The organism is Paenibacillus qinlingensis, assembly GCF_013204845.1.
GTDB lineage: Bacteria > Bacillota > Bacilli > Paenibacillales > NBRC-103111 > Paenibacillus_E > Paenibacillus_E qinlingensis.
This window is the reverse complement of the sequence record NZ_JABMKY010000007.1, coordinates 57672-288357: the sequence shown is the minus strand read 5'-3', so window position 1 is coordinate 288357 and position 230686 is coordinate 57672. Positions and strand designations below refer to the sequence as shown.

The following is a 230686-nucleotide window of genomic DNA, read 5'->3' as shown; positions in this document are numbered from 1 at the left end:
GCTGGAATTTAGACACTTGACGGCAGATTTCAGAGCCAATGGACCCTCCAGCTCCGGTGACTAAGACCACTTTATGGGTAACAAACTCAGAAATGCTTGCGATATCGAGCTCGATCGGCTCCCTACCCAATAAATCCTCAACATGAACATCCATGAATTGATTGACCGAAAGCTTACCTGTTACAAGATCCTCTAACATGGGCAGAGTTTGTGTTTTGGCCGTCGTTTTGGCGCATTCTTGTACGATACTATTAAGCTCCCTTTTCCCTAAAGAGGGGATGGCAATGATGATGTTCTCAATTTGCAAATCTTTCACAGTTCGTTCAATCTGAGATATTCCGCCTACAACAGGTATGCCTAGAATATCGAGATTGTGAATGCGAGCATTATCATCAATAAAAGCAACGGGTTCTAACTCGGCATCGTTATTCTTAATGAGTTGTCTAGCAACCATGAGGCCTGCAGATCCCGCACCTACAACCAGCGTTCGCTTCTTCCCTGTTTTCCTAATGTATGTATTGCGGAATAACCGCCAACAAAAACGTGATCCGCCAATCAGTAGAACGTGAATCATCCAAGTTACAGCCAGTAAACGGAAAGAAATATCCTGAGCTATGATTTCCTGGATACATGCAACCACAACAATTGAAAAGCTAACTGCTTTTACGATAAATATTAATTCTGCAATACTCGCATGCTCCCAAGCTTTTTTATAAAGCTTGTATCGAAATGAAAACACATGATGACTCAGCAGCAGTGTAATTGAGCTGACAACCAAAGGTAATGTTATGACATGAAGATCTGCGCTCAATAGAAATCGGCTCACAAAAATCGATGTTAAGACAATAAAGGAGTCAACAAAGACTAATAAGGATAATCGTTGGCGATATGACAAATAAATTCACCCTTTCACTAAAGTACTTAAGTATAAGGCCTTTGGAGAAAGACCATATAATTAAATCCTTTAATACGTTATAGGGCATCTAACCCCGCCTCGCACCACACTTTTGACGACTCGCGTCTAAGGTTTTGTCAAACCCACAGCATGATCGAGTGCATCCATTGATAACGGTAAGGAGGCATCACCGGAATGGGCTGGAAGGACGTTCTTTATAAAGAACGATACTCTATTACTCCGCCTTGATCCTATTATAGAGAACATTTACCACACAATAATTCTTTATAAAGAACATTCATGTGAAAAAAAAGAGCCTTAATATAGCTGTGTTAACTTATTTTCATTGTAGTTCTTTATAAAGAACATGTCAATAACAAAATAATGGCGAGCCTTCTAGTCTTACACCCCGATCACATCTATCTAGTAAATCATACCTTAATATAAACAACAAAAAATAGAAAGAGGTGAATATGAATGATACGAGCAAACCTTGGTGATTTAGATGATGTTAATTTAACTACCAAACTGCCTGCCAACAATGATGTCTTGACGTATGATAGTTCAGCTCTGCGTTGGATTCCGAAACAAGCTATTGCCCCAAGTCCATCGGGTTTATCTTCTCCTGCTTCCTATCTGATTGATTTGGTCAAATGGTCCATTAAGAATGATGGTACAAACTCAGCAGCTACAACCAAAGGTATTAATGATGCCTTGCTTTGGGCCAAAATACAAGGATACACACATTGTGTGTTGCCGAAAGGGACGTACGCATTAAAAATGGACAGTACGACCTTCGCCTGTATTATTATGCAAAGCAATATGCATTTCGAAATGGTTGATGGCTGTGTTTTACAATTGGAATCGAATTCATCCCCTTGGTATAGTATCTTCTATATGAAGGGTGTTAATGATGTCATCATTTCAGGCGGCACCGTCATTGGTGATAAGAAAACTCACATTTATCAATTAGGTATTAAATTCGTAAGAGGCGGCGTAAATCCGGATGGATCTTTGAATTCGAATCCCAATTTTATTCGTAGCCAAGTTGTTGATCGCTATAGTAATCCAGGGATGCTTCAACTATTTCGTTTATGGTCAATTAGCGGGATTAGCAATCCAGGATACAATTTCTACCAATATAAAGATACGATATCTAGCAGCACATTAGCTGGTTTTCGTACAAATGGGTTATTCGCTCCAGCTGCGCCAGAAGGACGTGGATGGGTTGCAGATATCGCCAATGCAAATAAAATGATCTTTACGGTTGATATCACTGCATCACCATTGACTGATGCCCAAATCGCACAAATTAATGCTAAATTAGATGCACAGAACTACACGCATGAATGGGGACATGGCATTGAGCTCTTCGGTGCTAATAACGTTCAAATTATCAATGTGGACATTAGTAATTGCACAGGAGACGCGATTACGACTACCTGGCTGGAATATAAGCTTAATCCGAACGATTATACGCAAGAGCAAATGGGTTCCTTCATTTCGGTCCTGAATTGCAACTTGCACCACTGCAGACGGCAAGGAATTTCCCTTATAGGATCAACGGACGTAACCATTAGCAATAACAAAATTCATCATATTGGTAAAGCAGATGATGGTATTACAGAAGATGGTACTTCCCCCATGTTTGGTATTGACATTGAATCCATGTGGTCAGAAACGAATATTCCTACCTACCGTCCTGAATTAAATCAACCAGGTTTAGAACTCAATACACGCATCTATATTAAAGATAACTATATTGCTAACAATAGCCGCGGTCATTTCGTAAATGCCGATGGGTACAATATTATTCTAGAGGATAACACCTTTGAAGGTTATAATGTCGGTGGTATTAGCTCCTATCCAACAAACATGTATGTGAAATACTTGAATAATACACTAATTGGATGTGAACTTGTTGTAAAAGGGGATAACTTCCTTCATGGCGCGGTGTGTAATAATGCGAGTATTAAGATCGCGGATATTGCTGGAGCTTTCATTACGAATTGTCAAATCAAGAACGGTGAGTTCTCGGGATCTAGCCTGACTGGATACTTCGGCATGCCAACTGTCAACGTAGCTACTTCGACATTCTCCTATAGCGCTCCTCATGGTATGGGCAACGGGGCAAAGATAGTGTTCGAACAATGGCTCGGTAAAGTCCCTTCCGGCATCAGTGTGGAAAAAATTTATTACACGGTAAGTGTGACAGCCAATAGCTTCAAAATCTCTGAGTCTGCAAATGGGAAAGCCATTACGTTAACAGATGCTGGAACAAGCGGATATAATATTAGTAGATATAATTATGGTCGTATCTACATTTCGGATATTATTGTTGAAAGAGATTGGAGAAATGATAACTCATTATCCAAAAATTTTGCTTTGTTATTAAGCGGCGGTGTGATTCGAAATATCACTGTTAAAAACTACGAGCTCGAAATTATATCACCAGCGAATTACGTAGGAAGACCAATCCTAGTAGATGGCGTTACTGTCATTGAAGGTGGAGCCAACTTTGAGAGCTGTGAAATCAGCAATTGCGCATTCCAGCGTATTAGAACCGGCATTCTTGGCGGGGATATTAATCTGGGATCAACCGACACACAATTTACAAGAAAGATCATAGCTGACCAAATTTTATTTCAAAATGTTGGGGTTAACTACAATGGTAATGTAACAAATAATCGGAGCACTTTCCTTAACTCGAGTATTAACAAATCGGATAACACGAATCAAGCTGTCATTACCAACAGCTATATGGAAAACTCCAATATCAATATGCATTGGCTAACGCGACCTAAATCTATGACAATTGCAAGAAGTATATTCAGTAACGTAGTCGTCGATGCCAACACAAATACACGGATGATGGAAAACCTTACTCTCTAATTGTATAAGACAAAAAGGAAGTCAAGGGTATCCGTCCACGCCCTACGTACTTCCTTTTTTATGTTTACTTTTCTACGTTGTTCCTAGATACATCATTTGCCTTCAACTTTAATTTTGCTTTGATTAAGCTGTTATTTATAATAGTGAATGGCTCCGTGCCAACTCCCACATGGTAAGTGGAAATACCAACGGTATCTCTATTCGTTGTAATTGTATTACCGGTAATGAATACTTTCCGTATGTGATTCCCCCCTTCGCCATGAGCATCATCGTTTAATAACACGGTTTCAGCAGGATATTCCGAAGAAAGCTGCAAGGCAGCCATCTTGTTATCCGAGATTTCAACTGCTGCTGCGGCATCAATGACAATGGCAGATTTATTGCCCGCAAGGTCAAATGTGGAATGCTGAACAGTCAGATTCAATTCTTCGTTGCCTGCCTGAAGTCCATTCCCCTTAAAGGAGCACCCGTTAAATTGATACGTGCCAGCAAATCCTATACTTGGCCCAACCATTCCTTGATCCTGAGGAGCTTCGAACACACATTGATTATAAGTGCCTGGCGGTAATTCCAACCCATACTTTGAGTTATATCCGATAACTTTCAAATTATCAAAGATGTTTCCATTCAAGGCTTCACCTGTTACGGAGCGAAGCGCTGGTGCCCCCTGTATGGTTACATTCGTAAGGTGCACAGGGTTTTTCCAAATGCTTAAGCCCGCTTCAGCTGTATTCTTCGTTATTTGAATTTGTATATCCGATGCCGTAACCCCATAGGGTATGGTGCTGCTAATCGAGAAAATGGCATCCTTGAATGTCATACCTTTGATATCAATCCGTGGTCCCTCGAAATGTGTCATCGAATCATTCATACTATTGCCGATAAAAGACACATCATGAGCCGCATAAATGCTTGTTCCGTCAAAGTGATTATCCTTAATCACTGCGCCTGTGAATGGATCCGAAACTGCTAAACCGATGGCTCCTTTGGAAGCTAAATGATTGTTTTCTAAGGTACCATTATGGCCGTCATAGAAAATGACATCATAACGACTATTATTATAAAACTTATTGTTTTTAATACTAATATTTTCGTTAATAAAGCCGTTATCCCCAGCTCCGCCTTCGACATCAATGCCAGCCATTGGCGCTGTTCCTCCAGTTCCCCCTATATCGTGAAAAGAATTATGCTGGATTAGGATATCTTTCCCCCCGTTAATCGTCAAACCCTGTCTGCGATTGAAGGAAGACTCGGAATTTTGCACAATGACATTCGTGGACTGCACTCTATTCCAAATTTCTGCATACTGACCCGTTTCGGGCTTGCCACTAAAAGCTAGGCGAATCGAGTAGGCTCCGTTAGGTATTTGAACATACTTACCTTGTTTTTGTTGTTTAATTGTAGAGAGGAATGTTCCATCTTCTTTATAAAAATAAATATCATATTCATAGGAGACATGTTGACCATTATCAACAATGAAGGTATGTGTTAGATCAAAAGAAGCATGTGTTAGCTTATAACTCATTTTAGTTCTAACCTTGGAGGAATCCGAAATCAGACTTCCCTTGTCATCAATCCCTCCAGATTCAAAACCATCCGCATACACATCCTGCATAAATCCGCCACCACCGCCTACACAAAGACCATCCCCAGTAAAGTTTAATGCCTTTACCCCATCAATCTTGGAATTAATCGCCCCTTGAAATAGGACGCCATACCCGCTTTCATGGGTGCCTCCACTTGAATAATCATGTGTGTCCCGATCACCTCGATAGGTACCACCAGTAATAATGACATTTTTCACTCCTACACCAACTAATAGAGTTGAATAGTCCTGAAAGCTATTGGTTTCTTTCTGAATAACTGCATTGGGATCAAGCATAAATGTCATGTTACTGACCATATTAATCCGCCCGCGCGGATCATCTGTCCCATTTTTGCCTTTGGCAATAAGATACGTCCCTGCTGGTACTTTAAATACAGTGAACCCCTGATCATGAGCCCATTGAAGGGCTCGATTCAAGCCATCTGTTGTTTCAACTGCATGTGAATTATCATTATGAATCTGCCATCGGGCTAACTCAAGCTGGTAAACGCCTTCTTGAGGAGATGTCGTTGTCTGCTCTTGGGGGGGATTCGTTGGTTGTTCTTGTTGGGAAATGGAACCTTGCTCTGGACTTGGAGTTGATGTACTGAGAGAATCAGGACTATCTAAAGCAGATTGGAACAGGAATAGGAAAGTTGCATAAAACAGCAAAAATAATCTTAACATGAGGTCATTTCAATCCTTCACTTTTATTTCATGCGCTGAAACATGTTCAAACTACTTGCATAGTGAGTAAACTTCGAAGAATAAGCTTATCAGGTCTAAGGTATTGCTGATAGTAGTCATGATTATTCTTCTTCATTTGAAGCATAAGTTCTTTATTGCTTGCTAACTTCACGGTTTGTTCCAAACATTCATCTACACTTGTAAACGCCAAATAATGCTTATTGGGCACAAAATCGGGTACGGTATAACGTAATCTTTCAGATACAATGGCCTTACTGGCAGCTACATATTCCGCTAACTTCCACCCATTGGACTCAAATAGCCCCATTGTCGATAGACAGATGTCGGCTTCCTTTACTAATCTCATGAAATTAGTACGGACCGTAACCGATTCATCTAATAAACAATCTGGATAGTGCTTTCGTGCAAATTCCCTTTTGGAAAATCCGCCAATGAAGTTGCTTCCAAATTGTTTACGTAAACGGCGAATACATTCTGCTCGCATATCATCGATATACTGCGTTTCCTCGCTGTTCAGATCCTCCTCTTCGAAACTCCAAGTACGTGTTGCAAAAAGAATACGAGGCTCCGCACTAACTGCTCTAGGGAAATCTTCAAATTTATCGACATAGAATTGCTGATGATAATTTCTACCTTGTCTCTCTTTTATGTACCATTTGAGCTTAGCAAGGAGATTATCTTCAGTTGGTTTATCCAGTCTATTATTCTTCATTGTAACGTGATAATTAAGACCCAGTGGATACATACGGGAAGCAAATGCATATTGTTGATGATAGTTTTGGTTGTAGCTCCGTTTAAAATAAAAGTCAGCTCTCTCTGCGTAATCTTCCACATGTTCCAAATGAAAAGTATACCCATCTGCCATATCGTACAACACTCTGATCTCATTATTAATTACAACTTCAACAATAGAAACAAATGGGAACTCTGCTGTTTCGTTGATTTGCAAATCAATAATCTTTTGATCATGAAGCATCATAAAACCTGTAATGATTTGACTTATATGTCCATCGCCTCTTCGCTTTGCCATGTTTAATCGACATTTAATCACGCGGCTACCTTCTTTTTCCCTTGAAATCTGCTGAAAATTCCCAGGCTAATTCCAAGTAAATATTTAAACTCTGCACTCTTATAGAATAGAGACATATAAATAATATTAGGTACTGTGAAAGCGAGTGCCGCTTTTAAGACAAACTCGCCAACACTATGTCCATCAATGAAACTAGAAATGTAAGAGGTTGCTAAACAAGTCGCTACTCCGATGCCAGCGTAATAGCTGTAACTCATAAAATAGTGATAGATGGATTTTTGGAATATTTTTTTATATACGAAATATGGCGTTGTCCAAAAAGGAACTAGCATTGCGCTTATCAATGTACCCAAAAATACGCCCGCTATGCCAATTTGTTGTACGAGTACAATGGAGAATACTAAGTTGACTGCAGCCTGGCATAGTGGCACATATCGATCCTCATGAAAAATGCCTGCTGTCGTTTTTACCGCGCTGATGGAATTTCTCATTCCTCTTTCATAAAAAGTAATGACCAGAACAATTAACACGACTTTATCCATGAGGAACTGTGACCCTATCCACAACGTAATAAAAGGCTCTATCATCACAAACAACAGAATGCCAAATAGTGAGTACAGCCAGAAATTAAGCAGCATGGTCACTTTATATACGTTGAAAATGGTTTCCTTGCTTTCCTTCGCAACTAAATTACCAATACTATAATAAATATTATTGAAGACTTGATTAATAAACGTTCTACAAATTTCAATCAACATAAAATAGTTTGAATACAACCCAACCGCTGCCACATTTACATAATAAGAGATAATGAGATTATCCGTACTGTAAATTAAATAGGTCCCTATGTTTTGCAACACAATTGCCTTCACATTTTTCAGGATATTCCCTTTGGACTCTGGATCGAGCTTACTTAGTACTTTCTTCTTAAGAAACGGGTACATTCTACCAACGGCATAAAACAAGATCGCAGAGTTAATTATTGTTATGGTGCTATCAATGACAAGATACATAATATAATTTTGTGTTTGATAGAGTATGCCTATTTTCAATGATGTGGATAGGATAGATGATACTGAAAAAATAGCTGTAGCAATGTACCCCTTCTGATAAACATTCAATAAGTTTGTTCTATATGTAAACAAGTAAGGGATGGCTGTATTTAGTAAAAACAATAAATAAATAACATAAAGATTATTAACACTTGTGTCTTTCGTGAAGAGATGAAGAAAGGGTAATACAATGAGACCGAGGAGAAGAATAACACCGGCTATAACCCTATATGTTTTTTTATACAGCTTCATAAGCACATTAATTTTGTGTTCATCATTTTCTGCTACAGGTTTGTAAAGACTATATATAATACTCGAACCGATACCCGCTTCTGCTAATGAAAGCATGGCTAACACATTCGTAAATAGCCCATTAATCCCCAAATAGTCAAGACCTAGTGTATTGATAAATACGGTTCTAGAAAAAAAGCTTAAGGCTGTAATTATCAGTTGATTCCCTATACCAACGGAAATATTTATTATCGAATTTTTTACTCTCATCATGATCTCCGCATTTCTTTTTCGGATTTCTCACACATTCATTCATCGTAACCAAAATCATCTTGTAGTTCTTCTTGAATTAATTGAATTTGTTCTTGCGTCTTATACGGCCAATATGTATCGAACACAGGTTTAATTGCTAGATTAGCCTTATGCTTCTCTATGTATTCTGACGTTTTACCAATAACACGTGCTGGATTACCAGCTACGATACTATTGTCAGGAATAGATCTGGTAACGATCGATCCCGCAGCCACGATTACATCATTGCCTATGGTCACATTACATAACACAACACTATTGAAACCTATAAATACGCGGTCACCAATCTTTACTTTGCCTATTTTGGATTTTCCAATATAAGCCTTCGTACTGGCATCATGAGCTAAAATCGTACTGTTGGTAATTGTGACATCATCACCAATTTCCACCAACCAGCAGTGCCCTTGATCAATCAGACTGTTATAAAATTCGAAGTTTTTACCGTATTTCAGGCCTCTATCTCTTAATTGCTCCAACTCCGATTTCGGAGGGCGCAACTTGTTCTTAATTCGGATAGAAACGGCCGTTATCACCCTGTTAATTAGCATATTCACACAACCTTGGAATCAACTTTGACATTCATCAATCGGATACAAAAGCCTTGCGTGAAAGGCAAAATATTAAACAACATGGAATACACACCAATATCCTTGGTATCTCCTTGCGAGAAATCAACAGCTCCACTTCTTCTTGTTGCTTTCATCAAATAACGAATAGCTTGATTAGCACTCTGTCTGCAGATGTCCGATATTTCATCGATTTGTGATGCATTCAACATAAACCAACCCAGTGTAGCTGTTGTTGATGAGTCTGCTATCGTTTCCTCGCGAGTAACCGTCCAATTCCAATTCCCTTGCTCTTGTTGAAATACAATAGCGGACTTAGCAAATTGTATGATGCTCTTTTCCAACAAAGGTCTGCTTGCATGGCCTGGAGGCAGTTCATTCCAAGCATCGATAAGTCCAATTGCAAACCAACCCAAACCTCTTCCCCAGCCGTATAGCCCGAGCGGTAATTTGCTATCAATCTGATAAGCATGGCTTGGAATATGATGCCCTTCCAACATACCATGCTCTTCGTAATGTTGAATCTGTCTTATTGCCAGTTCAACACATTCCTCTTTCCCATAGCGGATTCCATAGGCGACAAGGAAGGGGCAGATAAACCCAATCGTATCCACATAACGGTATTTGCCCATGAATTTGCGATATAAAACAGAACCTTCATTTCCAATATGATCTTGGATAAGATGCCAAGTCTCATCTAATGCGTTTCTATATCGTTCTACATCAAGAAAATCCAGCTTCATGATCGCATACGCTAGTATAGCAGCATCGACGTGTTCTGGTTTCCTTGCCCAATTGCCTTGCTCATCCATTTTAGAATGAACATAATCTCCTATTTTTTGCTTAATCTCAACCGGATTGTCATTACTTTTCACATACTCACCTAAGCCAAGCAGTAATGCTGCTTCTTGCCAGTGTTGAATGGCATGCTTCGTATAGTTACCTTGCAGCATATCAATGGCTACTAGCCGAGTTTGATCAGTTACTTTAATTTTGGGCGTTCTTGCTAACCACTTCACACCGATTGTTGATATGGATTGATTCCACTTCTGCTTATCGTCATATCTACCAATATGTATCCGATTTACCCAGTCCAAGCCCATTGGAATAAGATCAATTAGTGCGATCACAATTATAACGCTCACAACAATTAAACTAATCCATTGCAACATCATTTCATCTCCCCTTTCTCCAGTTACATGAATAATTGGTATAGTTTATAAATTTCTGCTTCTGTGCCAAGCATTTCTGTACCTAGATTGACAATGAGTTGTTTTCTTAGCGCATCATTATCAATAATCTCTTTGATTCCCTCACATACAGCAGCAGGCGTCATTGCAACAATAAGTCCATTGATTTTGTTTCTAATTTGATCCTTAGCCGTACTGAAGTTCGTAACTACAATCGGTTTCTGAAGAATCTTCGCTTCATCGATGGCGATGGACTTTCCTTCGAATTTAGAAGGCTGAACATATATATCAGCTTCTCTAATATAAGGGTACGGATTTTCTTTGATACCTAGGAGAATAAAGTTATCCTTGAGTTCATGCTTTTCAATCAATCTTTCTAAGGATTCTCTTTCTTCCCCTTCTCCAATGATATACCACTTGATTGGGTAACCAGCCTGAATGAGACCTTTGCATGATTCAACAGCAAGCTCAAACCCCTTCTGATAATTCAATCGACCTACGGATACGATGGTAATATCTTTGTCTTTTAGGTTGACCGTTTCCATGGAAAGTTTATGAATCGCTGCCGGCGATACGATGTTATGCATAACCTCAATGTTTTGACTGAGTGAAGGGAATCGTTCTCTTAGAATATGACCACATTCTTCCGATACGGTTACGAGGTGGTCTAATTGATTGAAATAGACTTGATCAAGAGCAGGATCCATGCCTAATTTATCGTAATCATTATGAATAAATCCTATTTTCTTAGTAGCCTTCACCTTATCAATACAAAAGTAGATTGGATTCTTTTCTAAATATCCTATTGCGATGTCATACTCTTTTTCAAGATTTGGCAAAGACTTCGCTAAATACTTCCAGACACGCTGCTCGCATCTAATTCTGTTCTTCTCACTAACATAAATACTACCCGCCAGCAGTCGAAGTAATGCAATCTTAAAACTACCTTTTCTAAGGCATTGAAAGACAGCTTTTCTCATCGACATGTCGAAGTATTTATATTCAGCTGGTTCTTGCAGTAAATTCACTTCGGGGGGGAGTTTGGATAAGAATAACCCCGTATGCCTGAGGAGATAAACATCCACATCATACATCGAGTAATCTATGGTCTCTAATAAAGAAATGAGCGCCTTTTCAGCTCCACCGCAGTTTAAATTGTTCATAATAAACAGTATTTTTTTCTTCATTATTAGACCATCCTACTAGATAATATCGTAAAGTTTATACACTTCTTCCTCTGTACCCATTTGCTCTTCAGCAAGACTTTGTATGAATGATTCCCTTAATTCGAATTGATTGATAAGTACTTCAATGCCCTTGCTAATACCAACGTCTGACATCTCCACAAGCAACCCATTTACACCGTCCGTAATTTGATCCTTAGCAGATTCATAATTGGTTACTACAATGGGTTTATTCAGAATCTTAGCTTCATCGATAGCAATCGATTTCCCTTCATATCTAGATGGTTGGACATACATATCTGCATTTTTGATGAAGGGATACGGATTTTCTTGGATACCTAGCAGAATAAAATTATCTTGAAGCTCCAATGCCATAATCTGCTTCTCCAGCGCTTCTCTTTCCGCACCATCACCCAAAATGTACCATTTCACCTTGTAGCCCTGGTTTACCAGTAAGGAACAGGCGTTTATGGCCATATCAATCCCTTTTTCATGACTTAATCTAGCGATCGTCATAATATTCGTGAATTCACCATCGAACTTTGGTAAGGTAGATGGCTCACGATTGGATTGGCTTTTGATAATCCGAGGAGAAACAATATTTTGAATCACCGTGATATTATCAGTTAACTTCGTGAACGTTTCTTTTAGCGATCTTGCGCATTCTTCTGATACCGTGACAAGCTTGTCTAACTGCTTAAAGTAAGGCTCATCCATACTCGGGATCATCCCCGAGTCTGCATAATTCGTATGAATCCAGCCGATTTTCTTAGCAGCTTTCACACGATCAACGATGTAATAAATCGATGACTTCTCTAAGTAACCGATGGCAACGTCATATTCTCGATCCAGCATACCGAATGATCTTTTCAAATATTTCCACGAATATTGTTCCGAACTCGCTGTATTTCTTACGAAACGGTTAAGTGCTGCAAACATGAGCCTGGCGTAAGCCAGCTTAAATTGGCGATGTTTTATCAAGGTTGTTACTGATTTAGCAAGATGCTCGGCAAAAGCTGGGTGATGATAAGAAAGCTCTACGACCTGCACCTCTTTAGGGATTGCATTCATAAAAGCACCCGTCTGGCTAAACAACAGTAAGTCTACCTCAAACCGTTGGTAATCGATCTGCGAAAGCAAATTGATTAGACTTTTCTGTCCGCCTCCAGCCAGTAAGCTGGGTATAACAAATAATAACTTTTTCTTCATCATATCCCTCATATAGACCAGCATTATTGGAATAATTCATCTAAGTGCTCCACCGCTTTATAAGACATTTGCTTCATATAAGGGATGACAATCTGCAATTTTTGCTTGATATCATCTTCTTCGGCAACCATCTCTTTAAAGCCGTTAATCAACTTGGTGCTGTTTGACAGTTCCTGAAGATTCAGAACCAGCTTTTCTTCTCCAAAAAGATCTTTGGCAATCCCTTTCGATTTAATGCTGTAACCTAGAACAAGAGTAGGTACATAATTGGAGTACGCCGCAATTGTTGCATGGGTTCTTGCTCCAATGAAGAACCTCATTCTTGCGATATATCCCTTGTATTGTGTAGCGTTGAGATAATTGGGCAACAGAATAACTCGACCTGTATGTTTAAACTCTTCATAATACTTCTGTAAAATCTCGAAATCATTATTTCCCCCTTCTATAACGTGGGGAGTCAGCGCAATCGTCATATCTGTAGTCTCTATTATGTGGCGGATTAGGTCTCGTACTGCTTGTTGAGATTGTGGGTTCTTGTCTGAAACCAATGGACTAAAATTGAGCCCTACAGTGTTCCCCGCCTGCCAACCATCTGGTAAGGTTAACTCTTCTTTTTCCATGGTAAAAGCCGGGTCAGCGACCAATTTAACATTATTCAACCCCTTACCCTTTAACATTTCGTACGTTAATGTCTCTCTGGCCAGTATCAGATCAAACAACTTCAAATCTGCTAATTTTCGCTCCGACATGTCCTCTGCACCTATGGAGCAGCCCCAAAGCACGAGCTTTTTCCCTTGTGCTTTCACTCTTCGATTAATTTCATACCAGCCTGGCTGTTCGCCATAACAATAGTTATCCCCGCCGATGGATAGACAGATATCCATCGAAGGAATATGTTTCACAATGTTGTTATTCATTTTACCTAGGGCGTAGGACTCATCCTTGAATAACTTGACATGGAGTGAGGAGCGCAGCCACGTGAAGGAATACTTTTTGATTCTTTGGGAAGAGCCATCATAAATACCATCTAATTTCGTAATAAGCTGATCCGTCTCTGGTTTTGCTGAAGCTAGGTACACCTGAGCACCGTTGATTTTCTCTTTAATTAAGCTCGTCGAGGAACGGACGATAGCTTCGCAACCACGATTCAAGCTGCCATTATGTGCAAACATCATTATTTTCATTCTTCATGCTCCTCCATTATGTATTCCTCAACTTGCTATACGTTGTAGCGCAATATAATCCTAGTAGCGATTTCCTCCGAATCATCTCCGCGATAAAGCGCTCATAGCGGCTTAATGTCCCAGATGCCTCATGATAGTAGTAGGGCAAAGCTTCCCTCACATCTGGATTTTTAATCATTCTATTCACATAGCGCAACTTTTCACCAAGGCTTACATCTTTCGATGCTCCTAAATACATATTTATCGTAGCTATTACATTCGTGATAAGCTTAAATGAACGTAATTGTTTTAGCTTTAGCGGGTCGATCTTATTCGTGTAAATACTTGTTAAATCCAACCTATATACATCAAGTGCTCTCTGAAAGTAATCTTTCTCCTTCATATTCCGAGTTGCACTTCCGATCACTGCACGATAGTTATAGCCGGAATAATCAAGATAGGTTACCCGTTCTGCGTGTTTAAAGAATTGCATATTGAACATACCATCTTCACCTAAAGCAACATTCCTTGGAAACTTTACTCCGAACTGAACGATGGCACTTCGCTTGTACAGCTTATTCCAAACCGTGTTCAGCTGATCTGACTTCAAGAAATAGGTCATAATTTCTCTCTCGATATACTCTCTCATGAGAACAATTCCTGGAGGAAACGGGAATCTCGTTGTCACTTTACACCCCTCGAGTTCACACTCAAAGTTAGTGATTACCGCATCACAATCACCGTCAACGGCTGCACGATATAACGTGTCATACATGGTTGCATCTATCGTATCATCCGCATCAACGAATCCGATGTAGTCACCAGATGCTGCTTGCAGCCCAATATTCCTAGCCATACTTACACCTTGATTCGCTTGATTAATCAGCATAATTTGAGGATAAGATTTCATGTAAGCTTCAATTAACTCTTTGCTTCCATCCTTGGAGCCATCGTTTACGCAGATAATTTCTATATCTGAGAAGTTCTGATTTATAACAGACTCTAAGCAAGGAATGATGTATGTTTCCGCATTATAAACAGGAATGATGACGCTTATTTTACGACTTCCCATCCTTATATCACCTCGTACAGCTTCTCCAGCTCATATGAATTACTGAAATCTTTCTCAAACAAGTGATTGGTGAATCGCTCTCTTAGCTCCGAATTACGATACATCGTCTCAATACCAGCTGCGATTCCTTCTACACTCAGCTCGCACATTAATCCTTCCGTTCCATCCTCTATTTGACTGCTAGCTGTCGCATAGTTCGTAATCAATATCGGTTTACCGAGAATCTTGGCCTCTGTAACTGTTACTGCTTTACCTTCATAGCGTGAAGGTTGCACATACACATCACACGCTTTGATGTACGGATAAGGGTTCGTTTGCTTGCCTAGTAGGATAAAGCTTTCTTCCAGCCTATTCTCGGATATCAGCTTCCGCAGCTCTGCCTCATATCCGCCATAGCCAACTACGAACCAGCGAATATTCGTGAGGCCTTTATCATGTAATAGGCGTAAAGCTTGAATCGCCATGTCGAATCCCTTCACGTAGGATAATCTTCCTACAGATACAAGCGTGAACGCTGCTTGGTCAGCTTCAAATGGAGATAATGAAGCATCGGCCATTTTCTTGATGAAGTCAGGAGAGGTAATATTCTCGATTAAGGTAACCTTGTCTTGTAACGTCGGATAGGTTTTGAGGAATGCAGTTGTACAGGCATCTGAGATGGAGGCGATCGCATCAAACTTATTCCATACAGCAAGGTCGATGTGATTATCAATTTCAAGCTCGCTATAATCCGTATGGATCCAAGCTAACTTTTTCGCAGCAATGACTTTCGTGGCTACAATATCATGAGGCCAAGCATAACTAATGGCTAAGTCATAGTGCTTCTGAATGGGAGGTAATACGTATGTGGTATATTTCAAATCTAGCTGCATTTGGATGTATCCGGGTCCTTCGTTTAGCTTTCTCCTTCTAGCCTTGAGACCAGCCACTGTTTTGCTCAACGTCCTAATCAGTAATGTGGAGAAATGACCTTCCTTCATGCACTGTTTAACGGATTTTCTAAAAACCGTATAAGCTGGCACTTCTGGCAGCACACGAACCTCAGGTGGTATTAGGCCTAATAAGTCACCAGAATGATGACAAATGAAAACATCCACCTCGTATTTCTCATAATTAAAGCTTTCTAGCATGTTGATTAAACTACGCTCAACACCACCAATTTCCATATCAAACAATGAAATAAAAATTTTAGTTCGCATAGGGAATGTAGCTCTTTTCTCTTTTATTTAAGAAAACGGTGTTTGCCGGCACCCGCCCTTTCACAACACTTCCTGCTGCAATAACCGCGTTATCGCCAATATACGTATCTCTCAAAATCACGACATTCGACCCAATCCAAACATTTTCTCCAATAATGACCTCCCCTTTCATAAGGTGCTCACCACCGAGATGCCTATAATTGTGGTCATGATCATTGATACTTACGTTGGGAGCAATTTTGGATAATCGGCCAATCGTAATCCGGTTCGCACAATTGATATGGCAGCTATCGTTAATAAACACCTTTTCGCCAATGTGAAGCTCACCATGATGGTCAACGCGTATGCTCGTATGCTTTCGAATAAAGACAAATTTGCCAATATGGATCTTCGCATGCTTGCTGTACGCCTCAATTCGACTATTGGATTGCAAGGCGAAAATAGAAGCTTTCATATTATTCCAATACAGGAGTCTGTTCACAAAGGCTCTTAGAATTCCCATGAGATACGAGGCATACATGAGAAATGTATGATACACCCCTCGGCCGCGACACTCTGCTATAAGCGTGTTCACTACTTTTTTCAAAACATTCATTTAAGATACCCTCTTATCCTAGCAATATTATGTCCGCCGATAAGTTTAGCCAGTAGCATTTTCAGCTGACTTTTTCTTCTTTCCTTAGGAGGAAGCCAGCTTTTGTAGAAGTGGTGCATAGCATAGGTACTCGATGTTTTGAATGTTTGACAGTTAATATAATCGTAGGGGGAGAAATAGGTTTGGGGATAAAATGTTCCTAACTTAGGTAACTCCTGAAACTGTCCATCAGGCGTTAATCCCTTCTCCGTTAACAGTCGCGTGATCACGGCTACGTTGGTTAGAGAATCGAAACTCCCATTGGCACGAAGAAATGTTTTTTGTTCATAAGACTCTAAGAACAGCTGGATAAGTTTATTCCCCTTCATCGCCCCAATCGTGCTTGTCGCAATAAAGTTCGCTTGTTCAAAGCCCCAGAAGGATTCATGATGCAACAAATCATCAAAAGGTCGAAAAATTTCCACATCTGTATCCAGATAAATTCCCCCCATATGATACAGAGCGTGCACGCGCGCATAATCACTGACGAACGCGAATTTACCAGCAGCATACGCCTCTTTTGTATATGGATGCCGGTTAATGTCAAAATTTCGCTCATTCCACTCTATGATCTGATAATCAGCAAGATGCAATTGCCAACTCGCTAAACATCGCTTCACGATTTCCGGCTTTTCCTTGCCTCCAAACCAACAATAGTGAATAATTTTAGGAATGCACATATCGCAAGCTCCTTAGTTAGAGAAAGAATAATCATAAATTTTCTTTATAAAGAACATTTAAAGCGAAGAAACTCGAAAATATTCGCTCTTAATTCTTATAATAGTTCTTTATAGAGAACATGTCAACATAAGACTTTCTTCCGATTCACGTCGGCGCGGTTTGCTTCTTTGTTCTTCTCCAGGCCCATAGGAAGGGGCGTAAAGGGAAGTACAGGAACTGCGCATACTTAGGCAAAGGTAAGGTTTCTACGTCCTCTGGGTAGGGATACATAAAACTCAGAACGAACAATACTTTGTTCCAATTCGACATAAGCGCGAATAAATGTCGTTTATGATACTTGGACACATCCTCAGGCACAGGATTCGTATGTAGGTTTACCATCTGACGTATATAGAAGATTGCACCTTGTGCTAAACGTTTCCCTCGCTTTCCTTTGATGAGCACGCCCAGTTCTTCGGTTAGCGGTGTTTGCAACAACTGCGCTGCTAACGTTAGTACTTGGGCCCCAATATGAAGGATACCATTGCCCTGGAGTTGCTTGAACAGGATAGCTGGATCCATATCTTGCCTCAGCATACGATCCATATCGACTAACCATCGTAGTCGCGACCAGCCATGTCGTGCCCCGTGGGTGGCCAGAAACGAAAATAAATCCTCTCTCCCTAAATAATGGACAGGACTGCTCGTGATCGTGCTTATCCTTTTCCTATCCCACAATTCATTAAAGCTTGGCTCTTTCGCCGGTCCAGGACCTAGTCGCCAATGTACTTCTACCGTAGTGCGTTTCTCCGCATGGTAAAATGTTATGTGATGATGCCGCCACTTCCAATCATTGAGAACTGTTAGTGGGTATTCAATTTTCACATAATTAAGCGTACAGAGTAGTTCTTCTACTCGCTCTAAATCATCCATAGGTACCATAATGTCAAGATCGCGCGAGGTTCGCAGGGACAGATCACCATACAGATCTGCTGCAAGCACTGGCCCTTTCAGAACGAGAGAGCGAATTCTATTCGCGGTAAAAGCTTTGCTCAACTGCTCCATCTCCGCACTTAAATGCAGCATTTGAAAGGCATTTATCTGATATTGCTTACGCAAAGCCTCTAAGACAAAGACCGGAACCCCAATTACTTTCTTATCTTGGAGTTTCTTGTACAGATCAGGATACACACGATGATGCAAGGTTAGCTGAAGGAACAGATCCCAGTCCAGCTCCTCCAACCAATCTTGTTGGGTGGAGGTACATTCCCCTCCATTTTGCCCACTGGTTAGAAGCATGAGAAGTACCTTTAATTCTTTTGGAAACTGTGATACATCTAATCGAAAATCGGTATCCACCATAAGACTCACCTTTACCCCCTTTTCCTCTCTTACTCTCATGTGTTCCCCCACGCTAACCATGAGGCATAACGACAACTTGTTGCTCTAGCAAATGATTCAGCAAGCTCTTCTTTTCATTGGCCAATTGATTAAACTTACCTTTCTGGACGACAGTACCTTGATCCACGACAATGACTTGATCGGCATTGCGAATCGTCGACAAGCGATGCGCGATGACAATGATCGTCATTTTACCCTTCAACTGGTCTAACGCTGCTAGAATTTTCGCTTCATTTTCCGTATCGAGCGCACTGGAAGCTTCATCCAAAACAAGAATGGACGTTTTACGCAGTATGGCTCTCGCCAAAACAAGACGTTGCCGCTCTCCCCCTGAAAGTCTAACTCCGCGGTCTCCAATTAGCGTATCTAAGCCTTGCGGTAAACGTTTCACAAATTCTGCTGAAATTGAAAATTCTAATGCCTCCCAGATTTCTTCTTCCGTTGCTTGCGGCTTAATCATCAATAAGTTCTCTCTAATACTGCCGTTAAATAGAAAAGGGTCCTGTGGAACATAACTAATAGCCTGTCGAAAGGATAATAAGTTTTCGCTGGTTAATGGTATACCGTCGATACAGATTTGACCTTTCTCTGGCTGAAGTAGCCCCATAACGATATCAATCAATGTGCTTTTCCCTGCACCAGAACGACCCACAATAGCTGTTGTTTGGTTAGCCGGAATCTGCACTTGGATATTTTCAAGCTGATAGGTAGATTCTTGCTTATTATAGCGGAAGTAGATTTGCTTACATTCAATGCCCTGATTAACAGACATGGGTACGATGCGCTTTGCGGGCTTCTCCGCATCTTCAAACTCCTTGGCATTCTTACTATCCTCTTGCAAGCGAAGAATCGATTGGAAAGCTGGGATGCAAGAAGCAATTTGCTCCACACTCGATTGAATCCCTGTAAATCGCGGCCACAATCTCGAGAATATTAAAACAATTAATAAGAGTTGACTAGGCTGTGCCTTAAATAATTGGATTGAAACGTAAATAAGAGAAGCAATTAGCAAAGTTGATGTAATTTTGTAGAAGGTTTGTGAGGTGTTTTTCAATTTGTTCATTTTGAGTTGTTCAGCCACAATGCGTTCGCACCAAGTCCGCAACCAAGCATAACGGGATGCTTCTAAAGAATTGCTTTTAATATCTTTAATCCCATTAAATTGGTCGGTAATTCCACCTAGATAGCTTTGTGCAATTTCGATAGTCTCGTTCCCAACCATTCTTGACTTCTTGATAAAACGCCTGGAAAAGAAAGCAATAATAACGCCAGCGGCTAAGACGAATAGCGTAATCTTTGGTGAGAGCCAAAAGGCAATACCCAGTTGAATAGCTGTAAAAATAACAGATGTCAGCAGCTGCAGCAAGAGATTGGTCCCTCTCACCAGATGTGAAATTTCTTCCGTTAAGGTGTTAATGAGATCCGATTTTCTCTTATTAACAAAAAAAGCCCAGTTCGCTTGCAGTAAAGAGCGATAGGTTTCCATACGAATATTGTTGGTAAATCCCATCAGGATACGTAGATTTCGTTGATTTAAATTTTGCTGAATGAGTGTTTGTGAGATAATCATCCCCGCATAAGCGCCTAGCAGCAGGAGTAAACTCCATTTCGCTGGCATATCCTGCAAAAAGCCAAAAATATGCTGTAATGTACTGGATCCTGAACTAATGCTAAGTACACCACTGAGACTGATCAACGGGATTAAGAGTAAGACCCCGGCACCATCCAGCAAACTAACCAGAACCATGCCGATCACATTGATATATAAAACTTTCCCTGCAAACAGGTGTAGTTTTCTTGCAAAATGTAAGAGCTGCTTCACCGCAAATCCCCCTAAATAACCTAATCTTTCCCTTAGCGAAAGTGTAGTAAAGCCCTTATACAGACTTTCGTATAAGGGCTCTAAATCCTTTATGTAGTAGTCAGATCCTAGCTAGGCCCAAGTGCAAGAGGAATACCGAAAAAAGATAGATCGACACGCTCGTCCGGCTCTCCAGCCATCGTCATACTAAGATCAAGAGCTTCCAACTCCGGTTTTTGCCATTGTTTTTGCATAGAATCACCTCCCTTCATGCACATCTGGTTTCGACTTTTTAGCGAAAGTACCAACAACAGTAAACCTTTTCATTTCTTCTGCTCCGGAGACGTAATAAGGGCCGCTACGCAGCCAAGCATGGGCGACCATGCTCCCTGTTTCATCCTTCGCAGTTCCAAGATAAAGTGTACTATCGATCTTACGCCTTTCCAGCATTTTCATAGCCGCAAGTGCTCTCACCAGACATTTGCTATCCCATGGGGTATAGCGGCTCATGGTTTGAATAGCTCCAGCAACGCTTGAAACCTTCCTTCTATTCATATGGAGAGGGTTTGTGGTTGTCTCTTCCATTTGAAGGTCAAACATCTTAATCACTTTTGTAAAGCGTATTGATTTGAGAACACGGGCCCAGCCCAGATACATATAAGCTTCCATAAATAAAAGCATTGTTTTCATATCCAAAGAACAAATGAGTTTGAAGATGCGAACGAAACGCATGGGGACTATCTTATTTTTCACGAACATGAATAAGTTCTTCTTTCAGTAAATGTTCCAAAAAGCCAATAACGTGTTCTTCACATTGCTCTTTATCTACCTGGTACTCCGACATTAAAGTAAGAATAACATCTGCGACAACAACGGGTGAGGCAATAAGCTCCCAGATTCTGCCGCCTACTTCGCCTAAATTATAATATTTATTATGTTGCACATTGAGCATAACTTTATCTTCACCCATATTACTAACGATGTTGCCTTTACCCTGCTCAACAATATGACCGATTGTCATCGTGGCTTGTTTAATCATGTATGTACGCCTCCTAATGGATTGTATCTAAAACTAATGAAACAAGTTGATGAGCGGTAAAGCCGTTAGTCGGGCGATTTAATTGATAAATATCCATGTGTTCCACCATGCGAGCCGATGTAGTGAAGTGCCAGTCCATTAAGCCAAGCGGCGCTAGAAAGGATTGACGATAAGTATGATGGAACAGCTTAGATAAGCCTGCAAGTCTTGGAATTTGTTGAATACTTATCTGCTCACCATCATATTTCACAAGCTCAAATACGGCTGCTAACGGAAGTGTTTCAGTGGTAAAATTGGCTGGAACCGGAATCGTATACTTTGTTTCTCTTTGAAATATAGGAGTGTATTGACTTGATTCCATCCCAAAATGAGTAAGACTTTCCTGCCAAAGCTTCTGCTGCGGATAAGCTGGCGTCACCATTGGTTTATTGGAAGAATCAAACGTAATCGGGATGACATCGTCACTTAACAGGGAGTAACCATGATTGATGAACGCTGATGCGAGCGTCGATTTCCCAGCTCCTGAATGCCCAACAATCGCATAAGCTTTACCATCAATTGCAATTGCGCTGCCATGTAAAGGCAATATGCGCTTCTGCATCAATATCACACCCATACAAGTCCCAAGTAGATAAAGGCGAATTTTGGATTCCTCAGCATGATTAACCGGTGAGATTGTAATCCTATTCCCATCCTGAATTAAGAAAATAGCTGTATCGTGAATCCGAAATATGACTTTATCTTCATGAAGAAGGATATTTTGATTTGCAGGTACGAGTTCTGACCACAGTCTGGATAAGTCAGCGATCGTAACCTCTACATCAGCATCTCCTTGTATTTCACTTAGTAGGCTTAGTTCGGGCAGATGAAGGTCGCTGCGAATGCTTAAGCCAAATGCTTGGAAAATCACTCTCTCTTGCGTTTTTATCATCTCATTCACTCCAGATATGCTTCAAAATTTTTAAAGCAACCCTTATACGATCTGCATATAAGGGTTGGTTGCTAACTGCTTTACGATCCTAAATTAGCTATGAAGATGAACAGTTTCATTTTGATCTGAGTAAGTAGCATCAATATAATCAGAGGTTGGGCCAGCCAATGTCATACTTAGATCAAGTGTTTGTAATTCAGGTTTATTCCACTGTTTTTGCATAATTTCTCACCTCCTTATGAAAGTTTCTTGAGGAACCTATAAACAATAAGACTTCTCATGAGTATCCTAAAATCAGGACTAAACGCAGCATTCGCTTCAGGGGCATTGCGAATATTTGAAATTGCTGAGTGTAGCACAGGTACATTCAGCAACTGAGAAGCCATTGGATCCTTGCTTAATTGCTGGACTTCATCAATAAAAGCGGGCCAATTCGGTGTCATACGATGAATCACATCTGTTCCCTGGATCCCTCTAATACGTTGATTTAACCGAATATCGTCAGGCAGAAGATTATGCATCGATCTTCGGATTAGCGCTCGATCCTGACCCTTCTGTATATACTGTTCCATCGGTAAGGATAGGCAGAATCTTATGACCCTTAAATCATTCGTAGGGTCTCGTCCCTGTAACTTATATCGAAGCGATAGCTTGGATGTACTTGTATTGCTTGTGCTCCATAAATTCAACTGTTGAAAGTGCATGATTCTTTCTTTATCCAAATTTTTTGTAAGTTGAACACCAGCTAGCATGCCTTTCGCTTCCAACTTTTGAATAATATTTGTCTTCTTTGCTAATTCTGGATTTAATAACTGCGGAGGAGGCTCCTGTTGGGTTCCTTTTGAGAACAATTGATGAATCCCAGGAAATGCTTTTTGAGCAGCTAACTTGAGAATATGAGCTCTGCCAGATTCCATTCTCACACTGAATTTGCATACCTCATCATACAGATGAACCAAGCTCAGTTTCCTCATGAGTGATGCATAGTACTGCATAGCAGGTCCCCAAGAGATTGTGAAATTTCCCCTTCCTCCATTTAAGAGAACCCCGATATCTTGCTGATGGGCCTTTTCATATATCCCTTTAATCCACACGGAATTCTCAAAAAACTTGTAGGGCATTTCCATGATATCGAGCCATTCATCCACTTCGGACAGGGCGCTTTTCCCAGCAAAATCGAAATACTGGTCTTGAATATTACCTACATAAGCAACTGTAGATTTAATAAGCGGTCTTTCATCAGCGATTGTGTTTCTCTTGGTCCAATCCGAGAAATTTTCCTCGGGGATTGAACTGTACGTATATAATTGTTTCTTCTGCTTCTGCAGTGCTCTTGCCGCAAAGCTTACTACGGATCCTGAATCCAAACCTCCGCTTAACTGGGAACCGACGTTGCGATGCGTACGAAGCCTGGCTGTCACTGCGCTTTGGAAAACATCGCGAAATGCTTCTTCATATTCTTCATTCGATTTTAACTTCAGTTGTTTTCCAGCAGAGAACGTGCAGTACTTGGTAAGTGTTACTTTTCCAGCCTTAACTACAATACTATGTGAAGGAGGTATTTGTTCGATATGCTTGTACACCGTTGATTCCACATCAACCGTATCAATAACACTGGTAATGGCCAGAAATTCAGCCAACCACTCTTCATTCAGTTTTTTTTCAATATAAGGTAAAGCCAGTAACGGCTCAATCGTCGTGCAGAATGTAAAACTCGTTTGACTGTGATGGTAATACAGCGTTCTACTTCCAGTGAAGTCTCTAGCACCGAATAGTTGATGCTTCTTCGTATCCCAGATCATAAAGGCGTAATCGCCTATTAAGTATTTCGGTGCTTCTTCCCCCCACTTGCGGTAAGCGAGTAGAATTAGCGCACTATCTGGAAATCCTTTTCTGCGGTTCTGCTCGATCTGTAATTGCTCAAACAGTTCATTACGATTGTCTAGGATGGCATCAGCTGTAATGGCCAGCTGCCTCTCATCATCATAATAAGGAACCTGTTCGCCCACAGACTCTGGTGTGATCCACTGAGCATGGCAGCCGAGGAAAATGTGTTCGTTACCCCAGGTTTGAATATCGTCCGCAGGATACTTCTCCAAAGCTTTCATTAGGAGTTCTCCGTGCGCTAATGAAACGGGTTGTTGTTCATTCAATTGGAATATACCGGTTATAGCGCTCATATTTCCTCCAACACTCGTTCTGGCATAACGCTGTTCTTTCAAAGAAACATTTTAGTTGATTCAGTTGTGTTTACGTTCTCTATAAAGAACATTTTTAGAATATCATCTTATTTTCTACCTGTCAACCATTTCTCTTAACTTTTCTATTTCATCCAGTTAAGTAATACTTGAATACTTTGCTTGCGATTGTCATAGTCAAACAGCTGGTAATATACCCAATTGATATACTGACTCATTGTGCGTTGTTGAAGGTTCCGGATCGTACTATAATCCCACCAAAGCTTGGTTCTATTTGGAAGTGAAAGCTCCTTAATCCTATTCAAATGCGGGAACTGATGATAGACAATGGCCAGTGTCCTTGTGATTCTTTTCAACGTTTTATGAACATGAGCATCCTTAAACAGGGTTTCATAACGACAACCATCCTGCACAACATGAATCATTTGAATAATATCAATAAAATATTTTAAAGAACTTAAATTATGTCTCCAGCCATGCAAACAAATCATATAGAACGTATGGTAGTCAGATAACTCCTTGATATACATATATGATCCCAGAGGAGTAGCTTGCTTCCAAAAATGCTCCATACTTAAATTGGACGTATTTTCTTTTAACAAATCCCAATGGAGCTCAATGGTTAATGGAATAGGCGACCCTGCTATTTCTTTACTATAGCTCCAGTGAAAATGAGAAGGGATTCGCTCTTGCTCATAGGAGTACCCGAGCTCTCTCACGCACGTAATAGCCCGCTGAAGATCACATGGCTGAACCAAAAGGTCGATATCAGAAGTAGCTCTAGCCCCCAAGTGGCCAAAGTATTTCTCAGCAAATACGGTACCCTTTAGTGGAATGGCAGGAATCTGGGCTGCTTCCAGTCGTTCTAATACGATGTTCATTTGGTTGCGAATAAACATATTTTGATACAGCGCATCACGGTACTTTTCTTCAATTTTGTTACGGAAAAAATCAGGCATTTTCTCTAACTGCCCCGCTTGCTTCAATAGCCAATACATTTGTGGGGATATATCAAAAAACTCAATATCAGCAAGAACTTGTTCATAATAGGATCGATCCTGGGGTATCGCCATTCGTCGATCATATAACGCTTGTATCAAAGAGATAATCAACGCGTTCCCCCCTTTTCTGAAATGCTTGCCTAGTTAAACTTCGATATTTGCCATTTACCTGTATAAGATCATGGTGTTGCCCAATTTGGACAATGCTCCCTTTATCTAAAACATAGATAACATCCGCTTGTTGGATCGTAGAAAGTCTATGCGCTATGATGAGCGTAGTACGACCCTCCATCAACCTGTGTAAAGCTTCTTGGACCTGTTGCTCCGTTTCATTGTCTAATGCGGAAGTTGCTTCGTCTAACAAGAGGATAGGCGCATTCTTTAGCACCGCTCGGGCAATTGCCAGACGTTGCTTCTGCCCGCCAGATAATCGAACGCCTCTCTCCCCAATTTCAGTATCGTATCCATTCGGGAGCGTCTCAATATAGGAATGAATGTTAGCTATTGTCGCTGCCTGTCTCATTTCTAATTCCGTAATGCCCTCTCGAGCAAACAAGAGATTCTCTCGAATTGTTCGATCAAATAAGAATGTATCTTGGGATACATGAGCAAATAAACTCCGTAGTTCGGAAGGGAGGAGCTGTTTAATAGATACGCCATCAATGAGAATGTCACCTTTTTGTGGTTTATACAAGGCTTGAAGCAAGTGAAATATCGTTGTTTTACCTGCCCCACTTAAACCAACTATCGCAACGACCTTACCGGCCGGGATCTGCAAATTCAAATGTTCGAATATCGGGGTACTCCCATCGTAACTGAACGTAATGTCTTGAAATTGAATCGATGTTTGTAGTTGTTTAGGCAGCATGGCCTTCGGAAGCTCCTTGGACTCCAGCGGGAGTGTCAAGATCTTATGAATTCTTTCTACCGCGGCTGCTGAACGTTGAAATCCTGCCCACTGACCTGCTAGCTCTGTCAACGGATACACCAAATGATTAACCAAATTTACGAAAGTCAGCAAGGAACCTACGGTTAATAGGCCAATAGAAACATAGTATGACCCCATACTCAAACTCAATAAAAACGTTATCGTCGAAGCAGCTTGACCACCTACGTAAAACCATCCACGTAATTTAGCGTTATGCAGTTCCAACGAATAGATCTCTTGATTTTTACGTGCATACCTGTCATGCATGATTGTTTCCATGATAAAAGAATGAATGGTAGACAACCCTTGGAATGTCTCATTCAGATGTGTACTCATCTGGCCCATTAGTCGATACACCATTCTTCCGTTATTACGAAGATTAACTCCGAAAACGATACCAAATCCAAGCGCTACAGGGGCTAATGCCACACAAAGGAATGCTAATTTCCAATGAATCTGCAGCAGATAGACAAAGACAGCTATATAGATCAATGGGAGTTTAATAAGATTCAATAAGCTTCTGCCTATTACACCATCAATGCTATGAATATCATTCGTAAAGTGCGACATGAATTCGCCTGAATGATGTTTGGACGTATCACTTTGTGGTAATAGCAAAATGTGCTTATAAAGCTGCAAAGAAAAATCCCTTTTCACACCGATCGTCGCCTTTGTTTCAAAAACTGTATTCAGATAAGTGGAAGTTACACTCACAATAAGTAAGATGATGCCAATAGGAATTAATACCTGCATACGTTTATATTCACTTTGAATTGCAGCATCCGTTAAACTCCCAAAGAACCATGAAAAAGCCAAGGTTAGCGAGATATCAGCGAATAATAGTATAGTAAGAACAACATATACCTTCCAATATTTCAGCATGTAGGGAGTTAACAAGGTGAGCGTTCTCCGAATATCTCTAAACGTTACATACGCTCTAATCGTAGATAAGAAGTTTCCAACTATTTGGGTCATATCATCGACGCTCCATTGCAGAATCTATCCTTGTGCGCGCTTCCTACGTGCTACATAATAATTTAATACAAATGATATTGAAGGAACTCCTAACACGATGTAACCCCATGCTTGAGCTGCCCAACCATCCACATGAATAATTCGTTCATTCCGCTGAATCCAGTCCATTCTACCTATCAACAGCTCCTGATCAATGCCTTCATCACATGCCAAATTGGTATCTCCCTTACAATGAAGGATGAACCCCTGTTCCAGCACTGCTTTGCGTAACAAGCGATGAGCAACTAAACTTCCATATCGCGTAAGGAAGAGAACGACATCGCCTTTCTTAATATGATCAGCTTGTGCGGGTACAAACCTGCATATATCACCCATTTTAATATAGGGATACATACTTGTTCCTTGTGCGGGAAGTTCAATCCAACCGTTTTTATCCATAGTTTGTATAATTAGCTGTCTATATTCCTTAGGAAATTGCATGTTGTACCAGGCCTCGTCTGATCATATCCTGCAAAAAGGCTTCAACGTCAGCTTCAACTGGTTCATCCACCAATTCATACTCCTTTCGCACAGCTTCACTGATCGAACCCACCGTTTGTGCTACCCCTAGCAATGACCAGCAAAATCCACCTACGCCATTTAGTTTCGTTAAGGTATATTCATCCGTGTTCAAAATAATCCATTCCATATCTAATTCAATGGACTCATAGTCATTCATCCGGAGGTACTGGGACATTACGAAATCAGCTCCCAAAATGTATTATTTTTTTGAAACTGTAATTCATTGATGGAAATGGAACGAACCATTTGTCGTAACATTTGGAGGATACGAATTGTTTCCTCTGGGCTATGCGACCAATAAAAAACTTTGTCCATCAAATGTAGAAATGCATCTGATTGACTAAGTGAAGTAACATGATTCGTACGTGCTTGCTTCAACAAGTAAATACCGGCAAGCGGACTGATATCTTTGGATCCAGTTCGGGAAAGTTCACTTCGAAACGGAGAATCAAACACAGTCACATGACTGGAAGTAATTTTGACAATTGTAGCTTCATCAGAAAGAAGCTCGCGAGGATATGACAGTTTGGCAGCGGTTGATTTACCAGCACCAGAGTAACCAGCGAACAAATAAGCTTTATCCTGATCAACCACACAAGAAGAATGGATTAATAACCCCCATCCAACATGCACCAAATAAGAGCTATATAAGTTCATCCATGCATGCTTCAACGCCAGTTCGTTATACACAGCGATTGTAGCACTACGATAATCTTGATCAGTTTCAATCAAATAGTCCGCCCTACGAAACCGAATCTTATTGGCTTCCGTAGAAATCTTTACCTCATAGTCGACAAATGCTTCACCATAGCCTTCACTTAGCTGAAGCCTGATATGAGGCGTGACCTTAGGTGGTTGGATGATCAAAAAATTATCGTACATCCAATTCAGAATCAGAGTTGACTGACATTGCACTTCAATCGTATGTTCACCAATTCTCGTATAAATGAGTTCCATGTTCATCACTCCGGACTTCAATGTGAAGAATAGCGGAGGTCAATTATTCATGATATTGACCTCCATCAACTTCTAATTAATGCTTCCCATTACCATTATGTGGTCCACCATAGGGTTGGTTAGGATAATGACTGCCACCATTTCCATTACCATTGTGATTGGTATTACCATGGCCCTTATTCCAGCTTTGCGCTGTTTCAAAGCGAACTGGCTGTTGGCTTAAAACGCGCGGGCGTGAATATCTTCTTTGTTTTATTGCTGGTTCATTTTCCATCGTTCATCTCTCCTATCGGTTCCATGATTGAATGAGTCTTCTTACCTCACCAAATGGTGTATCTATAATTTCATACATGTTCAACTTTACCGTGGTTTCTTGTCTATCAAAATCAAAATTCAGCGTCAATGGGCCGCTAACAAGCTTATTCTCGCCTGTGAACGAAAGTACTTTAGAGGTCATAATCTTATTCGATGAATCCAGAAGCTCCAGTCTCACTTTAGACGATCCTTGATCCGCTACAACCTCGTCCTGGAGTTTAATGTCAAAATCAACATTTAACTTGTAGGAATACGAGTTTCCGGCGCCCATAACATAGAAGGCAGTTAACGACCAACTATTTAATGTCGTCTTAAAAGGATAGAAAGCCTTATCGGAGGAATCATCTGTCACCTTGGTCTGGAAGGCAGCCACGGGGAAATTGTAGGGCTCCACTCTTTTCGTGTCCAAGATTTCCATTGCTAATCGAGCACCGGTTTCTGTATTTGGAACAATATAGGAATAGTAGATAACATAGCTGATATTTGGAATCAGCGTTTCGACCTTCGTATCCTGCCTATTACCCAAATACTTATTTCCACTGCTGCTTGTCAAACTGGTTTGGAATTTCGGAACTTGAACAGGCCCTTCACTCTTATTAAGTAATTTAAACTTAGCCACAACAGCTTTAAATCCGCCGCCCGTACTCTCATTCATTTGCAAGTCGATCATGGATACTTCCACGTCGGGGCGAATGAGTCCACTTAAAGGATCAAATTTAATAGGCTTGTTCAACTCATACATGGACAATTGATTCATGAAGCGCTGTGTGCTGGTAGCTCCAGAAAGATTGATCATCAATCTTCCGATTAGATAAGAGCTATGTGATTTATCCTCACCCACGAAATCTTCAGGCGTTAATATCACTAAGCTTCTTAACTCTGCTTTGTTTTTTACGGGGATCGCATAGTACACATAATTCTTCTCACCTGGATCCAAGGTGATCGTATCGATATCTATTCGTTTTCCGATAACAGTCTTATTCACTGTTTTCCCGTTAACTCGAAAATCAGCTACCGTAGTTGCCTTGTCTCCAACATTAGTAGCTAGAAAGCCAACAACTGTAACGGGGCCATCTGGTGTAATCTGTTCATTCAAACTCACAGGCTTATATTGGACACTGTTTGATAACACAGGGATTTTAAACGTATCATCCCATTGCTTTATCAAAGCTGGATCCGTGATCGCAGCCTTTTCCCCTTTCCACTCCATGTTAGAAATTGGAACCGAAATGATTCTCGTTTCATGCTTGGGGTAGACGAATTCATCCACATCCAACCAAGACAGTTCAGTTAAGGCGAATTCATCGTATCGATCTACGACATTCATATAGCTTAGTTCGACGGTCTCTTTCGGTTGTAAATTTCTAGGATTTGCTTGACTCGGACGCATAATATATTCCAAGCCTTCTTGTGTCTTCGCACGAACTTCATATTCCGGAACACCGATTAAGCGATCTCCAGCGTTATAAAGACGTACAACAGCACCTATTCTAGCTCCATTTGGGCTTGGTTCATTCAGAATACTTTTCACTTCCACGTTAATAGCATCTGTGAGTTGATAGCTCAATTCTGTTGAAGTTTGAGCGTATTTCGCATCCGCTGCTACATGAAAGGAGGCGGAGGGAATGACTAAGGAGGCCGCTAAGATGAACATAATCGTTGTTTTTTTCCAATTTATTTTCAAGTCGAGTCACTCCATTTTTATTTATTGCTCTTCCACGGCCGTCATTTGAACTTTCGTTTTATCGATTAACGCACCAGGGTTCGTTTTAACAACAAGCTCCCCTTCTTTAAGGCCTGAGGTCACTTCTTGATTAGGTTCATTCAATCTTCCCAATGTAATTGCACGTTTCTCAACGGAATCACCCACGAGTACAAAGACAAATGCCTTCTCGCCTTCTTTAACGATGCTATACGTCGGCACTGTAACTACAATCTGGTCTGCATCATCTGACATTTGAAGTTTGAGCTTCATCCCTGGCTTCAAGAGTATATCTTTATTCGGCACTTCTAAATTGATTTCATAGGATTTGCTTTCAGGGTCCATGACCTTTGCCAGATAACTAATCGGTCCCTTAAATTTTGTTTTATTACCTGTTAGCAAGTAACCCATTTCAGTCTTACCACTAACTAGTTTCGTTTCATCTTCTGTAAGCTGCGCTTTAATTTTAATAGGATCCAATCTTTGAATCATGCCAACCTGAGATCCTGAAAGCACTGGCATCCCAGTTTCTAGTGGCATCTCCGTTAGCAAACCGCTAACCGTAGCTTTCACTTCTAAATTTTGCATGGATTGATTCAGCTGTTGCAAAGCAACTTGAGCTCCTTTGAGCTGTGACTCAAGTGCTGAGGTAGCGTCAACGGGCTCCAATTGGCTTTGTTTCTTCTTCAATTGATCCAAATCCATACGAGCATTCATCATTTGAGTTTCCATCTGAAACAACTGCGCTTTGGTTGCTAGTCCTATATCATAGTCATTTTTCATTTTGTTATAGCTCCGTAGGAGTGTCGTCATATTTAACTCCATTTTTTGAATCGAATTGCTCATCTCTAGTCTCTGATTTTCTATTTCACGTTGAGCCTTTATTTTCGCTTTCTCAATGGATTCCTGAATAGCCGTTATTGCAGCCGCAGCCGAATCTCTTTGGACGAGAGCTTCACTCGATTTGAGTCGAAAGATTACGTCCCCTTCTTGAACCATATCCCCACGCTTTTTCAAAATTTGCTCAATATCTCCTGATGCTTTGGCGACAACTGTAAATTGAGCAGAGGATTGTACTTCGGCAGCACGTTCTAGCGGGTCCCCAATCTTTTGCTTTATTACCTTAAATGCTTTCACCATGGGTATGGCTTGATCTTTATACACAGACTTTGCGTCATTACTAGTAACAGCTGTATCTGAGCATCCTGCCAAAATCCCAATACTTAGCGTCAATATGCACACGATTCTTCCGGTTCGTAGATTCGGCTTTCGTCTTTTTTGTCTCATTAGCTATAAACTCGCTCCCCTTACTTTGATTTTTTCAACATAACGGATTAGAGGTACGCATTTGCTTCATGATTTCGTACTTCGTTCAAAACGACCCCGATCAATTTTACATTTGCGAGCAATAGTTCTTCTTTCACTTTCTTAGCTACATCACGTTTAACCTTTCCATATTCAACAATGAGAAGCACTCCGTCGCACTTCGTCGCTATAATCTTAGCATCCGTAATCGTCAGCAGAGACGGCGTGTCCACGATGACAATATCGTAAATTTCCCTTAGTGTGACTAAGAGAGCATCCATTTGCTTGGAGGCTAATAAACCAGAGGGATTCTGCGTGCTTGGTCCTGAAGTAATAATTGAAAGGTTCTCCACAATTGTCTCCCGAACAAGTTCGCTGACATGTGCCTGACCTTCTAAATAATTCGTAAGTCCCCGTCTGTTCTCATCACTAAATGCTTGGTGAATGGAGGGATTTCGTAGATCCGCATCCAGCAGCAACACTTTCTTTCCGATTTGCGCGTAGGCCACAGCCAAATGAACAGCTGTTGTAGTTTTCCCTTCACCCCGGCTTGAAGAAGTGATTGTAATTGATTTTGCCTCACGACCAAAAATAGAGCACTCGATATTGAACCTCAATGATCTATAAGCCTCTGAAGTTGAGGAGCTAGGATGAATATGCATCATAACAGGAGAATTAGAGTTAGTAGATAGTTTTGGCATATGAGATGTCCTCTGCTTTTTTGCTAATTTTATTTTTCCGCTTCACGCGCTGCATTTTCTTCTTTACTTTAGGTATGTATGCCAAGGTCGAGAGATCAAAAATTTCACGAATGTCCTCTTCTGTTTTCAACGTGTCATCCAAAGCATCCCACAGAAGAATGATACCAACTGTAGCAGCCAAGGAGACAAGAAACCCTAAGATGATATACTGATTCGATTTCTGATTTATAGGGATTGGATTATCTTGAACTTTAGCTCGATTCAGAATCGTAATATTATCAACCTTCATAATGTTAGGTATTTCCGACTGAAATACATCAGAAACCGCGTTCGCAATGCGCACTGCTCGTTCGTGTGAGAGATGTCGTGCAACAATCGACATAACCTGCGTTTCATTGATATTGGTTACGTTGATTATTGAGATTAATTGATCTGTGGAGACATGTAAATCGGGGTAACGTTGGACAACTTTATCCATAATTGCTGGTGTTCTAATAATTTCCTTGTAGGTATTAATGAGGGACATATTAACACCAATGGCTCCATAATCAATTTGTTCTTTACCTAGTTGATCTTGCTCTGAAGTCTTATTAACAATTAATTTTGTAGAAGCTTGATAGATTGGAACATAATTTGATGTCGAATACATAGCTGTTAAAATCGTACAAGTACCTACAACAAGAACTATGATCCACCAGCGTTTTAATATAACCATCAAATATTCCTTCAAATTAATTTCCATGATTCCCCTCCAATAGAAGTCTATTTCGATTTGCTATGATACTATTTGTATCTTAATTGTTACTCTTACTTTAAGATACTTTTCGTATCATGTCAACACAATATTATGGATTTATAGTTCCAAATCGTATCATAATTAAACGAGCTGTAGAATGCAAAAAGCAGCACTTTCCCCTTAAAGGAAAGGCTGCTTTTACTAGGTAAAACTCCTTGATTATCTCATTCCCATTGATGCTACGCGGACTGATTCACCCGCACCTAATCTTGAAACTAGCAGAGCTTGCTGCAACAGCAAGGCTAACAGCTTTCGCATGGAGCCAATACCGATTTTACCCATGATATTGGCAAGGTGAATTTTCACTGTTTTCTCACTGATACAGCAATTTTCGGCAATTTCTTTGTTCGTATAACCATATGTAGCAAGTAAAGAAAGGATTTCGGTTTCACGTTGTGTTAGACCATAGTTGGAATAAAATTGAAGTAAAACGTCTGACTTTTCTAGGATTATTGGCTTCATATGACAACTTCCTTTATATGAATGTGTCTTTCTCGACTTAGATCAAGAAAGGTATTTTCGATTTTCACGAGTGGATTCGTATCATCCGTTGGATTAATATAAACGACTTCGCCCCAGCGGCCATCCGTGAGAAGCACTTGCCTGCCCACTAGATTGTAGATGATATTCTGCAAAAAAACGGAAACAATATGCGGATCTAATTCGCCGAAGAAACCTTTCCTTAAGCGGCTGACGACCTCGTGAAAAGGCATCATTTCGTGATAGGGCCTCTTCGATGACATCGCGTGGAATACATCTGCAACAGCTACGATACGGCTCATTTTATCCAGTTGACTATCTTGCAGCTGCAGGGGATATCCCGTGCCATCTGCTCGCTCATGATGCTGAAGGGCAACTAATGCAACACGATAGTTAATGCCTACCGTTTCTCGCAGCATATTGTAGCCAAGTATAGTATGCTTTTTAATTTCTTCATATTCTACCGTCGTCAATTTGCCCGGCTTCATTAGAATTTCTTGAGAAATTTTGATTTTGCCCACATCATGCATGGTAGCTGCTAAAGATAAAAGCGCCACTTCTGTATCTGCGAGCTCCATCCATTTGCCAATGAGTGTCGAAAGAATGCCCACACCAATATTGTGTTGATGGGTGTATTCATCCTTGGCCTTAACGGCTTGAAATAATTGAAAGAGATCTGGATTTTCGGCCGCCTGCTGGACGATAGGAATTAATTCTGACTTAATCTCAAGCAGCGGTATTTTCTTTTGCGTTTGAATGCGTTCGAAAAGGTCCTTGGCATATTCCGTTGCTTTTTGAACAAGACGGTTCGCGTCATGTGCAGGTGCGGATTGCGTCTGGGCATCAGGCGTATTCGTGGTTACGATATCCATCGTATCAATGCGATGCTGCTTAAATAAGTCCAAATGCTCTTGATTGAGAGTAGTATGGATAGGAACTAAGACTAGTCCATAACTTGTTGTCACATCGAATCTTAATCTTTTACCCAATAGGTCTCTCAAGAAATCCCGCTCCATTAATTTCAAAATCGTACCAATTTCTATTATATACGACATGTTCGTTCGCATATATGGGAGAATTAACCTATATTTCGACAAATTTATCTAGGTTAATTTTCCCAGTTGCTACAATTATACCATTTCGCATAGGACTAGCGATCCTTTACTTTTGTTATTTGCTATCCGTGACATCCGTCTATCCGCTTGCATATAGTTAAGTATCGACAATCCGCTTTTACCTAAGGAGGACTTTACGAATGGCATCGAACAAGAAACAAGAACTGCGCGACGTTGAGCTTGAAACGGAGATTTCACAAAGCGCAGCAACGGAATCGGACTATCCAGCTGCTTATTATCCACAAAATACGCCGTACCCCTACGGCTATCCCGTACCCCAATACTACGGCTGGGTACCAGCCTATGATCCACGCGGTCTAGGCGGCTTCGGCATCCCTGGCTTCCCCGGAACTGGCGGCATGCTACCTGGATTCCCAGGTGGCCAAGGCGGCGGTTTCGGTGGACCTGGTGGATTCCCAGGTGGACCAGGGTTCCCTGGCGGTCCGGGCGGTTTCCCAGGGGGACCAGGAGGGTTCCCGGGTGGACCAGGATTTCCAGGCGGTCCGGGCGGTTTCCCAGGTGGGCCTGGGCCAGGATTCCCACCTCAAGGACCAGGTCCTGGACCAGGTCAAGGCGGATATCAACCCCCAACCTCGGCGCCACCATCCCAGATTCCAGTCAAGCCGCTTAAAGCACCCGGTGTTTACGCCGTAGACCCAGGCGGCATCTCCCGCTGCTTGTTCAGATTTACGTATATCTGGCAAAGCAACGGACAGCAATATTGGTATTTCCCAGTGTTCGTTGGACGGACATCGATATCTGGATTCCGCTGGACCGGCTTCTCTTGGATGTTCTTCGGAATTGATTTGCGCTTTATCGACTCCTTTACTTGTTAATTCTTCGTTATAAATTAAGCCAGTTAACATCGGTTTGGCGGATGTTAACTGGTTATTTTTGCTGATGCTCCCATTGCCAAATAGCCACATAACCATACAGCCACACATTTGTATGTACTGGAAAATATACAGCTATTTGCGAGGAATTTCCTCGGAAATTCGATTTAACTTTATAATATGTAGCTAAAACAGCCACTTTTGTTCAAATCGGCTAAAATGGTTAATATTAACTACCTTTTATCCATCTATTCTGCTTCCGACGGGAAAACCCCAAAATTTAACTGTATAAAATCCATCTATTCGCCAAGAGCGAGTAGATTTAAGAAACATTCATCCTAGCAACTCATTATTTCTGACACAGCAATGCATACTACTTCTACTTCTACTTCTACTTCTACTTCTACTTCTATTTCTATTTCTATTTCTACTTCTATTTCTACTTCTGCAACTGCAACTGCAACTACTTCTACGTATCTCTACTCGCAACCAACTTGTCACACATCCTCACGCCCTGTTTATAAGGGGTAAGCTTCACATCCCAAGGTTCCTCCAGGATATACATTCTTATATCATAAAAAAGCCTCTAACTCCACGACATCGCGGGGTTAGAGGCTTTTTCAGATAGAAGCTTTTTCTATTAGAAGCACTTATCGTTGAGCACCATTTCGTTAGTTCTCTTGCCAAGCAAACCGATATCCAATCCCTGGCTCCGTCAATATATACTGAGGTCGCGCAGGATCTGTTTCAATCTTCTTCCGCAAATGTCCTACATATACCCGCAGGTATTGGCTGTCAGATTCATACTGCTGACCGCCCCACACTTGCTTGAGCAGCTGCTTATGTGTCATGACACGTCCAGCATTAACGCCAAGCACCTTGAGTAAATCATACTCGGTTGGCGTTAGCTTCAGCTTCTCACCATGCAGCTCGACGCTGCGCTTGGCCAAATCAATGACAAGCTGGCCGAGCTTCAGCACAGGCTCATCCGGCGCTTTGGCTATATGCCGAAGAGCCACTCGCATCCGGGCCATGAATTCGCCCATGCCGAATGGCTTCGTCACATAATCGTCTGCGCCGCGATCCAAAGCAGCAACCTTGTCTGGCTCTTGATCCTGCGCAGTTAAGATAATGATGGGCACATTCGACCACTCACGAATGCCGTCCAACACCTCCATGCCGGTCAGATCCGGCAACCCCAGATCTAGTACAATGAGGTCTGGCCGGAACATCGCCGCCTGCAGCAAACCATCCTGCCCCGTTGCCGCTTCTGCCGTTTCGAAGCCGTGTGCAGTTAACGTGACTCGCAATAATTTTCGTATTTGTGCCTCGTCATCAATGACCAAAATTTTCGCCCCTGTGGTTGTCATCATTCTCTCCTTCCCTCAGCTCACTGTGATAATGGCAAGCTCAGTTCAATAACCGTGCCCTGATGGCCATCTCTCCTCGCGCTTGCAGTAATTGAACCGCCATGCGCTTCCACAATACTCTTACAGATCGCAAGCCCAAGCCCCGTGCCAGGAATATGTTTGGTACGATCTCCCCGATAGAACTTCTCAAATATCCGTTCCGTATCTCCTGGAAGAATGCCTGCTCCTTCATCGGTAATCGTCAGACGCAGCCACTCGCCGTCCTGCTCTGCTTCAAGGCGGATTTCGCTGCCTTCAGGTGAATACTTAATCGCATTGCTGATTACATTCAACAGCACTTGCTCCATGAGAACTTCATCCAGCGGAACGGATGGCAGATCCGGATCCAGAACAACACTCACGACTCTATTCTGCAGAGAATCCTTCAATTGTGATAAGGCAACTCCGACAACATCCTCGATCCCGCACCACATCTTATTTAAACGCATCATGCCGCTCTCAATTCGAACCATGCCGAGCAAATTCCCAACGAGTCTGTTCATGCGTGTAGCTCCCTCACGGGTTGTAAGCAATAACTCTCGGCGATCCTCTGGACTAAAGACGTCCTCTCCTTCGAGTAAACCTGTAACAGAGCCAATGATCGTAGCCAGCGGCGTGCGTAATTCATGAGAAAGAGAATCCAGCAAAGCTGTGCGGAGTTTCTCAGACTCAGCAGTCAATTGCGCCACTTTGGCCTCATCCGCTAGCTTAACTCGAGAAATGGCAACAGCTGCAAGATCAGATAGCGCTTCAATAATACGAATAAGCTCTGGCATATCGGACATGACTCGATCACCAACTTGTACAGCGAGCACACCATGCACCTGTTGATCTGTCGCTAAAGGGACATGCAAATCCGAGGATTCACTCAATCTTCGCGTACCTCGTCCCGCAATCGTATTGTTATGACTCACCCATCCGGCAATAGTTAGGTGGGCTTCATCGCTGGCCCAATCTCCACTATCCCTCGAATAAGCTTCTACCTCCTGAACACCCTCTTGGTTTGGCAACATAATAGCGGCCTTCGCTTCTAATGTATCGGAAACATGTTGAACAATCTGCTTCAGCAACATCTCTAAATCTGAAATCGCTGTTATCTTGCGACTTAACGCATACAGCGCAGCGGTATTCGCTTCCTTCTGCTCTGCCTGATGGAACTGATTTCTAAGCTTGGAAGCAAGGCTTGACGTAAGACCAGCCACACATAAGAATACAATAAACGTTAGGATATAACGCAAATCAGAAACCGTAAGACTGAGGGTAGGTGGGACAAATAAGAAGTCAACTACCAACACCCCTAGTCCCGCAGCAAAGAAAGAGGGCCCTCTCCCCCATCGAACCGCACTAAACAGAACAGGGAATAAGTACAGTAGTGATATATTGACCAGATCGAAGAACGATTCAAAACCTTTTAAAAATATCGTCAAAAGGACGATAAAAAGTGCCGTCACACCATACGATTGCCAGTTTGCAAGTTCCTTTTTTTGAGTGTCCATAGGCTTATTTTACTCTATTTCGCGAAGATTGCCACGATTCATAGTCAGCAACAATGAGCACATCCATTGTGCTTGCATGCGGCAAAAGCTTCTGGACAATATCGTCTTTCCAGACGATGATTTGCGTAGCTCCAGCTTTACTTGCTTTCGCTGCAAAAACCCGTGGAATGTGGCTGCGATTCACGACCTCCTGATAGGAAAATTCGCCCCCCAAGCGAATGGTCAGCTTCTCTAATATATCTAGCTTTGTCTTCCACTCTTCATTCGACTGCCGAACCGCAATAAAACTGACATGCCAAGCTGCTTTAAGCCGATGAGCGATACGAAACCCTCGCCGAATTAAGCGATCTGCCTGCGAAATGTCTGTCACACACACGTAAATAGCTTCTTTCCGCCTCCACGGACCACGCAAAGAGCTCTTACGCTCCATGGATTCTAGACGTTCATCCACATCATCCGCAATTTCACGCAGTGCTAATTCACGCAAAGCGATCAGATTTCCTGTTTTAAAAAAGTTATTTAATGCCTGATCTACTTTGACCATCGCATAAATCTTGCCGTCTCTCATACGAAGCTGCAGCGCTTCTGGGGCAACGTCAATTAATTGAACTTCATCTGCCGTACGCAGCAAACTATCAGGTACGGTTTCCCTCACGCGAATACCCGTGATATGCTCAACAGCATCATTCAGACTCTCCAAATGCTGCACGTTGACAGTCGAGATAACCGAAATGCCCGCTTCCAGAATTTCCAGCACATCTTCATAACGTTTCTTATTCTTACTTCCTGGTACGTTGGTGTGTGCAAGCTCATCCACTAAGACGACCTCAGGTCGCAGACGAATAATGGCTTCTGTATCCATCTCCTCCAGCCTTACACCTTGATATTGATTTACTGCTCGCGGCACAATGTCAAGATCCCCCACTTGCTGGGTCGTCTCTTTTCTTCCATGCGTTTCAAGCAAACCAATCTTCACATCGATCCCCTTTTTGAGCAGATCATTGCCCTCCCGCAGCATCGTGTACGTCTTACCGACACCAGGTGCAGCGCCAATATAAACTTTGAATCTCCCACGTCTAATTTTTTCGATCTTCGCGTCCACTTCTTGTTTGCTCAGACGTCTATATTTGTAAGGCTCCTTAGGCGTGTAAATATGGGCAGGCAGAATACGCTCTCCTTCCTGAGAAGCACGGTCGGCAACCAGGAACACATCGATATTTTTGGTTCTTTTTAACACGCCATTGATAACGGAGCCTTGTAGCAAAGTTTGCCATTTCGTTTGTTTCGAATGCCCTAATACGATTCGTGTAACATGGTTTGCGTTCGCATAGTCCACTAAAATCCGTGGAATGCAGCGGCGATAAGTAAGCGGCAGCTCCTTAAATTCACCTCCTACTTTCTCTACAAGCTTCATAATTGACCTTCGAAAAGTAGCCGCTTCTTTGGTAAGCGTTTTACCTAGTTTACGCAGTGTAACTACATGCAGATCACCATTCAATCGCTTCGCAATTTGTTGACCTCGTCGTACATAAATAGAACCATTCCAGTGATATTGCGTTGTAACCAGAATACGTTCCGTCGCTCCCGACGGCCCCTGAATCCCCATCTGTTCACGGTGTGCTTCCAGAGAATCATTCACATCCTCGGCAACAAGACGGAGGGCCAATTCTCGCAGCACACCTAAATTACCGCGTTTAAATAAGGCTGCATCTCTGTTCCCTTTTAAATGGCCCTCTCCTAGCCGAGTTAAAATCATTTCCGGCGTTGCATCAATGAGTCTCACCTCATCAGCCAGTTCTAGTGTATCAGAGGGGACACAACAGCCCACTTCAATGCCTGTCAGCTTATGGGCAACTTCCATCGTCCCTTCTAGCTCATAGACATTCACCGTGGAAATCACGCTAATATCGTGCGAGAGTAAATACTTAATATCTTCGAGCCTAGTTGGAAACTGGGCACCCTCCCGGTTCTGATGAGCAAGCCCATCAACGAGCACAACTTCAGGATTTCTTTCCAGTAAGGCCTTCAGATTCAGATCCTTTTGTTCCACACCGTCTTTCATCCAATGAATGCTGGGTACCCTCTCCAAATCCCCTAATTGTTCCACGGTTTCCGGTCGTTGGAGTGTCGAGACTGCACATATCACGACATCGATCCCTTGCCCCTTGAGGTTATGCCCTTCTCGCAGCATATGATAAGTTTTACCTGACCCGCTTACTGCGCCGATATAAATTTTCAAGCTGCCGCGGTGCAGTTTGGAGATGGATAATAGGATTTCTTCAGGTGTTTTTCTCTTGAAACCATCCATACTTCGGTCCTCCTTCCATGTCTCTAAAAAGTGCAGAAACCACTCTCACCGATCGAGAGTGGTCCAACGAGAATCATTTCTCACAATTTCACTTGTTTGAGCAATTCCCTATTCAATTCGGTCACATTGACTCTTGGTTCCCCGAAAATGCCCAGCTGTCTCTCTTTTGACACGCGGTCAATTAAGTTGTTAAGCTCGTTCGCAGTAATCCCGGTTTCCTTACTAATTCTTGGAACTTGGGCTTTCGCTCCTTCGGGAGACAAGTCTGGATCGAAGCCTGAGCCAGACACAGTAACTAAATCTGCCGGAATGTCAGTTAGCGTAGGATTTTCAGCCTTTAACGCAGCAATTTTCTCTGCCATTGCTGCTGCATAATCGCTGGAAGCTACCACCGTATTGGAGCCAGATGATGCTGTAGGGTCATACTTGGCTGCTGAAGCTCTTGGATGGAATAGCTTCGGAGACTCGAAACTTTGAGCCAGTAATTCCGATCCAATCACCGTACCGCCTGATTCTATGAGAGAGCCGTTTGCTTGTTTGGGAAATAAAACTTGAGCCACCCCTGTCGTAGCAAGTGGATAAATAAGTCCACAGACGATCATGAACAATAACGATACACGAACAGCTATCATAACCGATTTCATAACGCGATCTCCTCGTTTCTCTATCTCTATCTCTATCTCTATCTCTATCTCTTTACACGATGTTTAAGCCGTGAAGTACCATATCAATGATTTTAATCCCGATAAATGGCACAACCACACCACCGATACCGTAGAGCAAAACATTACGTGACAACAGCCGATCAGCCGACATCGCCCGGTACTTAACACCCTTCATGGCAATGGGAATCAACAGCGGGATGATGATGGCATTGAAAATTAAAGCTGACAAAATGGCCGATTCTGGTGAGGCCAGATTCATAATGTTCAACGCCTGCAGCTGCGGCATAGCTAGAATGAACATCGCAGGTATAATCGCGAAGTATTTAGCAATGTCGTTGGCGATCGAGAACGTCGTCAAAGCTCCACGCGTAATCAATAATTGTTTACCAATGGAGATTACCGATAGCAGCTTAGTCGGATCGGAATCTAGATCGATCATGTTTGCCGCCTCTTTGGCAGCCATCGTTCCTGAATTCATCGCAAGTCCTACATCCGCTTGTGCGAGCGCAGGCGCATCATTCGTGCCGTCCCCCGTCATAGCGACGAGCTTGCCTTCTTGTTGCTCTTTCTTAATCGCTGCAATTTTATCTTCCGGCTTCGCTTCAGCAATAAACTCATCCACACCGGCCTCGAGTGCAATCGTCGCAGCCGTAAGTGGGTTATCACCTGTACACATAACGGTTTTGATACCCATGGCGCGAAGTTCTGCAAATCGTTCCTTCAAGCCCGGTTTTACCGTATCCTTGAGGTAAATAACGCCATAGATCCGCTCGTTAATCGCAACCGCGAGTGGCGTGCCTCCGGCTTTCGCGATTCGGTTCGTTATCGCTTCTAATTCAGCAGGAATTTTGCCACCCTGCGCAGTAACGTAGTTCTTAATCGCATCAACCGCACCTTTGCGGAATTTCACACCATCTGCTAGATCAAGTCCCGACATCCGTGTTTCTGCGGTGAACTCCACCACTGCTGCATCCGAGTAGTGATCCGCTTGCCAAGACTCGCCGAGTTTATTCGCAAGCTCAACAATCGAACGTCCTTCTGGTGTTTCATCCTTCACAGACGCTTGTAGAGCTGCAAAAGTAATGTCTTTCGCCGATCTGCCGCCAACTGGCACAAACTCGGAAGCCATCCGATTCCCGAAGGTAATCGTCCCCGTTTTATCCAGAATCATCGTATCGATATCGCCAGCTGCTTCAACCGCTTTACCTGACATTGCAAGCACGTTAAACTGCGTCACACGATCCATACCTGCAATACCAATCGCGGATAAGAGACCGCCGATTGTCGTTGGAATGAGACATACCAACAGTGCAATCAACGTGGAAATTTCTAATTTTACGTTCAAATACGAGGCCATCGGAACCATTGTCATAATGACGATTAAGAAGATCAGTGTCAGTACAGCAAGCAGCGTCGTTAACGCAATTTCGTTCGGCGTTTTCTGCCGCTTGGCACCTTCGACGAGCGCGATCATGCGATCCAAGAATGATTCACCGGGATCCGTCAATACTTTGACAACGATATAGTCCGAAGCTACCCGTGTACCGCCTGTCACTGATGAGAAATCGCCGCCTGCTTCTTTAATTACCGGAGCGGATTCACCCGTAATGGCTGACTCATCAATGGAAGCTAAGCCTTCAATGATTTCACCGTCGGACGGGATGATCTCTCCAATTTCAATACGGACGACATCTCCCTTACGAAGAGAAGTCGAAGATACTTGCTTATAAGAACCATCCTTTTGAACCAAACGAGCCATCGTATCCGATTTCGTCTTCCGCAGCGAATCAGCCTGTGCCTTACCACGACCTTCGGCCAAGGCTTCGGCAAAGTTTGCGAAGAGCAAGGTGAACAACAAAATCAAGAACACTGCGATGTTATAACCTCGCCCTACCTCCGAGCTGCCAAACAACTCAGGTGCAAAAGAAAGCAGAAGGGTAATCACCGTGCCAATCTCTACTACAAACATGACGGGATTTTTCATCATGACCCAAGGATTTAATTTTTTGAACGAATCCAGAATGGCTTGATTCACAATGTCTTTCGTTAATGTTTTTTTACGTTCCACAGTCCAATCAATCCTCCATCTCTATTACGTCTATCCGTTTAACGCGCAGCCAAATGTTCAGCAATCGGCCCCAATGCCAGCGCCGGGAAGAACGTTAGAGCACCAATAACTAGAATGATCATGATCATAATTCCCATAAATAAAGGCGTGTTCGTCCGAAGTGTTCCCGTTGTAACAGGAACGACTCGCTTCGTAGCAAGTGATCCCGCAATGGCCAGCATCGCGATGATCGAAATGTAACGGCCAAACAGCATCACCAACCCAATGCCCAAGTTGTAGAAGTTCGTGTTCGCGGTCAGGCCGCCAAAGGCCGATCCATTATTAGCTGCACCCGATGTGAAGGCATACAGCACCTCAGAGAGACCATGCGTGCCCTGGTTGGCTATGGAAGTAATCGATTCAGGGCGAATCAGCGCCCAGGCTGTCGGTGCGAGAATGATAAGCGGATGGGTAAGAATCGCGATGGCCGCTAGCTTAATCTCTTTCCCTTCAATCTTTTTACCTAGAAACTCTGGCGTACGCCCCACCATTAACCCGCAGATAAACACGGATAAGATCAAGTAAAGCAAGCCGTTTAACAAGCCTACTCCTTTACCGCCGAACACATTGTTCAACATCATTTCTGCAAAAGGAACAATGCTTCCAAGAGGTGTAAGTGACTCATGCATATTGTTGACACTACCTGTTGTTGCAGCTGTGGTCACGGCAGTAAATAACGCGGATTCGGATGGTCCGAATCGAACTTCTTTGCCTTCCATGTTCCCATGTACGCCTAACGCATCTACCGCAGGCACACCTTTATATTCCGCATAGAAAACCGTAGCGACCATAACTACGAAAATAATTCCCATCGCAGCAAAGATCGTCCAGCCTTGCTTCTTGTTCTTGATCATGAGTCCGAATGCGTACACCAGCGATGTAGGCAGGAGCATCATACAAATAATGTGGATCAAATTGGCAACAGGTGTTGGATTTTCAAAAGGATGCGCGGCATTCGTGCCAAACCAACCACCACCGTTGGTGCCTATGTGTTTAATAGATTCAAAAGAAGCAACTAAACCACGGGTAATGGTTTGCCCAGCACCTTCAATGGTTGTCGCTTGTACGGCACCCAGTAGGGTTTGTGGAACACCTTGAAAAACTAGAATCAAAGCAACAATGAAGCTCAGTGGCAGGAATACGCGTGTAATCGCCCTCGTTATATCCACATAAAAATTCCCGAGATTATCTTGACGGCCGACTAGACCGCGTGTGAAGGCAACAGCAATAGCAAATCCAGTTGCTGCCGAAGTAAACATCGGGAACGTAAGTCCCACCATTTGTGACAAATAGGACATGGCATTTTCACCGCTGTAAGCTTGCCAGTTCGTATTGGTAATGAAAGAAACAGCTGTATTGAAAGCGAGTGCCGGAGGCATATTACCTATGCCATCAGGGTTAAGCGGTAAGTATTTCTGAAGCCGAAACACAGCGTACATAAGAAGCATCATCACAAAGTTAACTAACAGGACAGCTCCTACATACTTTTTCCACCCCATGGCTTCGTCTTCTTTAACGCCCATGATGCGATAAGATACACGCTCGAAAGGACCAAAAACCCGATCAAGGCCACTCTTTTCATAGCCAAACACTTTGACCAAGTAGCTGCCCACAGGCTTTACCAAAAGCATGATAATCCCTAGTGTGACGACTACTTGTAACAATCCCATACCCATAGTAGGTTCTCCCCCTGCTTACGTAAGTTCATAATCTACAATTAAAATTTCTCTGGTTTAACTAAAACAAAACCGAGATATACCATAATGGCACATCCAATGAGTCCAATAACGATCATCTGATTGCCTCCTAACGTTTTTCTTGAAAATCGACTTCGTAAACTTACGCTTATGCTTTTTCACAATATTTCGCAAATCCCCAAAATCCTAGAAAGGTTACTGCAAATAATAAAATCATCGTTACATCGTTAAACATGACACACCTCCTTCAAATCAAACAGAATCTATATTTTTATTTTCTTTTAGAGATAGTAGTAGAAACTTGACGGTCCCCATTTTTAGAATCCATGACTCCCTTACCCTCTAACTTGATTCTCTCCATCTTGTTGTTCGTTAATGCAACAAAAGGAAGTACAACCAATTTTGTATGTTTCATAAACGCCTCGCCTGCCTTGGTTGGCGCAGCTATCAGCAAAAAAATCACGTTGCATGATGATCACCGCCCCCTTTCCTGAAACATTGTAACGCCGATCTGTATAAAAAGGGGGTAAAGAATCTGTGTGGTCCGCATAAAAAAAGTATAAAAATAGGATATACGGAAGCCAAAAAAGCACCTCCCCCACTCTAAAGAAGTGGTTGAAGTGCTTTTTCTACAATACGCCGTAATCTTAGAAAGAAATATAGGCCCCAGAATGATCAAATAGATAAGTGCGATCCCTAAGGAAACTTAGTTCTGGTTCAACGGTAGTTGATGAGCTCTCTAGCTTTTCAGATAAATTGGTTAGTGCAGATGCCATTAATTGTGTTCGTACTTCTCCCCAAACCTCACGTTTCTGATGAACGTACTGCAAACCGTCCTTAAGGGTTAGACCTTTGAGTTTTTGAAAAACAACCGCCCACTGGACGAAATCCCCCTTAAGGTTGCCACATGGAATCACGAATTGCCCTACTCCACATGTTCCAAGATTTGTTGAAATCGTCAGGATGCCGCAATGACAGTCCGTTCCATGCCCAGGCTGCAATTGATCCGCTAATTCACAATCAAAGCGAAAACATTCAATACGGGTGATCTGACATTTCTTCGTACACTCATCTGATTCTCTTACTAGCGTTAGGGGTTCGGGATACATAATAGATTCACTCTCCTCAATAGGTGAACAACAAAATTGGTGAACAACAAAAAGAAGCCAAAGAGCAGAGAATCTCTACTCTCGAGCTTCGAAGCAGCGTGAATTCACGCGCTGCGGAGGGCACGAAAAGAAGGCGTTCTCTCCCAATGCGCTTACGAGGTTAGCTGTCGGATTCGGGCTTGGAAGTGCCCTACCTTAGCAAGCTGCGCTTGCTTTAGATTCACCCCGAGAAACCGATACTGTATCCAATCGATTGGTTCCCCCGTTTCCCTTACGGGAACTCAGCGTTTTGCTTGAATGCGATCTGTTGTTGAACCGAATCTTACGCCGATTGCTCTTGAATGTAAAATGCTTGGGAGATACTTATTTCGCATTCTGTGGCACTTAGTGCTAATGAAAGCGCGCCCATTAATACATCACATGTATTTTCCATAGAAATACGTCGGTTTACTCTCGTTTTCACCATTTTTATTCTATTTTTATACGTTGGCTAGTCATTCTTTACCCCCTTTTTATAGCGTTCCAACCTACAATAATGGCATATATTCAATCGCTGCCGACTTTGAGATTAAGTCAAAAAGGAGAACTGCCATGACTTCCTTACCACGTTATTATTTAGGAATACTACCTCATATGTTGAATCCGATTGATCTAGATTACGATTGGTTCGGTGTCTTATGGCTCGAAGAAAATAATCGTTTCCCTATTATTGTTGGATACTGGTTTTCTAAAGAAGAGTCTGAGATCACTCACAACGTTATCCAAACCGGGTTATCCAAATGGACCCAAATATCTGATAATCAGATCATTATGAGAATGTATCAGTCGATAAGAAACCTGCAAAAAAAACAGGATTGGGAGACTCGGACTCGATTATCGATTCGTACGATATTCAAGTCACCTTGGAATGACGTTTCCTCAGGTTTGTATATCATCAAATCGCGGGAGACTTACCCCCTCCATGTTTCAGCCATACTGAAGAAGAAATTCTTTGTTTGGTTGGAACATGTGGCAGTCTGTGAAACAGAGGAAGAGCTTCATGTGTTCATGAAGCGGGTGAGTGAAGAGCATCAGATGGAAACATTGATGAAAAAGGGCAGCCCTACTGTGAAGTAAGGACTGCCCTTTTTTCGTTTCATCTTCAGCATTAGTCCGATTTCTCAGCCCCTTTTTCCCTGTGTGAGGGGTGTTTGGGGCGATTTAGTTCGGCGATATCGGACTAATGGATGCCGGCGCACCCGCTTTACTTTTTCAAATGATACGGCACGGTCGTCACAATCAAGTTCCGCTTATACAGCAGGAACGCCCTAATCAGCAAGCTGGATTGATTATGCAAAATATTATGCCAATTCTTCTTCGGTATAAACTGCGGGATGATCACGGTTACCCTGAAATTAGACTCCGACGCCTTATGTTCCACGGTATCAATGAATTTAGTCAGTGGATGGACAATGCTTCGATAATGGGAATGCAGCGTGACCAAACGCACATCGGGCTGCCACTTCTGCCACTTTTCCTCGAACTTTTTCTCATCGTCCCGTTCAAAAGCCACATACACCGCAATAATTTGATCCGGTGACAGTGATTTGGCGTAGTTTAACGAGTTCTCCACCACATGTGTGAAACCAGCTACAGGCACAATCATGACATTCCCCTCAATTGGGATGACAGGTTCACAAGAAGTGAGTCGCAATTGTTCAGCAATCGCATCGTAGTGCTTTTTGATTTGATGAAAAATGAAAACGATGAGCGGCAGGAAAATGAGCACACTCCACACTTGTCCGAATTTGGTGATAAAGAAGATCATCATGACGATGAAGCTCATAATTGCGCCCACCAAATTAACTGATAATTTGAGAAACCAACCTCTCGGCTTCTCCCGTATCCATTTCACCAGCATGCCTGTCTGAGCCAGTGTAAAAGGGATGAATACCCCCACGGCATAGAGCGGGATTAACTGCTCGGTCTGCCCTTTGAACACGATAATTAACAACATCGAGGTGACGGCTAAAAAGATAATCCCATTCGAATAACCCAATCTGTCGCCGCGCATCGTAAACATTCTAGCGATAAATTTATCTTTGGCCAGATTAACTGCGAGCAAAGGAAATGCGGAATAGCCCGTATTCGCGGCGAGAACAAGAATCATCGCGGTAGTACCTTGGACGATATAATACATCAGTCCTCGGCCAAATGTCACCGTCGCAATCTGAGAAACAACCGTTTCCTTCTCGGTCGGAGCAATACCGTAGTAGTAAGCCAAATAGATGATGCCAGCGAACAAAATCGCCAATAACATGCCCATGGCCATTAATGTTTTGGAAGCATTGTTCGGGGCAGGCGACTTAAAGTTCGGAATCGCATTGGATATCGCCTCAACCCCTGTTAATGCCGAGCTGCCAGAGGAGAAGGCCCTTAACAAGATGAATAAGGAAATGCCCGCAACCGGTGTCCCCAAAGGAGTATGCAAATCAGGAGAAATTTGACCTGTAAAGATCTTAAACAAGCCAATACCAATTAGGATCAATAATGCGATCACAAACAAATATACGGGATACGCCAAAATGGAGGCCGACTCCGTGATTCCGCGCAGATTGAGGATGGTGATAAACAAGACGAGTGCCAGAGCAATCGGTACGGTGTAACTATGTAAGGTTGGAAAAGCTGATGTAATCGCATCGGTACCCGCGGATATGCTAACCGCTACAGTCAAGATGTAATCGACCAATAAGGAGCCGCCCGCAAACAACCCTGCGTTCATGCCAAGGTTCTCTTTCGAGACGACATAGGCACCTCCCCCTTGCGGGTAAGCAAAGATGATTTGTCGATAGGACAAAATAAGAGCTACTAGGAGAAACAGAACACCGCAAGCGATAGGGACTGTGTACCAGAACGCCGCTGCGCTAATCGTAATCAAGACAATTAGAATCTGTTCAGGACCATAAGCTACCGAGGAGAGTGCATCTGAAGAAAGGATAGCCAACGCTTTCTTCTTATTTAACTTCTGCTCGCCTAATTCATGAGATTTCAATGGCTGGCCTATTAACAAACGCTTCAAATCAGTCAACAATGGAGTACACCACCTTGATGTGATAAGTTCGTTTCAGTTTGCCCTATTTTTTTGAAATCCATTATAAATACTGGTAACGCCATGCAGAAAAAAGAACATTAGAATAATGCTCTAATGTTCAGACAAGGTTCGAATTTTATGGATTGTTTAGATAATCTCCACATCGATCAGCTTAAACTGAGTCACATCCACCAGCCCCCGATTCGAAATGCGAATCTCGGGAATCACAGGCAGAGCAATGAGAGAAAACGTCATGAACGGTGCATTCATGGAACATCCGATGTGCTGCCATGCTTTGTCCATCTGAGCGACTTCCTTGACGACTTCAGGCAGTGTTTTCTCTGACATCAGGCCTGCGATCGTCATCTGGACTTGGGCCAGCACTTGGCCATTTTCCACAACGATCATGCCACCGCCAAGCTTCACAAGCTCATTCGCAGCGAACGCCATATCCGCTTCATCAATCCCCATCACAAGCAGATTGTGACTGTCATGGGCCACCGTAGAGGCCACCGCGCCAGACTTCACGCCAAAGCCATGGGCAAAAGCAAGTGAGATTTGACCTGTACCTCGATGCCGCTCGATACAGGCTAGGCGAACAATGTCTTGCTCGACATCCGGCAGGACGATCCCTTGCCCAATGGCGAGCTCTGCCGTCATCTTCTCGGTTCTCGCACTATTTTCGATCACGCGGATCACATTGACTTTCGTTTTCTCCTGCTCCCTAGCCGCCCTAAACTTAAAGTCCTCCGCCGTCAGCTCCCGCTTCACGTTCATCGAATTGCGAATATGGGCCGGGTACGTAAACACAGGGAATTCGACTGCTAGCTCACCTTGCTCCGCAATGACTTGCCCATCCGTAATGACCATGGAAGGCTCCATTTTCTGCAAATCTTCCATCAAGAGGATGTCTGCACATTTCCCCGGTGTGATGGATCCCACATCATGCTCCAGCTTAAAATATCGCGCCACATTAATGGTGACCATTTGGATCGCAGTGATTGGAGAAACCCCTTCTTCCATTGCGCGTCGTGCCACATGATTGAGATGCCCTTTCTCCACAAGCGTCTGCGGATTCACATCATCGGTAACGAGGGAGATATTGGACGTATTAACGCCATCCTCCGTGACGATCTTGATGACCTCTTTGACATCATGCCACGCAGATCCTTCTCGAATCATGAGATGCATCCCCATGCGAACCTTATGCAGACCTTGCTCGCGGGTTACTGTCTCATGGTCCGACGTAACACCTGATGCGAGATAAGCTTGAAGCATATGATCATCTTCACTTGGGAAATGTCCTGTCACTGTTTTCCCGCTTTGCAGCGTAGCTTCGATTTCTCCGCACATTTTGGGATCTCCGAACACAACACCTGGGAAGTTCATCACTTCACCTAGTCCCACCACATTGTCCCACTGGAGTCCCGCTTGAATATCAGCTACCTCTAAGGTAGCACCGCCATCTTCCAAATCATTCGTTGCTGGCACACAGGAAGGGAAGGTCGTGAACACTTTGAGCGGCAGAGGCTGCCCCTCTTCATGCATAAGTCTAACCCCTTCGGATCCGAACACATTCGCGATCTCATGCGGGTCCATGAAAATCCCAGTCGTCCCTTTGACGATCGCCGCTTTGGCGAATTCCGTCACGGAAAGCATCGTGCTTTCCACATGCATGTGACCATCCAGCAAACCTGGCACCATGTATTGCCCTTTCGCATCGATTACGACTGTCTTGTCCCCGATCGTATGATCAGCTCTTCCGATGAAAGCAATTCGTCCCGCTGCAATCGCGATATCCATATGGGCAATAAGTTCGCCAGAATACACATTGACTAACGTACCATTTTGAATAACAAGATCCGCAGCTTCTGCTCCCATGGCAACTTTAGCCAGTTTACGGCTGACATCCGTTAATTTATTTCTATGTGAGGTATACGTCATAGATTTCGATCTCCTTTACTCCTACATGAGCATCCATTTCAATACATAAATGTACTCCTTAATGTATGTCTGAGCAACTTCTAATCATCTCTTCTAACGGATACCCATTATATTCAATTTGTATACTGCCTTTTCAAATGCTCCGAGATTGACGTAAACGCGAATGCCTCCAACATGTTGGCAAGCTTGGCTTTGGTACCTTTGATATTGTAGTAATGAATAAAATGCTCCTTGCTGGGAAGATCCAGCTTATGTTCCCTCGTATCAATTTCGCGCGGATGCAAATAGACTATGGAGCTCTTTCCTTGACGATTGGCTGATTGAATAGCTTTTCGAATGATGAATTCAGGGAAAAACCTAAAGTAAAACCCGCCGGAATAACCCACATTCCTACCAGCAACGCGCATAACAGACATCGGAACCTCGTAGAGATTAAGTTCCCTCCCGTTCACTATCGGCTTATGGATCTCCTTCTTCGCTGTAGGAATCCCATAAAGAAACGTTTTGACAGGAAAAATACTAGCATCATACAGAAGGCCCAGCTCTTCCAGTACTTCAAGGTAATGGAGATTGCTTTCAACGATTGACCATGACGGCGCCCGATAGCCAAGAACCTTTGTACCTGTTAGATTCTCGAGAATATCCACTGATTTCTGGACATCCTCACGAAACTCTTCTCTGGTTTGCTTATAGGCTAATTCGTGAGCATACCCATGAGAGGCGACATCATGACCTTCACGCGCGATAGCCTTCACGATATCCGGGTAATCCTCCCCAATACAGCCAAGTGTGAAAAAGGTCGCTTTACACCCCGCATCGCTGCACATTTGAAGTAGGGTATCCATGTGGGCACGGAATCTAGATCCCTTCGTACGGTCTGCCGTCACCCCATCATAATTCGCGTGAAACCATTCTTCAATGTCAAAGGTGAGTAGATTCGTGATCTGTTTGGACGAATTAGACATGCTTCTTACTTCCTTTGATAGCGAATGATGTGCACAACCGATCGTGCGCTTTCCACCCTGTGCTTCCTTTTGAAACGTAGGGGAAGGGGTGATAGATCTTTAAGAACTCTATATGCTCAAATCCATGCTCTATGAATACTTTCTTCAATTCATCCATGGCGTACATGCGATCGAATTTTTTGGTTTTCTCGAACAATCGAAGCACTTTCCTCTGCCATGACTTGCGGTGCAAGGTTTCGATAAGCAGCGTCCCTCCAGGCTTCGTGACCCTGGCCAATTCCGCAATAACCGCTCGATACTGTTCGATCAGCTGAATAACACCAATACAAAGCACGAGGTCGAATTTACCCTCATCAAAATGAAGCGCCGTTAAATCATCCGACGAAGTACGAAGCCCTCTTTCTGCAGCAAAAGCAAGGCTTCTCTCCGAGAAATCTACTCCATACACCGTGTTTGTCCCTACGAGAGGCTCACTGAATGCACCTACGCCACAACCTGCATCCAAAATTTCTTTATCGCGAAGTTCCCCGAGCCAACCTAACGTATGATTGCGCTGCAGAAAGAAGCTTTCTTCATTATAGTAATCAGAGGATTGTACGGAAGCTCCATGAACCTCTGCCCTCTTGTCAAAATACTGTTTCCAGCTAAGATTAGCCATTCTCTATTTCCCCCGATTGTCATGTCACATATTGTTGGTTGGTTACGGCATTAAATACTTAATGAGTTGCTTACCTACTGGCTCTGTCACCATGTTAGGCATTCTCTTCCAGAGTTCGATGAAGAAGCGAAGCTTTTCTTTATCTGCAGGACCCGCCCCTTTATTGACGCTGCCCATGACGACATAGGTGAGCTGCTCGGCTGTTGCCCCCCATTGTTCTTTGTACTTATACGTTCCTGAACCGGTTTGTGAACGACCGAGATCAAGCTGCTTGAGCCCGCTTCTAATTCCCAATTTCACAGCTTCCCAATACATAAAGTTATTGAGATATTTGTGATTATACGCCGTCAAATTCGCTCCATAAGGATAATACAGCGTTGAATTGCCCGGACTTAGCAAGAGCAGCATTCCACCGACTACCTCACCTGTATTTACATCTAGAACGGTTTGCAGTACCGCATGATCAGGTAAATAGTCGAAGAATCTTTGGAAAAATCGGATATCCTGCGCGGGTGACCCCAACTGCTTCATACGCCGAACATAGACCTTATGAAATTGTGCAAGATTCCCTTTATCATAAGAAACCTGAAACCAGTTGTTCTTGTAGACCTTCCGGATATGGTTACGATTATTGCCAGTGGAGAGAGATAGAACCTCATCTTCGTTGGTTAATGGCAGCACGAACGTGTGGTTGGAATTGTTCAATTGACCATGATCTGTATCCAATTGCGTCAGCATCTGAGACGACTGCTTGCCTTCGCTCAGCATCGTCCCCTTCTTAAATCTCAACTCGATGTAACGAAGACGGTATTTCTCCTTCAGCTGCACCATGGCATCCATAGCACATTGCGCGGCATCCTCATTCCGGGCACACACATCTGTATAATTGACAAAAGGGAGCGAAACACCAACCCGCTTGAGTCCTAAGTTGCGACCACTTGTTAATGGAATTAACGCGCAAATCTGGCCACTTTGATCAACCACAGCATGATACAAGCATTGATAGCCAAACGTCTCGAGCAGAATCTGTCTAAATGACAACGTATGAAAAATGGTCCCTTGAGACCATGCCAACCTGTCCCAGTCTTCCTTCATGTCTTCGGTATAGGGCAAACAACGATACATGCAGACTATCCTCTCAACCATAAAATAACACCAATCATAATAAACACACATCCCGCCCACTTCATGGCGCTAATTTGTTCATGGAAAATCATAATCGAGACGAGAATCATAAAAATATATTGAATACTCGACACGAATGTCACATAGCTTAGGTCAAATTGGGACAGGCAATAAATCCAGATGAAAGCCGCCAGCGCATAAAAAGCAAAACCGGTTATAATCAACGGTGTCGTCATGTAACCTATCGCGATAGCCATAATTCCGCCCTCGAAATTGACAGCTCGACCACCAATTTTAAGCAGGGTACTGGCCACAACGGTCATGAGTACACTGGCAACTAGCATGATATATTTGATGATTTTTCCTCCTCAACGCTTTTCTTCTCAAGTTCTTCTAGCCTTAGCTTCGTCAATCCAAGTTCCTGCGTAAGCGCTTTGTTATGTAATTTTAAACCTGAGATACTTATACTCGTATTCAACAAGAGCAGATAGGCAGATGCGATTAGAATGGCAAAAAATGCAGATGGCGCATAGTCGATACCAAGTAATTTAGAGAACCACTCCATCAAATCCGTGAACATGGACATAATCAACGTAAATATGCCAATCACAAACCATACAAGTGCATATTTCTCCCGAAGTCTTCTAGCCCTCACCATCATAAATACGGTACTCATTAGAATTAAACTGAAGACGACACCCATTAATTGCACACTATACAGATGATGTTCACTCGTTAGCATTCCTACCACCTCGTCCTTGTCCTTGTAAAAGAGAATAAGATCGACATAATCACCTTCGTCATATAATAGGGACTTTGCATCGGGGTTATGGAAGAGACACCATGTTCACGTTCTCTCATTTCAACACCGATTTCCCCAATGCGTAGTCCATGTTTGCTAATTAAAATAATGGCGTCTGGTTCAGGGTAATCGTCTGGATAAAATTGGCTTAACAGCTCTATACTCTTGCGATTATACATACGAAACCCTGATGTCCCATCCGTAATCTTCGTTTGGATTAATAAGCGAAATAAATAATAGAACACTTTAATGCCCAGGCGCCTTGTCCACGTCGTTTGGAATGATTTAATATCTAGAAACCTAGAGCCAATGACCATATCAGATTCCGTCTGCATCATATAGGCGAATAGCTTATTTACCTCGCTGGGAAGATGCTGACCATCACCGTCAATTTGCACCATATACGAATAACCATTCTTCTCGGCATATTTGAAGCCCGTTTGCACCGCCCCGCCTATCCCTAGATTATAGGAGAGGTCCACAACTTTGACGCCATCTCCTGCTTGCTTGGCTATCGCCGATGTGTTGTCCTTCGAGCAATCGTTAATAACGAGAATATCGTAGTTAGGAAGATTCTCACGTACATCCCTGATTACTTTTAGTATATTGTTCTGCTCATTGTAGGCCGGGATGACTATGAGTGCTTGTTTCTGTTCCATTGAAGCAACTTCCCCTCTAATTGGTTAATGAACAATAGCATGATGCGGATCCATCTTTCCACACCATATCCACAGATGATACAAATAAAAGGTAGGGCAGGCAGCTTATAGCGATACATACTATCCATGAACAACACCATACAGAATAGGAATATCGACACAATCACTAACCATACAATCGATGTTTTTCTGAATATGTTGTTCCTCATGGCAGCGTAAGTTCCCAATAGAAATAGAAGCGTGGGGATGATATCCTTGAACAATTTAATAACCCCTGCCACACTCCGAACATCTGTCTTCCATACCCACCAGCCGATGAATGCAAGCGCTCTCCTTCCATATAAAACCAGCACATGATCCCAATTATGAATAAGGAAGCTTAGGATCAAGCTGCCTAAGATATCAATGCGATAATCAGGACGATAAAAATAGTCATAATCTGAGGGGTTGTCATAAATCCACCCTTTGGCATAAATATTGTATAGGACTAACTTCGCATTATATTGTAGAGATGTCAGAAGTGGATTGAATTTGTCGGCCCCTAGAAGCAAACCACCTGCTATGAAAACAAGTAGTAATGCGCATATAAATTTATATCTATGCCTTTTGAGGAAATTGATCGGTTGTTCTCGTTTAACATTCAGTACAAGGTAGATGAAAATAAATACAAGCGTCAGAACACCCGTTGGACGGAATACCAGCATGAGAAGCGAAGACACGAGGAATAACGAACCTATGACTTTATTGTTATTCTCAAGCGTTTTAAAAAGAAGGAACACATTCAGCAGGACTAAATTCATAAATAAACTATCTGAAAGAATGTACATTGACCACACCGTAATGTGCCAGGAAGTTGCATAGAAATACGAGGCTACAATTGCAGTAATTCGGTTGAATAAGCGAAGCGTGATGAAATACACCAGGATCACACACGATGCAGTTGTTACTGCTTGTATAAAAACAACGGTATGTTCATCCTTAAACACACCTATTAATATGGCGAGAACGAGGTTATAACCCATATAGAGAAGATCGTTCATATGTAAACCAATCTTGAAATCTGTTAACAAGGAGTGGGCGTAATTCAGGTACCACTGCGAATCTTCCGATTTCGGAAGCCCCTTCTCCGAGTGCAGGATAAAGAAAAAGTACTCTAATTTCCTCTTTAGTGAAAGCACGACAAGGGGGAGCATATATATCCATTCGTAATCCTTGTATCGCTGGTAGATTTGATTAATTCGGTCGATAAGATACACTCTGCTAACAACTCCATATCTGTAAAAATAATTGTGAACGAATTGTAAAAAAAGTGTGATGTAAATGTGAAAACAACTTAGAATTTTCGACATCCCTTGATAAATTCCTGCTTCTTTTGAACTATTTTACAAACTATTTATTTGAGTTAAGTAGAAGGTGGTTTTCTGAGACATTTCTTATCATTGGACGGTCAAAAAGAAACCGAAAAACCCCTCTCACAAGGGGTTCTCCATCCTACCTATTCATTTTATTATTTTAATTACTGCAGCTGAATTGTTTGCGCTGTTTAGTATTAAATCTCTTGTTTCAATATTTAAAAAAACTCTAACCTGTTCTCCGTCACAACCGTTAACCTCATAAAACACGCCATTTGTATAACCAGCAATCCATGAACCAACATGGTATTTGTGAATATTTTCTATTTTGTAATATATAGGAAATAACATTACTATTAGCCGAAAAAGCACATATAATTGCCGATTATCGTAAAGACGCTCGAAATAATAGATGCTAATCTACTACTAATAAGCATCCACAGCTTGAGGAGTGAAAGCAATGAATAATTGGAAGCATCTTTCGATTCGGACGAAGCTGGTCGTTTCGTTCATCATCATTATTTTATTGACAGCGGTTGCAAGTTTCTTTCAATACGAGCAGTTCTCCGGCTATATTCGTCAATATAACAGCTTGCTCATGGATGTTGCCGCAGCGAATGCCATTAACGGACAATTGAAAAATGAGCTGGATTCAGAAATGAGAGATATCCTTTATGCTAAGAAAACGTTTAAGCAAGGCAAACAATTCGAACTGTTGGATACGATGGATAAGGGGATTATCACATTAAAAAGCAAAGAACAGGATCCTAAAGTAACGGAGCAGATTCATGTCGTTGCCAATACAATGAGTTCACTCCGAGATAAGGTTGAAAGTCTAGACAAAGCTATCAAAGTAGAGGATAAACAGATTGTGTTTGACATCATTATGGATACGACGCAGATCGTACAGGATGAAGTCGGAGAGCTGATTCGCTTGAAGCTGATTGCCAGCAGTCAGTTGCAAACGAAGATTGTGTACCAGTTCTCGCGCGATATGCTATGGAGCCTAGCTATGTATGTCCTCGTTTTAGTTGTATCCATTGGACTGATTATGGCGCTTAATCGAATTGTCATTCGTCCAATTGAACAACTCAGCAGGCGCGCATCCGCTATCGCACTCGGTAATCTGAATGGCTCTCGTCTTCTTGTCTCTAGTCGTGATGAGATCGGAGACCTTTGCAATTCGTTTAACCGAATGACTGAAAATTTATTAGCGTTGATCGGCACCGTGCGGCATATGAATGCGAAAGTACAGACTTCTTCCAGCAACATTAATCGTGCAATGGAGGAGAATCGAGATGCCAGCTCAGAGATTGCTGAAGGGGCATTATCCATTACGGAGGCAGCACAGTATCAAACCAAATCGATTGAAACGGCAGCGACCGAGGTGGAAAATGTGATGCATGCTTTTCACGATATTCGCGGTAAGCAGGAGATTATCTACGGTCATGCCGAACTTTCCTTAGAACTTGCTCGTAAAGGAGACGAACATATTGCTGTATTCATGGATCAATACGTTCAGATCGCTGGAGGTATGAAGAAGGTTGATTATGATACGGACAGCTTGCATGCTTTATTTAAACAACTGAACAGCACGATGAAACAGCTGCGAGAGATTGCAGCCCAAACGAATATTTTGTCCATTAATGCGAGTATTGAAGCTGCTCGGTCCGGTGAGGCAGGTCGCGGTTTTGCAGTTGTCGCCCAGAAGGTAAAAGAACTAGCTCAAAGATCGAAGGAGCTTGCACAGGAATCAGAATTTCAGACAGGCAATGTGCAAGATCGGATTGAGTTTATTCGTTTGCAGATGAAGCAGGGACTGGAAGATTTGGAACGAGGAAATAGGAGTGCACAGCAGGCTAAAATAACATTCACAGCCATTCACAATGTGAATATGGACATTCATAGTGAGCTTGGTGCCATCAGTATCCAAATCCATGACGCCGATGCCAACATTAAGCAGCTAGGTGAGGAAATGGCTGGAGTTAAGGTACGTTCTGAGCAAATTAGTTTCGAAGTAGAGCAAGTTTCTGCAATGGGCCAGCAGCAGCTATCCTCTTTTGATGAGGTTACGGTATCCTCGAGGCGTCTAACGGAGGAAGCCCGAGAACTGCATGAGGGATTACAGTCGTTTCGAACCGAATGATTGCGCCGAATAATAGCGTCATGTTGTGCGACTCCTGCCTTTTATGTATTGTTTATTCACAAAAAAATGCTACACTATAGATCGTAATACTAATATTACAGGAGGCGTAAGGATGAAAAATGAACAAGTAAAGCCGATGTATTACGATGGAAGCGGTACGATTCAATTGTCACAGACAACGGCAAAATCCAAGGATATCATTATTAAACCCGTAGGTGTGATAACCGAGCACGTTCAGATTCCTTACTTTCCTTACTGATAGAGATTTTACTTTGAACCCTCCACTATCGTTTTTATCCATCTAACTAATAGAAAGGCCGTCCCCATATTTTACCTCATGGGACGGTCCTTTTGTTGTTCTCCGTCAAATTTGATGTGCATCTGGAAGTTCACCAGCAACCTCTTTGTACATCCGGAGAAATAAACACAACTTTAGAACTGTTGTCCAATGGTAACTTTTACCTTAAAATAAATAAGGAAACTAAACGGAATTTGTTGAAAGTTAGGTCATTTACTTAGGGCGGTGAATTTTATTCATGAGTTATCACTCACATGTGAAAAATAATCAATCGTCAGAACAACACGATAAACATAACGCTTCCAACAGCTCTGCAAAACAGACTGGAACAGCGGATCGCATGTCCTCTTTTTCCACTTCACATATCGCACAACTACAGAGAACCATCGGAAATCGCGCCGTCGCTCAATTGTTTAGATCCCAATCTCCAACACCAACACCTTCTGAGAAGCCTATTCAGACTAAAAAGAATAACACGGGCATGCCCGATAATTTGAAATCGGGTGTTGAAAATCTGTCCGGGCTATCCATGGATTCCGTTAAAGTGCATTACAATTCCGATAAACCTGCTCAGTTGCAAGCCTTAGCTTATGCGCAAGGAAATGACATTCATGTAGGTCCTGGTCAAGAGCAGCATTTACCGCACGAAGCTTGGCATGTCGTCCAACAGCGTCAAGGCAGAGTAGCACCCACGCAACAAGCTGGTGGGGTCGCTATTAATGATGATCATGGATTAGAATCCGAAGCCGATCATATGGGAGCGAAAGCATCTGATTTAGGCGGCGAACGTATGCAAATGAAGAGATCGGACAACGATAGTTTAGTAAGTGGAGAGGCATCTAGCTCTTCGGATACGATTCAAAAGGTGGCTGCCACTCTGTACGACGGATTGGATGCCAATGATCCAAGCACGTATGATTCTGGTGGTGGACATTCCTACGCCGATCACGGGGCGCATACAACGGAAGAACAGCAACGTGAACGATTGAAAAGCGGTACCGCGCCTTCCGGTCGGGTGAGTAAAGTGCCAACGGGCAAAGCTGCTTCGAAATTCGTATCGGATGATAAGCACAAGGCAGCTTTCACCAGTGCATACAGTACTTTGGTGTCCAAAAATGCGCCGAAGCAAAAACTCGTCGGCATGGGTACCATAATCAGCGTGCCAGGTGCAGGGGTCGGCTATCTCCGTGATGGTACAGAGGTCACTTGCGATCAGGTTCAATTAGATATTCAGCCAGACAATGGCAAATTGAAAATCAATACAATGTTTCCAGTAAGCTAGGAGGATGAGGGCATGGGTTCATCTGAACGGAACGATTTGAGTCATCTCTTGGATGAGCTGGCTACAGCATTATCTGCTGACGGGTCGCAGACGATTAATAAGCAAGCCTTGGCGGAGCACATAGCGGAAAATGAGCTTGAAGAAGCAGGAGCTGCTCCTTTTTGGCTAATCGATCTCCTCACCGCGGTGAACGATCGAAAGGTCACCGGTCATTGGGTTGACTTCAAGCGGGGAGCGGGCGATGACACGCATGTCTTCGACTTCATCCGGCACCTGCATGACGTGCTTCCTATTGAGTACGTGAACAACGAGGAAAGCTGGTTGTTAACCTTTCCGCAGCTCCAGCTGGAAGCTTGCATTTCGTTGGAGGGTTCCTGCTACAAGGTGAGCGGCATCGGCGATACGTGGGAATTAGAGGATGCGTTGAGTGAGTAAAAGCAGTCTCCGAAGTAGGTAGGTTACTACTTGGGGACTGCTTTTTTCTTTCGATAGGTAGTCGAAAGGGAACGAGAATACGCTATTTGGATGAAAATAGCCATTTCTAACGGCGAAAGGGAACGTGAGTGCGCTATTCAGCTGATTCCCGCTAATTCTAGCGGTATTTAGGCGAATAGCGCACCGACGTTCCCCTCGTTGTCTTTTCTTGAGCAATTCGCCGAAATAGGGGATCCTGGTTCCCTTGCTTCATGAAATGCAACTTACTACAGCTTACAAGCGTGGATCTATCTCTTTTTCCTTGGCGACTTCGAATAGCAAACTTGCAGCAATCTCCTTAAATTGCTCATTGTCTGGCTGAATGTCGTTAAACTTAATTTGAAGCATTTTCGTTCCTAAACGATGTTCATTCATAGAAGTTCGCAACTTAGAGTTAATACTCTTTTGCTTCAATAACTTCTTATACTTATGTGGGAAACGATAGTCATAGCCATAAATAATGGATAAATAGTCCCTATTTCGAACCTTCATATGAGGAACTACATGTTTCTCCACGACCTCGGGCTTAATGACAACACCCTCCATATGATTGTCTACTGTTAATTTCGAGAAGAATTCTTCTGCCTGTTGGAAGCATTCCGGATCGTTTAAATCTAACAAGATACATTCGTCCTCTGAAACAAAACGGTACTCATCTGAAGTATGCCAATTAGGAATCTCTTCATTGCCATTTTGATAAATCACTTTCAACAAAGCGAACGGTTTATAAACCAATTCTGCATCATCTGCATATATCTCCAGCTGTTTCTTATAGGTTTGATAGGCTTTCACATGCTCGTCTAATGGCACATACTTCTCTAAATTCTCATGAACGTACTTATAATTTGAATACAAGTGAGATCCATATTTATCACTTAGCACCGTTTTAGAAATATGAAATTGATCCTGCTCAAATCCACTTGCTTCATATTCATGTACTAACTTATCAAACGCTCCTTCAAAGCCATTTTGCCTTAAGAACGCAAATTCGCTTTCTAATGCTTTCTCGATTGGTTTGAACTGCTTTTGAATCAACCCATCTCCAATGGCTTTCCAGGGAAGAAGCTCACCATCCAAAATAAGCATGCTAACTTGATTTTGCTCCATAAAACCACTGAACTTTTTTAACAACCGCTCGTATATTTCCGTCAATTCAATTTGATTGATTTTGTACCCGTTGCGGCTTACTGCAAAGCACAGTTCAATATCCTTGTTTAAATATAAATTACAGCGAGAGCCCATATACTTAGGTTGCAAGACAACATTCTTAACTCCACGTTCTGCAAAATATTGCAACCCCCGCTGCAAGGATTCTAGCTCCCGTGTCGTTTCGTCCTTATCCGCGGGCGACATTGTTCCGGAAATAAAATTAATTTTATGTTGGGAGACATAGCGTAATCTGCGAACTTCTTCATCCGCCAAATCTTGAACTGATACTTTTCTCTCTTCCTGAAATATGGTTTTCAGTTCCTCGATAAGTACAGCTCTACTCGACTTATGCGATTTAATAAAAGGCTTATAAGTGATGTTAACGGATGTTAAAACATTGCCCTGAACGCATCCCGTGTCGATATGAATTTTGTTTTTAATTCGAAAAGCATTCTTAGCTGCAATATGTCCGAAAACATGATAGGGGTGATTCTTTACGGCTTCATCTTTGAGAAATCCAAGTTGATCCTCATAGGTTGCTTCACGGTCTATACGAAAGCTCCGCTGATGCTTAACTGAGTTGGAATCCATTTTGCCAATATACTTGTTTCTACATGGGGCATGTGTGATGTAATAAGAAGGGCCGTTTCCTCCAATAAACCTATAAAAAGGCTGGGAGATCGCAATCAGTTCATTAAATTTCATTAGTAGTTCGGAATCCTGCGTAAGAATTTGTGTAGAGTCAAAGTATGACCGAAGTAACTCTTGATCGACGCCAGCGATTTCCCCACGCAAGTATTTATACACGAAGTTCTCATGATTCCCGATGATAAACAAAAAGTGCTCTTGATTTTCATATAAGAAATCAATAATTACTTTCGTCTGCTTCCCTTTATCAATCCAATCGCCAACTAGAATAACTTTTGTATTCTTTACCTTGTCAGTGACGATGAGTTTATTCGTTTCTATTTTGTAACCATAATCCAGCAGAAGGCCCTTAAGCTCTTCTAGGCACTCATGTACATCACCAATGATGATATACTTATCATCTTGTGGAAGGATCTTCGTTAAGTACTCACTATAATCCAGAATAGTGATTTTGTAAGAAGCATTAGCCTTGCAATCCGTCACACTGTAGAAATCCTTGTATCGAACTTTATGAATTCTAGTATAGCCTTCCTTTGATAACGAGCCGAGTACCTCTTTTTTCAAGCGGGTAATATGATTGGTAATTAGCTTTTTTGAGCGGTCTGAAGCATAGTAATCCTCACGTTTACGATAGTCGAACAGGATGACCTCAAGGTTATAGTTGTTTTGATGTGCAATCTCACGTACCTTTTCCCGAAATTCCTCCGCTAAGCCTGTTGTGTCCACAATGACGAATTCCGCATTAATGGGAAAGGAGGTTGCCATTTTCAACCGCTCAAATAAAAGATGGAATGCCTGTTCACTCGCCTCGAGCATGATTTGCTCGTATTTGTCATATTCTTGACCCAGCACCTCCTGGCGAATGCTGTCTGACGATAGATACTGCACATTGGATTTATAATTTTTCGTTGCGTCCTCATATTTAAGTTGAGGGATTAGGACTTCCTTTGCAAACGTCGTCTTACCACACTCTGTTGACCCAATCATCATAAAGATCGTATGAATTTTAGTCTGGATTTCCACGTGTTATCCCTCCCTCCTCTTCAAAATAACGCCTTGTGTAGTCTGGATGTTGTTAACACCGTCTCCGATGGTTACAAACTCGCTTTCAAACTCTCTCCCAAGCGCTATGGTCATAAACCACTCTTTGAATGCATGCTGACCCATTTCCCATTTGTGATCGTCATGTCTAAAACCATCTAGTTCATAAAATTGATTAAAGTCGGAATTCGGGGTAGTAATAACAAAATGATCAAAAGTCACATGCTCACATATGTGTTCGATAAGCACTCGTGCCTCTTCCTTGCTCATATGCTCGATAACTTCCGTTAGAATCACATCGACTTGTTCTCCGTTATATGTCTCTAGGAAATGATCAATAGAGCGATACGTAATTATATTATCAATTTCTTTCGATTTGGCTTTACGGTTCACCACTTCGAGTAGCTCTTCGTTAATATCAATGGCATAATAACAATCCTCAATTTTTGAGGCATAGGAAATAGCGTAGTATCCCTCTCCGCAACCAATATCTAGAATTGCTTTATTAAATGGTAACGTTCTTGCGATATAGTTTCTCCGTTGCAGTGCCGTACCACCAAAATCAAACTGAATATCATACCGACTTGTATTCTCTAGTTCATTTTTATACTTTTTGAACCGATCCTTAGAAGGGAGGAAGTTTCTCACAAACAGGCTTCGAATGTAGAATGGCGCATCAATGATTTGAATACTTTTAATATATTTATCCAGAATACTATCAGAGATATCGATATATTCGTTGCCGAACATGGACAAAAATAAACAAAGTACGCTAACAACATGCAGCAGCTGATTGAGACTTTTCTGTGTTGTAATCGTTAGCTCATAGCTTTTATGAGCTTGATGCGTGATTTCAAACGTGAATCCTTTAAGATGCTTTTCAAAGAACTCAATGTACCGCACCATTTCAATATGAATCATATTGACAAAAAACGTATGCTCATACCCATCAATATCTTGCTCATGCTGCACTTTTAAAGGTGTTGAGAAGAACTCATTGATTGCATTCAGTGGAAAAAGTGGCGTATTGTAACGGGATACATTTAAATATTCGAAATCGTCCTTCTCATGCTGCTTATAGGAAATTTCATTATCTGCGTCCTTGAAATAAACATTGTAGGTGGCATCATTGGTATACCAACCATAGGCCAATCCTTTTCGAATGGACCTAAGCATGATGCCAGAATTCGGGTTTTTCTTTATTAAAAAAGAGAACTTGGGATTCGTAGATTTCACTTGAACAATTGCCATAGTATTCTTCCCCTCTTAATCCTTATACGGATCAAACTCATCCGCCCCAGCCATACAAACGCCGATTGGCCTCAACACGTGCAGAACCTCAATCGTCTCCTCATGCGCATGGAGCACATCTGCCAGCTTCCGATAGACAAAAGGACTCTCGTCCGTTCCCGCTCCACGAAGCTCAACGCCGTAATCTTTGACCGCCTTCATCATGCGGTCTGGTGAAATTTGACCGCCACTTCGAGTGCGGTTTCTCCAGTTCATTTTGCCTGCCGCTTGCGTCCGACTCATTACCCTGCCGGCGCCATGCACCGTGCTGTAGTAAGCATCTCGATTCTCATCGGTCTCTTTCCCTCTGACGATCACGGAGATATCGCACATGCTCCCCCCGATAAAGCCTAGTTGTCCCGGGGCAGAAGGCGTAGCCCCTTTCCGAACTACTACTGCTCCCTTACCATTATGGACCTCTTTCCATGCAAAATTATGATGATTATGCACCGCGAAATCTGCTTCTGCTCCTAAAATAGCCAACACTTGCTCCATCACATAATCTCGCCCCGCATAGGCATACCGCCCTGCCAGCTTCATGGCCCTGAAGTACATGTCTCCCAGTTCGCTCGACAAATCCAGCAGAATCGGCGGTTGATCCATCTTTTCACCGGGTGCGTTGCCCAGAAAGTCGCGGCCAGCCGTCAGATTGATGAAGCCGCTCGCTGTCTTATGACCGAACCCGCGGCTGCCAAAGTGATTAGCCACCCACACTCGGCCTGTGCTCACTTCCTCAAACACATCCACAAAATGATTCCCGCTGCCTACGGTTCCAAGCTGATCACGAGCAAGTGCCTTTAACTTGTCGTGCTCTTGTTTACCGATTGCTTTATATACATCCCAATCCTGGTCGTCAAACAAATCATGATCAACCTTCTCATTATTTACCCGTCCGATACCGAAGGAAATTTTCCGAGCAATTTGATCCATTATCCCTGCCATGCGAGGCTTTATATCCCCAACCATTAGATTGGTTCTTACCGCTTTGTTTCCACAAGCAATATCATAGCCAACGCCTGATGGCGATAATTGACCGTCGTATACGACAACTCCGCCTATCGGCTGGCTGTACCCTTTATGATGATCTGCCATGAGGAGCGTTTGAACGACTCTTCCTGTTTCTGAACATGTTTTTGCTTGTGACAAAGCGCCTTCATCGGGTTGCCCCCAGACGCGTACGCCGTTAATATTTTGATAAGCCATGCTGTTCAGCTCCTGTAAGTGAAATTGTAACCCTTATCCCCATACTTCCTTCAATGCCGAACGAAATAACTCGTCTAGCTGCCGATCCTGACCACCTTCACCAACCTGCATGGTAGGCGCCATTTGATCATAGTAGGCAATTCTCTCTTCCAAAAACTCATTAATCGGATTGATTCTTGGCTCATAATCCATTTCGTCACCGGCTATTTTACGAGCAAGCAGTTCTTGAATAGCTGCCTTCAGCGGACTGCCCTCTGGTACTAAACGATCGACAAGATCTTGAAACGCGATAGGCGGCATCGTGTTCTTTCGCTCAATCCATTCACAGGCCAAGATCGGGCGCAGGACATAGAAATACTTTTTAATTTTGACATGATCACCCTGCAAGTATTCCCGGTAATTCCCCTTTGCCATGTGCAAATAGTGGTGCATACAGGATTTTGGCGAAAACGTGAGTGGCGAAATGCGACGGATTTGATCGGCCACCGTGAAATTCTCCAGATACGGTATGGGCGACTGTAACCACTCGAGTAAAGGCGGATTCGATTTACGAAATAAATTCAAAGCCTTCCTCAGATCCCAGCCATTGATATCCAACATATCGCTGATCGGTCGCTCGATGACATCGCGTTTTTCATTAATCGAAAGGTACCACTCCACCGGTCTGATATATATAAATCTTACGTCATAATCGCTATCTTTGGACGGGAAGCCCCATGCTCGACTGCCTGATTCACAAGCATACAGGATGCGAACGCCTTCTTCCTTCTCGATCCGTTTCAATTCTTCTAGGATTTGTTGATGAACATCGGACATATGACTTCCTCCTTGGGTACATGTATGTATTCAATTATCGATTGTTATTTCCTTCCAATTGCAAAAATTATCGCGTCGGCCTTATATACCTATCTTCGCTCATTTCTATCCCTTCGAACATGGCAAAAGTATTACGACAACAGAGAAAGTTTACCATTTCGCCCAATTCCATCCCCTGTTACAATGGATATATGATGTAGATTGAACGGAGGAATAGGGTGGCTAAGGAAAGCTTTGACAAGGAAATCCAGTTTCTACGCATGCTGGTGCTGACGAGTGGTGCCTACAACAGACAGCAGTTCTCAGAGAGACTCGGCATATCTATCCATACTTTTGACAAGACCATTCGACGGTTAAAAGAAATCGTAAGCTCCACGTATCAGCACTTACCGCAGGAGGAGCGCAAGGAGTTCGCCGAAACAATTCGCTTCAGCTATTACGAATCCACCGATCCGATGCTGCTGTTCTTATTCCGAGCCAAATCCCTGAAGGAATCGGAATCTCAGAGAATCTCGCTGCTTATAGCCGCGATGAACGAACAAGCTTTGACAGCTATGGAGCTGTTAGACATCTGTTGCACCAGTCAATCTTCCGATCTATCCTTGCCCGATGAGAAGACGATTCGTTCTGATCTTAAGTATTTGGAAGAAGTTGCTGTCATTTCAAGGCAAGCAGGTGCTCGCCCCTATCGCTACCGCATCCAAAACGATTTGATCCACGGACTATCGAACGAGGAACTTTATGATCTCTATGATTTCGTAGATGTCATGGCGAACACGCAGGTCCCTTCTGTTCAAGGCTATTTGCTGCGCGATGGCTTGAAGAAGCATTTGACTCGCCAACATGCTGAGAGGCACGCCATTGAGCCTTTTTTATATAAATATCACTATTATTCACGCATCTTAGATGAGGCCCATTTGTTCACGATCCTGAGTGCAATCCGCAACCGTCGTAAGGTTCGATTCTTATATTTTTCACCAAAGTCCGAAAAAAGCTACGCCTCTAAGAACACCAACCCGCTATTTGAGCGGGATACAAACGGAAAAGTGGAGAAAACACTTCCCTTAAAGGTCATCTACGATCATCAATACGGGCGATGGTATCTTCTTGCAAACGGCAGAGAAGGGATTCGGAAATATCGGTTGGAAGGGATCACGCAGATCGAAGAAGATGAATTCGTGGAAGAAGATGTTTTTGATAATCGATCAGCTGAGCTTCAGGAGAAAATTCGCAATAGCTGGCTGATTGACACGGGGCAGCCTGTCACGGTTCGTGCCCGGTTTTATAATCCAGAAGGCTCTGCACCTAACTTTGTTAAGGAGCGTGTTATGCTGCAAGGGCAATGGGGGCAAATTGTGCAGGAAGAGGAGCATTCTTTTATCTATGAGATTCTCGTTAACGGGACGACTGAAATTAAGCCATGGCTGCGCAGCTTCGGGTCTAGCTGTGAAATTCTCGAGCCGACTCAGTTCCGCAGGGAAATGATTGCCGAATGGAAGGAGATTCAGGCTTATTATGAATCTGTTTGAGAAGATTTTTAATTACCAAATTATTTCCCGATTAGAGGATTCGGGTACGTTCATGGTTACTTCACACGAGCGGTCGTGGCTCAAAACAATGCTTGGGCATCCTGCGGCGGATGAGGCTTTCACTCCAGAAACGTTGGATAAACTACGCGCGATCCTCGCACAAGATCAGGTCATGGACGTCTCGGACCATCTCATTGAGAAGGCCCGTAGCAGGGAGAAACAGGTTTATCACCCGCTTCTGCGGTTGTTACGCAGGCTTATAACGGAGAGGAGCGGCATACGCTTAAACTACGAGATTAAGAACGGACGTATTCAGTCCGACCAAACCGGACTGCCTTATAAATTAGAATATTCCATGGTCAAAAGGGAATGGTACCTGCTATGGTTTGATTTTCGGCATCACATGTTCATGCGTACGAAATTAGATAAGATTATAAATGTCACTGCTGAGACATTGAAAACAAAGGATGCAGAGACCATTCAGGTGAAAATCAAGATGGCTCTAGACGCACGGAAAGGCGAAGCCGTCCTGGAAGTGGTTCGTGATTACAATAGAGAGCTTTCACGTATTCTATATGCCCTCTCCAGCTTTGAAAAAGACGTTGCCTATGATACAGAGAATGATGTCTATAGCGTCAAGGTAACTATTCTTGGCGACGAAACGGAGTATCTGCTTTCCAAGGTCCGTTTTCTGGGTAAACGCGTTCGAGTTATTGAGGGAGATTTTTTGAAAAGACGCATGCTGGAGTCGGCGACAAAGGCTTTGGCGCGTTACGGAGTTAGTTCGGTTGATGAGGACAAGGAGGGAGCTATATAAAACCTACGGCTGACTCGGAAAACGGTCATACAAACAAAGTCGGAAGAACGAAGTCGCATATTTGGATTGCGATTGCGGGAGCCGTGTTTATTGTTACAGGTGGACTATTCTTGATGTGGCTCTCCATTGAACATTTTTTAACACAGATTTGTGAGATTACGCATTGTTAGTTAATTTTCAGAAAGAAGCTGGGGGAGCTAGTCCTCTTTCAGCTTCCAATCATCTGGACGTTTAAAATAACAATCATACTCTCGTTTTGCTCCCACACTCAACTCATCCTTCCACTTACTTAGATTCATGACATAGTCCTCTCCTGCCCCCATTCGCCAAAACATGCTGTAAGGATGTTCTTCAGGATAAGCAATCCATTGCGGTACTAAGAAAATAGGTGCGTAGCCTTCTAAATCCCCTCTAATTTGCATCAGAATTCTCCCAAGCATATTTTGCCCAGTACCATCTCCATTGTCCCCCCAGTATGCGTCGTTCTTTGTATGCTCAACCAATACACAACTCCCAGTTGACAGAAGGATATCACGAACTGTTTCATGTTGCTGAATTTTGGCTAGTACAGCCTCGTACATAATATCTAGTTTAACTTCTTCCCAATCACTTCTTAATGGTCTCGAACGCTCTCTCCCCATTCTTGCAGCTGCCATCGGTGTCGGAGCTAATCTTATCTGCTCTTCATGTTCTGTTTCTTCAAACTTTTTCGCTTGAAAATAATGCTCTGATGTCTGCCAGATCTCCCCCTGTATCTCAATGGGGTACTTAGCAAAATTCGAGAAACATCCGTACGGTTTATCCGTTTCATAGAAATTGATTACTTTCTGTTCTGATTTGATCTGAAATAGCCTTTCTCTATATTCTTTCAGTTCTTCTTCCCAATTCTTTTTTAACTCATCCGAGATAGGTTCCAATTCGATTCCTCCTTGATTTTTAATTTGCCAGTTGTAAGTTTCTTTATACGAATTCAGGGCTTCATAATCAGGTTCAATTTCAATTGTAGCATTGGCTCGCACGCAACGTCTGCCGTTATTTTATTGAACTAAAATCCCTTGAATGCAGGAACAAGCTATGCACTCACTTGCAATTTCATTTATCCTTGAATCCAACCGCAAATAAATAAACCAACTCATAGTAAGTTGGTCTCTTTAAACTATTCGTTCTGCGAGGGTTGGCGGCTGCTTTAGAAAGGTTTAAGGATCATTAGTACGGCTATGGCAACCATAAGCAGTTGTGCCAGCGTTTCCATGGGTGTGATCTTTTTCATCAGTCGACCGAGCTCGAAGGGGACTTCCTCCCCTTTGCTTTGACATATAGACACAATCTCCATGATCTTCTTCATGCGCGGCCCGATTAATCCCTCGATCGTAGCGACCATGAGCAGCGATAAAAGGATCGATATATTTAGCCACATTTGCGACAATCCCATCTTCGTTATGATCATAAGCCAAACCCCGGTAATCATAAGTACAGCTCCGCCAATTTTAAGCAGGATAGCAAGCTTGTTCGTTACATCAAAAGCAAAGTGCAACTGGCCGACGCTTCTAGCGGACCTTCGAATGACGGGTACCACTAAAGCGGGACCGATCACCGCGATAGAAGCAAATATGTGCAAAACGAGAATCCATCCAAACAAACCCACCATCTCCCTTTCTGCTCCCTAGCTCACCGGAATCTCACTTGGATAGGCGAGTCCGACCCTTTTCCACTTATAAAGCCCTCCGAGCTCGATATGGTCCAACATGCATTTCACGACATCGTCGTAAGCAACATCTAGTTCTTGAAGCCGACCGAACAAGTAACCAGCTATATCGGATTCAGATAATTCCTTGATCATCTCCGGAATGGATATGGGCAAGGTTTCCGTTGTTACATGCAGATGAACCGACCCTGGAGGTTCTAACGAATCAATCATAGTTCCCGGACACATTATGGACCAATCGAGCTCAGACTTCAGCAGTCGTTCATAATTCCGGTTGTGATTTCTATATGCGGGCGGGAAACCAGGCAAATTGTTGCCAATGAGGCCTGTATATGGAATATCCAGCAGGCCGGCACCTCCCATTACCCATACTCTCCCGGAAAAATTAGGTTGGATTTCACATTGGCTTATGATGTTATCAACGAGATGAACGAACTCCTCTCCTTGACCTGCATGACCGGCGGCAATAATAGCAACGTCTTGATGCGAGAGCGCCTCGCCGACGCTTACTGGGTTTAACATATCGTCCACAATCACTTTCACATGAGTGTCGGAACGCTCTCCTTGCTGTTCATAAAACTTCTCAGAGTTTCGCACGAATGCCGTCATTTCATGTCCCCTTTTGCACCCTTGCTCCAGCGCTCTTCTCCCCGTATTCCCCGTTGCTCCGAAAACAATAATGTTCATCCTTTATTCCTCCTTTTATAATTGACTCTGAATATTTCATCTCTGGATTGACTCAAGCTTAGCATCGTTTAAAAATCTTGATAAGAACCCACTTTAATGTAGGGTCCTTACTTAAAAGTAACTATAAGCAGTCAGGGTTATCCCTGTTGGTCCAAGGCGAAAACCTTAAAGGAAGATTGACTGTAAATAGCAAAAAAGCTACCAGGGAAAATCCCATGGCAGCTTTTGTTATGAGTCCTTGAAGTAGTGTACAAATGAATTGACCCCATATTAAGAAACAGATTCTTCATATTACCGCTTATTATGGTTTTCTCCCCAAGCACACATAACTTCTGCTACAGGAATCAATGTTTGACCATATTCACTTAGGGAATATTCTACTTTTGGAGGGACGGTGGGGTAGACCGTTCTATTGATTATACCCTCTCGTTCCAAGTCCCGTAGATGTTGTGAAAGCATCTTCTGTGAAACATCAGGAATAAGTTTTTCCAGATCGTTGAATCGCTTATTGGATTGTATCAATTGCCATAAAATCATTGGTTTCCATTTGCCGCCTAGAACATGAATGATTGTCTCCACTGGACATTCAAGCTGATGGATCATTGATATATCATCCCCTTACCTTGAAGTAAGCTCATTATCCTAACGTTTACACTTAACAAAATTTTACAAGATGTTTGCTGATCGGGTCAACTAATTTATATATAAGAAAAACCACTCCGTAGGCGGAGTGGTTTTGGTGTACCCATCAATTCACAGTGGTGCATATCTCATATAATTCCGCTAAACTGTGGATCGTGTATGTGCTTTGAATTTCTGTAGAGCTTTTCTGTGACTTTGTGTTCATCCAACAGGTATCAATACCTGACAGAATACCACCTTGTATATCGGTATGGAGTGAATCTCCGATAATCAGTGCATCCTCTTTATTAAAATCTTTAATCTGACTCATCACGTAATCGAAAAATTCTTTTGCCGGCTTGGCAAATCCTATGCTTTGAGAATCATAAATACCTTCAAAAAATTCATATAAGCCAGACAGCTTCAATCGTTTTATCTGAGTTTGGGTTATGCCATTCGTGATAATGAACAGTCTATGAGATGCTGATAGACTCTGACATAATTCTAAAGCACCTTCCATAAGCTGATTCCCATTGCCTAGCAGTTCTCGATATAGATTTTCCCATTCAACGCCATCCACAACTTTCCCAAGTCTTAACATCGTTTCTGAAAATCTTGCGTTAAGAACATCATCTAAAGCAATTTTACCATTCTCATAATCAGCCCATAGCTGTTTATTGACGGAATTATAGACATGAAACAACTCATCCGATAGCGTATATCCATGATGCTGAAACAATTTGTTTAATGAATCTTTTTCATTAGCACCAAAATCTAATAATGTATCATCCAGATCAAATAGAAGTATTTTATAACTCATTTTACCGCTGTGCCGCTGGTTGATAATCTCCTGGTACCATGCCTGTTGAAATTGCAATTCGATTCCAACTGTTGATTGCATTAATCGCCATAATTAAGTTAACAAATTGGCCTTCATCAAAATGGTTGCGGACATGTACATACAATTCCTGCGGAACGCCAGCATCCGAAATTTTGGTTACAGCCTCCGTTAATGCTAACGCGGCACGCTCTGCTTCCGTATAGAAAGGAGCCTCACGCCATGCATTGAGCAAATATAAGCGCTGCTCTGTCTCCCCCATCGCACGTGCATCTTTCGTATGCATATCCAGACAGTAGGCACATCCATTAATTTGCGAAGCGCGGATTTTAATTAGCTCCAACAGTTTGTGGTCAATACCGCTTTTTCTTACATACCCTTCTAATTTTAAAAGTGTTTGAAAAGCTTCCGGTTGTGCTTTCGTATAATCGAATCTAATTTCCATGTGTGAGTACACTCCTTCATTTTTTAATTGATATAAAATATGGCTTCGTCATATCGTCGATAACATTAATCGTCGATTAACTATATCTATAATATAGCCATTTCGTTTATAACTGTCAACGATAAAACATGGGCCTTATGGCTGAAAACACCAAATCCCCCTATTTGACAAGGGGTTTAAATCAACCTAAGATGTGTAATAGCAACCTTTATATAGATCGGAAAGCAGGTGTTTGGATGCAGTATAGTATTGGCGTCGAATATGGACTGCATTGCTTGGTATACTTAATTGATATTCCTCCTGATTCAACCATAGGGATTAAAGAGTTGTCCGCATTTCAAGGCGTTTCGGAGACCTATCTTTCAAAGATTTTCAGTAAATTAACCAAAGCTGGTATCGTAATCTCTGTCCCTGGTGTCAAAGGAGGCTATAAATTAGCCAAATCTCCTGCGGATATTTCTTTTTGGGATGTAGTAGAAGCTGTTGAGGGTGCTACCCCCATTTTCCAATGTAAAAACATCAAGAATAATAGCTATCTATGCCGTGATGAAGACTACGCTGCATGCGCTAAAGCATCTCCTTGTGTGATTAACTTAACCATGCTCGAAGCTGAAGATAGTATGCGCAATGTGCTGCGTAATAAGTCACTTACATGGTTAAATGAAGAGCTTGATCGGGTATTAACTCCTCAATCTCGCAAAGAAACACGTGAATATTTTGCGAATAGCAACCATGCTTAGTGGTGAAAATAAAATTATTAATTTCCTAAAGAAACCCACAGCATAGGCTGTGGGTTATCCGTTATAAGTACAACTTTCAATCAAGGATATAACGGAGATAACTCCACATCCAATTTATCAGCAATTAGCGTGTAGAACTCCGGAAATCTTGGATCTGCCTTACTTGCGATCTCTTCAAATGTTCGTATACATAATCCTGCTGTTCCGATTGCAGTTATGATTTCTCCGACTGTCCAACTTCGAACTAACACCTTATTTAACTCAGAGCGTTCTTCCTCGGGCAGCAATTTAGCAAAGGCTACTTGCCCTTCTTTAACAGTATCATCAAAGTAGTTACCAGTTGGCTGTGGCATGTTGTATGTGTTGAGCCATGCACGTGCGAAAGGATGAAAGTCAGTCAACATAAACCGACCATTGTTCCCAAGTCTACGACGAACAATATTGAAGATAGCATGGAGGTCCGTAAAATAATGCAAAATACCAAACTCCATCAACACGATATCAAATTGGCCTAATGTTTCTTCGTTCGGGATATCCAACACATCAGAGCAAATATAGTTAAGTGTGACACCAGCGGCGGAAGCAACCTCCATCGCATACAATCGATTTTCCTCCGATATGTCTACCACTGTAACTTCTGCACCTAACAATGCTAAAGAAATGGCTTTACGACCGAGTGAGCCAAGTAAATTAATAATTCGCTTGCCCGCCGGATCACCCATGTATTTTAGCCAGTAACGCAAATAATGCTTGTGTCCCAGTTTCAGTTTCTCAGCAAGTTCATCTGGTGTTCCATAATTGTGGACCCATGCCTGATAAGCTTTTGTTTCCCACGCCATTTTGTTCGCAGTTGACAGTTGTTTTTGCAAATACATACCTCCTATATTTATACAATTGACACTAGATGGTATATATTATCATTCTCGAACTAATTGTCAATCGTTTCTTTGCAAAAAGAAATTAAAGAGCCGAATGGATCGTTCACATCCACTCAGCTCTAAGGATTATTTTACAATAAGTTGTATAACATCACTTACCGTTGTTCCACTTTCATTCATAAACTCGCCACGATACTGATAACTGCCAGGAGCTTTCCCAGAAATTTGTGTAGTTGCTGATTGCGCATTTGGTGTGTGTGAAGATAAAGCTTGCGTATCGATAAGAACGCCGTTTTCGTATAATCGATACGCCACCGCGTTCGTCCCCCACCACATATTCGCAGTAATGGTATAGTTCCCATCTTGATCCCAGTTGTCACTGGACAACACAGGTTTTCCGGGATTCGCTTCAGCCACGGTGACGGTGTGTGGATCACATGCCGTCGTTCCATACGAATTGGATAACTGACATGTATACACATAGGTTCCATTTGGCTTACCTTGAATCGGAACAATGGAAGTCTGTGCTGCTGGCGATGCATCGGCCAGTGAATTTGATTGGATCAGCTGACCGTTCTCGTACAACTTATACAGTGATCCATTATTCCCCCACCACATATTCATCGTAATCTCGTAATGACCATCCTGCAAACCTGTCGCAACAACATTGTTATCCGATAGTATCGGTTTAGCTGGTGCGAGTGCTTTGTTCGCAAATGCTGAGCTGGAGGATTGACGTTCAAACTTAACGGCATCAGCCCTCGTATAAATCATATCAGCAGGAAGGGTTGGCGGATCTACTGTAGTCGCAGTCTCCCTAGTTAAACGAACATACTCGCTGCCATCTCCTGTAAAATCGAACGTTCCAAGCGTAACCCACCCCGACGAGCCGACCGTCGCATCGAGATACGTGACCTCGGTCACCGACTGATGCTTCACTTCGACTTTGACATGATTATCGTTTGCCGTTGTATGGACGAGCTTGTAGATAGAGACCGTATATCTCCCCTCTGGAAACTGAGCTTTCCATGTAGCCGATGATCCTTGAACGGTAGAGTAACGGGACTTCACGCCAATTTTGTAGCCGGCTAAATTGCTTTGGCTCCAAGACCCTTCCGTCGTGTATAACCCCGCCGTATTCGTGCTGTCGACGATAACCGTCAGCTCCCTAATCGCTATGGTCAAATGTGGTGTAGTTAAAGTCACTCCGTCCATCGTTACTGTTGCCCACACTTCGATGTGATCCGTTACGCCATCCAGACTTTGAAGGGTCAACAAACCGTTATTGTCCACTGCAGCCAGATCAGTCCTATCAACAAAATACTGTACATTCGCCTGTGTCAAATCACCGATCAATCCGTTGTCCATATAGCCAGTTACGTTCAGTTGAGCAGCCTGTGTCATCTGTAATTCGTCTCTATCCGACTGGATAACCACCGACTCCAATTGCAGCGTCCTATTCGGGTCCACCCACATCATGGCATCGGCTACTACCCTTGACTTGTTAGCCTTATTCGTTATTTCGACATACCCACTATCCCCTGCTGCAAAAGGATAAGATCCTAGGAACACCCACGCCCCATTGGCCGTTGTCTGATCAACCGTAACCGTCTCAGAGCCCCCGCTATAATACACGGTAAAAGAAGCATTTGTTGCCCAATTTTCGCTTGTGGCTGTTATTTGCGGTAACTTGTAGTACACGCTATAAGTTACACTTTCCGGCAGCTCTGGTCGCCATTTCATTGTGCTTGTTGCTGTGCCCGTAGTCGATTTGGCATACACGTAGTTATCGTAGTAGTAGTCATTGGCGGTTGTATCTCGTATCCAGACGCCTTGTGTCTCCGCCTCCGTATTATCTACAATGATGGATGAGCCATCCTGCCATTCCGGTTGGACCGGCGTTACTGCAACGTGATCAGCCAGATATAGCGTCCGCTTGCGCGTCTGTTTGCCGTCCGATTCCACATAATAAGTGAACGTCTTTGATAGATCATTTACCCGTATCGACCATTCCATCGGATAGATCGTATCTGGAACGGCCGTATACGTGGCCCCGCCATCCAAGGAGTAATGGATTGTCGCTGGCTTTGTCGTTTTTGCCTCCACGTAAGCATCGTAGGACGTTTCGTCTGGCTTGACGATAAGCATGCCTTTAACAGCATCGATTGGACTGTGAACATCGAAGAAATAGCTTGCATCCGATGTATCAGTAGTTCGAATCTGGTGCAGCGGAACATCGATGTCGAGTCCCTCCACAATGATAGCTGTTATTCCCTTGCTTGAAACCGTGGCCTGAATGATTCCGCCACTCATTACTGCTTGCTCTGGTGTGCCATTATCGCGAATGATGGTTACGTTATAATTTTGTGCTGGGTTGAACCCGATCATTTGCGCATTCAATTCAATCGGAGTCTGTACCTCAGACGTCGATTCGTTACTTAAACTGATGTAGAATTTATTACCGCTCTCTCCCGTTATCCAATTCAATTGCGGATGGTTAGTCTCGATAATCCCCTTAGGCAGCCAGAGCCACACGTTGGAATTACCGTAAAATTGACCGGGTTTATTCCCATAGAGGTGATATTTGAACCATAAAAAATTAGTTTCAAATACGGAAGGGAAGCTAATACTCCCATTCGATTTCAGCGATTGTTCGGTAATCAAATAATCCATCGTTTGTCCGAGCTGTGCCGGCATATGGTGATAATAGATGGATGTAGCCCCGCTTGGACCTTCCAGAGGAAAATCAGGTTCGAGTTGACTAACCGCGAAGCCCTTATAGTAATACCCTGGATAATTGGAATATCGTCCGATGACCGAATTATGAGCGATATCCTGCAATAATTTATCGCCAGTATAGAGTGATAACCTCATCATGAATGGCGCCTCCTGCGCATTCATCCGGTAATAGCCAGTCGTACTTCCCGCTTCAAACGTCAACCCATTGGGTGAAACAAGCCAACTGTCCGCTTGTACGCCCCCAGCTACATCTTCAGGCAGCTTGTTTCTAGGATATGCGTATTTCCCACTTTCCGGCCAATGGAATGACTCCGCGTAATTATACGTCTCCGGCTGTGGAATCGTAACGGTGCCTTCTGGAACCGGACGAGCAACGAACATCGTGGCGTACTGTTTGGCTTCCTTGTACGCGGCATTCAAGTATTTAGGATCTTTGGTTTCCTCATACAGCTCCAAGATCTCCATCCAGAGTTTGCTATAGTAATAAATGAACTCATTTTTACTCACATTCACGGATGCAGGCGTATCGATATTTTGAGCGATATAGCTGTCTGCTGCATCCTTGGCAGCCTGTAAATACTGCGCATCACCCGTCATCCGATACATCATAAGGGGTTGTATGACAGGCCCTCGATCTTTCTGATCGGGATCTCGCACAAGATACTCTTCCTGCCCCAGCGCCCCAATGCCTGCCGAAGTGCCCAGCATTTGATTAACAGCGGCTACGCTTGAAACATCGAACGGCAAGGTTGCCATTTTCCATAACGAGGGTACGCTGTATACGGGCTTCTGTGTCGGCGACCAACCGATACCATTACGCGATACCCCGTACTGAATTAACGGTAACGCTCTACTATCGTAAAGCTGATTGTCTCCGGTCAAATAATATGCCCCCAGAAGAGCCGCATTCGATGTAGTTCGCACACTATCCTCATTCTCGATATCAATGAAGCCCTTGGCCCGGTTCCACCACCCGCTTGGCGAAGGGACATAATTGACAGAGTCGTCCCCCTGCGGCTCTATCTTGAGCAAATCGATCATATTGAACATCGCGTCAGTAAGCGACTGATCGGCCACATTTTCCCGATATGCCGTATAATCGTATTCCGTGCGGAGAATATCCTCGTAGGCTTTATACAGACTGCCTTTCTGAGCGATTAACCCTATATGGAACTGATACGTACTTTCCGCAGTCATTTGCGAATACGTCCCTAGCTGAGGCGCATAAAGGATCGGCTGTACGCTGCCTTCGTTGTTGACAAGACTCATGCCAAGCCGCTGCTGAGAAACGCCTCCCGTCGGTTCAAACTCAACCGGAAGCTGCTCTGATGGTACAAATACACCATAGGACAACGCATTCCCGGCTCCATCATTCTTTTCAACCAGACTCATCGGGGCACTTAGCTCTCTCAAGCTAGTTGATTCAACCGAACCTACCATTTTGGCATGCGATCTGAAGCCATTTAACACTTCATTGACACTAGAGACTGACTCTGTTGTGAAAGATTGATAGCCAATCACATAATTGCCGTTCCTACGAGGTGTAAAAGCGTAAGAAACATCTGGTTTATCCCCTGACATGGACCAGTTCACTTGTAAATCGTAATCGCTGCCATGCAAGGAATCCGTTAATATGGCAGTCTGGCTATCAGGGAAACTGATCCCATCAAATGTAATCCAACGTTTATTCATCGTATCGTAGTAATTGGTTCGACTTCCCGCATTCCCATCCAATAAGACCCACTGTTCTTCAAGTCTTTCCGACACAGTATTGGTTGGCACCCAATTCCCCGTACCCGTGTCCTTGTAGAACAGATCACGAACGATGGATTTGCCTCCATCCCATGCCGCTTCATAGAAGGTCGCCTTATAGTTTGCGTTTGCGATGCTGCCTTTCTCTGTATAACTGAGATTCGCCAATGTGCGGCTGCGCAGAGGGGGCAACGGCGGCGCTTGCTGCCGGATATTCCCTTCGAACTTGACCGCATCGGCCCGCGTAATGATCGTTCCGGTCGTAGGTTGTGTTCGTGTCAACCTGACAAACTCCGTATCATCACCACTGAAATAATAGGTCCCCAAATCAACCCAACCGGCGGATGGACCTGATGAGGGCCTTAGATCCATAAACATGACATCCGTAATCCCATTGTGAACAATTTCGATTTTTACATTACTATCTGCTTTATCCGCCCAATCCAGCTTGTAGAACGATATTTTGGCCGTTCCTGCTTCCAATCGAGGATTCCATGTGATGGTTCTTCCCACAGCGTCTGTAAAGTTGGAACTGGAATTATTGTAACCCTTCACTCCCGTACTAGTGCTCCAATAAGGAGCTGAGTATCCGTTATACTTGTTCTCCACATCAACGGTAACGACACCATCCGTCGTGATGCTTCCATTATCAATAATGATTGTCTTATGAGGTTCTTTTTGCTTAATATTCCCTTCGAACTTGACCGCATCAGCTCGCGTAAGTATCGTGCTGGTGCTGCTGGTAGACCGAGTCAATTTAACGAACTCTTCACCAATCCCGGAAAAATAGTACTCTCCTAGGTCAACCCATCCCGCAGCCGCTCCGAATGAAGGTCTCAAATCTATAAATTGAACATCCGTCGTGCCATTATGAACGATTTCAATTTTCACATTATTATCTGCTTTATCCGCCCAATCCAGTTTGTAGAAAGATATTCTCGCTGTTCCTGCGTCCAATCGTGGATTCCACGTTATGGTTCTGCCTACTGTGCTTGTATATTTGGAACTGGAATTATCATATCCCTTCACCCCTGTACTTGTGGTCCAATTCGGAGCCGAGTATCCGTTATTCATGTTATCCGCATCAGGCGTTACAACACCATCGATCGTAATACTCCCGTCATCGATGATAATCGTCTTATACGGTAAGGTATCCGCACTAGCAGTTCCTTTTCCCAAAAGACTTAGTGGCACGATCATCGTCATCATCAAAACAAGTAAGAACAGTTTCTTTACTATCATATAACTCACATCCTCCCCACACATTGTTTGCGCTTTCAAAACATCATTTCCTCCTTCGTTAACATGATCGCAAAGAAGCAATAGCCCAATTCGTCTGGCTAAATCTCCTCCGTCTTACGTATCATAGCATCTCACATGACCCCGAAATTTCTTTGATTTCTAGAATTTTTTATAAGATTTTAAGCGAAAAAACCTACAATCGGCGTACTTCGATCCAACATTCTCCACAAGAATACCTTGACTTTTCAATGAATACGTCATAATGTATATTCAAACAACTAAATACTTAGTTATATGATTACAACACAAACTGTGGAGACGATAAGATGGAAACTTCCCCCACCTCAGGACTTGAGACGCAAGTCCATCAACAACTGAGAGACTGTAGCCAAATATTTCTAGCTTTAGCCGATCCGATCCGTCAAGATATTATTATGATGTTGACGAAACATGACACACTGAACGTTGCTCAAATTGTCGAACGCTCGCCTATGTCCAGATCCGCCATTTCTCATCATTTAAAAATTTTGCGACAGGCGGATTTAATTTCATCCAATAAAGTAGCAACTGAAATATTCTATAGCCTAGATATAGAAAACCCAGTCTCACTACTAAAGGCTTTTATTGAAACGACAGAACGAATTATCGAATTGAAGAGCATATCTGAGGCTGAATAAGCCTTCTTTTATCGCCCTAAATAACCAAATAACTAGTCATTTAGATGATTGGTTATTCAATAACATAAAACAGGAGGTTTATTCAGTATGAAAACAGCTCTAATTACAGGTGCATCAAGTGGAATAGGCAGGGAATTCGCAGAGATATTCGCTAAGGAGGGGTATCAAGTTATACTTGCATCACGTAACGAGGAGAAACTGAAGGCGATCGCTCAAAGTTTAAGGCAACATTACCCTACAACAACTATTGTCATTCCCGTTGATTTAGCTCAGAGTAACGGACCTCAACTGCTGTATGATGCATTAAAAAAGGAAGCTATCGAAATTGATGTTCTTATCAATAATGCAGGTATTGGCTCCTATGGTTTCCTTCATGAGCAGAATATCCAAACCGAGTTGGAAATGATTCAATTAAACGTTCATTCGCTCTCTCATCTCATGATGTTGTTTCTTCAAGATATGGTAAAGAGGAACACCGGCCGAATCCTTAACGTGGGTTCTACAACGTCTTTTTATGCATGTCCTTTGAGCGCTAACTATTCTGCATCCAAAGCTTTTGTTCTCCATTTAACGGAAGCTGTTGCCAACGAACTAAAAGGAACTGGAGTCAGCGTTACTGCATTATGTCCTGGGGCCACAGGCACCGAATTTTTCCGCAACGCGAAAATGGAAAAACAAAAAGTCGCAAAAGACAATGCGGTCATGGATGCAAAAAAGGTGGCCGAAATTGGATTCCAAGCTCTTAATAAAAGAAAAACTTTCGTTGTTCCAGGCTTCCTGAACTGGTTGCTGGCTCAAGCTCCTCGTCTCTTTCCGAGACGTATCGTAACTAACATTACACGCAATGTACTTGAGCAAAAGCTCTAATCCATGAATCTTTGCCCTTGCTTCGAACGGAGCGGGCCATTCCGCGCACAGTATTTGTGCGCTAGCGTCCGTCGGACGACGGAGGTACCTTCCTTGCGCACATTATTTGTGCGCTAGCGCCCGTCGGACGACGGAGGGACCTCCCTTGCGCACAGTATTTGTGCGCTAGCGTCCGTCTGACGACGGAGGTACCTTCCTTGCGCACAGTATTTGTGCGCTAGCGTCCGTCGGACGACGGAGGTACCTTCCTTGCGCACAGTATTTGTGCGCTAGCGCCCGTCGGACGACGGAGGTACCTCCCTTGCGCACAGTATTTGTGCGCTAGCGCCCGTCGGACGACGGAGGTACCTCCCTTGCGCACAGTATTTGTGCGCTAGCGCCCGTCGGACGACGGAGGTACCTTCCTTGCGCACAGTATTTGTGCGCTAGCGTCCGGAAACTTATACTTACTAGCGTAGTAGAAAAAAACCTACAGGGTATTTGACTGCTCTACGCAGTCAGATACCCTGTAGGCCTTACAAAGGGGCTACCCCTCTCTTCCCTTACACGGGCGGCTGCACCAACAACAACTTCCCTAGCTGGATCACCGTTTGATCGTACCAATCCGGATGCTCCTGAACATGCTGCCTGCTTCGCTCATTACCGTATGCCTCAAACACAGCCGCTTTGTCTGTCTTCTCGGAGTCAATTTCGAAACGAACCGTATGGCTCCCATTCGGAAGCTCTGGCAAGTAAACAAACTGATTACGATTATGATCGTTGTAGGATGTGAATCGGTCGACAAGGAATGGCTCCCCTCCATCCACCGTCACCTTCAATCGGCCAGAATCAGGCCCCCCGATATCGAACAACCCGATGTGCGTGCCTTCGAACTGCACCGTGACAGCCTCTCCAGGATCGACTGCCCGCCACAGGCCGGGGAACAACCAATCGTACTTGCGGGCCAGCTCAAAATCATCGGGCGTCACGTAAGACCATCCTGCCGATAAATGGGCATGGCCATCTAGCGGCTGCATTACTGCGTACTCCCACGGATTGGACGGAACCAAGGTGGCTCCAGGCAAGTTATGTTCAACAGTTCCCGAACTAACCCCAAGTTCACGAATTCGCTCAAAGGACCGAGTGATCGTATCGGTATAAATCTGGTGTCCTTCAGGAATTAGTGGATGGATCGAATCATGTGTAAAAACAACAGCCCCAGGAAAGGACTCTCCTGCCTTTGAAGTGAAAACGAGCTTGCCCTCCGTCACCAATTGACTGACTGCCACACCCAAATGAATCGAAGGAATACCATAGTAGTCAGCTACTTCATCTTGCATAATAGCACCCTTTTGGTATTCCCCGGACTGAAATCCTGCCACATCTCGCTCCTTGAGCGTATAAACGAACAGGATATCAGTAAACCGGCTCATCTTCCGGATCTGACGGACAATGCCTTCGATCCTCGCCTTCGACTCCGGCACTCCGCCATCGTTACCGACAAATTCAACAAACACCAGATCAGGCTGATGACGCAGGACGTCCGTCTCCAAACGGGCGCAGCCCAAATCCGATCCTGTACCGTCAATACCAGCATTTACAGAGCGGATATCTGCCTTGGGGTATTGCCCCCGAAGCCAATCCGCCGTCATCACCCTGTATCCCTGAGAACGGGTATTACTACCGCCAAAATAGACAATTGTCACCGTTTCCCCGTTTTCTAACTTCTGAATGACATTAGGCAACCCTCTTCGAGGGAATAATTCCTGCATCGCGACTTCACCTGACCTCACTTATCATTTTTAGGAGCAAATAATTTCACAGCAAATACTTCATGATAAGGCGAACCGTAAGTTGCGCAGAAATCAATTCGAATTCGGGTTACACGTTTCGCATCCACCTTATGTTTATTTAACGTGTGATAATTGCCACGGATACTGATTTCCTTCTCGGTTCCATCTTCTAAAGTCAAGGTCACATCATAATCTTGCATAAGGGGCTCGATCGGATCGTCGAAATGCTCCAAATCCAACTGTGAATTGAAAACGAGATGCATCTCATCGAGATTCTTAGGACTTGCAAAAGAGAGTTCCAACCACTCCTGTCCTTCCGTACGTTCGGAAATCCAACCGTTCGGCAAGCCATACGGTCTGGAGTAGCCGTTGACGACATTCTCTGGCGTATACATATTCTGTAGTGGCAGCATATCTTTGAAACAGATGCTCTTACCCCATTTCTTCAGCCTGGACGGCTCCTCGGGCCTGTAATGGAAGCTGACTGCTCCTGTAATTTTCTCTTCATTGCCGTATACAGCAAGGCTCTCTGTACCTTCCAATACGATGTATATTTTGTCGTCCTCTAGCTTGATGCGATCCAATTCCAGCGTAATCCAGTCGTCATGACCGGCTGCAACAGCCATGTTGTAGTCTTTTAACAGGCTGGTGGGAATATAGTTTTCCTTCCGATCCCCGCCAAACAACTTCACATGCAGCGTTTCCGACTGTGCGGATCTATTTTTAATTTTGACCCGTACACTTTCCGCCACGGAAGTCTGAATCGGCAAGACCAAACATACCGCTTGCTCCAAGGGGATCGCTTCAGTTGGATAAAGATTCTCATAGCTGCGCTGAGATGAGGCACTTACGCTTAATCCATCAGCGAAGTAAGGATCCAACTCTTCTTTAAGCCCTACAATCGTTTGCCCGTCCCGAAGCAGCAGCGACTGCAGCTCCCCCATATGCGCTTGGGCGATGTCAGCGGGGTCTATGTCATACTTCAAACATAACGAAGCGGCCGTTCCAACCGCCTGCCCCATACAACCGCAAGTAGCCATTACCCTTGTTGATCCGAAAGCAACATGGGTAGCACTTATATTGCGACCAGCGAACATGAGGTTCGGTATATTTTGCGAAAATAAACTGCGAAACGGAATATTGTACAAGCCAGGAACGAAATTCCATGCTGTAGCAGGCCCCTCATCGTAGATGCCCTTAGCCGCATGTAAATCCATATACCATCCCCCGACGGCTACAGCATCGTCAAAGTGCGGCTTATCTGTAAGATCATTTTGGGACAACATGTGATTCCCAATAAACCGCCTCGACTCCCGCTTGCCCGGAATTGGGCACACATAATCCAAGATGAGATTATCCACATCATCAAATTCACCGCTATTTTTGATATAATCCCAAATCCCATAAACCAATTTCCGCAGCTCCAGCGCGATGTCTTCATTGTTGGCGATAACATCCATATGCCCGCCGTATTCCAGCCACCACAATCCGCCAAGACCATTGATTTTTCTAGGGAAAGCACGATGGTTCAAGCCTTTTCTGATACTTTCAAAAAAAGGCAACTTCGTAATATCATACGCAAAGCCAGGTCTTTTATATGGAACGTGATACTCTACATCACGGGCTTGAAAAAGAATCGTATCTCCCATGGTGTAATGGTCCGCTACTTCAGGAGCCAAGGTTTCGTTGTACTCATGCTTCGCTTCTCTCCCCCATCGGAAGTGAGCACCTGCCTGAAATCCGACGACTCCATCCCCGGAGCAATCGATGTAAGTTCGGCTTTCAAACCGGAATTTCCTTTCGGAAGCCAATTGAAGGCCCTCCACCCATGTGATTCTGCCGTTCTCCATGCCCGTTTCATGCACACATGTATTCAGAAATAGAGAAATGTTAGGCTCAGCATAAACCATATCCAACAAGACCGTATCTGAAAGCGAAAGCATAAGCTTCTTGTTATATAAGGGATTATAGTGGAAAATCTTCAACTTAAGCTCTTCCACCAACCCGCCCTCACGCGCATAATAGGATGGACTTTTGCCGAGATAAGCCGACCCGTTAATATGAACCCTAACCTCGCTGCTGGCATTGCCTCCTAGCACCGGTCGATCATTAATAAGTGACACTTGCAGCCCTTGACGAGCAGCAGCAATAGCAGCACATATTCCAGCAATTCCTCCGCCTACGACGGTTACATCCGCTTTAATAAGCTCCATTGTGATAACCTCCATGATAAGATACATCTATCATGGTAGTCCTTTTGTACGCCGTTTATTTACATGATTTCAAGAAAAAATCATATTTTATTTAGATTCATACCTCGTCATTTTTATCCGATATTGCTTAGGTGTATCACCCGTATATTCTTTGAATAGTTTGCAAAAATACCCCTCGTTTACAATGCCTACTTCCTCGCAGAGTTCCAATATCGAATAGTCTTGAGCATTAAGCAGTTCGAGCGCCAATTGGATTTTTTTTCGATTGATGTAGCTAATCACGCCTTCATTCATGGTTTTCTTAAACAAGCTGCTGAAATACGAGGGCGCTAAGTTCACATCCTCAGCAATCGCCTCCAAAGTTAAACGCTGCTTCAGATTCTTCTCGATAAACCGCATGGCTCCCATAATCTCTGCCCGATGCAGGAGTTGACCAGCGTGTACATAGCCAAATGTGAAGTCGCAAATATAGGTTAGCTGCTCCCGAAATGTCATAAATTCGATGGGAAACTCGGCTACATCCGTGGTTGACGTGTTCCCCGATTTAAATTTCATAACCACATCTCTATACAAGTCTCGAAGCATGGGTGCCATGATCGACCTATGGATCTTATGATCCGTAACAAATTGGTTTAAAGCCGCAAATTCTTTCTCCAATTCTTCCTTCGAAACTTTTCTTTGCACCCATACTAGAAAACCAGCTAATTTCTGTTGAAATTCCTCTTTCCTATCATTCCGGTAATGGAACCGATGCGCGGGTGTTTTGACTACTTTCTCCCCATGATAATAGAAATCCTCACTCACATTGTGAGCTTCCGTGTAAGCTTGTTTGATCGATTCCCAACCCCGATGCGGACCGCCGAAAGCGACAGATACGCGTTGATTCAGATACTGCTGCAGATGGGTAACAATCTGACTCCCCAATGTCTGGCAAGCATATTCCGTATCCATATCGCTGCGATTATTTTCCCAGGATAGGAAGCCAATAAAACGGTTATCAGATAGATCCGTAGCTACACCACTTCCACAATTCATTACCGTTTCTTCGATGACATTCGTAATCGCATATTTCAAGATGTTTTGGTCAACCGCTGAATATTCATTTCGAAAATTTTCATACAGATTCATTTCAACAATAAAACAACAGTAGTTAGCTTGAAAGAATTGGGACTCCATGCGATTGGCGAAACTCGATGCCCGATGTGAAGGTATTTCACCTCTAATCAGTTCGTTAAAAAATTGCTTGCGGACTCTGTATTTATTTTCAAGAACGGATACGTTTAAAGATTGAAATTCCTCTTCTTTTTTCTTAACTTCATCCAAAATGCCAGCTGCCTTACCCAAAGCTCGATCCAAATCTGCTTCGTTCAAGGGAACCTTAACGATGTACTCCATGACGTTGGCATGGATAGCTCTCTGCGCATATTCGAAAGTCGAATAGGCGGTCAAAAGAATGAATTGCGTCTGAGGCAGCTCCAGCTTTAACTGCTCAATCATGGCAATTCCATCCATTCGCGGCATCACGATATCGGAGATAACGATGTCCGGTTTGAGCTTTAGAATCTCCTCGATCCCCTTCTGCCCATTATTCGCTTTTCCCACTAACTGAAATCGCCTTTCTCTATGGGAGAGTTCGCTAAAATATAATTCCAAGCGTTGAATGATTAGATCTTCATCGTCAACAATGAAGCAGGTGTAGTCTCTCACTGGCATACATCTCCTTTAAACGAACCTACCGGGAATACGGCGCGAACACAGGTCATCTCCTGAGGTGTGCTAATAATTTGGAGCCCAAACTGCTCTCCGTAGTGCAGTCTTATTCGACCATGAATATTGTTTAACCCGATTCTTTTCCTTTTTACATCGTGATCACTCGGGTCTGCGACTAGGATGTGCTGTATGCGATCAGCTGGAATTCCTTCGCCTTGATCAATGACTTCGATCCTGACGTTGCCGCCCTTCCTGTACGCATGGATCGTAATCGAGCCTTCGATGCCACCTCCGTTATAGCCATGGAAGATACTATTTTCTACAATGGGCTGCAGCAGCATGCGAAAAACCGGAAAATCCATTAATCCATCTTCGATATGCTCGATCAAGTGGAAATGCCTGTTGTAACGAATGTTCTGAATCGCAATATAATCAGATACATTGCGCAATTCCTGGCGTAGTGAAACCTTCTCCCAAGCGTCGGCGATTCCGTATTCCAATATGGCAATGAGAGACCCGATGACCACATCTACTTTCTCTATTTGTCCAAGACGTATAACATTGCTGATCGATCCAAGCGTATTATATAGAAAATGAGGGTTAATTTGCGATTGCAGCACTTGAATTTCTAGTTTTCGCTCCAGTTCATTATGAAGCTCTGCTCGCCGAATCAGTTCCACAATTTGCTGCAGCATGCGGTCAAATGCTAGGGATAGGTCACCGAATTCATCGTTTCGATTAATCGTAACTGCCGTGGTCAGATCGCCTTGCTCTACCCGCTTCATTTTTGTTTTGAGTGCATAGAGCGGATTCCTTATATATTTGGCGATAAAAAAGGAAATGAACAAACTCAGCAGCAAGCCTGCAACGAGAAGTCCGAGATAATAGTTTTCCAATCTGGACAACGCAGCTTCCAAGCGAGATTCATCGTTCATCGAGATGAGGAACCAATTAAATTTCTCCGTCGGTTTCTTCAGAATGGAGACCGGTAAGCCATCTTTGGTATGGAGTTGAAGGCTTGTTCCCGTCGTATCCAGAATTTGTTCTGCTGACATTTCCCCGATTGAGAACGTATGATCTTGAATACTTAAGGGTCCTCTATTTTCCGAAAATCCAGCAATGATTTTACCAGATGTGGTAATCAAAGCCAGATTCATTTGTTCTTTTTTATTAATCTTAAACAAAGTTTCTTCAATGGCATTTAGATCCAAATCCACGGCAATAGCCATTGGAGTCGGAGTGCCGTTCAGATATCGCACCATTGTAACTGTCCAGCCGGAATACTTCGATTTATAAGGATCACTGACATAGGTAGTTCGTCTGTTCTTGTCAGCTGCATCAAACAATGGTTTTCTATCCGATAAAGGTTCATCGAAAATTCGCGTAGTTGTACTTCCGCCTAGAATGGATAAATCACTGTTAATTAAATAAATGTTACTCACGTAATTACTGTTAAGCTCATATAACTCTCTTAATTGTTTTTTTATCACTTCCGTATTGGAAATGTTTGCTTTCACTGATGTTTCTACGGAGAACAAGATTGTTTGGAAAGAGGAGAAATTAACCGTTAAATACTGATCAACTTTGTCTAGTATTTGGTTGGTGTAATAAATGTCGTTGGTTCTGATTTCCTTTTGGACATAACGGTAAGACAATTGGCTTATCAAGAAGATGCAGCTTAATACAAACGCAAACACAATCATAAATAGTTTTATAGGCAAGCTGATTCTTCTTCGCATGGGTCATCTTCCTTCTAAATCTGATCTGTATTCAACTAGCATAGCATAGTCAACAAAGAGAGCGGCTATTTATCGCCACTCTCTTCGTTTATTTACTTAATTAGGCCAGCTTCTTTAAATTGTTTAACCGCTGTATCCTTATATTTTTGCATGTCGAACTTCGTATCCAATGTTTGGAGGAAAGTATCCCAGTTGGTAAGCGGGTCTTTGCCAGTCATAAATTTGACTAAGCTTTCATTAATGAAACGTGTGCGGTCAGCTGCCAAGCTATCATTCGGATCTGCCGTTAACAAGTTACCAGGCGAAGTAAGACCGACATATTGCTGATTGTTCGTGAAAGCTTCTGCCGTCTTCGGATTCTGGAAGCTAAAGTACTCGGCATCATCGCCACGACGCGGCATTCTATAATGATCAACCCATAAGTACTTTTCTTTCACTTCCTTGGATAACTCAGAGTTTTTATTTTTGATCTTGCCGTCTACGACATCCCAATGAATGCCTTTAACTCCGTATGCGAAATTCGGATACGCTTCTTTGTCCGTAAACATATATTCCAGCATAGATAGGATTCGAATGATTTTTTCCTTATCCGCTTTCTTGGAAATCGCCCATGAATTGCCTTGGAACGATTTTTTCTCCACAATTTGATCGCCGTATGGCCCCTTCATTGGGGGAATAACGATCCATTCTGGTATCTCTCCGCCGATTTCTTTCATTTTCTGCTGATAATCCGGCTCCAGTCTGCGGGCATCTCTGATCATGAAGCCAATCTTACCTTTAAATAACTTCTGGTCTAACAAATCGGGCGTAGTCATTGTCACCCAGTCTGGGTCAACAACTTTGGCTGTCATCATTTTATTGATGTAAGCGAGTGCTTCCTTCATTTTGGGATCGATAAATAGGAACACTGGTTTATTGTCTTTCACTTCAATGGCTGAGGGAGGATTGACGCCAAACATCCACATCAAGCTATCGAAGCCGTACGTTTGCAGATTGCCTTCTTTATTCATACCGCCGATGAATCCGTACGTATCATTTTTACCGTTTCCGTCAGGGTCTTTCTCCGTAAAGGCTTTCATCACTTCGAACAGCTCATCAGGGGTTGTTGGTACTTTCAAACCTAGCTTTTTTAACCAATCGTTTCGAATGAAAAAGCTTCGACTGATACCGTTTACATTATCATAACCGGGAACGCCAATCGTTTTTCCCTGATACGACATCGCCTCCCAGGAATCTTTACCGAAACGTTTCTTTAGTTCAGGAAATTGATCCAGGTAAGGTGTCAAATCTGCAAGAACGCCTTGATCATAATATTGTGCGAGATCTGACCGACTCTTCAAGAAGAGCAAATCTGGTATATCTCCACCTGCAATAAGCGTATTCAGTTTGGTTGTTGCCTGCCCAGCTTGCGGAATCATCATATCCAAGTCGATGTTTACCGCCTTTTCCAACATTTGGCGTTGAATATCTTCCTCACGTGGAGGGACCGGAGCGGCAGCATTGAAAGTACCTTGATTAAACATCGAGATTTTCATTTTGGTCGCAAACTTGTTAGCCTCGGATTGAGGACTGCTCGAAGCTGCAGGCTTCACTTCATCTTGGTTCCCACATGCTGACAATAGTGTTCCCAGCCCTACGATAGCAGCCATAACAGTCCATGTAATCTTTTTACGTTCCATATTGACCTCTCCTTTTGCTTGTATCTATATTATCACGGTGTCCCCGTAACAACCTAGGTAAGAATTGCCTTTTAACCTTTAATCGATCCCATAAGCACACCTTTGGTAAAATGCTTTTGCATAAATGGATACACGATTAAGATCGGAACCGTCGTCACGACGACAGCAGCCATTTGCACAGCGAACTTGCTAACTGTTCCGGAATTAGCCATCGATTCAGCGCTTTCTGATGCAATGTTAAGCAGAATGTTGCGCAGGACAACTTGAAGCGGCATTAAGTTGGAATCATTCAAGTAAACAATGGCGTCGAAATAACTGTTCCAATGTCCTACGGCATAAAATAAGGAAACAGTGGCAAGCACGGGCATAGAAAGGGGTAGAATAATTCGCCATAGCGCCTGAAGCTCACTTGCACCGTCTACCCTCGCCGATTCCTCGATTTCAGCAGGCAATTGCTCAAAAAAGCCTTTAATAATGACCAGATTAAATGCACTAATGAGATGCGGGATAATCAATACCCACGGACTGTTTAGCAATCCTAGAGAGCGGATTAACAAATAGGTCGGAATTAAGCCTCCGCTGAACATCATCGTAAACACAATGAAAATTAAGAATGTGCTGCGCCCTGGCAAATACTTTTTGGATAACGGATAAGCAGCTAGTACCGTAAAAAGCACATTAAGCGCCGTGCCTACGATCGTTCGAAACAAGGTAATTTTATACGCCTGCCCTATACCATGCGAAATGAATACTTCTTTATAGGCTAAGAACGTAAAGGACTCTGGTATTATCACAATCCCTTTTCTTACTACTTCCGCTTCCGGCGTCACTGAAACAGCAAGCACATATAGAAAGGGAAGTAAGCAAAGTAGGGCTAGTATAATGAGAATAAAATACACGATGGCTTGCCATACTTTTTCCCCGACTGTCATATTAATCATTTTGAAAACCACCTCACCAAATTTGCCCATCGAATTTTTTGGCAATCTTGTTCGCAGCCAAAACTAAAGCAAATCCGATGATAGCTTTAAACAATCCCACAGCCGTAGCCAAACCAATCTTCAGACGCTCCAACCCTTCACGGTATACCCATGTGTCGATAATGTCGATTTTCTCTTGGTTAAAACTGTTCGCAAACATGAATATCTGGTCAAAACCAGCGTCTAGAATATGACTTAATTTCAGGATCAGCATCAGAATAATGACGCCTCGAATGCCGGGTAATGTGACATGCCATAGCTGTCTCGACTTGGAAGCCCCATCAATGCGAGCTGCTTCATACAAGCTTGGATCAATGCCTGCTAATGCAGCAAGGTAAAGAATCGCTCCCCAGCCAATATCCTTCCATATTTCAGATAGGATGATCAGCAGTCTACCCCAGGCAGGTTCCGTTAGAAAGGAGATAGGCTGAATCCCATTTTCCTTAAAAATCATGTTAAACAGGCCATCACCTGGCGCTAATAACGCCACCATCAGTCCATATACAATGACCCATGACAGAAAATGGGGCAAATACGTGATCGTTTGCACGATTTTCTTAAACCATTGGGTATACACTTCATTAAGCAGCAAAGCAAGTACGATAGGAGCAGAGAAACCGAACAAGAGCTTATACAGCGATATGATAATTGTATTTCGCATAATGTCCCAGAAATAAACGCCATTGATAAAATCTTTGAAATTTTTTAATCCCACCCATGGGCTATCCCATAGACCCAAAGCTAGGTTATAGTTTTTAAAAGCAATAATGATTCCCGCCATCGGAATATATTTGAATACGGCAAAGTACACTAATGCCGGAAATAAGAGAGCATACATCACTTTATATCTGCTTATTGTTCTTATCCATGAATCCCGCTTTTTGGGGGTGGGAATGGCGTCCGTTGCCAGTTTTGCTTGCATGTCATCACCTCGTCTTTGTTTATATTTGTATATTAGCATCCGCCTATCGGATAAATTTCTGTGATTTCTAGAATTTCTTACAAGATATTAAGTAGTCACCATTAAATAATTCCATTACAATTGGCATGAAAAAACGTCTATACCGTCCTTCTTGGAAGTTAGCGTTTCTCATAAAATATAGCTAACTTATCTTCCCAGGCCGGGTAGCTTTTGAGGATTAACTGGATTTCCTACATCTATTTCCGGGAAAACCCTGGGTGCCTTTTGGCATACTTTACGGTTGTTGTTACTAAGGTAAATGCTATTGTGATATACTTCCAAGTGGTTTATGGGGATATGGGGGAAAACATGAAGAAATGGACGATTATGGCAGTAATATGGATACTTGTGATAAGCGTGTTGGGAATATCGGCAGCATCGGCTTCCGATGGGAAAGAGAGGTTGTCTCTGCCCCATAAAGGCGTTGTCGAGATTCTAGATTATGGTACCAAAGAGCAAGCGATCATTCCTTTGCAGGGGGAGTGGGAATTTTATTGGAAACAGCTGTTAGGGCCTGCAGATTTTGAACGTGATAACTTGAATCCTGCGTATATATCGGTACCTTCTTCGTGGCACGAGGACTCCTTAAATGGGAGTGAACTCTCTAGTCATGGTTTCGGCACCTATCGGCTGATTTTGAAATTGCCTGAGTCCGACCTGGGTAAAAACAAGTCCCTGTTTCTTCGCGCGATCGGGAGCGCCTACCGGTTGTGGATTGATGGTGAAGAGAAACCGGGACTTGGAACCGTGGGAACCCGGTTGGAGGACGAGCAGCCAAAGTCCCATATAAATTTAGTATTTTTCCAGCCAAAGCAGAGAGATGTCGAAATTATCGTTCAAGTGTCGAATTTTTCTTTCCGCGAAGGCGGCATGAACCGAGACATCGTATATGGCGATACGGATGCCTCTGCTCTACGATATCTTTGTTATCGGCGGTTTACTGATGATCGGCATTTACCACCTGATCATGTGCGGCATGAGAAAAAGGGATCAGCCTTCCTTGTTCGTCGGTCTCTTTGCACTTGCGGTTTCGATGAGAACATTATTCATCAACGGGTATTTGTCCAAGGAACTACTTCATTTCGAAAGTTGGGAATGGTTAACTTGGTTGGAATATGCGAGCGAAATTTTCGCCTTCATCACGCTTGTGTTTCTCATGAAAAGCTTATATCCCCGAGAGGTTCACAAGCTAATGCTGCAGCTTGCTGTGATCGTATCCGCCTGCCTGCTCCTGTTTATTTGCATAACCCCTACCCGCATCTATACGGAGTCGATGCTGTTACAGACTACATTGAAGGCTTTTTTCCTGCTCTACTTCATCATCTATGTCGGTATAAAGGCGTATTTGCGCAAGCGGGAAGGCGCTCTAATTCATCTGCTCACCTTGATCCTCATCGGCTGCGCTCTGGTGAATGATACATTATACTTCTTGCGAATGGTGGAAACGGTTGAGCTGTTCAGCTACAGTATTGTTCCGTTCATAATGGCTCAAGCGATCATTGTTTCACACCGGTATGTACGGCTTTCCCGAAGAAACGACGCGCTGGTGAAAGAGCTTGGTGCAGCGAATATGCAGCTTGAGGACAAGGTGACTGAGCGAACCCGAAGTCTGCATGAGGCGAATAAGCAGCGAACTAAGATGCTTGCGAATATTGCCCATGATCTAGGCACGCCTCTCGTTGGCATCCAGACCTACCTGCAGTTAATGGTGAAGGGAAAACTGTCTACTGACAACCAGAGCATGACAGGGCAATTACTAGACAAGACTGCTTATGTCAAAAGGCTTGTCGATGATTTATTCGAATTGTCCAAGCTGGAATCGCGGGACATGGTGTTTAAATGTGAGCGTATAGAGGTTCGTTCGTGGATCGAGGAGCTGTACGGCAAGTTCGAAGGGGACATGAATAGTGAGGGAATAAGCTTGAAGAAAGATATCTCGGGTACCGTCAGCGTAGCGAGGGCTATCTATGTGCGGATCGATAAATTCCGGATGTTTCAGGTACTCCGGAATTTGATGGATAACGCAGTTACATTCAGTAAGGGGATTAGCAACGTAATAGAGCTCAGAGGCTATATTCAGCCCGACGCGAGCGGACTCGGCTACGAGTTCGTTCTCGAAGTGGCGGATTTCGGCAAAGGATTATCGCATTCGGAGCAGACACAAGTGTTCAACCGGTTTTATACCAACCGAGAAAACAACCAATCGGGCAGCGGGTTAGGACTCGCAATTGTACAAGAAATCGTGGAGCAGCATCAGGGCAAGGTCGGAGTAAGAAGCGAACCAGGTGCGGGCAGCGTATTCTATATTCATTTGCCTGCCGCCACTGAATAAGCTTAGCTCAGGATTCTGCTTTCCAGACTGCGAATCGCGTCCTGACGGTTTTGAACGCCCATCTTATCGTAAATGACCGATAGTTTGTTTTTGACAGTTCCTTCAGTGAGAAACAAGGTGTCGGCGATCTCTTTGTTTGACAATCTTTGGAGCAGCAAGGATAAGATAGGCTGTTCTGATTTGGAGAATAGATTGTCCGTTTCGAAAAAGTGCTTTAATCGCTTTTCTTTCATATAATGACTGTTTGTAGCGGCATACTGCGCCACCTTGGCGGCAACTTCAGCCGGCAGTACAAATTGCCCGTTTACCGTATCGCGAATCGCTTGGACTAGCTTTTCGAAATCTAGTCCCTTCAGGATGTAGCCATTAGCACCATCGGCAAGTCCCTCGAAAATATATTCTTCTTCATTAAAAGTAGTAAGGATTAAAATTGGCAGTTCAGCGTCCCGTTTCCGAATTTCTCTGATACAGGAAAGGCCGTCCATCTCCGGCATTTGCACATCCATAAGGACGAGGTCAGGGCGGGATGTTTCTAATATTTGCAGTGCCACCAGCCCATTTGGTGCAGCCCCTATGACTTCCATATCTTCTTCGGACTCAATAACGAGCTCCAATCCGCTTCTTAATAAAGCATCGTCTTCCACGATCATAACTTTTAAAGGGTTTCGCATCCTTTATGTTCTCACTCCTCCCTTACTATGGTTCTATTATACTGTAATGCGAATGCCCTCACATCCTTTTAGGTGAAAAATAGTGACTATCCGTCACTATGCCTGTTGGGACTATTTTCATATAATAATGGGAAAATATTTGTTTTAATTTGTCGAAATGAAGTATTTGTGGAGACAGCCCGTCCATTCCAAGAAGAAAAACTTTGATTTTCCTATTTGTCGGGATAATTAATAGGCCTTAAAGACTATTTGCAATCAAGGTCTGGCATCGGCTGTCGGCAAAACACTTTATTCACTTTTGGGGGAGGGCTTTAGGTTGAAAAGATTTTCGTATAGGGGTTCCGGCTTCGCAGCTGCCATGCTGCTGTTTATCGCACTGGTCTTGCTGTACAGTACTACTGTAAGGGCCGCATCCTGGGATTTCGTTGATGGAAATGCAGCGACAGGTATTAACTATAATCCATCGAAAGCTGCAGCTGCTCCTAAGATGGCCGTTCTGAACGGCACTTTGTATGCGTCTTGGTCGGAATCGAATGGAACGAATGGCCAAATTCGTGTGAAAAAGTATGCCAACGGCTCCTGGGTCACAGCGGATAACAACACGCCATTGAACAAAGATGCAAATAAGGACGCAATCTACCCGACACCATTGGTGTTCAACAATGAGCTTTACGTAGTTTGGCAAGAGGTAAGTTCAATGTATCAGATACGGATATCTAAATTCAACGGCACGACATGGAGCAGCGTTGACGGCGGCGGAGCGAACGGAATTAACGTGAACGTCAACGACAATGCCCGGAATCCGAAGCCCATTGTATATAATAATGAATTGTATGTCATATGGGACGAAGCCTACGGTAGTCTCAGGGTCAAAAAGTATTCCGGAAGTTCCAGCTGGAGTCCGGTAAACGGCGGCGGTTCACCGTTAAATAAAGATACCACACAAGCTGGACAAAATGCGGAAGTAGCCTTACATGATGGCAAACTCTACGTTACCTGGTCTGAGAGCAACAGCACAAGCGGCAAGGTAGTGTGGGTTAAATCGTATGACGGTTCCTCATGGAACTTTGTCAGTGGCATTCCCAACACAGGTTTGAATATTGACTCCACTAAGTGGGCCAATATACCAACACTAGCATCCTATAACAACGAATTATACGTTGCTTGGTCTGAGGATAACCAGATTCGTGTCAAAAAGTATGACGGTGTGAACTGGACGTTGATCGACGGCGGCTCTGGGATCAGTTACAGCGGTATAAACGCATTCGCCGGGTTGCCCCGAATGACGGTTTTCGATGATAATCTGTACCTGATTTGGCAAGAGGGCTTGGGAAATTCTCACGTTCGTGTCAAACAATACGACGGCCAGACATGGACGTGGACTGACGGCAACACAACACAAGGCTTGAATAAAAATACTTCTATGAGCGCTACCTACGGTTACTTGACCGTGTTCGATAGCTCACTTTATGCGATTTTCCCGGAAAGCGATGGAACTGCCAACCAAGTGCGCGTTGCGCAGATGGGACCGTCGAACTATAAACCGACCGCAACAAGTGTCAACTACACTGGTACGCTGAAGGAAGGCAACACACTGACAGGCACGTACCAGTACAGCGATACGGAGAGCGATACGGAAGGAGCAACGACGTTTAAATGGTACACGGCAACGGATGCTGCGGGAACTGATAAAACAGCCATTCCAAGTGCAACAACAACCACGCTGAGCTTGACCAGTGCAGAAGTTGGCAAATATATCACCTTTGAAGTGACACCTGTTGCGACAACTGGTACGCTGAACGGTACGCCTACGACGTATACAAGCGCCAGCGCGGTACTAGCGAACGAAGCGCCAACAGCAACGGGCGTCAGCTTCACAGGAACGCTGAAGGAAGGCAATACTTTGACTGGAACATATACGTATGGCGATACGGAGAGTGACCTTGAAGGTACAACGACGTTCCAATGGTACACGGCAACGGATGCTGCGGGAACTGGCAAAGCGGCCATCCCAAGCGCGACAACAGCCAACCTGAGCTTGACCAGTGCAGAAGCTGGCAAATATATCACCTTCGAAGTGACACCTGTTGCGACAATCGGTACGCTGAACGGTATACCTGCGACGTATACGAGTACATCGGCTGTACTGGCGAACTCCGCGCCGTTCGCCAGCAATGTAATCATTTCTGGCAGCCTGATGCTCAATCAGACGCTGAACGGCAGCTATACGTATGCGGATGGCGATAACGACGCCGAGGCAGGCACAATGTTCCAGTGGTACACTGCCGATGATGCAAGCGGTTCGAACAAAACGGCCATTGCCGGTGCAACCTCGAAGACGTTGACATTGAAAGCGGAGCAGTACGGCAAGTACATTATTTTCGAAGTCACACCTGCAGCAGCTTCCGGTACTACACCGGGCATTGCCGACAGCAGCTCGACGCTCAGCCCGGTCGGGGTACTCAAAGGGGACGTCAACGGAGACGGCATGGTTACGCCCGTCGATGCGCTGTACGCTACGAGATACTCACAGGGGAAACTTACCCTTACCAATGAGCAGCTTAAAGCCCTGGATATGAACGGCGACAATAAAGTCGATGCGACTGACGCCCAGCTGATTCTCGATATCTATCTTGGAAAGGGAGTGTAACCTCTTGAAGAACCGGAATTCTTTCTTAACAAATCGTTCGCTTCGCCGCACCATTTCACTGTTGCTGATGGCTTGCCTACTGCTTGGACTTCTTCCGATGGCCTATGCGGGCTCTCTCTCAACTTTCAAAGCTGAAGTGATCAGTACTTCTGGTCACAGTGGACAAACAGTGTCTATCGCCGTGTATATGCAGCCAGGTGATACCATGATGGTAGACGACAGCTTCCGGAAATATACAATGAAAGTGAATTACGATCCAACTATACTGACACTAACCGGGGCCATTGCTAACGATGCGGAGGCTGGAACTTTCGATACCTCAAATTCGGTCACAGGCAGCGTGTATGTCACTGCAGCTATGTTCCCCAACAACTTCATTGATGAACGGAAACAAGTGTTTTCCATGCAGTTTGCCATTAATCCTACTTCAGCTCCAGGAGACACGAATATTACGCTGGATGGCGGTTCGTTTACCCTAGACCAGGACCCAATAGAAATTAATCAATTGATTTCGGGCAAAGTTACGGTACTGAACGACACCCCGACGGCCAGCAATGTCAGCATCGACGGTACGCTGAATGTCGGTGAGACATTAACAGGGAATTACACCTATGCGGATACGGAAAGCAACGCGGAGGCTGCATCTACCTACCAATGGTATCAGGCCAGTGACTCGGCCGGCTCGGATAAAATGATCATTCCGGCGGCAACGGGCAAGACTTTTGAGTTAGGAAACGATCAACTAGGCAAATATATTCTTTTTGAAGTAACGCCAGTAGCATCCGGTGGTGCAACCACCGGATCACCGATCCTAAGCCCAGTTGCAGGTCCTGTGACTGCAACGGCAGGTACGGCTACTGTTTCGATCGGTACCCGTAACAGCCAGCCCGGCACCGTCGTGCAGGTTCCTGTTACACTGAACTCAGCGTCGTCCGGTGTAGGTTCGTTCGGCATGCGCGTGGCATTCGATGCTACTGCGCTTGAAGTAATGACTATAACGGGACCTCAAGCAACCGTGTTTGACAGCATTTACAACAATAAAGACGGGTATCTGAGGACCGGTTGGGCCGATAGCTCTGGTGGCGACCAACTCCTAACGGGCGGTCAAAACCTGTTCATGATAACTTTTAAAATCAAAGCTACTGCGTCTTACGGTGTGAAAGCTTTAACAATAACCGACGAGAACAGTATCCAACAATTCACGCTGACAGACGCGTTGGCTGTGGAAATGACAAAGACACTTCACGCAGGCAGCGTAACGGTATCGCCGCAAGAAGAGTCCCAGAGCACTGCACCTGTAAAGGAAATAATTCAAGTCGATGTGAAAGCGCCAGGATCCAAGGATACAGCACCGGTGTCGAAAGCGGAAATTGAAAGAACGACCAAAGCCGACGGTACAAAAAGCGATAAAGTGCAGTTGACGATCCAGCAAGCGAAGCAGTCAGTGGCTGCTATTCGGGAAGCAGGACTGAATACGGCTAACATCATCATCCCGGATGCGAAGGACGAGGTGTCTGAAGTTCATGTAACGGTGCCCAAAGAAGCAAGCGGCCTATTCGCAGACGCCAACATCGACATCGGCATCGTGACCGATAACGTCAAGATCAACATCCCGAACGAGTCGCTTCAAGGCTTCACCGATGATCTGTACTTTCACTTCGTACCGGTCAAGAGCGATGCAGAGAAGCAAAAGATTAATAAGCGTGCAGATCAAGAACAAATCGTACTGATGGTAGTCGGCGATCAAGGTGTCACGGTTGTAGGCCGTCCCATGACGATTGAAACGAACCTGCAAAACCGCAAAGTTGATCTCGTAATGCCGCTCAAAGACATACAACTGAGCAAAGAAGAACTTAAGAACCTGGCTATCTATGTCGAGCATAGCGACGGCACGAAGGAACTGCTGTACGGCCAATTGGTACCGTACGGATCTTCGGAGGGTGACCTAGGCTTACAATTCTCCGTAAATAAGTTTAGTACATTCTCTCTTGTTCATTTGGACCATAAGGCAGAAACACATAGCGCTTATGTGAAAGGCTATGAAGACGGAACGTTCCGTCCGGAAAATGCGATAACTCGCGCAGAAATTGCTACAATCACATCCCGCGTTTTCGTAAAAGATGCGCAAGCTAAGAATATCTCTTACGGCGACGTTCCTAGTGACTATTGGGCAGCTGATTCTATTACCAAAGTTTCAGCTATGCCGTTGATGAGCGGCTACCCGGACGGCACGTTTGCCCCGGATCAAGCAATTACACGAGCTGAAATGGCGAGCTTCGCCGCTAATCTCATCGCAGATGGTACAATCGGAGAAGGCTTCACCGATATCACCGGCCATTGGGCGAAGGCAGCAATTGTGAAGGCTCAGGCTGCGGGTATTATGCAAGGTTATACAGACGGCAGCTTCAAGCCAGAACAGCTAATCACTCGTGCAGAAGCAGTCGTGATGATCAATAGAATGCTCGGCCACAAACCAAGCCACTTCAGTAGTATTTCGCAGCAGTGGAATGACGTGGCGAAGACGTATTGGGCTTTCGCGGATATTATGGAAGCTTCCGTAGACCATAGCTTTACCAGCAATGGCGCTGGCATTGAGAATTAAAGAGGAACAGAAAGGGACGTGCATCTTGCACGTCCTTTTTAGTGCTCTTGCCAACACAATCGACTGTCAAAAAGAGATCTTGTATGAATTAATTCAACCCATCCCTCAACCCAACCAACCTTATCACAATCTCATCCAACCGCTCCCTAATCAGAATCGCCTCAGCATACGTAGCTGGTATCCCTTCATAGCCACAATAAATGCCTGCTAACCCACCAGCAATGGCACCTATCGTGTCGGAGTCTCCGCCTAGATTAGCCGCCCTTTGAACAACTTCACTAAAGTCGGAAGCTTCCAGCAAAATGTGGAGCACCCAGCGGAATGTATTCACTACGAAGCCGGTAGCTTCGCAATTGGGTTCGGATGTGAGTATACTTTCGTATTCCGTTCCGATCAGCTCCTGCTGGATCACATCTTTCATTGCTTCTCCCAGCAGCAGACGAAAGGCAATGCGATTATACAGGATGCATGCTTCATTGCATCTCTCGTCATAATGGGTCATTTTCGATTGCATATGGGAAACTCGCTCGATATCTTTCCACTCCGTGTACGCCAACGCTACTGGCAAACAACGCATCAGTGAACCATTCCCAGCACTTTGGCCCATTTCAATGTGCGTTACGTAAGCAGCCTCGAACCAACTCTCCTGTACATTTTCAAATGTATGTCTGATGATGTTGCCGATATCCTTCGGCCTCGTATGATACCATTTCATGAACTGATCACCGATAGCATCCAAAGGGTGCGCTGGATTTTCCAAAATCCCCTCCGCCACACACAACGTCATCATCGTGTCGTCCGTCACTTCACCAGGCTCCAAGCGCCAGGCGCCTCCGCCAATAATCTCCGTTAAATATCCGTATCTCGCTTTGATTTCCCTGACACTCATGAACTCCGTCGTGCCGCCCAACGCATCACCGATCGCGACGCCATAGATCCCGCCTTTGATTTTATTCAATACGTCTTGTTTGTTCATATCCATTACTCCTTCCCAGCACCGTGACTCGTTTGTTTCAATATACATTCACTCAAACTTTGAAATTTCTGATATGATTGCAAAATATGACAGACTTTTTCCGCTCTCTCCTCGAGCGTTCCTTGTAATAGGAAATACGGGATCTGCCTCATTTTAAGATCCGCGATAATCTGCTTCTGAAACACAAACCGCTGCACCTCTCCCGAACGATCCCAAGTATCAGCATAAGGAATATCCGTATCACAAACAAAAACAAGATCATACCGCGATGCCGCATCCACAGCCAGTTGAGTCAAACGTGGCGTAGCCTTACCGTGGTAATAATGAGAGAACATATACGTTGTAATCGCATTGGTATCCACGAAGAGGACATCTCGCGCTTCTATCACAAGCAGCTCCTCCCTTTCCAAATGCCCCTCCGCGATCTCCTCTAACTGCTCTAACGATAATCTGCGATCCACTTGATGCTTCTCCCAATACTCCCGTCCATACTCCACCATCCAACTTGTATGCATCTGATTCGCCATGTAAGCGGTAAGTGTGGATTTCCCTGTCGAGGGAGCGCCGAGAAATACGACTTTCGCAACCAGATCTTTATAAACAATTGGACTCAGAAACTTTCTATTGTCAAAAGGATTCCCCCGCACTTGCGTACCCGAAACCGAAAATGTGCTCCGATCCGGATCTACCTGGCGATTCTCTGCTCCCAAAGCCGCGCTCATGTGATCACCATAAAACTCGCTGGAGTAAAAATGCGTGATCTCCCGCCCCTCCAGCTTCTGCAGGATATAAGCCTCATGCATCTTTTTAATCGCAGGTGTATCACCTATTTCATGGGGACCGTCCCACGCTTCGATAACATGAACTTGCGGATAGAGGGTACGAATCCAATTGGATCGCACACGCAAAGGGATATCCGTCGTTTCGGGACAGTCGTAGATGACAACGATCACTTCATCCATCTCCTTGATCGCAGTCTCAATCATGAATTGATGACCTGCATGCAGCGGTGCAAACTTTCCTAAAGTCAAGCCTGTTCTATTCTGTTGTGACATATGAAATCCCTCCGTTCTATGTTGTGTAGTTCACGTTTCCATCCAACATAGCCTGCAATGGCGATGAACAAGAAAATAAGGTATAAGAAGGCAACAGCATACAAATCTTTGTACGCGTACATCGCTACCGACATCACGTCGACAGCAATCCAGGCAAGCCAATTCTCTAGCACTTTTGACGAAAGTAAATACTGTGCTATAAGGCTTAAAGTAGCAATGAAAGCATCCGCATAGGGAATGGAGGCATCTGTGTATGTTTGCAGGACATAGCCCCAGAGCAGGGTCATCACTACCACAAGTACACTTAGGATGAACGTGAGTCGCGGTGTTATTTTTCTAGTCGGACGCACCTTGGTACCTTCTCTTTTCGTCAGCCAAATGATCCAACCATACACACTCAAGATGAAAAAGAACACCTGCAGCATCGTATCCGCGTATAGTTTCGCTTCCCCAAACATCACGAAGAAACAACCCACATTGACCAATCCAATTGGCCATGACCATATATTTTCCTTTGCTGTTAACCATACGCATAACAAGCCTGTCGTAGTCGCGACGATTTCAATAACCGTTGATGACGTGTAGATGGCGATAGCAACCATACCAATGAATAATGCCACAAATGTCCATGCTTTTCTCATACGTAACGCCTCCTTAAGATTAATTCCCAACAAACAATACTCTCATTATGACATTATCAAAAGGTAAAAGAGAGCCGCCTAGCTGTAAATCGACAGCTGAGGCGTCAGATCCGTAAAACAATAGAGCTGTGCAGCTCTCTGCGAGTAGCGATTGGAAAGCTTCGGCTCTCCGTTGCGATTCACCGCTTCCTCAATAATGCCTTTGCGGCTTTGCGTAGATGTGATTTTGCGAATGAAGTTGCTTTCCTCAAAATGCGGCACAACCGTTTGAATCACTTGATATAGCTCACCAATGGTGAACTCTTCAGGAAGGAACTCCTTGGCAATCGTCGTCGTTAGCATCTTTTTCTGAATCTGATGCAAGGCATCCGTCAGTATCTCCCGATGATCAAAAGCCAACGCTAACTCTAATGCTTCCTTCACCGTAAATAGACGCACATCAGTCGCATCCGTATCGGCACGCCTTTCAGCCAACAATTTCTCATGAACTAAAGCATAGAAAGCGTGAGAAATGATCCATCCTCTTGGATCACGTCCAGGTTCGCTATAGACGTTTAAATATTCCATATGCACATCCGCGACGCCCGTCTCCTCTTGGAGCTCCCTCCGCGCACATGCATACATACTCTCCGACTCTTGGCAGAACCCGCCAGGTAACGCCCATTGGCCCTCGAATGGCCATTGTTTTCTTTGTATGAGTAGAACCTTTAGTTCCCTAATAGGCAGCGCCTTTTTGGTTGTATTCTTTTCCGTTGAGGTAATGGTGAAAATGACAATATCACTCGGTGCACCGTCTGGTGTCCGATACTTATGGGAAGAGTAATTTGACTCTTTTTCGTTCGTGTCCATTGTGGCACCTGCCTTTATAACTTTAATGTCGATATGATATTATCATTATGACATATTTAAAAGAGATGTCAAGTGGGCATCGGCCCATATTCTCGCTATATTTCGCCAAAATCACTTTCTTTCACATGGCACATCACGTAAAATATAAATAAGGGTATCCATCACACATGTTGGATACAAATTCGATCTTAACGAGGTAGGCTATGAAACCAACTGTTCTCCACTTCATTGCTCCACCGATTCCTTATTTCTTAGATTGCGGAAGCGCTTACTACGACATGGGGGAGAGTCATATAAGCAGGACTAACATCGGTGCCTTCGACCTCATCGTCGTTAAGAAAGGAACGATTTACATCGGAGAAGGTACGAATGAATGGACGCTCCAACCTAATGATGCCATCATTCTAAGACCCGATCTCTCGCATTTTGGAACGGCTCCTTGTGAGCAAGAAGCCGAAATCCTTTGGATCCATTTCCATACGTATGGTGCCTGGGATGAGTATATGGATATGGATACGTGTTTAGAGAATCAGAATTCTCTCATTGAGGATCACAAACAAAAGGCTTTCCTAAATCATGCTGAAGTGAATTCCATATTTATCCCCAAATATATGAAACTCAATCACAAAGCCTTAGAAATCTTGGAATATTTCTTCGACTTGGAACAGGAATCGCGCTCTCAACGGAATTGGCGGAAACAGAATACGTTTCAATTGTTTATGCAGCATATTAACCGTGAATTAATTTCAACAACCGACATGACTGCGTTTCATTTAGCTGAAAAAGTCGAGCTGTTTATTCGCCAAAATTATACGAAAAAAATATCCAATGCCCTATTACAAGAGCATCTTAATTATCATCCGAACTACATTGCCAAATGTATGTTGAAAGTGTTCGGGATGACCCCCAATGATTATTTGCTTCAATTTCGTATCGAACAGTCCAAGAAGCTGCTGATTCAGACCAATTGGACCATGGCGAGAGTTGCCGAAGAGAGTGGCTTTCAGCACGCCTCCTACTTCTCACACTGCTTCTCAACCAAAGAAGGGATCTCTCCTTTAAATTTCCGCAAAAACTATACAGGCCATTCATGAACATCATGCCCGCATGAGACGCAAACATGGGATCTCGCAGGAGAACCTTGTTGGTTGAGTTCCTTCGTAGGTGTGGCGTGGCTTTCTGATTTACACATTTGATTAACTGGAATACCTACAGCTATTCTCGAGGAATTTCCTCGAAAATTCGATTTAACTGTAAATTATGTAGTTAAAACTACCGTTTTTGCTCAGACCGCGTAAAATGCGCAAAATTAACTGTATATTTTCCATCTACTCGGCGTTTGATCGTAAAACCCTAATATTTAACTGCATAAAATCCATCTATTCATCTGGCGGACAGCAGGGCAGTTTCAAACTTACTTAAATAAATAGCCAGCAACCTAGATATCTCAGGGTTACTGGCTATTTCTCGTTCACTTACTTGCACAGTCGTATCACATTCCAAGATAACTTTGGCAATGTCCCGATTAGCAAATCGTCCTGAATGGCAGCATCGCCATCGCAATGCGGTTTCACTCGATTAGGATGATTCATCGTATTTACAGCTTTGACATCCTTGTTTTCCAATACAATGTGTTCTACAACGCGGTATCCTTCAAAGCTGCGCAAGTCGCATGAAACAACTAGTGAGGAATCAAGACTTTTATTAACTGCAAATATCGTAAGTTCGTCCTTCTCTTCCCGATGAACCACAACGGTATCCAGATAAGGGACATCCGTATAGTCTTTCGTATCATATTTAGGAACATCGATAAATGAATGCAGCACGGTGCCTCTTCCATAAACAGAAGTGTGCATATACGGATAAAAGATCGTTTGACGCCATGCAGGTCCACCCGTTTGTGTCATAATCGGGGCTATGACATTCACTAACTGCGCCAAGCAGGCTATTTTCACGCGATCCGCATGTTTTAATAATGTTATCAGCATCGTACCTACCATCAGTGCGTCTTCCAAGGTATACACATCTTCAAGCTGCGAAGGCGCAAATTGCCACGGTTCTATCTTTTTGTCAGACTCCAATGTATGAAACCATACATTCCATTCATCGAAGGAAAGCATCATGGTTTTTTTGCTTCTTTTTTTGGCTTTTATATAATCACAGACCGCAATAATTTCTTGTATAAAAGCTGTCATATCCAGCGATTTGGCCAAGTAATTGGCAGTGTCATTATCGGCATTTCCATAGTACGTATGCAAGGATAAATAGTCCACATTATCATACGTGTGATCCAGCACGGTAGCTTCCCAATCCACATAGGTTGGCATACTACGAAAAGAACTTCCGCATACGACCAACTCAATCGTCGGATCAACGAGTTTCATTGCTTTTGCTGTTTCATTGGCCAATTGACCATAGCCATCTGCCGTTTTGGCACCAATTTGCCAAGGTCCATCCATTTCATTTCCTAAACACCACGTCTTGATCCCATGGGCATCTGGATAGCCGTGAGCAATTCGCAAATTACTCCAATACGAACCCGCATGATGATTGCAATATTCTACCAAGTTTCTGGCGTCATCTATCCCCTTAGTCCCCAAGTTTACAGCCATCATCGCTTGTGCTTTGACTTGTTTGGTCCATGCGAGAAATTCATTTGTTCCAAATAAATTAGGCTCTAGTACACGCCACGCCAACTCCAGCTTGGCAGGTCTTCCACTGATCGGTCCGACACCATCCTCCCAGTTGTATCCCGAGACGAAGTTTCCTCCTGGATATCGAACAATAGGTACGCCGATTTCCTTAATCATCTCGATAACATCCTGTCTAAAGCCATGTTCATCTGCTGCTGAATGCCCAGGCTCATAAATGCCACCATAAACAGCACGACCTAGGTGTTCAATGAAAGATCCATATATGCGCTCATCGACTTCAGCCCTTCGAAAATCTTTATCCAACTTTATAGTCGCTTTTAACACAGTCGTCATATTGCGCTTCCTCCTAATTTCAGTTACCAAGCAAGTATAGCCCATGCATAGGAGAATATCGTTAAATGATTTGAACCTGATTTTTAAAAATAACAACCTATTCAAACCAGCCTTCCACCTGTACTTACACAGAAAGCTGCCCTTCAGATCTACGAAGATCCGAGAGGCAGCTTCTTATAAATGGATTATGTTCCGAATACTCGCCACGATTCAATTCCGGTTGATGTGGTCGCTTTGGCTGTTATGTTGACACGGATCTTGGTCGTAGAAACAGGCGTAAATGTCGTCGTGTTGTATTGATTGGCGACAACCCCTAGTCCTGATGGGCTTGCCACATTGACCCATGCGGTTCCATTCCAATACTGTATGGTATAGGAAGCTGGGAGATCGATTCCTTGATCATCGTCAAACCAATAGATCGCTGTACTGGACACTGTTTTGGCTGATGCAAAGTCATATTGCACCCATTGTGTCGTACCTGGATTATCCCAGTTTCCATATACAGAATGCCCTCTGTCATTCGAACTTGTGGGTGCATATCCATCGTTCAGACCGGCAAGGCTTTCCCAAGCTGATACGAACGAAGTCGTCGTTGTCCCTTGTGGTGCTACATCTTGAGGTCCTGACGGTGTGCCCACTTGCAGTTTCACATCGTACGTGGCGTTCGTTCCAACGCTAAGGTTAACGATGGTTTTAGCGCCTATCGTCGCTGTTACTGTGCCTGTTTGCACGTTGTTAACAAGCACGTTATACGTACCTGCTGCAAGACCCGTGAAGGTGACTTTCGTGACGTGGGCTGCTGTTGTCGTCGAATTCTTCAAAGTAAAGTTGACATCATTCTTAGCTGTTGCCACGATGGCCGATGTATATTGGTCGCGCTCTAATTCCATAGAGAACTTCTCCGTAATGAGATTCAATCGTTTGAACAAACCATCCTTCGGTGTGATCGTATATTTCCCGCTGCTCAGGGTAACGTCCGCCCCATAGCCATACAAGCCAAAGATGGGATCAACGGCAATATCCGCACTTAAAATTTTCAAAGCACCGAACAGCCCAAGATCAGCTTCACCGCTCATTCCGCGCCAGCCGTTAAATAAAGGACCGCCATCCAAGCCGAGAGCGCCGTGATTTCCTTTGCTTGCTTGATAAGTCCAAGAAACAGCCCCAATATTCGCTGCATCACTACTGATTTGACCCGAATTAATCGCACTAATATTCGCTATTTTCGCTGCATAAGATAGCCGCTGTTCTCTCTCAGGCGTCGTGGAATTCGTACGTATCCAGTCATCCATCGCATAACCTGCAAGTGACGTACTGTATTGGAAATTCCACCAGTTATCCCCCGTAATGGTTACAGGATCCGTGTAGTAATACCACACTGGCATATGACCGCGTGCTGCTCTCGTTTTGGCATTGATTTTACCTTTGATGGTATTGTTATTATTCATCTTAGCCAGCATGTAGACAGATTCTTCCCCCGTATTGTCGTAGCTGTATTCAGATCCATATGGATAGGCATTTGCTGAGAAATTGCTGTATTTCGTTGCCATTTTGCTAATGATATCATTTGCTTGCGTCGTGTAGCCTTCATCTTGAAGTGCTTTAATGATGTCTGGCGTCGTTAACTCGCCCATTAATCCCGTCTCCCAGTTGTAGGCGACAGGTCCGTCATATAAGGCTTTGAACACATTGTATGCACGAAGCAGATACGTATTTTTGGGATTCTTGTATGTGACCAGATTCGGGTAAAGCTTTGCAATTTTATACATACTGAAGTACGTATTATAAATGTGCGGATACGCATAGCCCCGATAGGTTGGCGTTGTATTCGGCTGTGCCATTAGAAAATCTGGTACAAGATAATCAGTATGATGACCATTCATCAAATTGGTCCATACGGCCGTTTCCAAATAATTATCTACGGCTGTTACTTCAGAAGCGATAGGGGTAAGCGCATTTTTCTCGGCAAGGAATTGACCATGTGTAAGTCCCCAGTCATCTCCCCAACCCCAGTATCCAGCGAAATTATTTCGCTTAGCTTTGGTCTGCATCATCCAATCATCGAACACTTTATCACGAATATCCCCTGGCACATTCCATTGTTGATTGTTCACCATGAACGTTGAATGCCGCTGTAACGCAGCATCGATAGGTTCAATCGCATAGAATTGAAGAACTGTTTTCTCTCCTGAGCCGTACGTAACCGTAATATTGTTCTGTCCCAAATGGGTCATCGTCATCTGATACAATTTGTGATCTGTTCCCGTCGTACCTAAAGACGTAATTGTCGTTTCTGAAGGATATTGTGGAGTAACGGCTGTAATGGCTTTGGAAGTATGCAAATCAAACTTAACCGTCTGATTCGTTGGCACGATCATGCCAGGAACCACATTAAAATCGACCATGCCTTCGCTATACAGCCTATCTTGAACGGCATACTCATCCGCAGCTTTGAAAAATTTGAAGGCATACGTTTTACTTGCGCCTGGCGCTAACGTTAGGCTCGTGTTAGGCAAATATCCACGACCATTGCTTTTAATCACATTGGAGTGAATATAGTACACATTCAGCCCCTTCGCATAGCCACCTTGATCCGCTGCCCACATGCTGCCTGGATGCTCTTCAACGCGCCAATTGTCTTGATACTCAAGACCCGCTCCCGTCGTCGTATCAGGTACCATGAGCAGAGAAGGACCAATACCGCTAGGGCGCTGCGCCACAATATAGGAACTATTGTTACCGATAAAAGCATGTGTAATGACACGTGTCTCATAAATTTCGTCATTATTGCCGGCAGTGAAGAATTCATTGAAGGGGAGCGGGAGGCCGAAATCTCCGATTTCCAAAGTTTGCGTACTCGTATTGGTAACGGTAATTTGCCATTTCAAATAGTCACTCACAAGGGAGTACGATTCATCCACTTTGAAGTTTTTAATCCCTGCACTGTTGGTTGAATTCTGATACGTAATATTGACGGTATTGCCCGTTTGGGATGTCGTTCTGCCATCCGCTGATTTACTCGAAAGCGCTTGTGTCCAAGCCCCGGTTCCAAGCTTATACGTAAACATAAGCTCCCCAACCCATTGATGATCCGCTGTATTCTGATTCGGTGCATTCGTTGCATTCATGACATAATTGGTTGGATAGGTATCCCCGCCAATTTGTAGCGAAGTAATTTCGCCATTCGTACCCGTCTGAACCGTAAAATTACTATTCGTAATGGTATTGGCTGAAGCTAGCTGTGGTACCAACAGAATGGCTGCGGCTGTAATCGTGGAAGCTGCAAACAGTTGCACTCGCTGTAACTTTGACATCTTACTCCAATACTTACTAAGTATTTGCTTCATTAGAAAACCTCTCTTCTCATCTTAAATTTCTTCGACATCTAGCAGGGATTCCTCTTACTATTTGGCTTCGATCCTGGCTGTATCGTGCTGTCATCCTTTGCGGCACACCTCCTTATTTGATAAATTTTGTAGCGCTTACATTTTCTATCATATCTAAAATTTGTGTGATTTACTTTAAGTTTCACAACCTATTTTTACATTATATGAACTATTGTCAGGGTAGATTTATTTAAAAATATCAACCTGAAAAACCCCCTAAAGGATTATCCTTTAAGGGGTTCATTAGCCTTAACTTTTCATACCGGTCAACGTGATTCCCTCTACAAAATACTTCTGACCGATCAGGTAGAAAATGACGCCTGGCGCAAAGGACAGACACGTGGCTGCCATCGTTAACGACCAATCTTGCTTTAATTGACCCTTAAAATTAGTAAGCCCCAACGCTATGGTGAATTTTTCGCTCGAATTAATGTAAATCATTTGTTGGAGCAAATCATTCCATAAGCCGATGAAAATAAATAAGGCGACGACGATCATAGCGGGCTTGATCGCCGGCATGATAATGCTGAACAAAATCCGGAAGTACCCTGCGCCGTCTATCGTTGCCGCTTGGTCGAGTTCTCTCGGTATGGAGAGAATGAACTGCCTGATCAGAAAGATATTAAAAGCGCCGCCGCCGCAAAAATAGGGCAGAATCAATGGCAGATAGCTGTCATGGAGCCCCAGCCCCCGTGTCCATCCAATGTACAGCGGAATGAGCGTTACCATGGCAGGCAAGAGCATAGAACCGACGCAGAGCATCCAGATCAATTGTTTGCCTCTAAACCGCAACCTCGCAAAGGCATATCCGCACAAGGTAGCCGTGAACGTCCCCCCCAAGCAGGAAGGCACGATAATAATCATCGTATTCCACAAATACTTCCAGAATTTAAATACATTCAATGTTTTTTCATAATTGGAAAACAACCAATTTTTCGGTATGAGAGACGGCGGATACTTGTAGATCTCGGGGTTCGTCATCAGTGACGTACGGAATATCCACCAAATCGGGAAGAGTACGATGAGGGCAAATACAATGACGACTATAAATGTAAGCACGTTCATCGTTCGTTCACTGCGTTTCTTGCTCTTTAATCTGGCGTATGCGACTTCGCTCATTTATCGTCGTCTCCTTCGGAAAAGATCCACCGTTTCGATGTCTTGAACAAAACGGCAGTAAAAGCAGCAAGAATGGCGAAAATAATAAAGGTCGTCGCGCAGGCATAGCCCAGCTTGTAATTGACGAATGCCTGATCATACATCAGATAAGTCATGAATCGGGAAGAGTTGCCCGGACCGCCATTGGTCAGAGCAAGGGCAGGTGTAACAACCTGGAGATTGGCGATCAGACTCAGCAACAGGTTATAAAAGATGATCGGCGTCATACAAGGCAAGGTGATATGAAGAAAGCGATTCCATCCGTTCGCGCCATCCATTTCAGCTGCTTCATGATAGACGCTCGGAACGCTTTGAAGACCAGCCAAAAAAATAACGATTAAGTTCCCCGACAGCCAGACCGCTATCAATGAAAGCGATGGGATTACGTAATTGGAATCCGCGATAAAGAGAACTTTATTCAATCCGATTTCGGAGAGGAGATAGTTGAAGAAACCAAAATTGGCCTCGTAAAGCCAGGACCATCCTACGTATATAGCGGCAGCAGGCAAAACGAAAGGAACATAGAATACAGCTCTGAAAAAACCTCTTCCGGGAATTTTACGGTTCAACAGCATCGCGATAAAAAGTGAATAAATCATGCTTCCGGCTACAGATAAAAATGCGAAGTAGAGCGTTGCGATAATTGAATCTTTAATATAAGGATCGGTGGTAAATAGCGTGATGTAATTGCTGAAACCGACGAATTCAGGATTTTTTAGCCCCGTCCAATTCGTCAAACTAATGCCCAACACGCCAAGAAGAGGCAGGTAGGTCAGGAAGATCAGCCCGAGTATTGCCGGAATCAAGCATATGTAAGCAACTCTTGCCTCGCTTGAAAGAAAGCGGGAACGGCGTTGCTGAGGTTTATTAAAGGTTTCCATATCTTGCCCCCCACTTCATATGTGAAGGATGACCGCCGCTTGCTTGTTCTTGACGGTCATCCTTCCTATACGTTATTTTTTGCCTTTATTGGCTGCTTTCAAAGCTTCAAGATTTTTGGTAATGGCATCCTTAGCCGTAGCTTTTCCGGTCCAAACATCCCCTAAAGCCGATCCTAGCAATGTATTAAAGTCTGTCGTATGATTCGTAAAGAACCAAGAAGCTGGTCTCGCCGCTGTGGATTGTGCATAATCGACGACAGCTGACTTGTATTCGGCATATGGAGGGAAGTTCTTATTGTCGACCCACTTATGCGTAAGTGTTTCATCTGTATACCACTTCTTCAGTGTTGGCATCCAAATACCGGATGAGATCAGTCCCCAGTTGTTTTCTTCAGCTGTGTACCATTTGAGCCATTCCATCGCTTCTTTCGGATGCTTGGTTTGGGAGAATACGACATTGGCACCGCCCGTGTTGAGGGTAACTTTTTCCTTCATGTAAGGCAATACGGCAACGCCATATTTCAATCCTGCTTCCTTGGCTGCATTCAAGCTAGTTCCGATGTTCCACTGGCCGTTCGTAGCCATGGCGACCGTTCCCGCGATGATCGTACGCTGAATGCCATCATCCGTCTGTCCAACCGACAACGGAGCAACTTTGTCTTTCAAGTACAGATCCGCGACTTTCTGAATCGCTTCGATACTGGCGTCTTCCCCAATTCTCACTGCTGTACCGTCATTGTTATAGAAACCCCCGCCATTGCTAAGCACCCAAGCTTCCAACTGCCATGCCAAATTTTCGACGGATGCGCCGTACTGAACGATGCTCTGCGGATTAAAGCCAGCTTCGTCAGCATGTTTGCCATTCTTGTCGACTGTCAGCTTTTTGGCCGCTGCAACGAATTCGTCCCATGTCCATGCTTTATCTAGAACGTTTGGCGGATAAGGTACTTTCGCTTTGTCGAACATGTCTTTGTTGTAATACAGAAGCAGGATTTCATTTGCAGCGGCATAGGCTACAGTTTTGCCTTGATATTTGTAAGCTAGGCTATCCAACGGCTTGCTGTCACTTCCCGAGTACATGGCACTTACATCATTCAACATCCCATCGGAGGACCACTGGATGACGGCATCCTCCTTCAATATTCCCGTATCTGGTAATTGACCTGCCGTTGCCTGCGTATTCAGCTTCGTCATGTAGTTTTCCCAAGGAATCGCTTGTACTTTGACTTCGATTCTGTTTTGAGAAGCATTAAACTTATCCGCCGCTGCCTGGGTTGCGCTTCCTTCAGCCTCGCTTCCCCACATCGAATACGTAATCTTAACCTTCTCCGTGGAAGGAGCTGCCGTCTTCTCTGGTGCTTTTGTAGCTGCATCTCCCGTTGGCGATGCGCTTGGTTTATCGTTATTCGTGGAGCATCCAGCCATCATGCTTAAGATCAAGACCATTGATACGCTAACCATGAACCCTTTTTTCATTGTTTTCATATTAACCCCTCCATCATATATAATTCGCCGTCACTCCTTGATTCCTCCCGCGTTGGCAGGGAATATTTCATCTGTCTATTACGACTGTTATATTGTCGATTGCTCCCTTCCCTCCTTGACCAGAGTCAACAAGCGTGATCTATCCTTGCACCTCATGAGGGTAAAACCGTATTTTCTCTGATCCACACTCTCATCTCGCCGCTTCCCCGGTTCGCCCAAGCAAAGTAAGGGATGAATCTGGCAGTTGTCGCTTCTAAGTGATCCTCGTCTTTCACCCGGTACAGTCGATCCTTCCAGCCCTCGTCTTGGATCCGATAAGCGGTTAAGTCGATGGTGAGCAGTCCGCCTAACAAGCCTGCATCGAAATTAATCTGATCTTCGAAGCCCGGATGGATAATCAGCTTATGCAGACCTTTGCCATTGTCAGCTTCCTCCAAGCAGTAAACCATCGGCCCTCGCTGGATGGCGACCATGCCTACGGTCTCTCGAATTTCCGGATTGCCTTTCATCGGACTAACGTTCATGGGTAGAACCAAATCGACGATATCGCCAGCGTTCCATTTCCGTTCGAGATGAAGATAACCGTTAAACAGGCGCATAGCGGATTCTGCAACTGGTTGCCCATTAACCCTGACATCCCAAGACCCACACCAGCTTGGTATCCGAAGAGCCAAGGAGAAGTTTTTGGGCCCATCCATCGTCAGCTCGAATTTAATATTTCCGTTCCAAGGCAGCTCGGAATGCTGGATGAGCCCAACGGCGCTGCCGTCCACATCCACCGTGACTTGACTTCCAATATATAAGTGAGCATAAAGGGTATGCCCATGGAACGAGTAGATATAGCTGCCGAGAGAGGCTAGCAATCGCGCGATATTAGGCGGGCAACAAGCGCAGCCGAACCATCGTTGCCTTTCCATCTTCACGTGATCGAAATTGTGATTCTTACCGCTCGCTTCGGGCCAAGCTTCCAAGGGATTCACATAGAAGAAATGCTGTCCATCGCGAGACATTCCGCCAATAACGGTGTTATAGAGCGCTCTCTCCAAGACGTCCGCGTATTCGCTTCTCTGCTCGATCTGAAGCATGCGCTGGGCGAAGAAGATAAGACCGATCGATGCGCACGTCTCGGCGTAAGCCGTATCGTTCGGCAAATCGTAATCGAGCGTGAACGATTCGCCGTAAGACATTGAGCCGATCGATCCCGTAATGTACATCCGCTTGTTCACGATGTTATGCCAGAGCGCTCGGCATGCCTTTAACAAATCCTCGTCTCCAGTTGCTGCCGCGACGTCGGCCATACCCGTGCACATGTATACGACCCGCACCGCGTGACCTTCAGCCGTCTGCTGCATGCGAATCGGGACATGCGCTTGGCTGTAAGATTTGTCCTTGGCTATCTTCAGCGCTTGGAAATGAATCTCGCCATTGCGGCGATCAAACTCTAAATCGTAGAAGTGGGGACTCTGCCCTCTCTCATCCAAGAAAAACTTCGCCAGCTTCATATAACGATCGTTAGAAGTGGCTCTGTAGAGCTTCATTAGCGCCAGCTCGACCTCTTGATGCCCATCATAGCCTTTGATCTTGCCATCCTCTGGCCCGAACGTCTCATCGATGCAGTCGGCCAGCTTGCAAGCCACTTCTAGAATCTTGCTCTTCCCCGTTGCCTTCTCATAGGCGACCGCTGCCTCGATCAGATGCCCCGCACAGTAGAGCTCGTGGCACTCCGCGAGATTCGTCCATCTGCCTGCCTTTTCTTTAAGTGTAAAATACGTATTTACGTATCCGTCCTCATGCTGCGCCCTAGCGATCAGATCGACAACTTCGTCCGCTACCTTTTCCAAATCGGGATCAGGCATTTGCTCCAAAAGATAACCGACGGCTTCAAGCCACTTGGCCACGTCGCTATCTTGGAACACCATGCCGTAGAAGTCGCCCTGCTCCAATCCCGCAGCGATTCTGAAATTCTGGATGGCGTGACTCGGCTCGTTGCCTTCGATTCGGTCATTCAGCGCCTCCCACTGGTAAGGTACGACAACATCGCGAATTAATGAAATATAAGGGGACCAGAAGTCATCCTGGATGATCACGTTCTTCAATTGAACAGGTGTTGAGATAGATATAATACTCATCAGGTATGCCCCTTTTATAAATTCCGCCTCCTTAATGAAAGCGCTACATTTATAATACATGGGATAGCCTGGTATTAATTAAAGTTTTACAACTACTTTTTTAGAAATTACAACCAATAGGAAATATCAAAAATATCACAAATGCGATCACCACTCTTACCTTCCATTTCTCCTTCTATCCTTTATTTCATCGAGTGTGGCGCGCTTTCTTCCGCGAAGGAAAATGACTTATAAGTCGGAATACCATCAGAGTAGTGGATTTATTATTTAGATAAACACTACGATTTTACTAACTTTTGAATTAATTAATTTTCGCACTTGCAATTCCGTTAATTCCGAGTATAATACTAGGTATAACACCGAAACGAGGTAAACGCCATGCTAAAAACCGTGACATTAGAGCAACGCTGGAAAGATGATTATCTGGATTTGTTGAACTATGCGAAACAAATCGGGGACGTCCAATGGCAGAACGAAATTATACAGACGCTGAGTAAATCAGCCTTATATATGCAACAAACGACACTTGAATATCAAATAAGCCAACTATGGCACCAGTTCGATGCCGTCAATAAGAAGATGCTGGAGCTATACAGACAGTTGAGGGAAACGGATAACGTGTATGTCTCTTCTCGGTTGATCGAGGAAGTTTGGGGATTGAAACTACAGCGAGTTGAAATTGGTAAACAATTGAACGCGACTTATCATAGCTAGAAATGCAAAAAATCCCGTATGCGGATTACCGCTCTACCGGACATCGGTTCATGTCTATTATCATTTCCATGCATGCAGTCATCTGCTCTGCAGAATTGCTTTAAACGGGTACGCATCAATTTGCAGATTGATATGTACTGGCAATAAAAATTTCATCGTATGAATCCAATGATTACCGTGTGTGTGCGATAACTCCTTGTATAAGGACGAATCTTACACAGCGGTTTGTTTCATTTCACGCATCATACCCATCATCATTGTCATCATCTCATCGCAAGACTGCATCTTGGACATCATCATATCCATATCCATCATGTCTGCCATTTCCATGCCTTGCATGCAATCCATCATCATCTTCATGTTGTTCATTTTACACATCATTTCTTCCATACACATCGACATCATCATTTTCATGCTCATCATTTCCATTGGTTCCACTCCTTTCTCTCTACTTGATTTGTCTTCCAACAATTAGAAGATTAACCCATTTGAATGATTTTATCAAGTCTTTTTTCAAAAAAATATTGCTTTCCACTAAATGATTGTGTTATATTTTAATATTTGCTAAATACCCATATAACCCCTTGGACTGAGTGTTTTAGTCGGGTTTAATGCGATTCTGTGCTTCGTACATATGAAAATAGCTCCACCTGAGTTTCGTATACAGCGACTTCAGCGGACAGCCATCGCTATCCACTACTCCCTCCTTCCAGGGAACGAGGATGTCCTAATTGCGACTATATAGGCGAAATCATCATTGAAAGGGAACTATAATGCCCTATTTCACCGAAAACCGTGATAAATAACGAAAATAGGCTAATTAACACATCTACGTTCCCCTCGGATTCGATTTCAACTAATTTCAGTCAAATAAGGCATCTAGGATCCCCCTACATCCAACGCCACAAAATGAAACCCACCCTAATGCGACTGTCCGCCATTCTGCCATCTAGCTGATATTTACATACTTATAGGGAAGCAAAAAGAAGCCCTAAGGCTTCCTTTTACATAGCTCCTCTTATGGTACCGGCTCAAACTTCACAGCATCAGCGACGACTACACCATTCACACTGTCTGTTCGAATTTTGACATAACCGGTTGTACCTGCCGTGAAAGAGTAGGAACCAACAAGGTTCCATTGACCGCCAAGCGATGTCTGATCGATGGAGACTGGCGCTGTTCCACTGGCATGCACAATATCTACCGGAATATTGGTTGCACGATTGAAATGGGCTGGCCACCAGATATAGACGTTATACATGCCTGATCCTGTTAAAGTTGGTGTAAAGGTAACACTTTTCGTACCTCCATCTGTGTTAGTGCTAGTAACATAATTATAATTGGTCAAATATTTATCCGTTGCTGAGTTGTTACTATCCCAAATACCTACCTTACTCACGCCTGTTCCTGCGTTATCTACAATAACCGTGGTTGGCGCCTGTGTCAGCGTGAAGTAATCCAACTGTAGTCGGTATCCCGATGCGCTAGCGTTCTTGCCCGTTGTCGTAACACGGAATAAGTAGCTGCCTGGATAGCTGAAGTTGTATGAACCGAATTGAAAATCCTTATATTTCTCTGTTGTAGACCAAAACGTATCAATCGGCGTACCGATATTCACACCATCGATTGAAAGCTGGATGATACTATTGTTACTCGCCTTCATAACACGACCGATTACATTATACGTACCGGCTTGTGTCACATCCAAGCTGAATTCCGTGTAGTCATCTGAAGCCGAATGGTTAAGACCAAGCTTCTTGCCACCGCTGGCATTCGTATCGTTATAGACGACGATGGAATCCGTCATAACACTAATGGGCAGTGTCTCTGCCTCATAGGGGATCGGCAACGGAATTGGAGATGGATTGGCAGTCTGCGTACCTGTCAAAGCAAATTTCACCTTGTATGATTTCCCACCTGAGTCCTTCATGTTCACCTTGAATTTAATCGTCGGGGTATACTGCAAGATTGTTACCGCAGCATCTTTCGAAATGACATTTTTCGCAGATTTCGCCACTTCGACATAAATGTTGCCTACATTATCTTGTGTCGGGTCTGATACCGAAACCTCGTAATCGCTCGACGTTTCCCGCGTCATGACCGATGATTTAGAATCAGACGTTATTTCGCCAACCGTCTTTCGCGCGTCCTTCCAGAAGTTATAGCCGGTAATTTTGAGACCTGTTTCCTTGACCGCTTGCGCATCGCTGGAATTCTCCAGAATGGTAATATTCGGTGATGCCGCATAGCTCGCGACTTGCGTGCTGGTTTTATTAGGAAGCATGACGTAAGAATACGTTCCATTCGTTGGGTTTACGCCATGATCAAACCAAAGCGCCATGTAATTGCGCCTGTAAAGTGTCTCTGTATACGACCCCTTATTCCCATTGACTTTTTTCCAATTGCCTGTTTCCGCTTTGCGAAGTCCTTTGATCGTCGCGCCGCCTGGGAAGTAGTAGCCGAGGTCTGAACCTGACACATTGCCCGCTAGATGAATATAATTGGTGCCACTCATCGTCTCTGACCAACCGAGCGAAGTTGATTTGGCAGTGCCATTTACAGTAAGGGCATTATTGCCTGCCGAATTGATCTTCCGATTCTCGACAATCGTCTCCGTAGTGACGCCATCTGTACTGTTAATATCCGAACCAAGTGCCACGATTTCATCATCGAACATGAACCACGATTTTTTTGCCTGTAATGTTTTATCTGGCGTTGTAGCTAACCCATCCACACCAAGCGCTTGATATTGCATGCCCGTTACACCGTATAGCCCTAGCATGTCTGCCCCTCCTGCCCAGGAACTCTTGCCTTTACTGGATTCTTGATAAACTCCGTTAAGCACAGTCGTTCCCGGCAATCGGAAGTTGTCCACAGTCGGCCAGAAATTATCGTTGAATTGGGTTATATCGTTATTATAGAGCGTTAACATGCCATCCCCAACATGCCATATATTATTATTCTCGCTATTGATGGACTCATAGTTCATAATACGGTCTGATGACATGCCAACATTTACCGCATAACCTGGTCTCACCTGTACAACGCGGTCCATGCCTGCGAATTGCTGGTAGCCAAGCTGCTCGCTCCGTGGTGAAATACCCGTGTTACTTAGAATGCTTTTTGCTTCTGTAAGTAGCCACATGGATATGCCGTTAAAATAATTCTTATTAGGATCGGCCTGTAGCCAGCCCTTGACCATGCTTCTGTAAGCAGCGGCATCCGTAGTGGAAGCCACATAAGAAAGCTGGATAAGTGCAGTGACAACTCCACCGCTGGAAAGGTTATCCTCTTCCTTATATCTGGATATTTCCCGCCCTCGAACGGTATCCATTAGATTTCCTTTGTAAACAAATGGCTCAAAGGAATCGTAGACCCACTGGAACACATTGGCCAAATTAGGGTCCGTCACCTCCCAAGTCGAGCCGTCAAGCAGATACAAGATTTGGGAAAGACTTGATATCAAAGATGTGCCATACCCTCCTGTATAAGCCAAATAGTTATGCTGAACAAACGAACCATCTGTATAGAACCCGTCGCCACTCGTGACATAAGGAAGGAAAGCACTCAACCCGTCACGGGCATCAGCAAGTGTAATCCCGGCTGGCACATTATTTTTCCCTAGGATAGCTGCTATTGCGCAAACTTGAACCTCCCACATCCGATTGGCACCAGTCATAGCAATATCTTTCTGGAAATAATTCACCGCTGCTACACTCTCATCAATCTGCGTCTGCGTTAAATCATCGTACATAAGAGCTACGAGGTCATTCAACGCTAACGCATCGCCTATTTCCCAGTACCACCAATTTGATCCGCCTCTCGAAGCACCGCTATAATAGCTGCGGCCATGCAACCAATCCAAGCCATCGATTATCGCAGCCTTCAAGCCCGTATTCCCCATAAGTGACGAGCCGTACGTGCGATAAGCTAAGGCCATTTCGACTAGAAACCGATAGGAATACATCGTGCTTGATGGGGAATTCGCTGCATGTATCGGGTAATAGTTCCAAAGCAATGACCGATTCACTTCCGTATGCATCGTATCCCAAAGCTCTTGTGCCCTATCCGTGATCTGGGCAACTCGCGCCGCATTATCAACGTCAGTTAGTGAATACGTCGTCGGACTCGTCAACATTTTCACGTACTTTTCCCTTAATACATCGAACTCATCGGATGCATGTGCTTTCTTCATATCTACCGGTACCAATAGTGATCCGCAAGCAATCAACAGTGCTAAGCTAACCATCATTAATCTTTTTACGATTACAATCCGCATTCTTATACCTCCAATAGCTTATTAATGTCGTATTGATGTCATCTCATGCTATTCAGAACCCAATGCCTCCTTCCGTTATAGCGTTACGAATAAGTATTAGAAAAGAGCAGCTGCATTTCCATGATTAATCACCATTTGGAAGCGCTTTATTCTTTTCTAAACCTCATATTATAGATTGTAGGCGTTCGAAACAATCCTCCCCATGCTAGATTTGGTTCAACATTTCCATATTCTCAAGCACTTATTTCAACAGGCTCTATAAAATAATAGATCCACCCTCTTGCAGTGTCGAACGCAACTCCTCTGTACTCACGTCGCCAACTCCGATATCTGCTCGCAGCGCTAGATAAGCTGCAACGCCAGCTGCTTCACCAGTCTGATTCATGTTCACCATCACACGAACGGCGCCATAAGCGACTTGATCTACATCGATCATCCGACCACAAGTCAGCAGGTTGTCATAACCTCCAGGAACTAAGCAGCGGTACGGTATCTGATAAAAAGTAGGATCTTGCTCCGTTTTCTCCCGCCATCGCCCTTTGACCACGGGATAGCCTGGACGCACATAGGCCTGCTCGCCATCTAAATATTGAAACGTGATCCCCGGCTTATCATCATGATGAATATCTACGCGATAGCTGCCGTTGGCAATGGCATCTTCAAAGCGAACACCATGGAGCACATCTTCGCCAGTAAGCCGATATTGGCAATGAATATGTCTCGTTTCCCGAATGCCAATGTAGGAGGGCAGTGAGAGCAGCGTCAGCTTATTGTCGGGTCCGTATTTACGCACCATATCCATGATGGCTCGAACCTGTCTTCTTCCTTCCATTTCGCTACGTGTCAAAGAAAGCCCATCCTTGCAGTCCGCATCGTACACTCTTGTCCCTGCATACATATAGACATCGTTACTGCCGGGTACGAAGCGTCCCCAACCGAATCCTTCGGGCAAATCGAATTCAGCCTGATGCTGAATGAGCGCATCATTTAAATCCAAACCTTTTAACGAATTGAACCCTGTTACATCATTGAACCCTGGGCCAGAGCCCCATCCACCGATTTTTGCACATGTTGTAGGCGGCTGCCGATGATCCTCATTCGTCAGTGGCAGCATCAATCGCGCACACAAATCACCATCCCCCGTTGCATCGATGAACATCTTTGCTTTAATCGCACCTCTGCCTGACTTATTTTCCACAAGGATAGCCGTTAATTTACCATCGGTAAGTACGGGCGCCACGAACATCGTATGCAAATAAGGCCCCACCCCCGACTCCGTAATGAGCTCATCCAATTCGATTTTCAACTCTTCCGTATTCAGCACATAGCCGACAGAATGGCTCTTCTTCTCTTCTGCCACAGCCCCTCGCCGATCCAATCGTTCCACGGTTTCTTGCGTTAAACCACCAATAATTTGCTGCTTAAACTCGGTGTCATAGAAGCTATGCCAGATATTGACTAAGCCAGATGTCGCCACACCGCCGAAATTGTTTTGCTTCTCCACGATAACCACACGTGCACCTAATCTTGCTGCTCTTACTGCTGCAAAAACTCCCGTACAACTTCCACCGAGCACGCAAATATCCACATCTTCGATCACTGGAACCGACTTTGCTTCTTCCCAAATCGTTTCGCTTGTATGCATCTGTATCGTCTCCTCATTCATCCTAAGTAAAAGGGCCAGAGGCAAAGCTAACTGACAGCCTGCTCCAGCCCCGCACAACTTACCTAATTAACGCCTACTTGATATAGCCCAGCGGCTTCAGAACCAAGTTCCCTTGCTCCACATATTTCGATAGCTGATAGTTCGTTTCTAATGTTTTGGTGAACGTATCGAAGCTGTCTAATGGACTTTTCCCAAAAATGAACTTCGTAATCTCCTCGCTTTCAAAGCGATTCTTATCACTGATCGATACGCCTTCCGGATTTGGAATCAGTTCCGTATACGTTTCAATACGCGGTTGTTTCTCGGCAAAATCAATGAATGGCAATTGCTTCATGAATTTCGCTTTTAGATAATTTTTCTCATCTCGTCCTGTTAGTTGATGATTGAAGGCGAAGCCTGTTTTGGAACTGTCGGTCACGACAGGCATGTTGTTTTCCATTTTATAATGCGTACCTTCGATTCCGTACATTGTCGTCAAATAACCCGGGCCATCTGCAATATAGTTGAAGTACTCCAGGATTTTATTCAGCTTCGCAGGATCCTTCGCGACCTCCTTGGACACAGCAAACCTGCCGCCAGTTGCACTAATATCAAAATAACCTTGGTACTTACCGCCTGGACCCGTTAGCGCATCCATCTGTACCCAATTCGCTGCAGGATTCACAGCTTTGTACTGTGCAATATAATCATCCTTGGTCATTTCGCCCCAGTTGATATAGAGAATGCCCGCTTGCCCTTTAAATGCTTTCTCCTGATGCTTCAGCCCTTTGTTCGTCATAAATTCCGGATCAACCAAGCCCTCACTAATCATATCTTTGATGTAGGATAGGGCTTGCTTCGTTTCTGGCTGTGTCGTGGAATACACAACTTTATTGTCCTTAATCATGAACTGCCCTGGAGAAGCCACGCCAAATGCGGAGAATACAGGGTCAAATGTACTCGGTGTATTCACAGCATCTGGTGTTCCAATACCAATTCCCGTAATCCCGTACGTATCTTTTTTGCCATTGCCATCGGGGTCACGCTCTGTAAAAGCCTTCGCTACAGCCTTCAATTCGTCCAACGTTTTCGGAGACTGCAAGCCCAGCTTATCTAGCCAGTCTTGACGAACCCAATAGCTGGACATCGGCAGATAGGCACGTTTCGCGATCGCATATTGCTTGCCATCTACCTTGCCTTTATTCAAATCAACATCCTTCAGTTTCGCTTTGATATTCGGCATTTTATCCATATATGGGGTCAAATCCAACAGAATCCCCTGCTTCACATAGTTCGCAAGCTGCACCTTAGATACTGAGAAAATATCAGGCGTTGAGCCGCCGGCGATTTTTACATTCAACTGTTGATCATAGTCCGTCGCACCGACGTTAAATTGCAAATCCATATTCAAATCCTTGTTCAGTTTGCTCAAAATAAAATCGTCTGCCATCCCCGGATAGTTGGATCCGCCTATGAACAAATTGATTTTTACCGGACCTGCGGCCGCTGTCGTGCTAGGCGCTGTATTTTTTTCTTGACCACTGTCAGACTTTGATGAGCACCCCGTAACTACAACACAACTAATTAACATCGTCGATAAGACTACTCCGAACTTTTTCTTCATCTGTACAATCCCCTCTCATCTACTTAAAATCCCATTACCCTTTAATACCGCCAAGCAGAACGCCTTGTGTAAAATACTTCTGGATGAACGGATACACGATGATAATCGGTACCGCCGATAGCACAACAGCAGCCATTTGCAAGGATTGCGTAGGTAGTACACTCTCTATATCCATGGGTGGCAGCATCGAGTTAATCAGAATCGTCTTCAAGACGACTTGTAGCGGGTACTTACTCGTATCATTGACATACATGATCGCTTGAAAAAATTCATTCCAGTGACCAACCGCATAGAAGAGTCCAATTGTCGCAATAATGGGCAATGAGAGCGGGAGTACAATGGTCCAGAGGATTCGCAGCTCACCAGCACCGTCGATTCGGGCAGCTTCATCGAGACTTTCGGGCAGATTCTCGAAAAATGTTTTCATAATCAATAAATTAAAGGACCAGACCAAACTTGGTATAATTAACGACCAGACGGAATTAATTAACCCCGTTGCTTTGACAACGAGATAGGTAGGCACGACACCACCATTAAATAGCAGTGTGAAGGCAGCTAGGAACAACAGAATATTTCTTCCAGGCAGCTTGCTCTTGCTAAGCGGATAAGCCATCATCGTTGTAATTAGCAGGTTCAGCAATGTTCCGACAACCGTAATGAAGATCGTAACCCCATACGCTCTTGGTATCGTAGGGTCATGGATGAAAGCCGAGTAGGCTTCTAACGTTAATTTCCTCGGAAATGCGACGAAACCGCCATTTTTGAGCACTTCACTAAGCGGTGTCAATGACACAGACAGCACGTACATGAGTGGGAATATGACCGATACGACGAGAAGGGCAAGAATCAGATAGACAAGGACATCGAACCAGAGCTCTTGTTTACTCTTTACCATACGCCTTCCCCCCAACGTCTTGCTATCCGATTCGCTGTGATGACCAGTACGAAACCGACAACCGATTTGAACAATCCAACCGCTGCAGCTAAGCTAAAATTCAACTCTTCGAGTCCTGTACGGAATACCCATGTATCGATAATGTCAGCAACCTCATACACCTGCACATTGTACATAATATAAATTTGGTCGAAACCTGCATCAAGAATCTGTCCAAGCTTCAATATGAGGAGCAGGACGATCACATGGCGTATACCCGGGAGAGTCACATGCCAAATCATGCGTAATCTTCCTGAACCATCGATGCGTGCCGCTTCATAGAGGGTCGGATCAATGCTCGTAATAGCAGCCAAATAAATGATCGCTGTCCAGCCGATATCCTTCCACACATCCGATGCGACAAGAATGGTACGGAACCATGTTGTCGAAGTGAGGAACGAAATCGCGTCCCCGCCGATATTCTTCACCCACAGATTGACCAGCCCATCCGTTTCGGAGAGGAACGCTGCCGCAATCCCGTAAATAATAATCCAAGACAGAAAATGCGGTAAGTACGTAACGGTTTGGACGAATCTTTTGAAGAAGCGAGCCCTGACTTCACTTAACAGTATAGCTAAGGCAATCCCCGGCACCATACCGAACAGCAGCTTATAAATGCTGATCAGGAACGTGTTCCTTAGCAAAGTGAAGAAGTACGGTGAATCATAAAACGTTTTGAAGTGTGCGTACCACGGGCTTGCCCATGGACTGTCGAATACCCCAAGCATGACATTGAAATTCTTAAACGCGATAATAGCGCCAAACATCGGACTATAGCGATATACCGCGTAGTAAATCAAGCCTGGCAGCAGCATGGCGTATAAGACACGAAATGACCAAATGACGCTAAGCTTTCTTGTGAGTGTCGATGTTCTCTGCATCGCTGTGTCCCCGCTTTCTATCTGGTTGACCTTGCCTCCTGATAGATTTATGATAAGCTTTTTCCAGATAGGGGGTAACAGGGCAGAATTAAAGAAACACATGACATTATTAAGGCAAAAAAAAGCAAGGCCACAATCCCTCGCTTTCCGCTAATTAGTCATTCGATTCTAGAATTGGATGTCGCAGCGTTGCTTTAAACCCATGTGGTACACGGTTCTCCACCTCTACACCATAATGACGGCCATAGTGCAGCTGTAACCTTCTGTGCACATTGTACAGCCCAATCCCGCCTTCCGTAGCTCCTTGGACGGGAGACGTCCACTTGTAAGACTCTAATTGTTCGGCTTCGCAGCCATTCCCATTATCTTCAACAAGGATGATCAGATCTGCTTCTTCTTGATACACCGTCACTAGGATCTTCCCTTTGCGTTCCGTTAATTTATTCATGCCATGTCGGACGGCATTTTCTAAGAGCGGTTGAACGAGCAGCTTTAATATTTTCAAATGAAGTAACGAAGGTTGAACATCGAATAGGACCTGAAAGGCCTGATTGTTGCGCAGCAGCTCAATTTTAATATAGTTCCTCACATGCTCCAGCTCTCGCTCGATGGTCGTCCATTCGTTCTCCTCATTCATGCTGAACCGCAGCATATTGGCTAGCGTTGTCACCATGTCCCCAATGGTTTTCTCATGCGCCGACTCTGCTTTCCACTTGATCGAATCGAGCGTGTTATAGAGGAAATGAGGGTTGATTTGGTTAATCAACATGCGCTGCTGAAGCTGCTGCTTCTCCGATTCGATCTCTCTCGTCGTCTGCAGCAGACTTTCCATCCCTTGAATCATTGAGTTAAAGCCACGAACCATTTGCCCGATTTCGTCCTTCTTCGTAGCGAATTTCGTGAAATAAAGCAGTCGCCCAAGCTGAACCTGCCGCATATGCCTGACAACCTCTTGGATCGGTGTGGTGAACTGGCGAACAATGAAGAATAGCATAACGAAGATAATAAATAGACTTCCAACGAACATCCAGAAGGTAAATGCCTTAATTCCATCAATCCGAACGGTTAAGTCAGATACTGGAATGGTGGCAATCAGACTCCACAGATCCCTCCCGCTATCCGCTATAGCTTGAGAAGCTACATAATACGATTTCCCTTGCATCTCTTCTGTTTCGAACGTACTCTTCTGACCTTGAAGTGTAGAGGATGGCAACGATATCGACTCATCCTGCCTTATCGGCAAATTGGAAGCAAGGATATTCGCCTGCCCATCCGCAAGCAGCAACTGGAAGCGAGGGTACTGCGAAGGCGTAATCAGCTGTTTAGCCATCCACGTATGCGATATTTTGAACACCATGACACCGGCATTCTGAAAATCAGTAAGCGTGCGAATCGCTCGAATGTAATAGAGATCTTTGGACGCTCCACCTTGCCCAGTTTCGAAGGCCCAGTAGGCTTTCCCGCCTAATTCGAAGGATTTCGCGATGCGTTCCTTTGTCAGCTCCAACCCGAAGGAAGAATGACTGTTCATATAGTTCGGATAGTTCTCATAATGATTTGGCAAAATGAACAACTCATAGGAACCTCGCAGCTCCTCCGTAATCCCTTTCATCTCATTAATGAATTCCGCTTCTTGAAAAAAGTCCTGCGGCGGCGGATTCTGCAGCATGCGCTGCAGCTTTGAGGAAGCAATAACTCGGAAACCTGTGGTATCCAACTCTCTCAAAAACTCATTTACCTTCTCCGTATTATGCTGGAGATTGTCCTGTAGGAAGGCAGAGGTGACGTCCTCGACCTGCATTTTCGAACGCTCATAAGACAAGTAGCCAAGCAGTACGACAGGGATAAAAATGGCGACCATCAAGGGCAGCAGCAGCTTTTGAAATAAGTTCATTTGCCGTATCGAAACTCCTTCGGTGTCTGCCCTGTCCGCTTTTTAAACAACTTGCCGAAATACTGCAAATCCTGGTACCCTACTTGTTCGGCAATTTCATATATTTTCAGCTGGCTGTCACGCAGCAGCTTCTTCGATTGCTCGATGCGCAGCTCTGTCATATAATCCAAAAAGTTAGTACCCGTCTCCTTCTTAAACAACTGACTTAGCCAGACGGGATGGATCGCTAACTGATCCGCGACGCTCTGCAACGTGATATGCTGTGCATACTGCGTGTCCAACAAATTCTTAGCCTTTTCAATAATGGCATTGGAATGACTGCTCGCAACTCGCTTGGCCACGCCTGTTAAATAGTTCAGCATGAGCGCCTTTAATTGTTCCAATTGTTCGCACTGCTCGAGATCTTCCCATAAGGACATCGGAATTTGATTCACGGGAACCGCATATTTATCGCGCAGCACACTGTGCAAATTCAATATCCATTCTAGGCATTTTTTCGAAACATCCTGATAGCCCTTCACTTCCTGTGCCGAGACATAATAACCGACAATGTGGTCAACTGTCAGGCTAATTTGGTTCAAATCGCCCTGCAGCATCCCATTTGCAGCTAATTCAAAAGACAATCGACTCGGCTCCTGATCGGACTGAAGCTCCTCAACATATGTATGGACGTTGTGGCCTGGCGTCATATAGACCATCTTTAATGCTTTCAAAGCTTGCTGGTAAGCTATCGAGATGCTCTGGAACGAGAACTGTTCTTCGCTAATCCCGAAGCCTAAAGTTAACTTTTGGAACTGCCATACGTGCGTTTGAATCTCCCCCACTAACTGCTCGGTAACTTCACTAGGCGCAATAAGTATCCAATTGTGATGGATATTCGGGAATACGACGGATGGCTGAAATCTCTCTAACAATTCCTCCGTAATGTTCCCGACGGCAAAGTTTTCTAACTCTGCTTGTTGATCCACCGGACTCGGCCGATCTTGTCGCACGATACCTAGGGCAATCACAGAGAAATTGGCATTAGCTAGCCATGTGAGCTCCCACATTTGCAAACGGTGGAAAATATGCTCCTGCAGGACAGTTGGCGTCATACATAAGCTTAACAAGAATTTATTCTGGAGCAGCTTCTTCCCAAGTTCCGCCTGCTTCATTTGCCCTGAGATGTACTGATCATTCCTTCGTTCACCTTCAATCATCTCGATAACTTGTTTGATTTTCGTGCTAAATTCTTCCCGCGAGAATGGCTTTAATAAATAATCCATCGCACCTAACTGCATGCTCCGCTGTGCGTATTGAAAGTCACTGTAACCGCTTACCATAATAATCTTGGGATGGTAGTCTGGCATTTGAATCGCTTGAAGCATATCAATTCCCGACTGCTGCGGCAGGACAATATCGGAAATAATAATTTCCGGTTTATGACGTTTAATGAGTTCAGTCGCTTCTTCCGAATTCGTGACGGTGAAGATCTCTAATTCATACGCGGCAATCGCTGCGACAGCTTCAGCCATGCCTTGCAAGATATCCTGCTCATCCTCAATAATGATCAGCTTCATGGTTTCTCAATCCCTTATTAGTAATGTGCCCAGTGAGATCATGCTTGTCTTGCAATCACTTTACCATCAAGGTGAGATAGAAAACAATGGATTTCGTCTCCAATAAAAAAAGACCCAACTCCATATATGACATGGGTTGGGCCAAGCATCAATCGTATTTCTCTTCCTCCACACGTTCTACCCGATCAATAATTAATTCTAACTCCGTCTCCAAATTTAAATGCAAGGGAGCAGGCAGCACATCGAAAATATCTTGGATCATCGCATTTCCAAGCAGATCATCCAGTGTTGCAGGCATGGGATCTTGACGATCTACCCACTCGCGGACGGTATCAATAAATACGTAGAACGAAGATTGGAATTGATCGGCCACCGCTTCTTTCTCGTCGCTTTGATAGGAGGTCATGGTCTGCCAGTTATGAAGCGTTATGTCTAAAGCTTGTTTGACTGTGGGATCCATCGTGAGCTCCTTATGCCTGACCTTGCGCAATTTGAGCGAGACGCTCCTTAATATTGTCCGTACAAACACCACCATGATAAGTGATAACTGTTTCAATGTCATAGTCCAGCAGCTTCGCTACGGATTCCAGCGCTAACGGCATATCCGGCGTGAACTGAGGATTTGGAGGCATCAGCACACCGTCTTGCGACGTCAGCGCATCTCCGGAAATTAATGTTTTACTTTTTGGATGATACAGACTGATATGATCTGGCGTATGGCCAGGTGTATAAATGACCTGAATGCCCCCGCCAAAAGGAAGTTCATCCCCATCCTGGAGCGACACATCCACTTTCGTCGGAGTAGCCAAAATCTTGCGTTTAACCAAGGGCACTTCCCCTTGAATATAAGGCTTGCCAAGTTCGTGCGCCAACACTTCGATCTGACCCTCTGCAGCGCTCACCAGCTCTGGCAAGCTGCCAATGTGATCCATGTCTTGGTGCGTAATGATGATTTTCGTGAGCTTTTCAAAAGGAAAGGATGCTGCAGCAAGTTGATCGCGAATCAGTCCTAACTGACCAGGGATACCCGTATCAACAAGGATGACATCCTGCTCGTCCCAAAGTAGTGCCGCATGAACGGTGAATGGATTCCCATTCACGTCCATATCCAAAATAAACGGTTGAATTCCTGCTTGATCTGCCATTCCTGCACCTCCGCAATATTTGCCTAACTACTTAATTCCATTGTAATGTCTGGCGCCTATTAGATCAATTTTTGCATCAATTGCAATGCCTCTTCTTACTTGATCCCCGAGTGCATGAAGCTTTCCACAAACTGACGTTGGAACACGAAAAATGCTGTTAGCAGAGGCAGGATGACCAATACGGTAGCCGCCGTTACAGTTCCCCATTGCGCACCCGTCTCAAACGATTGAGCAAAAATCGCAATCCCCACCGTCAATGGTCTCGTCTCGATGGAGTTCGTTATGATGAGCGGCCACATGAAATCATTCCAGTGTGCACTGACGGAAATTAAGCCAAAGGCCAAATAAGTCGACTTAGCTGAAGGCAGATAAACGTGCCAGAGTATTTGCCACCAGCGACAGCCATCCATTCTCGCAGCCTCATCTAAGTCCATCGGAATTTGCTTAAACGTTTGTCGGAGAAGGAAGACACTGAACGAAGAGGCCCAATAAGGCAGCATGATCGCCAATTTGGTGTCAACAAGACCCAGATCTTTCATGATGGTGTAATTCGGAAAAATGAGAATATCTGGCGGAATCATAATTTGAATTAGAAACAACATGAACATGATGCCTCGGCCTGCGAAATTCAATCTAGCAAACGCATAGGCGGCAAGAGTAGCCGTTATAAGCTGCGCAGCCAGCACACCGATGACGATGATGATCGTATTGGAATAATAGCGAAGAAACGGAATCGTATGCCATGCCGTCTTATAATTCTGAAATGTGGGATGTTCAATTGCAAAGGGATTCACACGGGTAATAACCTCACTGGACGGTGTAAACGAGGTAAAAACAGCCCAAACGAGCGGAACTGCAAAAACGATAGCCAGCAGCGCGATGACAAACCGGTTGGTGATCTTAACGACCATGAAGCTGACCCCTTTCTAGTAATGGATACGTTTATCCAGAAATGCATAGTTAAAGATGGAAATACTCAGTAGAATAACAAGCAATACGACGGTAAGGACCGAAGCTTTCCCCATATCCCAAAAGCTAAAAGCCGTCTCATAAATATGATATAACAGCAAGTTACTTGCGTTGTTTGGGCCGCCTTTTGTCATCACATATAGGTGATCTACCAATTTAAAAGAATTCGTCATAGCAATAATCATAACGAATAGCGTTGTCGGCATGAGAAGCGGGAACGTAATTCTTCTGAAGGTTTGAAAAGGGCGCGCCCCCTCCATTTCTGCAGCTTCATAGACCTCCTTCGGTAAATTCTGCAAGCCAGCCAAGTAAAAAATCATAAAAAAGCCAGCTTCCTTCCAAATCACCATGAGCATCATCGAGAATAGGACCCAGTGCGGATCACCTAGCCAATGCGGAGCAGGTATGCCAAACACGCTTAGAAACTTATCAAGTAATCCATAACTTGGTGTATATATAAACAGCCATATATTTGCTATAGCAATCATTGGTATGACCGTCGGGTAGAAAAATAACGCACGCAGCAGGCCGGTGCCTCTGAGCTTATTATTTACCCAAATGGCTACGTACATGGCCAACAAGATACTCACAGGAACCGTACCAATGGCCAGCAGCACATTATTTTTCAAAACCTTGAGGAAAATATCATCTTGAAAAACATGCGCATATTGATCGAACCCAACAAATGTCTTGTCCGTGAAATCAGAGCTATAGAAACTCCAATAGATCGATTTGAGAATAGGGTAAAAAGTAAATACCCCCAAGAATAGTAGCGAGGGCAGGAGCAGCGCATAGGCGAAACCATGCATTCTCCAATTGATCCTACTTTTGCTTTTTGTACGAAGTGCCGGTTGCATCGAATAAATCCCCCTCTTTCTCACAACTCGTTAAAGCCAGCGGAAGGGAAGCGCCGGCCGCTAACACGGAGATAACCTCCATTAGCCGAACACTTCCCTCTCCTTTTGCTATCCATCGTTGCTATTTCTGAAAGTTTTTCAAAATGTCATCCGCTTGCTGCTGCGATTTGTCCAATGCCTCTTTCGGTGTCATCGTTCCTAGCAGCGCAGCTTGGATATTATCGTTAAACAGCTTCGTTACTTGGCCATTCTGGTAAGTAGAAAGCTCGCTGTCTGCATATTTCAGCTGATCCCTCGCTACAGCCGCTTGCGGGAAATCCTTAATGTAGGTTTTCAGCTTGTCGGTATCATAAGCAGCTTTGGTTGTGCCTACATAACCTGTATCAATGGACCACTGAGCGACACGATCAGGTTGCGTTAGGAATTGAATGAATTTGACGGATGCTGCTTTGTGGTCATCTGGAATGTTTTTGAACACATAGAGATTGCCGCCGCCAGTTGGTGAACCATACTTTTTATTGGCAGGCAGGAACGCTACGCCAAAGTTGAACTTTGCATCTGTTTTGACTTTTGTCAGATTTCCAGTTGTGTGGAACATCATCGCCGTTTTTCCGCTAATGAAATCGGAAGGAACGGTTGCCCACTCGAGTGCACCCTCCGGCATCACTTTATCCTTGCGCCCTAAATCAGTATAAAATTGCAGAGCTTCCTGTACTTCCGGTTTGTTAAAGTACACTTGCTTACCGTCAGGTGAAACAATGTTTGTACCGCTTTGAAGGGAAAGTGCTTGCGTCATCCAGTACTGATATCCTGTGCTAGGAATTTCAAGCCCCCATTGCGATTTGTCGCTAGTCGTGAGTTTAGCCGCATACTCCTTCAGTTCCGTCCAGTTCGCTGGTGCCTTCTCTGGATCAAGACCGGCCTTTTTAAATAAATCCTTGTTGTAGTACAGCACGATCGTACTGCGTTGGAAAGGTACGCTCCATACTGTATCCCCTGACTTCGTATTTCCCATAAAAGCTTCGTAGAAACCGCTAAAATAGTCTTTGGAGAAGCGAGGCGTCAGATCCTCAATGGCTTTCATGGAAATCAAGCTGTACAAATCCGTTGAAAGCAGTACAGCTAAGTCAGGTGAGTTGCCCCCTTGTACAGCTGTTGCAACCTTGGTCATCGTATCTTGGTAGCTGCCGCCATACACGGGTTTTACGGTAATCGTTGGGTTTTCTTTATGGAAATCGTCAGCAAGTTGATCAATTAACTTGGTAATTGGACCACCCACCGCTACTGGGAAGTAAAATTGCAGTTCAACCGGCTTGGTGCTTGCTGTTGCTTCGGCGCTTGCTGTCGGTGATGCAGCCGTTTTGCTTTCTGTGGTGCTCTCTCCCTTCGCGCAAGCTGTAGCAACCAACGTGACCATAAGTAGTGAGACGAGTGCTTTTTTCATTGTTTTTTCCTCCTAAAGGTTATTGGATTTAATTTCGCTAAGCTGATTTAAAATATAGTCAGGTTCAATACCTGTTTGTACGATGTCATTCTTAGAGTCCGCACCTGTCAGTACAAGCGCAGTGTACATGTCGTTCGAATTCCCGAATTGTATATCCGTTGATAGTCGATCACCCACCATTAAGCATTGTGCTGGCGGGATTTTCAGCAGATCAAAAGCTTTTTGTGCATAGTACGATGACGGCTTGCCAATTACACGGACGGTTTCCTGCAGGCTGGCCGTTTCCAGTGCTTTGACAAGAGACCACGTATCCGGAATCACACCGTCATCAATTGGACAAAAGGGATCCGGATTTGCCGCAATTAGCTTAGCCCCGTTACGAAGGGCATTTACACCTGCTGTTAGCTTCTCAAATGTAAACTGCCTGTCTAAACCGACAAGTACATGGGTTGCTAGCAGGGGGTTCTTCGTCATCTTGACGCCATAAAGCGCTAATTCTTGTTCCATTGCGGCTTCACCTATCATGAGAACGTGGGCATCGGGCTCATGCTCTTGAAAAAACTTCCCTGCTACACATAAGGCCGTGAGTACTTCATTCCCCTCGCAAGAAATGCCTAATTCACTAAGTCTCATCTGCACGCTTTCCTTGGTCCGAATGGTTGTATTCGTAACGAACATCACCGATTTCTTTTGCTCACGCAGCCAGCTCACCGTACTCAACACACCAGGCAAAAGCTTACTCCCCGCATAGATCGTACCATCCAAATCGAATAAGTAGCCTTTAAAGGCATGCAACTCCTTACTGCTTTTCCCTGAATGTTTTCGCTGAAAAGGCACGATACCACTCTTGCTATCGTTGCCACGCTCAGGAAATCTAGATGTTTCTGCCACAGCACTGCCTCGCTTTCAATAAAAATAACCCTTATCCAAAAAACACAAAAATAAGCCTTTTCAGAGTATGACAAGCATGCTCCTGCTTATTTTCACATTTTCCTGGACAAGGGTTTTCTCCTGGTCTCGACCCAAAGTATCAGTTCTTGTGATATTCATAGTTCTACTATAGTTGAAGATTGTAAACGGAAAATTATCGACATTTGATGATTTTGTAAACCTAGTGTCGACTCCACATGCTCGGATCCCCAATGGATATGTAGTCGGCACCGCTATCGAGCGCTTCTACGATTTCTTTCTCGTATCGAATAAGGCCTCCGACAATCAACGGTTGTTTAATTGTACTTTTCAATTCCTTAATCACCCTCGGCATTAAACCTGGCATGAGCTCCACTTCATCCGGTTGTATGCTGTTAATCATACGGACTGCCGTTTGCAACGCAGCCGTATCAATAATAAAAATCCGCTGAATACTTTTAATACCGGCTTGCCTAGCAGCAGCAATGGAATTGGATTTTGTCGTAACTATGCCGTCCACTTTAAACTTTTCGGCTAAATATCCGACCGCATGGGCATCTCGACCAAGACCGCCTACCATTTCCAAGTGTACATACACTTGTTTGCCTGCTCGGTGAAGCTGTTCCATGATAGATTCCAAATTGCCAATATGACCTGTCATTAAGTTAACTCGAGTTACATCACTTTCTAAAACCTTTGCGAGCTGATCGTCTTTCGTCACTGATGCGATTATTGGATATTTACTCGACATGTGCTCTCACCCCTACTTAAACCTTAACAAACATTTATTTGCTACGTATTAACATCCCCTCCGCCAATTTGATCTCGGAGGAGATGTTAACGATGCAATTAATTCGAAAAGTTTAGGGCTTGCAGCATGCGGCTCAGCATGACAGCACTTTCCGCGCGTGTACCCGTACTCAGCGGGGAAAAGGCATTACCATCCCTGCCGTTAATAATGTGCAGCGCGGAAGCTGCTCTGATCGCATCCTTGGCCCACTCCGCGATATTCGCTTCGTCACTGAACGTGGCAGAGCTGTTGGATTGCAGCGCTGCGTTGTAGCCAGCAAATTGTATTGCTCTGTTAATCATAACCGCCATTTCTTGACGGGAGATTGGTGCGTCTGGTCGGAAGGTATGGTCTTCATAACCTCCTACAAGTCCGTATTCGGCTGCAAGACTAACTGGCGCTGCAAACCAATCGGAAGCTTTGACATCCTTAAAGCTTGCCGTTGTTGCCCCAGATGCAGATAAGCCAAACGATCTCACCAACAAAGCGGCAAATTCAGCGCGAGTGACTTGGCGATCCGGTGCAAAGCTCGATGCTCCAACACCTTGCACAATCCATTTATTCGCCATGGCTTCTACTGTTTGTTTGGACCAGTGATTGTTTAAATCACCAAATGCAACTGGGTTCGCTATAAGTAGATACGTGCTGTTTGTGCGGCTAAAAATAACAACTTCATTACCACGAGTCACGAATGGAACTGGATTATACACGGTATGACCATTGGCATCCTTCTCTTCACGAACAGCAGCTAGAGCCTTGGTATCAGTCGCTGCATCCAGCCTGATAGATCTAGCAATAAACGTTTGGAAGCTGGAAACATCTGTGCTTTTCCCTTCTTCTGCTCCTACTGTAAGCGTGAAGTCAATGGCTTTCTTAACATCTTTACCAGTTGCAGTTGCTTCTGCAACAGCTTTTTCATTCAATTTGATTTGAATGGTCAAGTTTAACTTATCTTGCTCAGTTCCTAGTTTCTTTGCCCATGCTTGCAAGTCTGCAGAGGATAGGTTTAGCTCATAGGAACCAAGTTCGGTTTGAATAGCGACTGTATGATTTTTTGCAGCTGACAACACGGTTTGAATGGCAGCTGGCGAAAAAATGGCAACAGCTTGATTCTTCTTTTCACTCAACGGTATGGTTATGATCAGCTTATTGTTCGCTCCGGATTGCTGGATGGCCGCTTGGATCATCGCATCCGTTACGTTGAACGTAGGATCCTTGACTTCCGCGCTTCCATCTGTGCTGCCTGGATTTTGCTCGGTTGGATCGGTTGGACCAGTTGGACCAGTTGGCTCACTTGGACCACTCAACGTAATCGGTTGAGTATACAAATCGTACTTATTGCCATCATTCATCGTGTAGGTGTATCGTAACAACGCATGCCCTACACCTGAACCCTTACCATTCGATGTCACCTCATTGCCGTTTACTTCAAAAGAATTTTGCCCATCTAGAAAAATAACTTCAGGTGAAATAGTTGCTGTATCTCCTTTGTAGGTTGTCATACTGGCCTGAATCGGAACCGTTTCATTCTTCTCAAACGTAAACTCCAATTTCTCCGGTTTAATCGCAGCCGCCATATCTGCCGCCCAGTTGGCATAATCGGTCGTTAATCCCCATGCCCCATTTAAGAAGAATTTATTAAATGCCGTTCGATCATTCAGTGTCCAAGGTGAAATCAAGATGCCACGATGCTTAGCAGCTTCCATAAATCCTTGCGAAATACCACCGTAGCCATTATTAAATGTCGCATTCAATGGCTGAATGGAACTAAGTACAGTTCTCAGCATCCCTTTGACACTACTGCCTCCAGACAAGCTGGATAACAGACCTGAAGGCATCGTCGGCATCAAGCTGTTCGTACGCAAAATCTGAGCGGCAACGAAGGACATGTTATCAATGTCAGCTTCAGCATTTTTGTCCTTTATCAATTGGACGAAAGCGTCGATGGCCGCTGGTGTTGATGTCTTGATTTCGTTCATGATCATTTTCCCGCGTTGCTGAACGAGATCAATTTGTTCTTCTAACGTCGGAATTTTTACATCTGGATAGTCTGTCGGGTGAGGCTTATTGGCATTGAGCGCCTTAATTTCGGCCAATGTGTAATTCTCGATATTGCCCGTGCCATTGGTCGTTCCGGACAACTCGCCATCATGATGAATCACGAGATAGCCATCTTTGGAAATGTAGACGTCATTTTCGATAAAGTCCGCCCCATTATCAAGTGCCAACCGATTGCTTTCAATCGTATTTTCCGGCGCAGCCGATGGCAATCCACGATGTCCAATAATGTATGGCTTACGGATCATTGTTTTGTTCTGGTTATACACACTCAGTGCGGTAAAGGCTGCAGCAGGCGTATCCGTCACGATGCCGTTCACACCTGCCGTAATCAAAGTATGCATGGACAGATTTTTCCCAGCTGCCGCCGCTTCATCTTTGGCCCAGACCATGATCGTTCTCATCTGCAGATAGTCGGTATTCGCTTTCGTTGCAGCTTTTTGTGGAAGTACAGCAATATGTGCAAGGCTTGCGTTGGTTGTCTGACGAATCTCCAGCAATTGTTCTTGGCTAAAGCTCGTCATGGCGCTAAAATCTACAATTCCGCGAATAATCGGATACGCTAATCTTGCTTTTTTAACCAAATCGCCATTGCTCGACATGACGAATACGTCTTCGATTCGATTATCCTTTAAATAAGTGATCAGGTTATCGACAGTTGATTCGTCCTTGACATAAAAGGCCGGCATCGTCTTCGTCCCAAACGTATCTAAAATAGCCGCTGCATCTCCAATGACAACTTCTCCCGTTGGATTAGTTACTTTTAGTTCGTTATTCACGTGTAGAATAGCCGTAGCCGGCGTTGCAGCATCCGACCATTTGCTCAAATCAGCCGCCTGAGTGACTTCAGTTACAATGGTAGAAGCCATGGCAATCTGGGTAGTAGGCTCTGTTACATTGGCATACCGATCGGTCGCTGTGAGTGGAAGGGCATCCCGCTGCAGTGTTACTCGAATGTTATCAACTCTCATTTTGCTGCCGTTCGATTGTAGGCCAATTCGACCTTTCGCATAGGAACCTGCATTATCTGTATCGACAACAACCTTGTCGTTAATCATTTCCATCACACGATTATTAAAAGCCTTTACCGTATAGTGGTACATTTTGCTCGGATCAATGGCTTCCGTAAAAGCACCTGTATCCATAACGTTCCAGGCATTAGCTGCCGTTCTTTCAGCGAATTCTACACCGTTGGCAGAGGTAGCATCTTTCCTGACTGCCATTTGGTAATACGGGTAATCATTGTTTTGGATCCGATACATGATGGAATGCCATCTTGCTGCATCGTTCGCTTGCAAATGCGTTACATCAGCTTCGATTTTATAATTACCAAATGTCCCTAAGTAGTCTGGCAAAAGCACACGCGAAGGATTGTCTGGCGCTGCTGCCGCATCTAGTTCAAACCCTCCAGCTTTAACAACGGCTTTGCTCGCTGTCGTCCCTTCTTTTCTGCTCCAGCCTGCTGGAAGCGTCCCATCTGTTAGCTGATCAAAATTTTCTTCATAGAGCACATACTCGCTGTCTGCTGCTTCTTTGGCTACGACGAGCATGGATATCGAAACCCCATCTTTTTGGGCAGTCAGGGTGTACACACCTTTTTGTGAAATGTTTAAGTTACCATTACTCACAACAACTGATGAGCTGCTCGAGGTCCAATCCAATTCATTGCCGGTTATTGTACCTGACGTAAAATCATTAAAGTCTGCTTTAAACGTGATTGTGCTTAAGGATAACGGTTGATTCACTGTTGCCAAAAAATACCCGTCATCATGTTTGAGGGAGCTTACTTTCAATGGCACCGTGCTAGGCGTTACTGTTACTTCTTGCACGTATTCAGCATTTTCATAAATGACCCTAACCGTTGCTCTCCCCGCTTTCATCGGGTAAAGCGCATTATTTGAGACCTTGATGATCGACTCATCCGAAGTGTAATATTTCAAAGGCTTGTTTGAAATGGCTTCCGTGATGCCATCCGAATAGTACACACTGCCGGTAACGCTTATCGGTCCAGTCAATGCTTCCACTGTGCTAGGTACGACGAGGTCAAGCCGATCAGCTGTAATCCGCGTCACCTTCAGGTTGTCAAATGAGACCTTACTTTGATCCACTTGCAACCCTACCTTACCGCTTCCCATGACGACAGTGGTAGGCAGCGTTGTGTCCGTTACCATCGTGTAGCTTGGATCAGACTTCGCTTTCATATATTCTTTGACATTACTACCAAAAATCCGAACTTTCATCGTGTAATCGGAATTTACAGTCAATGTTCGCCAGGACCCAGAAATTGGCGTTGGTGAATACCAGTTGCCGTCCGCTTTCCGATAAGCAAATTCATAAGTACCATTTTGACGAATCGCCATCTGGTTGTACGGTACTTTTCCTGTGGAAGGCACCCTGAACATCAGTGATGCCCATCTTGCCGAATCCAGTACGGATTCGAATTTAACATCTGCTTCAACCGTGTAGTTGTCCCACTGTACCGGAGCAACAATTCGCCCTTGTTTACCCGAGGCCTTGCCATCAAACGTCATTCGGCCGTTACCATACGTATCCTGCACGACCGTAAACGAAGGACTTCCTGCATTCACATCAGAAATCCAGCCATAAGGAATTGTACCGTTTGGATAAGCATCAAAGTTTTCATCTAAGAGTACAGGGCTCACCGCATCTGTAACCGGATTACTATCGATTAGGTTAATCACACCGAAACCGGTGGTATCATTCCAGAACGAGCTTGACTGAAAGGCGCTCCAGTAGCTGTTTCTTTGCTGTGCCACGTCTGTCCCATAGCGGTCCGTTACCCCAATTTCCAAGCCTAGCTTCTTCGTGAGATTAGGATCCATCTTCAACATATCCCATGGTATAGCGGTCTCTAAGGACCAGCCCGTTGCCGTCTTCTGTATGGCTCTCAAAATCTTATTGGAATCCTTGCTGCTTTGGCCGTTTGTTGCTGCTCCGAAATGAAACTCAGGTGATGTTGAGTCTGCCTGATACACAAAACCAAGCTGCATATCATCTGCCGCGTAAGGAGTCGATTGATGCATCGTAGGATCTAGAAAAAAATTAATGTTATCCTGGTCAAACCAATTCCCGGACCCTGCCGCAGTCAGATTATCATCATCCGCCTTGACTCCGATGTACAGGTACTTATTGTCCCAGAGCATGCCGAATTTACTATCCTTAAACGTACCACTTCCTGTTTGTTTCGTTAGGCTTTGGCTAATTGACCACAGTGACTCATCTAATTTCCCATCAATGACTGGTGCATTGACCGTCTTCCTCACATTTAATGTATTTCTATTGTCATCTGCTGCATAAGCCTGCTGAGAAGGCAAGAAACCATGCGGTACGAAACTAGCAACTAGCGCAGCTATAATAAGACGATTCACAACCTTTTTATATCGTTTCATAGAATCAATCCTCTCTGATATGAATGGTATAAATCCCTGTAAAATTAACCAACGATATCTTCCATCACTCCTCCTTTCTGTTTTTGAGAACACAAAAAACCCTTCACGCATACAAACGACACAGCTAGTTTTCACTAGCCACTCATTTGCTGCCTTGAAGGGTTTTCTCCTGGTCTCCTACCCCTGCCTATTCAGTTCAGTTGTCCTATAAACAATACTAGCGAGTGATTGTTTGTTACGTGTTATCTATGCAATAAGAAATTGTAAAATAGGAGCTATTCTCTGTAACCTATACCACTACAATTTTCCATAAAATCCTTTATACTAGTAACTAAATGGGAAATGGGGGCGATTCGCGTATGACTGAATTCATGTCCTTTTCTGCTACTGAGAATTTAACGACAATCCCTGGAAGGCTGATTTCCGGCCATTATCGCCAATCCTTTGGCTACAAGGTTAAACGGTCCAACGGTACAAAAGATTATTATTTGACCTTGACGTTGAAGGGGACAGGTTTATTTAACAACGGTAAAGAAACCTACGAATGCCAGCAGGATGAGGTTACTTTAATCACACCAGGCACCCCCCATTTCTACGGAACGCCAGAGAACACCCTCTGGGAGTTTTATTGGTGTCATTTTGTCCCGAAGGAAGAATGGTTACCGCTTTTACAGCTGCCTGAGGTGATTAAAGGCATACGACTAGCTCGTTTTAATTGTGAAAAGGAATTGCTTCAGGTAACTAACACTTTCAACAGTTTAATTCAATACAACGAAGAAATAGACCACTACTCAGAGAGATTCGCCATCAACGCACTAGAAAAAATCCTCCTTCTCCTGTCCAAAAGTGCCATGCAACCCGAATATCCGCTCGATTCACGCATAGCGCGTACGTTAGCGCTGATTACCCAACATTATAATCAACCTTATACAGTTGCTGAACTGGCTGCGTTGGTTAACTTATCCCCTTCTAGGTTCGCCCATCTCTTTAAAAGACAGACCGGTGAATCCGTCATGGACATGTTAAATAAAATTCGACTTCGCCAAGCTAGAAAGCTCATAGAAACAACTTCACTAACGATGGCCGAAATTGCGGAGGAAGTCGGGTTCAATCATCCCTTTTATTTCTCTCGCCAGTTTTCTGCTTTCTATGGGACATCCCCCGCTGTATGTAGAAAGCGCATTCAACAGTTAAGAATGGAATAAAAGAAGCGCCGGATTCCCCCGTACGCTTCTCTCATTCTCACTTTATGGTGTGGTATAGATATTCGGCTGCGTTGGTGTGGCCATCCCTGTTCCGAGATAGTAACTCGTGTGAGGCGGTTGGTTGTAAGCTACATTTTGCCAAGCGATATCCAGACGGTAAAGCGGATCATGCATTAAGGTCCATAGGCGTGTCGTTGTTTCATACGGCGTTGCATAGATACGTAAAGCTGAGCTGTCCGACTTCCGCCAAATGACCTCTTCACGCCAATCGCCGAATAGATCGGCTTGCAAGCTTGGATTCCCTTTCGTGTAGTTATTCGAATTAGTTCCTGTTGCCGTTAATAAGGTCGTTGTATTGAGAGCTGTGTAGTTCCATTTATCAATGCGGCCAACCCCATTCGTGCCATCCCAATTGTGATCAAGAAGCTCACGGGAAACATCGCCATCCCACCAGATACCAAAATTAATGGATGAAGGGGTCGTGGAGCTGATTTTGGTACCATTGATTTGATAAAGCCCAACACCGTTGCTTGCCCATACTTCCTCGCCGGCATACCGTGGGTCAATATCAGCAGACATGCCTCTTCCCGTATCAGCGCCAGTATTCACTCCCCACTTGATGGCGCCAGTTCCCGCATTCCACACGGCTGCGCCATAGGTAGCGCTAGTACTTTCCATCACTTTGAATACTTCAAGTCCCGCACTGTTCGGATCCAAGTCGCCGACATGAAGGGCATCGCCATGCCCTAATGCTGTGTTGTATTTCTTAGCTCCGTTATCATCAATCGTCATCGCGCCATAGACGATTTCATCCTTGCCATCACCATCCACGTCGGCGGCTGTTAAGTTGTGGTTCCCTTGCCCTGCATAGGCCGAGTTGCCTGAGGTGTTGCTGTCAAATGTCCATAACTTGGATAGCGTTCCACCACGCCAATTGTACGCTACTAGAACCGTTCTTGTGTAATAGCCGCGTGCCATGACGATGCTGGGTTTCTGCCCATCCAGATAGGCGACCGTCGCTAAGAAACGATCTACCCGGTTGCCGTACGTATCGCCCCAATCGCCGACTGTGCCGCGTGGAGGATCATAGCTCGTTGAAGTCAATGCCTTTCCTGTCGCCCCTTCAAAGATGGTTAAAAATTCTGGTCCAGTCAGAACTCTCCCCACACTGTTGCGATAATCCACAGTTGAACTGCCAATGACCACGCCAGTGCCGTCCTTGGTGCCATCGGCTGTTTTCATGGCGATTTCCGCTTTGCCATCTCCATCCAAATCGTAGACCATGAATTGCGTATAGTGAGCGCCAGCTCGAATATTTTTCCCCATACTGATCCGCCATAACCGCGTACCATTCAGTTTATAAGCATCGACAAACACTTCACCCGTATAGCCATCCTGTGAATTGTCTTTGGAATTGGTAGGATCCCACTTCAGAATGATTTCATATTGGCCGTCACCGTCCACATCACCAACGCTTGCATCATTGGCGTTATAGGTGTAACTGACACCGTCTGGAGTAGTCCCGCCCGCAGGTTTCTGTATTGGCACATCCAAATAGTTGTTCGCCCATGGCGTAGCTGCAGCTGATGCTGTCTGCTCTACGCCGCCAACAACGGCCTTGACAGTGTAACTGGAGCTCGTGGTACCCGAATTATCTTGATAATTCGTGCTTGTCGTGATCGGTGAAGCGTTGAGCTTAACGCCATTTCGATAGACGTTGAACGAAGTACTCGCTGCTTCCGTACCGAGAAGTCGCCAACTAACGAGGACGCCCGTACTGACCTTAACTGCCACTAGACCGCGGTCTAATTTCTCCATTTGCCGAGCAACCGCTGCATGTGCGGAAGGTGTCTGGATACCGAAAGAAGAAATGAGGAGTGAGCTTAATGTAATGAAGCAAGTTGCTTTAATCAGTTGCTTGGCATGTTTAAACATTTCTACAACCTCCAGGTAGTCAATTTTGATCTACAATCACTTTGTCTCGGGCCATCTGCGAACTTCCCGTTTCACCTCCTGTGATCGTATGGATTATCAGTCCATTGATTGCGCTTACAATTCTTTTCGTTCCTCATTATATCGTGAAAATATAAGAGATTTAATGCAGACAATAGCTAACTTCCTGCACAATCCTGCTGTTTTATGGCATATATCTTTGTAAGAAGTAACAGCCCTTGCTTCGAATAAAAACAAATAGACCACTTCCCAAGAAAAGGAACTGGTCTATATATCTATAAGCATAACAAGAACCCTTGATCTAATACGGGCTTTCTGCTACGATACTCGCCTGCTAGAGAAACCATATCTGGTAAAGAACTCCTCCAGATCAGTTAGTTCCTTTGTTTTATTTATGCTCTTTTAGTTGTTCTTATTTGCTTTCTTACACTTCTTTTATTTGCTTTTACTCGCTTTGTTACACTTCTTTTGGCTGTTATCTTTTTCTTTAAGATGTATCTTTTTCTTTTTAGCAGTTTTGTATTTCTTCTTAGTAATTTTAAATTTCTTCTTCTTTGCAATTTTAAATTTTTTCTTCTTCTTAGCCGTTTTAAATTTTTTCTTCCTCTTACCAATTTAAATCTTCTTCCTCTTCGCAATTTAAATTTTCTTCTTCTTAGCAGTTTTAACTTTACTCGTCTTTTCATAAATTCATTAATTTTCTGTTCATACAACGTGATATATTGGTCCACCATTGTAGAAGTCGTAAACTTGGAAAGCACATATTCTCTTAGGACATGTGGTGGCGGGAATGACTCATGTAAAGCTTTGTGCGCAAGTTCATCTATGCTATTACATACTAACTGAGGAAAACCTTCAAGTACCTCTAAGGCGGCACCGTTGTTCAACGCTAGTACGGGGGTGCCCGAAATCATAGCCTCAATCAAAACAAGTCCAAAAGGCTCCTTCCAAATAGACGGAAAGAGGACACATCGGGCTCTCTTAAGGAGCTCCTGCTTTTGTTTGCTTGCAACAGCGCCTATATAGTGAATTTTTTCATTATTATTAATACGGGGCAGTAAAATGTTCCGGAAATATTCTTCATCTTTAATAGGTCCAGCTATAATTAGCTTTTGGTGATTGCGTTCAGCGACTTCAATTGCATGAATGACGCCTTTGTCGGGGAGTATCCTCCCGATAAACAATAAATAGTCATCTTTCCCTTCACTATACTCGTATTCATCTGGATTGATTCCATTGTGTACAACTAGGCCATTGACGCCGGCATTATTCCGAGCAGCGTGACTGACATAAACGGAATCATGGAATTCACTATTGGTAGGTAAATGGTGAGTGGGTAACACGGGAACTCCCATTTTTCTTAATCTGACAATTGATGAAAAAGTGTGGTCATGAATTAGATCTACTTTCGAAGGTCTTGTTTTACGGATAAATGCGGGTAAGTGTCGATCTTCGAAATATTTGGGGAAGGGTACTACCTTTGCTGAAACTTTACTTCCCTTAGGAGCATATAAAACAACCCTATGTCCACGTTTTACCAATTCTTGTGTAATTTCGTATACCATTTTCTCTGTTCCAGCTGAGTCAACATCTGATACAGGGCTACAGATTGGTGAAATGACTTGTATGATTCTCAAGGTTCGTTTTTTATGAGTTGCATATTTTGTTTCATACTTCGTTGCATGCATTGGCGTACTATTATTAAATATACCAAATAAGTCACGAATCTCTTTAGTTTCAACTGCTTTGCGATTGTACTCTCCACCGCTTAATAGTTCTCGATGCTTCCTTGCATATTCCCAGAAATGATCAGCATACTCGGGTTTGAAATCAATATAATAATTAATACATTTGGTTACAAAAAAGAGAATTTCCTCTTTAAAACTATTATTCAAATCTGCATGTTCGATTAAACGGTCCCAGGCTCGTAAAATATCTAACACTTTGGGTCCGCTGCTATTTGCGATAGAACCTGGTCTAGACCTTTTATAATAATATAAGGGAATATTCAAATAAGCTGGTAAATTCGCTAGACTGATCAAAATGGGGGTTGATGCAACATCCTCATACCAAATATTCAAATACTGAATTTTTTGTAATAATTCCTTTTTGTAGAGCTTATTCCAAGGAACCACTTGTGCGTAAAGAATAGCCTGTTTTTGCGTAAAGACGTCTTGTGAAAATCCCTTCTCTGGAATTGTCAGATCTTCGTCTTCATACCTACTAAAATAATCACAAATTACCATGTCATGCCCATCCAAAGCTTTCGTATACAACAACTCAAACATATTGTTAGCAATCCAATCATCTGAGTCAACGAAACCGATATAGTCGCCTCTAGACTGAGCAATCCCTACATTCCGAGAGTTACCTACACCTTGGTTTTCAGCATAGTGTATACTTATTATACGTTCAGGTTCCTGTTTCACGAACTCTTTAATAATTGCCGAAGAATGGTCTGATGACCCATCATTGATAATAACTAACTCCATGACACTCCATATGGTTTGGTTAATTATAGATTGCAAACACTTACTGAGGAATTCCCCAGTATTGAATACAGTGACAATAACTGAAATTTTGGGACGAACTGGCGTTTCTACTTTTGAAATGATCTCATTCGAGCCAAGAATAGGTTCCCCCTCCTCTACTGTTGAATTTCATACATTCATATTCCTAGATTTAATTTATGGCTTGTGTATTTGCTGACTTCTCCAATAAATAGGTAGTTGTAGTATTACTACCTAAGCGAAGCGTCAAGTAACGGGCAATCCATTATTATTGCATTCTTCCATCTGTAATAAAATAGAAAAAAACCCTTACTAGGTAAGGGTTTCAAAATTGTAAAGCTGGGATGCGGTCGGAGGGATTTGAACCCTCACGCCTTGTGAGCGCCACCCCCTCAAGATGGTGTGTCTGCCGTTCCACCACGACCGCATAAGAGGAATAAACTGACCCGTAGGGGACTCGAACCCCTGTTACCTCCGTGAAAGGGAGGTGTCTTAACCACTTGACCAACGGGCCATAACAAAAGTCATTGAACATTTCAGCCCGTTATGGACGACAAGTGTTATTATAAAGGATTCTAGGCTCTTTGACAAGCCTAATTATTGGAAAAAGAACTAGTCAAAGTTATTAAGGGAGGAGCCCCCATGTCCATACTTTTAAAACCATGAGAACTCCTCCTTTCAACTCATTATTTAATTTTAAAATAGGACACAGACTCGTTCAAGGTATCCACAACAGATTTTAGTTGTTCCGACGCAGCAGCAATATTCTGCATCATCGCAAGCTGTTCCTCTGTGGCTGCTGCCACTGTCTGAGATCTCATCAGAATGTGAGACGAGCTTGACGCTGACTGATCCATCGTAGCCGAAATCTCTTCCGAACTAGCCGACATTTGCTGGGTTATGGCTGATGTCTCATGAATCTGCGTAACGATATGTGTCACGGATTGCATGATGGTTTCGAAGCTTTGGTTCACTTCCTGCATCATCTGTGAGCCTGCACTTGCTTCCTGCTTCGTCGTATTCATCGACTGGGAAACGCTAGCAATCTCCACTCTCGTCTCGTGGATCAACTGATTGATACCGTCGGCGGATTCAATCGATTGTGAAGCCAGTTTGCGGATTTCTTGGGCAACGACATTAAATCCTTTACCATGCTCACCTGCTCTAGCCGCTTCGATGGACGCATTCAGCGACAAGAGATTGGTCTGGTTGGCGAAGCTTGTGATGCTCGAAGCAATCAGTCCAATCTCATCAGACTTACGAGTCAGCGATTGTACTGTAACTGCGAGTTGTTCAACTGAACTCAACATATTCACGATTTGGTGCTGCAGCTTCAAGAGCAGTTCATTACCGAGTGTTGCGTGCTGAGAGGTTAAAGAGGAGTGATCTGCCATAACGCTTGAGTTCTCTGCAACGCGTTGAATCCCAATCGCCATTTCTTCAATAGCTCGGCTCGTTTCTTCACTGCTTCTTGCTTGCACTTCGACTTCTTGCGTCATTTCTTGAATATTCGAAGCTACATGTTCAGCAGCGTGAGCCGACTCTTTGGAGCTGTCCGACAGCTCCACGGAAGCATCGTGTACGAATTGCGTATTGTGTGCAATCGTGCCGATTAGTCCCTTCATTTTCGCAACCATATCATCGACCGATTCTGAAATCTGACCCAGCTCATCCTTGGAATATGTTAATTGAGCCTCATGACGCAAATCTCCTGCAGATACCTTACGTGTAATGGTCAAAATCCTCCCCACTACTGACATGATTCTCCTGATCACAAATCCGCCAGCTCCGAAAAGAATAACGACGATAACCGCCACGCCGATATAAACGCCTTTGGCTGTTTCTTTATTGTCTTGCTCGATATCAACAATGCTTTGCTTCGCATGTGTGTCTAGAATTTCACCAATAATGTTCAGCCCTTCGCGTCCCTTCTCAAAGGTTGCCATCAGCTTCGCTTCATTCAAAACGCCTTTGCCAACACTCCCCGCTTGAATAACGGTGTTCGCTTCTTTAACCCACTGATCGAAGGAGGTTTGGAAGCTCGATGCGCTTTGCTCAATCGTCACTTTCGTCTCCGCATGTGCCGTTTGGAGTAATTCCTTTGATTTTAAAATAGTAACTGCTTGCCCAACCCTTGTATTTGTTTGATCAATATTGTCTTTGAGCACCTTCAACTGGTTCGTTTTCTCCTCCGCAGTCAAAGTTCCAGACACCAGCAACTGATAAGCGTTCATGGCTTGGTACATGTCCCGATCTGCGTTCAGAATAAGCGATACACTCTTCTCCGTTGTCTCATACAAGGAAGAGGTCAGTGTATCCGTATTGGACTTGTTTACCTGCAGGAGGTATACACTCGTGCCTAAATACAACAGAGAAGGAATTAACAGCAATAAGATAAGACGCGCTCGTATTGAGAATAATTGACTCACTGGTAGTTCCCCCATCGTGAAGCTTTTTTTTATTCACTATAGAGGACAAACGTTTAACAGTTATTAGAAAATTGTTAGAATTGGTTGAGATTCGTATGAACAAAAATAAGCCCAACGGCATGAATGCCATTGAACTTATTTCGTGACGGAGAGAGAGGGATTCGAACCCTCGCACCACTTACGCAGTCTAACCCCTTAGCAGAGGGTCCCCTTATAGCCACTTGGGTATCTCTCCATATATGGCTCCCCGAACAGGACTCGAACCTGTGACAACTCGATTAACAGTCGAGTGCTCTACCAACTGAGCTATCAGGGAATGAACAAGTTTTATTTTATTATGAAGGCGCCGTTAAGTCAAGTGTATACGATTTCAATTTTCCCCTGCAATTTCCACAAGCAAATTTGCGCACATCCATTTTACGTTTCCGATAATACTCTGTCTTGCAATTTACGCACTCTAACCTATATTTATAGGCTTGTTTCGCCCGGGGCCGCGGTAATGATTGACAGTATCGGGTACCTCCGACTTGGGCTAGCAAAGTTTTAAAATCCTGATCCCGATGCTGATAGCCTCGTTTCAAAATATGTAAATGATAATGGCAAAGTTCGTGCTTGATGATCTTCTCGATTTCATCCCGCCCATAGGTCTCCCACTGGCTCCAACTGATCTCAATATCATGTGATTTCATAAAATAACGTCCACCCGTCGATCGCAATCTCCGGTTAAAACGCGCCTGGTGAACGAAGGGTCTCCCAAACGATTCCATAGAAATCTGCTCGATCCATTGCTGCAGCTCTTGATCTTCCATCTACGAACACTCCCAATTACAAGTCCCTAGTACTTTGAATGACAAACCTCAAAATACGTTGAAAGACAAGTTCTTACTTGAATTTGTACCGTATGTACGGCTATACTGTCAAGTAGAAAAGAAGAACGAACGCTCTATACAGAAAGGATTTGAACCACCTCATGCCACAAATGCGCTATGCGATATTGAAGCTTGACCAACAACTGGAATTCGTCGAAATGCCTTCCTCCTATTCCTATCAATTAACGGCTTTGAACCAACGTTTGCACAAAGAATTAGAGAAACTAACCGCTGACCATGTGCCGCAGCTTCCACGTGTAATTGCGGAGTGTGACGACTTGGAATTGATCGGTACGACGTATACGCTGATCCAAGGCCTGGATTACATCAATGGTTTGGAGAAAACGTTCGCTGGTATCCAAGAGAAATCGTACCCGCTGATCTCGTTGTTGACTGAAATTCGTGCGTTGCAAGCTCAACTCGAACAATGGTACGAAGAGGAATTTGATCTCTAAACAATCGGGACCTGCACCCATTTCCCTCATTCTTCATATGCTATAAGTACATGGCGAAGAAGGGGATGGGCATATGCCACAATGGCTTTGTAATCAATTAATGCGTGCCTTCCAGAACAAAAACCGCAGACAAATTCGATTATTGAACGATAGCTGGTACTTTTACCGCACTCGCCGCTCACAAGAGGAGTGGCCCGACAGCCAATCGACGGACGGACCGAGCAAACGTAAATTTTGATGAGAAAGCTAGTACTTGTCCACAAGTGCTGGCTTTTTTGCCAGTCGGTACATAAAACCCAGATTGAACGTGTAAACATGTGATAACAAGTATAGGAACCTGACGACATCAAGAACAAGAAAAAACAGTTGCATATTTGAAATGTGCCCTCTATACTGTAAATAAATGTAACAAGTAGTAATCATAAACTCGACAATTAAATACAAATACCTGAGTGAAGCACACTCGAGCTAGCAGTTTTATCTGCTGTTCGTTTGTGCTTTTTTTGCGTATTCATTTTGAAACAGGGGGCTTATTTACATGCAGACAAATAGTAGTCAGTGGTTACGCAGAATGCGCGAGAAGCATCGTAGGTTGTTTTGGAAAAAGGGATTGGAGAATCGGTTTCAGGTGTTGCAGGAAGGTGAAAGCGTAGGACGGGAGCAAGGGAGTAGGAAGAGTGTAGTTTATGAAGGAGTAGGTCAAGTGCTACAGATTAGGAAACTACAGAATCGGGAAGGAGTAGGTCAAGTGCTACAGACTGGGAAAGGAGTAGATCAAGTGCAACAGACTGGAAAGCAAGTAGGTCAAGTGGAACAGAGTCGAAACAACGTTATCCCTTTGGAACAAAGAAGGATCGTCTCAAGGAAATTACAACCTCCCACCATCGCTGAGCTTGAGACGGATGTGTGGGAGGTTCGAAAGAAGTTTATCCTCCAGATCGCCAATCGGCGTAATGGCAAAGTTCGGCTTCAAGAAGTCGCAGCCGAGTGCAATGTGAACATTCGTATCGCGGCAGAGTGGCTCATTCGCCTCTCGATGGAAGGCATGCTTTCCCTTGTTGCAGGTCAGCGGTATACGATGACTTATTCGGTGAAGGAAGTGGGAGGTGTACTGAAGTAGGAGGGTGCAACCAACTCAATTCGACGTCTAGCAAATAGCTGTATAACCTCCAGTTAAATTTAGCGAATCCGATCTATTTGGGAGATTAGCTGGAAAACCTCCATCTATTTCTACTCAAATTGGCGAATTAGACGAAATACGCAGAAATTAGCTACATGAAATCCAGTTAAATCAGTACATGTGGAGGTGAACAGGCAAATTAGATGGAGGAAATCCAGTTAAAGTTGTAGCGACCACGATCAGTTATGGAAACTTCTGATCGGGCGCTGCGAATGAGCGTCCATGAAGCAAAGTTCACGCAAAAAAGCAGCTGGGACCTAAATCCCAACTGCCATTAATAATTAATCAACTGCTCTCTCATCAACCTACTATTGTGGTTTCTTCATCGTTAAGCCTACGCGGCCTTTTTTCTGGTCCACGTTGAGCACCCATACTTGGACGATATCTCCAACGGAAACCACATCCATCGGATGTTTCACGAAGCCGTTCTTGAGCTGGGAGATGTGCACCAGCCCATCGTTTTTAATGCCGATATCGACGAAGGCGCCGAAGTCGATGACGTTACGCACCGTGCCGGTCAATTCCATGCCCGGCACAAGGTCCTCCAGCTGCAGCACGTCTGTGCGGAAGATCGGCGCGGGGACTTCGTCCCGCGGATCCCGCCCAGGCCGCTGCAGGCTGTCTAGGATGTCCCGCATCGTCGGGACACCGACGCCAAGCTTAGGAGCCAGCTCCTCTGGCTCCAGCGTCTGCAGCAGCGCTAGGAGCTGCTGAGAGCCTAGCTGCGCGAGTTCGATGCGCAGCTCCTTGAACAACCGATCCACCACGTCGTAAGACTCCGGATGGATCGGGGTGTTGTCGAGCGGATTCCGGCCGCCGGCAATCCGCATGAACCCAACACACTGCTCGAAGGATTTCGCGCCAAGGCGCGGAACCTTCGACAGCTCCTGGCGGGAGCTGAACTTGCCATTCTCCTCGCGATACTTCACGATGTTCTTCGCTAGTGTCGCATTGACCCCCGACACGTACGAAAGCAAGGACGGGGACGCCGTGTTCAAGTCCACCCCGACATGGTTAACAGCCGATTCTACAACGGCCTTCAAGTTCTCGTCCAGACGTTTCTGCGAAACGTCATGCTGGTACTGACCGACGCCGATCGCTTTCGGCTCGATTTTTACAAGCTCCGCGAGCGGGTCCTGCAGCCTCCGCGCGATCGAAATCGCGCTGCGCTCGGCCACGTCGAGCTCAGGGAACTCCGTCTGCGCCAGCTTCGACGCCGAGTACACGCTCGCGCCCGCTTCGCTGACGATCAAGTACTTGAGCTTCCGCTCCTTGATCTCACCGATCAGCTCCGCTACGAACTGCTCCGTTTCACGGGACGCCGTCCCATTCCCGATCACAATCAGCTCCACGCTGTATGTGCTGATCAACTGCTTGAACTTCGCCTTCGCCTCCGCCACCTTATTATTCGGTGGGGTTGGGTAGGTGACGGCGATTTCAAGCATTTTACCGGTGTCATCGATGACGGCCAGCTTACAGCCTGTCCGGTAGGCTGGATCGACACCAAGTACCACATGGCCCTTAATCGGCGCTTGTAGCAAGAGATTGCGCAGATTTTCCGCGAAAATCTTAATCGCCTGCTCTTCGCCCGCTTCCGTCATCTCACCGCGCACCTCACGCTCAACGGATGGGGCTAGCAGCCTTTTATATGCGTCTTCAACAATGTTGCGCAGCACGTCTCTTACGACCGAATCGCCTCTCACGATTTGACGCAGCATATAGTCGTGAATTTTATCTGGCCCAACATCTAGACCAACCTTCAGAATCTCTTCCCGCTCCCCGCGATTAATCGCGAGAATACGGTGCGGCGGCAGGCGCTTCACAGGCTCTTGGTAGGCATAGTACATCTCATAAACCGATTCTGCCTTCGCATCCTTAGCCTCTGTCCGCATAATGCCGTTATCCTGCGTGAATCGACGCACCCAGGCCCGTATTTTCGCATCATCTGCGATATTCTCCGCCAGGATATCCATCGCGCCTTGAATCGCCTCTGCGGCGCTTCCAACCTGCTTGTCCGCGTTAATATAACGCGAAGCCTCTTGCTCCAGCGAGCCTTGACGAGGCTGCTTCCAAATCCATGCCGCAAGCGGCTCCAAACCGCGCTCCTTCGCAACGCTAGCTCTCGTTTTCCGCTTCTGGCGGTAAGGCCTGTAGAGATCCTCGATTTCCTGCAGCTTCACAGCACGCTCAATCGAGCTTCGCAGCTCATCTGTCAGCTTGCCTTGCTCATCGATCAAACGAACAACCTCAATTTTGCGATCCTCGAGATTACGCAAATATTGCAAACGCTCCTCGATATCTCGCAGCTGATTCTCGTCGAGCTCGCCCGTCATCTCTTTCCGATAACGTGCGATAAATGGAATCGTATTGCCCTCGTCCAACAGTTCCATCGTCGTCTTCACTTTACCGGAAGGCAGTTGCAACTCAGCGGAGATTTGCTTCAGGATCCGTTCCTGAATCTCCGCTTTCTTCTCCGCAGGAATCTGCACCTTCTCCTTCGGTTCCTCATACTCACTTGCTTTTGGTTTTCCTTGATTCTCCGTCGCTTGACCTTCAACGTTTATCTTCCGTCCATCCGTCTCAACATTTGCCACAGTCATACCTCTCTTCTATTGATCGTATGTATATGTATGTACAAACCAAAAAACGAGGGTACAATCTCCCTCGTCCGTTCCAGACCTTATTCAAAATTCTATCAGTCCCACACTAATTTGCAAAGCGTCGTCAACCTTTCGCATAGTTTCTTCATCCAAATGCGTAATTTTGTCCGTCAATCTTTGCTTGTCGATTGTTCTGATTTGCTCAAGCAGAATGACCGAATCTCGATCGAAACCGTGCGTTTCCGCGTCGATTTCCACATGCGTGGGAAGCTTTGCCTTTTGGATTTGAGCTGTAATCGCTGCAACAATCACAGTGGGGCTAAAGCGGTTGCCGATATCATTTTGGATCACTAGAACAGGACGGACTCCTCCCTGCTCCGATCCTACGACCGGCGAAAGATCTGCGAAAAATACATCGCCACGTTTCACAATCACGTCTTACACCCCGCTTACTAAGCGATCAAGCGTTCCGTCCGCTTCTTCCTCCGCTTGAAAAGCTTCAGATGCCATGCTGAGATTTATTTTCGCCATTTCCATATACCCACGCTGCATGGATTCGCGTAGACTGCGCTTTTTGCGTTCAATTAAATACAGCTTCATTGCCTGACGAATGAATTCACTCCGATTGGAGTTTTCCTTCTCAACAATTCCGTCCACTTCTTGCAACAGATTGTCAGGCAAGCTAATCATGATCCTTTTCGTATTATGCGCATTGCTCACACTCTCGCACCCCCAGAAACGATACAAAGACAATATTACCAGTATGTCATTCCAAAAACCAAATTATACAATAGAATATATGCCTCCGGTATATCAATTATGTTACACCATAAGATATAAGATTGTTAATACATAGTATTCTATACCCTATTCTGAAAATCCTCTCCAATACCAACATAATTTAAATGGTAAATTCATGAAGTATTTTTCTACGCCTCTAGTAACGATGACGCATGAGAGGATTTAAAGCCTCAACCCGCTCCCCATTACGCACATACACACGCGCAACACGGTGTGAAATCATACAGATGATTTCATAGTTGATCGTCCCTAGTTGATCAGCCACGTCTTCCGCGGTAATTCGTTCTTCGCCTTGCTCTCCGATGAGGACAACCTCATCTAACGCAGCTACATTAGGCACATCAGTTACATTGATCATACATTGATCCATGCAGATTCTGCCGACGATTGGTACTCTTTTGCCACGAACCAGCACCTCCGCTTTACCCGAAAGCATACGGGAGTATCCATCCGCGTAGCCGATCGGCAAGGTTCCGATTTGCTCATCACCTTTGGTGTGGTAAATCGTTCCGTAGCTAACACCAGAACCCTCAGGCAGCGTTTTGAGATGCACAATCCCAGTTTTGAGACTCAGGACCGGCTTTAGCTCAATTATCGTTTGGTCCACATCCGCAGAGGGATACAGACCATACATGGAAATCCCGAGACGCACCATCGAATAGGTCAAGCCTGGCAAGTCAATGGCTGCCGCACTATTTCCCGCGTGAATATAAGGGAACGTTTCCCCTTTATCCGTAAAATAACTCACAATCCGCTCGAACCGGCCATATTGCTCTAGCGTATAGCTCTTATCGACTTCATCAGCATTCGCATAATGTGTAAACAGTCCTTCTACATCCACATTGGGTAGTAGTAAGGCTTCTTCTATAAAAGGAATCGCATCTGCTTCTGTGTGCAAGCCGAGTCGACCCATGCCAGTATCCAATTTGATATGAATTTTTAATTTCTTCTGCGATGCGTTCTCTTGTTTACGACTTTGCTCTCGCAATGCCTCCAGTACATCACGGCTGTATACCGCAATCGTCACATCCAAATCCCGTGCGCGGTTAATCCCTTCTGGCGGCGTGTACCCGAGTACTAGAATGGGCGCAGTAATCCCTGCATTTCGGAGCTCCAACGCTTCATCAAAGAACGCCACACCCAAATAATCCACACCCGCGGCGAGAACCTCTTTGGATACTTCTACAGCCCCGTGTCCGTAAGCATCCGCTTTAACGACTGCCATCTGCTTCATACCTGCAGGCAGTACTTTCTGAAATTGTTCAATGTTGCTTCGCAGTGCATCTAACGATATTTCCACCCACGTGGGCCGATAAAAAGCATCCACTAGCGTTCACCTCTTCTATCCTGTTACAAACAACATTTTTTGTATTTCTTACCGCTGCCGCATGGGCATGGATCGTTACGTCCGATTTTCGCTTCGGAAGCAATGATAGGTGTATGATTAAGCACATAGGCAGCCTCGTTGACGAAATAACGGAATACGCGATTTCCAGGCTCAAGTACCGTCATGGTGACAGGTTTTCTCTCAAATCCATATTTCATCTCTGAATCTGGTAAGAATTGTGCCTGTATCACACCAAAACGAATTAATATCGTAGCCACGGCATGTAAAAACACATCAGCACTTGTATCCAGCAAGATTCCGGATTGTCGATGCTTTTTCCATTCTATTTCCACTTTATTCTCTTGACCAACAGTCCAGCTTGCTAACACACTTGCGATGGCTCTTCTCCAAGCTTGAATATCTTCTGGGCGACCACCCTCATTTACTTCCTCGAGAATCCCCCAGTTTACTCGATTCCAGAGCGCATCCAAGAGTATAACGGCTTGTTCCTGCTCTGTAAGCGCCAAGTAAAAGGATAATTGTTTTGCATTTACCGTAAGTTGCGCTTCCTCTTCTGTTATTCCTAGCACTAGCGCTACATAGAAAAAGAATTGGTACACCGGCTCTTGGTCTTGATTCAAGGTCGGTTTACGGAAAAGCTGCAGATTCTGCTGTTCATCGAACTCGCTCCAAAACTTCCGTGGCAAATGCTTGCGCGCAGCAGATAATTTGACGTTCTTTCCAGTCTGTACAGCCTCGAGAAAAGCTCTGAACTCATGAACAATTGGTGGTACTGGTGTCCGCTCATCCATCCAAAGTTGAAGCAGCTTTTGGTCGACCACGAGCGGTTTCAGCTTCCGCTTGGAAGCCGGTTTATGTTCTTCCATATAGGCTTCAATATCATTCGAGTTCAGCCAACGTTCTAGCGCGTAGTCATTATCCGCTTCCATGTACCGCGCGTATCTCTCTTCAAAATAAGATTTATGCTTACATACTTCATTCAATGAAGTGGACTGTTCTTTTGAAATTCTAGATGTCACTTGAAGGAATTGAATCCACTTTTTGAAAGAAGTCAAATAAGCACCGATATCAGCTTCTTCTGTGCTAAGCACATGGCTGATTAAGAATCGGCCCACGAAATCGACAATTGTATCACCTTGAACATCCTCATAGCTGATGCCATAACGCACGAAGTATTCGGTCATTACAAAGTCCATACGATCCACATGTTTCTTAGCCGTGGCTTCCTTCAACTTTCCCTCATCGTACAAAAACGTCGCGAAAGCTTTCGTCTCATTTTCCCAGAACAGCTGCTGCTCTTCAAAAGTTAAATTATCAATTGTATTCATCTTAAACACTCCAATTATCTATTCGCTCCAAAGTTGCATTATACCAAAAAAACGACCGTTCGTGGGAGTTGGTTAAATCTTCTTGTAAATTTTCTTCCGAATTCTCATGTTATACATAAGAAAAAACCCTGCACCATAGGATGCAGAGCCTTCTCTTATTGAAATAAATTTTACGTAAAATCAAGATTATTTCCCGGACTGTCCATCCGTCGCCATCGCAACTTGAATCATTTCATTTACTGGCATATCGCCCGTAAACATCCGGAACTCAACGCCATCATTTGTCCAAGTCAGTGTTCTAGGCTCATCCTTCGAGCCATTCCCAGTGATCACACCTACCGTAAATCCGAGGTCAACAATGTCCCCTGGCGGCAATGAAACCGATTTGGCTTGAGGTCTAACCTCGATGAGATTGAAGCTGTATTTCCCTTTATATCGTAAAAGTACAGCAGCATCCTCACCAAGCTTCATATCACTGATGTCTTGCTTCACAACATCCTTAGGCAAGTAGTACGGCTCAACAATACCAATACTTTGTGCTTTGGCAGTTGCTGGTGCAGTTTTCGTCGCATCAGGTTTCGTTGTAGTCCCCGTAGCCTTGGATTGATCGGATTGACCACCTGTCGCAGACAGATTTTTGTCCGTTACCGATTTACCCCCTGTAGCAGCCGGATGATCCGCATCTGTGACCGCAACGTCAGCTGACGTAGGCATCGTTTGTTGCAAATTCCAGCTAGTCATGTTGCGCTCCATTTGGAAATAGTCCTTATCGAACTTCGTATCGAATTCAAAATTCGTGAAATTCACTTGTACCAACACATTTTGATTCGCATCTGACACTTGCACTTGTGCGGGTGCGAGAGTTTTCTTATTCAGCCAGATTTTCTGACGAGAAAGTTGCTCATTCTGATAGTTCGCGGCAACATCGAAGACGTAAGCATCCTTGTCCGTTGTAAATTGACGGTCATTATCCGCAATGATGCTTTTCGCTAAAGATTGGAATAGGTACACTTGACCTTGATTCTCTGGCCAATCGCTTTGGAAGCGGAAGCTCTTCTTCAAATGCGGCGTCAAGACGAACACGCCTTCTTCATTACGCAAAACGATTTGAGTAACATCCTTCGTGGCATTTGTCAGGGAAATCCGGTAGAAATGCTCCGGCGAGAACGCAACTTCAACCTGATACTCCTGCGGCTGTTGCCCCGTGTTTAGAATCATGCTCCCTGATGCTTGATAGCTGCTCGACTTGCCCATCACATGATCCAAGTCCTTTACGATAGATCCTGCATCCTTTTTACCCATCCCGCATCCTGCGAGAACCAATGCTACGCACATTACCACTGCTACAACCCATGTGACCCGGCGCATTCGATCATCCCCTCACTCATGATTAACATCAACATAGTACATGCATATGAGGGGACTTGTTCGATTATGCAGCCAAGCTACCAGCTTGGCTAAAAAGTGTAACTGGAGTGATTTTGAAATGAAAAGAGCAGCATTAGAATAATCTCTAATTCTGCTCTTATTTGACTTTTTTAAAAGCATCCACGCCGATTTCATTCAGTCTGTTCATAATCTCAATTAAATACTGACGATTTGTCATCTCATTCACGACAACTACTCTTTGTCATAATAAGCATCCTATTCTCATTATAACTTAGGCACCTACTAGAATAGATATAAATTCTTTAAATATCCTACAAATTAATCTCTGCATCCTTCAATACAGGGTGCTTCTCATCCTTCGCCGATAAAATAGGTGACGTCGTCGGCCAAACTATTCCTATTGCCGGATCATTCCACAGAATTCCGCGGTCATGCTGCGGTGAATAATAAGCATCCACCTTGTACAGCACCTGCGTCTTCGGTTCTAATGTACAGAAGCCGTGTGCGAAGCCCTGCGGAATGAGCAACTGACGCTTATTGTCGGCGCTAAGGGTAACACCTACCCATTGGCCAAATGTAAGTGATTTTGGACGAATATCTACAGCCACATCGTAAATCGAGCCCGCAACTACTCGTACTAACTTCGTTTGCGCTTGTGGGTTCAATTGATAATGTAGTCCGCGCAGCACGCCTATCTCTTCTGAAAGTGAATGATTATCTTGAACGAAATCTATCTTAATCCCTTGCACTGCTAGCTTTGCCGCATGATAACTTTCCATAAAAAATCCCCGATGGTCTGCATGGACCTCAGGTTCAATAATTACAAGCCCAGCTAATGCTGTTGGCGTCATCTTCATACGTCCTCTCACCTCTATAGCTAACATATGCAAGAGAATCGTAGAAAGCCTCCGACAACTGTTTATATGCAGATGACCTATCCCTTATATCGTTTAGACTCCATGCAAGCGTAAAAAGGCCGCCAAGGGCTTCACAGCCCCAGCAGCCTTTTCCTTGTATGAGATGCATTTACCATATATATACGATACCTGCAATGATACCTGCCCAAATCAGGGAACCGAAGACCACGCCGACAATCAAACCTTTGCCGATCGACACATGCTCATCCTGATAAGCGTCTTCATGATCAATCATACCCACAACCTCCCCGCATACACAGTATATGCAATAGTATGGGGAAAATGTTGGCGAATCATGCGGTCGTTTTCAATATTTTTTTAGTTAATAGGCATTCTTATTGATGAAACCCTTAACGACAGTTCTCCAAATAATTTTAATATCAAATAAAAAAGTCCAATTTTCGATGTAAAAAATATCATGCTTAATCCGTTCCTCAATCGATGTATCGCCACGCAGGCCGTTGCTCTGCGCCCATCCCGTAATTCCAGGTCTAATATGATGCTTCACCATATACTTCGGCACTTCTTCTTTAAATTGTTCCACGAAATAAGGACGTTCCGGCCTTGGCCCAACCACACTCATATGCCCAAAAAGTACATTGAAAAACTGAGGAAGCTCATCGAGACTCGTTTTACGTAAAAATGTACCGACCTTCGTTCGCCGCGGATCATTCTCCACCGTCCACTCCGTATTTGAAACCTTGTCTCCAAGGTTCTTCATACTGCGAAACTTGTACATCATGAAGCGTCTGCGGTTCAGACCAACTCTCTCTTGCTTGAAAATGATAGGTCCTTCGGAGGTGAGTTTGATCGCTATTGCCGCCGCAAGCATAACAGGAGATGTTACTAGGATTGCTGCTGTTGCAAAAATGATATCAAATGCACGCTTGAACAATCTATTACGGAATTCATCCAAAGGAATATCACGCACATTAATCAGAGGCATATCCGCAAAATTATCAAAATATGGCCGCGATGGCAGGAAATCATAAAAATCAGGGATAATCAGCGTTTTGACGCCAATTTTCTCACAAACATTAATAATACTGCCGAACTTCTGATGGGCGTCCAAAGGAAGCGCAATAATGACCTCATCCACGATGCGATCATTCAGAATCGACTCCAACTCATCAATTTTCCCAATGATCGGCTTATAACTTTGATAAGTAACCTCGTGCTTCTCTTGGTAATCATCGAGGAAGCCTACAACTTCGTAGCCAAGCTCTGGATGCTGTTTCAGCTTCGTATAAAACTTGCGGCCCAGTGAGCCTGCACCGAGGATGAGGATGAATTGTTTGTTGTAGCCTTTTTGACGGGCGCGTTTGAGTGAGATCTTGATGAAATAGCGATAGGAACTTATGAGAAGAATGTTATTAACTAGGAAAAGTAATAGATACGAACGTGAAACGTCGACTTCCTTGAGGATAAAAAGCACACTAAGTAGCATCAGTAAGCTGAATGCATGTACTTGAATGATTTTCAAAACCTCGAAAGAAAATCGTTTTCTCCGCTTCGGCGTATAAAAATTCACCAAATAACTGATAAAAATCGCGATGATTGCGTAAGTGATACTCCACATCAGATAGTGTTTAAATGGTAGCGGCGAGCCATACGGAATCCAACCGCTTTTAAATTTCAACCACCATGAGAAGAGAAACACGAGCTGGATACATATAAAATCAGCCAAAGCGTATAGTTGAGTTAAAAAACCTTGACTCTGACGAATCAAACAGGATCACCTCGTTGGACGTAATTTATTTCGAGCTAGTGATAGGATGAACTTCACACCTACACCTATGTATACCATGGCATTCGTAAGCCAAGAATACTTTTTGCGATAGTGCTTATTATGGAATAAAATCATCGCTCTATGAAATTCATAAATAATCTTATACGGCTTTCTTCGACTGCTGGCCCCTTTATGATGAACAATCTGAGTCTTAGGGTAATAGTAATTCACCCAGCCGGCTTCCTTAATTCTATAACACCAGTCGATATCCTCACCATACATAAAAAATTCCTCATCCAGCATGCCGACATGCTCTATCGTCTCGCGGCGTACAAGCATGAAAGCTCCAACTAGTGAATCGATGGGATATTGTTGGTCAGCATCTAAATAACCAAGCTGATATTGATTAAATCTGTGGATTTTCGGAAATAGCTTGGCAAATCCAAATGCATAGTAGAAAGACGCTGAGGGCGTTGGGAAGCCACGCTTGCAGGCTTTATCCAGTGAACCATCTGGCAGCACGATTTTGCAGCCACTGGCTCCTACAATAGGGTTCTCGTCCATGAAATGCAGCATTGTTTGGAAAGTATCTTCTTGGACAATGGTATCAGAGTTCAGGAGCAAGACGTAGCGGCCTTTGGCAATGCGAATACCTTGGTTGTTCGCTTTTGAAAATCCTACGTTCTCTGTATTGGCGATAGTGACTACATGAGGGTACTGCTCATTCACAGAATGAATAATGCCATCGTTAGATGCGTTATCAATAAGAATGATCTCGTATGTGTATGATGTAGTTGACGAGAATACCGATTCAATGCAGGCTAGGGTTAGATTCTTCGTTTTGTAGTTCACGATGATAATGGATAAATCCAAGATATGACCTCATTTATTAATTGATTACCCCTAGTATAGCACGGGAATATTAATTTTCGCCTAAAAAAATAAGACTAGCTGCTGCTAATCTTAGGTAATCATTCAATAAACCATTTATTCACTTCGGATGGTGCTTGTCTTTGTTTAGAACGAATTAAGCTTCTTTTGATTTTCAGTTCTGGGCACTTGCGATAAAAATCTAACCAAGCCCCTAATAATTTGGGTTCACGGATGAGTGCGTACACAAAACTAAGACATTCATAAACCAACAGTGGGAAGAAATGCTTCATAACGGCTTTGATATCATCGTTCTTCACCATCATTTTATAGCGATTGATATAAGATAATCTTCTTACAAAAAGCGGCTTACTGCTCCTGCCGCCCTCTTTCCAGCCCCGTTCATGATAGGCGATTGCTGTTGGCTCATAAAGTGCCTTCCAGCCTAATAACTGTGCTCGCCATGCCACATCTACGTCTTCTTTATAGGCAAAGAAATCCTCATCGAAAAATTCGCCATTTAGGCTAATGTCATTGATCATCTCGCGTGAATACATGGCCGCTGCGCCAGAAACACCGAAGACTTCTTCTGATTGTTGAAAATGATCACCGGACTGATGTGCGCCACGATCAAAAGCTCTTCGCGCTTTGTTTATCACGAGTCCGGTGCTGTCGATGTGATGAGGTGCCGCTTTGAAAAGTAATTTGCCTGTTGCACTGCCTGCTCGAGCATGACCTTTTACCGCTTGTATAATGTTATGAACATAATCTTGATCAAGGACCACATCTGGATTCAGAATCAAACAATATTCCGTTTCCGTCATACGAATAGCTTGATTATGTCCTCCTGCAAAGCCATTGTTGAACTTATTAAGTATAATAGTACACTTTTCCGCCCATTTATTAAGCTTTTGATGCGTAGCATCCTTAGAAGCATTATCTATTACGATGATATTGTCAATTAAATGGGATTGCTTTAATACCGCTTCCAAGCAATCGTCTATATGCTCAGCGCTGTTATAAGTGACGATATGGATACTGACTCTCTGTGTATTTACTTCCAAATTATACAGCCTCCTATTCATATTTATTGTACATAAATGGAAGCTGAAACAAAATGGGATTTTTCAACAAGCAGTAATCCAAGAAAAAGCCGTAATATGCGTATAAGCATACTAACAGCTTTCCTTTATTCATTATCTTCAGCAATTATAGGCCCTCCTACCAAGGACGCAAAGAATAAGTAATTCAAAATACAGCAAGATAGGCAAACAAAATTGGGCATCGATACCATAGTACCTCATACACCAGTTAATTCGCATAAATGCAATATCAACTAACATAATATTTTTCAACCGAATTAAATTAGAGCAACTGCCTTTGAATCAAATACTCAATTATGAACTCAGCAGATTCCATAAGAGAATATTCCCCCGTTTCTATATTCAGTTCAGGCGAGCTAGGTGCCTCATAAGGTGCAGAGATACCCGTAAACTCTTTAATTTCTCCGTTCCTTGCTTTTTTGTAGAGACCCTTTGGATCTCTTTGCTCGCAGATTTCTAATGAACAGTTCACATAAATCTCGATAAACTCACCTGTATCAAACATATTTCTTGCAATTGCTCTATCTGCTTCATACGGCGAAATAATTGCTGTCAGCACTAAAACTCCTGCATCCACAAATAACTTGGATACTTCTCCGATCCTACGAATGTTTTCTTTTCGATCTTCTGCACTAAAACCTAGATACTTATTAAGACCTAAACGAATGTTATCCCCGTCGAGGATATACGTACGAATTCCTCTTTTGTAAAGCTGCTTCTCTACTTCATTTGCTAAAGTTGATTTTCCAGAGCCAGATAAGCCGGTAAACCATAGTACACAGCTCTTATGCTGATTAAGTTCATTGCGATCCTGTCTATTCAATGATTTATGAAAAGTTAGGTTTTTAGGTGAAAATTTTATGGTGATGCACCGCCTCAGATTTCGTCGAATTCCCCATCATGTTAACCCTCTCTTAAATTATCGTCAAGTGATTTCAACATCAGGTGGAAATAGTAATGAAAAAATACCTGAACCATATATGATTCAAGTATTCCTAGCTTTCAGCAGTTGTTCACCACTAATTCCTTTAGAAACTCCTTTAATCCCTCTCGCCAAGGCCTTAAATATTCGAATCCATTTGCTCGTATCGCCATTTGTTCCATAACTGAGTAACATGGCCTAGGAGCTGGGCGTGGAAACTCTTCAGTCGTACAAGACTCAACCTTCGTCTTCAAGCCGCTTTCTTCAAAAATAGCACACGCAAACTCGAACCACGAGCAGAATCCAGTGTTCGAAGCATGATAAATACCGTATCGTTCCGTTTGGACAAGTTGTTCCAGAAAACAAGCAAGATCTACGGTGTATGTAGGCGAACCGACTTGATCACTGACTACCTTTAGCGTATCTCGTTCCTGGGCCAGCTGTAGCATCGTTTTCACAAAGTTAGCTCCAAATAAACCATAAAGCCACGATGTCCGTACAATAAAATATCGGGAAGTTAGCGTCTGGACAAGCTGTTCCCCTGCTCTTTTGGACTTGCTATACACGCTTTGGGGATTCGTATTGTCATATTCCCTATATGGCTTAGAGCTAGTACCATCAAAAACGTAATCCGTACTAATATAACACAATTTTGCATTGATTTTCTCAGCAGCTACCGCGAGATTTCTTGTGCCGAAAGCATTGATCTTGTAGGCGATATCTTCTTCAGTTTCTGCCAAATCAACAGCCGTATAAGCAGCACAATGGATGATAACTTCTGGTTTTAACTCACCAATAACCAAACTGCACTGATTCGCATTTGTAATATCCAGTTGATCTCTACCTAGACCGTATACTTCATGATCTTTTGCGAGAAATTTTACCAGATCTTTCCCTAATTGGCCATTCGCACCGGTCACTAATACTTTCATACTACACTCCTAGACGGGATCCATATTGCTGGGCAAAATACTGTTGATACTCTCCAGAGTGGATTCGTTTCCACCAAGCTTGGTTGCCTAAATACCATCGAATCGTTTCATTGATACCTGTTTCAAAATTATGTACAGGTTTCCAGCCAAGCTCATTTGTAATCTTAGACGCATCAATTCCATAACGGCGATCATGTCCTGGACGATCCTTTACATACTGAATTAGAGACTCCGGCTTGCCCAACTCGCGAAGAATTGTTTGCACGATATGTATATTCGTTCTTTCGTTGTTACCGCCAATGTTGTACACTTCCCCGTTAACACCTTTATGTAACACCAAATCAATAGCACTGCAGTGATCTTCGACATATAGCCAATCACGTATATTCAAGCCATCTCCGTATACAGGAAGCGGCTTATCCGCTAAAGCGTTTGCGATAATGAGCGGAATAAGTTTCTCAGGGAATTGATACGGCCCATAGTTATTCGAACAGCGCGTTATGTTAACAGGTAATCCGAATGTTTCATGATATGAGCGGACGAGCAAATCGGAACCAGCTTTACTTGCAGAATACGGACTATTCGGTGCAAGCGGAGTCTCCTCTGTGAAAAGACCAGTCTCACCTAACGACCCATAAACCTCATCCGTTGAAACATGCACAAACTTCTGAACGCCGTATTTCTTTGTGGCCTCAAGCAGTACTTGCGTACCAAGTACATTCGTTTTCACGAAGATATCCGGCTCAAGGATACTTCGATCCACATGCGATTCCGCAGCGAAATGGATCACTGCTTCGATCCCTTTTTCAAAGATGTTGTTCACCAATTCTTTATTAGCGATATCACTTTTGACAAACTTGTACTTGCTGTTGTCTTCGATCTCCGTTAGGTTTTCCAGATTTCCGGCATATGTTAGTGCATCTAAATTAATGATTTCATAAGTTGGGTAACGATTGAGCATATAGTGAATGAAATTGCTGCCGATAAAACCGGCACCGCCTGTAACCAAAAGTTTCATAAAGTGTGCTCCTTTTATTTAAATTGATCTCTTCATCTTATGTAGTAGATTTTTGATCACTACTGTGATCCATCGCAATACTCCTGATTCGAATGCCTCCCTAAATAAAGGGAAAATTTTTTCCAAGCTAAGCTTATACTCCATACCCTCGATTATCGCCAAAAAAGAGTTCTCCAAATCGAGCGCTTCCGAAAATTTCTCATCCACTTACAAAATAAGCTCTTATTCCCACTACGGTAGCACACGAAATTTTTTCAACAAATTTATGGAATCTTCTATCATTTAAAACACTAGTTTATACTCTCGTTATTTCTAGAAAGTCTAATGTCTTCAGTAAAATTAATTCTTTCCTTTTCAACTACTAAAGGTCTTTTTAATACTTGTGTATGAATTGAACCGATATACTCCCCAATAATACCAATGAAGAACAGTTGCACCGACGAAAAGAAAAATAACCCTATTACAAGCGGAGCAATTCCTACATCAAAATAATTCCAAAAGATCAACTTAGCCAGGAAATATAAAATAGCAACCATAAAGCTAACTGCTGAAGTTACAAACCCCAACATAGCAGCCAATCTTAGAGGAATTTTTGAATGATTGGTGATCCCTAACATCGCTATGTCGTACAATGTATAAAAATTATTCTTTGTAATGCCCCTTTTACGAGCGGGTTGAATGTAGTTGATCTTATAACTTTCAAATCCAATATCTGAAATTAATCCTCGGAAATATGGGTAAGGGTCATCTATTTTTCGAAGCACTTCAATAACTTGTTGATCATATAAACCAAATCCGGTATTATTTTTCGTCAACTCGATTTCAGACACTTTATTGATAAAATTATAATATACTTTTCTAATAGCAAACATTAATCGAGATTCTTCACTCTGATTTTTCACACCTAATACAATCTTGTAACCTTCTTCCCATTTATCAACAAAATTCCTTATCATTTTCGGCGGATCCTGTAAATCCGCGACCATGAGTATTACCACATCTCCTTTTGCTTGAAGCAATGCATGATAAGGGGATCTAATGTGTCCAAAGTTTCTTGAGTTAACAATTACTTTTACATTCGAATCCTTTGCTGCAAGTTCTTTTAATATAGATACTGTATTGTCTTTAGACGCATTATCAATAAATATATGTTCATACGAATACCCAGCTAAGCTGTTACAAATCTCCTTGACTTGCATATACAACTCTTCCACATTTGATTCTTCATTATAACAAGGTGTTACAATACTTAATAATTTCATTACTTCACCTATTTGTTCTTATTTTTTTATTTATCGAACATCACTTTAAATTCTCCCCCTACACTTTCAAGTGAAGTGTACCTAGGCTCATATGTTAATACGCTCTTGCTTCTTATGTTTGTAGAATAATAATTATATTTATACCCTGAAGATGAAGTTTGTGAAAATGTCCTATCAATCTCAACTTTCAAGTTATATTCCTTAACAAAATAGTTTATTAAATCAAATTTACTGACTGGTTTTAAACTATATACATCAAACACGTCATTTAGCTCATGCTTATAAATACACAATTCTACTAAAGCTACAAAGTCTCTAGGGTGAATATAGTCTCTTACAATATCAATATGATTTGTTTTGAAAACTCCATTTTTTTTCAAACATTCACTGATGTCTGTTAGCAAATACTTTGATGTTGAATCAATGAATCTACTAAAAAAACCAAATATTCTTAAATCAACAATATTAAATTGATTATAAGCCCTGTGTTTTGCTTCCATATAAAGTTTTGTAATTCCATAAAAATGAGTCGGTAATAGACGATTAATTTCTACTTCACTTTTTGTAATTTCTTTAGCAGGTTGGTCAAATGATGTTGAGTATGCCGCACCGCTGCTTAAATTAATATATAATGTTTTAGGGTTGGTAACTAGAAAATTTAAAATTAAATTGTCATAGTATTCGGACACAGAGAATACAGAACTATATTCATCTTTAGACTTTATAGAATCAACAATGCCAATACAATTAATAATTACATCGTACGAATGAAATTTAAACTGTTCAAAAGCATGTAACGTATATTTACTTTTGTTAATCATGTGCTCATTTATAAAACATTCTAGCTTAGAGAAAGATCGAGCAAATAAGGCTAAGTGAAAGTTTTCATTTTCCGATAAGTAATAAATTAGATTTTTGGCAATATGGCTTGTTGCTCCTAGAATTGCTATCGTTTTTGACCTTATAACGGAAGTATCCATTGCCATCCTCCATGAAAGAATCTATTTAGGTACTTCCACTTCCTCGACCAGGTCAATTAGCATCAGTTCTTTCAGTTCATGACGCTCAAGATGTGGCGACATATCTTCAATAGGTCTATTTACAACTAATTTAGGATTAACAGTTGTATTTTGCTCTAGTGATACTACTATCACTATTGGTCCTTCGATGCTGAGGGCTTCAATAATTTTTAGTTCAGCTTCCTCAATTGAAGTTATATTGAACGAAGGAATATCATACGCTTGAGCGATTCTCATTATATTAGGTGAAGAATAAACTGTAGATTGCTTACGGCCTCCAAAATATAAATCTTGAAATTGTCTGACCATCCCAAGACAGTTATTATCCATAACAAAGATTTTAATCGGTAATCGATGCTTTGCAATCGTATCAAACTCTTGAATGTTTACCTGAATACCACCATCACCAGCTATAACAATGACTCTATTGTCATTTACTAAAGCTGCTCCTATTGCTGCTGGTAAAGCAAAACCCATCGCTCCCATTCCCCCAGAATTTAACAGCCTTTGATTCTCTTTTAACTTAAACGATTGCGAAGCCCACATCTGATGCTGTCCTACATCAAGACAGATTACATCCCCCTCATCACTTTTTGCTGAAAGCAACTCCATAAAAGTATTCGGATCTATATGCGCTTGCGGAGAATCATAACAACGTGTTGGAAATTTCATTTTGTAATTTTGTATTTTTTCCTTCCATTCGGAATAGCTACGCTTTTGGTGTTGATGGAGTCTTTCATTTAGTAAAATTAAAAAGCTTTTCACGTCACTATGAACAGCTATGTCTACATTAACTTTCGCATTTAATTCATGAAAATCAATATCTACGTGTATCTTTTTAGCAGCTCGTCCAAAAGTATCTGGTCTAGTACCTGTTTGTCTAGAATCAAGTCTAGATCCTAATATTATAATTAAATCACTATTAGCAATAGCTAGGTTACTGTATCTATTACCATACGACCCTATTAGACCAATGTATTCGTCTCGTGTATGCGGAAATGCATCAAGGCCCATTAAGGATGAAACAATCGGTATTCCAGTCAACTGCACAAGATCCTGCAATTCATTTGCAGCATTAGCAGCTCTGATCCCCCCACCTGCTAAAATGATAGGCCTATCAGCATTTTTGAGCAATTGAATAATTTCTTCCAATTCTCCTTCTGAGACATTATGGTTAATCTTTGATTGCAATTCTTTATATTCAGCAGTATTATAAAAACTCAGAAGACGATCTGGATCGATATTCTCTCTCTGTAAATTCATAGGTATATCAAGCAATACAGGCCCCGGGCGACCATTTTGAGCTAGATAAACAGCTTTTTCAAGATGAAATCTAATCATTTTTGGATCTGTAACAAGTTCTGCATATTTAGTTAATGACTTAGCCACACTTACAATATCAGTTTCCTGAAAACCAATTTGCCGGACTGGTTTATCAAACTTGTATTCATAAGTATTTACCTGTCCTGTAATAAACAAGCACGGAACGCTATCAAAATAACAACTGCCTATTCCAGTCAATAAATTCAACGCACCTGGACCGCTAGTAGCCATAGCTACTCCAAGTTTACCATTTAATCTCGCATATGCCTCTGCAGCAAACGCTCCTGCTTGTTCATGACGAACAGAAATGCAATGAATATCGTCTCGTAAATATACGGAGTCCAATAAATGTGCAATAGCTCCGCCAATAAACTCAAATACGTGCGAAGCTCCATTTTCTGCAATAAAGTCTATAACATAATCTGAAAGTTTCATAGAATTCTCCTTTTGTTATGTTTATAGTTATCGTTTAAATTGTGTATTAACATAATTTTCAATTTGTTCAAAACATACTTGCCTCATATTGGCACCTTCACGATATCTTTGCGTCCAAGATACTATGCTCTCCAGTGTTTCTTCTAAGTTCCATCGGGGTTCCCAACCCAAATGCGTTTTTGCCTTTGAACAATCTAACTTTAAATAATGCGCCTCATGTGGGTGCGGACCTTTGTCTACAGTGTAAATGCTATCCTCAGCCCATAATTCGCATATCTTATCTACAATCCAGTTTACAGATTTTGCATCGCTATCCGCGGGACCGAAATTCCATCCTTCTGCGTATTTTGTACCATGTAAATATAATTTTTCAGCCAGTAACAAGTAGCCTCCTAATGGCTCTAAAACATGTTGCCATGGTCTTATCGAATTCGGGTTTCTAATTATAATCTCTTTTTCTTCCAAAAGAAATCGAATACAATCGGGAATCAAGCGATCAGCCGCCCAATCTCCTCCACCAATTACATTCCCAGCTCTAGCTGAAGCTAAAGCTGTTCCATGCTCTGAATATCTCTCGCTATTGAAAAATGAATTTCTGTAAGCTGATGTAACCAATTCAGCGCAAGCTTTACTACTAGAGTAAGGATCGTATCCTCCCAACCGCTCATTTTCACGATAACCCCACTCCCATTCCTGATTCTCGTAGCATTTGTCTGTCGTTACATTAACCACAGCCTTTACACTAGGTACCACTCGAATAGCTTCAAATAAATTTACAGTTCCCATGACATTAACAGAATATGTTTCAACTGGGATTTTGTACGAATCTCTAACTAGCGGTTGCGCCGCCATGTGTATAACAATATCAGGTTTAAATTCTGTCATTGCTGTTTTTAATAATTCAAAATCTCTAATATCTGCAATTGTTGATTGATCTAGCAATTCCTTTATGTTACATATCTCAAATAAACTCGGAGATGTAGGAGGGAGTTGAGCATAGCCCGCTACTTTTGCTTCCATCTGGATTAACCACAAACATAGCCAAGACCCCTTAAAACCTGTGTGTCCTGTAACAAACACTCGTTTATTTTTCCAGAATTCAATCATACATTCTTCACCGATTCTTTATCCCAAATTTTCCAAGGTGCTTTCTCACTTGCCCACAATTGTTCCAAATGGTTTCTGTCACGTAGTGTATCCATTGGCTGCCAGAATCCTTTATGTTTGTACGCCATTAACTCCCCAGATTTCGCAAGATTCTCCAATGGGTCTTTCTCAAAAACAGAGGAGTCGTTCTCTATAAAGTCAAACACCTCAGGCTGACAAACAAAAAAACCTGCGTTTATCCAAGAGCCATCTCCTCGAGGTTTCTCCTGAAAGCCACGCACTTCATTGTAATCAGATATGTCCAAAGCCCCAAATCGGCCATCCGGTTGTATAGAAGTTACCGTCGCCAATCTTCCACTCAATTTATGAAATTCAACTAATTCTTTAATATTCACATTTGAAACACCATCACCATATGTTAGCATAAATGGTTCATGACCAATATATGGTTGAATTCTTTTAACCCTACCACCAGTCATCGTATCTATTCCAGTATTAACAAGTGTTACTTTCCATGGCTCGGCAGAATGATTATGGATGATGTTTTCATTATCATTTCTAAAATCGAAAGTAACATCTGATTCATGAAGGAAGTAATGCGCAAAATATTCCTTAATATAATATCCCATGTAACCTAAGCAGATTACAAAATCATTATATCCATAAGACGAATAAATCTTCATGATATGCCACAGAATCGGTCTTTGTCCGATTTCAATCATCGGTTTTGGTTTAAGGTGAGATTCCTCACTAATTCTTGTACCGTATCCACCAGCTAATATTACAACTTTCATATAAACCTCCTAAATTATTTATACTAATCTTATAATTTTTTCACTGTAAATTAATATATGAAAAAGAATTAAAATTGGGAGGTTGCCCTCCCATAATCCTAACTATTTTTAGAAACAAATTCTTTTATTTTTCTAATCATGTGGTCAATCATTACTTCGTTCAGTCCAGGATAAACACCAACTAAAAATGTATCATTTAATATTTTATCTGTATTTGTCAGATCACCATAGACACGATAATTAACTCCTTGGAAAGCAGGCTGTCGTGTCAAATTACCTGCAAATAACATACGTGTCTGTATTCTATTTCCTTCCAAAAAGTTAACAATATCATTCTTAGTGAAGTTTAAATTCTCACGTAAAGTTAAAATAAATCCAAACCAGCTAGGTTCAGAATTCCTCGTTGCAGTAGGAAAGATAAAATAATCATCAAGTTCCTTTAATCCTTCTAATAATCTATTAAAATTTTTTATTCTTGTTTCAACAAAAGAAGGGACTTTTTTTAGTTGCTCAACACCAACAGCAGCTTGCATATCAGATACTCTTAAGTTATAGCCGATATGTGAGTATGTATACTTATGATCATAACCATATGGAAGTGTTCCTACTTCCCATCCAAATCTTTTTTTACAAGTATTATCACAACCAGAAGGGCACCAACAATCTCTTCCCCAGTCTCTGAATGATTCAATAATCATCTTAAGTTGGGGGTTATTTGTATAAACGGCTCCACCTTCTCCCATGGTCATATGGTGTGGCGGATAAAAGCTAGATGTTGCAATATCACCGAAGGTACCTGTCAATTTACCTTCAAACTTTGCTCCCAGTGCATCACAATTATCTTCAATGACCCAAAGATTATATTTTTGTGCTAAATCTATTACTTTATCTATTTCAAATGGATTACCCATGGTATGGGCAATCATAATTGCCTTTGTCTTTTCTGAAATGGCCCCTTCAATTCTATCTACCATAATGTTATAAGTCCCAAGATCGACATCAACAAACACTGGAACAGCACCATTTTGTACAATTGGAGTTACTGTAGTTGGAAAGCCAGCTGCTACAGTGATAACTTCATCACCAGGTAATATACGTCTATTTCCCAATTTCGGGGAAGTAAGTGCTGAAAAAGCCAGTAAATTTGCTGACGAACCTGAATTAGTTAATAAAGCATATCTGACTCCAATAAATTCAGCAAACTCTTTTTCAAATTGTTTGCTGAATCTTCCTGCGGTTAACCAAAAATCCAAGGAAGAATCGACAAGATTTTTCATTTCTTTTTCATCGTACACACGTCCACCGTATGAGATAGTTGAAGAGTCTGAATTGAAGGATTCCTTTTTCTCATGAAATGTTTTATAAAACAATTCTACTTTCGACAGCAATTCGAATCTCATAATTTTCTCAGCAACATCTCTAGATATACTGCTTACATAAATAATTTCCGACTCATCATAAATACCTTTTTCCCTAATATCAAATACCCTACTACCCATTCCGTCAATTTCTATAAGCATTTGAAAATTAGGTTCTGTTAGTTCCTTAACGTTTAGTTTAACAACTTCATATATACTGCCTACAACATTAACATTAGTAATAACAGCTAAATCACTAGTTAATTTACATTGAACTAAATCATTTATTATCAACATGTCTTACGCTCCATTTTTGAAATTTATTAGTTTTGAAACTCCAAAATTTATGACCAATGAAACTAACTACGGTTGTTATAAATAATGCAACAACCTGAGAGAACAAAGGGTTTATTCTTAGATAGTTAACCATTATATAAAGCAATAACAAATTAATTAAGAATGAACATACATAAACTCCCATGAATTTCACCAAGTTTTTATATGTATGACTTCCCGATTTAAAGGTCCACTTGCTATTCCACAAGTAACTGTGAACTACTCCGAGAGTATGGGCAATTAGCAACGAAAACATATAATTTAAATCAAAAGATCTCAAACAAAGAAAATAAACTATATAACCAACAATGGTATTTAGTACTCCTACAATCAAAAATTTAATAGTTTGGGATCGCATTATTGTAAACCTTCCATAAGCTAGTCGTATTCTGCAAGGATTCCACTATGGCTTGAATAATATTCCAGAAATAGGTCCTAGTAACTCGAATATAGATGCAAAATGGGTAATGTAAAGTATCAAGAACACAAAATAAATAACTAATGAGTAAGACAAACTTCCATGCCAAATGATTTGAAGTGATTTCTCATCAATTATTTGCTTGATAGATCTTACCCCGTTTCTCAATAAGTTTACAATGTCACCATTTAGCAAGCCAACTCCCATTATTAAGGCTTGTATAGAGAGTGCATATCTTTTTTCTATATGTGCAACACTAATACTTAAAATGGTAAAAACAAAAGCTAAAACAATTAAGGAGTTTGGTGTAAAAAAAGAACTTAGCGTTTTACAATTCTTATATATTGATCGGAAGCAAATATAAACAAGCGTAGCTCCCAGTGTTAACATCGAAACACTTGGATCCAATCCATCAAAACTTATAGCTATTAAAAGTCTGTTACACCACCTCGAAATAAAATCTACTGGATGTTTTACTATCAATTTAATATATTCACTATTCGAATAGACCCCTCCGCCCTTTGGTAATAATTCAATTCTTTCATTTGCTTTATCACCATCTTTTTCCTTAATTATTGCCGTTCCTCTATTGTCAGGGATAACCGTTAAATCTGGGCCCATTGTCATACCCAATAATTTTGCGCTTAAGGCATATTGAGCCCATTGTTTGCTTGTGGCTAACCCTACCTTGCCCGGATATATCCTTTCAATAACCACATTTTGGAACTGAACCTCAACAAATTTTACTACTCCCAACCCAACTGTTAGTAATACTATACAAGTAATAGGCACTACTAAAAACTTACTACTTTCTCTAGAAATTATTTTGCTAAAATCTTTTTTAAAAATTATGATACAAGCGTAAATAAACAATAATATTGCAGCTACTCCATATTGTCCACTACCACCACTTGCTAATCCACAAGAAAGTCCTGCCAATATAAAATAAGCCAACTTATACTTCTTAGTAAAAGGTATATCTTGTATCAAAAATATAACACTAGTTCCCAAAACAAAATACGTAAAACTTGGCAAATCAATCATCAATTGTCTTAATGCACCAGAAGGTTGCCAAATGGTAAAAGCGATGGCTATAAATATAAATCGCATAACCAAGTTTATTTTCACTTTACATAGTTTCGAAACTATATACGGCATACCAATAGCAACCGAATAAGCAAATAACAACGAATAGTATACTTTAATCGGTATGAACTCATTAATATTTAGGTACCTAGAAAGTTCATACAGCCATACATATGGGAATACAGCTTGATATCCTTTATAAAGAACATAAGACTGGTATGTATAACTGTCGTAGTAAGTTGTAATCGTCTTCCAAATATCGCCTGCATCGCCACTCCAATCCACAAAACTTTCCAAATGAATTATATTCGCAAAAAGAAGTGTAAAAGCAAAAACAAAGGCAGCTGCCGCATGCCATGTTTTTCTTACGCTTAACATCATTATCAATCTCCCTAACTCAATTTTCGCAGTACGAGTCTTTCGATTCCATTTTGAAAACACTGCTTCCAAGATCATCTTCACGATTGTCTCTTGATACCATGGTTTCGGTGGTTACGATACTCCCTTTCTTAGCAATTGGCAGTAGCCGCAAGAGTTATGAATAACCGCGCCAAGCTTATCGTGCTATAGTTCTGACTTTTGGGAAATTGCTGTATCTACTCTGTCGACACTACCGTAAATTTGCTTCAATATAGATCCATGATTTTTCTCCGCATAATATAGTGATGATAATAATTGCAACAATATTATAAATACGATTTCTCATCCTTAGAAATTAATCTCTGCATCCTTCAGTAGTGGATGATTTTGATCCTTTCCGGAAAGAATTGGCTTCGATATAGGCCAATCAATACCCAGAGAAGGGTCATTCCAAAGAATACCCCGATCATGCTCAGGAGAATAATATTGATCGACCTTATACAAAACCTGAGTATTTGGCACAAGTGTACAAAACCCATGAGCAAAACCTCTTGGTATCAGAATTTGGCATTTGTTAGCTTCGCTAAGAATAACCCCTATCCATTGACCAAAAGTAGGCGAGTCCTTACGAATATCTACAGCTACATCGTAAATCTCCCCCGAAACTACGCGTACCAGCTTAGCTTGTGCTTTTGGATTTAACTGATAGTGAAGACCACGTAAACCTTCAGCTTCCACGGAATGTGAGTGATTATCTTGAATAAATGTAAAATCAATACCCAGATCAGCAAACTTCCGACTGTTATAGCTTTCCATAAAAAAGCCGCGATGGTCACAATGGACATCGGGCTCAACAATGTAAACTCCTTGGAGTTTCGTGGATCGGATTCTCATTAAAACACCTCTTAAAATTTAAACTTCCCAAATTCCTCTCCAAAGAACATATCTCTGGCTAATTCGTTCGCTTTCGCTAAAGAGGCGTGAGTACCTGCATCAGTCCACCAACTATGTAAAATATCGTAAGTTAGTTGATTTCTAGCGATGTATGCGTTATTTACATCTGTAATCTCTAGCTCACCACGACTTGAAGGTTTAAGTGTCTTAACAATATCAAAAACAGAGTTGTCATACATATAGATTCCTGTTACAGCATAATTACTTTTCGGATGAATAGGTTTTTCTACAATTGAGATAATTTTGTTATCAAGTAGCTCAGGAACACCGTACCTTTGCGGATCTTGAACTTCTTGAATGAGAATTTTTGCACCCCTTTGTTGAAATTTAAAATTGTTTACAAAGGGAACGATACTATTTTCAAATACATTATCACCCAGAATAACTACCATGTTATCATTACTTACAAAATGCTCTGCTAAATCCAATGCTTGAGCAATTCCACCAGCTTCATCTTGAACTTTATAAGTAAAAGTAACTCCTAATTCTCTCCCGCTGCCGAGTAAATTGACTACATCGCCCATGTGTTCTTTTCCAGTAATAATGAGAATATCGCAGATATCTGCTTGCTTCAGCTTTGCTATTGAGTGAAAAATCATTGGATACTTTCCAACAGGAAGAAGATGCTTATTCGTAACTTTTGTTAAGGGATATAATCGGGAACCAGTTCCACCCGCCAGGATAATACCTTTCATTTTTCACACTCCGCTTTTAAATTAATATATTTAGGAATTACTTACCGTGACTAAAAACAAAAGATATGTAATTACGAAATTAAGTCCTCTCGAAATTACATATCTAATTTTAATTGAAAAAGTGCCTTATGTACTAATTATTGATTAAATGATCTTTAATTAGCTCAAGAATTTCTGCAAAACTACTAACTTTCCTTAGAATAGCCTCATCGATTTTCAAGTTAAATTCTTCCTCAAAGGTGGTTAACAATGATGCTCTAGACAAAGAATCCCAATCGTCCAAACTGTCTAATTGAGTATCACTTGTTATTGTTCCATGTTCAACCATTACAATATCTTCAAATATTTTCGTAAATTCATTTACATTCATGACAATTGCCTCTTTTCATTTTATATTAGATTTAATTTAATTAGACATGCACTCCACGAATATCCCACACCAAAACCAACTAACACAGTGCGATCTCCATTTTTACACTTTCCTTCTTTATAATCCCTAATTAAAGCAATAGGAATCGTCGAAGAAACAGTGTTTCCACAATCGGCAAATTGAATAGAAAATTTATCTGAAGGAATTCCAATTTTCCGACGCAATGTTTCAAGCATATATTGGTTGGCCTGATGGAGAACAAAATAATTTACTTCATCTAAATTCATGTTGCTTTTTTCCAGAACACCTTGAATAGCTTTTGGAACTTCTTTCGATGCAAAATTAAATATCTCATTGCCGTTCATATACAAATTACTTCTAGATCTGAAATTACCGTATGCATCTTGAACTTCTTCAAATGAAGAGGAAGAAAAAGGTTCCTTTAATCCACCAGCATGAATGATTAAATGTTCAGCACCCTTACCATTAGTACCAAACACAAATGAACCAATGAATTCGTCGTCTTCATCAGTACTTGAAATCAATGTAGCTGATGCTGCATCCCCAAATAATAATTGAACATTTCTATCCTTAGGGTTTATATATTTACTATAAGTATCTGCCGTTAACAATATAATATTTTTGGCCTGACCTGTTTCTATCAATGCTTTAGCTAAGGATAAGCCATACACATAGCCAGAACAACCCAGATTAAAGTCTAAGGCCCCGCAGCTAGTTGGAAGTCCCAACCGTTCTTGCAGTAAACATGCCGTTGTAGGAAGGATATAATCAGGCGACTGGGTACAATATAATAAATAGTCAATATCTTTAGGCTCAATAATACCACGATTAAATAATTTATTAGCTGCATGAGCAGCTAAATCAGATGCAAATTCATCTGGTGCAGCAATATTTTTTGTATAAATCCCTATCTTACTTGTAATTCTATCGTTTGGATCGTTATAATCCTTACCTGAAGGAAGATAATAGTCAATGGCTTTAATGTAACTTTTCATCTAAAAAGCTTCCCCTTTCAGCAATATTATACTCTAGATAACGTGGAAGGTACTTTTGAGACAATTTTAGCAGGATTTCCTGCAACAATCACATTTTCAGGAACATCTTTCTTAACAACACTACCAGCCGCAACGATGCTACCCTTACCAATTTTCACTCCCGGTAGTATAACTGCACCGACGCCTAAAGAAACGTAATCTTCAATAACGGCTCCAAAAACATCATCGTTATAACCTTTTTTACCAAATAAATTATCATTAGCCATAGTAACTCCTACGCTAATAAATACATGATTACCAATCTTTACTCGACCAGTAATATGTGTGTTATCCATGATACGTGTATGATTTCCAATTTGTACATCGGTATTAATAGTAACGCATCTGCTAATTAAAACGCTATCGCCAAGCCTGACATTAGGCATTATTGAAGAATTATCACCTATTAGAGAATCTCTGCCTATTACTACATCTTCGTAAATAATTACATTACTGCAGATTGATACTTCATTGGATATGAGTGTTTCTTTTCTCTTTGAAATTTCCTTTTTCATAACCGAAGTCGGCGTAACACTTCTGCCGATTACTGAATGCTCACCTATTACTACATTACTACCAATTACTACATCTTTATAAATTATTGCATAGTCTCGGATTTCTACATTATCCCCAATATTATTACCATAAAGCTTAGCTGTATCGCAAATCATTGGTGTCCCTCCTCCTTCACGAACATATCAAACTGATATATATTCATCGATTGTTTAGTTTAGAGCACGTAAATAAATGAACCTTCTAATTACTCTCACAAGAAAATAATCTAAATTACAAACTAATAATTTAATTAATTGATATCGCGAATGCCTTATCATTGATTCTTTATATTGAAGCATTAACCAGCGTCTATAAAAAGGGGAAAGGAATTCTGTGTGTTGTAAAGATTCATATTGCATTATCATTATTCTATCTTTTTCCAAAATCGGATTAACTTTTTTATTAGTACTTATGCCACCTAAACGATATTTAACAGATACAATGCTTAATGAATGTATTTTAATCCCAGAGCGAGTCATCTTTAACCATGTTGGCCAGTCCTCTGTCAAGAGATAGCGTTCATCAAAACCACCAATTTTATGCAAGACTGATCTCTTTATGAATACTCCAACAGCACCAATCGCATTAAATCCACTTAAAGTCGCATATTGTCTTTTAGCTGATTTATTCCCCATGCTCTTCAAGTTACTTTGTGTTGGATAAAAACCTCTGAACTTAATTAAGTCTTGATCATACACTGCACAAAGTGTATTTACTACGTCCCATTTGTTATTTTGCATACTTGAGATTACATTCTCAACAATCATATAATTGAAAAATAAATCACCTGGAGAAATAAATTTAATATATTCGCCTTTTGATAAATTCACGGCAATATTAGCATTTTTCACAGTACCTACGTTGGCAATGTTTTGATGAATAATTACGTTTTTTATATTTATTTGTTTTGTTTTGTTTACATAAGTTCTAACTCTTTCAAGGTCAAAGCTATCGCTAGCATCATCACAAATAATAAGCTCTACACTAGGATATGTCTGAACTAATATTGAATCTAACGTTTCCCACAACATATCAATATTTTGGTACACCAAAACAATAATACTTAAATATGGCGATCTACTACCTGACTCAAAAACCATTACCGTCTCACCTTTTTAAAGTTCAAATCTGTTGACAGTAGTAACGACTTTTTCTATTTGCTGTTGCGTCATTCCAATAAATAAAGGGATACTTAGCTCAGACTCAGAAAGTTTTTCTGATACTGGAAAATCACCTTGTTTGTAGCCTGCATCTTTATATGCTTGCTGTAAATGTATCGGTATTGGGTAATGAACAAGAGTTTGTATTCCATTCATATCAAGGAAAGTTTGCAGCTCTTTTCGATACATAGTTTGAATTGCAAATACATGCCATACATGATTTCGATTTTCAATTACTTTTGGAAGCTTTATTAAATGATTGTTTATGTTTTTCAGATAAAAATCAGCAATTTGATTACGTTCAAAATTCCATTCATCTAGAAATCTTAGCTTTACTCTTAAGAACGCTGCTTGTAATTCATCCAGGCGAGAATTAGCACCTTTTTGATTATGATGATATCTTACTGACGAACCGTAATTTACATATTCGCGTATATAACTAGCCAGTTTAGCGTCATTGGTGACTACAGCGCCGCCATCTCCTAATGCTCCTAGATTCTTGCCTGGATAAAAACTGAAGGTAGCTGCATCTGCAAGCGAGCCTACTTTTTTATTGTTATATAAAGCTCCGTGGGCTTGAGCAGCATCCTCGATTAACTTTAAATTATATTTTTTTGACAAAACTGATAATTCTTCCATATCAGATGCTTGTCCATATAGTTGAACAGCAATTATCGCTTTTGTTTTTGATGTAATTAATTTTTCTATTTGTGTTGGATCAATATTAAAACTATCGGGCAACGCATCACAAAGTACAGGTGTAGCACCTGCATAATTAACGGCAAGTGCAGTAGCAATAAAAGTATTAGCTGGCAAGATTACTTCATCTCCTTGGCCTATTCCAAATCCTTTTAATACTGCAACAATTGCGTCCAACCCATTACCGCAGCCCACACAATAGCTTGTCGAACAATAATCAGCCCATTCTATTTCAAACTGTCTACATTGTTCTCCATTAATAAACCAATCTTTATTTAATACATCGTTATAGGCTTTATCCAATTCTGGTCTTAGTCTTTCATGCATATATTTCACTGTTGCGTAAGGAATATTCAATGGTTCCACTCCTAACTACGATAAGGATTTGTTGTAATAAAATGATCATAATTTCTTATATAATCGGATTCATCATAAGGTTGAGATGCTAAAACAAGTAGGGTGCTTCCCTTCGAAAAATCATACATTTCCCGCCATATATTAGGTCCGATATATAATCCTTCACCAGGATTATCTAGTTTGTATACCACTTCCTCATCCGGTGTCTTTAGTCGCACTTTAATGGAACCACCTAAAGCAATGAGTACTTGGTGAAGTCTTTTATGAGAATGAAACCCTCTAACTACTTCACTTTGTACATCGTAAATATAATAAACTCGTTTAATTTCAAATGGAATATCAATCCCACCTTCAATGGGGTTGAGTTTACCATACAGATCATTAAATAATTTAAATCGGATAATTCCTGTATTATACATAATTATCTCCTACATAATTATTTATTTAAGTAAGCTTAGTATCTTTCGATACATATATAAAATAACTATAACACCTAGAATGGATACTCCAGAGTATGCTAAAACTTCCCTCATAGTGGACAAAGAAAATCCAAAAAGAATATCCCAATCAAGTGGATACATTACAAAACAAAGAAAAGCAAGTCCACTTAATTTTTTAAGTGAAAAATTTGCAATTTCTTGCAAATTAATTCTAAGCTTGTAAAAAAAAGAAAACTTAGATATTATTTTAGCTTTAGCTTTATTTAAAAAAATTCGCATTACAGTTAATATTAATTCTTTATCCTTACTATTCAAAACAGCAATAGCTTTTCCAATTTTCGATTTATTCCTAACAGTAAAATCTTTGAAATACTTTAGCTTAATGGCTACTAATTCAGTTCTAATTCTTGTCTTAGCATCGTCATTTAAAAATGTTATATCAGTCATTTCTGTAAGAGCTTTCATGGTATCAAGTAAGTATAATCGTGTACTTTCTGACGAATACCTTGTATTACCATGACTTATACCACCATCTCTATGTTTTAACATTGGAAAGCCTAAATATTTGACAGGTGTCCCCCTATTCAATGCTTTGACATAAAAAGGAACGTCTTCGATTAGAGTATAATTTTCATCATAATAACCATATTTATCTAAGTATGCCCTCGGTGCTAGCGTTGAAGTTGAAAAAAAATAACGTTTGCATAACTCATTCAATAATTCTTTTGTAGTACATGAATATAAAAAAGGTTCATCTTTTTCTTCTGGGTAGTAAAAAAGAACCTTATCTAATTTTTCATCCATCATTAATGCTTTTCCTACCGCAAGACATTCTTCTGAATGTTCTTCATAGAAATCGACATATTTTTGTACTACATCCTCTGAATAAATGGCATCATCTCCTGCAATCAAAAGGTAATATTTACCGGAAGACATTTTAACTGCTTTATTAACGTTTTTTACAGTTCCAATATTGGTTTCATTATTATTTATAACGAAATTATTAATATTAGGGGTTTTATTCATTCTTAGATATTCATCTAACTCAGGCGAATTAAAATCCTTTGAGCCATCATTACTAATAACAAGTTCAATATTACTATAAGTCTGCGACAAACATGAATTAATACACTCATGTATGTATTTATAATTATTATACGTCAAAATAACAATACTTACTAATGGTGAATTCATAAAGGCACCCCTAAGCTATTCGATTATAGTCTCCAACTATAATCATCCTGTTTAATCATTTTAAATATATTTTTAGCAAAATAATAAAGCTCATAATCAAGTTCGTTAAATAACATCAACTTATTCCTGGTATTGTTACTAAGATTTTCAAATTTTATATTTTGCATATATTGTGGTGGCTCATGTTTAAAAATAATATCATCTGTTATATTAGATCTAGGAAAAGTTGTATTATTATATCCCATATTTTTTGATAGTATATGAATGGAAGCTTCTATTTCCTCAAAAATACCAATAAAATTAAATTTTCTTAAATTAATTTTTGCAAGTTCCAAGTCATCTATATTAGCTCTTTCCTTGTACAAAAACCACATTGGATTTTTGCTCGCAAAAGTTTTTGTTTGGATATTATCATAAATTTCAATAAATTCTTCAAATGATATTTTTTTAATCGTAAATAAGTAATAAATTGACTCTGGAAGATGGCTGTATTTAGCTATTCCACCATCAATATAATAATTAATTTTTACTAGGAAATTATAACAAGAAATAATTCTTAAAGCAGGTTCTCTTAAAAAAGTAACCATAGCATGCTCAAAATACTTCTCTTTGAAGAGATTACTAACTTCTTGAGCTAATTCAAAGTTAAAATGCCCCGAAATGAATTTATACCTGGATGCTATTTCATTCAAATTATTAGTAAATGTAACATTCTCATATCCCCCTTTATCTTGAGGTGTTCCAAATTTATAAGCACATTTAAAATAATTCTCTTCATCATCATAAAATTGACCTAAATAATCGCATAAGCTCGTGCCTGCCGATTTTGGAATATGTAGGAAAATAATAGGTTTAGTCATTTATGACCCTTTCAGCTTCAATGATGTAAAGTACATTTTTGGATGTATATGCGATTTTTGAATAACCTAACTTTTCAATAAAGTATTCAACATATTCATTGTTATCATCAATCAAATTACTTTTGTCATATATTATCAGTTTAGGCTTTAAATTATTGTAATCTATTTCATTTGACCATGCATAAAAATTAGAATCAACATTTAAAATATCAATTTCAATACCACCATTAATTTCGGCTGACAAACTTTCAAAATCCCCTATGTATTTGTCGCGTTCTCTAATTTTATTTTCCTTCAACATAAAACCATTAGAACCCCTTTTATAAAGGTAAAAAGTATTACTAGTTAAACTACCACCACTTGATAAATCCATATATATTAATTCACTAATTTCTTTCTTCATTAACATTAATACATAAGAACATAAAATGCTTTCTTCAGCATTATCTAATTTTAAATAATCGTCGTAATTTTTATAGCGTTCATTTATTTTCCATATCTTATTTTCAATTTCATACAGCAAATCATTATAGTAATCATTTTGTTTCAATACATTTTCCACTGTATTTTTTAAAGAGCTTTCAGACAAATGGATTTTTTCATTTAATGTTTGTATGTTTTTTTCTAAATGCTGATTTTTTTTACATACTGTTTTATTCTCTTCATTCACAATATTTTCAAGAAAATTTAATTTCTCATGTACTAATTGTAGCTGACTTCCCAGAAATTGAACTTTTTCAGTATTTACTTGTAATTGATTTTCCAAATATTTAATTTTTCCATTATTTACTTGTAATTGTTTTTCCAGAAATCGGTTTTTTTCATTTGTTACTTGTAAATTATTTTCTAGAGATTGGTTTTTTTCATTTGTTACTTGTAAATTATTTTCTAGAGATTGGTTTTTTTCATTTGTTATATTCAAAATAATAGGTTTTAAACCCCAAATAATCATTTTTTTTAAGAAATCCCTAACAAATGCCATATAATCTCCTTACCTAGAATTTTAGCTTTCCTTATATTTTCTCATTATTTCAGACGTGTTCCCTATTTCTTTCATCTTCCCCTCTTCTAACCAAATAACACGGTTACAAAGCTCCTCAATCTGCTCTTTTGAGTGTGACACAATAACAACTGTTGTACCATCTGTAAAAAGTTCTTCAATACGCTTCTTACTTTTTTCTTGAAATTTATAATCCCCAACAGAAAGTACTTCATCGACAATTAAAATATCTGGTTTTATCGCTGTTGCAATTGAGAAAGCCAGCCTGGCAATCATACCGGAAGAATAGTTTTTAATCGGTACATCAATAAATTTCCCAAGCTCTGAAAATGCAGCCACTTCATCAAACATCTCTTTCATATATGGGCGTGAATAGCCTAAAACCGCACCATTTAAAAACACATTTTCACGACCTGTTAAATCAAAATTGAATCCTGCACCTAATTCAATAAGCGGGGCTATAGCCCCATTGATTTTCACTTTACCTGTTGTTGGTTTTAGTACTCCTGCTATAATCTTTAACAATGTACTTTTCCCAGCTCCATTAAGACCTATTAAACCGAAGACTTCGCCTTTTTTTATACTGAATGAAATATCTTCTAATGCCTTAAATTCTTCATAAAACAATTGCCCCTTTAACATCCTTACAAAGTACTCTTTTAAACTGTCTACTTTTTCAGTACTTATGTTGTACAGCATCGAAACATTTTGAATATCAATTGCTATATTTGATTCCATGATCAAACCTCTTTTTTTATATATGTAGAATGAATCGATCTTGTTTTTTAAAGAATAGAAATACACCTAATAATAAAGAAACAAGCCCTATAGATAGACATGTAACATGACTCATCAGCGAGGGTACCTGCCCGTAAATTACTATATCCCTGAACATTTGCAAGAAGTACGCAATAGGATTCGCATCTACAATAAACTTAACTTCTTCTGGAATGATAGAAGCGGGATAAAAGATTGGTGTAAAATACATCCAAGCTGTAAGTAATAATTCATATAAATAATTTAAATCCCTGAAAAACACTGAATAGGCGGCAACAATCAAACCAATACCTATTGAAAATAAAAATAAATATAGAATTGGCAATGGAAACAATAAAATAGAATAGTTTATTTTCACTCCTGTAAATATCATAACCATAAACAAAGCAACTAATGAAAACGCGGTATTGACCAAGCCAGATACACCTTTAGAAATAGGGAAAATATATTTCGGCACATATACTTTTTTAATTAATCCAGCATTATTCATAATCGAAGTTAGGGCAGAACTAGTTACTTGGGAGTATATATCCCAGACGATTCTTCCCGTAAATACATATACTGCAAAATTTTCTATACTACTTTTAAAAACCGATGAAAATACGATTGTCAAAATAATCATCATCATTAGGGGTTGTAAGACACTCCATAGAATCCCTAAAAAAGAGCGTCGATATTTAATTTTCAAATCATTAACAACTAACTCATAAAGTAAATATCTGTATTTCATAAAATTTTCTATATATGATTTCATAAAGTTTTTAAACCGCCTCCCAATCCTTCACAATTTTTCGATGCACTCATTGACCCTGACACTCCGCTTTGTCCGTTGAAATTGTTTCATAGCCGATTAAATTCTGTGCACTGATTTAAAAGTACATTTCTCAAACCAATAAAACCTCATTAATTTTAACAACATAGATGTAATTTGAAATAATGAATGTATGTTATATAATATACCAAAGAATCAAAACATTAGTTATTATGAAGGAGACTATCTGGAATGAGTGCAAGTAAGAATGCCTACGCGGCTTCGCGTGCAAAATCGAATGGAACGATAACGACGGATAAAAGCTCTGTCATCTTTTGGGTATTGGCTGTGTTTACGGGCTTATTTATGTTCTGGGCACCTTTTCAGAGGGCGCTGTTTAATGGCGGTACATCTGAGTTTGAGAGAAGCATTTACTCCGCTTCCGTGTGGTCCTCCATCATCCTTTTACTTGTTGCTATTCTAGCGTTATTTGTGTTTAAGCTTCAAGAAAAGAAAGATTTACTTACTATTCTAGTTTTCATCATGCCGCTTACGTATGTTATCTCGTTGTCGAACTCGGCATCTCACTATTTGGCAACAAATATGGTTTACATCCAAATGCTGTATGCAACTTTCTTCATTTTAGGTGTATTTTTGACAAAAAACAAGCTTGGCGTGTCGATAGTTAGCCAATTATTCATGATCTCTGGATATTTCATCGTGTTATTTGGACTTTTGTACTGGTTAGGCAATAAAACCTTCGCAGGACACCTTGTCGGATGGTTTGCGCTCATGGATGGAGTCGATGCAAATCTGTACCGCGATGCAATCATGACAGATTCCAACGGACTACGTTTAACCTCAGTCTTCCAGTATGCCAATACGTACGCAGCTTTTTTAATTACAATAACGCTTAGTTCTTTATTCTTCATCATTAAATCTCGTAAATGGTATGTAGTTCTCATTCATGCATTTTTATTGATTCCAACTATCATCTCTTTCTGGCTGACCTTATCACGTGGGGCCATTGTCGTAATCCCAGTGGTATTCCTCATCATGATGTTCTTCTTCCGAATGAGTCGCCAGATCTTAGCTCTAGTTCAACTTGGACTAGCGTTCGGCACTTCCCTAATTATTTTAGAAAAGGTAACGGATATTGGCATCGGGCTACAAAAGCAACCTAGTGCTTCAGAATCTTGGCATGGTTGGTGGATTCTGTTACTCGCTTCCTTAGTTTTTGCTGGACTGTCCGTCGCTATTCAACGCTTTGGTGAGCCATGGTTGGAGCGCATAACAGCTCGATTTGATGCTAAGAAGTATGCAACATTTATTCTTCCGATCGCAGCTGTCCTGATTGGTGTGGTTGGAGCTATTCTTATTCTAAGTGATACTGGGTTTAAAAACATTCTTCCTGAGAATGTCAAAACTCGTGTTGAGAATATTAATTTCCAGCAGCACAGTGTGTTGGAGCGTGGAACGTTTTATAAAGATGCTGTTAAGCTATGGTCCGACTATCCGATCATTGGTGCTGGTGGCGGAGCTTGGGCTTCCCTTTATGAAAAATATCAAAACAATCCATACACAAGTCGTCAAGCCCATAACTTTGCTCTGCAATATTTGGTTGAAGCCGGTGCGCTTGGTTTCCTAGCTTTTATCGGATTTGTCATTGCCGTTAGTTGGATCTATATCCGGAGTTACATTCGAAGTTCTCAGGAAAAGAGAGATCTGCACTTCCTATTTTTCATTATCATGACTTCCCTGTTAGTCCACAGTATGATTGACTTTGATTTGAGTTATGTCTACTTAGGTGCGATTCTATTCCTTGCTCTAGGCGGTATGTTGAGCAACAGCTCATCAGGCGAGCTGCGGTTGAAGTCAAAATCAGCCCTTATTCATAAGATATTCCCTGCAAGCATTGCGGTACTGTCGCTTGTGATGTTCTTCATCTCAGCTCAGCTTCTTTCAGCCAACAGTTCCTACAAGCAAACTATTGAAGTTATAAAAACAAGTAAAGATTACAATCAGATTGTGAAGCCTCTTGACAAAGCCATTTCGTTGCATCCTAGTCATCCGGATTATTTGTTAACAGGTCAAGTGAGTCGAATTGGACTTCTCCTTCAAGTTTATAGCCAAATGCAGAAGGAAAACCCGAATGATCCTACGAAGAGTGAGCCATTTTTCAATCAAGCCCAAGACTTAATGAGTCAGCTTTTGAAAAAAGAGCCTCATAACCGCGTCGTGGCCATGCAGCAGCTAAACATGCTTCTCATCAAAGGGAATAAACAAGGGGCTTTGGAATGGTCAAACGCTCAAATTCCAAACTATCCTTGGTATATGGATATGTATGAGAAGAGTATTTCACTGAATATTGAGCTAGCAGGAGAAGCGAATGCCAAAGGCAACGCACAAGAGTTCAACTCGAAATTAGAGAATGCTCTTGCTACGTATAACGAAGTTCTTGCGCGTATTGATTCCCTGAAAAACTTACCGAAAGAACAAATGCAAGGACGTGAATTCGCAGTCACTCCATCGATGGCACTCAATATTGGCCAAATTAGCTATATGCGTGGTGATTTTAAAGGTGCTATCGCGCTGATTCAACCACATATAACTGAGAACATGGATGATCAGGTGAACCGTCTAATAATCCGCTGGTATCTGGCCATCTTGCAGAAACAAGGTACCCCAGATCAAGCGTTAATGAACAAGTTAATTGCGAAGGATCCAGCTGAGAAGCAGAATATTGATGCGATTGTTGCAACTGTTTTTCCAGCTAAATAGAGAGGGTGCCACAGGGATGTGGCACTTTTTTTGTCCCTATAAAGCAAAAAAAGGCTACAACCATCAAGGTTGGATAGCCTATCGCTTTCTTGTTACAAACTCGATCTCACTTCTCAATCCACTCACGCCTTAACGCAAAAAGCTCGCGCAGCTCGCTTGTCGACATCTCCGTGACCCAGTTCTCGCCGGTACCGACGATTTGGTCACTGAGGCCCTTCTTACGCTCGATCATCTCGTCGATTCGCTCTTCGAGCGTGCCGAGCGTAACAAACTTGTGCACCTGCACGTTGCGCGTTTGCCCGATGCGGAAGGCGCGGTCCGTGGCCTGATTCTCCACGGCGGGATTCCACCAGCGGTCATAGTGGAACACATGATTCGCCGCTGTCAGGTTCAACCCCGTTCCTCCTGCTTTTAGCGAGAGGATGAAGATGTGGCAACGCTCCTCCGCGGGGAGCGTCGCATCCTGGAAGCGCGCGATCATCGCATCGCGCTTCACTGCACTAACCCCCCCGTGCAAGAACTGCACGGGCTCTCCCAGCGCCTGCGCAAGCGTAGCCTGCAGCAGGTGGCCCATCTCGACGAACTGGGTGAAGATGAGGCAGCTGCCTCCTTCGCTCCTGAGTTCGTCTATCATCTCAACCAACCGCTCCAGCTTCGCTGAGCGTGTTCTCATCTCCGCGGCGGCGAGTGCGCCGCGCCCCTCTTTTGCTTTCGCTCCTGCTTTCGTGTCTGCTTTCGATCCTGCATTCGCACCTGCTTTCACGCCTGCTTTCGTTCCTGCCTTCGTGTCTGCATTCAATCCTGCTTTCATGCTCGCATTCGATCCTGCTTTCTCGCCTGCTCTCACACCCGCTCCACCAATCTCCCTCAAAAACAAACCTGGATGATCACAAATCTGCTTCAACTTCATCAACGAGGTAAGAATAAGCCCCTTCTTCTCGATCCCACTGGAGTCCTCAATCTTCTCCATCAAGCTCTGCACGACATTCTCATACAGCGCCCCTTGCTCTGTGGTGAGGCGAACATACGCCTTTCCCTCATATTTATCTGGCAAGTCCAGCTGAATCGCTGGATCCTTCTTAAGCCGTCTCAGCAGGAACGGCCTAATCAAACGTTGTACACGCCCCGTCAGTTCTTTCGCACCATCCCCGTTCTTCTCGATTGGACCTACATACTGGCGGTTAAAATGAGTCAACGTCCCCAGGTACCCCGGGTTCGCAAAGTCAAAAATCGACCACAACTCAGTCAATCGATTCTCAATTGGTGTGCCCGTCAAAGCGATACGCTGCCCTGCTTCTAGCTTACGTATCGCCTGTGACTGCTTCGTATAAGCATTCTTGATATTTTGTGCCTCATCCAAGCAGAGCGAGTCCCATGTGACACTCGACAGCTCCTCTTCATCCAACTGTGCGAGCGTATAGGACGTAATCACTAAGTCAGCATCACTAAGCGATGCTTCGAAAGCTTCCCCTTTTGCCCGCTGCGCACCATAATGAAGTTGAATCTGAAGCGTCGGCGCGAATCGCGCAAGCTCCTTCTGCCAATTACCAAGCACAGAGGTCGGACATATGAGCAATGACGGTTTTGATTTTGAAATTATCTCTGAATTTGGATTTGGATTTGATTCAGAATTTAAACTTGACTTCGCCCCTGCCTCCCTCACCTTCAATAAATAAGCAATAAACTGAATGGTCTTCCCCAGCCCCATATCATCCGCCAGACAGCCGCCTAACCCCATACTGCGCAGGAAAAGGAGCCACGACACCCCTTGTACCTGATAAGGCCTAAGTTCGGCGTGTAAACCATCAATCCGCTCAACAAGTGGAATAGACTTGGTCTGACCTAACTGTTTCATCAAACCACGCAGATGACTATTTAGCTCTACTTTAACATCTACAATCCTGTCCTTCTCATCACTGTCCGCTGCGATACCTTCCTCGCTTTCTGACAGATGCATTTCCAACACATCCCGGAAGGAAAGTCCCTTTTTCCTCTCGACCTGCCGAATCGTATCGCGAATCTGCTCCAAATGCGCAGGATCCAGCTGCACCCATTTGCCTCGAATGTAGATCAAGCGCTTCTTTTCCAATGCCAATTGTGCAAATTCTTCCTCAGACAAATCTACACCGCCTAGTGCCACACGCCAATCGAACTGCACGATCTGATCCATGCCAAACATAGCCTTTCGCGTAGAGCCTACTGAGCTTTTGATTTTTGCCTTCAACTGAGGACGCCCCATCTTCTGAATCTCTTCCCACCATGATGGTAAAAAAACGGAGATTCCCGCCTCCACAAGCTGCAGACTCGATTCGGTTAGAAACGTCCACGCCTCATCATCCGACAATTGCTCGATGATTTTGCCTGGCTGGTATACACTCTCAAGCTCAGGCAGCAACCGCAAAATACGTTTCGTTTGTTCATCAAGCTTATCCGAGATATCATTCTGCCAAGCAGCAGGCACCAGCCCTGTCAGTACATTCCCCGTTGAGCTGAACTCAACGAATCGGTTCGCATCCCGACGGTCCTGTGCAATGAATCGCAGGCGCCAATCCGCTGCATTATCCTTAGCTGTCGTCGTCCCGTCGACATATGTCTCGGCGTAGGGTTCCACGAGCTGCACACAGATGCGGTAAGGCGCATCATCCTGTATCCATCCAATTGCTAAGAGCCAGTCCTCTTCCTGCATCCAAGCCGATTCAGTCAGCAAATCCTCGAACCCCTTGGCATTCACTTGGAGCAGTCTATGCTCTTGGACTAACCCATGCCACTTTAGAGATAACTTGAAATCCGCATCAGTCTCAAGCAGCTCTTCAACGATTCGGCTAAACCACCGCTGCCAAAAGCTTTCCGGAAATGCCCCATTGCAAAGCTCCCCAAACCTCTCAACTTGCTCTTCAGGCAGTCTAAACTTCCAGCCATTTTCCCCTTGCAGCCAAAGCTCGTAGGATGGCACATACCAGCCAGAATCTATTGCCTCATTTAGAAAATGTGCTCCTTTTTGCAACTCCGTAAATCCCTCATCCCAAGTTAAACGACTATGTAGAAGCAAACCTGGTGCACGCAGGTAATCCAACGCCATAGCTGGAGATAGTACAATAGCATCACCATAAGGAATCCGAGTCACTTCCAACCGCGTCCCATAGAATGAGCGTTCATGCCAGGCAAAAAGCAGCTTGCGCAGCACATATCCCGGTACCTCATTGGCCTGCTCCGTTTCTCCATATAGAGCAAAACTTCCCGATGCAAGCCTTTGAATTCTCATATGAATCGGTGACAAAGTCATCATGGTATCCAATTTCCTTTCCGCAATTCCTCCGTGAAAGCACGATACCGAGCGTATTCTTTCACAATTTGCTCCAAGTAAGCTTCGAAACGAGGGGTTAGCTTAAGCTTTTTATAAGCAGCCGCTAATTTCTTTAAGAGTTTAATGGCTTGTATATAATCGGGACGATTTTTCCCCTGTATGAATGTTTCAATGGCGTGATGATAGATTGGCAGCAGGAAGCGAACATTCGCCTTCTCGACGAGTTTTAGCTGCGCTGCATCGATGTGTTCCGTAGTTAGATCCAAAAGAAGACAGAGATCTGCCCATTCCTGGTACTCGCCTTTTGACAGCAGGAATTTCGCGTAGTGATCATAGCTTGCAGGTAAAAGCGAAATCATGACGTCCCTCTGCTCTTTCTCAACTTCTCGCTGTTCCGCTGCCAAACGCCAGTAATGCAAAAACTCATTCGCATACATTCGCTCGTTCCACATCATCTTCGGTTTCAACCACCTCAACCAGGTCAGCAAACGATCCCACTGACTTTCAAAAACAAACCCATTTAAATAATCGAACCAATAGTCTAGCCCAATGACAAACATCCCACTGTCTGCTCGTTCCCAGGCATTTTCATCCTCATTTTCGCTAATATCCAAATGAATAGAACCGAGAGTAGCGACTTGGCGCGCTTGTTGACTCGCTCGCGGATCCGCAAGTACCTGCCTAAGCCTAGTCTTTTCTGTCTCCAGCATATCCTTATCTTGAAATAACTGCGACCATAACAGCTTATACAAATCGAGCCAATCATAGAGGTGCAAACCTGAGCCATTCTCGCAAATGTCAGCCAAATAAGCTGATAATTCCTTCAAATGTCCACCGTATTGCTTGTATGCCCTGTTAACATCCAGCTCTTGAAGCGTCGCTTCCAATTGTTCGCGAGTATGGGTCAGGACACGTTTGACATAATAGCTCGTATTTTGATAAAAATCATAGGTGATCGCCTTCGATCCCGTCATCGTATTGCATAGTTGAATAACATACAGCACCACGTGAATATCATACACACCCCGAATAGTCGGCTCCCACGTATCCGCCAGCTTATTGAGCTCACGCCACGCACGCATACAGACTTCCTCGAGACTGAACGCATTATAAATCTTGGCACTGCCATATTGTTTATGAAAAAAAGTCAGCCACATCTCGCAGCTATCCGTCGGCTCTGGCAGCCTAGTCTTAAGCTTAGGTTTCTGCAGGTTATCATCCACTACCCTCGCTACCTTCATTTTACCAAAACGAAACTCCTCCGGATCATATCCCGCTTGCTCAGCAAACTCAAACAACACCGCAGCCATATGCTTACAATTATAACCGTAAGGACACGTGCAACCGCTCTTTGTGAAGCTCATGAGATCCAAGGTAACCTTGTAACTTTTGGTTCCATCCACTCTAGCTCTTATGATTGAGCTACCCTCTACTTGAATATCCCTTACAACACCTTCATTGTAATAGGCCCAACCTCTCACGATGATCACTTTATCGAATTTAGGACGTATTCGTTCAATCCAATACGTCCAGTCAATCTCTACCTCTTGCATGTGCCTATCCCCCGTTACCTCATCAACATCCTTCCCTTATTATATAATTAACTCCCCTAACAAAAAAACACCCCCCGCCAGAATCATCGAATGATTCTTAGCGAGAAGTGCTTATCTGTTACTTCCTGAGCATACCTTGATGTGGATGCGGGTGAGTTCCGCAATACTCATCAGTTTCGGTACAGGTATACACATGCTCATATACTGGTAAGCAGTGATGGCGATTTACAATCTGGATTGGATGAATGACTTGAACCTTTTGTGGGTGATAAAAATCTCTAACTACTCTTTCTGGATCTGTCATTATAGGGTCAGCTGGTGGACACTGAAATTGTTTTCCTTGATTTGGTTGTAAAGCCATGAATGCGTCAACTCCTCTGTTAGTTTGAGATAGTATACGTCTAATCCTAGTCCAGAGAGTGTACCAATGCCTATCTTTTCGATAAATGGGCTAATGCGCGTAGGCCAAGCAGATAAATGTCCAAGCAGAATGGATGTAGCCAGGCTATGTGGCGATGGCCTAAGAGTAAACAAAAGTGAATTTATGTTATCAATTCACAACCTATGAATTACCTTGTATAATTTAGAAGACATGAACAACTTTTACTTGGAAGGAGGACATATCGCATGAGTGAACAATTATTAAACAAAATATTGGATAAACTGCAGGCTGTCGAAGATAAGGTGCAATCCATTGAAAATTCACTACAAGTTACAAATAATCGACTAGAAGATTTCCAATCAGAGACAAGTGTACACTTTTCGGAAATTAAAAAAATGATTTCTGAAAATCAAATCGAGAATATCGAATCTGATAACCGACTTCTTGCTGCTATTCACACAACTAATGACCGCTTAGATTTCCAGAGAAACAAGATCTCCAAGACCGAAGAAGACCTTTACTTACTAAAGCAAAAGCATTAGAAAAGGATGGCTGTCCACATGAGCGAGGAAATATTGATTCAAATTTCAGAAGAATTAAAAGAAATCAAAACTCTTTCATCCGACATTCCCTTAATTAGACAAGCTGTACTAGAAACACGTGATGATGTCAGACAATTAGAAGCTGTTCAAAGACATTTAATAACAGAACATCATACATTAACCCATCATTTTAAATCGATAAACAACTCGTTGATCACGCTATTAAAATCGACAATTTAAAAAACAGATAACATTCGTAGCCCTATGGGCTTTTTAATTTCGATAAAATAGAACATACGTTCTAAAATAACGAATAAATGCTTGCATTACGATTTAGATAAACAAAAAAAGACTCCCGAAGGAGTCTTTCTCTCTGCATGCGCAGAAGCTCTAAGAGCTTCTTACATCATGCCGCCCATACCGCCCATGCCGCCCATATCAGGCATGCCTGGTTTGTTAGCTTCTGGTTTATCAGCGATAACCGCTTCTGTTGTCAAGAACATAGCTGCAACAGATGCTGCGTTTTGAAGTGCGGAACGCGTAACTTTTGCAGGGTCAACGATACCAGCTTCGAACATGTTTACCCATTGTCCAGTTGCTGCATTGTAGCCGATGCCTACTTTTTCGTTTTTCAAGCGCTCAACGATAACGGAGCCTTCTTGACCAGCGTTAGCTGCGATTGTGCGAACTGGCTCTTCAAGGGAACGAAGGATGATGTTAACACCCGTTTGCTCATCACCAGTTGCTACTACTTTCGCTACTGCGTTGTAAACGTTAACTAGGGCAGTACCACCACCAGAAACGATACCTTCTTCAACTGCTGCACGAGTCGCGTTCAAAGCATCTTCGATGCGAAGTTTGCGCTCTTTCAATTCAGTTTCAGTCGCTGCGCCAACTTTGATAACAGCTACGCCGCCAGAAAGTTTAGCCAAACGCTCTTGCAATTTTTCTTTATCGAAGTCGGAAGTTGTTTCTTCCAATTGGGAACGAATTTGTGTAACACGAGCCTTGATATCTTGTGGGTTACCAGCACCATCAACGATGATAGTGTTTTCTTTGGTAACACGGATTTGACGAGCGCTACCCAATTGGTCAGGAGTAGTGGATTTCAGATCCAATCCAAGCTCTTCTGTAATCACTTGGCCACCTGTTAGAGCAGCGATATCACCCAACATCGCTTTACGACGGTCACCGAAACCAGGAGCTTTAACAGCTACGCAAGTGAATGTGCCACGAAGTCTGTTAACGACAAGCGTAGCTTGCGCTTCGCCTTCAACATCTTCAGCAATGATCAGAAGTTGCTTACCGGATTGAACCACTTTTTCAAGAACAGGCAAGATTTCTTGGATGTTCGAGATTTTTTTGTCAGTGATCAAGATGTACGGGTTGTCCAGAACTGCTTCCATTTTATCCGTATCTGTGATCATGTATGGGGATGTGTACCCACGGTCGAATTGCATACCTTCTACAACCTCAAGCTCCGTCAAGAAGCCTTTGGATTCTTCAACTGTGATAACACCATCTTTACCAACTTTCTCCATAGCTTCAGCGATCAATTCGCCTACTTCTTCGTCAGCAGCAGAGATTGCCGCTACTTGTGCGATGGATTGTTTGCCTTCGATTGGCTTCGCGATAGCTTGAAGCTCTTCTACAGCCGCTTTAACAGCTTTCTCGATACCTTTGCGGATAACCATTGGGTTAGCGCCTGCAGTAACGTTTTTCAGACCTTCACGGATCATAGCTTGCGCAAGAACCGTTGCAGTTGTTGTACCGTCTCCGGCAACATCGTTAGTTTTGGTAGCAACTTCTTTAACAAGTTGAGCTCCCATGTTTTCGAAAGCATCTTCAAGTTCGATTTCTTTCGCGATAGTTACACCGTCATTTGTAATCAACGGGCTACCGAATTTTTTCTCAAGTACAACGTTACGGCCTTTTGGACCTAGTGTTACTTTAACGGCATTCGCCAAAGCATCTACCCCGCGAAGCATCGCGCGGCGTGCGTCTTCACTGAACTTAATTTCTTTTGCCACGATAGGAAACCTCCTCTAATTAAAAACCTAAATAAATTGGTAATAACGTAAAGCCGATCTATATGCTGCTCTAACTTAGGCTAATACAGCGAGGATGTCGCTTTCGCGCAAGATCAACAGTTCGCGGCCTTCGTATTTCACTTCAGTTCCAGCGTATTTGGAGAAAATGATGCGGTCGCCTTCGCTTACTTCAAGCGGAACACGTACGCCATCTTTCAACGCGCCAGCGCCAACGGCTACAACTTTACCTTCTTGTGGTTTTTCTTTAGCTGTATCTGGCAGCACGATGCCACTTGCTGTAGTCTCCTCTTTCGCAACGGCTTCAATGATAACTCGATCACCTAACGGTCTGATCATGGAAAAATAGCCTCCTTTAGAAAATTGGTCTTGGGTTATATTTCTTCGTTATTAGCACTCGAATGTGTTTAGTGCTAACAACACCTCTTATGATACTCATTCTGGGAGTAATTTGCAAGTCCTTTTACACATTTTTCATTCTTATGGACCCCCCCCTCATTCTACCCAAATGATAACCAATTATTCCCTCTGTAAATGAAAAAAAATAGCCCGCCATGAAGGCGGACTGTGTTTAACCATTTCCTCATTTAGGACCAAACTCCAGTTCCCAAGCAGCTTCGTTTGCAAGCTGTTTGCGATAAATGAAGCCGGACATGAAGACACTGAATTCATATAAAATAATGAGCGGAACTGAAACTAATATTGCTGAAATGGCATCAGGCGGCGTAATAACCGTTGCTAGAATAACCATCAGCATGTAAGCATACCTTCTAAACTTATGCAGACGCTTCGGATTCAGCAGCTTAATCTTCGTGAGAAACATCACAACGATCGGCATCTCAAAGACACAGGCTAACGGAAGAATGATGTTAAACATGAAGGTAAAATACTGCGCAGCACCGTACATCTCCGTAATTTCTAGACTTTTACTAATCGACGAAGTAAAATAAAACGCCATCGGAAACACGACCCAATACCCGAAAGAAAGTCCCACTAAAAAGAGCAAGAATGCGTAGGGTACGTAGAGGAGTGAAGCCTTCTGCTCCGTCTCCCGCAAGCCTGGCTTAACGAAAGCCCATATATGGTAAAGGATAACGGGTAAAGTAATTAGAAGACCTACAGCTAAACCAAAATTCATATACAAACGCAAGGAATCCCAAGGTGAGAAAACGTTCCAACCAATTTCTTTCGCAGGAGGGATACTTTTCAGATACCGAATGACAGGTTTCGCAGCAACAAGCCCACCTACCATGCCAATGACCAGAACAACTAATATCCACATGATGCGCTTGCGCAACTCACCAAGGTGCTCCACGAGAGACATTTCTTCATTTTTCAACCGATTTCACCTACCTAATCTAGTGAATACAGCCTGCAAGGCTGAACCACTGTTCATCTGTGTGTCAAAAAACTAATCCGGTAACCGCCGTGAATTGCCTGTATTGCCTGACTGCTGCGCTGGCGCCGGGGTAGGGGCCGAGGCTTGTGCAGGAGCGGAGGACAACACATCGCTGTCTGCTTGTGGGGCTACCGCTTCAACAGCCGTCCCAGTAAAATGGACGACCTCTGAAGACTTGTTAGATACGAAAGTCACAGCAGGCTTCACCGTAGGTGAGCTCGTTGATTCGACCTCCACTTTAATCTCAGCTACAGCGTCCATTGAGCCTTGTTTTGATGGCGACGGTGTAAGAGATGGCTCAGTAACGTCATGGGTTGCAACCACGCTAGCAACCTCCACAGGTGTAACCGGGTCAGGTACAACGGGTGTTTTGGATGCTAGCGGTGCTTTGGGCTCGTCACTCATCAGTTCATTCGTCGCTTGCTTGAAATCTCTTAACGTCTTACCCAGCATTCTGCCGATCTCCGGCAGCTTTTGCGGTCCGAAAAGAACAAGAGCGACGATCGCGATCAATAAGATCTCGGTAAATCCTACATTTTGAAACATGAACTTCATCTCCGTTATGTGTTGCGTTATGAATCAAAGAAAGTAAAATAAAGATCTTCTAACATTGATAAAATCCGCCGTAGCCCATCTCCGTGATGTCACTACGCACGATCTCTTCACCTGCGCATATGCGCGGCAGCAGCACATCAAAGGACGTGTACGGGTCGTGCATCACACAACCCGGCAGGCCCATGATCGGCAGATCGCCTAGATAGGCGATCATCAGCATCGAGCCCGGCAGCATCGGCGTGCCGTAGCTGACCACGCGGGCGCCGGCCGCCTTGATCGCACCCGGCGTGCGATCATCCGGGTCCACGGACATGCCGCCCGTGACCAACACCAAATCCACGCCTAGCGCGGCTAGCGCGTGGATCTCACCCACAATCGCTTCGCTGTCATCCGACACGAAGCGTTGATCAACAACCTCGGAGCCGAGCTGCGCGACCTTCTCTTTCACAACCGGGCCGAATTTATCCTTGATTCGGCCCTTGAAGACCTCGCTGCCCGTCGTAATTACGCCGACGCGCAGCTTGCGAAACGGCTTCACCTCAAGCAAGGTGAAGCCCTCCTCACGTCGAGCCGCGGCTAGCCGCTCGACCTCAACAACCTTCGCTTCGTCGACGATCAGCGGGATGACCCGCGTACCGACCAGCGAAGCACCTCCCTGAACGACCGTGTTGCTGCGAATCGTCGACATCACGACCTCATCGATAGCGTTCACGCTGTCAACGAACACTTTATCGATCTTCACCAAACCGTGAATCTCCGTCTTCACGTTCACTTTGCCTTCATGCGGATCAGTAAGCCTGAGGTCTGAGCACTTATCTGTTCCCGCAATCGCCCGCGCCATGCGCAAGGCAGCCTCATCCTCATGGAGATAGCCGGGCTGCAGCTCCATCGCATAGATGTGCTCCTTGCCGATGCTGAGCAGGGCCGGAATATCCGCCTCGGTCACTTGATGACCTTTGCGGAATAGACGGCCTTTGAACTCGCCTGGCAAGATCTGCGTGAGGTCGTGCTGCAGAATCATGCCGATCGCATCTTCCACTTTCACCTCGCGCAGCATGGAAGTATCTTTACTCATCACGAGTCACCTTCTGACTTGTTCCTATTACTCCATACTTCATCATGGGGTAGCTTACACGCTTCATGTTCACATTCACCCGTGATCGCCTTCTTTGCCTGTCAGAATACCCAGCGCATGTGGAAGTTGATCAATGATCGCCATCAAATTCTCTTGCACACCTTTCGGACTACCTGGCAAATTAATAATCAACGTGCGTCCGCGAATGCCAGAGACTGCTCTGGAGAGCATCGCTTTTTTCGTTTTTTGCATCGAGATCATACGCATCGCCTCAGCAAAGCCAGGTGCAACACGGTCAATGACATTGAGCGTTGCTTCTGGTGTGACATCGCGCGGAGCCAAACCTGTTCCGCCTGTTGTTAATATTAAATCTGCTTGATAATAATCAGTCATTTCGATTAACGAAGCCATAATTTCGTCCATCTCGTCCGGAACGACCCGGTACTCGATGATCTCACCTTGAATTTCCTCTTCAATCAGCTCGCGGATTACCTGAGCGCTAGTGTCTTCTCGTTCTCCTCGGTAACCGCGGTCACTGGCTGTCAAAATCGCAACTTTCCAGTGCATCCTTCGTCACCTCTCCCTTGTGTTCACTGAATGAGATCAACCCACTAACCGGCGTGATACACAGAACCTCACCCGATTCTCGGTGTGTTGGCACTGGAACTAAGTCCCTCACGCTTTGTTGTCTTGCCTGTGAAAATCCCCGTTCTTACCGCCTGTTTTCATTACAAGCAGCGTCGAGTTGATGATCATGTCTTTCTCTACAGCTTTGCACATGTCATACACGGTTAATGCCGCGGCAGAAACAGCCGTTAGAGCTTCCATTTCTACCCCTGTAGGACCTGTAGTACGTACAGTTGCTTCTATGTAAAGTTCATTGATGCCATTATTCGAAAACTGTATATCGACCCCAGTTAAGGCTATGGGATGGCACATCGGTATCCAGTCTGACGTTTTCTTGGCGGCCATGATGCCAGCCACCTGAGCCACGGCGAGGACATCGCCTTTTTTCATTTTACCTTGGATGATTAAATCAAGCGTGTCTGACTTCATTAATAAGGTAGAGCGAGCTGTGGCCGTGCGTTTCGTCTCATCTTTATCCGATATGTCGACCATTCGCGCTCGTCCCTGTTCATTAAAATGCGTCAATGGTGAAGAATCGGGCACTGCAATCACCTCTATATTAGGTTTCTGTTTTGAACACCATTTTACTTTCGGTTACGATGCCATCCACGCGGAAATCATGCCATGAAGAAGGAACCGCAGGAATCAATTGATTATCGAAAGCAGCTGCAACAGCAAAAGGTCTTTTCAAACCGCGCGCAGCGAATAACTGCATAAACCGATCATAAAAGCCGCCGCCGTAACCCAAGCGACCGAAATCTAGATCAAAGGCTAAGCCTGGCACAACAATCATGGATATCGTGCCCAAATCGAGTTCAATGGGAACATCACCCCGCGGCTCTCTAATCCCATAAGCACCACTTTCGAGGTCTTCATAGCGGCTTATGATGTGCAAGTTCATCGTTTTCGTATCTGCTACTACCTTCGGTATCAGCACACGAATTCCCTGCTGCCAGCACCATTCCATTAATGGTGCAACGTCGGGTTCAGAACGAAAAGGCATATAGCTCATCAGCGTAGGCTGAGAATTGGACGGTATTTGTCCCTGTTCAAACAGCTTATCCGAACATAGCTTCACCATTCTTTGGTTGATTAGTTGTTGCTTCTCATCACGGATGTCAGCAATAATCGAAGCACGTCGTGTTTCCATTTCCTTACGTAATTCTATTTTCCGCTCTCGGATGTTCATCATAAGCTACAGCCCTTCCTAACGAGGAGTGGTTTCCCCCATTTTAACATAAATAAAGTAAAAAACTATACTCGTACCAGAGTCCCCGCCGAATGGCCTATATTTCATGTCTAAATTATGCAGGCGTTGCCCTCATTCTTCGTGTATACTAATGATTTGATGGGATTGAAACAGCGATCGAAGGTCAACTTAATTAGGTTCTTACATTAATATGTATCTAAAACGCAGGAGGTAGCAGCAACATGCTATTACAAGTTTCTAACATATCCAAAAGCTATGGGGTACGCTCCGTACTCTCTAATATAACGCTTCAAATTGAAAATCGGGAACGCATCGGACTCGTTGGAGTCAATGGTGCCGGGAAGTCCACCCTTCTTCAAATCATTGCGGGCGAGATGTCCTATGATAGCGGTGATCTTTTCAAAGCAAAAGAAACCAAGATCGGCTATCTCAAGCAAAACAGCGGACTTAACACCGATAAATCCATTTGGAATGAGCTGCTTAGCGTATTCAGTTCTTTATTGGAGACAGAGCGCGAGCTGCGTGAGCTCGAAGCCTTGATGGCTGACCCTGACCTCATCTCCGATGAGAAGAAATATGAATCCACCATGAATCGGTATGCGCTGCGCTCCGAATGGTTTCGTGAGCATGGCGGCTATGAAATTGAGGCTAAGATTCGCGGTATTTTGCACGGGATGGGCTTTGGGCAGTTCGCACCAGAGACTTTGGTCAACACCCTCAGCGGAGGGCAGAAGACAAGATTGGCTCTAGCTAAAATGCTGCTGGAAGAACCTGATCTGCTCATGCTCGATGAGCCTACCAACCATTTGGATATCGCCACATTGACGTGGCTCGAAGGCTATCTCCGCGGCTATCCTGGCGCTATTCTCGTCGTATCACATGACCGGTATTTCCTTGACGCGTTGGTGACGTCCATTTATGAAATCGAACGCCACGCATCCAAACGGTATACGGGCAATTATTCCCGTTTTATCGAGATTAAAGAAGCGAATTATGAAATTGAATTAAAACAGTTTGAAAAGCAGCAAGAGGAGATCTCTAAACTCGAGGATTTCGTGCAACGCAATATCGTGCGTGCTTCGACGACGAAGAGAGCCCAGTCCCGCCGTAAGCAATTGGAGAAAATGGACCGTTTGGACAAGCCCATGGGCGATTTGAAACGCGCCTCGTTCTCTTTTGAAATTGAACAAACTTCAGGAAAAGAAGTTCTGCAAGTAGACCGGATTTCTCTATCATATGATGGCAAAAAACGTCTTCTTGACGGTGTCTCGTTCCAGCTTCGCCGTTCCGAAACCGCTGCGCTTATCGGGCCTAATGGGGTCGGGAAATCCACCCTCCTCAAAACCTTAATCGGTCAGCACAAGCAAGATGCGGGTACGTTCAAATGGGGCGCTGGTGTCACGATCGGCTATTACGATCAAGAGCAGAAAGGTTTGAACCCGTCCAACAACGTGTTGGAGGAAGTGTGGAACACGTATCCCCATTTGGAAGAAGCGCGTATTCGCACGGTGCTTGGCAGCTTTCTTTTCAGCGGCGAGGATGTATTCAAGAAGATCACTGCATTAAGCGGTGGGGAAAAAGCCCGTGTCTCCCTCGCTAAGCTCATGCTTCAGAAGGCCAATGTATTGATTCTCGATGAGCCTACCAACCATCTGGATTTATATAGTAAAGAAGTGTTGGAGTCCGCTTTGATGGATTACGAGGGCACCTTGTTATTCATCTCCCATGACCGGTATTTCCTTAATAAAATGGCAGAGAGCATGCTCGATCTGCAAAAGGATGGCTTAACGAGCTATCTAGGCAACTATGACGACTATGTAGAGAAAAAAGCGGAGCTTGCTGAAATGGAAGCGAAGCGTCTAGCCAAAGAGGCGGAGAAGAAATCTGCCGGAAGTGCATCTTCCGTTGCTGCGGTGAAAGTGGAGCCTGTTAGTGGTGGCAGTTACGAGGCGGACAAGCTAGCTAAGCGTGAGGAACGCAGTCGTCAGCGGAAGCTAGAACAGCTAGAGCTCGATATTGCTCGACTTGAAGAAGAAGTTACAGCGCTTGAAGCTGAGCTTGCTGATCCTGCTGTGTATAACGACTATATGCTCGTTCAGGAGAAAACGGCCGAGGTTGATAAACGTAAGAGTTCACTTGCGGCATGTTATGAGGAATGGGAAGTTTTATTGGCCTAAAATAGCGAGAGTCCACATCGGATGATGTGGGCTTTTTTATTGTTTGATCGGGTTTTGGGGGAATCGGGGCATCATCCTGTGGACAAGTTCACAAAATGTTCAAAGTTACCCACAGGAGCAGCATATATTCTCTATCTTATCTTGAAATCTCCTAGAATCCCCTTCCTAAATCATACGTTATCACCTGCTAGAGTCCTCTTATACACAAAAAAATAATGACGAATTGTTCCGATAATTTAAATCACTCCATGTGGAATCCTATTTTGTTATACACAACGTTATCCACAGAAAAAAGGAGGCGTTTTCCGCCCCCTATCTCACTTTCACTTATTTTTCCACAATGTTATCCACATTACCCACATTTTTTCATGAAAAAGTTATTCCTCTTACATGCCCTCCAAAAAGGTTGATATGTCGGGTTTTCTTCGAGTTATACACATTGTACACAGGGGGTGTGCATAACCTTGCTCACACGGTGTGTATATATCTAAGTTTTCTTACAATTTAGGTACTTTAGACGGAATGTGTCGATTACGAAGCTGTTATGACCGTCTCCGCACCATCGGACGTCACGCTATTTTGCATCCGAATCGCTTGATTGCAAGCCGATATGAACGCTTTGGCAACCGCTACAAGGACATCTTGGTCGATTCCTGTGTTCTTGTAAGTCTGACCACCAATCGAGATCGTGACCTCCGCTTCACCTGTTGCTTTCTCACCTGTGGACAACGAGTGCAACTCAAGATCAGAGAACTCCACATCCATCGGAATGGCTTGCTGTAGACAATGCACGATAGCCTCGATCGGTCCTTCTCCTGTGCCGGAGTAGACACTTTCTGTACCCGTCTGATTATTTCTAACCGAAACGGAAGCAACGCGATTACGATCACTGCTCGAAATAACCTGCATATGAGACAGTGTAAATGGCTCCATTTGCCCATCAACTGTACTGCCTACAAGCTCCATCAGTTGGTCGTCAGTGACCATTTTCTGCTCATCAGCTTTCTCTTTGAAACGTGTATATAGTGTATCCAGTTCCTCGCCTGTAAGCTCGATGCCGAACTGTCCGACACGATGTTTCAGCGCATGGCGGCCAGAGTGCTTGCCAAGGATAATCATGGAGCGTGGGATGCCCAGCTTTTCTGGATCCATAATCTCGTACGTATTGCGGTTTTTCAGAAGTCCATCCTGATGGATGCCCGCTTCATGCTGGAAGGCATTGCGACCAACAATCGGTTTGTTGTAGGCAATCGGGAAGCCCATGATGCGGGAAACCATTTTGGATGTGTTAAAAATTTCACTCGTCACAATGCCCGTTTCCACGCCCATCGAATGTTTCCGCGTCTCAATCGCCATGACTAGCTCTTCAAGTGAACAGTTACCGGCACGCTCGCCGACACCGTTTACCGTTACCTCCACATGCGTGACACCTGCAGCAATAGCAGCAAGGCTGTTAGCAACGGCAAGACCAAGATCATTATGGCAGTGGGCGCTATACTCGACCGTATCGCCGCCTCTTACACTTTGTCGCACTCTGCGGAACATCGCACCATACTCTTCAGGAAGCGCATAGCCCACTGTGTCGGGGATGTTAAGAATAGTTGCACCTTCAGCAATGACCGCTTCCAGCACTTCGAAAAGGAACTCATCCCCTGTACGCGTCGCATCCATCGGCGAGAACTCGATGCGATCGACGAATTGCTTCGCATAGCCGACCATGGCGCGAGCCATCTCGACAACCTGCTGACGTGACTTTTTCAGCTGAAAATCAAGATGAATGTCCGACGAGGACAGGAACATGTGGATACGTCTGGATGCCGCATCTTGCGTAGCTTTGACCGCTGCATCGATGTCGGCTTTGACAGCGCGGGCGAAGCCGCAAATCTCAATGCCTTGCAGCTCACGTGAAATCTGCTGCACAGCTTGAAAATCCCCAGGACTTGAGATCGGGAAACCCGGCTCAATGGTGTCGATGCCCATGATGGCAAGCTGTCTGGCGATGCGAATTTTTTCTTCTGGGTATAGGGATGCGCCCGGTGCCTGCTCGCCATCACGAAGTGTTGTATCAAAAATGCGAATACGTCTGTTGGTATTTGTGTTGTTTTCCATGGTTAAGTTCCTCCTAAGGTATGCCCGTGCGGGGCTAGCTTGATATGTGTGTAAAGGGATGCGATTCCCCTGCTGCGATTAGAAATGTGATTGTTTGTGCTGTAAGCGTGTTTTTCAGCGTTACAGCGGATGTGGCGGCTAGTTAATTTGGTGCTGCGAGTGTTGGATGAGACTGTATGATCGTCACTGAATCGTGGCTGCAGCTCACTTTTCACATACGACAAAAAGACCCGTCATCTCCACATAAGAGACGACGGGTCTTCACCCAGCGCGGTACCACTCTTGTTGACTCCGTGAAGGAGCCCACCTCAGATATAGCCAGCAAGCTGCTCGCTACATCACCCGATCACGGAGGTCATCCGTCCATCTCTAACAGCTGTACACCAGCCGATCAAGATGACCGCTTCCAAGCGAGTTCGGGGCGTTCTCGGTCTGCGTCGCATCAACCCGCAGCTTTCTGTACCAGAGACATGAGCCCTTACTACTCTTGTTCATCGCGTTATTTATATGTGTTTGCCAAACTTACATTTGTTTTAGAACAACCAAAAAAACCTGCCATCTCTATAAAAGAGACGACAGGTTTGAACCTTCCGCGGTACCACTCTAATTGATCCGAGCTGTTACGCTCGAAACCACTCATGTACCTGATCACGGGGGTCAACCGTCAAGACCTACTTGGGTGCTGGATCCTTGGCATCCTTATCAGTCCTACCGCTCCCGGGCGAGTTCAGGTGACGTTTCGTCTGTGCTTTCACCACATGCACAGCTCTCTGAGCGAAACTCATCATGCCTTACTATTCCCGTTCGTTGCGTTTGAAAGTATTGATTGTGATTATATTATGCACTTTTTTCAAAGTCAATACACTTGTTTGAAAATTAATTTTATTGGGTTACCGATTAGGAATGCTCTAGATGTAACTAAATTTCAAGAACTCTATGGATGCAGCTGCTAATTTAGTTCGATTTTTCCTGCTTATTTGTGACTGTGGGAGGAGATGATCGACATTAGTTGGAATTCCCCCACTTAAAATGCCGCTAACCAGCTATTATTCCGAAATCTGACTACATAGTTCGGCAAAATCAAACTAAACCACCATCACAAGTCTACTAGGTTCAATTTAGGTCGATTTTTTCTAACTAAATCATTTCAAGAAATCCTAGGCCCGCCCAACATGCCTCCGACGTATAGATTACATAGAACTAAAGAGGAGCTTGCCGATACATTACCACTCTTCCAGCTTGAGCTGCGGCTCGGCTTTCAGTTCCATCGAGTCGAACTCCTGCTTGTCCCACTTCAAGAAAGCGGCGGCACCTATCATCGCCGCATTGTCTGTGCAAAGCCGGTGCGGCGGCACCAGCAGTGGCACATCCAGCTGCTCGCAGCGCTCAGCGAGCCTGCTGCGCAGCCCCTTGTTCGCGGCAACGCCGCCCGCGAGCAAGAGCTGTTTTGCGCCGTATTCCTTCACGGCGCGACTTGCCTTCTCCACAAGCACGTCGATGACGGATGCTTGAAAGCCCTTGGCAATCTGCGCGACTTGAACGGTTTCGCCGCGCATCTTGCTTTGGTTGACGACATTCAGCACCGCGGATTTCAATCCGCTAAAGCTGAAGTCGTAGGAATCTGCCTCGAGCCAGGAGCGAGGCATTTTGATCTCGGAATCGGCTTCTTGAGCAAGCCGATCCACGTGCGGGCCGCCCGGGTAAGGCAATCCCATTGCCCGGGCAATTTTATCGTAGGCCTCGCCGGCCGCATCATCGCGCGTGCGCCCGATGATACGGAACTGGCCGGGGCCCTCTAGCAGAATGAGCTCGGTGTGTCCGCCGGACACGACGAGCGAAATCGAAGGATACACCAGCTCATGCACGAGCTGGTTGGCGTAGATATGTCCCGCGATATGGTGCACACCAATCAGCGGAAGGTCTAGGGCGCAAGCGAGCGCTTTGCCCGCGACGACGCCAACGAGCAGGGCCCCGATCAATCCGGGGCCTTCGGTTACGGCAATCGCGGAAAGTTCGTGGAGCGATACGCCCGCTTCTGCGACAGCTTCCTCCAGCATCCATGTGATCGATTCCACATGCTTCCGCGAAGCTACCTCTGGCACAACACCGCCATAGCGTTGGTGCGTTTCGATCTGGCTGGAAATCACATTCGAGCGAATGATTTTCCCATTTTCAACAATGGCCACGGAAGTCTCGTCGCAACTCGTTTCAATGGCGAGAATATACACTGGCTTTGAAGTTCCGATTTTATCTTGACCTTGCATTTGTCTAGCTTCTTGACCTTGCACTTGTCTTACTTCTTGCTCATGTCCATCATGTTCCATCTGTTCATTACTCACACTATTCACCTATTTGAAAGTCTCAATCACTGAGACTATCCTTTCTACGATTGGGCAGATCTGCCCACATGACGACAGCATCCTCACGATTATCTGTATAATACCCTCTACGCACACCAACGGAGCGGAAGCCTAGTTTCTCATATAAATTTTGCGCCACATAGTTCGAAGTTCTCACTTCCAGGGTGATACGTATGGCACCAAGGAAAGCGGATGTTTTCATCAACTCGCGCAGGAGTCTTTCTCCTAGCTTGCGACCCCGATAGGTATCTTTTACAGCGATGTTCGTGACATGTGCTTCCTCCATAATGAGCCACATGCCGCCATAACCCGCGACTTCCCCATCAATGTCCATAATCATATAATGCGCAAACTGGTTGTTCGTCAGCTCATTCTCAAACGCACCTCGTGTCCAAGGTGTCGTGAACGCTTCCTGCTCGATCTCGACAATAAAAGGAATGTCTTCCATGGTCATTGAGCGGAATACCAATGAATTTTCTATGGCATGCGGCTGTCTTTGTTCCATGATTACTGTTCCCCTTTCTTCGTCTGCAGACCAGCCAGCAGATTAGCTTCTGCTTCTGGAAGCCTTGTGTAATTCGGTACAAATGAATGAACGTCTGCTTTCTCGCCTCGCGCTAATCTTGGATTAGCCAGCAGGCCAATATACTCCGCTTCAATGCCATAGGGGACAACGCTCACATGGCCTGCAAAATCTTCCGTAAATTGCGCCAGCTCAGCTGCAAAACCCGCTGTCTCACCGACGAACAGAATGTGATCAGGCGCTAAACGACCAGCTTGCGAGAGAATTTCTTCCGTCCACGCACCGATGACCCGAATACCATCGGGCAATACTTCACGCCAAGTCTCATCGGGCTCTCGTGCAGCAGTAATAGCAGTTGCACCTTCATAAGCATACACAGCTGTAAAAGCTTGTTTACGCCTTCCATCCATAAGCGGAACAACCCATGTCACACCGTTTCCTTCATAGTCGTTCTGTACAGAACCACCAATGGCCATAGCCTCTAAACTAGAAATACCAATCAAGTCTAGTCCTAACGACCATGCAAATGTTTTGGCTACAGAAACAGCAATCCGCACACCTGTATACGAGCCTGGCCCTTGGCCGGCGGCAACCGAGCGCAGATCTCGCGGCTTCATACTTAAGCGAGCTAGTAAATCTTGAATGTGGGGAAGCAATCCTAGAGAATGATTCCTTTCTGCATGGGAGCTAATCTCCCCTAGCAGACGCCCATTTTCCAATATAGCAACTGTCATTGCTGATGTAGAGGTATCGATCGCTAAGCATCGCCCCGTATTAATTATCCGTTCCGTCATGTAAATGTCCGTTCTCCTTCATCTGTACACACCAGCTCTCGTACGGTGAACCGTGCGGAGTCAAGTGAAATACGCGGGTTTGATCAACCTCTTGGGTGATCGTAATACTTAACCTTTCAGGCGGCAGCAGATCCTCAATTAAACTTGACCACTCAATCAGCGTAACACCTGCCCCATAGAAATAGTCCTCTAATCCCAACTCATCTGCTTCCTCTTGCGAAATGCGATACATATCCATATGGTAGAAGGGGAGGCCAGCTCCCTCATATTCTTTGATAATGGTAAATGTAGGCGAGTTTACGTGCTCCGAAATCCCCATCGCTCTAGCGAATCCTTGCGAGAATCTCGTTTTGCCAGCACCCAAATCTCCGTCTAATGTTAAGACCGCCCCTGGCTGTAGATACATTGATAATAGGGTTCCCAGTTTATCCGTATCTGCTTCATGCTCAGAATAGAACTTATATGTGGATTGAGCCAATGATCTCATCCCTTTCTTCCGCGTGCGCGTGCTGCTTCTATTATAGTCCTCGCTAGCAGGTGACAGCAACCTCAGGATATACGAAATCAGCAAAAGCCCTCCCCGATACCCTATCGGAGAAGGCTTATTTTGCCCTTGCGGACCTTTAGTGTACCTCTTCAAGCTCCCTAGCTGGGACGACCCGAGCATCTGCGGGATTGCCTTCCGCATGTACTTTGACTAGACCTTTTCCCGAGTCTACACTGTCAATCCAGACAGCAAGACCGTTCAGATCTACTTCAATTTTCTCATCTGCAGCTAAAATTTCCTGAGCACGGTGAACATTCATGGTTCATCCAGTACGGATTCCGGATATTCCATCGTATCCGTGGTTGAGTGTTCAATTAACCCACCCTGCATGGTGACGTTACCGCCTCCAAGCCCCTCATTAATCATACGATCAATGTCCATATAACAATCGTCCCTATCTTCATTGTTCGTGTCTTGCGACAGATTTGATTCTGATGCCATCCGTAATCCCTCCTTAGGTTCGCTATTTGGGTTATCATGTTGCATTTATAAACTCTCCAAACTCCCCTCTAACCATTCTCTTAAATAACTGCCGTATAAAGGTAACGTATCAAGAGAATACTAGTACAATTACGTGTGTTGGGGAGGAATTACAACGATGCATACTGTGTGGAAAGGCGCGATCAGCTTCGGGCTTGTTCATGTTCCTGTTAAAATGTTCTCGGCCACAGAGGATAAAGATATCTCTATGCGCTATATTCACAAAACGTGTATAACCCCGTTATCCTATGTTCGGAAGTGTCAGACTTGCGAGAAGGAAGTAGAGTGGGAGGAAATTTCCAAAGGCTACGAGTTTGAGCCTGGGCGCTTTATTCTTTTTGAAAAGGATGAGCTCGAGGAAATCTCCGGCGAGGCGAACAAGGAAATTAAGATTTTGGACTTCGTAAATTTAACTGATATTGATCCTGTTTATTTTCAAAAAACGTACTACCTCGGCCCCGGCGATACGGGCGCTGGTGCCTACATGCTTCTGCTTGATTCCATGCGCCAGACGGGTAAAATCGGAATCGCCAAGGTGTCCATCCGCTCCAAAAGCTCGCTAGCCGCTATCCGTGTCATTGACAATTGCCTTGCCATGGAAACTATCTTTTATCCGGATGAAATTCGCCCGATTTCGCAAGTGCCGAACCTTCCGGAGAAGGTTACCGTAAATGAGCGGGAAATGGAGATGGCGAAAATGCTGATCAATCAGCTCTCCACCCCTTTTGAACCAGAAAAGTATAAAGACGAGTATAGAGCTCGCCTACTTGAGGCGATTGAGCATAAAGTAGCTGGCGAAGAAATTCAGTCTGCGCCTGAGGTGCAAAAAACAAGTGTTATCGACCTCATGGCTGCGCTTCAAGCTAGCTTGAACGCGACGAAACCTTCTGAAGGTAAAGTAACACTTGGTGAAGATGCTTCCGTTACAGTCGAGCAATCGAACGCGAAAAAGCCCGCGGCAAAGCCACGAGCCCGAAAGACTAAAGAACCTGTCACTTGATAACTAACAAAGAAGTGCCCTGTCTTGGATTCCAAGATAGGGCACTTCTTTTATCTGAGGGCTAGGTTGGGTTGGGTGGCGTTAATGAGGCGGCGGGTTGGTGGGTTGGTGGGTTGGCGGGTTGGCGGGTTGGCGGGTTGGCGGGTTGGCGGGTTGGCGGGTTGGCGGGTTGGTGGCTTGCTAGGTGGGTGGCTTGGTAGGGTTGGTAAGGTTGGTAAGGTTGAGTTGGGTTAACTGTAAAAACTACAGCTAATTCCGATCAAATCCGCCCAATTTTGAAATTAGATGGATTTCCTGATGTTAATTTTAGCATTTTGGATAGTTTCCTTGCTTATCACTGAAATTAGCTGTAGGAAATCCAGTTATATTCAAAAATTCAACATTTCCGATCAAATTAACATCAGAAAATCCAGTTAATTCATAACTAGCAGCTTCATTCACTGCGAATTCAATCAATCACATCTAACTTCTCCACCCGCTAATCCAATCATCTCACATCTACCTTCTCCATTCGCTAATCCAATCAACTCACATCTACCTTCTCCACCCGCTAATCCAATCAATCCCATCTACCTTCTCCACCCACTAATCCAATCAACTCACATCTACCTTCTCTATCCGCTAATCCAATCAACTCACATCTACCTTCTCCATTCGCTAATCCAATCAATTCACATCTACCTTTTCCATCTGCTAATCCAACTAACTCACATATACCTTCTCTATCCGCTAATCCAATCAATCCCATCTACCTTCTCCACCCGCTAATTCAATCAATCACATCTACCTTCTCCATCCGCTAATCCAATCAACTCACATCTACCTTCTCCATCCGCTAATCCAATCAATCCCATCTACCTTCTCCATCCACTCAACAAACACCTCATCCCCGCGGTGTTAATTTCAATCGCCTATTCCTCAACAGCGCCAGCATGAGCAGAACCACAGGCAATGCAACCATGAAAATAGGAAAAATGTACGGAACAGCTACTTTCAGAGGAAAAATAATCGTGATCTCCTCATAATTTACAGGTATGAAGGTTAAGAGCATCACAACGGCAGCGGTAATCCAGGTGACGATCTTCCAATTGCTCATGCCGAGCAGTTGTGTCGTTCCATAACTCGCTACAAATAAATACAGCGCCAATTTGGTGAATATACTCATGATCCAGATGGTAACAACAATCGCATCCAAATTCTCAATAATACCGCCAATGGATATGGAACGAACGATCATCAGCATAGGATAAGGATAACCAGCAGCGACATGAGGGCCGAACATCAAGATACTAACGACCATCGATAGCACCGTAAGTATGCCTGAGAGCATGACCCCGCTTATCGCATATCGAACGGTGTCCTTCCGTTTACTCACAAAAGCGATCAAGACCATAAGCATTATGCAATCTCCTAAGAACGCGGCTGTCGGAAGCGCACCTTTCATCAGGATCATCATGTCATTATCTAAGTAAATCGGAAGCAGTCGATCCCAATTCAATTGATTAATACTTAGAAACATTGGACCCAACACGCAGAGTAAGATAATCGGCCCTGTAATTTCACAAATACGTGCCAACACACCAACACCATGCAAGGTAGGGTACAAGACGACAAGCAGCATCGGCACCTGTATGACATAGAGCGGAGTCTTGGGCATGATGGTCCCTGTAATGAACAAGCTGAATTGTCTAAAAATCACGGTAAGTATGACAAGCCACACTAGGATGAAGAGGGCTGAAATTAAGCCACCGAACCATTTGCCAAGTAGAATACGATTATATTCAACTATGGTCATCCCAGGGAACATCGTACTGAGTTTGCCACATATATAAGCAATGAACATCCCCGCTGCTGTCGCGAGTAGGATGGAAATCCACGCATCCTGTTTGGCAATTTGAGCTGCAGGAGCAATCGTGAGAAGAATGGTCATAATAATTTGCATGCTAACCATCATCCAGAATATTTGCCGGTTCGATAATGCCATATCACTCATTAATGACCCCACCTATCTATCTCTACTGACCGGACATGAAAGGGAAATTCGATATACCTGGTCTCTGAATCATGCTTTTCACTTCCAATTGAACCTCCATCGTAGGAAAGATGGTGCCCCAATTCGCCTTGGCTTGCTTCCATTCCCGTGGATATTTTTTATGAAAAGCCCGTGCAAAACCGAGTACGTCAGCCTTTTGATCATGTTGTAATTGTTGTAACGTCACCCTCAAAATCTCCTTAATCTTCTTGTCGAACGGCTCTTCTAACTTTCTCATAATGTCAGAGCCGTTAGCGAGGAGAAGCCCCGTCGAATTTTGAACGACATCCGCTTCTAATTCCAATTGCACGGTCATTTTCCAAATACCGTTCTCAATCGAAGGATTCAGATGGAGATTTGTCGTAATGATTTTGATCACGACTTTCCCCCCCGCCTCTTGTTCGGTGAGTGTAATATTACGGCCCAGATCTTCATGAATAAACAACCGAATGCCCATTTGTTCATCGCTGGATAGAAAACAAGCCAGTTTCCCTTCCTTAATGACCGACATTCCTTCTACGGTCAGAATCGTTTTCTTCGTTTGATTCGTGATTAATCTGCTCCTATTGGCAACCGGCAGTAGGAAGGCACCAGAATCCCCAGTTAATAATTCCTCAATGTCATGCATAGTTGCAGATTTAATCAATGGCTTCTGCGAAAGTTTAATTAAGGTCTCATAGGTATTGGGATCATTCTGAGCTTCTAACAGTTCCCTAGCAGTTCCTCTGCACACAAAGAAATTAGCCTGTTCCCGAGGTTGAATATCCCTAAATAAGAAATCGAAATCATCAAACATCCCACTCTTAGCCAGTTCTTCGCCAAAGAAGTAAGCTTTGGCATGTCCCCAAGAGAAATAGCGCGGAAATTTCTTTTGCAATTCCGATAGTGCATCTGGCATGGAGCTCCCTTTGGTCGATACCGTGTACACATTACCTTGCCCGGTACCTCCTTCCCCCGCAGAAGCGGCAGGATTCGGTATGAAGACTTGAACGGTCACTTCGATTTCATCTTTCGTGATCTTGTCGACTCCAGCGGCTATGATAAATGCCATATCGTTCACCTCAATACGATCCCAACACCCCGTTAAGAGCAGGACACATAGTGAAATGACAGGAACGGATACGTATAACCTCATAGCTAGCCCCTCCTAACCGCTTAATTCTCATTCCGTTCATCTGAATGCTCGGGCTGCCTTTTCAAATTATTGTTGTCAGCATAAAAGGCAGGACGTGTATTCATTTTGCTAGTAGGAGCACGAAACAAAACATCCTTGATTCCTTTGGGATAAATCGGGGCAAATGGAGCCAAATATGGGACACCGAAAGAACGGAGAATACACAGATGGCTAATGATTAACAACAGCCCCAGAATAAGACCAAACAAGCCTAAGATACCGGATAGAATCATGATTGGAAAACGAAGGATTCGTAAGGAGATCCCAGCCGAATATTGCGGCATCATAAACGAAGAAATGCCCGTAATAGCCACAACCATAACCATAGGAGCAGATACTAAACCCGCTTGGATAGCAGCTTGTCCAATGACGAGTGCGCCAACAATGCTGACGGCAGAACCAACTTGCCTAGGCAGACGAACTCCCGCTTCACGCAAAGCTTCGAAAGTAACTTCCATAATCAACGCTTCGACCAAGGCTGGGAAAGGGATTTCCTCCCGAGATTTAGCAACACGAAGCAACAGCGTTGTAGGAACCATTTCATGATGAAACGTCAACACAGCCACATAGATCGCCGGAGCCAACATGGCAATAAGGAAAAAAGTATAACGAAGCCAACGGATGAGACTTCCAATCAGGAAGCGCTGATAATAATCTTCAGGTGACTGCATGAGGGACCAGAAAGTGGTTGGAGCAATGAGAGCAATGGGCGTATTATCCGTAATAATAACAACGCGGCCTTCTAACAGGCTTGCTACAGCCACATCAGGGCGTTCCGTCGTTTGTACTTGGGGAAAGGGGGAATAAATATTACTCTCGATCATTTCCTCGATGTAGCCGCTCTCAAGTACCCCATCTAGCTTAATTTGGGAGATTCTCTCTGAAACCCTGCTTATGATTTCCGGCTTAGCAATCCCCTGCATGTAGGCCAATGTGACATCTGTCTTCGAGTAATTGCCGAGAGTGAAGGAAACGAATTTCAACGCGGGTGTCTTTAACCTTTTCCGAATTAATGACGTATTCACGACTAAGGATTCTACAAAGCCCTCGCGTGGACCACGGACAACAGACTCTGCTAATGGCTCATCTACTGCCCTACCTTCAAATTGCGATATTTCAATAGATAATGCCCCTTCGATCGTATCTAGCAGTAGAACTGCCTTACCTCCAAGCACTTCATTAATCACTTCACCAATGATGCGAAGTTCTTTATACTGTGATACCGAAATACAGTTCATAACATTGTCCATGGATACCACTGTGTCTGCGCTAGCTTGCTTAAGAGGTTCGAGAACATAACCATCAAGCAACTCTACATTCACCATTCCTCGTAAAAACAGGACGGATGCTTGAAGGCCACTCGCAAGATGCATCGACGCGAACACAACATCATCACAAGCTGTCAATACGGTTTGCAAATGAAGGATATTCGAGGAAAGCTTAGTCGACACCAGGGTATGGAATATTTCCTTGTCTATACTCGGATCCTCAGGAAAAGATTGATACATGCGCAACTCCCCTTTAATACTCACATTCATTTACGTATTGTTATGCTCTCAAAATCACACAGCTATTCAGTTGTTACCAAAGCAGGAGCATTTTAACAGACCGTCCATAGCATCTTGCTTGAAAGAATCTAAATTGGTGAAGAATGGTAAGATAACGACAATGTAAAGGGGATATGACCGTTGGATTTTAAACCAATCCTCCCATTTGAGCCAATTAGCACAAATGATTGGCCAGTTGGCACTCATTTTACGAGTCAAATTAAGTGGGATGGGGTAAGAATGCTGCTGTACTTCGACGGAAGTACGACCAAATTAATCAATCGCAGAGCCAATGATCGAACCCTTCAATACCCGGAGTTAACGAGTCCACAGACGTTCTGTTCAGCAAATTCTGTTATTTTGGATGGAGAGATTATCGCACTAGCTGATGGCAAACCTTCTTTTTATGAGATTATGAAACGTGACAGCGCTAGGAAATCCAGCACAGTGACTCGAGCCATGAGGCAAGTCCCCATCACTTACATGGTCTTTGATATCCTCTACTTAAACGGAGATTGGTTACTACATTTGAGTCTGAAAGAAAGACAAGATATTTTAGCATCCACAATGAAACCGAACCACCTTGTTCAACTCGTAACCAACCATGATGATATGGAAGCACTATTTACGATTGTGAAGCAGCACGAATTAGAAGGCATTGTGATTAAGGACCTAACCAGCAGTTATGTCATTAACGGTAAGGATAAGCGATGGCTGAAGAAAAAAATTTTCAAGGATCTCTATGCGGTCGTAAGCGGTGTCACCTATAGAGGCAAGATCGTGAATTCGCTTTTATTGGGTTTGTATGATGATCAAGGACTGTTATGGTATATAGGCCACGCGGGTACCGGCAAACTTGCCGTGAAAGACTGGCAACATGTCACCGAAATTGTTCAAAGCATGACAACGCAAGAGCGGCCCTTTATCAATGAACCCGAAAGGTCGAAAGAAGCGGTTTGGATAACCCCGCAACTCGTTGTAAAAGTTAGCTTTATGGAATGGACACACAATAAAACATTAAGACACCCGAGCATACAAGCTTTTATGAATATGGATTTAAGCGTATGTAACTTCAACCAGAATTAGATTTACACATTTACTTAAATTTATTTATTTGAAATAAAATTTTATATAAAATTATTATTTTGAAATAAAATAATTAAAACGCAGGAATACGTCGAATCATGTCGAATCATTAACCAATAAATCACGCATGTCTTTTTTTTCCAATAACAAGGAAGGCATGCAAATAGAAACTATTGGTAGGTGAGCGACTTGAAAGATGTCCGAAAGATTGCTATTTCTTCATTCAAACTGCTTGAAAACCCGGCGAAATCGGTAGGAATGAAACTATTCTTGATGTTCTTCGCAAGTATTTTATTTTTCGTAATCATTGTCGGTGCACTTTCTTACTCCGTTTCAAAAGACGTAATTAAGAACAAAATGGCCGATTCCAGCCTGCAGACGGTAACACAAGCCGGTCAAAAGCTTGATTTCTTATATCAAACTTTTGAAGATGTGACACTGCAAGTTATGTATAACAATGATGTACAGAAATTATTGGAGACACTCTCCAAGGTCGATCCTCTATCGTACGAAGCTGCTGATCCTAGTCATCAATTGACGGAAAAATTGAATTTTGTCGCTTTTTCCAACAAAGCAATTAAAACACTACGCATTTATAGACCAGATGGTAAGCTCATTGTCGCGACAGGCAGCACAGGCTACGAATCCGAGGCCAGCGTCAGTGATACAGATTGGTTCAAGCAAATTGTCGAAGCAGGTGGTAAAGCTGCTTGGCTCGATAGCAAATCGAAAGGGTATTCGAGTGATTCGGGTAGTACATTCGGGATTGGCCGCATCATTAGCAACGCAACATCGAACCTATTGGTGGTGGAATTTAGCACAGATATCTTGAACAACGAGTTAGGTAGAATTACGCTCGGCGAGAACAGTTCCGTTGTTATCACGAATAGCAGCAACAAGAACCTCGCGACGTTCAACAAGGCAGAATTGGAAAAAACGGCTGATATCCAACTAACAAAAGAGCAATTTGAAAAGAACCAAGATTCCTTTACGACTAAAGATGATCATCTGGTTGCCTATTATAGATCTCCGATATCTGGATGGAATTTGATCGGAGACGTTCCCGTAAGCTCCATGGTTAAGGACGCTAAGAAGATCTTCAACTATACGCTAATCGTTGCGTTTTTTGCAGCTATTGCGGCTGTTTTGATCGGATTGTTCGTTGTTCGAATGATCGGAAGACCTTTAGTCAACTTACGCAACCTGATGCAGCAAGGGGAAAGGGGCAAGCTGACCGTTCGCGCGAACTACACGACGAAGGATGAAATCGGCCAGTTAGGCAATAGCTTCGATAGCATGATGGAGCAAATCACGACCTTAGTTCAACAAACGAGCACTTCCGCTCAGCAAGTATATGAAACAGCGACTGAGCTGTCGAACTCTTCGAAAATAACGGCAAACGCTGCCCGAGAAATTGCAACAGCTACCGAAGAAATCTCAGGCGGTGCTGCAGGCTTGGCGACAGAGTCTGAACGCGGCAATGAACTGACGCATCATATTGGCATGCAAATGAAAAACGTGATTGAGGCGAACCTTGAAATGGGCACAGCAGCAACTGATGTGCAAAGCGCTAGTGAACTAGGCACGAAGTACATGGCTGAGCTTATTGATAAAACGAAGTTAACAGAAACAATGATCCGCTCGATGGTGGATAAGGTGGCTAACTTAAAAGACAGCACAAGGTCGATCCGCCAAATTCTCGATGTGTTGAACAATATGACGAAGCAGACGAACATCTTGTCGTTGAATGCAACAATTGAAGCTGCGCGCGCTGGTGCAGCCGGCAAAGGATTCATGGTGGTAGCTGATGAAATTCGTAAACTAGCGGATCAATCGAAACAGTCTATCCATGTAGTTGGCCAAATCACAGAAAAAATTCAAGTTGAGATCAACGAAACTGTGAAAGTACTATCCACGGCGACACCGATCTTCAAACAACAAATTCAAGCTGTGAATGAAGCTGATACCATTTTCAAACAAGTGACGAGTCACATGGGCGGCTTTGTCGTCCGGCTCAGCACGGTTAGCGATTCAATTAGTACACTGGAGCAGTCCCAAGAAGTATTATCTGATGCGATGATGAATGTCAGCGCAGTAGCCGAGGAGTCGCTCGCAACTTCCCAAGAGGTTGCTTCTTTAAGCACAGAGCAACTTAGCATAAGCAATGGCTTAGTCAGGTTATCAGAACAGCTTGACCAACTGTCCAAGTCGTTAAATGAAACCTTATCTACATTCGAAGTTTAACTTTAAGAAAAACGGCCCTTTCGCTAACGATGCGAACAGAGCCGTTTTTTGGTCATTGGATTAACAAAAATTAATTATATACAGACCTCCATAAATTTGAGATATTTACATCGTCGTTTATTTAAGTTGACCTGGAGGCTCACATGATTTATTTAGCTATTATCATTTTTTCACTTACCATTACCTTCGTCATTTGGCAGCCGAAAGGCTTAAGCATTGGTTGGTCAGCATCAGCAGGAGCGTTGCTTGCCCTCGCTTTCCAAGTCGTTTCACTGCAAGATGTCGCCACAGTTACAGGCATCGTGTGGAACGCGACGCTCGCATTTGTCGGCATCATTATCATCTCGATTATCTTAGATGGGATCGGCTTCTTCGAATGGTCCGCGCTCCACATGGCGCGCTTGGCCAAAGGCAATGGAAAGCTCATGTTCGTCTACGTGATCTTGCTCGGGGCGGCGGTTTCGGCTTTTTTCGCCAACGATGGTGCGGCTCTGATCCTTACGCCAATCGTGCTCGCCATGGTCAGAGCTATGAAATTGCCCGATGCGGCCATTCTCCCGTTTATTATGGCAAGCGGCTTTATCGCGGACACCACGTCACTGCCCTTTGTCATTAGTAATTTGGTAAACATTCTTTCTGCGGATTTTTTCGGGATCGATTTCGTCACCTATGCAAGCCGGATGTTCGTGACAAGTCTGTTCTCGCTAGGCGCAAGCTTGCTGGTTCTCTACCTGTTTTATCGCAAACAAATTCCTGAAAGCTATGAAATCGCGGAGCTGAGACCCCCTTCGGAAGCGATTAAAGATCTGAAGCTGTTCCGCTTGTCCTGGTGGATTCTCGGCATCCTATTAATCGCCTATATTGGCAGTGGATTTATTCATGTTCCTGTTTCCTTCCTCGTTGGGACTGCCGCCATTGGCTTCCTCCTTATTGCTCGAACGAGCGCCGTGATGGATACCAAGAAGATTGTGAAGGAAGCTCCGTGGGCCGTTGTCATCTTCTCCATTGGGATGTATGTGGTTGTCTATGGGCTTAAAAATGTCGGTCTCACTGATGCGCTCGGGGATCTTATCGACATCATTTCTGGTGAAGGTCTATTCGTAGCTACAATAGGCATGGGATTCCTGGCAGCGATCCTTTCTTCGATCATGAACAATTTGCCGACCGTGCTGATTGATGCTTTAGCGATTCAAGGCACTCAAACCGAGGGTATCCTCCGAGAAGCCCTAATTTATGCCAATGTCATCGGGACCGATCTGGGGCCGAAAATGACACCTATCGGCTCGCTAGCCACCTTAATCTGGCTTCATGTGCTTGCCAAAAAAGGCGTAAAAATTACATGGGGCGCTTATATGAAAGCTGGCGTCATCCTGACGATCCCTACCTTGCTTATCACGTTAATTGGTTTGTATCTCTGGTTGCAGGTCATATCCTGATCTGCTGCCTAGCTTTGTGTGACTCCGTTTGAGAATCACTCGCCTAGGAAATAATTGTGAATAAAAGCTCAGAAGGAGCGATTCCAAGCCTATGGCGTTCAAAGCAGAGAAAGCAAAGCTTCTCGTGGAGGGCAACGAGTTGACGATCACGAATCCAAATAAGCCGCTATGGCCTGATTTAGGTATCACGAAGGCGGATTATTTGACGACATTGAGTGCACTATCGCCCTACCTCCTACGTTACTGCCGCAATCGCCATCTAACGACGATTCGATTCCCGCATGGGTATGATGACAAGTCTTTTTATCAGAAAAATGCTCCTGATCCTGTGCCTAGCTTCGTTAAGCTAGCCCCGCTAGATGGCATTAACTATGTGAATTTGGACTCCTTATCTACGCTCATTTGGCTCGGGAATCTGACATGCTTGGAATTTCATCCTTCCTTTCATTTCATCGGTGAGACGAATCCCGCAGAATGGCTGATTGATATCGATCCAACCTTAGAGGAAGAACCTCGCATCATGGAGGCTGCACTTATCATCGGCGAAGTGCTTGACTCATTACGCATACAGTCTGTTCCCAAAACCTCTGGTGCGACAGGTGTGCAAATTTACATTCCAATTCAATCTGGATATACGTTCGAAGAACTCCGCAGAGTTGGACATTTCATCGCGACCTATGCGGTTAACATGTATCCGAAGCTATTTACCATCGAGCGCTTCAAGAAAAATCGCGGTGATAAGATTTATATCGACTACCTCCAGCACTGGTATGGAAAAACGCTCTCTGCTCCTTATACACCGCGTGCCAAAAAGGATGCAACGGTTTCAACGCCTTTGCTTTGGAAAGAAGTAGAGCTTCGCCCAAGCATTCGTGAGTTCAATCAACTAACCATCATGAATCGACTACGTACCTATGGAGACCTGATTGACCGTGTTCCAGCTCAAAATTTGAATACGATTATAGCGCAAATAAAAGAGTAGTTCTAATTAGAACTACTCTTTTATTTCAGAATAATGGAGATAACAATCGTGCAATCCTCTCTTTTCTTTTTTCACCCGGCGACCTCATCTCAAATTCAGTTAGAATAACTTCCGTACAATCCTTTAGGTCCATCTCAAAGTCACTCTCTAACCTGGAAATTACATGCCTATCAAACATGACAGCATTCAATTCGAAGTTGCTGAAAAAGCTGCGCATATCTACGTTGGCCGTCCCCACCGTCGCCATGATGTCATCCACGATAATCACTTTGGCATGAATAAACCCTTTCCGATACATATAGAATCGAACGCCTACCTGCAATAATTCTTGCAGATAGGACTTTGATGCATATTGGACAATGACAGAATCCGCTTTGAATGGCAGAATGATACGTACATCAACACCACTGACTGCGGCGGATTTGAGAGCCATCGTAATGCTGGGATCTGGAATGAAATAAGGCGTAGTAATCCAAATTCGCTCCTTCGCTGCAATCAATCCTGCAAAATACATTTCCTGTATGGCATCCCATCTGGTGTCAGGACCACTAGAAATGACTTGAACGACAGAAGACTCTTGTTCAGAATGCGCTGGATAATATTGCTTTCCCCCAAAACTTTCCCCACTAACGAAAAACCAGTCTGTCAGAAAGGTGCGCTGTAAATCATATACTGCATCCCCATGCAGCATGATGTGTGTATCTCGCCAGAAACCAAGCTTAGGGTCCCCACCTACATATTCATCCCCAATATTTATACCTCCAACGAAACCAACCAAGCCATCGACAACCACAATTTTACGATGATTCCGATAATTCAACCGGTTATCAAAAAAAGCAATCAATGGCTTAAGGAAAGGCTCTACAGCAATACCCGCACGTTTCAATGAAGTAATGTAAGCCTTAGAAAGCGAATGACTGCCAACACCATCATATATAACCCTTACAGCTACTCCTGCCTTCGCTTTGGCAATCAATGCTTCTTGGAATTTACCGCCAATCGCATCATCGCGGATGGTATAAAATTCGAAATGAATATGATCCTGGGCCTTCCCTATCTCTGCAAGCATCGCCTCGTACGTAACATCAGCATTCGTCAGTACGTCAACTCGGTTCAATCCGGTAATCGGTGCATGAGGCACTTGATGCAGCCAATCCCGCAGACGCTTTTCCCCTGACAAGAAACTGTCATCGCCTTCATTGAAGTCCGGGTTACTTTGAGACGGGGCGCCTTGGAGCTCTTGTTTATCCGCGATATCACTGGTATGTCCATGAACTTTCTTACGCCGAACATATTCCCTTGCAATGAAAACATACATAACAAATCCAATAATTGGGAAAATAAATAGAATACTTAGCCATGCTACTGACTTTGAAGGCCTTTTATATTCACAAAGTAAGATCGTGGCTGCCTGAAAGATAAATAACAATAGCAATAGCGTGATCCATAACAACAACACCAGCTCCTATCCCTACATCTGCATGCTGAGATAGCTTTTGCCAAGGCCTTTGGCGCTATACCTTTTCTTTCCAACAAAACCTGTACAAATAAAATTTTCCAACTTTCGTAATAAAATCCTGCCCTTTCGCAGAACATAATCTACGCATTCTTATTTCTTCAACTTGATCATGGCAGGAGGTGCCTCTCGCTTGGCCAAAACACCTAACTATTTGATGAAAAGCATTCTTCAAAGTCGTAAAGCTACAACCACCAGCGAAGGTAAGCCTCCTTCTGAGTTGGAGCAAGCTCTCGATATTCCGTTTATTGAAGATCTTAAACAGACTAAACTCTCACTGCTACTCGATGAGAATCACAAATTTATTAAAGATATGTTTCAGGAATGCTCTGATGTGGTTGTCAGAGAATTCGAAATTGACCCCCATATCCCAGCCCTGCTGCTTTTCGTAGATGGTCTAACCAATACACAGCTTCTGAACGATACGATGAAATCACTCATGCTGATCGGAGGCGGCGAAACCTCCATTGAGCGTATTGCAAATGTCATTCTACCGGTATCACAAACGCAGATTTCTGATAATTACGGAGACTTGCTGACCTCTGTGCTTGGTGGTGACGCTGCGCTGCTCGTTGAGGGGAATGCGAAAGCCATTCTTCTGGGCATACGCGGTACAGAGAAGCGATCTGTTGGTGAACCAGAGACGGAAACCGTCGTCCGCGGACCGAAAGAGGGCTTCGTAGAGAGTATACGTACGAACACTTCTATGATTCGCCGCAAGCTGAAAACGCCACGACTCAAGATGAAATCCATGTGTGTAGGAAAAGAAAGCAATACGAATCTTGTCGTTTGCTATTTGGATGACTTAGCAATGCCTTCTTTGATTGAAGAGGTTGTTAAACGATTAGAGCAAATCAAAATTGATGCCATTTTGGAATCAGGGATGATCGAAGAACTTATCCAAGACGACGCCTATTCACCATTTCCGCAAATCCAATATACGGAACGCCCTGACGTAGTCGCTGCTGCCCTCCTTCAAGGACGAGTAGCAATCATTACAGACGGCACCCCCTTTGTTCTCATCGTCCCTTTCGTATTCATTCAAATTATGCAGACGAGCGAAGACTACTATGAACGATTCCAGATTAGTACGCTTTTACGATTGCTCCGTTATGTCTTCATGTTCTTGTCACTAACGACACCAGCGCTTTATGTTGCTATAACAACGTACCATCAAGCACTACTACCAACGGCATTGATGCTCAGTGTAGCTGCCTCTCGGGAGGCTATTCCGTTCCCATCCGTCGTTGAAGCCTTCATCATGGAAATCACCTTTGAAGCCTTGCGCGAAGCTGGTATCCGACTCCCCAAAGCGGTTGGCTCCGCTGTTTCCATCTTGGGTGCACTCGTTGTGGGACAAGCGGCCGTTCAAGCTGGCATTGTTTCAGCACCTATGGTTATTGTTGTCTCAATAACAGGGATTGCATCCTTCACCATTCCACGATTTAATGGTGCGATTGCGATTCGAATGCTGCGCTTTCCTATTCTTATTGCCGCATCCATTTTCGGTTTCTATGGAATCTTCTTCTCTTTAATGATCCTGATCGGACACATGGCAAATCTACGCTCCTTCGGAGTTCCCTATTTATCACCCGTTGGTCCCTTATCCGCTACGGATCTGAAAGATGTTCTTGTCCGTGCGCCATGGTGGCAAATACAGAAGCGTCCCGAGTTTATGGCTGTTCAAGACAACACCAGTCAGAGTAGTGACCTGCCGATGCAAATCAAGAAAGCAGGAGGCTTAGATGGCAGTAACATAGATCATGTTCACAAAGCCAGCAAGGAGGAGCAATCAAATGATACATCCTAAGATGAGCATTGGGATAGTGGTAACCTTACTACTCTCCACCACTCTACTTACCGGTTGTTGGGATCGTACAGAGACCAATGACGTCGCATTTGTCCTTACTTCATCGGCTGATTTGGAGGATGACGGCAGATATCGTGTTACTTATATGTTCCCTCTCCCCGGTTCCATGGGTGGAGCCAGCGGCGGAGGCGGTGGTACGTCTGGAGGTAAAAGCTATTACATCGATTCCGAAGTCGGAATCACCTTCCGCGATGCTGTTAGTAAGCTTCAATCACGTTTGTCCAGACGCATCTTTCTCTCACACCGCAGAACAATTGTCATTGGTGAGAAGCTAGCGGAAGCTGGCATCACTTCCTTATTCGATGTTCTTCCACGTTCACCAGAGAATCGGATGACGAGCTATTTGATTGTAACCAAGGGCAAGGGCTATGATCTCCTGAATGCAGAACCGAAGTTCGAGCGTTTTCCTGCAGAAGTCATTCGTGAGTTATCCAAGTCTCGCAATGCCATGCCTACAACAATGAAGGATGTCGGGATGTCCTTAAGCTTTCACAGCGATCCCATCATGAGCTATTTAGAACCTCGAGATGGACAAGTCTCTAAAGAGCCTTCCCATGAAATCCAATTCGTTGGCTATGGGCAGTTCAAAGGGGATAAGATGGTGGGCATTTATAAAAAGAAAGAAGCATCCGGGCTTTTGTGGCTCCGAAATCAAGTGAAAGAACAGCAACTCACGTTTCCGATAGAGAAAGGTAAAAATATTTCCATTGCCGTGATCGGAGGCCAGACAGAAATAACACCTAAGATCCTAGAGGACAAAGTTATGTTCAACATTATCGTAGATGCTCGCGGAGCTGTCCGAGAGGACCTGTCAGATGAGGATTTGTATAATTCCGATACCCTTCACAAGATTGAAGCCAAATTCGCAGAACAAATCAAACTATCCATGCTCGCAACGATTAAGCAGATGCAAAAGGAAGGCACGGATTCAGCCCAGCTTGGTCTCATGGTTTGGCGAACACATCCTCAGAAGTGGAACGAGCAATTCAGTAAGGATTGGGAGCGCTATTTTAAAGATGCCGAATTCAATATCGTGGTGAAAGCCTCTATTCCTGATACTGGTGTGATTAACCATAATGTAGCCAAAGGAGGCGTCTAGTCGATGAATGGGATCTTTATCATCAGCTTTCTCAGCATGTTGATCGGATCTTTCTTCATTGATCGCAAAGTACTGCGACGGGCGAATAAAGGGAACAAAATAACCTACGGTATTACCATGGGGTTAATCCTTCTTTTTCTTAGCATGAAATATTTCCACGTGAGTATCCCAATGCCTACCTATTTTTTCGTGCAAAAAGTTTCACCATGGCTCATCCAGGTTCTTGGCATATAAGTAGAAAGGTGGTGTTCCCCATCGATAATAAGCAAGTCATTAACCAACGTCAGCTCTCGTGGCTAGCTTCTTCCATTGTCACCAGCGGAGGTATCCTCACGTTGCAAAATGAATTAATTCGCATTAATCAAATGGATGCTTGGTTCAGCTATTTAATTTCCATACTTTATGTCTTCCTGATTGCTGGCTTCTTTGGTTATATGGTAAAGCTGTATCCGGATAAGAACATTTTTGAAAT

At 43.4% G+C, this 230686-nt stretch carries 193 protein-coding genes, 4 tRNA genes, 1 pseudogene, 1 riboswitch and 2 other annotated features (2 of these 201 only partly in view); of the genes and pseudogenes, 35 read left to right on the top strand and 163 right to left on the bottom strand.

Going from position 1 to position 230686, the window contains the following annotated elements:
- Positions 1-895, bottom strand: the 5' portion of a protein-coding gene (locus tag HQN88_RS15955) for a polysaccharide biosynthesis protein (protein WP_173113770.1). It extends 932 nt beyond the left edge of the window; the window shows 895 of its 1827 coding nt (coding positions 1-895); the start codon lies at positions 893-895; the stop codon falls past the left edge of the window.
- A gap of 477 nt (positions 896-1372) precedes the next feature.
- On the opposite strand from HQN88_RS15955, the gene HQN88_RS15950 reads away from it, so the two are divergent.
- On the top strand, positions 1373-3787 hold the full coding sequence (locus HQN88_RS15950) for a right-handed parallel beta-helix repeat-containing protein (protein ID WP_173113767.1): 2415 nt from the start codon (positions 1373-1375) through the stop codon (positions 3785-3787).
- A 64-nt stretch (positions 3788-3851) separates the two neighbouring features.
- On the opposite strand, the gene HQN88_RS15945 is transcribed toward HQN88_RS15950, so the two are convergent.
- From HQN88_RS15945 to HQN88_RS15790, 32 genes are all read right to left on the bottom strand, one after another.
- Positions 3852-6059 (bottom strand): right-handed parallel beta-helix repeat-containing protein, encoded by a 2208-nt coding sequence (locus tag HQN88_RS15945; protein ID WP_173113764.1) that lies wholly within the window; start codon positions 6057-6059, stop codon positions 3852-3854.
- Positions 6060-6105: 46 nt separating this feature from the next.
- The gene (locus HQN88_RS15940) at positions 6106-7131 is read right to left on the bottom strand and encodes a glycosyltransferase family 1 protein (RefSeq protein ID WP_173113761.1); all 1026 of its coding nucleotides are present in this window, start codon (positions 7129-7131) and stop codon (positions 6106-6108) included.
- Positions 7128-8663, bottom strand: coding sequence for a lipopolysaccharide biosynthesis protein (locus HQN88_RS15935; RefSeq protein WP_173114039.1), 1536 nt, complete (start codon positions 8661-8663; stop codon positions 7128-7130). Before HQN88_RS15935 ends, HQN88_RS15940 begins: the two co-directional genes overlap by 4 nt.
- Before the next feature lie 38 nt (positions 8664-8701).
- Positions 8702-9253, bottom strand: a complete 552-nt coding sequence (locus HQN88_RS15930) for an acyltransferase (RefSeq protein ID WP_173113758.1) — start codon at positions 9251-9253, stop codon at positions 8702-8704.
- Between the two features lie 2 nt (positions 9254-9255).
- Positions 9256-10446, bottom strand: a complete 1191-nt coding sequence (locus HQN88_RS15925; RefSeq protein ID WP_173113755.1) for a glycoside hydrolase family 88 protein — start codon at positions 10444-10446, stop codon at positions 9256-9258.
- Positions 10447-10466: 20 nt separating this feature from the next.
- Entirely contained in the window at positions 10467-11648 is a 1182-nt protein-coding gene (locus HQN88_RS15920) for a glycosyltransferase (protein ID WP_173113751.1), read from the bottom strand.
- Positions 11649-11663: 15 nt separating this feature from the next.
- The gene (locus tag HQN88_RS15915) at positions 11664-12854 is read right to left on the bottom strand and encodes a glycosyltransferase (RefSeq protein ID WP_173113747.1); all 1191 of its coding nucleotides are present in this window, start codon (positions 12852-12854) and stop codon (positions 11664-11666) included.
- A gap of 23 nt (positions 12855-12877) precedes the next feature.
- A complete protein-coding gene (locus HQN88_RS15910; protein ID WP_173113744.1) occupies positions 12878-14038 on the bottom strand; it encodes a polysaccharide pyruvyl transferase family protein in 1161 nt (386 codons plus the stop codon).
- A 16-nt stretch (positions 14039-14054) separates the two neighbouring features.
- Positions 14055-15089, bottom strand: coding sequence for a glycosyltransferase (locus HQN88_RS15905; RefSeq protein WP_173113741.1), 1035 nt, complete (start codon positions 15087-15089; stop codon positions 14055-14057).
- Between the two features lie 2 nt (positions 15090-15091).
- The gene (locus HQN88_RS15900) at positions 15092-16288 is read right to left on the bottom strand and encodes a glycosyltransferase (RefSeq protein ID WP_173113738.1); all 1197 of its coding nucleotides are present in this window, start codon (positions 16286-16288) and stop codon (positions 15092-15094) included.
- Positions 16278-16883: an acyltransferase gene (locus HQN88_RS15895; protein WP_246320269.1), complete on the bottom strand. Its 606-nt coding sequence runs from the start codon at positions 16881-16883 to the stop codon at positions 16278-16280. Before HQN88_RS15895 ends, HQN88_RS15900 begins: the two co-directional genes overlap by 11 nt.
- Positions 16880-17602: a glycosyltransferase family 32 protein gene (locus tag HQN88_RS15890; RefSeq protein WP_173113735.1), complete on the bottom strand. Its 723-nt coding sequence runs from the start codon at positions 17600-17602 to the stop codon at positions 16880-16882. Before HQN88_RS15890 ends, HQN88_RS15895 begins: the two co-directional genes overlap by 4 nt.
- Before the next feature lie 145 nt (positions 17603-17747).
- A complete protein-coding gene (locus HQN88_RS15885; RefSeq protein ID WP_173114033.1) occupies positions 17748-18941 on the bottom strand; it encodes a nucleotidyltransferase domain-containing protein in 1194 nt (397 codons plus the stop codon).
- A 55-nt stretch (positions 18942-18996) separates the two neighbouring features.
- Positions 18997-20805, bottom strand: coding sequence for an ABC transporter ATP-binding protein (locus HQN88_RS15880; protein WP_173113732.1), 1809 nt, complete (start codon positions 20803-20805; stop codon positions 18997-18999).
- A 107-nt stretch (positions 20806-20912) separates the two neighbouring features.
- The gene (locus tag HQN88_RS15875; RefSeq protein ID WP_157256763.1) at positions 20913-21038 is read right to left on the bottom strand and encodes a paeninodin family lasso peptide; all 126 of its coding nucleotides are present in this window, start codon (positions 21036-21038) and stop codon (positions 20913-20915) included.
- Between the two features lie 4 nt (positions 21039-21042).
- Entirely contained in the window at positions 21043-21516 is a 474-nt protein-coding gene (locus HQN88_RS15870; protein ID WP_173114031.1) for a lasso peptide biosynthesis B2 protein, read from the bottom strand.
- Between the two features lie 10 nt (positions 21517-21526).
- Positions 21527-21823 (bottom strand): lasso peptide biosynthesis PqqD family chaperone, encoded by a 297-nt coding sequence (locus tag HQN88_RS15865; protein WP_173113729.1) that lies wholly within the window; start codon positions 21821-21823, stop codon positions 21527-21529.
- Between the two features lie 13 nt (positions 21824-21836).
- Positions 21837-22754 (bottom strand): phosphoenolpyruvate carboxykinase (ATP), encoded by a 918-nt coding sequence (locus tag HQN88_RS15860; protein WP_173113726.1) that lies wholly within the window; start codon positions 22752-22754, stop codon positions 21837-21839.
- A gap of 93 nt (positions 22755-22847) precedes the next feature.
- A complete protein-coding gene (locus HQN88_RS15855) occupies positions 22848-22976 on the bottom strand; it encodes a paeninodin family lasso peptide (RefSeq protein ID WP_056608904.1) in 129 nt (42 codons plus the stop codon).
- Between the two features lie 14 nt (positions 22977-22990).
- Positions 22991-24934: an asparagine synthase-related protein gene (locus tag HQN88_RS15850; protein WP_173113723.1), complete on the bottom strand. Its 1944-nt coding sequence runs from the start codon at positions 24932-24934 to the stop codon at positions 22991-22993.
- 143 nt (positions 24935-25077) lie between these two features.
- Positions 25078-26064, bottom strand: coding sequence for a nucleotidyltransferase family protein (locus tag HQN88_RS15845; RefSeq protein ID WP_173113719.1), 987 nt, complete (start codon positions 26062-26064; stop codon positions 25078-25080).
- The gene (locus HQN88_RS15840; RefSeq protein WP_173113717.1) at positions 26033-27856 is read right to left on the bottom strand and encodes an ABC transporter ATP-binding protein; all 1824 of its coding nucleotides are present in this window, start codon (positions 27854-27856) and stop codon (positions 26033-26035) included. The genes HQN88_RS15845 and HQN88_RS15840 overlap by 32 nt, the downstream gene beginning before the upstream one ends.
- A gap of 24 nt (positions 27857-27880) precedes the next feature.
- A complete protein-coding gene (locus HQN88_RS15835) occupies positions 27881-28336 on the bottom strand; it encodes a S24/S26 family peptidase (protein ID WP_173113714.1) in 456 nt (151 codons plus the stop codon).
- The gene (locus tag HQN88_RS15830; protein WP_173113710.1) at positions 28323-28592 is read right to left on the bottom strand and encodes a PqqD family protein; all 270 of its coding nucleotides are present in this window, start codon (positions 28590-28592) and stop codon (positions 28323-28325) included. The genes HQN88_RS15835 and HQN88_RS15830 overlap by 14 nt, the downstream gene beginning before the upstream one ends.
- On the bottom strand, positions 28592-29374 hold the full coding sequence (locus tag HQN88_RS15825) for a hypothetical protein (protein ID WP_173113707.1): 783 nt from the start codon (positions 29372-29374) through the stop codon (positions 28592-28594). Before HQN88_RS15825 ends, HQN88_RS15830 begins: the two co-directional genes overlap by 1 nt.
- Before the next feature lie 76 nt (positions 29375-29450).
- On the bottom strand, positions 29451-29648 hold the full coding sequence (locus HQN88_RS15820) for a hypothetical protein (protein ID WP_173113704.1): 198 nt from the start codon (positions 29646-29648) through the stop codon (positions 29451-29453).
- Positions 29649-29660: 12 nt separating this feature from the next.
- Entirely contained in the window at positions 29661-31373 is a 1713-nt protein-coding gene (locus tag HQN88_RS15815; protein WP_173113701.1) for a hypothetical protein, read from the bottom strand.
- A 21-nt stretch (positions 31374-31394) separates the two neighbouring features.
- Positions 31395-32678 carry an efflux RND transporter periplasmic adaptor subunit gene (locus HQN88_RS15810; RefSeq protein ID WP_173113698.1) on the bottom strand — a complete coding sequence of 428 codons (1284 nt, stop codon included), beginning with the start codon at positions 32676-32678 and terminating at the stop codon, positions 31395-31397.
- A gap of 47 nt (positions 32679-32725) precedes the next feature.
- Entirely contained in the window at positions 32726-33397 is a 672-nt protein-coding gene (locus tag HQN88_RS15805) for a CpsD/CapB family tyrosine-protein kinase (protein WP_173113695.1), read from the bottom strand.
- Positions 33378-34139: a YveK family protein gene (locus tag HQN88_RS15800; protein ID WP_173113692.1), complete on the bottom strand. Its 762-nt coding sequence runs from the start codon at positions 34137-34139 to the stop codon at positions 33378-33380. Before HQN88_RS15800 ends, HQN88_RS15805 begins: the two co-directional genes overlap by 20 nt.
- Positions 34140-34352: 213 nt before the next feature.
- Positions 34353-34655 (bottom strand): helix-turn-helix domain-containing protein, encoded by a 303-nt coding sequence (locus tag HQN88_RS15795; protein ID WP_173113689.1) that lies wholly within the window; start codon positions 34653-34655, stop codon positions 34353-34355.
- A complete protein-coding gene (locus HQN88_RS15790; RefSeq protein ID WP_173113686.1) occupies positions 34652-35674 on the bottom strand; it encodes an HD-GYP domain-containing protein in 1023 nt (340 codons plus the stop codon). The genes HQN88_RS15795 and HQN88_RS15790 overlap by 4 nt, the downstream gene beginning before the upstream one ends.
- Positions 35675-35928: 254 nt before the next feature.
- Here HQN88_RS15790 and HQN88_RS15785 point away from each other — a divergent pair, with 254 nt between their 5' ends.
- A complete protein-coding gene (locus HQN88_RS15785; RefSeq protein WP_337995154.1) occupies positions 35929-36624 on the top strand; it encodes a hypothetical protein in 696 nt (231 codons plus the stop codon).
- Positions 36625-37292: 668 nt separating this feature from the next.
- Here the strand turns inward: HQN88_RS15785 and HQN88_RS15780 are convergent.
- The 8 genes from HQN88_RS15780 to HQN88_RS15745 form a co-directional block, all read right to left on the bottom strand.
- Positions 37293-37991 (bottom strand): response regulator, encoded by a 699-nt coding sequence (locus HQN88_RS15780; RefSeq protein WP_173114024.1) that lies wholly within the window; start codon positions 37989-37991, stop codon positions 37293-37295.
- Positions 37992-38011: 20 nt separating this feature from the next.
- Positions 38012-39526, bottom strand: coding sequence for an ATP-binding protein (locus HQN88_RS15775; protein ID WP_173113683.1), 1515 nt, complete (start codon positions 39524-39526; stop codon positions 38012-38014).
- 4 nt (positions 39527-39530) lie between these two features.
- Entirely contained in the window at positions 39531-41834 is a 2304-nt protein-coding gene (locus HQN88_RS15770; protein ID WP_173113680.1) for a histidine kinase, read from the bottom strand.
- A gap of 80 nt (positions 41835-41914) precedes the next feature.
- Positions 41915-42478 carry a potassium-transporting ATPase subunit KdpC gene (kdpC, locus tag HQN88_RS15765; protein ID WP_173113677.1) on the bottom strand — a complete coding sequence of 188 codons (564 nt, stop codon included), beginning with the start codon at positions 42476-42478 and terminating at the stop codon, positions 41915-41917.
- 52 nt (positions 42479-42530) lie between these two features.
- Positions 42531-44567, bottom strand: coding sequence for a potassium-transporting ATPase subunit KdpB (gene kdpB, locus HQN88_RS15760; RefSeq protein WP_173113674.1), 2037 nt, complete (start codon positions 44565-44567; stop codon positions 42531-42533).
- 38 nt (positions 44568-44605) lie between these two features.
- On the bottom strand, positions 44606-46276 hold the full coding sequence (gene kdpA / locus HQN88_RS15755) for a potassium-transporting ATPase subunit KdpA (RefSeq protein WP_173114021.1): 1671 nt from the start codon (positions 46274-46276) through the stop codon (positions 44606-44608).
- 47 nt (positions 46277-46323) lie between these two features.
- Positions 46324-46401 carry a potassium-transporting ATPase subunit F gene (locus HQN88_RS38660; RefSeq protein ID WP_171631218.1) on the bottom strand — a complete coding sequence of 26 codons (78 nt, stop codon included), beginning with the start codon at positions 46399-46401 and terminating at the stop codon, positions 46324-46326.
- Between the two features lie 549 nt (positions 46402-46950).
- Positions 46951-47412 (bottom strand): hypothetical protein, encoded by a 462-nt coding sequence (locus HQN88_RS15745; protein WP_173113671.1) that lies wholly within the window; start codon positions 47410-47412, stop codon positions 46951-46953.
- A 133-nt stretch (positions 47413-47545) separates the two neighbouring features.
- Positions 47546-47709: riboswitch (cyclic di-AMP (ydaO/yuaA leader) on the bottom strand.
- 294 nt (positions 47710-48003) lie between these two features.
- Between HQN88_RS15745 and HQN88_RS15740 the strand changes: the two genes are divergently transcribed.
- A complete protein-coding gene (locus HQN88_RS15740) occupies positions 48004-48528 on the top strand; it encodes a hypothetical protein (RefSeq protein WP_173113668.1) in 525 nt (174 codons plus the stop codon).
- A gap of 127 nt (positions 48529-48655) precedes the next feature.
- Here the strand turns inward: HQN88_RS15740 and HQN88_RS15735 are convergent, their stop codons facing one another.
- The 9 genes from HQN88_RS15735 to HQN88_RS15695 all read right to left on the bottom strand — a co-directional run bounded on the left by HQN88_RS15735 (position 48656) and on the right by HQN88_RS15695 (position 57891).
- Positions 48656-50482: an APC family permease gene (locus HQN88_RS15735; protein ID WP_173113665.1), complete on the bottom strand. Its 1827-nt coding sequence runs from the start codon at positions 50480-50482 to the stop codon at positions 48656-48658.
- A 147-nt stretch (positions 50483-50629) separates the two neighbouring features.
- On the bottom strand, positions 50630-52426 hold the full coding sequence (ade, locus tag HQN88_RS15730) for an adenine deaminase (protein WP_173113662.1): 1797 nt from the start codon (positions 52424-52426) through the stop codon (positions 50630-50632).
- A 113-nt stretch (positions 52427-52539) separates the two neighbouring features.
- On the bottom strand, positions 52540-53391 hold the full coding sequence (locus tag HQN88_RS15725) for a DUF3473 domain-containing protein (RefSeq protein ID WP_173113658.1): 852 nt from the start codon (positions 53389-53391) through the stop codon (positions 52540-52542).
- On the bottom strand, positions 53384-54049 hold the full coding sequence (locus tag HQN88_RS15720; protein ID WP_173113655.1) for a class I SAM-dependent methyltransferase: 666 nt from the start codon (positions 54047-54049) through the stop codon (positions 53384-53386). Before HQN88_RS15720 ends, HQN88_RS15725 begins: the two co-directional genes overlap by 8 nt.
- Positions 54050-54091: 42 nt before the next feature.
- Complete coding sequence (locus HQN88_RS15715; RefSeq protein WP_173113652.1) at positions 54092-55174, bottom strand: GNAT family N-acetyltransferase; 1083 nt, start codon at positions 55172-55174, stop codon at positions 54092-54094.
- A 5-nt stretch (positions 55175-55179) separates the two neighbouring features.
- Positions 55180-55431: an EamA family transporter gene (locus HQN88_RS15710; protein ID WP_173113649.1), complete on the bottom strand. Its 252-nt coding sequence runs from the start codon at positions 55429-55431 to the stop codon at positions 55180-55182.
- Positions 55432-55511: 80 nt separating this feature from the next.
- Positions 55512-55916, bottom strand: a complete 405-nt coding sequence (locus HQN88_RS15705) for a DUF2304 domain-containing protein (protein WP_173113646.1) — start codon at positions 55914-55916, stop codon at positions 55512-55514.
- A gap of 2 nt (positions 55917-55918) precedes the next feature.
- Positions 55919-56635, bottom strand: a complete 717-nt coding sequence (locus HQN88_RS15700) for a glycosyltransferase family 2 protein (protein ID WP_173113643.1) — start codon at positions 56633-56635, stop codon at positions 55919-55921.
- Positions 56611-57891, bottom strand: coding sequence for a glycosyltransferase family 39 protein (locus HQN88_RS15695; protein ID WP_173113640.1), 1281 nt, complete (start codon positions 57889-57891; stop codon positions 56611-56613). The genes HQN88_RS15700 and HQN88_RS15695 overlap by 25 nt, the downstream gene beginning before the upstream one ends.
- A gap of 556 nt (positions 57892-58447) precedes the next feature.
- On the opposite strand from HQN88_RS15695, the gene HQN88_RS15690 reads away from it, so the two are divergent.
- The 4 genes from HQN88_RS15690 (at position 58448) to HQN88_RS15675 (ending at position 62148) form a co-directional block, all read left to right on the top strand.
- Complete coding sequence (locus tag HQN88_RS15690) at positions 58448-60133, top strand: methyl-accepting chemotaxis protein (RefSeq protein ID WP_173113637.1); 1686 nt, start codon at positions 58448-58450, stop codon at positions 60131-60133.
- Between the two features lie 112 nt (positions 60134-60245).
- Positions 60246-60392, top strand: a complete 147-nt coding sequence (locus HQN88_RS15685; protein ID WP_173113633.1) for a hypothetical protein — start codon at positions 60246-60248, stop codon at positions 60390-60392.
- Between the two features lie 277 nt (positions 60393-60669).
- Positions 60670-61713: an eCIS core domain-containing protein gene (locus HQN88_RS15680; protein WP_173113630.1), complete on the top strand. Its 1044-nt coding sequence runs from the start codon at positions 60670-60672 to the stop codon at positions 61711-61713.
- Positions 61714-61725: 12 nt separating this feature from the next.
- Positions 61726-62148, top strand: coding sequence for a hypothetical protein (locus tag HQN88_RS15675; RefSeq protein ID WP_173113627.1), 423 nt, complete (start codon positions 61726-61728; stop codon positions 62146-62148).
- 273 nt (positions 62149-62421) lie between these two features.
- Here HQN88_RS15675 and HQN88_RS15670 read toward each other — a convergent pair whose 3' ends face one another.
- Genes HQN88_RS15670 through HQN88_RS15655 form a run of 4 tightly spaced genes read right to left on the bottom strand, consistent with a single transcriptional unit; the run spans position 62422 to position 68334 of the window.
- Positions 62422-65007: a metallophosphoesterase gene (locus HQN88_RS15670; RefSeq protein WP_173113624.1), complete on the bottom strand. Its 2586-nt coding sequence runs from the start codon at positions 65005-65007 to the stop codon at positions 62422-62424.
- A 3-nt stretch (positions 65008-65010) separates the two neighbouring features.
- Positions 65011-66276 carry a class I SAM-dependent methyltransferase gene (locus HQN88_RS15665; protein WP_173113621.1) on the bottom strand — a complete coding sequence of 422 codons (1266 nt, stop codon included), beginning with the start codon at positions 66274-66276 and terminating at the stop codon, positions 65011-65013.
- A 15-nt stretch (positions 66277-66291) separates the two neighbouring features.
- The gene (locus tag HQN88_RS15660; RefSeq protein WP_173113618.1) at positions 66292-67518 is read right to left on the bottom strand and encodes an RtcB family protein; all 1227 of its coding nucleotides are present in this window, start codon (positions 67516-67518) and stop codon (positions 66292-66294) included.
- A gap of 33 nt (positions 67519-67551) precedes the next feature.
- On the bottom strand, positions 67552-68334 hold the full coding sequence (locus tag HQN88_RS15655) for a nucleotidyltransferase domain-containing protein (RefSeq protein WP_173113616.1): 783 nt from the start codon (positions 68332-68334) through the stop codon (positions 67552-67554).
- A 218-nt stretch (positions 68335-68552) separates the two neighbouring features.
- Here HQN88_RS15655 and HQN88_RS15650 point away from each other — a divergent pair, with 218 nt between their 5' ends.
- Positions 68553-69863, top strand: a complete 1311-nt coding sequence (locus tag HQN88_RS15650; RefSeq protein ID WP_173113613.1) for a helix-turn-helix transcriptional regulator — start codon at positions 68553-68555, stop codon at positions 69861-69863.
- The gene (locus HQN88_RS15645) at positions 69850-70680 is read left to right on the top strand and encodes a WYL domain-containing protein (RefSeq protein WP_173113610.1); all 831 of its coding nucleotides are present in this window, start codon (positions 69850-69852) and stop codon (positions 70678-70680) included. Before HQN88_RS15650 ends, HQN88_RS15645 begins: the two co-directional genes overlap by 14 nt.
- A gap of 197 nt (positions 70681-70877) precedes the next feature.
- Here the strand turns inward: HQN88_RS15645 and HQN88_RS15640 are convergent, their stop codons facing one another.
- From HQN88_RS15640 to HQN88_RS15615, 6 genes are all read right to left on the bottom strand, one after another.
- Positions 70878-71597 carry an NADAR family protein gene (locus HQN88_RS15640; protein WP_246320268.1) on the bottom strand — a complete coding sequence of 240 codons (720 nt, stop codon included), beginning with the start codon at positions 71595-71597 and terminating at the stop codon, positions 70878-70880.
- 269 nt (positions 71598-71866) lie between these two features.
- Positions 71867-72328, bottom strand: coding sequence for a DUF2269 family protein (locus HQN88_RS15635; RefSeq protein ID WP_173113607.1), 462 nt, complete (start codon positions 72326-72328; stop codon positions 71867-71869).
- 15 nt (positions 72329-72343) lie between these two features.
- Positions 72344-73072, bottom strand: a complete 729-nt coding sequence (locus HQN88_RS15630) for an NAD(P)-dependent oxidoreductase (protein WP_173113604.1) — start codon at positions 73070-73072, stop codon at positions 72344-72346.
- 291 nt (positions 73073-73363) lie between these two features.
- Complete coding sequence (locus HQN88_RS15625; RefSeq protein WP_173113601.1) at positions 73364-73675, bottom strand: winged helix-turn-helix transcriptional regulator; 312 nt, start codon at positions 73673-73675, stop codon at positions 73364-73366.
- A 145-nt stretch (positions 73676-73820) separates the two neighbouring features.
- On the bottom strand, positions 73821-74570 hold the full coding sequence (locus HQN88_RS15620) for a YjjG family noncanonical pyrimidine nucleotidase (protein WP_246320267.1): 750 nt from the start codon (positions 74568-74570) through the stop codon (positions 73821-73823).
- Complete coding sequence (locus tag HQN88_RS15615) at positions 74515-74976, bottom strand: carboxymuconolactone decarboxylase family protein (RefSeq protein ID WP_173113598.1); 462 nt, start codon at positions 74974-74976, stop codon at positions 74515-74517. Before HQN88_RS15615 ends, HQN88_RS15620 begins: the two co-directional genes overlap by 56 nt.
- 236 nt (positions 74977-75212) lie before the next feature.
- On the opposite strand from HQN88_RS15615, the gene HQN88_RS15610 reads away from it, so the two are divergent.
- Positions 75213-75716 (top strand): Rrf2 family transcriptional regulator, encoded by a 504-nt coding sequence (locus HQN88_RS15610; RefSeq protein ID WP_173113595.1) that lies wholly within the window; start codon positions 75213-75215, stop codon positions 75714-75716.
- 80 nt (positions 75717-75796) lie between these two features.
- Here the strand turns inward: HQN88_RS15610 and HQN88_RS15605 are convergent, their stop codons facing one another.
- Positions 75797-76585 (bottom strand): class I SAM-dependent methyltransferase, encoded by a 789-nt coding sequence (locus tag HQN88_RS15605; protein ID WP_173113591.1) that lies wholly within the window; start codon positions 76583-76585, stop codon positions 75797-75799.
- A gap of 135 nt (positions 76586-76720) precedes the next feature.
- Positions 76721-82327, bottom strand: a complete 5607-nt coding sequence (locus tag HQN88_RS15600) for a golvesin C-terminal-like domain-containing protein (protein ID WP_173113588.1) — start codon at positions 82325-82327, stop codon at positions 76721-76723.
- Between the two features lie 326 nt (positions 82328-82653).
- Here HQN88_RS15600 and HQN88_RS15595 point away from each other — a divergent pair, with 326 nt between their 5' ends.
- Both HQN88_RS15595 and HQN88_RS15590 read left to right on the top strand, forming a co-directional pair.
- Positions 82654-83004: an ArsR/SmtB family transcription factor gene (locus tag HQN88_RS15595; protein ID WP_173113585.1), complete on the top strand. Its 351-nt coding sequence runs from the start codon at positions 82654-82656 to the stop codon at positions 83002-83004.
- A gap of 87 nt (positions 83005-83091) precedes the next feature.
- Positions 83092-83871 (top strand): SDR family NAD(P)-dependent oxidoreductase, encoded by a 780-nt coding sequence (locus HQN88_RS15590; protein WP_173113582.1) that lies wholly within the window; start codon positions 83092-83094, stop codon positions 83869-83871.
- A 542-nt stretch (positions 83872-84413) separates the two neighbouring features.
- Here HQN88_RS15590 and HQN88_RS15585 read toward each other — a convergent pair.
- The 7 genes from HQN88_RS15585 to HQN88_RS15555 all read right to left on the bottom strand — a co-directional run bounded on the left by HQN88_RS15585 (position 84414) and on the right by HQN88_RS15555 (position 94886).
- Positions 84414-85622 (bottom strand): SGNH/GDSL hydrolase family protein, encoded by a 1209-nt coding sequence (locus HQN88_RS15585; RefSeq protein ID WP_173113579.1) that lies wholly within the window; start codon positions 85620-85622, stop codon positions 84414-84416.
- 17 nt (positions 85623-85639) lie between these two features.
- Complete coding sequence (locus HQN88_RS15580; RefSeq protein ID WP_173113576.1) at positions 85640-87856, bottom strand: FAD-dependent oxidoreductase; 2217 nt, start codon at positions 87854-87856, stop codon at positions 85640-85642.
- An 87-nt stretch (positions 87857-87943) separates the two neighbouring features.
- Positions 87944-89569: a response regulator gene (locus HQN88_RS15575; RefSeq protein WP_173113573.1), complete on the bottom strand. Its 1626-nt coding sequence runs from the start codon at positions 89567-89569 to the stop codon at positions 87944-87946.
- Positions 89560-91305 carry a sensor histidine kinase gene (locus tag HQN88_RS15570; RefSeq protein ID WP_173113570.1) on the bottom strand — a complete coding sequence of 582 codons (1746 nt, stop codon included), beginning with the start codon at positions 91303-91305 and terminating at the stop codon, positions 89560-89562. Before HQN88_RS15570 ends, HQN88_RS15575 begins: the two co-directional genes overlap by 10 nt.
- Positions 91306-91397: 92 nt before the next feature.
- The gene (locus HQN88_RS15565) at positions 91398-92984 is read right to left on the bottom strand and encodes an extracellular solute-binding protein (RefSeq protein ID WP_173113567.1); all 1587 of its coding nucleotides are present in this window, start codon (positions 92982-92984) and stop codon (positions 91398-91400) included.
- A 71-nt stretch (positions 92985-93055) separates the two neighbouring features.
- A complete protein-coding gene (locus HQN88_RS15560; RefSeq protein ID WP_173113564.1) occupies positions 93056-93925 on the bottom strand; it encodes a carbohydrate ABC transporter permease in 870 nt (289 codons plus the stop codon).
- Positions 93926-93938: 13 nt separating this feature from the next.
- A complete protein-coding gene (locus HQN88_RS15555; protein WP_173113561.1) occupies positions 93939-94886 on the bottom strand; it encodes an ABC transporter permease in 948 nt (315 codons plus the stop codon).
- Between the two features lie 928 nt (positions 94887-95814).
- Here HQN88_RS15555 and HQN88_RS15550 point away from each other — a divergent pair.
- The gene (locus tag HQN88_RS15550; RefSeq protein ID WP_173113557.1) at positions 95815-97257 is read left to right on the top strand and encodes an ATP-binding protein; all 1443 of its coding nucleotides are present in this window, start codon (positions 95815-95817) and stop codon (positions 97255-97257) included.
- A gap of 2 nt (positions 97258-97259) precedes the next feature.
- Here HQN88_RS15550 and HQN88_RS15545 read toward each other — a convergent pair whose 3' ends face one another.
- Entirely contained in the window at positions 97260-97928 is a 669-nt protein-coding gene (locus HQN88_RS15545; protein ID WP_173113554.1) for a response regulator transcription factor, read from the bottom strand.
- A 316-nt stretch (positions 97929-98244) separates the two neighbouring features.
- On the opposite strand from HQN88_RS15545, the gene HQN88_RS15540 reads away from it, so the two are divergent.
- Positions 98245-100578: a dockerin type I domain-containing protein gene (locus tag HQN88_RS15540; RefSeq protein ID WP_173113551.1), complete on the top strand. Its 2334-nt coding sequence runs from the start codon at positions 98245-98247 to the stop codon at positions 100576-100578.
- A gap of 4 nt (positions 100579-100582) precedes the next feature.
- Complete coding sequence (locus tag HQN88_RS15535; protein ID WP_173113548.1) at positions 100583-103180, top strand: S-layer homology domain-containing protein; 2598 nt, start codon at positions 100583-100585, stop codon at positions 103178-103180.
- A gap of 88 nt (positions 103181-103268) precedes the next feature.
- On the opposite strand, the gene HQN88_RS15530 is transcribed toward HQN88_RS15535, so the two are convergent.
- The 4 genes from HQN88_RS15530 to HQN88_RS15515 form a co-directional block, all read right to left on the bottom strand.
- Entirely contained in the window at positions 103269-104162 is an 894-nt protein-coding gene (locus HQN88_RS15530; RefSeq protein ID WP_173113546.1) for an ADP-ribosylglycohydrolase family protein, read from the bottom strand.
- Entirely contained in the window at positions 104162-105211 is a 1050-nt protein-coding gene (locus HQN88_RS15525; protein ID WP_173113543.1) for an AAA family ATPase, read from the bottom strand. Before HQN88_RS15525 ends, HQN88_RS15530 begins: the two co-directional genes overlap by 1 nt.
- Entirely contained in the window at positions 105184-105852 is a 669-nt protein-coding gene (gene pnuC, locus HQN88_RS15520; protein ID WP_173113541.1) for a nicotinamide riboside transporter PnuC, read from the bottom strand. The genes HQN88_RS15525 and pnuC overlap by 28 nt, the downstream gene beginning before the upstream one ends.
- Positions 105853-105930: 78 nt before the next feature.
- Entirely contained in the window at positions 105931-106701 is a 771-nt protein-coding gene (locus tag HQN88_RS15515) for an NUDIX domain-containing protein (protein ID WP_173113538.1), read from the bottom strand.
- Positions 106702-106904: 203 nt separating this feature from the next.
- Between HQN88_RS15515 and HQN88_RS15510 the strand changes: the two genes are divergently transcribed.
- A complete protein-coding gene (locus HQN88_RS15510) occupies positions 106905-107795 on the top strand; it encodes a helix-turn-helix transcriptional regulator (RefSeq protein WP_173113536.1) in 891 nt (296 codons plus the stop codon).
- A gap of 381 nt (positions 107796-108176) precedes the next feature.
- Here the strand turns inward: HQN88_RS15510 and arfA are convergent, their stop codons facing one another.
- The 7 genes and pseudogenes from arfA to HQN88_RS15480 all read right to left on the bottom strand — a co-directional run bounded on the left by arfA (position 108177) and on the right by HQN88_RS15480 (position 118727).
- Positions 108177-109688, bottom strand: coding sequence for an arabinosylfuranosidase ArfA (gene arfA, locus HQN88_RS15505; protein WP_173113533.1), 1512 nt, complete (start codon positions 109686-109688; stop codon positions 108177-108179).
- Positions 109689-109873: 185 nt separating this feature from the next.
- Complete coding sequence (locus HQN88_RS38395) at positions 109874-110239, bottom strand: galactose-binding domain-containing protein (protein WP_420794134.1); 366 nt, start codon at positions 110237-110239, stop codon at positions 109874-109876.
- 57 nt (positions 110240-110296) lie between these two features.
- Positions 110297-113002 (bottom strand): annotated as a pseudogene (locus HQN88_RS15500) (DUF5695 domain-containing protein); the annotation flags it as partial.
- Positions 113003-113323: 321 nt separating this feature from the next.
- Positions 113324-114193, bottom strand: a complete 870-nt coding sequence (locus HQN88_RS15495) for a carbohydrate ABC transporter permease (RefSeq protein WP_173113530.1) — start codon at positions 114191-114193, stop codon at positions 113324-113326.
- Positions 114190-115113 carry a carbohydrate ABC transporter permease gene (locus HQN88_RS15490; protein WP_173113528.1) on the bottom strand — a complete coding sequence of 308 codons (924 nt, stop codon included), beginning with the start codon at positions 115111-115113 and terminating at the stop codon, positions 114190-114192. Before HQN88_RS15490 ends, HQN88_RS15495 begins: the two co-directional genes overlap by 4 nt.
- Before the next feature lie 72 nt (positions 115114-115185).
- Positions 115186-116598 (bottom strand): ABC transporter substrate-binding protein, encoded by a 1413-nt coding sequence (locus tag HQN88_RS15485; RefSeq protein ID WP_173113525.1) that lies wholly within the window; start codon positions 116596-116598, stop codon positions 115186-115188.
- Positions 116599-116750: 152 nt separating this feature from the next.
- Positions 116751-118727 (bottom strand): glycoside hydrolase family 127 protein, encoded by a 1977-nt coding sequence (locus tag HQN88_RS15480; RefSeq protein WP_173113523.1) that lies wholly within the window; start codon positions 118725-118727, stop codon positions 116751-116753.
- Between the two features lie 378 nt (positions 118728-119105).
- On the opposite strand from HQN88_RS15480, the gene HQN88_RS15475 reads away from it, so the two are divergent.
- The gene (locus tag HQN88_RS15475; protein ID WP_173113520.1) at positions 119106-119441 is read left to right on the top strand and encodes a hypothetical protein; all 336 of its coding nucleotides are present in this window, start codon (positions 119106-119108) and stop codon (positions 119439-119441) included.
- A 213-nt stretch (positions 119442-119654) separates the two neighbouring features.
- Here HQN88_RS15475 and HQN88_RS15470 read toward each other — a convergent pair whose 3' ends face one another.
- From HQN88_RS15470 to HQN88_RS15395, 16 genes are all read right to left on the bottom strand, one after another.
- Positions 119655-119870: a hypothetical protein gene (locus tag HQN88_RS15470; protein WP_056608664.1), complete on the bottom strand. Its 216-nt coding sequence runs from the start codon at positions 119868-119870 to the stop codon at positions 119655-119657.
- A 589-nt stretch (positions 119871-120459) separates the two neighbouring features.
- The gene (locus HQN88_RS15465) at positions 120460-123720 is read right to left on the bottom strand and encodes a polysaccharide lyase family 8 super-sandwich domain-containing protein (protein WP_173113517.1); all 3261 of its coding nucleotides are present in this window, start codon (positions 123718-123720) and stop codon (positions 120460-120462) included.
- 256 nt (positions 123721-123976) lie between these two features.
- On the bottom strand, positions 123977-125365 hold the full coding sequence (locus tag HQN88_RS15460; protein WP_173113514.1) for an FAD-dependent oxidoreductase: 1389 nt from the start codon (positions 125363-125365) through the stop codon (positions 123977-123979).
- A 94-nt stretch (positions 125366-125459) separates the two neighbouring features.
- A complete protein-coding gene (locus HQN88_RS15455) occupies positions 125460-126989 on the bottom strand; it encodes an extracellular solute-binding protein (RefSeq protein WP_173113511.1) in 1530 nt (509 codons plus the stop codon).
- Positions 126990-127023: 34 nt separating this feature from the next.
- Positions 127024-127884, bottom strand: a complete 861-nt coding sequence (locus HQN88_RS15450) for a carbohydrate ABC transporter permease (protein ID WP_173113493.1) — start codon at positions 127882-127884, stop codon at positions 127024-127026.
- The gene (locus HQN88_RS15445; protein ID WP_173113490.1) at positions 127878-128804 is read right to left on the bottom strand and encodes an ABC transporter permease; all 927 of its coding nucleotides are present in this window, start codon (positions 128802-128804) and stop codon (positions 127878-127880) included. The genes HQN88_RS15450 and HQN88_RS15445 overlap by 7 nt, the downstream gene beginning before the upstream one ends.
- 154 nt (positions 128805-128958) lie before the next feature.
- Entirely contained in the window at positions 128959-130698 is a 1740-nt protein-coding gene (locus tag HQN88_RS15440; protein ID WP_173113487.1) for a sensor histidine kinase, read from the bottom strand.
- Positions 130695-132257, bottom strand: coding sequence for a response regulator (locus HQN88_RS15435; protein ID WP_173113484.1), 1563 nt, complete (start codon positions 132255-132257; stop codon positions 130695-130697). The genes HQN88_RS15440 and HQN88_RS15435 overlap by 4 nt, the downstream gene beginning before the upstream one ends.
- Positions 132258-132405: 148 nt before the next feature.
- On the bottom strand, positions 132406-132717 hold the full coding sequence (locus HQN88_RS15430; protein WP_173113481.1) for a hypothetical protein: 312 nt from the start codon (positions 132715-132717) through the stop codon (positions 132406-132408).
- 10 nt (positions 132718-132727) lie between these two features.
- The gene (locus HQN88_RS15425) at positions 132728-133402 is read right to left on the bottom strand and encodes an MBL fold metallo-hydrolase (protein ID WP_173113478.1); all 675 of its coding nucleotides are present in this window, start codon (positions 133400-133402) and stop codon (positions 132728-132730) included.
- Positions 133403-133497: 95 nt separating this feature from the next.
- Positions 133498-134313, bottom strand: coding sequence for a carbohydrate ABC transporter permease (locus HQN88_RS15420; RefSeq protein WP_173113475.1), 816 nt, complete (start codon positions 134311-134313; stop codon positions 133498-133500).
- 15 nt (positions 134314-134328) lie between these two features.
- A complete protein-coding gene (locus tag HQN88_RS15415) occupies positions 134329-135228 on the bottom strand; it encodes a carbohydrate ABC transporter permease (RefSeq protein ID WP_173113445.1) in 900 nt (299 codons plus the stop codon).
- 121 nt (positions 135229-135349) lie between these two features.
- Complete coding sequence (locus HQN88_RS15410; protein ID WP_173113442.1) at positions 135350-136672, bottom strand: ABC transporter substrate-binding protein; 1323 nt, start codon at positions 136670-136672, stop codon at positions 135350-135352.
- A 12-nt stretch (positions 136673-136684) separates the two neighbouring features.
- A complete protein-coding gene (locus HQN88_RS15405) occupies positions 136685-137563 on the bottom strand; it encodes an HAD-IIA family hydrolase (protein WP_274318747.1) in 879 nt (292 codons plus the stop codon).
- Positions 137564-137783: 220 nt separating this feature from the next.
- On the bottom strand, positions 137784-138332 hold the full coding sequence (locus HQN88_RS15400; RefSeq protein ID WP_173113439.1) for a glycerol-3-phosphate responsive antiterminator: 549 nt from the start codon (positions 138330-138332) through the stop codon (positions 137784-137786).
- A gap of 98 nt (positions 138333-138430) precedes the next feature.
- Positions 138431-143839 (bottom strand): glycerophosphodiester phosphodiesterase family protein, encoded by a 5409-nt coding sequence (locus HQN88_RS15395; RefSeq protein WP_173113436.1) that lies wholly within the window; start codon positions 143837-143839, stop codon positions 138431-138433.
- Positions 143840-144198: 359 nt separating this feature from the next.
- On the opposite strand from HQN88_RS15395, the gene HQN88_RS15390 reads away from it, so the two are divergent.
- Positions 144199-145044 carry a helix-turn-helix domain-containing protein gene (locus HQN88_RS15390; protein WP_173113433.1) on the top strand — a complete coding sequence of 282 codons (846 nt, stop codon included), beginning with the start codon at positions 144199-144201 and terminating at the stop codon, positions 145042-145044.
- Between the two features lie 42 nt (positions 145045-145086).
- On the opposite strand, the gene HQN88_RS15385 is transcribed toward HQN88_RS15390, so the two are convergent.
- The 8 genes from HQN88_RS15385 to HQN88_RS15345 form a co-directional block, all read right to left on the bottom strand.
- Entirely contained in the window at positions 145087-146979 is a 1893-nt protein-coding gene (locus tag HQN88_RS15385; RefSeq protein ID WP_173113430.1) for a rhamnogalacturonan lyase, read from the bottom strand.
- 410 nt (positions 146980-147389) lie between these two features.
- Positions 147390-149576, bottom strand: coding sequence for a glycosyltransferase (locus HQN88_RS38390; RefSeq protein WP_274318755.1), 2187 nt, complete (start codon positions 149574-149576; stop codon positions 147390-147392).
- A gap of 276 nt (positions 149577-149852) precedes the next feature.
- Positions 149853-149934 (bottom strand) — tRNA-Leu (locus tag HQN88_RS15370).
- A gap of 15 nt (positions 149935-149949) precedes the next feature.
- Positions 149950-150021: transfer RNA gene (locus HQN88_RS15365), tRNA-Glu, on the bottom strand.
- Positions 150022-150193: 172 nt separating this feature from the next.
- Complete coding sequence (locus tag HQN88_RS37660) at positions 150194-151936, bottom strand: methyl-accepting chemotaxis protein (RefSeq protein ID WP_173113427.1); 1743 nt, start codon at positions 151934-151936, stop codon at positions 150194-150196.
- Positions 151937-152082: 146 nt separating this feature from the next.
- Positions 152083-152171: transfer RNA gene (locus tag HQN88_RS15355), tRNA-Ser, on the bottom strand.
- A gap of 5 nt (positions 152172-152176) precedes the next feature.
- Positions 152177-152252: transfer RNA gene (locus tag HQN88_RS15350), tRNA-Asn, on the bottom strand.
- 19 nt (positions 152253-152271) lie between these two features.
- Positions 152272-152745, bottom strand: coding sequence for a SprT family protein (locus HQN88_RS15345; RefSeq protein ID WP_173113424.1), 474 nt, complete (start codon positions 152743-152745; stop codon positions 152272-152274).
- A gap of 161 nt (positions 152746-152906) precedes the next feature.
- Here HQN88_RS15345 and HQN88_RS15340 point away from each other — a divergent pair, with 161 nt between their 5' ends.
- The 3 genes from HQN88_RS15340 to HQN88_RS15330 all read left to right on the top strand — a co-directional run bounded on the left by HQN88_RS15340 (position 152907) and on the right by HQN88_RS15330 (position 154380).
- Complete coding sequence (locus HQN88_RS15340; protein ID WP_056608646.1) at positions 152907-153260, top strand: hypothetical protein; 354 nt, start codon at positions 152907-152909, stop codon at positions 153258-153260.
- Positions 153261-153333: 73 nt separating this feature from the next.
- A complete protein-coding gene (gene cmpA / locus HQN88_RS15335; RefSeq protein ID WP_141692697.1) occupies positions 153334-153498 on the top strand; it encodes a cortex morphogenetic protein CmpA in 165 nt (54 codons plus the stop codon).
- 300 nt (positions 153499-153798) lie between these two features.
- Entirely contained in the window at positions 153799-154380 is a 582-nt protein-coding gene (locus HQN88_RS15330) for a hypothetical protein (RefSeq protein ID WP_173113421.1), read from the top strand.
- Between the two features lie 368 nt (positions 154381-154748).
- Here the strand turns inward: HQN88_RS15330 and HQN88_RS15325 are convergent, their stop codons facing one another.
- The 35 genes from HQN88_RS15325 to HQN88_RS15160 form a co-directional block, all read right to left on the bottom strand.
- Positions 154749-157040 (bottom strand): Tex family protein, encoded by a 2292-nt coding sequence (locus HQN88_RS15325; RefSeq protein ID WP_173113418.1) that lies wholly within the window; start codon positions 157038-157040, stop codon positions 154749-154751.
- An 84-nt stretch (positions 157041-157124) separates the two neighbouring features.
- A complete protein-coding gene (locus HQN88_RS15320; RefSeq protein WP_028553893.1) occupies positions 157125-157475 on the bottom strand; it encodes a type II toxin-antitoxin system PemK/MazF family toxin in 351 nt (116 codons plus the stop codon).
- Positions 157476-157478: 3 nt separating this feature from the next.
- Positions 157479-157760, bottom strand: a complete 282-nt coding sequence (locus HQN88_RS15315) for a CopG family ribbon-helix-helix protein (protein ID WP_028553892.1) — start codon at positions 157758-157760, stop codon at positions 157479-157481.
- Positions 157761-157977: 217 nt separating this feature from the next.
- The gene (alr, locus tag HQN88_RS15310; protein ID WP_173113415.1) at positions 157978-159168 is read right to left on the bottom strand and encodes an alanine racemase; all 1191 of its coding nucleotides are present in this window, start codon (positions 159166-159168) and stop codon (positions 157978-157980) included.
- 23 nt (positions 159169-159191) lie between these two features.
- Positions 159192-160517: an SEC-C metal-binding domain-containing protein gene (locus HQN88_RS37655; RefSeq protein WP_246320264.1), complete on the bottom strand. Its 1326-nt coding sequence runs from the start codon at positions 160515-160517 to the stop codon at positions 159192-159194.
- Positions 160518-160703: 186 nt separating this feature from the next.
- Positions 160704-161885, bottom strand: coding sequence for a LolA family protein (locus HQN88_RS15300; protein WP_173113412.1), 1182 nt, complete (start codon positions 161883-161885; stop codon positions 160704-160706).
- A gap of 332 nt (positions 161886-162217) precedes the next feature.
- A complete protein-coding gene (rfbC, locus tag HQN88_RS15295) occupies positions 162218-162763 on the bottom strand; it encodes a dTDP-4-dehydrorhamnose 3,5-epimerase (RefSeq protein ID WP_173113409.1) in 546 nt (181 codons plus the stop codon).
- Positions 162764-162932: 169 nt separating this feature from the next.
- A complete protein-coding gene (locus tag HQN88_RS38080; RefSeq protein ID WP_268796177.1) occupies positions 162933-163058 on the bottom strand; it encodes a hypothetical protein in 126 nt (41 codons plus the stop codon).
- 87 nt (positions 163059-163145) lie between these two features.
- A complete protein-coding gene (locus HQN88_RS15290; protein ID WP_173113406.1) occupies positions 163146-164552 on the bottom strand; it encodes an undecaprenyl-phosphate glucose phosphotransferase in 1407 nt (468 codons plus the stop codon).
- A 6-nt stretch (positions 164553-164558) separates the two neighbouring features.
- Positions 164559-165425: a glycosyltransferase family 2 protein gene (locus tag HQN88_RS15285; RefSeq protein WP_173113403.1), complete on the bottom strand. Its 867-nt coding sequence runs from the start codon at positions 165423-165425 to the stop codon at positions 164559-164561.
- Positions 165426-165523: 98 nt separating this feature from the next.
- On the bottom strand, positions 165524-166486 hold the full coding sequence (locus HQN88_RS15280; RefSeq protein ID WP_246320263.1) for a glycosyltransferase family 2 protein: 963 nt from the start codon (positions 166484-166486) through the stop codon (positions 165524-165526).
- A gap of 301 nt (positions 166487-166787) precedes the next feature.
- Positions 166788-167348, bottom strand: a complete 561-nt coding sequence (gene cysC / locus HQN88_RS15275) for an adenylyl-sulfate kinase (RefSeq protein ID WP_246320262.1) — start codon at positions 167346-167348, stop codon at positions 166788-166790.
- Positions 167349-167527: 179 nt separating this feature from the next.
- A complete protein-coding gene (gene rfbD / locus HQN88_RS15270; RefSeq protein ID WP_173113397.1) occupies positions 167528-168379 on the bottom strand; it encodes a dTDP-4-dehydrorhamnose reductase in 852 nt (283 codons plus the stop codon).
- Position 168380: 1 nt separating this feature from the next.
- The gene (rfbB, locus tag HQN88_RS15265) at positions 168381-169397 is read right to left on the bottom strand and encodes a dTDP-glucose 4,6-dehydratase (protein WP_173113394.1); all 1017 of its coding nucleotides are present in this window, start codon (positions 169395-169397) and stop codon (positions 168381-168383) included.
- A 290-nt stretch (positions 169398-169687) separates the two neighbouring features.
- Positions 169688-170659, bottom strand: coding sequence for a glycosyltransferase family 2 protein (locus tag HQN88_RS15260; protein ID WP_173113391.1), 972 nt, complete (start codon positions 170657-170659; stop codon positions 169688-169690).
- 26 nt (positions 170660-170685) lie between these two features.
- A complete protein-coding gene (locus HQN88_RS15255) occupies positions 170686-171639 on the bottom strand; it encodes an NAD-dependent epimerase/dehydratase family protein (protein ID WP_173113388.1) in 954 nt (317 codons plus the stop codon).
- Between the two features lie 21 nt (positions 171640-171660).
- A complete protein-coding gene (locus tag HQN88_RS15250; RefSeq protein WP_173113385.1) occupies positions 171661-173436 on the bottom strand; it encodes a thiamine pyrophosphate-binding protein in 1776 nt (591 codons plus the stop codon).
- 27 nt (positions 173437-173463) lie between these two features.
- Positions 173464-174543: a CDP-glucose 4,6-dehydratase gene (gene rfbG / locus HQN88_RS15245; protein WP_173113382.1), complete on the bottom strand. Its 1080-nt coding sequence runs from the start codon at positions 174541-174543 to the stop codon at positions 173464-173466.
- Positions 174540-175337: a glucose-1-phosphate cytidylyltransferase gene (gene rfbF, locus HQN88_RS15240; RefSeq protein ID WP_173113379.1), complete on the bottom strand. Its 798-nt coding sequence runs from the start codon at positions 175335-175337 to the stop codon at positions 174540-174542. Before rfbF ends, rfbG begins: the two co-directional genes overlap by 4 nt.
- 98 nt (positions 175338-175435) lie before the next feature.
- Positions 175436-176992, bottom strand: a complete 1557-nt coding sequence (rfbH, locus tag HQN88_RS15235) for a lipopolysaccharide biosynthesis protein RfbH (RefSeq protein WP_216855719.1) — start codon at positions 176990-176992, stop codon at positions 175436-175438.
- A complete protein-coding gene (locus HQN88_RS38655; RefSeq protein WP_173113377.1) occupies positions 176976-177389 on the bottom strand; it encodes a GtrA family protein in 414 nt (137 codons plus the stop codon). Before HQN88_RS38655 ends, rfbH begins: the two co-directional genes overlap by 17 nt.
- A gap of 45 nt (positions 177390-177434) precedes the next feature.
- A complete protein-coding gene (locus HQN88_RS15225) occupies positions 177435-178916 on the bottom strand; it encodes a hypothetical protein (RefSeq protein WP_173113374.1) in 1482 nt (493 codons plus the stop codon).
- A 327-nt stretch (positions 178917-179243) separates the two neighbouring features.
- Positions 179244-179789, bottom strand: coding sequence for a dTDP-4-dehydrorhamnose 3,5-epimerase (gene rfbC, locus HQN88_RS15220; protein ID WP_173113371.1), 546 nt, complete (start codon positions 179787-179789; stop codon positions 179244-179246).
- An 11-nt stretch (positions 179790-179800) separates the two neighbouring features.
- Positions 179801-180544, bottom strand: a complete 744-nt coding sequence (locus HQN88_RS15215) for a sugar phosphate nucleotidyltransferase (protein ID WP_173113369.1) — start codon at positions 180542-180544, stop codon at positions 179801-179803.
- 133 nt (positions 180545-180677) lie between these two features.
- Positions 180678-180914: an acyl carrier protein gene (locus HQN88_RS15210; RefSeq protein ID WP_173113366.1), complete on the bottom strand. Its 237-nt coding sequence runs from the start codon at positions 180912-180914 to the stop codon at positions 180678-180680.
- 20 nt (positions 180915-180934) lie between these two features.
- Positions 180935-181930, bottom strand: a complete 996-nt coding sequence (locus HQN88_RS15205) for a ketoacyl-ACP synthase III (RefSeq protein WP_173113363.1) — start codon at positions 181928-181930, stop codon at positions 180935-180937.
- A 26-nt stretch (positions 181931-181956) separates the two neighbouring features.
- A complete protein-coding gene (locus tag HQN88_RS15200; RefSeq protein WP_173113360.1) occupies positions 181957-182640 on the bottom strand; it encodes an acyltransferase in 684 nt (227 codons plus the stop codon).
- Positions 182641-182694: 54 nt separating this feature from the next.
- Positions 182695-183624: a glycosyltransferase family 2 protein gene (locus HQN88_RS15195; protein WP_173113357.1), complete on the bottom strand. Its 930-nt coding sequence runs from the start codon at positions 183622-183624 to the stop codon at positions 182695-182697.
- A gap of 15 nt (positions 183625-183639) precedes the next feature.
- Positions 183640-184740 carry a DegT/DnrJ/EryC1/StrS family aminotransferase gene (locus HQN88_RS15190; protein ID WP_173113354.1) on the bottom strand — a complete coding sequence of 367 codons (1101 nt, stop codon included), beginning with the start codon at positions 184738-184740 and terminating at the stop codon, positions 183640-183642.
- A gap of 11 nt (positions 184741-184751) precedes the next feature.
- The gene (locus tag HQN88_RS15185; RefSeq protein WP_173113351.1) at positions 184752-185159 is read right to left on the bottom strand and encodes a sugar 3,4-ketoisomerase; all 408 of its coding nucleotides are present in this window, start codon (positions 185157-185159) and stop codon (positions 184752-184754) included.
- 21 nt (positions 185160-185180) lie between these two features.
- Positions 185181-186374 carry a glycosyltransferase gene (locus tag HQN88_RS15180; RefSeq protein ID WP_173113348.1) on the bottom strand — a complete coding sequence of 398 codons (1194 nt, stop codon included), beginning with the start codon at positions 186372-186374 and terminating at the stop codon, positions 185181-185183.
- A gap of 23 nt (positions 186375-186397) precedes the next feature.
- The gene (locus HQN88_RS15175; RefSeq protein ID WP_173113345.1) at positions 186398-187234 is read right to left on the bottom strand and encodes a sulfotransferase family 2 domain-containing protein; all 837 of its coding nucleotides are present in this window, start codon (positions 187232-187234) and stop codon (positions 186398-186400) included.
- Positions 187227-188216 carry a hypothetical protein gene (locus HQN88_RS15170; RefSeq protein ID WP_173113341.1) on the bottom strand — a complete coding sequence of 330 codons (990 nt, stop codon included), beginning with the start codon at positions 188214-188216 and terminating at the stop codon, positions 187227-187229. The genes HQN88_RS15175 and HQN88_RS15170 overlap by 8 nt, the downstream gene beginning before the upstream one ends.
- Before the next feature lie 21 nt (positions 188217-188237).
- Positions 188238-188972, bottom strand: a complete 735-nt coding sequence (locus HQN88_RS15165) for an ABC transporter ATP-binding protein (RefSeq protein ID WP_173113338.1) — start codon at positions 188970-188972, stop codon at positions 188238-188240.
- A 16-nt stretch (positions 188973-188988) separates the two neighbouring features.
- Positions 188989-189765, bottom strand: a complete 777-nt coding sequence (locus tag HQN88_RS15160) for an ABC transporter permease (protein ID WP_173113335.1) — start codon at positions 189763-189765, stop codon at positions 188989-188991.
- Between the two features lie 249 nt (positions 189766-190014).
- On the opposite strand from HQN88_RS15160, the gene HQN88_RS15155 reads away from it, so the two are divergent.
- Positions 190015-192543: an O-antigen ligase family protein gene (locus tag HQN88_RS15155; RefSeq protein ID WP_173113333.1), complete on the top strand. Its 2529-nt coding sequence runs from the start codon at positions 190015-190017 to the stop codon at positions 192541-192543.
- Between the two features lie 106 nt (positions 192544-192649).
- Here HQN88_RS15155 and HQN88_RS15150 read toward each other — a convergent pair whose 3' ends face one another.
- From HQN88_RS15150 to HQN88_RS15140, 3 genes are all read right to left on the bottom strand, one after another.
- Positions 192650-195829 carry a DEAD/DEAH box helicase gene (locus HQN88_RS15150; protein WP_173113330.1) on the bottom strand — a complete coding sequence of 1060 codons (3180 nt, stop codon included), beginning with the start codon at positions 195827-195829 and terminating at the stop codon, positions 192650-192652.
- Positions 195826-197400, bottom strand: coding sequence for an SWIM zinc finger family protein (locus tag HQN88_RS15145; protein ID WP_173113327.1), 1575 nt, complete (start codon positions 197398-197400; stop codon positions 195826-195828). Before HQN88_RS15145 ends, HQN88_RS15150 begins: the two co-directional genes overlap by 4 nt.
- Before the next feature lie 118 nt (positions 197401-197518).
- Positions 197519-197761, bottom strand: a complete 243-nt coding sequence (locus tag HQN88_RS15140; protein WP_173113324.1) for a hypothetical protein — start codon at positions 197759-197761, stop codon at positions 197519-197521.
- Between the two features lie 266 nt (positions 197762-198027).
- Between HQN88_RS15140 and HQN88_RS15135 the strand changes: the two genes are divergently transcribed.
- Positions 198028-198324 carry a hypothetical protein gene (locus HQN88_RS15135; protein ID WP_173113321.1) on the top strand — a complete coding sequence of 99 codons (297 nt, stop codon included), beginning with the start codon at positions 198028-198030 and terminating at the stop codon, positions 198322-198324.
- A gap of 18 nt (positions 198325-198342) precedes the next feature.
- A complete protein-coding gene (locus tag HQN88_RS15130) occupies positions 198343-198564 on the top strand; it encodes a hypothetical protein (protein WP_173113318.1) in 222 nt (73 codons plus the stop codon).
- A 161-nt stretch (positions 198565-198725) separates the two neighbouring features.
- Here the strand turns inward: HQN88_RS15130 and groL are convergent, their stop codons facing one another.
- The 8 genes from groL to HQN88_RS15090 form a co-directional block, all read right to left on the bottom strand.
- Entirely contained in the window at positions 198726-200354 is a 1629-nt protein-coding gene (groL, locus tag HQN88_RS15125) for a chaperonin GroEL (protein WP_028553855.1), read from the bottom strand.
- Positions 200355-200429: 75 nt separating this feature from the next.
- On the bottom strand, positions 200430-200711 hold the full coding sequence (groES, locus tag HQN88_RS15120) for a co-chaperone GroES (protein ID WP_028553854.1): 282 nt from the start codon (positions 200709-200711) through the stop codon (positions 200430-200432).
- Between the two features lie 244 nt (positions 200712-200955).
- On the bottom strand, positions 200956-201696 hold the full coding sequence (tatC, locus tag HQN88_RS15115; protein ID WP_173113998.1) for a twin-arginine translocase subunit TatC: 741 nt from the start codon (positions 201694-201696) through the stop codon (positions 200956-200958).
- Positions 201697-201783: 87 nt separating this feature from the next.
- Positions 201784-202317, bottom strand: coding sequence for a twin-arginine translocase TatA/TatE family subunit (gene tatA, locus HQN88_RS38075; protein WP_173113315.1), 534 nt, complete (start codon positions 202315-202317; stop codon positions 201784-201786).
- Positions 202318-202375: 58 nt separating this feature from the next.
- Positions 202376-203401 carry a molybdopterin-binding protein gene (locus HQN88_RS15105; RefSeq protein WP_246320260.1) on the bottom strand — a complete coding sequence of 342 codons (1026 nt, stop codon included), beginning with the start codon at positions 203399-203401 and terminating at the stop codon, positions 202376-202378.
- A gap of 75 nt (positions 203402-203476) precedes the next feature.
- Entirely contained in the window at positions 203477-203968 is a 492-nt protein-coding gene (locus tag HQN88_RS15100) for a MogA/MoaB family molybdenum cofactor biosynthesis protein (protein ID WP_056608535.1), read from the bottom strand.
- A gap of 108 nt (positions 203969-204076) precedes the next feature.
- Positions 204077-204571 (bottom strand): cyclic pyranopterin monophosphate synthase MoaC, encoded by a 495-nt coding sequence (gene moaC / locus HQN88_RS15095; protein ID WP_274318746.1) that lies wholly within the window; start codon positions 204569-204571, stop codon positions 204077-204079.
- Positions 204572-204587: 16 nt separating this feature from the next.
- Entirely contained in the window at positions 204588-205220 is a 633-nt protein-coding gene (locus HQN88_RS15090; RefSeq protein WP_173113312.1) for a 5-formyltetrahydrofolate cyclo-ligase, read from the bottom strand.
- 239 nt (positions 205221-205459) lie between these two features.
- Here HQN88_RS15090 and HQN88_RS15085 point away from each other — a divergent pair, with 239 nt between their 5' ends.
- Complete coding sequence (locus HQN88_RS15085) at positions 205460-207415, top strand: ABC-F family ATP-binding cassette domain-containing protein (RefSeq protein WP_173113309.1); 1956 nt, start codon at positions 205460-205462, stop codon at positions 207413-207415.
- Between the two features lie 531 nt (positions 207416-207946).
- Here HQN88_RS15085 and HQN88_RS15080 read toward each other — a convergent pair.
- The 7 genes from HQN88_RS15080 to HQN88_RS15050 form a co-directional block, all read right to left on the bottom strand.
- Positions 207947-209524 carry a 2-isopropylmalate synthase gene (locus HQN88_RS15080; RefSeq protein WP_173113306.1) on the bottom strand — a complete coding sequence of 526 codons (1578 nt, stop codon included), beginning with the start codon at positions 209522-209524 and terminating at the stop codon, positions 207947-207949.
- Positions 209525-209767: 243 nt separating this feature from the next.
- Positions 209768-210028 (bottom strand) — a binding site (T-box leader).
- Positions 210029-210089: 61 nt separating this feature from the next.
- Positions 210090-210341, bottom strand: a binding site (T-box leader).
- A 406-nt stretch (positions 210342-210747) separates the two neighbouring features.
- Complete coding sequence (gene tsaD / locus HQN88_RS15075; RefSeq protein ID WP_173113992.1) at positions 210748-211788, bottom strand: tRNA (adenosine(37)-N6)-threonylcarbamoyltransferase complex transferase subunit TsaD; 1041 nt, start codon at positions 211786-211788, stop codon at positions 210748-210750.
- Positions 211789-211885: 97 nt separating this feature from the next.
- Positions 211886-212389, bottom strand: coding sequence for a ribosomal protein S18-alanine N-acetyltransferase (gene rimI / locus HQN88_RS15070; RefSeq protein WP_056608522.1), 504 nt, complete (start codon positions 212387-212389; stop codon positions 211886-211888).
- Positions 212390-212391: 2 nt separating this feature from the next.
- Positions 212392-213201, bottom strand: a complete 810-nt coding sequence (gene tsaB, locus HQN88_RS15065) for a tRNA (adenosine(37)-N6)-threonylcarbamoyltransferase complex dimerization subunit type 1 TsaB (protein ID WP_173113303.1) — start codon at positions 213199-213201, stop codon at positions 212392-212394.
- Complete coding sequence (gene tsaE, locus HQN88_RS15060; protein ID WP_173113989.1) at positions 213182-213688, bottom strand: tRNA (adenosine(37)-N6)-threonylcarbamoyltransferase complex ATPase subunit type 1 TsaE; 507 nt, start codon at positions 213686-213688, stop codon at positions 213182-213184. The genes tsaB and tsaE overlap by 20 nt, the downstream gene beginning before the upstream one ends.
- Positions 213689-213824: 136 nt before the next feature.
- Positions 213825-214007 (bottom strand): H-type small acid-soluble spore protein, encoded by a 183-nt coding sequence (locus HQN88_RS15055; protein WP_056608515.1) that lies wholly within the window; start codon positions 214005-214007, stop codon positions 213825-213827.
- Positions 214004-214189, bottom strand: a complete 186-nt coding sequence (locus HQN88_RS15050) for a hypothetical protein (protein ID WP_057315037.1) — start codon at positions 214187-214189, stop codon at positions 214004-214006. The genes HQN88_RS15055 and HQN88_RS15050 overlap by 4 nt, the downstream gene beginning before the upstream one ends.
- A gap of 157 nt (positions 214190-214346) precedes the next feature.
- Between HQN88_RS15050 and ku the strand changes: the two genes are divergently transcribed.
- Both ku and HQN88_RS15040 read left to right on the top strand, forming a co-directional pair.
- Entirely contained in the window at positions 214347-215228 is an 882-nt protein-coding gene (gene ku / locus HQN88_RS15045) for a non-homologous end joining protein Ku (protein ID WP_173113299.1), read from the top strand.
- A 24-nt stretch (positions 215229-215252) separates the two neighbouring features.
- Positions 215253-215462: a hypothetical protein gene (locus HQN88_RS15040; protein WP_173113145.1), complete on the top strand. Its 210-nt coding sequence runs from the start codon at positions 215253-215255 to the stop codon at positions 215460-215462.
- A gap of 325 nt (positions 215463-215787) precedes the next feature.
- Here the strand turns inward: HQN88_RS15040 and HQN88_RS15035 are convergent, their stop codons facing one another.
- The 4 genes from HQN88_RS15035 to HQN88_RS15020 form a co-directional block, all read right to left on the bottom strand.
- Positions 215788-215976 carry a hypothetical protein gene (locus HQN88_RS15035; RefSeq protein ID WP_173113296.1) on the bottom strand — a complete coding sequence of 63 codons (189 nt, stop codon included), beginning with the start codon at positions 215974-215976 and terminating at the stop codon, positions 215788-215790.
- Between the two features lie 135 nt (positions 215977-216111).
- Positions 216112-217221, bottom strand: coding sequence for a GerAB/ArcD/ProY family transporter (locus HQN88_RS15030; protein WP_173113294.1), 1110 nt, complete (start codon positions 217219-217221; stop codon positions 216112-216114).
- Positions 217222-217243: 22 nt separating this feature from the next.
- Complete coding sequence (locus tag HQN88_RS15025) at positions 217244-218395, bottom strand: Ger(x)C family spore germination protein (protein WP_173113291.1); 1152 nt, start codon at positions 218393-218395, stop codon at positions 217244-217246.
- A 20-nt stretch (positions 218396-218415) separates the two neighbouring features.
- Positions 218416-219942, bottom strand: coding sequence for a spore germination protein (locus HQN88_RS15020; protein ID WP_173113288.1), 1527 nt, complete (start codon positions 219940-219942; stop codon positions 218416-218418).
- 180 nt (positions 219943-220122) lie between these two features.
- Here HQN88_RS15020 and HQN88_RS15015 point away from each other — a divergent pair, with 180 nt between their 5' ends.
- From HQN88_RS15015 to ligD, 4 genes are all read left to right on the top strand, one after another.
- Positions 220123-221067: an ATP-dependent DNA ligase gene (locus HQN88_RS15015; RefSeq protein ID WP_173113285.1), complete on the top strand. Its 945-nt coding sequence runs from the start codon at positions 220123-220125 to the stop codon at positions 221065-221067.
- Positions 221068-221256: 189 nt separating this feature from the next.
- Positions 221257-223311, top strand: a complete 2055-nt coding sequence (locus HQN88_RS15010; protein WP_246320259.1) for a methyl-accepting chemotaxis protein — start codon at positions 221257-221259, stop codon at positions 223309-223311.
- 143 nt (positions 223312-223454) lie between these two features.
- On the top strand, positions 223455-224747 hold the full coding sequence (locus tag HQN88_RS15005; RefSeq protein WP_216855718.1) for an arsenic transporter: 1293 nt from the start codon (positions 223455-223457) through the stop codon (positions 224745-224747).
- A 91-nt stretch (positions 224748-224838) separates the two neighbouring features.
- Positions 224839-225729 carry a non-homologous end-joining DNA ligase gene (ligD, locus tag HQN88_RS15000; RefSeq protein WP_173113282.1) on the top strand — a complete coding sequence of 297 codons (891 nt, stop codon included), beginning with the start codon at positions 224839-224841 and terminating at the stop codon, positions 225727-225729.
- Positions 225730-225754: 25 nt separating this feature from the next.
- On the opposite strand, the gene cls is transcribed toward ligD, so the two are convergent.
- The gene (gene cls / locus HQN88_RS14995; protein ID WP_173113279.1) at positions 225755-227182 is read right to left on the bottom strand and encodes a cardiolipin synthase; all 1428 of its coding nucleotides are present in this window, start codon (positions 227180-227182) and stop codon (positions 225755-225757) included.
- Between the two features lie 220 nt (positions 227183-227402).
- Here cls and HQN88_RS14990 point away from each other — a divergent pair, with 220 nt between their 5' ends.
- The 4 genes in view from HQN88_RS14990 to HQN88_RS14975 are tightly spaced (at most 11 nt apart) and all read left to right on the top strand, a layout consistent with a single transcriptional unit that may run on beyond the window.
- A complete protein-coding gene (locus HQN88_RS14990) occupies positions 227403-229055 on the top strand; it encodes a spore germination protein (RefSeq protein ID WP_173113980.1) in 1653 nt (550 codons plus the stop codon).
- Positions 229042-230214 carry a Ger(x)C family spore germination protein gene (locus HQN88_RS14985; protein WP_246320258.1) on the top strand — a complete coding sequence of 391 codons (1173 nt, stop codon included), beginning with the start codon at positions 229042-229044 and terminating at the stop codon, positions 230212-230214. The genes HQN88_RS14990 and HQN88_RS14985 overlap by 14 nt, the downstream gene beginning before the upstream one ends.
- A 3-nt stretch (positions 230215-230217) precedes the next feature.
- Complete coding sequence (locus tag HQN88_RS14980; RefSeq protein ID WP_173113277.1) at positions 230218-230448, top strand: hypothetical protein; 231 nt, start codon at positions 230218-230220, stop codon at positions 230446-230448.
- Between the two features lie 11 nt (positions 230449-230459).
- Positions 230460-230686, top strand: the beginning of a protein-coding gene (locus HQN88_RS14975) for an endospore germination permease (RefSeq protein WP_173113274.1). The gene runs 1153 nt beyond the window's last position; the window shows 227 of its 1380 coding nt (coding positions 1-227); its start codon is at positions 230460-230462; the stop codon falls past the right edge of the window.

What these genes read in the sequence shown, in the direction of transcription:
- HQN88_RS15430 (WP_173113481.1), bottom strand. Translation starts at nt 132,717, where the DNA reads ATGGATCCCACAGTCAAACAAGCTTTAGACATAACGCTTCATAACTGG.
- HQN88_RS15100 (WP_056608535.1), bottom strand. Translation starts at nt 203,968, where the DNA reads ATGCACTGGAAAGTTGCGATTTTGACAGCCAGTGACCGCGGTTACCGA.
- HQN88_RS15530 (WP_173113546.1), bottom strand. Translation starts at nt 104,162, where the DNA reads ATGGATATGAACAAACAAGACGTATTGAATAAAATCAAAGGCGGGATC.
- HQN88_RS15720 (WP_173113655.1), bottom strand. Translation starts at nt 54,049, where the DNA reads ATGGCTAATCTTAGCTGGAAACAGTATTTTGACAAGAGGGCAGAGGTT.
- HQN88_RS15875 (WP_157256763.1), bottom strand. Translation starts at nt 21,038, where the DNA reads ATGCAAAAACAATGGCAAAAACCGGAGTTGGAAGCTCTTGATCTTAGT.
- rfbG (WP_173113382.1), bottom strand. Translation starts at nt 174,543, where the DNA reads ATGATTGAATTCTGGAAAAATAAACGAGTGTTTGTTACAGGACACACA.
- HQN88_RS15395 (WP_173113436.1), bottom strand. Translation starts at nt 143,839, where the DNA reads ATGAAACGATATAAAAAGGTTGTGAATCGTCTTATTATAGCTGCGCTA.
- HQN88_RS15795 (WP_173113689.1), bottom strand. Translation starts at nt 34,655, where the DNA reads ATGAAGCCAATAATCCTAGAAAAGTCAGACGTTTTACTTCAATTTTAT.
- HQN88_RS15645 (WP_173113610.1), top strand. Translation starts at nt 69,850, where the DNA reads ATGAATCTGTTTGAGAAGATTTTTAATTACCAAATTATTTCCCGATTA.
- HQN88_RS15435 (WP_173113484.1), bottom strand. Translation starts at nt 132,257, where the DNA reads ATGAAGCTGATCATTATTGAGGATGAGCAGGATATCTTGCAAGGCATG.
- tsaE (WP_173113989.1), bottom strand. Translation starts at nt 213,688, where the DNA reads ATGAGATCATTGGCTCAATCCACATATAAGTTCTATTCTGAGCATGAA.
- HQN88_RS15205 (WP_173113363.1), bottom strand. Translation starts at nt 181,930, where the DNA reads ATGAAAAGTTACATTAAAGCCATTGACTATTATCTTCCTTCAGGTAAG.
- HQN88_RS15170 (WP_173113341.1), bottom strand. Translation starts at nt 188,216, where the DNA reads ATGGCATTTGTTAGGGATTTCTTAAAAAAAATGATTATTTGGGGTTTA.
- HQN88_RS15340 (WP_056608646.1), top strand. Translation starts at nt 152,907, where the DNA reads ATGCCACAAATGCGCTATGCGATATTGAAGCTTGACCAACAACTGGAA.
- HQN88_RS15685 (WP_173113633.1), top strand. Translation starts at nt 60,246, where the DNA reads ATGAAAAATGAACAAGTAAAGCCGATGTATTACGATGGAAGCGGTACG.
- HQN88_RS15425 (WP_173113478.1), bottom strand. Translation starts at nt 133,402, where the DNA reads ATGGCAGATCAAGCAGGAATTCAACCGTTTATTTTGGATATGGACGTG.
- HQN88_RS15890 (WP_173113735.1), bottom strand. Translation starts at nt 17,602, where the DNA reads ATGTGCATTCCTAAAATTATTCACTATTGTTGGTTTGGAGGCAAGGAA.
- HQN88_RS15935 (WP_173114039.1), bottom strand. Translation starts at nt 8,663, where the DNA reads ATGAGAGTAAAAAATTCGATAATAAATATTTCCGTTGGTATAGGGAAT.
- HQN88_RS15005 (WP_216855718.1), top strand. Translation starts at nt 223,455, where the DNA reads ATGATTTATTTAGCTATTATCATTTTTTCACTTACCATTACCTTCGTC.
- HQN88_RS15855 (WP_056608904.1), bottom strand. Translation starts at nt 22,976, where the DNA reads ATGCAAAAACAGTGGAATAAACCTGAATTACAAACACTTGATCTAAGT.
- HQN88_RS15895 (WP_246320269.1), bottom strand. Translation starts at nt 16,883, where the DNA reads ATGAATGTTTTGAAAAAAGTAGTGAACACGCTTATAGCAGAGTGTCGC.
- HQN88_RS15135 (WP_173113321.1), top strand. Translation starts at nt 198,028, where the DNA reads ATGAGTGAACAATTATTAAACAAAATATTGGATAAACTGCAGGCTGTC.
- HQN88_RS15160 (WP_173113335.1), bottom strand. Translation starts at nt 189,765, where the DNA reads ATGAAATCATATATAGAAAATTTTATGAAATACAGATATTTACTTTAT.
- HQN88_RS15150 (WP_173113330.1), bottom strand. Translation starts at nt 195,829, where the DNA reads ATGATGACTTTGTCACCGATTCATATGAGAATTCAAAGGCTTGCATCG.
- HQN88_RS15420 (WP_173113475.1), bottom strand. Translation starts at nt 134,313, where the DNA reads ATGGTCGTTAAGATCACCAACCGGTTTGTCATCGCGCTGCTGGCTATC.
- HQN88_RS15635 (WP_173113607.1), bottom strand. Translation starts at nt 72,328, where the DNA reads ATGGTGGGTTTGTTTGGATGGATTCTCGTTTTGCACATATTTGCTTCT.
- HQN88_RS15180 (WP_173113348.1), bottom strand. Translation starts at nt 186,374, where the DNA reads ATGAATTCACCATTAGTAAGTATTGTTATTTTGACGTATAATAATTAT.
- HQN88_RS15625 (WP_173113601.1), bottom strand. Translation starts at nt 73,675, where the DNA reads ATGATCCATCAGCTTGAATGTCCAGTGGAGACAATCATTCATGTTCTA.
- rimI (WP_056608522.1), bottom strand. Translation starts at nt 212,389, where the DNA reads ATGGAACAAAGACAGCCGCATGCCATAGAAAATTCATTGGTATTCCGC.
- HQN88_RS15225 (WP_173113374.1), bottom strand. Translation starts at nt 178,916, where the DNA reads ATGATGTTAAGCGTAAGAAAAACATGGCATGCGGCAGCTGCCTTTGTT.
- HQN88_RS15195 (WP_173113357.1), bottom strand. Translation starts at nt 183,624, where the DNA reads ATGGTTTTTGAGTCAGGTAGTAGATCGCCATATTTAAGTATTATTGTT.
- HQN88_RS15920 (WP_173113751.1), bottom strand. Translation starts at nt 11,648, where the DNA reads ATGAAGAAAAAAATACTGTTTATTATGAACAATTTAAACTGCGGTGGA.
- HQN88_RS15445 (WP_173113490.1), bottom strand. Translation starts at nt 128,804, where the DNA reads ATGCAGAGAACATCGACACTCACAAGAAAGCTTAGCGTCATTTGGTCA.
- HQN88_RS15610 (WP_173113595.1), top strand. Translation starts at nt 75,213, where the DNA reads ATGCAGTATAGTATTGGCGTCGAATATGGACTGCATTGCTTGGTATAC.
- HQN88_RS15690 (WP_173113637.1), top strand. Translation starts at nt 58,448, where the DNA reads ATGAATAATTGGAAGCATCTTTCGATTCGGACGAAGCTGGTCGTTTCG.
- HQN88_RS15390 (WP_173113433.1), top strand. Translation starts at nt 144,199, where the DNA reads ATGACTGAATTCATGTCCTTTTCTGCTACTGAGAATTTAACGACAATC.
- HQN88_RS15850 (WP_173113723.1), bottom strand. Translation starts at nt 24,934, where the DNA reads ATGAGCGCTATAACCGGTATATTCCAATTGAATGAACAACAACCCGTT.
- HQN88_RS15865 (WP_173113729.1), bottom strand. Translation starts at nt 21,823, where the DNA reads ATGATTAAACAAGCCACGATGACAATCGGTCATATTGTTGAGCAGGGT.
- HQN88_RS15595 (WP_173113585.1), top strand. Translation starts at nt 82,654, where the DNA reads ATGGAAACTTCCCCCACCTCAGGACTTGAGACGCAAGTCCATCAACAA.
- HQN88_RS15580 (WP_173113576.1), bottom strand. Translation starts at nt 87,856, where the DNA reads ATGGAGCTTATTAAAGCGGATGTAACCGTCGTAGGCGGAGGAATTGCT.
- groES (WP_028553854.1), bottom strand. Translation starts at nt 200,711, where the DNA reads ATGATCAGACCGTTAGGTGATCGAGTTATCATTGAAGCCGTTGCGAAA.
- cmpA (WP_141692697.1), top strand. Translation starts at nt 153,334, where the DNA reads ATGCCACAATGGCTTTGTAATCAATTAATGCGTGCCTTCCAGAACAAA.
- HQN88_RS15770 (WP_173113680.1), bottom strand. Translation starts at nt 41,834, where the DNA reads ATGGATGGTTTCAAGAGAAAAACACCTGAAGAAATCCTATTATCCATC.
- HQN88_RS15555 (WP_173113561.1), bottom strand. Translation starts at nt 94,886, where the DNA reads ATGCAAGCAAAACTGGCAACGGACGCCATTCCCACCCCCAAAAAGCGG.
- HQN88_RS15345 (WP_173113424.1), bottom strand. Translation starts at nt 152,745, where the DNA reads ATGGAAGATCAAGAGCTGCAGCAATGGATCGAGCAGATTTCTATGGAA.
- HQN88_RS14990 (WP_173113980.1), top strand. Translation starts at nt 227,403, where the DNA reads ATGAAAAGCATTCTTCAAAGTCGTAAAGCTACAACCACCAGCGAAGGT.
- HQN88_RS15925 (WP_173113755.1), bottom strand. Translation starts at nt 10,446, where the DNA reads ATGATGTTGCAATGGATTAGTTTAATTGTTGTGAGCGTTATAATTGTG.
- HQN88_RS15745 (WP_173113671.1), bottom strand. Translation starts at nt 47,412, where the DNA reads ATGTATCCCGAACCCCTAACGCTAGTAAGAGAATCAGATGAGTGTACG.
- HQN88_RS15210 (WP_173113366.1), bottom strand. Translation starts at nt 180,914, where the DNA reads ATGAATGTAAATGAATTTACGAAAATATTTGAAGATATTGTAATGGTT.
- HQN88_RS38660 (WP_171631218.1), bottom strand. Translation starts at nt 46,401, where the DNA reads ATGATCGTTATTGGACTCATTGGATGTGCCATTATGGTATATCTCGGT.
- HQN88_RS15185 (WP_173113351.1), bottom strand. Translation starts at nt 185,159, where the DNA reads ATGTATAATACAGGAATTATCCGATTTAAATTATTTAATGATCTGTAT.
- HQN88_RS15565 (WP_173113567.1), bottom strand. Translation starts at nt 92,984, where the DNA reads ATGGAACGTAAAAAGATTACATGGACTGTTATGGCTGCTATCGTAGGG.
- HQN88_RS15055 (WP_056608515.1), bottom strand. Translation starts at nt 214,007, where the DNA reads ATGAATGTTCACCGTGCTCAGGAAATTTTAGCTGCAGATGAGAAAATT.
- HQN88_RS15665 (WP_173113621.1), bottom strand. Translation starts at nt 66,276, where the DNA reads ATGGCAATTGTTCAAGTGAAATCTACGAATCCCAAGTTCTCTTTTTTA.
- HQN88_RS15510 (WP_173113536.1), top strand. Translation starts at nt 106,905, where the DNA reads ATGAAACCAACTGTTCTCCACTTCATTGCTCCACCGATTCCTTATTTC.
- HQN88_RS15655 (WP_173113616.1), bottom strand. Translation starts at nt 68,334, where the DNA reads ATGTCCGATGTTCATCAACAAATCCTAGAAGAATTGAAACGGATCGAG.
- HQN88_RS15725 (WP_173113658.1), bottom strand. Translation starts at nt 53,391, where the DNA reads ATGTCTAATTCGTCCAAACAGATCACGAATCTACTCACCTTTGACATT.
- HQN88_RS15780 (WP_173114024.1), bottom strand. Translation starts at nt 37,991, where the DNA reads ATGACAACCACAGGGGCGAAAATTTTGGTCATTGATGACGAGGCACAA.
- HQN88_RS15575 (WP_173113573.1), bottom strand. Translation starts at nt 89,569, where the DNA reads ATGCCAGTGAGAGACTACACCTGCTTCATTGTTGACGATGAAGATCTA.
- HQN88_RS15545 (WP_173113554.1), bottom strand. Translation starts at nt 97,928, where the DNA reads ATGCGAAACCCTTTAAAAGTTATGATCGTGGAAGACGATGCTTTATTA.
- HQN88_RS15325 (WP_173113418.1), bottom strand. Translation starts at nt 157,040, where the DNA reads ATGACTGTGGCAAATGTTGAGACGGATGGACGGAAGATAAACGTTGAA.
- rfbC (WP_173113371.1), bottom strand. Translation starts at nt 179,789, where the DNA reads ATGAGAATCCGATCCACGAAACTCCAAGGAGTTTACATTGTTGAGCCC.
- HQN88_RS15800 (WP_173113692.1), bottom strand. Translation starts at nt 34,139, where the DNA reads ATGGAAATTAATTTGAAGGAATATTTGATGGTTATATTAAAACGCTGG.
- HQN88_RS15930 (WP_173113758.1), bottom strand. Translation starts at nt 9,253, where the DNA reads ATGCTAATTAACAGGGTGATAACGGCCGTTTCTATCCGAATTAAGAAC.
- HQN88_RS15035 (WP_173113296.1), bottom strand. Translation starts at nt 215,976, where the DNA reads ATGGGATTGATTGGATTAGCGGATAGAGAAGGTATATGTGAGTTAGTT.
- HQN88_RS15600 (WP_173113588.1), bottom strand. Translation starts at nt 82,327, where the DNA reads ATGATAGTAAAGAAACTGTTCTTACTTGTTTTGATGATGACGATGATC.
- HQN88_RS15570 (WP_173113570.1), bottom strand. Translation starts at nt 91,305, where the DNA reads ATGCGAAGAAGAATCAGCTTGCCTATAAAACTATTTATGATTGTGTTT.
- tsaB (WP_173113303.1), bottom strand. Translation starts at nt 213,201, where the DNA reads ATGACGGAACGGATAATTAATACGGGGCGATGCTTAGCGATCGATACC.
- kdpC (WP_173113677.1), bottom strand. Translation starts at nt 42,478, where the DNA reads ATGAAATCGGTTATGATAGCTGTTCGTGTATCGTTATTGTTCATGATC.
- HQN88_RS15490 (WP_173113528.1), bottom strand. Translation starts at nt 115,113, where the DNA reads ATGGAAACCTTTAATAAACCTCAGCAACGCCGTTCCCGCTTTCTTTCA.
- tatC (WP_173113998.1), bottom strand. Translation starts at nt 201,696, where the DNA reads ATGTCTCTCGTGGAGCACCTTGGTGAGTTGCGCAAGCGCATCATGTGG.
- HQN88_RS15675 (WP_173113627.1), top strand. Translation starts at nt 61,726, where the DNA reads ATGGGTTCATCTGAACGGAACGATTTGAGTCATCTCTTGGATGAGCTG.
- HQN88_RS15660 (WP_173113618.1), bottom strand. Translation starts at nt 67,518, where the DNA reads ATGGCTTATCAAAATATTAACGGCGTACGCGTCTGGGGGCAACCCGAT.
- HQN88_RS15215 (WP_173113369.1), bottom strand. Translation starts at nt 180,544, where the DNA reads ATGAAAGGTATTATCCTGGCGGGTGGAACTGGTTCCCGATTATATCCC.
- HQN88_RS15165 (WP_173113338.1), bottom strand. Translation starts at nt 188,972, where the DNA reads ATGGAATCAAATATAGCAATTGATATTCAAAATGTTTCGATGCTGTAC.
- HQN88_RS15615 (WP_173113598.1), bottom strand. Translation starts at nt 74,976, where the DNA reads ATGGAAATTAGATTCGATTATACGAAAGCACAACCGGAAGCTTTTCAA.
- HQN88_RS15020 (WP_173113288.1), bottom strand. Translation starts at nt 219,942, where the DNA reads ATGTATCAATCTTTTCCTGAGGATCCGAGTATAGACAAGGAAATATTC.
- HQN88_RS15860 (WP_173113726.1), bottom strand. Translation starts at nt 22,754, where the DNA reads ATGATAAAAACGCAAGAGAGAGTGATTTTCCAAGCATTTGGCTTAAGC.
- HQN88_RS15250 (WP_173113385.1), bottom strand. Translation starts at nt 173,436, where the DNA reads ATGAAACTTTCAGATTATGTTATAGACTTTATTGCAGAAAATGGAGCT.
- HQN88_RS15385 (WP_173113430.1), bottom strand. Translation starts at nt 146,979, where the DNA reads ATGTTTAAACATGCCAAGCAACTGATTAAAGCAACTTGCTTCATTACA.
- HQN88_RS15590 (WP_173113582.1), top strand. Translation starts at nt 83,092, where the DNA reads ATGAAAACAGCTCTAATTACAGGTGCATCAAGTGGAATAGGCAGGGAA.
- HQN88_RS15085 (WP_173113309.1), top strand. Translation starts at nt 205,460, where the DNA reads ATGCTATTACAAGTTTCTAACATATCCAAAAGCTATGGGGTACGCTCC.
- HQN88_RS15950 (WP_173113767.1), top strand. Translation starts at nt 1,373, where the DNA reads ATGATACGAGCAAACCTTGGTGATTTAGATGATGTTAATTTAACTACC.
- HQN88_RS15175 (WP_173113345.1), bottom strand. Translation starts at nt 187,234, where the DNA reads ATGACTAAACCTATTATTTTCCTACATATTCCAAAATCGGCAGGCACG.
- HQN88_RS15495 (WP_173113530.1), bottom strand. Translation starts at nt 114,193, where the DNA reads ATGAGCGAAGTCGCATACGCCAGATTAAAGAGCAAGAAACGCAGTGAA.
- rfbF (WP_173113379.1), bottom strand. Translation starts at nt 175,337, where the DNA reads ATGAAAGTTGTAATATTAGCTGGTGGATACGGTACAAGAATTAGTGAG.
- HQN88_RS15705 (WP_173113646.1), bottom strand. Translation starts at nt 55,916, where the DNA reads ATGCTAACGAGTGAACATCATCTGTATAGTGTGCAATTAATGGGTGTC.
- HQN88_RS14980 (WP_173113277.1), top strand. Translation starts at nt 230,218, where the DNA reads ATGAATGGGATCTTTATCATCAGCTTTCTCAGCATGTTGATCGGATCT.
- HQN88_RS15680 (WP_173113630.1), top strand. Translation starts at nt 60,670, where the DNA reads ATGAGTTATCACTCACATGTGAAAAATAATCAATCGTCAGAACAACAC.
- HQN88_RS15155 (WP_173113333.1), top strand. Translation starts at nt 190,015, where the DNA reads ATGAGTGCAAGTAAGAATGCCTACGCGGCTTCGCGTGCAAAATCGAAT.
- HQN88_RS15785 (WP_337995154.1), top strand. Translation starts at nt 35,929, where the DNA reads ATGGCATCGAACAAGAAACAAGAACTGCGCGACGTTGAGCTTGAAACG.
- HQN88_RS37655 (WP_246320264.1), bottom strand. Translation starts at nt 160,517, where the DNA reads ATGAATACAATTGATAATTTAACTTTTGAAGAGCAGCAGCTGTTCTGG.
- HQN88_RS15400 (WP_173113439.1), bottom strand. Translation starts at nt 138,332, where the DNA reads ATGTCGAGTAAATATCCAATAATCGCATCAGTGACGAAAGACGATCAG.
- HQN88_RS15840 (WP_173113717.1), bottom strand. Translation starts at nt 27,856, where the DNA reads ATGACCCAAATAGTTGGAAACTTCTTATCTACGATTAGAGCGTATGTA.
- rfbB (WP_173113394.1), bottom strand. Translation starts at nt 169,397, where the DNA reads ATGAAACTTTTGGTTACAGGCGGTGCCGGTTTTATCGGCAGCAATTTC.
- HQN88_RS15870 (WP_173114031.1), bottom strand. Translation starts at nt 21,516, where the DNA reads ATGCGTTTCGTTCGCATCTTCAAACTCATTTGTTCTTTGGATATGAAA.
- HQN88_RS15330 (WP_173113421.1), top strand. Translation starts at nt 153,799, where the DNA reads ATGCAGACAAATAGTAGTCAGTGGTTACGCAGAATGCGCGAGAAGCAT.
- kdpA (WP_173114021.1), bottom strand. Translation starts at nt 46,276, where the DNA reads ATGGGATTGTTACAAGTAGTCGTCACACTAGGGATTATCATGCTTTTG.
- HQN88_RS15740 (WP_173113668.1), top strand. Translation starts at nt 48,004, where the DNA reads ATGACTTCCTTACCACGTTATTATTTAGGAATACTACCTCATATGTTG.
- HQN88_RS15145 (WP_173113327.1), bottom strand. Translation starts at nt 197,400, where the DNA reads ATGCAAGAGGTAGAGATTGACTGGACGTATTGGATTGAACGAATACGT.
- pnuC (WP_173113541.1), bottom strand. Translation starts at nt 105,852, where the DNA reads ATGAGAAAAGCATGGACATTTGTGGCATTATTCATTGGTATGGTTGCT.
- HQN88_RS15710 (WP_173113649.1), bottom strand. Translation starts at nt 55,431, where the DNA reads ATGGCTATCGCGATAGGTTACATGACGACACCGTTGATTATAACCGGT.
- HQN88_RS15140 (WP_173113324.1), bottom strand. Translation starts at nt 197,761, where the DNA reads ATGGCTTTACAACCAAATCAAGGAAAACAATTTCAGTGTCCACCAGCT.
- HQN88_RS15130 (WP_173113318.1), top strand. Translation starts at nt 198,343, where the DNA reads ATGAGCGAGGAAATATTGATTCAAATTTCAGAAGAATTAAAAGAAATC.
- rfbD (WP_173113397.1), bottom strand. Translation starts at nt 168,379, where the DNA reads ATGAAAGTATTAGTGACCGGTGCGAATGGCCAATTAGGGAAAGATCTG.
- tsaD (WP_173113992.1), bottom strand. Translation starts at nt 211,788, where the DNA reads ATGCAAGGTCAAGATAAAATCGGAACTTCAAAGCCAGTGTATATTCTC.
- HQN88_RS15775 (WP_173113683.1), bottom strand. Translation starts at nt 39,526, where the DNA reads ATGGACACTCAAAAAAAGGAACTTGCAAACTGGCAATCGTATGGTGTG.
- HQN88_RS15825 (WP_173113707.1), bottom strand. Translation starts at nt 29,374, where the DNA reads ATGGAACTCATTTATACGAGAATTGGTGAACATACGATTGAAGTGCAA.
- HQN88_RS15910 (WP_173113744.1), bottom strand. Translation starts at nt 14,038, where the DNA reads ATGAAAATAATGATGTTTGCACATAATGGCAGCTTGAATCGTGGTTGC.
- HQN88_RS15945 (WP_173113764.1), bottom strand. Translation starts at nt 6,059, where the DNA reads ATGTTAAGATTATTTTTGCTGTTTTATGCAACTTTCCTATTCCTGTTC.
- HQN88_RS15415 (WP_173113445.1), bottom strand. Translation starts at nt 135,228, where the DNA reads ATGCAACCGGCACTTCGTACAAAAAGCAAAAGTAGGATCAATTGGAGA.
- HQN88_RS38080 (WP_268796177.1), bottom strand. Translation starts at nt 163,058, where the DNA reads ATGATTGATCATGAAGACGCTTATCAGGATGAGCATGTGTCGATCGGC.
- HQN88_RS15300 (WP_173113412.1), bottom strand. Translation starts at nt 161,885, where the DNA reads ATGCGCCGGGTCACATGGGTTGTAGCAGTGGTAATGTGCGTAGCATTG.
- HQN88_RS15525 (WP_173113543.1), bottom strand. Translation starts at nt 105,211, where the DNA reads ATGTCACAACAGAATAGAACAGGCTTGACTTTAGGAAAGTTTGCACCG.
- HQN88_RS15090 (WP_173113312.1), bottom strand. Translation starts at nt 205,220, where the DNA reads ATGATGAACATCCGAGAGCGGAAAATAGAATTACGTAAGGAAATGGAA.
- HQN88_RS15465 (WP_173113517.1), bottom strand. Translation starts at nt 123,720, where the DNA reads ATGCGGATTGTAATCGTAAAAAGATTAATGATGGTTAGCTTAGCACTG.
- HQN88_RS15025 (WP_173113291.1), bottom strand. Translation starts at nt 218,395, where the DNA reads ATGAGGTTATACGTATCCGTTCCTGTCATTTCACTATGTGTCCTGCTC.
- HQN88_RS15900 (WP_173113738.1), bottom strand. Translation starts at nt 16,288, where the DNA reads ATGCGAACTAAAATTTTTATTTCATTGTTTGATATGGAAATTGGTGGT.
- HQN88_RS15450 (WP_173113493.1), bottom strand. Translation starts at nt 127,884, where the DNA reads ATGGTAAAGAGTAAACAAGAGCTCTGGTTCGATGTCCTTGTCTATCTG.
- HQN88_RS15470 (WP_056608664.1), bottom strand. Translation starts at nt 119,870, where the DNA reads ATGGAAATGATGAGCATGAAAATGATGATGTCGATGTGTATGGAAGAA.
- ku (WP_173113299.1), top strand. Translation starts at nt 214,347, where the DNA reads ATGCATACTGTGTGGAAAGGCGCGATCAGCTTCGGGCTTGTTCATGTT.
- HQN88_RS15080 (WP_173113306.1), bottom strand. Translation starts at nt 209,524, where the DNA reads ATGGAAAACAACACAAATACCAACAGACGTATTCGCATTTTTGATACA.
- HQN88_RS15105 (WP_246320260.1), bottom strand. Translation starts at nt 203,401, where the DNA reads ATGAGTAAAGATACTTCCATGCTGCGCGAGGTGAAAGTGGAAGATGCG.
- HQN88_RS15515 (WP_173113538.1), bottom strand. Translation starts at nt 106,701, where the DNA reads ATGGACACGAACGAAAAAGAGTCAAATTACTCTTCCCATAAGTATCGG.
- HQN88_RS15260 (WP_173113391.1), bottom strand. Translation starts at nt 170,659, where the DNA reads ATGAAATTATTAAGTATTGTAACACCTTGTTATAATGAAGAATCAAAT.
- HQN88_RS15030 (WP_173113294.1), bottom strand. Translation starts at nt 217,221, where the DNA reads ATGAGTGATATGGCATTATCGAACCGGCAAATATTCTGGATGATGGTT.
- HQN88_RS15410 (WP_173113442.1), bottom strand. Translation starts at nt 136,672, where the DNA reads ATGAAAAAAGCACTCGTCTCACTACTTATGGTCACGTTGGTTGCTACA.
- HQN88_RS15200 (WP_173113360.1), bottom strand. Translation starts at nt 182,640, where the DNA reads ATGATTTGCGATACAGCTAAGCTTTATGGTAATAATATTGGGGATAAT.
- HQN88_RS15485 (WP_173113525.1), bottom strand. Translation starts at nt 116,598, where the DNA reads ATGAAAACAATGAAAAAAGGGTTCATGGTTAGCGTATCAATGGTCTTG.
- HQN88_RS15585 (WP_173113579.1), bottom strand. Translation starts at nt 85,622, where the DNA reads ATGCAGGAATTATTCCCTCGAAGAGGGTTGCCTAATGTCATTCAGAAG.
- HQN88_RS15835 (WP_173113714.1), bottom strand. Translation starts at nt 28,336, where the DNA reads ATGCAATTTCCTAAGGAATATAGACAGCTAATTATACAAACTATGGAT.
- HQN88_RS15255 (WP_173113388.1), bottom strand. Translation starts at nt 171,639, where the DNA reads ATGGATACTTCCGTTATAAGGTCAAAAACGATAGCAATTCTAGGAGCA.
- rfbH (WP_216855719.1), bottom strand. Translation starts at nt 176,992, where the DNA reads ATGTTGATAATAAATGATTTAGTTCAATGTAAATTAACTAGTGATTTA.
- HQN88_RS15560 (WP_173113564.1), bottom strand. Translation starts at nt 93,925, where the DNA reads ATGATTAATATGACAGTCGGGGAAAAAGTATGGCAAGCCATCGTGTAT.
- HQN88_RS15810 (WP_173113698.1), bottom strand. Translation starts at nt 32,678, where the DNA reads ATGAGACAAAAAAGACGAAAGCCGAATCTACGAACCGGAAGAATCGTG.
- HQN88_RS15915 (WP_173113747.1), bottom strand. Translation starts at nt 12,854, where the DNA reads ATGAAGAAAAAGTTATTATTTGTTATACCCAGCTTACTGGCTGGAGGC.
- tatA (WP_173113315.1), bottom strand. Translation starts at nt 202,317, where the DNA reads ATGTTTCAAAATGTAGGATTTACCGAGATCTTATTGATCGCGATCGTC.
- HQN88_RS15830 (WP_173113710.1), bottom strand. Translation starts at nt 28,592, where the DNA reads ATGTCCCAGTACCTCCGGATGAATGACTATGAGTCCATTGAATTAGAT.
- HQN88_RS15460 (WP_173113514.1), bottom strand. Translation starts at nt 125,365, where the DNA reads ATGCATACAAGCGAAACGATTTGGGAAGAAGCAAAGTCGGTTCCAGTG.
- HQN88_RS15550 (WP_173113557.1), top strand. Translation starts at nt 95,815, where the DNA reads ATGGCGATACGGATGCCTCTGCTCTACGATATCTTTGTTATCGGCGGT.
- HQN88_RS15805 (WP_173113695.1), bottom strand. Translation starts at nt 33,397, where the DNA reads ATGCCAAAACTATCTACTAACTCTAATTCTCCTGTTATGATGCATATT.
- HQN88_RS15700 (WP_173113643.1), bottom strand. Translation starts at nt 56,635, where the DNA reads ATGGAACAGAAACAAGCACTCATAGTCATCCCGGCCTACAATGAGCAG.
- arfA (WP_173113533.1), bottom strand. Translation starts at nt 109,688, where the DNA reads ATGACGACTGTGTTAAAAGCGACTATAAAGTTGGATAAAGATTTTCGA.
- HQN88_RS15905 (WP_173113741.1), bottom strand. Translation starts at nt 15,089, where the DNA reads ATGGGAAGTCGTAAAATAAGCGTCATCATTCCTGTTTATAATGCGGAA.
- HQN88_RS15440 (WP_173113487.1), bottom strand. Translation starts at nt 130,698, where the DNA reads ATGAACTTATTTCAAAAGCTGCTGCTGCCCTTGATGGTCGCCATTTTT.
- ade (WP_173113662.1), bottom strand. Translation starts at nt 52,426, where the DNA reads ATGACGTATACCTCACATAGAAATAAATTAACGGATGTCAGCCGTAAA.
- ligD (WP_173113282.1), top strand. Translation starts at nt 224,839, where the DNA reads ATGGCGTTCAAAGCAGAGAAAGCAAAGCTTCTCGTGGAGGGCAACGAG.
- HQN88_RS38655 (WP_173113377.1), bottom strand. Translation starts at nt 177,389, where the DNA reads ATGCGATCCCAAACTATTAAATTTTTGATTGTAGGAGTACTAAATACC.
- HQN88_RS15630 (WP_173113604.1), bottom strand. Translation starts at nt 73,072, where the DNA reads ATGAACATTATTGTTTTCGGAGCAACGGGGAATACGGGGAGAAGAGCG.
- rfbC (WP_173113409.1), bottom strand. Translation starts at nt 162,763, where the DNA reads ATGAAGATGACGCCAACAGCATTAGCTGGGCTTGTAATTATTGAACCT.
- HQN88_RS15480 (WP_173113523.1), bottom strand. Translation starts at nt 118,727, where the DNA reads ATGAGTATTATATCTATCTCAACACCTGTTCAATTGAAGAACGTGATC.
- HQN88_RS15455 (WP_173113511.1), bottom strand. Translation starts at nt 126,989, where the DNA reads ATGAAGAAAAAGTTCGGAGTAGTCTTATCGACGATGTTAATTAGTTGT.
- HQN88_RS15475 (WP_173113520.1), top strand. Translation starts at nt 119,106, where the DNA reads ATGCTAAAAACCGTGACATTAGAGCAACGCTGGAAAGATGATTATCTG.
- HQN88_RS15820 (WP_173113704.1), bottom strand. Translation starts at nt 29,648, where the DNA reads ATGGAAAATGAACCAGCAATAAAACAAAGAAGATATTCACGCCCGCGC.
- HQN88_RS15050 (WP_057315037.1), bottom strand. Translation starts at nt 214,189, where the DNA reads ATGGCATCAGAATCAAATCTGTCGCAAGACACGAACAATGAAGATAGG.
- HQN88_RS14985 (WP_246320258.1), top strand. Translation starts at nt 229,042, where the DNA reads ATGATACATCCTAAGATGAGCATTGGGATAGTGGTAACCTTACTACTC.
- HQN88_RS15715 (WP_173113652.1), bottom strand. Translation starts at nt 55,174, where the DNA reads ATGTATCGTTGTTTGCCCTATACCGAAGACATGAAGGAAGACTGGGAC.